This window comes from Micromonospora cremea (assembly GCF_900143515.1).
GTDB lineage: Bacteria > Actinomycetota > Actinomycetes > Mycobacteriales > Micromonosporaceae > Micromonospora > Micromonospora cremea.
In genome coordinates, this window is the sequence record NZ_FSQT01000002.1 from 807,501 (window position 1) to 1,036,532 (window position 229,032).

208 protein-coding genes, 3 tRNA genes and 5 pseudogenes (1 of these 216 cut by a window edge) are annotated in these 229,032 nt (G+C 72.2%); 83 read left to right on the forward strand and 133 right to left on the reverse strand.

The window, feature by feature from the left end:
* Positions 1–295 precede the first annotated feature (295 nt).
* On the forward strand, positions 296–520 hold the full coding sequence (locus BUS84_RS17040) for a hypothetical protein (protein ID WP_074313781.1): 225 nt from the start codon (positions 296–298) through the stop codon (positions 518–520).
* 4 nt (positions 521–524) lie between these two features.
* Here the strand turns inward: BUS84_RS17040 and BUS84_RS17045 are convergent, their stop codons facing one another.
* From BUS84_RS17045 to BUS84_RS17070, 6 genes are all read right to left on the reverse strand, one after another.
* On the reverse strand, positions 525–1,322 hold the full coding sequence (locus BUS84_RS17045; protein WP_074313783.1) for a carbon-nitrogen hydrolase family protein: 798 nt from the start codon (positions 1,320–1,322) through the stop codon (positions 525–527).
* Between the two features lie 153 nt (positions 1,323–1,475).
* Entirely contained in the window at positions 1,476–2,771 is a 1,296-nt protein-coding gene (gene clpX, locus BUS84_RS17050) for an ATP-dependent Clp protease ATP-binding subunit ClpX (RefSeq protein WP_074313784.1), read from the reverse strand.
* A gap of 212 nt (positions 2,772–2,983) precedes the next feature.
* Complete coding sequence (locus BUS84_RS17055; protein WP_074313786.1) at positions 2,984–3,646, reverse strand: ATP-dependent Clp protease proteolytic subunit; 663 nt, start codon at positions 3,644–3,646, stop codon at positions 2,984–2,986.
* 10 nt (positions 3,647–3,656) lie between these two features.
* The gene (locus BUS84_RS17060; RefSeq protein WP_074313787.1) at positions 3,657–4,298 is read right to left on the reverse strand and encodes an ATP-dependent Clp protease proteolytic subunit; all 642 of its coding nucleotides are present in this window, start codon (positions 4,296–4,298) and stop codon (positions 3,657–3,659) included.
* Between the two features lie 220 nt (positions 4,299–4,518).
* Positions 4,519–5,865, reverse strand: a complete 1,347-nt coding sequence (gene tig / locus BUS84_RS17065; RefSeq protein WP_074313789.1) for a trigger factor — start codon at positions 5,863–5,865, stop codon at positions 4,519–4,521.
* A gap of 145 nt (positions 5,866–6,010) precedes the next feature.
* A tRNA-Pro gene (locus tag BUS84_RS17070) sits at positions 6,011–6,084 on the reverse strand.
* Positions 6,085–6,488: 404 nt separating this feature from the next.
* On the opposite strand from BUS84_RS17070, the gene BUS84_RS17075 reads away from it, so the two are divergent.
* Positions 6,489–6,562: transfer RNA gene (locus tag BUS84_RS17075), tRNA-Gly, on the forward strand.
* Between the two features lie 236 nt (positions 6,563–6,798).
* On the opposite strand, the gene BUS84_RS37590 is transcribed toward BUS84_RS17075, so the two are convergent.
* Complete coding sequence (locus BUS84_RS37590) at positions 6,799–7,095, reverse strand: DUF7710 domain-containing protein (RefSeq protein WP_143728447.1); 297 nt, start codon at positions 7,093–7,095, stop codon at positions 6,799–6,801.
* A gap of 498 nt (positions 7,096–7,593) precedes the next feature.
* On the opposite strand from BUS84_RS37590, the gene BUS84_RS17085 reads away from it, so the two are divergent.
* From BUS84_RS17085 to BUS84_RS17095, 3 genes are all read left to right on the forward strand, one after another.
* Positions 7,594–8,517: a hypothetical protein gene (locus BUS84_RS17085; RefSeq protein WP_143728448.1), complete on the forward strand. Its 924-nt coding sequence runs from the start codon at positions 7,594–7,596 to the stop codon at positions 8,515–8,517.
* Positions 8,518–8,761: 244 nt separating this feature from the next.
* Positions 8,762–10,912, forward strand: a complete 2,151-nt coding sequence (locus BUS84_RS17090) for a M14 family zinc carboxypeptidase (RefSeq protein WP_074313792.1) — start codon at positions 8,762–8,764, stop codon at positions 10,910–10,912.
* Between the two features lie 183 nt (positions 10,913–11,095).
* The gene (locus tag BUS84_RS17095) at positions 11,096–11,362 is read left to right on the forward strand and encodes a hypothetical protein (RefSeq protein WP_074313794.1); all 267 of its coding nucleotides are present in this window, start codon (positions 11,096–11,098) and stop codon (positions 11,360–11,362) included.
* Positions 11,363–11,544: 182 nt separating this feature from the next.
* Here BUS84_RS17095 and BUS84_RS17100 read toward each other — a convergent pair whose 3' ends face one another.
* On the reverse strand, positions 11,545–12,090 hold the full coding sequence (locus tag BUS84_RS17100) for a hypothetical protein (RefSeq protein WP_074313795.1): 546 nt from the start codon (positions 12,088–12,090) through the stop codon (positions 11,545–11,547).
* A gap of 138 nt (positions 12,091–12,228) precedes the next feature.
* On the opposite strand from BUS84_RS17100, the gene BUS84_RS17105 reads away from it, so the two are divergent.
* A complete protein-coding gene (locus BUS84_RS17105) occupies positions 12,229–12,570 on the forward strand; it encodes a hypothetical protein (RefSeq protein ID WP_074313796.1) in 342 nt (113 codons plus the stop codon).
* A gap of 184 nt (positions 12,571–12,754) precedes the next feature.
* Here BUS84_RS17105 and BUS84_RS17110 read toward each other — a convergent pair whose 3' ends face one another.
* The 4 genes from BUS84_RS17110 to BUS84_RS17125 all read right to left on the reverse strand — a co-directional run bounded on the left by BUS84_RS17110 (position 12,755) and on the right by BUS84_RS17125 (position 16,183).
* Positions 12,755–13,222 carry a ribose-5-phosphate isomerase gene (locus tag BUS84_RS17110; protein ID WP_074313798.1) on the reverse strand — a complete coding sequence of 156 codons (468 nt, stop codon included), beginning with the start codon at positions 13,220–13,222 and terminating at the stop codon, positions 12,755–12,757.
* An 86-nt stretch (positions 13,223–13,308) separates the two neighbouring features.
* Positions 13,309–14,508, reverse strand: a complete 1,200-nt coding sequence (locus tag BUS84_RS17115; RefSeq protein WP_074313799.1) for a DUF1015 family protein — start codon at positions 14,506–14,508, stop codon at positions 13,309–13,311.
* 86 nt (positions 14,509–14,594) lie between these two features.
* Positions 14,595–15,362 (reverse strand): hypothetical protein, encoded by a 768-nt coding sequence (locus tag BUS84_RS39055; protein ID WP_159451045.1) that lies wholly within the window; start codon positions 15,360–15,362, stop codon positions 14,595–14,597.
* Between the two features lie 194 nt (positions 15,363–15,556).
* Positions 15,557–16,183 (reverse strand): DsbA family protein, encoded by a 627-nt coding sequence (locus BUS84_RS17125; protein ID WP_084757506.1) that lies wholly within the window; start codon positions 16,181–16,183, stop codon positions 15,557–15,559.
* A gap of 221 nt (positions 16,184–16,404) precedes the next feature.
* On the opposite strand from BUS84_RS17125, the gene pepN reads away from it, so the two are divergent.
* The gene (gene pepN / locus BUS84_RS17130; protein WP_074313801.1) at positions 16,405–18,954 is read left to right on the forward strand and encodes an aminopeptidase N; all 2,550 of its coding nucleotides are present in this window, start codon (positions 16,405–16,407) and stop codon (positions 18,952–18,954) included.
* A 173-nt stretch (positions 18,955–19,127) separates the two neighbouring features.
* Here pepN and BUS84_RS17135 read toward each other — a convergent pair whose 3' ends face one another.
* The 14 genes from BUS84_RS17135 to BUS84_RS17200 all read right to left on the reverse strand — a co-directional run bounded on the left by BUS84_RS17135 (position 19,128) and on the right by BUS84_RS17200 (position 32,242).
* Positions 19,128–19,535 (reverse strand): DUF5130 family protein, encoded by a 408-nt coding sequence (locus BUS84_RS17135; RefSeq protein ID WP_074313803.1) that lies wholly within the window; start codon positions 19,533–19,535, stop codon positions 19,128–19,130.
* Complete coding sequence (ctaJ, locus tag BUS84_RS17140; protein ID WP_483189034.1) at positions 19,522–19,839, reverse strand: aa3-type cytochrome oxidase subunit CtaJ; 318 nt, start codon at positions 19,837–19,839, stop codon at positions 19,522–19,524. The genes BUS84_RS17135 and ctaJ overlap by 14 nt, the downstream gene beginning before the upstream one ends.
* A 54-nt stretch (positions 19,840–19,893) precedes the next feature.
* The gene (locus BUS84_RS17145; RefSeq protein WP_074318872.1) at positions 19,894–21,357 is read right to left on the reverse strand and encodes an amidase; all 1,464 of its coding nucleotides are present in this window, start codon (positions 21,355–21,357) and stop codon (positions 19,894–19,896) included.
* A 315-nt stretch (positions 21,358–21,672) separates the two neighbouring features.
* Positions 21,673–22,674 (reverse strand): amidohydrolase family protein, encoded by a 1,002-nt coding sequence (locus BUS84_RS17150; RefSeq protein WP_074313807.1) that lies wholly within the window; start codon positions 22,672–22,674, stop codon positions 21,673–21,675.
* A complete protein-coding gene (locus BUS84_RS17155) occupies positions 22,674–23,198 on the reverse strand; it encodes a 3-hydroxyanthranilate 3,4-dioxygenase (protein ID WP_074313809.1) in 525 nt (174 codons plus the stop codon). Before BUS84_RS17155 ends, BUS84_RS17150 begins: the two co-directional genes overlap by 1 nt.
* Positions 23,195–23,617 (reverse strand): RidA family protein, encoded by a 423-nt coding sequence (locus BUS84_RS17160; protein ID WP_074313811.1) that lies wholly within the window; start codon positions 23,615–23,617, stop codon positions 23,195–23,197. Before BUS84_RS17160 ends, BUS84_RS17155 begins: the two co-directional genes overlap by 4 nt.
* A complete protein-coding gene (locus BUS84_RS17165; protein ID WP_074313813.1) occupies positions 23,614–24,387 on the reverse strand; it encodes a 2-keto-4-pentenoate hydratase in 774 nt (257 codons plus the stop codon). Before BUS84_RS17165 ends, BUS84_RS17160 begins: the two co-directional genes overlap by 4 nt.
* Positions 24,384–25,457, reverse strand: a complete 1,074-nt coding sequence (dmpG, locus tag BUS84_RS17170; protein WP_074313815.1) for a 4-hydroxy-2-oxovalerate aldolase — start codon at positions 25,455–25,457, stop codon at positions 24,384–24,386. Before dmpG ends, BUS84_RS17165 begins: the two co-directional genes overlap by 4 nt.
* Positions 25,454–26,383: an acetaldehyde dehydrogenase (acetylating) gene (locus BUS84_RS17175; RefSeq protein WP_074313817.1), complete on the reverse strand. Its 930-nt coding sequence runs from the start codon at positions 26,381–26,383 to the stop codon at positions 25,454–25,456. Before BUS84_RS17175 ends, dmpG begins: the two co-directional genes overlap by 4 nt.
* Complete coding sequence (locus tag BUS84_RS17180) at positions 26,380–27,177, reverse strand: 2-keto-4-pentenoate hydratase (RefSeq protein WP_074313819.1); 798 nt, start codon at positions 27,175–27,177, stop codon at positions 26,380–26,382. Before BUS84_RS17180 ends, BUS84_RS17175 begins: the two co-directional genes overlap by 4 nt.
* A gap of 22 nt (positions 27,178–27,199) precedes the next feature.
* Positions 27,200–28,681, reverse strand: coding sequence for a 2-hydroxymuconic semialdehyde dehydrogenase (locus BUS84_RS17185; RefSeq protein ID WP_074318873.1), 1,482 nt, complete (start codon positions 28,679–28,681; stop codon positions 27,200–27,202).
* A 23-nt stretch (positions 28,682–28,704) separates the two neighbouring features.
* On the reverse strand, positions 28,705–30,042 hold the full coding sequence (locus tag BUS84_RS17190) for an FAD-dependent oxidoreductase (RefSeq protein ID WP_074313822.1): 1,338 nt from the start codon (positions 30,040–30,042) through the stop codon (positions 28,705–28,707).
* Positions 30,039–31,364, reverse strand: a complete 1,326-nt coding sequence (gene kynU, locus BUS84_RS17195) for a kynureninase (protein ID WP_425293456.1) — start codon at positions 31,362–31,364, stop codon at positions 30,039–30,041. Before kynU ends, BUS84_RS17190 begins: the two co-directional genes overlap by 4 nt.
* A complete protein-coding gene (locus BUS84_RS17200) occupies positions 31,340–32,242 on the reverse strand; it encodes a tryptophan 2,3-dioxygenase (RefSeq protein ID WP_074318874.1) in 903 nt (300 codons plus the stop codon). The genes kynU and BUS84_RS17200 overlap by 25 nt, the downstream gene beginning before the upstream one ends.
* 147 nt (positions 32,243–32,389) lie before the next feature.
* Here BUS84_RS17200 and BUS84_RS17205 point away from each other — a divergent pair, with 147 nt between their 5' ends.
* The 3 genes from BUS84_RS17205 to BUS84_RS17215 all read left to right on the forward strand — a co-directional run bounded on the left by BUS84_RS17205 (position 32,390) and on the right by BUS84_RS17215 (position 34,329).
* Positions 32,390–32,854 carry an Lrp/AsnC family transcriptional regulator gene (locus tag BUS84_RS17205; protein WP_074313827.1) on the forward strand — a complete coding sequence of 155 codons (465 nt, stop codon included), beginning with the start codon at positions 32,390–32,392 and terminating at the stop codon, positions 32,852–32,854.
* 104 nt (positions 32,855–32,958) lie between these two features.
* Positions 32,959–33,480, forward strand: a complete 522-nt coding sequence (locus BUS84_RS17210; protein WP_074313829.1) for a hypothetical protein — start codon at positions 32,959–32,961, stop codon at positions 33,478–33,480.
* A 75-nt stretch (positions 33,481–33,555) separates the two neighbouring features.
* Complete coding sequence (locus BUS84_RS17215) at positions 33,556–34,329, forward strand: class F sortase (protein ID WP_244298873.1); 774 nt, start codon at positions 33,556–33,558, stop codon at positions 34,327–34,329.
* A 161-nt stretch (positions 34,330–34,490) separates the two neighbouring features.
* Here the strand turns inward: BUS84_RS17215 and BUS84_RS17220 are convergent, their stop codons facing one another.
* Complete coding sequence (locus BUS84_RS17220) at positions 34,491–35,027, reverse strand: HNH endonuclease (protein WP_074313833.1); 537 nt, start codon at positions 35,025–35,027, stop codon at positions 34,491–34,493.
* Positions 35,028–35,444: 417 nt separating this feature from the next.
* Between BUS84_RS17220 and BUS84_RS17225 the strand changes: the two genes are divergently transcribed.
* From BUS84_RS17225 to BUS84_RS17260, 8 genes are all read left to right on the forward strand, one after another.
* The gene (locus tag BUS84_RS17225; protein ID WP_074313835.1) at positions 35,445–35,957 is read left to right on the forward strand and encodes a SigE family RNA polymerase sigma factor; all 513 of its coding nucleotides are present in this window, start codon (positions 35,445–35,447) and stop codon (positions 35,955–35,957) included.
* A complete protein-coding gene (locus BUS84_RS17230; protein WP_143728449.1) occupies positions 35,954–37,375 on the forward strand; it encodes a TolB-like translocation protein in 1,422 nt (473 codons plus the stop codon). Before BUS84_RS17225 ends, BUS84_RS17230 begins: the two co-directional genes overlap by 4 nt.
* Positions 37,376–37,399: 24 nt before the next feature.
* Entirely contained in the window at positions 37,400–38,479 is a 1,080-nt protein-coding gene (locus BUS84_RS17235) for a substrate-binding periplasmic protein (protein ID WP_074313838.1), read from the forward strand.
* A complete protein-coding gene (locus tag BUS84_RS17240; RefSeq protein WP_074313840.1) occupies positions 38,479–39,906 on the forward strand; it encodes a P-loop NTPase family protein in 1,428 nt (475 codons plus the stop codon). Before BUS84_RS17235 ends, BUS84_RS17240 begins: the two co-directional genes overlap by 1 nt.
* The gene (locus BUS84_RS17245; protein ID WP_074313842.1) at positions 39,906–41,093 is read left to right on the forward strand and encodes an MFS transporter; all 1,188 of its coding nucleotides are present in this window, start codon (positions 39,906–39,908) and stop codon (positions 41,091–41,093) included. Before BUS84_RS17240 ends, BUS84_RS17245 begins: the two co-directional genes overlap by 1 nt.
* 115 nt (positions 41,094–41,208) lie before the next feature.
* Complete coding sequence (locus tag BUS84_RS17250; protein ID WP_425293489.1) at positions 41,209–42,201, forward strand: mechanosensitive ion channel family protein; 993 nt, start codon at positions 41,209–41,211, stop codon at positions 42,199–42,201.
* A 233-nt stretch (positions 42,202–42,434) separates the two neighbouring features.
* Complete coding sequence (locus BUS84_RS17255) at positions 42,435–43,823, forward strand: MFS transporter (RefSeq protein WP_074318876.1); 1,389 nt, start codon at positions 42,435–42,437, stop codon at positions 43,821–43,823.
* A 97-nt stretch (positions 43,824–43,920) separates the two neighbouring features.
* Positions 43,921–44,349: a globin gene (locus BUS84_RS17260; protein ID WP_074313843.1), complete on the forward strand. Its 429-nt coding sequence runs from the start codon at positions 43,921–43,923 to the stop codon at positions 44,347–44,349.
* A gap of 33 nt (positions 44,350–44,382) precedes the next feature.
* Here BUS84_RS17260 and BUS84_RS17265 read toward each other — a convergent pair whose 3' ends face one another.
* The 4 genes from BUS84_RS17265 to ettA form a co-directional block, all read right to left on the reverse strand.
* Positions 44,383–44,967: a type III secretion system chaperone family protein gene (locus tag BUS84_RS17265; protein WP_074313845.1), complete on the reverse strand. Its 585-nt coding sequence runs from the start codon at positions 44,965–44,967 to the stop codon at positions 44,383–44,385.
* A gap of 132 nt (positions 44,968–45,099) precedes the next feature.
* Complete coding sequence (locus tag BUS84_RS17270; RefSeq protein WP_074313847.1) at positions 45,100–45,843, reverse strand: DUF8185 domain-containing protein; 744 nt, start codon at positions 45,841–45,843, stop codon at positions 45,100–45,102.
* On the reverse strand, positions 45,840–46,286 hold the full coding sequence (locus BUS84_RS17275) for an acyl-CoA thioesterase (RefSeq protein WP_074313848.1): 447 nt from the start codon (positions 46,284–46,286) through the stop codon (positions 45,840–45,842). Before BUS84_RS17275 ends, BUS84_RS17270 begins: the two co-directional genes overlap by 4 nt.
* A 12-nt stretch (positions 46,287–46,298) precedes the next feature.
* A complete protein-coding gene (ettA, locus tag BUS84_RS17280; RefSeq protein WP_074318877.1) occupies positions 46,299–47,975 on the reverse strand; it encodes an energy-dependent translational throttle protein EttA in 1,677 nt (558 codons plus the stop codon).
* A 318-nt stretch (positions 47,976–48,293) separates the two neighbouring features.
* Between ettA and BUS84_RS17285 the strand changes: the two genes are divergently transcribed.
* Both BUS84_RS17285 and otsB read left to right on the forward strand, forming a co-directional pair.
* The gene (locus BUS84_RS17285; RefSeq protein ID WP_074313851.1) at positions 48,294–49,694 is read left to right on the forward strand and encodes an alpha,alpha-trehalose-phosphate synthase (UDP-forming); all 1,401 of its coding nucleotides are present in this window, start codon (positions 48,294–48,296) and stop codon (positions 49,692–49,694) included.
* Positions 49,695–49,735: 41 nt separating this feature from the next.
* Positions 49,736–52,297: a trehalose-phosphatase gene (gene otsB / locus BUS84_RS17290; RefSeq protein ID WP_074318878.1), complete on the forward strand. Its 2,562-nt coding sequence runs from the start codon at positions 49,736–49,738 to the stop codon at positions 52,295–52,297.
* Between the two features lie 378 nt (positions 52,298–52,675).
* Here the strand turns inward: otsB and cobA are convergent, their stop codons facing one another.
* From cobA to cobC, 3 genes are read right to left on the reverse strand one after another with little or no spacing between them, the layout of a single operon-like run.
* The gene (gene cobA / locus BUS84_RS17295) at positions 52,676–53,905 is read right to left on the reverse strand and encodes a uroporphyrinogen-III C-methyltransferase (protein ID WP_074313853.1); all 1,230 of its coding nucleotides are present in this window, start codon (positions 53,903–53,905) and stop codon (positions 52,676–52,678) included.
* 34 nt (positions 53,906–53,939) lie between these two features.
* Complete coding sequence (locus BUS84_RS17300) at positions 53,940–55,067, reverse strand: nicotinate-nucleotide--dimethylbenzimidazole phosphoribosyltransferase (protein ID WP_074318879.1); 1,128 nt, start codon at positions 55,065–55,067, stop codon at positions 53,940–53,942.
* Positions 55,067–56,170 carry an Rv2231c family histidinol phosphate aminotransferase CobC gene (gene cobC, locus BUS84_RS17305; protein WP_074313854.1) on the reverse strand — a complete coding sequence of 368 codons (1,104 nt, stop codon included), beginning with the start codon at positions 56,168–56,170 and terminating at the stop codon, positions 55,067–55,069. Before cobC ends, BUS84_RS17300 begins: the two co-directional genes overlap by 1 nt.
* A gap of 121 nt (positions 56,171–56,291) precedes the next feature.
* Between cobC and BUS84_RS17310 the strand changes: the two genes are divergently transcribed.
* Positions 56,292–58,424 (forward strand): transglycosylase domain-containing protein, encoded by a 2,133-nt coding sequence (locus tag BUS84_RS17310; protein ID WP_074313856.1) that lies wholly within the window; start codon positions 56,292–56,294, stop codon positions 58,422–58,424.
* A 9-nt stretch (positions 58,425–58,433) separates the two neighbouring features.
* On the opposite strand, the gene BUS84_RS17315 is transcribed toward BUS84_RS17310, so the two are convergent.
* The gene (locus tag BUS84_RS17315; RefSeq protein ID WP_074313857.1) at positions 58,434–59,003 is read right to left on the reverse strand and encodes a GNAT family N-acetyltransferase; all 570 of its coding nucleotides are present in this window, start codon (positions 59,001–59,003) and stop codon (positions 58,434–58,436) included.
* Positions 59,000–60,403, reverse strand: coding sequence for a cobyrinic acid a,c-diamide synthase CobB (locus tag BUS84_RS17320; RefSeq protein WP_074313859.1), 1,404 nt, complete (start codon positions 60,401–60,403; stop codon positions 59,000–59,002). The genes BUS84_RS17315 and BUS84_RS17320 overlap by 4 nt, the downstream gene beginning before the upstream one ends.
* Positions 60,404–60,576: 173 nt before the next feature.
* Here BUS84_RS17320 and BUS84_RS17325 point away from each other — a divergent pair, with 173 nt between their 5' ends.
* A complete protein-coding gene (locus BUS84_RS17325) occupies positions 60,577–61,398 on the forward strand; it encodes an SURF1 family cytochrome oxidase biogenesis protein (RefSeq protein ID WP_074313861.1) in 822 nt (273 codons plus the stop codon).
* Positions 61,399–61,435: 37 nt separating this feature from the next.
* Here the strand turns inward: BUS84_RS17325 and BUS84_RS17330 are convergent, their stop codons facing one another.
* The 6 genes from BUS84_RS17330 to BUS84_RS17355 all read right to left on the reverse strand — a co-directional run bounded on the left by BUS84_RS17330 (position 61,436) and on the right by BUS84_RS17355 (position 67,348).
* Positions 61,436–63,028 (reverse strand): ATP-dependent DNA ligase, encoded by a 1,593-nt coding sequence (locus tag BUS84_RS17330; RefSeq protein WP_244298618.1) that lies wholly within the window; start codon positions 63,026–63,028, stop codon positions 61,436–61,438.
* A gap of 85 nt (positions 63,029–63,113) precedes the next feature.
* Entirely contained in the window at positions 63,114–63,320 is a 207-nt protein-coding gene (locus BUS84_RS17335) for a hypothetical protein (protein WP_074313863.1), read from the reverse strand.
* A gap of 243 nt (positions 63,321–63,563) precedes the next feature.
* A complete protein-coding gene (locus BUS84_RS17340; RefSeq protein WP_208869864.1) occupies positions 63,564–64,916 on the reverse strand; it encodes a dipeptidase in 1,353 nt (450 codons plus the stop codon).
* Between the two features lie 36 nt (positions 64,917–64,952).
* Entirely contained in the window at positions 64,953–66,083 is a 1,131-nt protein-coding gene (locus BUS84_RS17345; protein WP_074313865.1) for a M48 family metallopeptidase, read from the reverse strand.
* 75 nt (positions 66,084–66,158) lie between these two features.
* Positions 66,159–66,860: a uridine kinase family protein gene (locus tag BUS84_RS17350; protein WP_425293490.1), complete on the reverse strand. Its 702-nt coding sequence runs from the start codon at positions 66,858–66,860 to the stop codon at positions 66,159–66,161.
* Positions 66,827–67,348 carry a PadR family transcriptional regulator gene (locus BUS84_RS17355; RefSeq protein ID WP_074313869.1) on the reverse strand — a complete coding sequence of 174 codons (522 nt, stop codon included), beginning with the start codon at positions 67,346–67,348 and terminating at the stop codon, positions 66,827–66,829. Before BUS84_RS17355 ends, BUS84_RS17350 begins: the two co-directional genes overlap by 34 nt.
* A 54-nt stretch (positions 67,349–67,402) precedes the next feature.
* On the opposite strand from BUS84_RS17355, the gene BUS84_RS17360 reads away from it, so the two are divergent.
* On the forward strand, positions 67,403–68,176 hold the full coding sequence (locus BUS84_RS17360) for an alpha/beta fold hydrolase (RefSeq protein ID WP_074313871.1): 774 nt from the start codon (positions 67,403–67,405) through the stop codon (positions 68,174–68,176).
* 172 nt (positions 68,177–68,348) lie between these two features.
* A complete protein-coding gene (locus BUS84_RS17365) occupies positions 68,349–68,750 on the forward strand; it encodes a rhodanese-like domain-containing protein (protein WP_074313873.1) in 402 nt (133 codons plus the stop codon).
* 10 nt (positions 68,751–68,760) lie between these two features.
* Here the strand turns inward: BUS84_RS17365 and BUS84_RS17370 are convergent, their stop codons facing one another.
* The 3 genes and pseudogenes from BUS84_RS17370 to BUS84_RS40920 all read right to left on the reverse strand — a co-directional run bounded on the left by BUS84_RS17370 (position 68,761) and on the right by BUS84_RS40920 (position 72,388).
* Positions 68,761–70,302, reverse strand: coding sequence for a cobyric acid synthase (locus tag BUS84_RS17370; RefSeq protein ID WP_074313875.1), 1,542 nt, complete (start codon positions 70,300–70,302; stop codon positions 68,761–68,763).
* Positions 70,299–71,339, reverse strand: a complete 1,041-nt coding sequence (locus BUS84_RS17375) for a cobalamin biosynthesis protein (protein WP_425293491.1) — start codon at positions 71,337–71,339, stop codon at positions 70,299–70,301. The genes BUS84_RS17370 and BUS84_RS17375 overlap by 4 nt, the downstream gene beginning before the upstream one ends.
* A gap of 258 nt (positions 71,340–71,597) precedes the next feature.
* Positions 71,598–72,388 (reverse strand): annotated as a pseudogene (locus BUS84_RS40920) (single-stranded DNA-binding protein).
* Positions 72,389–72,692: 304 nt separating this feature from the next.
* On the opposite strand from BUS84_RS40920, the gene BUS84_RS17385 reads away from it, so the two are divergent.
* Both BUS84_RS17385 and BUS84_RS17390 read left to right on the forward strand, forming a co-directional pair.
* The gene (locus BUS84_RS17385) at positions 72,693–73,124 is read left to right on the forward strand and encodes an HPF/RaiA family ribosome-associated protein (RefSeq protein WP_074313877.1); all 432 of its coding nucleotides are present in this window, start codon (positions 72,693–72,695) and stop codon (positions 73,122–73,124) included.
* Positions 73,125–73,294: 170 nt separating this feature from the next.
* Positions 73,295–74,317: pseudogene (locus BUS84_RS17390) on the forward strand (alpha/beta hydrolase); the annotation flags it as partial.
* 240 nt (positions 74,318–74,557) lie between these two features.
* Here the strand turns inward: BUS84_RS17390 and BUS84_RS17395 are convergent.
* Complete coding sequence (locus tag BUS84_RS17395; RefSeq protein WP_074318883.1) at positions 74,558–75,268, reverse strand: hypothetical protein; 711 nt, start codon at positions 75,266–75,268, stop codon at positions 74,558–74,560.
* Positions 75,269–75,426: 158 nt separating this feature from the next.
* On the opposite strand from BUS84_RS17395, the gene BUS84_RS17400 reads away from it, so the two are divergent.
* Positions 75,427–75,502: transfer RNA gene (locus BUS84_RS17400), tRNA-Arg, on the forward strand.
* 614 nt (positions 75,503–76,116) lie between these two features.
* Here BUS84_RS17400 and BUS84_RS17405 read toward each other — a convergent pair.
* The 5 genes from BUS84_RS17405 to BUS84_RS17430 form a co-directional block, all read right to left on the reverse strand.
* Positions 76,117–76,515, reverse strand: coding sequence for an FxLYD domain-containing protein (locus BUS84_RS17405; RefSeq protein ID WP_208869686.1), 399 nt, complete (start codon positions 76,513–76,515; stop codon positions 76,117–76,119).
* Between the two features lie 888 nt (positions 76,516–77,403).
* The gene (locus BUS84_RS17415; protein ID WP_074313883.1) at positions 77,404–77,949 is read right to left on the reverse strand and encodes an alpha/beta hydrolase family protein; all 546 of its coding nucleotides are present in this window, start codon (positions 77,947–77,949) and stop codon (positions 77,404–77,406) included.
* A 51-nt stretch (positions 77,950–78,000) separates the two neighbouring features.
* Positions 78,001–78,435 (reverse strand): VOC family protein, encoded by a 435-nt coding sequence (locus BUS84_RS17420; RefSeq protein ID WP_074313885.1) that lies wholly within the window; start codon positions 78,433–78,435, stop codon positions 78,001–78,003.
* A 223-nt stretch (positions 78,436–78,658) separates the two neighbouring features.
* Positions 78,659–79,510 (reverse strand): MBL fold metallo-hydrolase, encoded by an 852-nt coding sequence (locus BUS84_RS17425; RefSeq protein WP_074313887.1) that lies wholly within the window; start codon positions 79,508–79,510, stop codon positions 78,659–78,661.
* Between the two features lie 98 nt (positions 79,511–79,608).
* Positions 79,609–80,625, reverse strand: coding sequence for a hypothetical protein (locus BUS84_RS17430; RefSeq protein ID WP_143728451.1), 1,017 nt, complete (start codon positions 80,623–80,625; stop codon positions 79,609–79,611).
* Positions 80,626–80,766: 141 nt separating this feature from the next.
* Between BUS84_RS17430 and BUS84_RS17435 the strand changes: the two genes are divergently transcribed.
* The 5 genes from BUS84_RS17435 to BUS84_RS37605 all read left to right on the forward strand — a co-directional run bounded on the left by BUS84_RS17435 (position 80,767) and on the right by BUS84_RS37605 (position 85,162).
* Positions 80,767–81,162: a VOC family protein gene (locus BUS84_RS17435; RefSeq protein ID WP_074313891.1), complete on the forward strand. Its 396-nt coding sequence runs from the start codon at positions 80,767–80,769 to the stop codon at positions 81,160–81,162.
* A gap of 118 nt (positions 81,163–81,280) precedes the next feature.
* The gene (locus BUS84_RS17440) at positions 81,281–82,459 is read left to right on the forward strand and encodes a sensor histidine kinase (protein WP_074318884.1); all 1,179 of its coding nucleotides are present in this window, start codon (positions 81,281–81,283) and stop codon (positions 82,457–82,459) included.
* A 79-nt stretch (positions 82,460–82,538) separates the two neighbouring features.
* Positions 82,539–83,681 (forward strand): hypothetical protein, encoded by a 1,143-nt coding sequence (locus tag BUS84_RS17445; RefSeq protein ID WP_244298620.1) that lies wholly within the window; start codon positions 82,539–82,541, stop codon positions 83,679–83,681.
* Positions 83,654–84,367 (forward strand): response regulator, encoded by a 714-nt coding sequence (locus BUS84_RS17450; RefSeq protein WP_074313895.1) that lies wholly within the window; start codon positions 83,654–83,656, stop codon positions 84,365–84,367. The genes BUS84_RS17445 and BUS84_RS17450 overlap by 28 nt, the downstream gene beginning before the upstream one ends.
* Positions 84,368–84,439: 72 nt before the next feature.
* Entirely contained in the window at positions 84,440–85,162 is a 723-nt protein-coding gene (locus BUS84_RS37605) for a hypothetical protein (RefSeq protein ID WP_143728452.1), read from the forward strand.
* Here BUS84_RS37605 and BUS84_RS17455 read toward each other — a convergent pair.
* From BUS84_RS17455 to BUS84_RS17465, 3 genes are all read right to left on the reverse strand, one after another.
* Complete coding sequence (locus BUS84_RS17455; protein ID WP_074313897.1) at positions 85,044–86,024, reverse strand: GlxA family transcriptional regulator; 981 nt, start codon at positions 86,022–86,024, stop codon at positions 85,044–85,046. The genes BUS84_RS37605 and BUS84_RS17455 overlap by 119 nt on opposite strands.
* 4 nt (positions 86,025–86,028) lie before the next feature.
* The gene (locus tag BUS84_RS17460; RefSeq protein ID WP_208869687.1) at positions 86,029–86,637 is read right to left on the reverse strand and encodes an isochorismatase family protein; all 609 of its coding nucleotides are present in this window, start codon (positions 86,635–86,637) and stop codon (positions 86,029–86,031) included.
* Positions 86,638–86,720: 83 nt separating this feature from the next.
* A complete protein-coding gene (locus BUS84_RS17465) occupies positions 86,721–87,473 on the reverse strand; it encodes a lysophospholipid acyltransferase family protein (protein ID WP_074313901.1) in 753 nt (250 codons plus the stop codon).
* 121 nt (positions 87,474–87,594) lie between these two features.
* Here BUS84_RS17465 and BUS84_RS17470 point away from each other — a divergent pair, with 121 nt between their 5' ends.
* A complete protein-coding gene (locus BUS84_RS17470) occupies positions 87,595–88,236 on the forward strand; it encodes an alpha/beta hydrolase (RefSeq protein ID WP_074313903.1) in 642 nt (213 codons plus the stop codon).
* Positions 88,237–88,276: 40 nt separating this feature from the next.
* On the opposite strand, the gene BUS84_RS17475 is transcribed toward BUS84_RS17470, so the two are convergent.
* Complete coding sequence (locus BUS84_RS17475) at positions 88,277–90,337, reverse strand: amylo-alpha-1,6-glucosidase (RefSeq protein WP_074313905.1); 2,061 nt, start codon at positions 90,335–90,337, stop codon at positions 88,277–88,279.
* Positions 90,337–90,708, reverse strand: a complete 372-nt coding sequence (locus BUS84_RS17480) for an SCP2 sterol-binding domain-containing protein (protein ID WP_074318885.1) — start codon at positions 90,706–90,708, stop codon at positions 90,337–90,339. The genes BUS84_RS17475 and BUS84_RS17480 overlap by 1 nt, the downstream gene beginning before the upstream one ends.
* 211 nt (positions 90,709–90,919) lie before the next feature.
* On the opposite strand from BUS84_RS17480, the gene BUS84_RS17485 reads away from it, so the two are divergent.
* Positions 90,920–92,026 carry a DNA glycosylase AlkZ-like family protein gene (locus tag BUS84_RS17485; protein WP_074313907.1) on the forward strand — a complete coding sequence of 369 codons (1,107 nt, stop codon included), beginning with the start codon at positions 90,920–90,922 and terminating at the stop codon, positions 92,024–92,026.
* A gap of 74 nt (positions 92,027–92,100) precedes the next feature.
* Here the strand turns inward: BUS84_RS17485 and BUS84_RS17490 are convergent, their stop codons facing one another.
* Positions 92,101–92,517 (reverse strand): CBS domain-containing protein, encoded by a 417-nt coding sequence (locus BUS84_RS17490; protein WP_074313909.1) that lies wholly within the window; start codon positions 92,515–92,517, stop codon positions 92,101–92,103.
* Between the two features lie 152 nt (positions 92,518–92,669).
* On the opposite strand from BUS84_RS17490, the gene BUS84_RS17495 reads away from it, so the two are divergent.
* Positions 92,670–93,248 (forward strand): nucleotidyltransferase family protein, encoded by a 579-nt coding sequence (locus tag BUS84_RS17495; RefSeq protein ID WP_074318886.1) that lies wholly within the window; start codon positions 92,670–92,672, stop codon positions 93,246–93,248.
* A 19-nt stretch (positions 93,249–93,267) separates the two neighbouring features.
* Here the strand turns inward: BUS84_RS17495 and BUS84_RS17500 are convergent, their stop codons facing one another.
* From BUS84_RS17500 to BUS84_RS17515, 4 genes are all read right to left on the reverse strand, one after another.
* Entirely contained in the window at positions 93,268–93,708 is a 441-nt protein-coding gene (locus BUS84_RS17500; protein WP_074313911.1) for a PPOX class F420-dependent oxidoreductase, read from the reverse strand.
* Between the two features lie 132 nt (positions 93,709–93,840).
* Positions 93,841–94,866 (reverse strand): aspartate-semialdehyde dehydrogenase, encoded by a 1,026-nt coding sequence (locus BUS84_RS17505; RefSeq protein ID WP_074313912.1) that lies wholly within the window; start codon positions 94,864–94,866, stop codon positions 93,841–93,843.
* Between the two features lie 155 nt (positions 94,867–95,021).
* Positions 95,022–96,365: a M16 family metallopeptidase gene (locus BUS84_RS17510; RefSeq protein ID WP_074313914.1), complete on the reverse strand. Its 1,344-nt coding sequence runs from the start codon at positions 96,363–96,365 to the stop codon at positions 95,022–95,024.
* Positions 96,356–97,654 carry a M16 family metallopeptidase gene (locus BUS84_RS17515; RefSeq protein ID WP_074313916.1) on the reverse strand — a complete coding sequence of 433 codons (1,299 nt, stop codon included), beginning with the start codon at positions 97,652–97,654 and terminating at the stop codon, positions 96,356–96,358. The genes BUS84_RS17510 and BUS84_RS17515 overlap by 10 nt, the downstream gene beginning before the upstream one ends.
* Before the next feature lie 101 nt (positions 97,655–97,755).
* On the opposite strand from BUS84_RS17515, the gene BUS84_RS17520 reads away from it, so the two are divergent.
* Entirely contained in the window at positions 97,756–98,511 is a 756-nt protein-coding gene (locus BUS84_RS17520) for a phosphodiesterase (RefSeq protein WP_074313918.1), read from the forward strand.
* Here BUS84_RS17520 and BUS84_RS17525 read toward each other — a convergent pair.
* On the reverse strand, positions 98,478–98,693 hold the full coding sequence (locus BUS84_RS17525; protein ID WP_074313919.1) for a hypothetical protein: 216 nt from the start codon (positions 98,691–98,693) through the stop codon (positions 98,478–98,480). The two genes, BUS84_RS17520 and BUS84_RS17525, sit on opposite strands and share 34 nt — an antisense overlap.
* Positions 98,694–98,955: 262 nt before the next feature.
* Between BUS84_RS17525 and BUS84_RS17530 the strand changes: the two genes are divergently transcribed.
* From BUS84_RS17530 to BUS84_RS17540, 3 genes are all read left to right on the forward strand, one after another.
* A complete protein-coding gene (locus BUS84_RS17530) occupies positions 98,956–100,050 on the forward strand; it encodes a 3-deoxy-7-phosphoheptulonate synthase (RefSeq protein ID WP_074313921.1) in 1,095 nt (364 codons plus the stop codon).
* 283 nt (positions 100,051–100,333) lie between these two features.
* Positions 100,334–100,567 (forward strand): hypothetical protein, encoded by a 234-nt coding sequence (locus tag BUS84_RS17535; protein ID WP_425293492.1) that lies wholly within the window; start codon positions 100,334–100,336, stop codon positions 100,565–100,567.
* 49 nt (positions 100,568–100,616) lie between these two features.
* On the forward strand, positions 100,617–100,811 hold the full coding sequence (locus BUS84_RS17540) for a hypothetical protein (protein ID WP_007464327.1): 195 nt from the start codon (positions 100,617–100,619) through the stop codon (positions 100,809–100,811).
* Between the two features lie 53 nt (positions 100,812–100,864).
* Here BUS84_RS17540 and BUS84_RS17545 read toward each other — a convergent pair whose 3' ends face one another.
* From BUS84_RS17545 to BUS84_RS17555, 3 genes are all read right to left on the reverse strand, one after another.
* Positions 100,865–101,404, reverse strand: coding sequence for a DUF1360 domain-containing protein (locus tag BUS84_RS17545; RefSeq protein WP_074313924.1), 540 nt, complete (start codon positions 101,402–101,404; stop codon positions 100,865–100,867).
* 62 nt (positions 101,405–101,466) lie between these two features.
* Entirely contained in the window at positions 101,467–101,802 is a 336-nt protein-coding gene (locus BUS84_RS17550; protein ID WP_074313925.1) for an SRPBCC family protein, read from the reverse strand.
* On the reverse strand, positions 101,802–102,146 hold the full coding sequence (locus tag BUS84_RS17555) for a DUF6158 family protein (protein ID WP_074313927.1): 345 nt from the start codon (positions 102,144–102,146) through the stop codon (positions 101,802–101,804). The genes BUS84_RS17550 and BUS84_RS17555 overlap by 1 nt, the downstream gene beginning before the upstream one ends.
* A 130-nt stretch (positions 102,147–102,276) precedes the next feature.
* On the opposite strand from BUS84_RS17555, the gene BUS84_RS17560 reads away from it, so the two are divergent.
* Positions 102,277–102,711, forward strand: coding sequence for a hypothetical protein (locus BUS84_RS17560; protein ID WP_208869688.1), 435 nt, complete (start codon positions 102,277–102,279; stop codon positions 102,709–102,711).
* Between the two features lie 26 nt (positions 102,712–102,737).
* Entirely contained in the window at positions 102,738–103,064 is a 327-nt protein-coding gene (locus BUS84_RS17565; RefSeq protein ID WP_074313928.1) for a DUF3817 domain-containing protein, read from the forward strand.
* A 51-nt stretch (positions 103,065–103,115) separates the two neighbouring features.
* Here BUS84_RS17565 and BUS84_RS17570 read toward each other — a convergent pair whose 3' ends face one another.
* Positions 103,116–103,637, reverse strand: a complete 522-nt coding sequence (locus BUS84_RS17570) for a DUF6232 family protein (protein WP_074313930.1) — start codon at positions 103,635–103,637, stop codon at positions 103,116–103,118.
* 501 nt (positions 103,638–104,138) lie between these two features.
* Between BUS84_RS17570 and BUS84_RS17575 the strand changes: the two genes are divergently transcribed.
* Positions 104,139–105,113, forward strand: coding sequence for a C40 family peptidase (locus BUS84_RS17575; protein ID WP_074313931.1), 975 nt, complete (start codon positions 104,139–104,141; stop codon positions 105,111–105,113).
* A 69-nt stretch (positions 105,114–105,182) separates the two neighbouring features.
* Here the strand turns inward: BUS84_RS17575 and BUS84_RS17580 are convergent, their stop codons facing one another.
* The 3 genes from BUS84_RS17580 to BUS84_RS17590 form a co-directional block, all read right to left on the reverse strand.
* Positions 105,183–106,172, reverse strand: coding sequence for a sigma-70 family RNA polymerase sigma factor (locus BUS84_RS17580; protein WP_074313933.1), 990 nt, complete (start codon positions 106,170–106,172; stop codon positions 105,183–105,185).
* Positions 106,173–106,583: 411 nt separating this feature from the next.
* On the reverse strand, positions 106,584–107,540 hold the full coding sequence (locus tag BUS84_RS17585) for an N-acetylmuramic acid 6-phosphate etherase (protein ID WP_084757510.1): 957 nt from the start codon (positions 107,538–107,540) through the stop codon (positions 106,584–106,586).
* Positions 107,537–108,451: a MurR/RpiR family transcriptional regulator gene (locus BUS84_RS17590; RefSeq protein ID WP_074313935.1), complete on the reverse strand. Its 915-nt coding sequence runs from the start codon at positions 108,449–108,451 to the stop codon at positions 107,537–107,539. The genes BUS84_RS17585 and BUS84_RS17590 overlap by 4 nt, the downstream gene beginning before the upstream one ends.
* A gap of 319 nt (positions 108,452–108,770) precedes the next feature.
* Between BUS84_RS17590 and BUS84_RS17595 the strand changes: the two genes are divergently transcribed.
* Positions 108,771–109,463 (forward strand): SDR family NAD(P)-dependent oxidoreductase, encoded by a 693-nt coding sequence (locus BUS84_RS17595; RefSeq protein WP_074313937.1) that lies wholly within the window; start codon positions 108,771–108,773, stop codon positions 109,461–109,463.
* Between the two features lie 143 nt (positions 109,464–109,606).
* Here the strand turns inward: BUS84_RS17595 and BUS84_RS17600 are convergent.
* Positions 109,607–110,260: pseudogene (locus tag BUS84_RS17600) on the reverse strand (dTMP kinase); the annotation flags it as partial.
* 118 nt (positions 110,261–110,378) lie between these two features.
* Here BUS84_RS17600 and BUS84_RS17605 point away from each other — a divergent pair.
* The 5 genes from BUS84_RS17605 (at position 110,379) to BUS84_RS17620 (ending at position 113,134) form a co-directional block, all read left to right on the forward strand.
* The gene (locus BUS84_RS17605) at positions 110,379–111,026 is read left to right on the forward strand and encodes a nucleotidyltransferase family protein (protein WP_280175165.1); all 648 of its coding nucleotides are present in this window, start codon (positions 110,379–110,381) and stop codon (positions 111,024–111,026) included.
* Entirely contained in the window at positions 111,023–111,298 is a 276-nt protein-coding gene (locus BUS84_RS17610; protein ID WP_074313942.1) for a BON domain-containing protein, read from the forward strand. Before BUS84_RS17605 ends, BUS84_RS17610 begins: the two co-directional genes overlap by 4 nt.
* Positions 111,299–111,308: 10 nt before the next feature.
* Positions 111,309–112,085, forward strand: a complete 777-nt coding sequence (locus tag BUS84_RS17615; protein WP_074313944.1) for a metallophosphoesterase family protein — start codon at positions 111,309–111,311, stop codon at positions 112,083–112,085.
* A complete protein-coding gene (locus tag BUS84_RS38660; protein WP_007464364.1) occupies positions 112,076–112,219 on the forward strand; it encodes a GPGG-motif small membrane protein in 144 nt (47 codons plus the stop codon). Before BUS84_RS17615 ends, BUS84_RS38660 begins: the two co-directional genes overlap by 10 nt.
* A gap of 426 nt (positions 112,220–112,645) precedes the next feature.
* The gene (locus BUS84_RS17620; RefSeq protein ID WP_074313945.1) at positions 112,646–113,134 is read left to right on the forward strand and encodes a TspO/MBR family protein; all 489 of its coding nucleotides are present in this window, start codon (positions 112,646–112,648) and stop codon (positions 113,132–113,134) included.
* A 52-nt stretch (positions 113,135–113,186) separates the two neighbouring features.
* On the opposite strand, the gene BUS84_RS17625 is transcribed toward BUS84_RS17620, so the two are convergent.
* Entirely contained in the window at positions 113,187–113,963 is a 777-nt protein-coding gene (locus BUS84_RS17625; protein ID WP_074313947.1) for a M23 family metallopeptidase, read from the reverse strand.
* A gap of 251 nt (positions 113,964–114,214) precedes the next feature.
* Here BUS84_RS17625 and BUS84_RS17630 point away from each other — a divergent pair, with 251 nt between their 5' ends.
* From BUS84_RS17630 to BUS84_RS17650, 5 genes are all read left to right on the forward strand, one after another.
* Complete coding sequence (locus tag BUS84_RS17630; protein ID WP_074313948.1) at positions 114,215–115,561, forward strand: ABC transporter substrate-binding protein; 1,347 nt, start codon at positions 114,215–114,217, stop codon at positions 115,559–115,561.
* A gap of 70 nt (positions 115,562–115,631) precedes the next feature.
* A complete protein-coding gene (locus tag BUS84_RS17635; RefSeq protein ID WP_074313949.1) occupies positions 115,632–116,678 on the forward strand; it encodes a carbohydrate ABC transporter permease in 1,047 nt (348 codons plus the stop codon).
* A gap of 1 nt (position 116,679) precedes the next feature.
* On the forward strand, positions 116,680–117,645 hold the full coding sequence (locus tag BUS84_RS17640; protein ID WP_074313951.1) for a carbohydrate ABC transporter permease: 966 nt from the start codon (positions 116,680–116,682) through the stop codon (positions 117,643–117,645).
* Between the two features lie 66 nt (positions 117,646–117,711).
* A complete protein-coding gene (locus tag BUS84_RS17645; RefSeq protein WP_074313952.1) occupies positions 117,712–118,758 on the forward strand; it encodes a LacI family DNA-binding transcriptional regulator in 1,047 nt (348 codons plus the stop codon).
* Between the two features lie 93 nt (positions 118,759–118,851).
* Positions 118,852–120,525, forward strand: a complete 1,674-nt coding sequence (locus BUS84_RS17650) for a glycoside hydrolase family 13 protein (RefSeq protein ID WP_074313954.1) — start codon at positions 118,852–118,854, stop codon at positions 120,523–120,525.
* Positions 120,526–120,582: 57 nt separating this feature from the next.
* On the opposite strand, the gene BUS84_RS17655 is transcribed toward BUS84_RS17650, so the two are convergent.
* The 3 genes from BUS84_RS17655 to xylA all read right to left on the reverse strand — a co-directional run bounded on the left by BUS84_RS17655 (position 120,583) and on the right by xylA (position 124,880).
* Positions 120,583–122,007, reverse strand: coding sequence for an MFS transporter (locus BUS84_RS17655; RefSeq protein ID WP_074313955.1), 1,425 nt, complete (start codon positions 122,005–122,007; stop codon positions 120,583–120,585).
* 246 nt (positions 122,008–122,253) lie between these two features.
* A complete protein-coding gene (xylB, locus tag BUS84_RS17660) occupies positions 122,254–123,684 on the reverse strand; it encodes a xylulokinase (protein ID WP_074313957.1) in 1,431 nt (476 codons plus the stop codon).
* Positions 123,685–123,692: 8 nt separating this feature from the next.
* Positions 123,693–124,880 (reverse strand): xylose isomerase, encoded by a 1,188-nt coding sequence (gene xylA, locus BUS84_RS17665; RefSeq protein ID WP_074313959.1) that lies wholly within the window; start codon positions 124,878–124,880, stop codon positions 123,693–123,695.
* Positions 124,881–124,957: 77 nt separating this feature from the next.
* Here xylA and BUS84_RS17670 point away from each other — a divergent pair, with 77 nt between their 5' ends.
* The 4 genes and pseudogenes from BUS84_RS17670 (at position 124,958) to BUS84_RS40035 (ending at position 127,993) form a co-directional block, all read left to right on the forward strand.
* The gene (locus BUS84_RS17670) at positions 124,958–126,196 is read left to right on the forward strand and encodes an ROK family transcriptional regulator (RefSeq protein ID WP_208869689.1); all 1,239 of its coding nucleotides are present in this window, start codon (positions 124,958–124,960) and stop codon (positions 126,194–126,196) included.
* A gap of 125 nt (positions 126,197–126,321) precedes the next feature.
* The gene (locus BUS84_RS40025) at positions 126,322–127,176 is read left to right on the forward strand and encodes a hypothetical protein (RefSeq protein WP_244298622.1); all 855 of its coding nucleotides are present in this window, start codon (positions 126,322–126,324) and stop codon (positions 127,174–127,176) included.
* Positions 127,121–127,453, forward strand: coding sequence for a hypothetical protein (locus BUS84_RS40030; protein ID WP_244298624.1), 333 nt, complete (start codon positions 127,121–127,123; stop codon positions 127,451–127,453). The genes BUS84_RS40025 and BUS84_RS40030 overlap by 56 nt, the downstream gene beginning before the upstream one ends.
* Positions 127,447–127,993, forward strand: a pseudogene (locus tag BUS84_RS40035) (PP2C family protein-serine/threonine phosphatase). Before BUS84_RS40030 ends, BUS84_RS40035 begins: the two are co-directional and overlap by 7 nt.
* 57 nt (positions 127,994–128,050) lie before the next feature.
* Here BUS84_RS40035 and BUS84_RS17680 read toward each other — a convergent pair.
* Positions 128,051–128,692, reverse strand: a complete 642-nt coding sequence (locus tag BUS84_RS17680) for a MarR family transcriptional regulator (protein ID WP_244298625.1) — start codon at positions 128,690–128,692, stop codon at positions 128,051–128,053.
* 57 nt (positions 128,693–128,749) lie between these two features.
* Between BUS84_RS17680 and BUS84_RS17685 the strand changes: the two genes are divergently transcribed.
* On the forward strand, positions 128,750–129,880 hold the full coding sequence (locus BUS84_RS17685) for a PP2C family protein-serine/threonine phosphatase (RefSeq protein WP_074313962.1): 1,131 nt from the start codon (positions 128,750–128,752) through the stop codon (positions 129,878–129,880).
* A gap of 4 nt (positions 129,881–129,884) precedes the next feature.
* On the opposite strand, the gene BUS84_RS17690 is transcribed toward BUS84_RS17685, so the two are convergent.
* The 9 genes from BUS84_RS17690 to BUS84_RS17730 all read right to left on the reverse strand — a co-directional run bounded on the left by BUS84_RS17690 (position 129,885) and on the right by BUS84_RS17730 (position 140,610).
* On the reverse strand, positions 129,885–131,369 hold the full coding sequence (locus tag BUS84_RS17690) for a sugar transferase (RefSeq protein WP_143728454.1): 1,485 nt from the start codon (positions 131,367–131,369) through the stop codon (positions 129,885–129,887).
* Between the two features lie 218 nt (positions 131,370–131,587).
* Positions 131,588–133,345, reverse strand: coding sequence for a substrate-binding domain-containing protein (locus tag BUS84_RS17695; RefSeq protein WP_074318891.1), 1,758 nt, complete (start codon positions 133,343–133,345; stop codon positions 131,588–131,590).
* Positions 133,346–133,501: 156 nt separating this feature from the next.
* Positions 133,502–134,560: a lactonase family protein gene (locus BUS84_RS17700; RefSeq protein ID WP_074313964.1), complete on the reverse strand. Its 1,059-nt coding sequence runs from the start codon at positions 134,558–134,560 to the stop codon at positions 133,502–133,504.
* A gap of 116 nt (positions 134,561–134,676) precedes the next feature.
* Complete coding sequence (locus tag BUS84_RS17705) at positions 134,677–135,279, reverse strand: GTP-binding protein (RefSeq protein ID WP_074313965.1); 603 nt, start codon at positions 135,277–135,279, stop codon at positions 134,677–134,679.
* Positions 135,260–135,649 carry a DUF742 domain-containing protein gene (locus BUS84_RS17710; protein ID WP_074318892.1) on the reverse strand — a complete coding sequence of 130 codons (390 nt, stop codon included), beginning with the start codon at positions 135,647–135,649 and terminating at the stop codon, positions 135,260–135,262. Before BUS84_RS17710 ends, BUS84_RS17705 begins: the two co-directional genes overlap by 20 nt.
* On the reverse strand, positions 135,639–136,061 hold the full coding sequence (locus tag BUS84_RS17715) for a roadblock/LC7 domain-containing protein (RefSeq protein ID WP_074313967.1): 423 nt from the start codon (positions 136,059–136,061) through the stop codon (positions 135,639–135,641). Before BUS84_RS17715 ends, BUS84_RS17710 begins: the two co-directional genes overlap by 11 nt.
* Positions 136,061–138,619, reverse strand: a complete 2,559-nt coding sequence (locus BUS84_RS17720; RefSeq protein ID WP_074313969.1) for a sensor histidine kinase — start codon at positions 138,617–138,619, stop codon at positions 136,061–136,063. The genes BUS84_RS17715 and BUS84_RS17720 overlap by 1 nt, the downstream gene beginning before the upstream one ends.
* A gap of 240 nt (positions 138,620–138,859) precedes the next feature.
* A complete protein-coding gene (locus BUS84_RS17725; protein ID WP_084757513.1) occupies positions 138,860–140,350 on the reverse strand; it encodes a catalase in 1,491 nt (496 codons plus the stop codon).
* Positions 140,347–140,610, reverse strand: coding sequence for a hypothetical protein (locus BUS84_RS17730; protein WP_074313970.1), 264 nt, complete (start codon positions 140,608–140,610; stop codon positions 140,347–140,349). The genes BUS84_RS17725 and BUS84_RS17730 overlap by 4 nt, the downstream gene beginning before the upstream one ends.
* A 196-nt stretch (positions 140,611–140,806) precedes the next feature.
* On the opposite strand from BUS84_RS17730, the gene BUS84_RS17735 reads away from it, so the two are divergent.
* The 5 genes from BUS84_RS17735 (at position 140,807) to BUS84_RS17755 (ending at position 145,002) form a co-directional block, all read left to right on the forward strand.
* On the forward strand, positions 140,807–141,403 hold the full coding sequence (locus BUS84_RS17735; protein WP_074313972.1) for a hypothetical protein: 597 nt from the start codon (positions 140,807–140,809) through the stop codon (positions 141,401–141,403).
* Positions 141,404–141,414: 11 nt separating this feature from the next.
* Positions 141,415–142,338 (forward strand): hypothetical protein, encoded by a 924-nt coding sequence (locus BUS84_RS17740; protein WP_074313974.1) that lies wholly within the window; start codon positions 141,415–141,417, stop codon positions 142,336–142,338.
* Positions 142,339–142,550: 212 nt separating this feature from the next.
* Complete coding sequence (locus BUS84_RS17745; RefSeq protein WP_074313976.1) at positions 142,551–144,212, forward strand: sodium:solute symporter family protein; 1,662 nt, start codon at positions 142,551–142,553, stop codon at positions 144,210–144,212.
* Positions 144,213–144,227: 15 nt separating this feature from the next.
* Positions 144,228–144,536, forward strand: coding sequence for a hypothetical protein (locus BUS84_RS17750; protein ID WP_074313978.1), 309 nt, complete (start codon positions 144,228–144,230; stop codon positions 144,534–144,536).
* A 79-nt stretch (positions 144,537–144,615) separates the two neighbouring features.
* Positions 144,616–145,002 (forward strand): hypothetical protein, encoded by a 387-nt coding sequence (locus tag BUS84_RS17755; protein WP_074313980.1) that lies wholly within the window; start codon positions 144,616–144,618, stop codon positions 145,000–145,002.
* 120 nt (positions 145,003–145,122) lie between these two features.
* Here BUS84_RS17755 and BUS84_RS17760 read toward each other — a convergent pair.
* Positions 145,123–146,879: pseudogene (locus tag BUS84_RS17760) on the reverse strand (glycoside hydrolase family 6 protein).
* A gap of 606 nt (positions 146,880–147,485) precedes the next feature.
* Here BUS84_RS17760 and BUS84_RS17765 point away from each other — a divergent pair.
* Together BUS84_RS17765 and BUS84_RS17770 are read left to right on the forward strand one after the other, a co-directional pair.
* Positions 147,486–148,814 carry a hypothetical protein gene (locus BUS84_RS17765; RefSeq protein ID WP_074318893.1) on the forward strand — a complete coding sequence of 443 codons (1,329 nt, stop codon included), beginning with the start codon at positions 147,486–147,488 and terminating at the stop codon, positions 148,812–148,814.
* A gap of 1 nt (position 148,815) precedes the next feature.
* Complete coding sequence (locus tag BUS84_RS17770) at positions 148,816–149,508, forward strand: class F sortase (RefSeq protein ID WP_074313982.1); 693 nt, start codon at positions 148,816–148,818, stop codon at positions 149,506–149,508.
* 70 nt (positions 149,509–149,578) lie between these two features.
* Here BUS84_RS17770 and BUS84_RS17775 read toward each other — a convergent pair whose 3' ends face one another.
* Positions 149,579–154,660: an NAD-glutamate dehydrogenase gene (locus BUS84_RS17775; RefSeq protein WP_074313984.1), complete on the reverse strand. Its 5,082-nt coding sequence runs from the start codon at positions 154,658–154,660 to the stop codon at positions 149,579–149,581.
* Between the two features lie 289 nt (positions 154,661–154,949).
* Here BUS84_RS17775 and BUS84_RS17780 point away from each other — a divergent pair, with 289 nt between their 5' ends.
* Entirely contained in the window at positions 154,950–156,914 is a 1,965-nt protein-coding gene (locus tag BUS84_RS17780) for a penicillin-binding transpeptidase domain-containing protein (protein WP_074313986.1), read from the forward strand.
* Positions 156,915–157,052: 138 nt separating this feature from the next.
* On the opposite strand, the gene BUS84_RS17785 is transcribed toward BUS84_RS17780, so the two are convergent.
* The 6 genes from BUS84_RS17785 to BUS84_RS17810 all read right to left on the reverse strand — a co-directional run bounded on the left by BUS84_RS17785 (position 157,053) and on the right by BUS84_RS17810 (position 164,194).
* Positions 157,053–158,387, reverse strand: coding sequence for an arginase family protein (locus BUS84_RS17785; protein ID WP_074313987.1), 1,335 nt, complete (start codon positions 158,385–158,387; stop codon positions 157,053–157,055).
* Positions 158,388–158,453: 66 nt separating this feature from the next.
* Entirely contained in the window at positions 158,454–159,377 is a 924-nt protein-coding gene (locus tag BUS84_RS17790) for a tetratricopeptide repeat protein (protein ID WP_074313989.1), read from the reverse strand.
* A 216-nt stretch (positions 159,378–159,593) separates the two neighbouring features.
* Positions 159,594–161,282 (reverse strand): coenzyme B12-dependent isobutyryl-CoA mutase large subunit, encoded by a 1,689-nt coding sequence (gene icmA / locus BUS84_RS17795; RefSeq protein ID WP_074313990.1) that lies wholly within the window; start codon positions 161,280–161,282, stop codon positions 159,594–159,596.
* 107 nt (positions 161,283–161,389) lie between these two features.
* A complete protein-coding gene (locus tag BUS84_RS17800; RefSeq protein WP_074318894.1) occupies positions 161,390–161,800 on the reverse strand; it encodes an Asp23/Gls24 family envelope stress response protein in 411 nt (136 codons plus the stop codon).
* A 193-nt stretch (positions 161,801–161,993) separates the two neighbouring features.
* A complete protein-coding gene (gene meaB / locus BUS84_RS17805; RefSeq protein WP_074313992.1) occupies positions 161,994–162,998 on the reverse strand; it encodes a methylmalonyl Co-A mutase-associated GTPase MeaB in 1,005 nt (334 codons plus the stop codon).
* A complete protein-coding gene (locus tag BUS84_RS17810) occupies positions 162,995–164,194 on the reverse strand; it encodes an acetyl-CoA C-acetyltransferase (RefSeq protein ID WP_074313994.1) in 1,200 nt (399 codons plus the stop codon). Before BUS84_RS17810 ends, meaB begins: the two co-directional genes overlap by 4 nt.
* Before the next feature lie 62 nt (positions 164,195–164,256).
* Here BUS84_RS17810 and mce point away from each other — a divergent pair, with 62 nt between their 5' ends.
* From mce to BUS84_RS17830, 4 genes are all read left to right on the forward strand, one after another.
* Positions 164,257–164,730, forward strand: a complete 474-nt coding sequence (mce, locus tag BUS84_RS17815; protein WP_074313996.1) for a methylmalonyl-CoA epimerase — start codon at positions 164,257–164,259, stop codon at positions 164,728–164,730.
* 360 nt (positions 164,731–165,090) lie between these two features.
* Positions 165,091–166,446, forward strand: coding sequence for a crotonyl-CoA carboxylase/reductase (gene ccrA / locus BUS84_RS17820; RefSeq protein WP_074318895.1), 1,356 nt, complete (start codon positions 165,091–165,093; stop codon positions 166,444–166,446).
* A gap of 284 nt (positions 166,447–166,730) precedes the next feature.
* Positions 166,731–167,990 carry a cell division protein DivIVA gene (locus BUS84_RS17825; RefSeq protein WP_074313998.1) on the forward strand — a complete coding sequence of 420 codons (1,260 nt, stop codon included), beginning with the start codon at positions 166,731–166,733 and terminating at the stop codon, positions 167,988–167,990.
* Between the two features lie 177 nt (positions 167,991–168,167).
* Positions 168,168–170,336 carry a coiled-coil domain-containing protein gene (locus BUS84_RS17830; protein WP_074314000.1) on the forward strand — a complete coding sequence of 723 codons (2,169 nt, stop codon included), beginning with the start codon at positions 168,168–168,170 and terminating at the stop codon, positions 170,334–170,336.
* A 112-nt stretch (positions 170,337–170,448) separates the two neighbouring features.
* Here BUS84_RS17830 and BUS84_RS17835 read toward each other — a convergent pair whose 3' ends face one another.
* Complete coding sequence (locus BUS84_RS17835; protein ID WP_425293493.1) at positions 170,449–170,853, reverse strand: hypothetical protein; 405 nt, start codon at positions 170,851–170,853, stop codon at positions 170,449–170,451.
* Between the two features lie 299 nt (positions 170,854–171,152).
* On the opposite strand from BUS84_RS17835, the gene BUS84_RS17840 reads away from it, so the two are divergent.
* The 3 genes from BUS84_RS17840 (at position 171,153) to BUS84_RS17850 (ending at position 173,316) form a co-directional block, all read left to right on the forward strand.
* Positions 171,153–171,932, forward strand: coding sequence for a helix-turn-helix domain-containing protein (locus BUS84_RS17840; RefSeq protein ID WP_074318897.1), 780 nt, complete (start codon positions 171,153–171,155; stop codon positions 171,930–171,932).
* Complete coding sequence (locus BUS84_RS17845; RefSeq protein ID WP_074314002.1) at positions 171,923–172,111, forward strand: DUF397 domain-containing protein; 189 nt, start codon at positions 171,923–171,925, stop codon at positions 172,109–172,111. Before BUS84_RS17840 ends, BUS84_RS17845 begins: the two co-directional genes overlap by 10 nt.
* Positions 172,112–172,221: 110 nt before the next feature.
* Positions 172,222–173,316: an AI-2E family transporter gene (locus BUS84_RS17850; protein WP_074318898.1), complete on the forward strand. Its 1,095-nt coding sequence runs from the start codon at positions 172,222–172,224 to the stop codon at positions 173,314–173,316.
* Between the two features lie 12 nt (positions 173,317–173,328).
* Here the strand turns inward: BUS84_RS17850 and BUS84_RS17855 are convergent, their stop codons facing one another.
* The 7 genes from BUS84_RS17855 to BUS84_RS17885 form a co-directional block, all read right to left on the reverse strand.
* Positions 173,329–174,138 (reverse strand): alpha/beta hydrolase, encoded by an 810-nt coding sequence (locus BUS84_RS17855; protein ID WP_074314004.1) that lies wholly within the window; start codon positions 174,136–174,138, stop codon positions 173,329–173,331.
* A gap of 66 nt (positions 174,139–174,204) precedes the next feature.
* Entirely contained in the window at positions 174,205–174,531 is a 327-nt protein-coding gene (locus BUS84_RS17860) for a hypothetical protein (protein WP_244298629.1), read from the reverse strand.
* A gap of 43 nt (positions 174,532–174,574) precedes the next feature.
* A complete protein-coding gene (locus tag BUS84_RS17865; RefSeq protein ID WP_074314008.1) occupies positions 174,575–175,618 on the reverse strand; it encodes a hypothetical protein in 1,044 nt (347 codons plus the stop codon).
* Entirely contained in the window at positions 175,615–176,109 is a 495-nt protein-coding gene (locus BUS84_RS17870; protein WP_074314010.1) for a SigE family RNA polymerase sigma factor, read from the reverse strand. Before BUS84_RS17870 ends, BUS84_RS17865 begins: the two co-directional genes overlap by 4 nt.
* 39 nt (positions 176,110–176,148) lie before the next feature.
* Positions 176,149–177,939 carry a 3-hydroxyacyl-CoA dehydrogenase family protein gene (locus BUS84_RS17875; RefSeq protein ID WP_074314012.1) on the reverse strand — a complete coding sequence of 597 codons (1,791 nt, stop codon included), beginning with the start codon at positions 177,937–177,939 and terminating at the stop codon, positions 176,149–176,151.
* 140 nt (positions 177,940–178,079) lie between these two features.
* Positions 178,080–179,153, reverse strand: coding sequence for an alpha/beta fold hydrolase (locus BUS84_RS17880; RefSeq protein ID WP_425293457.1), 1,074 nt, complete (start codon positions 179,151–179,153; stop codon positions 178,080–178,082).
* A 91-nt stretch (positions 179,154–179,244) separates the two neighbouring features.
* Positions 179,245–179,661 (reverse strand): FHA domain-containing protein, encoded by a 417-nt coding sequence (locus tag BUS84_RS17885; RefSeq protein ID WP_074314014.1) that lies wholly within the window; start codon positions 179,659–179,661, stop codon positions 179,245–179,247.
* A gap of 254 nt (positions 179,662–179,915) precedes the next feature.
* On the opposite strand from BUS84_RS17885, the gene BUS84_RS17890 reads away from it, so the two are divergent.
* On the forward strand, positions 179,916–181,412 hold the full coding sequence (locus BUS84_RS17890) for an aldehyde dehydrogenase family protein (RefSeq protein ID WP_074314016.1): 1,497 nt from the start codon (positions 179,916–179,918) through the stop codon (positions 181,410–181,412).
* Positions 181,413–181,791: 379 nt separating this feature from the next.
* On the opposite strand, the gene nucS is transcribed toward BUS84_RS17890, so the two are convergent.
* Positions 181,792–182,451, reverse strand: a complete 660-nt coding sequence (nucS, locus tag BUS84_RS17895) for an endonuclease NucS (protein ID WP_074318900.1) — start codon at positions 182,449–182,451, stop codon at positions 181,792–181,794.
* Between the two features lie 71 nt (positions 182,452–182,522).
* Here nucS and BUS84_RS17900 point away from each other — a divergent pair, with 71 nt between their 5' ends.
* Positions 182,523–183,140 (forward strand): DUF4126 domain-containing protein, encoded by a 618-nt coding sequence (locus BUS84_RS17900; protein WP_074314018.1) that lies wholly within the window; start codon positions 182,523–182,525, stop codon positions 183,138–183,140.
* Between the two features lie 120 nt (positions 183,141–183,260).
* On the opposite strand, the gene BUS84_RS17905 is transcribed toward BUS84_RS17900, so the two are convergent.
* The gene (locus BUS84_RS17905) at positions 183,261–183,815 is read right to left on the reverse strand and encodes a hypothetical protein (RefSeq protein WP_074318901.1); all 555 of its coding nucleotides are present in this window, start codon (positions 183,813–183,815) and stop codon (positions 183,261–183,263) included.
* A gap of 441 nt (positions 183,816–184,256) precedes the next feature.
* A complete protein-coding gene (locus tag BUS84_RS38285; RefSeq protein WP_159451046.1) occupies positions 184,257–184,418 on the reverse strand; it encodes a hypothetical protein in 162 nt (53 codons plus the stop codon).
* 698 nt (positions 184,419–185,116) lie between these two features.
* Here BUS84_RS38285 and BUS84_RS17910 point away from each other — a divergent pair.
* Positions 185,117–185,413, forward strand: coding sequence for a DUF1540 domain-containing protein (locus BUS84_RS17910; RefSeq protein ID WP_074314020.1), 297 nt, complete (start codon positions 185,117–185,119; stop codon positions 185,411–185,413).
* 18 nt (positions 185,414–185,431) lie between these two features.
* Here the strand turns inward: BUS84_RS17910 and BUS84_RS17915 are convergent, their stop codons facing one another.
* Positions 185,432–187,438 (reverse strand): protein meaA, encoded by a 2,007-nt coding sequence (locus BUS84_RS17915; RefSeq protein ID WP_074314021.1) that lies wholly within the window; start codon positions 187,436–187,438, stop codon positions 185,432–185,434.
* A 151-nt stretch (positions 187,439–187,589) separates the two neighbouring features.
* On the opposite strand from BUS84_RS17915, the gene BUS84_RS17920 reads away from it, so the two are divergent.
* Complete coding sequence (locus BUS84_RS17920; protein ID WP_074314022.1) at positions 187,590–188,441, forward strand: ABC transporter ATP-binding protein; 852 nt, start codon at positions 187,590–187,592, stop codon at positions 188,439–188,441.
* Complete coding sequence (locus tag BUS84_RS17925) at positions 188,438–189,283, forward strand: ABC transporter permease (protein ID WP_074314023.1); 846 nt, start codon at positions 188,438–188,440, stop codon at positions 189,281–189,283. The genes BUS84_RS17920 and BUS84_RS17925 overlap by 4 nt, the downstream gene beginning before the upstream one ends.
* 147 nt (positions 189,284–189,430) lie before the next feature.
* Here the strand turns inward: BUS84_RS17925 and BUS84_RS17930 are convergent, their stop codons facing one another.
* Together BUS84_RS17930 and murA are read right to left on the reverse strand one after the other, a co-directional pair.
* Entirely contained in the window at positions 189,431–190,279 is an 849-nt protein-coding gene (locus tag BUS84_RS17930) for a 3-hydroxyacyl-CoA dehydrogenase family protein (RefSeq protein WP_074314024.1), read from the reverse strand.
* Between the two features lie 102 nt (positions 190,280–190,381).
* Complete coding sequence (gene murA / locus BUS84_RS17935) at positions 190,382–191,827, reverse strand: UDP-N-acetylglucosamine 1-carboxyvinyltransferase (RefSeq protein ID WP_074314026.1); 1,446 nt, start codon at positions 191,825–191,827, stop codon at positions 190,382–190,384.
* Here murA and BUS84_RS17940 point away from each other — a divergent pair.
* Both BUS84_RS17940 and BUS84_RS17945 read left to right on the forward strand, forming a co-directional pair.
* Positions 191,826–192,398 carry a cob(I)yrinic acid a,c-diamide adenosyltransferase gene (locus BUS84_RS17940; RefSeq protein ID WP_074314027.1) on the forward strand — a complete coding sequence of 191 codons (573 nt, stop codon included), beginning with the start codon at positions 191,826–191,828 and terminating at the stop codon, positions 192,396–192,398. The two genes, murA and BUS84_RS17940, sit on opposite strands and share 2 nt — an antisense overlap.
* Positions 192,395–192,799, forward strand: a complete 405-nt coding sequence (locus tag BUS84_RS17945; RefSeq protein ID WP_074314029.1) for a VOC family protein — start codon at positions 192,395–192,397, stop codon at positions 192,797–192,799. The genes BUS84_RS17940 and BUS84_RS17945 overlap by 4 nt, the downstream gene beginning before the upstream one ends.
* A gap of 115 nt (positions 192,800–192,914) precedes the next feature.
* Here the strand turns inward: BUS84_RS17945 and BUS84_RS17950 are convergent, their stop codons facing one another.
* The 13 genes from BUS84_RS17950 to BUS84_RS18010 all read right to left on the reverse strand — a co-directional run bounded on the left by BUS84_RS17950 (position 192,915) and on the right by BUS84_RS18010 (position 203,854).
* Positions 192,915–193,370 (reverse strand): DUF2550 domain-containing protein, encoded by a 456-nt coding sequence (locus BUS84_RS17950; RefSeq protein WP_074314030.1) that lies wholly within the window; start codon positions 193,368–193,370, stop codon positions 192,915–192,917.
* A gap of 12 nt (positions 193,371–193,382) precedes the next feature.
* Positions 193,383–193,664, reverse strand: a complete 282-nt coding sequence (locus BUS84_RS17955; RefSeq protein WP_074314032.1) for a F0F1 ATP synthase subunit epsilon — start codon at positions 193,662–193,664, stop codon at positions 193,383–193,385.
* Positions 193,665–193,753: 89 nt separating this feature from the next.
* Positions 193,754–194,896: an LCP family protein gene (locus BUS84_RS17960; protein WP_074314034.1), complete on the reverse strand. Its 1,143-nt coding sequence runs from the start codon at positions 194,894–194,896 to the stop codon at positions 193,754–193,756.
* A gap of 221 nt (positions 194,897–195,117) precedes the next feature.
* Positions 195,118–196,554 (reverse strand): F0F1 ATP synthase subunit beta, encoded by a 1,437-nt coding sequence (gene atpD, locus BUS84_RS17965; protein ID WP_074314036.1) that lies wholly within the window; start codon positions 196,552–196,554, stop codon positions 195,118–195,120.
* Positions 196,554–197,483, reverse strand: coding sequence for a F0F1 ATP synthase subunit gamma (locus BUS84_RS17970; protein WP_074314038.1), 930 nt, complete (start codon positions 197,481–197,483; stop codon positions 196,554–196,556). Before BUS84_RS17970 ends, atpD begins: the two co-directional genes overlap by 1 nt.
* Before the next feature lie 4 nt (positions 197,484–197,487).
* Positions 197,488–199,140 (reverse strand): F0F1 ATP synthase subunit alpha, encoded by a 1,653-nt coding sequence (gene atpA / locus BUS84_RS17975; protein ID WP_074314041.1) that lies wholly within the window; start codon positions 199,138–199,140, stop codon positions 197,488–197,490.
* A gap of 93 nt (positions 199,141–199,233) precedes the next feature.
* Positions 199,234–200,055 carry a F0F1 ATP synthase subunit delta gene (locus BUS84_RS17980; RefSeq protein ID WP_074314043.1) on the reverse strand — a complete coding sequence of 274 codons (822 nt, stop codon included), beginning with the start codon at positions 200,053–200,055 and terminating at the stop codon, positions 199,234–199,236.
* On the reverse strand, positions 200,055–200,594 hold the full coding sequence (locus tag BUS84_RS17985) for a F0F1 ATP synthase subunit B (RefSeq protein ID WP_074314045.1): 540 nt from the start codon (positions 200,592–200,594) through the stop codon (positions 200,055–200,057). Before BUS84_RS17985 ends, BUS84_RS17980 begins: the two co-directional genes overlap by 1 nt.
* A 26-nt stretch (positions 200,595–200,620) precedes the next feature.
* Entirely contained in the window at positions 200,621–200,848 is a 228-nt protein-coding gene (locus BUS84_RS17990; RefSeq protein ID WP_074314047.1) for an ATP synthase F0 subunit C, read from the reverse strand.
* Positions 200,849–200,911: 63 nt separating this feature from the next.
* Positions 200,912–201,709: a F0F1 ATP synthase subunit A gene (atpB, locus tag BUS84_RS17995; RefSeq protein ID WP_074314049.1), complete on the reverse strand. Its 798-nt coding sequence runs from the start codon at positions 201,707–201,709 to the stop codon at positions 200,912–200,914.
* Between the two features lie 11 nt (positions 201,710–201,720).
* Positions 201,721–201,957 (reverse strand): AtpZ/AtpI family protein, encoded by a 237-nt coding sequence (locus BUS84_RS18000; protein WP_074314051.1) that lies wholly within the window; start codon positions 201,955–201,957, stop codon positions 201,721–201,723.
* A 189-nt stretch (positions 201,958–202,146) separates the two neighbouring features.
* Entirely contained in the window at positions 202,147–202,572 is a 426-nt protein-coding gene (locus tag BUS84_RS18005) for a hypothetical protein (RefSeq protein WP_074314054.1), read from the reverse strand.
* Positions 202,565–203,854 (reverse strand): serine hydroxymethyltransferase, encoded by a 1,290-nt coding sequence (locus BUS84_RS18010; protein ID WP_208869691.1) that lies wholly within the window; start codon positions 203,852–203,854, stop codon positions 202,565–202,567. Before BUS84_RS18010 ends, BUS84_RS18005 begins: the two co-directional genes overlap by 8 nt.
* 35 nt (positions 203,855–203,889) lie before the next feature.
* On the opposite strand from BUS84_RS18010, the gene BUS84_RS18015 reads away from it, so the two are divergent.
* Complete coding sequence (locus BUS84_RS18015) at positions 203,890–205,377, forward strand: SDR family oxidoreductase (protein ID WP_074314058.1); 1,488 nt, start codon at positions 203,890–203,892, stop codon at positions 205,375–205,377.
* Positions 205,378–205,416: 39 nt separating this feature from the next.
* Here BUS84_RS18015 and BUS84_RS18020 read toward each other — a convergent pair whose 3' ends face one another.
* From BUS84_RS18020 to prmC, 4 genes are all read right to left on the reverse strand, one after another.
* Positions 205,417–207,531, reverse strand: coding sequence for a transglycosylase domain-containing protein (locus BUS84_RS18020; protein WP_074314060.1), 2,115 nt, complete (start codon positions 207,529–207,531; stop codon positions 205,417–205,419).
* Between the two features lie 106 nt (positions 207,532–207,637).
* Positions 207,638–208,249, reverse strand: coding sequence for an arsenate reductase/protein-tyrosine-phosphatase family protein (locus tag BUS84_RS18025; RefSeq protein ID WP_074314062.1), 612 nt, complete (start codon positions 208,247–208,249; stop codon positions 207,638–207,640).
* Positions 208,250–208,897 carry an L-threonylcarbamoyladenylate synthase gene (locus tag BUS84_RS18030; RefSeq protein WP_074318902.1) on the reverse strand — a complete coding sequence of 216 codons (648 nt, stop codon included), beginning with the start codon at positions 208,895–208,897 and terminating at the stop codon, positions 208,250–208,252.
* Positions 208,897–209,844: a peptide chain release factor N(5)-glutamine methyltransferase gene (gene prmC / locus BUS84_RS18035; RefSeq protein ID WP_074314064.1), complete on the reverse strand. Its 948-nt coding sequence runs from the start codon at positions 209,842–209,844 to the stop codon at positions 208,897–208,899. Before prmC ends, BUS84_RS18030 begins: the two co-directional genes overlap by 1 nt.
* Positions 209,845–209,916: 72 nt before the next feature.
* Between prmC and BUS84_RS18040 the strand changes: the two genes are divergently transcribed.
* On the forward strand, positions 209,917–211,464 hold the full coding sequence (locus BUS84_RS18040; protein ID WP_074314066.1) for a GGDEF domain-containing protein: 1,548 nt from the start codon (positions 209,917–209,919) through the stop codon (positions 211,462–211,464).
* A gap of 6 nt (positions 211,465–211,470) precedes the next feature.
* On the opposite strand, the gene prfA is transcribed toward BUS84_RS18040, so the two are convergent.
* Positions 211,471–212,559 (reverse strand): peptide chain release factor 1, encoded by a 1,089-nt coding sequence (gene prfA / locus BUS84_RS18045; RefSeq protein WP_074314068.1) that lies wholly within the window; start codon positions 212,557–212,559, stop codon positions 211,471–211,473.
* Between the two features lie 132 nt (positions 212,560–212,691).
* Positions 212,692–212,916 (reverse strand): 50S ribosomal protein L31, encoded by a 225-nt coding sequence (gene rpmE / locus BUS84_RS18050; protein ID WP_007464546.1) that lies wholly within the window; start codon positions 212,914–212,916, stop codon positions 212,692–212,694.
* Positions 212,917–213,191: 275 nt separating this feature from the next.
* Between rpmE and BUS84_RS18055 the strand changes: the two genes are divergently transcribed.
* Positions 213,192–214,088 (forward strand): phosphatase domain-containing protein, encoded by an 897-nt coding sequence (locus tag BUS84_RS18055; protein WP_074314070.1) that lies wholly within the window; start codon positions 213,192–213,194, stop codon positions 214,086–214,088.
* A gap of 58 nt (positions 214,089–214,146) precedes the next feature.
* Here the strand turns inward: BUS84_RS18055 and BUS84_RS18060 are convergent, their stop codons facing one another.
* The 8 genes from BUS84_RS18060 to lysA all read right to left on the reverse strand — a co-directional run.
* Positions 214,147–217,635 carry a phosphodiester glycosidase family protein gene (locus BUS84_RS18060; RefSeq protein ID WP_074314072.1) on the reverse strand — a complete coding sequence of 1,163 codons (3,489 nt, stop codon included), beginning with the start codon at positions 217,633–217,635 and terminating at the stop codon, positions 214,147–214,149.
* A 273-nt stretch (positions 217,636–217,908) separates the two neighbouring features.
* Complete coding sequence (gene rho, locus BUS84_RS18065; RefSeq protein WP_074314074.1) at positions 217,909–219,960, reverse strand: transcription termination factor Rho; 2,052 nt, start codon at positions 219,958–219,960, stop codon at positions 217,909–217,911.
* Between the two features lie 297 nt (positions 219,961–220,257).
* Positions 220,258–221,202: a homoserine kinase gene (gene thrB, locus BUS84_RS18070; protein ID WP_074314076.1), complete on the reverse strand. Its 945-nt coding sequence runs from the start codon at positions 221,200–221,202 to the stop codon at positions 220,258–220,260.
* Between the two features lie 64 nt (positions 221,203–221,266).
* Entirely contained in the window at positions 221,267–222,511 is a 1,245-nt protein-coding gene (locus tag BUS84_RS18075; RefSeq protein WP_074314078.1) for an MFS transporter, read from the reverse strand.
* A 144-nt stretch (positions 222,512–222,655) separates the two neighbouring features.
* Entirely contained in the window at positions 222,656–225,943 is a 3,288-nt protein-coding gene (locus tag BUS84_RS18080; protein WP_074314080.1) for an efflux RND transporter permease subunit, read from the reverse strand.
* A 149-nt stretch (positions 225,944–226,092) separates the two neighbouring features.
* Complete coding sequence (gene thrC, locus BUS84_RS18085; RefSeq protein ID WP_074314082.1) at positions 226,093–227,142, reverse strand: threonine synthase; 1,050 nt, start codon at positions 227,140–227,142, stop codon at positions 226,093–226,095.
* Positions 227,143–227,281: 139 nt separating this feature from the next.
* Positions 227,282–228,592 (reverse strand): homoserine dehydrogenase, encoded by a 1,311-nt coding sequence (locus tag BUS84_RS18090; RefSeq protein ID WP_074314084.1) that lies wholly within the window; start codon positions 228,590–228,592, stop codon positions 227,282–227,284.
* Positions 228,593–228,600: 8 nt separating this feature from the next.
* On the reverse strand, positions 228,601–229,032 hold the 3' portion of the coding sequence (gene lysA / locus BUS84_RS18095; RefSeq protein ID WP_074314086.1) for a diaminopimelate decarboxylase. 954 nt of this gene lie beyond the right edge of the window; only the last 432 of its 1,386 coding nucleotides appear in the window; its start codon lies off the right edge, out of view; its stop codon occupies positions 228,601–228,603.

Here is a 229,032-nt window from a genome sequence, read left to right on the forward strand (position 1 = left end):
TGGCGCCCGTTCTCGGCCGGTTTTTCCGGCCTCCCCCGTGCAGAGAGAAAGTTACGCGGACGGCCCGCAGAAGGCAAATCAGGGTTCATCATTGGTTAGGTCGGCCAGTGCGGTCTGGATCTGCTCGGGCCTACGAGGGGTGCAACGGTGCGGCCCGCCGGCTGTTCCCGGGGCTGCCGCGCCGGGCGGAGAGCCACGGCGGTACGCGAGTTGCAATGACCCGAGTCCAACCCCCATTCCTCCATCCCCGCGTAGCCGGCGACGCGGGGCGCACCGGCGTGCCAGAGTGTCAGGCATGGATGAGTCCGGGCTCGGCGCCACGGTGCACGCCGAGGAGGCGCTGCTCGGCCTCCTCCTGCCGTTCTGGCAGTTGGTGATCGGCGCGGTCGTGCTGGTCGTCCTGGTGCTCTCGGTGGGGCGCCTGGCCCGGCGGGGCCGATCCCGGATGACCACCGCTCTGCTGGTGACCGCCGCGGTCATCGCGGGCTTCACCGCGCTCGGGGTGCTGCTCGAGGGCTGAGGGCTCAGAGCCGGCGGTTGGCCAGGCTGGGCAGCTCGGCCCGGATCTGGACGAGCCGGTCAAGGTCAAGCTCGACGACGGACACCCCGGGGCCGTCCGGCAACTGGGTCAGGATCGTCCCCCACGGGTCGACCACCATGCTGCGCCCGAAACAGGTGCGGCCGGGCTCGTGGTCGCCGGTCTGACCGGCGGCCGCGACGAAGCACTGGTTCTCGATCGCCCGCGCCCGCAATAGGACCTCCCAGTGATCCCGCCCGGTGTGCAGCATGAACGCCGCCGGGACCACGAGCAACTGGGCGCCACCCTCAGTGGCCAGGCGCCGGTACAACTCCGGGAAGCGCAGGTCGTAACAGATCGACAGGCCCACCCGGAGCCCTTCGACGTCGACCACCACCGGCTGGGTGCCAGCAGCGACGCTCGCCGACTCCAGGTAGGAGACCCGGCCCGGGATCTCCACGTCGTACAGGTGGATCTTGCGATAGCTCGCGGCCAGGCTGCCGGATCGGTCGAAGACCAGCGACGTGTTCCAGGTGTGCTCCGGGTCGGGGCCGGCCTCGTGGAACGACCCGGCCACCAGCCAGATACCGAGTCGCCGGGCGATCCCGGCGAAGAAGCTGCCCACCTCGCCGTCCACCGGCTCCGGCTCGGGCAACCCGGCGGCGGGGCCGAGGTAGTCGACGTACTCCGGCAGGACGGCGAGGTCCGCGCCGCCGGCGGCGGCGCGTTCCAGCAGGACCTCCGCGGCCGCCAGGTTGGCCTTGCGGTCATCCCGGGCGTTGAGCTGGCAGACGGCGACGCGCATGAGCCCAGGGTACGGCCGAGAGGGCCGCACGGGCAGCCTCGGATGTTGGCCGGCACCAGAGCCGCGGCGGCGAAGCCGTCGGGCGAGGAGGACCGACGAACCCGCTCGCGCCGGCCGCGTCAGGACTGAGCGGCCGGCGCGACGCGAGGACGATCAGGCCGACTTCTCCTCGCGGTCCCGCCGGGCCCGCCGGCCGGTGAACTCGCGCGGCACGATGGTCGGGTTGACGTTCTCCAGGACCACCTCGCGGGTGATCAGCACCCGGGCGGCGTCGGGGTTGCTCGGCACCTCGTACATCGCGGAGAGCAGGACCTCCTCGATGATGGCCCGCAGGCCACGGGCGCCGGTGCCCCGGAGCATGGCCTGGTCGGCGATCGCCTCCAGCGCCGGCTCGTCGAACTCCAGCTCGACCCCGTCCAGCTCGAAGAGGCGCTGGTACTGCCGAACCAGGGCGTTGCGCGGCTCGGTGAGGATCCGCACCAAGGCGCTGCGGTCCAGGCTGCGCACGTTGGTGATCACCGGTAGCCGGCCCACGAACTCGGGGATCAGCCCGAACTTGAGCATGTCCTCCGGCATGACCTGGCTGAAGATGTCATCGGTCGACCGATCGGACACCGACCGGAGCCGGGCACCGAAGCCGGTGCCACCCTGCCCGGTGCGGGACTCGATGATCTGATCCAGCCCGGCAAAGGCGCCACCGCAGATGAACAACACATTGGTGGTGTCGATCTGGATGAACTCCTGGTGCGGGTGCTTGCGCCCACCCTGCGGCGGCACGTTGGCCACCGTGCCTTCCAGCATCTTGAGCAGGGCCTGCTGCACACCCTCGCCGGAGACGTCCCGGGTGATCGACGGATTCTCCGACTTGCGGGCGATCTTGTCGACCTCGTCGATGTAGATGATGCCGGTCTCGGCGCGCTTGATGTCGTAGTCGGCGGCCTGGATCAGCTTGAGGAGGATGTTCTCCACGTCCTCGCCGACGTAGCCCGCCTCGGTCAGCGCGGTGGCGTCGGCGATCGCGAACGGGACGTTCAACATCCGGGCCAGCGTCTGCGCCAGGTGGGTCTTGCCGCACCCGGTGGGACCGAGCAGCAGGATGTTGGACTTGGCCAGCTCGACGGCGTCACTGCCGGAGCCCGGCGCGCCGGCCGCCTCGGCCTGAATCCGCTTGTAGTGGTTGTAGACCGCGACGGCGAGCGCCTTCTTGGCCTGATCCTGCCCGACCACGTAGTTGTCGAGGAACTGGCAGATCTCCATCGGCTTGGGAAGCTCTTCCCACTTCACCTCGCCGGACTCGGCCAGCTCCTCTTCGATGATCTCGTTGCAGAGATCGATGCACTCGTCGCAGATGTAGACCCCAGGCCCCGCGATGAGCTTCTTCACCTGCTTCTGCGACTTGCCGCAGAAGGAGCATTTCAGTAGGTCGCCGCCGTCACCGATCCGTGCCACCTACGTTCTCCCTGCACTCATCGGCCGGAGACCCGGCCCTGACCCTGCGGACGCTGCGCGCCGTCCGGCTCCGTTCACCCCGCCGGCGCCAACCGGCGAAGCGGTACGGACCCGACGTTACCCGCTGGCGGGGCATTCTCCGACCCCCAAAACGGGTGTGTCAGAGGTCGGCCGGGAACGGACGCCCCGGCCAACCTCTGACCCGGTACTGCTCACCTGGCGGCGTTGGCCGCCAGCAGACCCTTCTTGCGGCTGGTCAGGATCGTGTCGACCAGCCCGTACTCCTTGGCCTCCTCGGCCGTCATGATCTTGTCCCGGTCGATGTCCTTGCGGACCTGCTCGATCGGGCGGTTGCAGTGGCGGGAGAGCATGTCCTCCAGCTGAGTCCGCATCCGCAGGATCTCCCGGGCCTGGATCTCGATGTCCGAGCCCTGCCCGTAGCCGCCCTCGGTGGCCGGCTGGTGGATGATGATCCGCGAGTTCGGCAGCGCCATCCGCTTGCCCGGGGTGCCGGCCGACAGCAGGACCGCCGCCGCGCTGGCCGCCTGACCCAGGCAGACGGTGGAGATGTCCGGACGGACGTACTGCATGGTGTCGTAGATCGCCGTCATCGCGGTGAACGAGCCACCCGGCGAGTTGATGTACATGATGATGTCGCGGTCCGGGTCGGTGCCCTCGAGCGTCAGCAGCTGGGCCATCACGTCGTTGGCCGACGCGTCGTCCACCTGGACGCCGAGGAAGATGATCCGGTCCTCGAAGAGCTTGTTGTACGGGTTCGACTCCTTGACCCCGTACGACGTGCGCTCGACGAACGACGGCAGCACGTAACGGTTGTGCACGGCCGCGAACTGGGGCGGCAAGCTCAGATCGGTCATCGTCAGCTCCTCAGCTCAGGGTCCCGGCGCCATCCGGAACCTGAGCGGCCCCGATGATCACCTTGTCGATGAAGCCGTAGTCCATGGCCTCCTGGGCGGTGAACCAACGGTCCCGGTCCGAGTCCGCCTCGATCTGCGCCTGGCTCTGGCCGGTGTGGTGCGCGACCCGCTCCTGGAACATCCGCTTCGTGTAGAGCATCTGCTCCGCCTGGATGGCGATGTCGGACGCCGTACCGCCCAGACCACCGGACGGCTGGTGCATCATGATCCGGGCGTGCGGCAGGGCGTAGCGCTTGCCCTTGGTGCCCGCGCAGAGCAGCAGCTGGCCCATCGAGGCAGCCATGCCCATCGCCACGGTCGACACGTCGTTGTCGATGAACTGCATGGTGTCGTAGATCGCCATGCCGGAGTAGACCGAGCCACCCGGCGAGTTGATCCACAGGTTGATGTCGCGGTCCGGGTCCTCCGCGGCGAGCAGCAGCAGCTGCGCGCAGATGCGGTTGGCGACCTGGTCGGTCACCTCACTGCCCAGGAAGATGATGCGCTCCTTGAGCAACCGGTTGTAGACCGAGTCGTCGAGGTTGCCAATGGAGTCGCCACCGCGCGCGTCAATCGCCCGGAGCGACTTCTTGGGGATGTGCATGTCGGTCATGGCAGCCCTTCGCTCTCCGTACCGTCTTTCCCGACACTAACCGCTGTGCGGGGCGGCAGAGTCCCGGTCGGGGCACTGTTCGCTCTCAGCGCAGCTGCGTCGGGCGTACCCGCGGCGCGGGCTTCCGGGCGTACCGGCGACGCTGGCCGCCGGGGCGTACCCGGAAAAGGATAAGGCCGCCATCCACCGCACAGCGGCGGACGGCGGCCGCACCCGACGATCAGTGGTCGTGGTTGTGCTCCGCCTCGTTGGCGGCGCGCAGCGCGTCGAGGGTGACCTCGTTGCCGGCCGAGTCCTTGATCGTGATCCGCTCCATGACGGCCGCGAGCGCCTTGCCCCGCCGCACGTCACCGAAGACCGCGCCGGCCGCGCCGGAGCGCACCAGCTGGTCGTAGTACTGCTGCGGGGCCATCCCGGCCCGCTGCGCCCGGTGCACGATCTCGTGGCCGAACTCGTCGTCGGAGACCTGCACGTCCTCGGCGTCGGCCAGGGTGTCCAGCAGCAGCTGCACCTTGACGCCCTCGGTCGCCGCCTCGGTCAGCTCGGCGTCGATCTGCTCCTCGGTCTTCTCCTCGGCGGCGAGGTACTCCTCCATCGAGGCGCCGATCCGCTCCAGCTGGTCGACCATCGCCTGCTTGCGGCTGGCCACCTCCTCGCGGACCACACCCTCCGGCGCCGGCACCTCGGCGGCCTCGACCAGCTGCGCCAGGGCCTTGTCCCGAGCCGCGTAGATCTGCTCGACCTGCTTGCCCTGGGTGACCCGCGCGCGCAGGTCGCCGCGGAGCTCCTCGATCGTGTCGAACTCGCTCGCCATCTGGGCGAACTCGTCGTTCAGCTCCGGCAGCTCCTTCTCCTTGACCGTGCGCACGGTCACCGCCACCTCGGCGTCCCGGCCGGCGAAGTCGCCGCCGACGAGCTGGGTGGTGAAGGTGGTGCTCTCGCCGGCGGCGAGACCGACCACGGCCTCGTCGAGGCCCGGCAGGAGCTGCTTGCTGCCCACCTCGTGGGAGATGTTGCTCGCCTGGCCGCCCGGCACGTCCTCGCCGTCGACGGTCGCGTTCAGGTCGATCTGGACGTAGTCGCCCTCGGCGGCGGCCCGCTCGACGGTCTTGAGGGTGGCGAACCGCTCCCGCAGGTTCTTCACCTGCTCGTCGATCTCGCTCTCGTCGATCTGCAGCTCATCGACGGTCACCTCGATGGTCGACGCGTCGGGCAGGGTGATCTCCGGACGGACGTCCATCTCGGCGGTGAAGTTCAGCGAGTCACCGTCGTTGAACTCGGTGATCTCGACCTCCGGACGCCCCAGCGTCTTCAGGTCGTGCTCGCGAACCGCGGCGAGGATGTTGTCCGGGATGGCGTCCTGGACCGCCTCGTTGAGGACGGTGCCCCGGCCCACCCGCTGGTCGATCACCGCGGTCGGCACCTTGCCCCGGCGGAAGCCGGGAACCTGGACCTGCGAACCGATCTCCCGGTACGCCTTCTTGAGGCTCGGCTCGAGCTCGACGAACGGCACCTCGATGGCGAGCCGCACGCGCGTCGGGCTCAGAGTCTCGACGGTGCTCTTCACAGGCGTACTCCTTGACGGATCTCAGTTGAGTCTGGGCGTGATTCAGCCCATCGAGTGTAGGTGAGCCGGCCTGACGCTCCGGCAGCGCCCGGGGACCGCGCGGAAAACTCGGCGGCACCCGGGGCGGCCCGGCCGCGGACGACAGTCGGGGTGGCGGGATTTGAACCCACGGCCCCTCGCTCCCAAAGCGAGTGCGCTACCAAGCTGCGCCACACCCCGTGGCGACGTGCAGTCTATGCCGTCGGCGCGCCGCAGACGTGCCGGGGCCACCTCTCACCCGGACACATTCCCCGAAACTTCCCCTCCTCCGGCGTGCCTCCCCGGCCTTGGGGCATCTCGACCCCCGGGACTTCCGGGCCTTTGCCCGGCCTCTCGGGGGCAAGATCCGCGCAACTTCAGGGAAAGTGCTGCCTGCCGGCGCGCTGAGGCCACTGCATCCCTGAAGTTGCGCGGATCTTGGCTCGGCGCGACGCGGCACGGCACGGCACGACCCGGCACGACCCGGCACGACACGGCGCCGTACGACACGGAGTGGCGCGGCACGGCGCGGACGGTGGCGCGGCTGCGCGAGCGGCACGGGGATTGGGTACGCTGTCGGCTGCGTCCCCCGTTGACGGGGTCACGCGGGCGTAGCTCAATGGCAGAGCTTCAGTCTTCCAAACTGACGGTGCGGGTTCGATTCCCGTCGCCCGCTCCACCGGCCTCCGGCCCAGGTCAGAGGCTGCATCCCCCGATCCTGGGCCGGCCGACCACTCCCCCGCTCTGATCTTGCGGGCCATCCGTGGGCCATTAGCTGCCGCCCTGGCCGCCCTTGCGCCGGGCCTGCCGGACGATTCGCGGGTCCATGGCCAAGGCGGCGCCGCCCGGCCTCGGCCTGCTGGCGACCTCCGGCCGGCATCGGCCGGGCCGGCCGGCCATACTGGGAGCGCGAAGTCAGTCCACTGCGCCATCTACAACGTGCACATGGTCGAGACTTGGCGAGAAGTCCACAACATGGCCGGGCTTGCCATGGTGCGGCTTACTTGGCCGGAACAGTCCGCGCGAGACGGCGTAGTCGTAGGAGCCCTCACCGACCGGGTATTCAGTGAGCAAGCCCGTCAGACGGTGCTCCGCCGCCCAGCTCAGGCCGTCTGCCCGCGAGGCGAACACGCCCGAAGCAAAACGCGCTCCATCGCGGTGGAAAATCCAGACGGTCGGCAGGTCTTCAGGAAGGCTAACGCCGCTGGTCACGGCCTCAGTCTGTCATCGATGGCAACCAGGCTGCGCCGCTTGCGCCGGGCGGCCGCGGCTAGGGTCATGTCCCCCCGGTGCTCGACTCTCCACGCCTCTCTAGGGACGGGGGCGGAGCAGCGACAGCCGAGGGTGCCGGGCCATCCACGGACCAGCAACCGTGGCGCGCAACGGGCACGAGGGGGCACGAGACGCAGCCCAGCAGACCGCCGGCGGCAGGCGTTTCGGGCATCACGACCGGTCGAGCACGCTCTTCCAAACTGACGGTGCGGGTTCGATTCCCGTCGCCCGCTCCACACACGAAGGCCCAGGCAGACCGCACGATCGCGGCACCTGGGTCAGTCCACCTCCCCCTTGTTCGACCCTGCGTGCCATCCGCGTGCCGTTCACAGCCGGCGGCGGCCATTTCCGGAGGCGCCGGGTGGGCGGTTGGAACGAATGCCTGTCGGGACGCGTCTCAGCAGTGTGCTGAGACGTGCCCCGATACTCCTGCTGACCGTGGCCATCCTCGCCGGCTGCAGCAGGACCGGTTACTCCCCGCTCCGGGATCGCGAGCCGGTGATTCACGCTACCTGGACGTCGTGTGCGGAGGAGTTCGAGCCGAACGGCGACTCCTGGGGTCGGTATCCGGCGCTGCTCGGCGACGGGTTCCGCCCGGTGTCCGCGCTGGTCTGCGCGCAAGAGGAGCGGGACCAGCCAGACGGCGGCCGTGACCGCGTCGAGGTCGAGAGCCGCATCGACGATATCGGCGCGATCGTTCGGGCGCTGCGTCTGCCGGACCAGCCGCGGACGGCCGAAGCTTGTGGGGACGGTAGCGCCAACCCGCCGTGGCTGGTTCTCCTCGATCAGGACGGGCGGTGGCTGCGGCCCGGTGTCCCGGTCGACGACTGCGGCCTGCCCAGGAACGAGGTGCTCGACGCCGGCAAGGCGCTGCGGCTGACGGTGGTTCGCACCAGGGTCGTCGAACAGATCGTCTCTGGGGCGGCGGCGAAGGCTGGCTGCCAGCAGCATTTTCCCGACAAGTTCTGGCCGTCCCCCCAGGAGCGGGAGCACGGGGGGTATCTGCCGTCTCTACCGGTGGGCCGGCCCGCCCTCAGAATCGAGACGTTGACCGTGGCATGCCGTTATCACAGGCCGAACAGGTGGCAGGGCACCGCGACGGTCGTGGCCGAGTTCGAGCGTGGCGGCCAGGTGCCGCCCAATCGGTTAGCCGAACTCCACGGGCGGTTGGCGTCGTCGACACCCGCGGAACCCTGCACGACCCACGCAACGAGATTCGTGTCGCTGTCCGAGGTGGTCGACCGAGGCGAATACGTCTACATCGAGGTCGACGGCTGCATGCGGATGCTCACCGTCGTCACCGGTCTACACGTACTGACCCAGGCCGATTCCGAACTGCGCACGCTGCTCGCCGCGTTCTGAGCACGCTGCGCCCAACCCGTCTCAAAGGACGACACACCCTGACCGACCGGTGCGATCGCCTTCCTGGCCGGAGGATTCGCGGTGCTGTCCCAGCGGCCCGCGCCGTGACCCACCTCTGGAGAGCCTGACATCTTCGACAGTCCGGAGCGGCACCCGTATGCGGCACTTACCGTCATCCCTTGACAGCTGTCGATCTATGGACTGGTGTAAGGACCAGACCCATTGACGTCCGTCAGGAGGGCACATGATCGTCCGACGACGGTGGACAGCTGCCGCCACCACAGCGATCCTGCTCAGCGCGGTGCTGTCCCATCCCGGCCCGGGCATTGCGGCACCCGCCGCCCCGGCCACACCGATCACCCTGAGCGCCACCGAGACCGCCCTGGTCCGGATGCAGCTACGCGATCAAGCTCAGCTCGACCGCCTGGTCGCCACTGGTGCAGACCTGGCCAACCGACCCCGGGCCCGGGACGGGCGGATCCTCGCCGACCTGGTGCTGACCGGCGCCCAGCTCGCCGACCTGACCGCGCAGGGCGCGACCGCCGTGCAGATCGTGCAGCGTGCCGGGGACGGTAGCCGGCACTACGCCGACAGCGTCCGCGCGGCGCAGACCCGCACCGCGGCCGGGCTGCGCGCTTCCGCCGCAGGCCAGCGGAACACGACCGCCGCCGCGGCCGTGGACACACTCCAGGTGCAGCAGGCGTACTGGTGGACCACGAGCGGGCAGACGTTCCTGCAGGCGCAGGTGGCCACCACCGCCACCGACGACCCGGACGTGGAGATCACCGTCAGCTGGCGGACGGCCGACGGCGCCACCGGGTCGTTCCCGCTCTCCCGGTTCGAGGACTCCGGCGAGTACCAGTACCACTACGCGCTCCCCCAGCCGGTGCCGAACCGGCCGGTTCAGCTGACCGCCACCTCCAGCCTCGGCGGGGTCAGCCGGGCGGTCACGCCGGCCCTCTGGCCGAACGCCACCCCGCCGCCGCTTCCGGCCGGCTACCAGAAGGACTTCATCGACGCGTACCTGACGCCGGTGGACATCCAGGCGCGGATCAAGCGACTGGCCCGCCAGTACCGGGACCTGGTGGACGTGATCGACCTGCCGAACCAGACGCAGGGGTACCGGCGGAACGCCGTCGCGTACCTGGGCGACCCGGCGGTGGCCGCCGTGGTGGTCGAGTCGGTCCGCTTCGGTGACCAGGGCATGAACGGTGTGCAGGTGCGCACGGTCGACCCGGGCAAACGGAACCGGCCGCTGACCGTCGGCTACCGCGACCGCGTCCTCACCGTCACACTCGCCACCGACACCGCCGGCAAGACGGTGAGCACCACCGACGAGGTTGCGGCGGCGATCAACGCCCGCCAACCGAACCGGTTCCGGGCCACCGTCGAGGACGGCTCGGCCGGGCTGCCGATGCCGGTCGCCGGCCCGGCCCGGCTCGACGACGGGCTCCAGGGCACCGAGGTGCCGGCGCGGCCGTGGACGGTCCAGGCGCTGCGCCTCGGCGTACACCGGGACGGCTCCCGGGTCGGGGTGCTGGCGTACTCCCAGGAACACGCCCGGGAGTGGGCCACGCCGCTGGTGACACTGGAGTTCGCCGAGCGGATGCTGGCCAACGCCCGCACCGACCCGGCCACCCGCGAGCTGCTGGAGCAGGTCGACGTGTTCGTCATCCCGACGGTCAACCCGGACGGCGCGAACTACTCGTTCAACGACTACAACTTCCAGCGCAAGAACCTGGTCAACCACTGCACCGGGCCGACGCGGGACCCGCGGTACCGCACCTCGTGGGGTGTCGACATCAACCGCAACTACACGGTCGGGTCCTACTTCGACGGGTACGTGGGCGCCAGCGCCAACTGCCTCTCGGGCAACTACGCGGGCACCGCGGAGCTGTCCGAGGCGGAGAGCCGCAACGTGATCGCGCTCGCCCAGGCCCACCCGAACATCAAGTTCGCGATGAACGTGCACTCCTACGGCGGGTACTTCATGTGGCCGCCGGGGGCGTACCGGGCCGACGGGCGGGTCACCCTGCCCCGGCCGTCGATCGACGAGTCGAAGATGTTCCTGGACAGCGCGCGCCGGATCGTCGGCGCCATCGCGCAGGAGCGCGGGACGGTCACCTGGCCGTCGCAGACCGGCCCGGTCGCCGACGTGCTCTACTCGGCCGCCGGCAACTCCGCCGACCAGCTCTACTACGAACTGGGCATCTTAGCCTGGGACTTCGAGGTCGGCAACGATCGGTGGAACCCGACCACCGGCGAGTGGGAGGGCGTCGGCTTCCAGCCGCCGTTCGACGAGGCGCACGGCGAGGCCCAGGAGTACGCGGGAGGTCTGGTCGAGATGGTCCGGGTGGCGCGCGACTACGCGGCCGCCCAGCCCGCCGCCGGGTGACCCTTCGGCGGTGCCGCGCCCCGGACCCGGGCGCGGCACCGCCGGCCGGGCAGCAGTCGGGGCCACGGTTTTCCGGCCGCGCCGGTGGCGTCGGCACAGGACGGCGACCGCCCGAGGCGCTCGACCGGAAGCGGGCGACATTTCGCCCGTTTCCGGTCGGGGACCGCCGGGTAGGGCATCGACATGGACATGAACAGCACGGCACACCTGGTTGGCGGGCCCCGCGACGGCAGCACCCACGACACCGGCGGCGACGCCCTCGTCGAGGTGGAGATCGACGGCATGATGCATCGCTACATCAGGACCACGAAGCAGCACGACGACGGCCGGCCGCTCTACAACTACGACGGGATGGTCGCCCCGGACGGCGGCGAGCCCGGCGTCGAGGACCCGGCCGCTCGGGTCGCCTCGCCACGAGCCGACGCGGAGCGGTACGGCGGCACCCACTGACCGCCGTACCGTCGGACCAAGCAGGTCCCGCCGCCACGCCAGTCGGACCGGCCACGGATGAACCGTGGCCGGCCGGGTAAGCAGCGGCCTTGCCTGGTGGGGAGACGACCGGTGTCGCGGCGTGCCGCGACCGGACGCGCGGGCGGGGCGCCGTCGGCCGGCCCGCCCGCGCGTAACCCGGATCAGTTCGAGGAGATCCAGTTCCAGGCCGAGACGACCCACTCGGTCTGCTGGAGCCAGGCCACGCCGAGGCCGGCGAGGAAGACCGCGGTCGCCAGGTGCGCCCCCCGTGCGCTGCGCCGCACCCGCCCGAGCTGGCGCTCCAGCACCACCCTGCCGACCAGCCGGGCCAGCGCGAACAGACCGACCGCCACCAGCAGGCTCAACACCAGCACCAGCAGCGGACCGGTCAGGTCACCCTGACCGGAGAGCGCCCAGATCCCCCAGCACACGAACGCGAAGAGCCCGGCCGCCGCGCTCCACTCGCCGCCGCGACGCAGCTGCGCCAGGCGCCAGCTCAGCGGCCGGCGCGGCTCCGGCCCGCCCGGCCAGCCGGTGCCGGTCGGGTCCTGCTCGACGGTCGGGAACGGCTCGGTGCGCGGGCTACGCGGCTGACCCACCGGAGCCACGCCCCGGCGGAAGCCGTCCCGCTGCGGCGGCACCGCGACGCCCGCCTGCGGTGGCACCTCCACGGTCCGCTCCGCCCACGGCTGCGTCTGGTCTGCCATCTCGTCCTCCCCCTGACCGGCGACACCAACGCCGCCTGGATCCGAGGGTAGCCAGCCGGCAAATCGGTCGCCGCGCCCGTCCGACGCGGCCCGGCACGACGGTGCCGAATCCCACACCGGACGAGGTACGGTCGGCTGATGGGCGACCCGGACCGACGACGACGGCGGCTGCGCCACCACCCCTACTCTGAGCCAGCCGGGCGGGGTACCGACGGCCCGACGGCCAGCACCGCCGGCGTGCACGACGGCACCGACCCACCGCCCCGCCGTCGGGGCCCGGCGAACGACGAGCGCGACGGTGAGCGAGGTCTGCGCGGCCTGGTCGGCTCCGGCTCGTCCCAGGTCGGGCTGAGCGCCGCGCTGCGGGCCCGCGACGGCGCCCGCCCCACCGACGACGACCTGACCGAGGCGGAGGCCCGGGTGGTGGTCGTCCGCCGCAACTGGGTCCCCCGCGAAGACCTCCCCCGCTCGCCACGCTGACGCGTGCCCCACGCCGCCCGCCGCACGCCCGCCGCCGCCCGCCCCGCCGCCCGCCGCCCGCCGCACGCCGCACGCCCGCTCCACGCCGATCTAGGGAAAATCGTCGCTAGTGGATCTCCGTCCACAGCGATTGGCCCTAGATCGACGCGCCAGGGAGCGTGGGCAGCGCCGCCGGGGGCGGGGGTTAGGGCAGGTGGGGGAGCTGGCGGGTTTGCTCGTAGTCGGCCACCTGGGCGATTCGGCGGGCGTGCCGCTCGTTGCCGGAGAACGGGGTGTTCAGGAACGCCTCGACGATGGCGGTGGCCTCGTCCAGGGTGTGCTGGCGGGCACCCACCGCGACCACGTTCGCGTCGTTGTGCTGGCGGGCCAGTTGCGCTGTCTCGACGCTCCAGGCCAGCGCGGCGCGGACCCCGGCGACCTTGTTCGCGGCGATCTGCTCACCGTTGCCGGACCCGCCGATGACCACCCCGAGGCCAGTCTCGTCGGCCACCACCCGGTCGCCGGTGTGCAGGCAGAACGTCGGGTAGTCGTCGTCCGGGTCGAAGCTGTGCGGGCCGACATCGACCACGTCGTACCCCTGCTTGGCCAGATGGTTGGCCAGGTGCACCTTCAACTCGAAACCGGCGTGATCGGATCCCAGGTAGACGCGCATACCGGGCAGTCTGTCAGGCCGTCGGCGGGAACGCCGCAGGGGCGGCGTCCCCGCCGGGTTCGTCACACGGCCGTGCGGCCGGTCGCTCAGCGGGGCAGTTCGGCGACCACCAGGCCGCCACGCGCCTTCGGGGTGAACCAGGTGCTCTTGCGCGGCATCTTCTCGCGGGCCAGATTGACCGCGACGAAGTCCGCGACGGTCACCGGCGCGATCAGGATCGCCAGCTCGGCCCGCCCGGCGTCGACCTCCCCGGTGAGCCAACTCGCCGGGTAGTCACCACCCACGTAGGTGATCCGCTTGTCGCCCGGGTCCAGGCCCAGCGCGTCGCGCAGCAGCAGCCGCTCGACCAGGGCGTGGTCCAGGTTCTCCAGGCGGTCGTCGGCGGTGCCGGGCAGGCGCACCGCGTACCCCTGGCCGGGCAGCCGGAGGTGCACGGTGCCGCCGGCCGCCGGGACCTCGACCGGGCCGTCGATCGGCTCGACGTCGGCGCCCGCCGCGCCAAGCCGCTCGAGCAGCTCGTCCGGCGTGGTGGTGAGCTCGCTGACCAGCCGGTTGTACGGCTGGATGGCCACCGAGGCGGGCGTGGTCACCACGGCCAGGAAGCGCGGCAGCCCGCCGGTCTGGGCGGCCAGGCTGCGGTGGTTGCCGTCGGCGACGACCAGCTCCCCGCCGCCGGCGAGGCCGGTCAGCTCGTCCTGCTCGGGGCCGGGGCCGAGCAGCCAGATGGCGTGCGTGCGCCCCGCCTGGTCGGTGTCCGTGGCGGCGGGCGCGCCGGCCGCCTCGGTCGCCGCCGCGAGCGCGGCGTGCAGCTCGTCGCCGCGCCCCGTCTGGAGCAGGAGTACGGGCGAGAGCAGGTGACCGAGCGATTCGGCCAGGGCCACCCGCTCACGCACCTTGGCGATGAAGACGTCCTCGTTGCGGATGACGAGGCCGGGCTCGTCGGCCCGGGTGGAGATCTGGTCGGTGTCCACCATCGCGAACAGCCCGTACGCCGGCTCGTCGCCCGGCGCGCTGATCCGGTAGAGCACCACCACCTGCTCGGCGGGGGTGTAGCTGCCGTCGGCCTTCGCCTCGGCGAGCCGGGCCACCGCGTCCGGCAGCGCGTCGAGGAAGGACTTCCCCCGGCTCTCCGGCGCTCGGTGCGGCATCTCGATGCCGAGGGCACTGTGCGGGTTCGCCTCGATGATCGCGGTGATCTCCGCGTCGTCGGCGAACTCGTCGTAGTTCTGCGCGCCGGTGCCGCCGGTGGTGATCCAGGCCCGGGCGATCGGATGTACGACCGTCATGTCCGCTGACGCTACCGGCGACGGCGTCGCCGGTAGCGGGGACCCGCGCGGCGTCCACCAGATGAAAGCGCCGGCCCGGGGCGCGGTCAGCCGGCGCGGCCGGATGTGCCCCGGCGGTGCCGGCCGGCAGCGGCGGGCCCGCCGTTGCCCCGCCGGCCGGCCCCGGCGGGCCCGGTGGTCGCGTTGCGGCGGGGCGCCGCGGGCGGCCCCGGCACGGGACGCGGCTCGTGCGGCGGCGCCGGGACGGGTCGCGGGCTCAGCGGCGGCGTCGGTACCGGACGCGGGGCCGCGGGCGCCGGCGGGGGCGGCGCGGGTTCGGCCGGCGCGGCCGCCGACAGCACGGCCGGCGCAGCGGCCGACGGCACGGCCGGCGCAGCGGCCGACGGCACGGCCGGCGCAGCGGCCGACGGCACGGCCGGCGCAGCGGCCGACGGCACGGCCGGCGCAGCGGCCGACGGCACGGCCGGCGCAGCGGCCGACGGCACGGCCGGCGCAGCGGCCGACGGCACGGCCGGCGCAGCGGCCGACGGCACGGCCGGTGCGGCGGCCGACGGCACGGCCGGTGCGGGCGCCGACGGCACGGGAGCCGACGGCACGGCCGGCGCGGAAGCCGCGAGCTGCGCCGGAAGATCGGCCGGCGTGGTGTCGGCGGGCGGGGTCAGGCGGGAGGTGACCGGGACCCGGGCCACGCCGACCACGATCGGCGGGGCCAGCAGGTCCACCAGGTGGGCGGGAAGGTCGGGACGGACTGACGGCCAGCGGGAGTCGTCGACCGACCAGTAGGCCGCGCCGGGAGTCTCGATCACCCCCTGCCGGGTCAGCTGATCGTCACCGGACGCACGGTGCTTGGCCATCGGGATTGCCTCCACGAGCTGCGGGGTGCGGCCCTGCGGGTCGCTGCGGCGGACACCGAAGGAAACGACGCCGCCCGCCCACCGGTGACGCCGTAACCGTCCCGGCCCCCGGCGGCGCACCCGGCGTCCGACGCGACGCGCCCCCGCCCGGGCAGCCGGCGGTGTCCGGAACGGGGGCGCGTGGCGGCCGTGGATCAGTCGAAGATCGGGCCCTGCTCGCGGGTGCGCTTGATCTCGTAGAAGCCCGGGGTGCCGGCGACCAGCAGTACGCCGTCCCAGAGCCGGCCGGCCGCCGCACCCTTCGGCGCCGGCGTGATCACCGGACCGAAGAACGCGACCTGGCCGCCGTCCGGGCCGGGTGCGTGGATCACCGGAGTGCCGACGTCCTGCCCGACCGGACGCATGCCGGCCTCGTGGCTGGCCCGCAGCGCCTCGTCGTACTCCGTGCTGTCGGCGGCATCGGCCAGCGCCGGGTCCAGGCCGGCGTCGGTCAGCGCGGCGACGTAGAGCTCCCGACCCCGCTCCTCCTTGCCGAGGTGGATCCGGGTGCCGAGCGCGGTGTAGAGCTTGCGGAGGACATCGCCGCCGTACCGCTGCTCGGCAGCGATGCAGACCCGCACCGGGCCCCAGGCGGTGCTCAGGAAGGTCTTGTATTCCTCGGGCAGCTCGTCTCGGCCGTCGTTGAGCACGGCCAGGCTCATCACGTGGAAGCGGATGTCCACGTCACGGACCTGCTCGACCTCGAGCAGCCAGCGCGAGGTGATCCACGCCCACGGGCAGGCCGGGTCGAACCACATGTCCACGGCGACACGTTCGGTCACGGTGAGGTCCCTTCGCGACAGGTGGCGCCGGCGATCCGGCGTCTACACGAATCTTCACCCCGGCTCGCGCCGGCCGGCACCCGAATCAGAGCGTGACCTCGGCCACCGCCGGCTGCCGGCACGTGGAAGACTCGGATCCGGACCGGCCGCCACGAGCGGTCGGCGGACGGGCGCCGCCGGGCGTACGGCGAGATGTGGGATGGAGACGAACAGTGCCGGGAGTGCGCAACCTGACGCAGGTCGAGGCGACCGAGCGGGCACGCCTGCTCGACGTGACGGGGTACGACATCAGTCTGGACCTGTCGAGCGCCGTGCTGGCGGCCGACGGCCGTACGTTCCGGTCGAGGACCGAGGTCCGATTCCGCTGCGCCGAGCCGGGCGCGAGCACGTTCATCGAGGTGGCCGCCGATGCGGTGCGTTCCGCCACGTTGAACGGCGCTCCGGTCGACCTGTCCGACTGGTCGGCCGAGAAGGGCCTGACCCTGTCCGGGCTGGACAGCGAGAACACCCTGGTGGTCGACGCCGACTTCGGCTACTCCAACAGCGGTCAGGGGCTGCACCGCACGGTCGACCCGGTGGACGGCGAGACGTACCTCTACAGCCAGTTCGAGACGGCCGACGCGCAGCGGGTGTTCGCGTGCTTCGACCAGCCGGACCTGAAGAGCGTGTACACCTGGCACGCCACCGTGCCGGCGCACTGGCGGTTGGTGTCCAACATGCCGGTGCAGCGTGAGGAGCCGGCGGGTGAGGAGCTCAAGACCCTCCACTTCACCGAGTCGCCCCGGATGAGCACCTACATCACGGCGCTCTGCGCCGGGCCGTACCACGAGGTGCGCGACACCCACGACGGCATCGACCTGGGGGCGTTCTGCCGGGCGTCGATGGCGCCCTACCTCGACTCGGACGACCTGTTCCTGATCACCAAGCAGGGCTTCGACTTCTTCCACGAGAAGTTCGGGGTGCGGTACCCCCTGCCGAAGTACGACCAGCTCTGGGTGCCCGACTTCAACGCCGGCGCGATGGAGAACTTCGGCTGCGTGACGCACGCCGAGTCGCACTACCTGTTCCGCTCGCAGGTCACCGACTTCGAGTACGAGCAGCGCGCCAACACGATCCTGCACGAGATGGCCCACATGTGGTTCGGTGACCTGGTCACCATGCGCTGGTGGAACGACCTGTGGCTGAACGAGTCGTTCGCCGAGTGGGCCAGCCACTGGTGCAACACCAACGCCACCCGGTTCACCGAGGCGTGGACGACGTTCCTGTCCATCCGGAAGAACTGGGGCTACCGGCAGGACCAGCTCTCCTCCACCCACCCGGTCTACACCGAGATGCCGGACATGGAGGCCGTGGAGGTCAACTTCGACGGCATCACCTACGCCAAGGGCGCGAGCGTGCTCAAGCAGCTCGTCGCGTACGTGGGTGAGGAGCCGTTCGTGGCCGGGCTGCGGGCGTACTTCGGCAAGCACGCCTGGGGCAACGCCACCTTCGACGACCTGCTCACCGAGCTGGAGGCGGCCTCGGGCCGGGAGCTGCGCAAGTTCGCCGCGCAGTGGCTGGAGACCGCGCAGGTCAACACGCTGCGGCCGGAGGTGACGATCGGCGCGGACGGCACGTACCAGCAGGTCGTGGTCCGGCAGGAGGCACCGGCCGCGTACCCGACGCTACGGACGCACCGGATCGGCGTGGGCCTGTACGACCTGACCGACGGGCGGCTGGTCCGCCGCGAGCGGCACGAGGTGGACGTGACCGGCGAGCGGACCGACCTCGCCGAGCTGCGCGGCGTCCGGGCGGCCGACGTGCTGCTGCTCAACGACGACGACCTGAGCTACACCAAGCTGCGACTCGACGACCGGTCGATGGCCACGGTCGTGCAGCACATCGGTGGCTTCGAGTCGTCGCTGGCCCGGGCGCTGTGCTGGACGGCGGCGTGGGACATGACCCGGGACGCCGAGCTGGCGGCCCGCGACTACGTGGCGCTGGTGATCAGTGGGCTGCCCACCGAGACCGACATCAACCTGGTCACCGCCACCCTGCGGCAGGCGACCACCACGCTCACCCTGTACGCCGATCCCGCCTGGGCGCCGACCGGCTGGGCCGAGCTGGCCCGCACGGCGAGGGACGCGCTCGCGGCGGCCGAGTCGGGCAGCGGGTTCCAGCTGGCCTGGGCCCGGGCGTACGCCTCGGCGGCCCGCTCCGAGGAGGACCTGGCCACCCTGCGCGGTTGGCTGGACGGCTCCGGCGTGCCGGCCGGGCTGACCGTGGACACCGAGCTGCGGTGGACGGTGCTCGGTGCGCTGGTGGCCAACGGCGCGGCCGGCGCGGCCGAGATCGAGGCGGAGCTGGCCGGTGACCGCACCGCCAGCGGCGAGCGGGAGGCCGCGTACGCGCACGCGCTGGTGCCGACCGCGGAGAACAAGACCGCCGTGTGGGCTCTGCTGACCGGTCCGGACGCGCTGCCCAACTGGCGGCACCGGGCGCTGTTGCAGGGGTTCGCCCACCCGGCGCAGGTGGAGCTGCTCGCCCCGTACCGGGAGCGGTACTTCGCGACGGTCGGCCAGGTGTGGGCCACCCGGGACAGCGAGCCGGCGCAGGAGTTCGCCCAGCTGGCGTACCCGACCTACCTGGTGGAGGACGACACGGTGGCGGCCACCGACGCGTGGCTGGCCGGCGACGGGCACCCCGCCCCGCTGCGCCGGCTGGTCGCCGAGGGCCGCGACGGCGTTCTGCGGGCGCTCAAGGCCCGCGCGAAGGACGCCCAGAGCGCCTGATCGGCCATACCCGAGCGAGGGGTCGGCGTGGGCGGGAAGCCCGCGCCGACCCTCGGCGACGTGCCCTGGCCCATGATGCTGGAGCCGGGCGCCTAGCCGCGTTGGATCAAGCCCGCACAGACCGAAGCCCGGCCCGCTTTTCAGCGGGCCGGGCTTCGTCGTACGAGTGGCTCTCAGCCCTTGCCGGCGTGGCTGGCGAGCTGGTCGAGGCCGTTGATGATGCCGCCGGCCAGGTCGCCGCCGCTGAACGCGCCCACCATGGAGAGCGCGGCCAGCTTGGCGTACGTGTCGGGGATGCGCTTGCGGGCGTGCCGTCCGGTGACGATCTCCAGCTGCCGCTGGTTGGGCGACACCGCGATCAGCACCGACCTGTCGGGGTTGGCGAGCTGGCGGTGCAGCCGCTGGGCGTGCTCCCGGACCGGCTCGTCGAGGCCGCCGACGAAGACCGAGAAGACCAGGCCGGTGCCCTGGTCGGCCAGGCGCAGCGCCTCGTCGATGCGCAGCAACTGGCGGGTCGAGAACGGCCCGTCCAGCACCTCGGGCGGGTTTTCCGTCCTGGTCTGCTCCTCACCAACGGTCACTTGCGCCTCCGGTTCCACCGGCCGGCGCCTCAACGCTGGCCTGCTCAAGCTTGTGGCTGGTCAGCGCGGGCGCCTGCGCGCCCGCCGCCAGCGCGGTGCCGGCCGAGTCGGCCAGCTGCTCCGGGCGGCCAAGGAACCAGACCGGAGTGAAGTCGAAGGGCCGGCCCGGCCGGTAGCGCTTGGAGCCACCACCGCCGCCGGCGGCACCACCGCCGCGGCTACCGGCGTACGCCAGGCCGGCGATCACCAGCACCGCGGCCGCCGGGATGCCGACGAAGACCAGCAACGTCTCGGTAACAGACAATCCCAACGCCCCCAGGCGGAAGAAGGACCTCGAACAACCGGGTCGGTTGCACGATCATGATGGCGACCGGCCGACTCCGTCGCCATTCACGTTAGCGGAGTCGACCGCCCGCCAGATTGCGGGGTGCCGATCCCATCCGTCACTCAAGTTTTCGAGTTGCGCAGCGGCCGCGATGAGCCGCCCGTCGTCGCCGTACCGGCCGGTGAGCAGCACCCCGACGGGCAGACCGTCGGTGGTCGTGCCCAACGGCAGGGACACCGAGGGATCGCCGGTGACGTTGAAGATGGCGCAGTAGGGCGAGAACCGGCGTTGCCGGTCGAAATCGGCCGCCGGGTCACCGTCCGCGGTGAACCACCCGACGGGTGCCTGCGGTGCGGCCAGGGTGGGACAGAGCAGCAGGTCACAGCCGGCGGTGCGGCGGGCACCCAGGCGGACCTGGGCCTGCAACTCACCGAGGGTCGCGGCCAGGGTGCCGGCGGTGACCTCGGCGCCCCGGGCGCGTAGCAGCCGGGTCAGCGGCAGCAGCTCCGACTCCCGTGGTGGCGGCACCGGGGCCAGCGCCAGCACGTACCAGATGACTTCGAAGAGCGGCCACGCCTCCGGCCCGAGTGGCGCCGGCACCTCGACCATCTCGTGGCCGGCGGCGGTGAGCAGCGCGGCCGCCCGGTCCACGGCGGCCACGCAGTCGGGGTGCACCGGCTCGTCGGCGAGCATCGGGGTGGTGAACCGGCCGATCCGCAGCCGGCCGGGCTCGGCCCGGCGGGCGGCGGCCAGGTAACCGCCGGGCGGCGCGGCCGGCGGCAGGTACGGCTCACCGGGCACCGGCACGGCCATGACGTCGAGCAGCGCGGCGACGTCGGTGACGGTCCGTCCGAGCGGCCCGCTGGTGGGCAGGCCGAACGCGCCGGAGCCGAGCGGCCCGCCGGAGACCAGGCCACGGCTGGGCTTGTAGCCGACCAGGCCGCAGAGCGACGCCGGGATGCGCAGCGAGCCGCCGCCGTCGGAGCCCTGGGCGACCGGGACCAGCCCGGCCGCCACCGCCGCCGCCGCGCCGCCGCTGGACCCGCCGGCGGTGTACGCGAGCTGCCACGGATTGCGGGCCGGTGGCGCGACCAGGCCCTCCGAGTAGAGCGAGCAGCCCAGCTCGGAGGTGGTCGTCTTGCCCAGGCTCACCAGGCCGGCGGCCTTGATGAACCGGACCACGTCGGCGTCGACCGGCGGGACGAAGTCGACGAAGGCGGCCGACCCGAAGGTGGTGCGGACTCCGGCGGTGAGGGTGAGGTCCTTGATCGCGGTCGGTACGCCGTGCAGCGGGCCACGCCCCTCGGCGGGCACGGCGTCGGCGGCGCGGGCCGCCTCGCGGGCCAGGTCCGCAGTGACCGTCACGAAAGCGCCCACGGTGTCGCCGATCGCCGCCACCCGGTGCAGGTGGTGCTCGACCAGGTCGCCGCTGGACAGCTCGCCGCGGGCTATCGCGCCGGCCTGCTCCAACGCGGTCAGGTCGTGCATCTCGGCCATGCCGTCATCCTGCCGGCCGCCGGGCTCCGGTGCACCCGTCACGCGCCGACGATCGGCAACCGGCCGCCGGCCGGTCCACCCTCGATTACTCCTTGGCTCTCACCGGACCGCTGACAGTCCCGCATACAGCCTTTGCTCTGCTTCAACGCACGCAACAGGGAACGTCCGATATCCGGACGGCCGGTGTTGCGTGGAGTGAAGCAGAGCAAAGGCTGTCGAGGTGGTTGGGCAAGGCCGCACCCGCGGTGGGCGACCGCCGATGACCAGCATCGGGCCACGACGCGGAGGGTGAGCCGGCACGCAAGCCGACTGCGCTCAGCCGTGCAGGAAGCGCAGGGCGTTGGTGGCGAGGAGCTTGTGGCGCTGGTCGGGGGTGAGGAAGTCGGCCGCGTGGACCACCGCGCCGGCCGGCCGCTCACCCAGGGGGTACGGGTAGTCGCTGCCGACGAGCACCCGGTCCTCCCCCATCGTGTCGACCAGCAGCCGCAGCGCGGGCGGGGCGAAGACCACCGAGTCGACGCTGAACCGGTCGACGTAGCTGCTGGGCGGAGCTGCCGACGCGCCGCGGACCAGGTCGCCACGGCGGTGCCAGGCGTTGTCGGCGCGGCCGAGCCAGAAGGGGAAGCTGCCGCCGCCGTGCGCGAAGCAGATCCGCAACGTCTCCGGCACCCGGTCGAAGACGCCGCCCAGGATCATGGCCAGCACCGACAGGTGCGTCTCGGCGGGCATCCCGGTGAGCCAGCGGGCCATCCACCGGTCCAGCCGGGGGCCGCCCGGCATGTCCCACGGATGGACGAAGACCGGCGCGCCCGCCTCGGCGCAGTGCTGGAGGAAGGTGACCACACCGGCGTCGTCCAGGTCCCGGTCGCCGACGTGGTTGCCGATTTCCACGCCGACGTGCCCGGCGGCCAGGCAGCGGTCCAGTTCGGCGCAGGCGGCGTCCGGGTCCTGCAACGGCACCTGGCAGAACGGCACCAGCCGGTCGCCGCCGGCCGCGGTGACCTCCAGGGTCAGGTCGTTGAAGATCCGGGCGACCTTCACCGCCTGGTCGGCGGGGCGGTCGTAGCTGAAGAAGACCGGGGTCGGCGAGACGACCTGCACGTCCACGCCGTCCGCGTCCATGTCTGCCAGTCGGCTCGCCGCGTCCCAACACTCGGCGCCGACGGGGCGGAACTCCGACTCCCCCACCATGATCATCGCGGCCCGCTCGGAGTCGACCCGCAGCCAGGGCCAGCCGGACCCGCCGCACGCAGCGCCGAGGTCCGGCCATCCCTTCGGTACGACGTGCGTGTGCACGTCGACCACACCTGCGGGCATCAGCCCTTGCCCGGGTGCAGCGTGCCGCAGTTGGCGCAGGTGCGCGCGGCCTCATCGGCGTAGAACGCCTGGAACACCGGCGGCAGGTCGGCGGCGATGTCCCGGACCTGCAACTCCACCTCGTGGACCTTGTGCCCGCACTCCGGGCAGTACCACTGGAACGTCTCCAGCGTGCCCTCCTCGCGGACCCGCTCGACCACGACACCGATCGAACCGGCCTCCGGCCGCTGCGGCGAGTGCGGGGTGTTCCGCGGCAGCATCCACATCTGGCCCTCGCGCACGTGCACCGTACGCGGCCCCTCGGGAGTCATCAGGTTGATGTGCATGTTGCCCTTGACCTGGTAGAAGAACTCCTCGTACGGGTCCACGTGGAAGTCGGTGCGCTGGTTGGGCCCGCCCACCACCATCACGATGAAGTCGTCCCCGCCCGGGAACATCTCCTTGTTGCCGACCGGCGGCTTCAACAGGTGCTGGTTCTCCGCGATCCATCCCGGAAAACTGAACGGCTCGGCGATCTCACTCACGACTGACCTCCGGAGGGAAGAAGGGCCACGGCCTGAATCTCGATGAGCAGGTGCGGGTGGGGCAACTGGTGCACCGCCACCGTCGTGCGGGTCGGCCCGGACGCGTCGAAGAACTCGGCCCACACCTCGTTGTAACCACCGAAGTCGTTCATGTTGACCAGGTACGACGTCACCTGGACGAGGTCGGTCAGGTCGGCACCGACCGAGCGCAGCAGATCCCGGACGTTCCCGATGACCGCCCGCGTCTGCGCCCGGATGTCGAGGTTCGTCGTCCCGAACTCGTCCACCTCGACACCGGCGAACGTGTTGTCCGCCCGCCGCGAGGACGTACCGGAGACGAAGACGAACCCGCCCGCGACCTTGACGTGCGGAAACGCCCCCCGCGGCGTGGCCTTCCCGGCCACCACGCGCGCGGTCATGAGGAAGACCGCAGCGACGCCGTGCCGAGCTTCTCCACGACCGCACGGACATGGGCGCCCGGACGGAGCGGGACGGCCGCCGTGGCGGCGCCGGCCAGGAAGACCCACCCGGACTCCAGGCGTACGCCGTGCCGGCCGGCCAGCCGGATGCCCTCGTCGAGTGCCCGGCGCGGATCGCCGAGGATCGCCGCCGTCGAGCCGACCTGAACCACCCGCCCGTCGACCTCCAGCAACACGCCGAGGTTGTCCAGCCCGGCCGGCACCGGCGACCAGGGCCCGATCACGAACGCGGCGGCCGAGGTGTTGTCGGCGATCACGTCCGGCAGGGAGAACCGGAAGTCGGCGTACCGGGAGTCGATCAGCTCGATCGCCGGAGCGACCGCGCGCACCGCCGAGGCGAAGTCGCCGACCGGCTCGCCCGGCTCGGGCAGCCGGTCCAGCAGGAACGCCACCTCCGGCTCGACCCGGGGGTGGATGTACGCGGCCCGGTCGACGGCGCCGCCGTCGGGCACCCGCATCGCGTCGGTGAGCCGCCCCCAGATCACCTCGTCCACGCCGACCTGGGCCATCTTCGCCTTGCTGGTCAGGCCCATCTTCAGCCCGACCAGCCGCTCGCCCCGGTCCAGCCGGCGCTGCACCAGCGCCGCCTGCACGCCGTACGCGGTCGGCACGTCCAGCCCCACCTCGGCGGCGAGCTGCGGAATGGCGGTGGCGGTGTCGGCCGCCGTGCCCAGCTTCGCGGCAACGCCCGCGGTGTCCACGCCGATCATCGGGCGGTCTCCTCCTCACGCTTACCGGCCAGGTCCAGCGCCACGTCCACGATCATGTCCTCCTGGCCGCCGACCATCCGGCGCCGGCCCAGCTCGACCAGGATGGAGCGGACGTCCACCCCGTACTTCGCCGAGGCCCGCTCGGCGTGCCGCAGGAAGCTGGAGTAGACCCCGGCGTACCCCAGGGAGAGCGTCTCCCGGTCGACCTGGACCGGCCGGTCCTGCAACGGGCGGACCAGGTCGTCGGCCGCGTCCATCAGCGCGAACACGTCGCAGCCGTGCTTCCAGCCGTGCAGCTCGGCGACCGCGACAAAAACCTCCAGCGGCGCGTTGCCGGCGCCCGCGCCCATGCCGGCCAGCGAGGCGTCCACGCGCACGGTCCGGCCGTGCGCCGCGTCGGCGCCGGCCGGTGCGGACCCGGTGACCCGGCCGTGTTCGACGGCCAGCACACTGTTGGCCACCCCGAGGGACAGGTTGTGGTGGGCGTGGATGCCGATCTGCGTCTCCGGCTCCAGCACCTGCCGGTACGCGTCGACCCGCTGCGCCACGTCGGACATCAGCAGCCGGCCCCCGGAGTCGGTGACGTAGACGCAGTGCGCCCCGTACGACTCCATGAGCTTGGCCTGCCCGGCCAGCCCGGCCGGGTCGTTCATGTGCGACATCATCAGGAACCCGGCCACGTCCATGCCGTTCTCCCGCGCCCAGGAGATGTGCTGGGCGGAGATGTCCGCCTCCGTGCAGTGGGTGGCGATGCGGACGCTCGTCACCCCGAGCGCCTTCGCCGCCTTCAGGTCGGCGATGGTGCCGATGCCCGGCAGCAGCAGGGTGGTCAGCTTCGCCGTGGTCAGCACCTCGGCGGCGGCGGAGATCCACTCGGCGTCGCTGGCCGCGCCGTGGCCGTAGTTGACGCTGGACCCGGCGAGCCCGTCGCCGTGCGCCACCTCGATCGCGGCCACCCCGGCGGCGTCCAGCGCCGCGGCGATGGTGCGCACCTGGTCGACCGTGTACCGGTGGGCGATGGCGTGCATGCCGTCGCGCAGCGTCACGTCCTGGATGTAGAGCTCGGTCACCGGGTGGCCACCTCTCGGAGGGCGACCAGCCGCTCGGCGGTACGCAGCGCGGCGGAGGTCATGATGTCCAGGTTCCCGGCGTACGCCGGCAGGTAGTGCCCGGCGCCGGAGACCTCCAGGAAGACCGACACCTGGAGGCCGACCACGCGCCGACCGAGCGACGGCAGGTACGCGTCGACCCGGTCGAACTGCACGTCCTGCTTGAGCCGGTAGCCAGGGACGTACTCCTGCACGCTGGCCACCATGTCGGCGACGGAGGCGGCGATGGCGTCCGTGTCGGCGTCGGCGTCCGGGCAGAGGCAGTAGACGGTGTCGCGCATCAGCAGCGGCGGCTCCGCCGGGTTGAGCACGATGATCGCCTTGCCACGCTCGGCGCCGCCGACCACCTCGATGGCCCGGGCGGTGGTCTCGGTGAACTCGTCGATGTTGGCCCGGGTGCCCGGCCCGGCCGAGCGCGACGCGATGGAGGCGACGATCTCGCCGTACGCCACCGGGGTGACCCGGCGCACCGCGGCGACGATCGGCACGGTCGCCTGCCCGCCGCAGGTCACCATGTTCACGTTCGGCTCGTGCAGGTGCTCGTCCAGGTTGACGGGCGGCACCACGTACGGGCCGAGCGCGGCCGGGGTCAGGTCGACCACCGTGCGACCGTGCGCGCGCAGCACCTCGTCGTGGCGCCGGTGCGCGCCGGCCGACGTGGCGTCGAAGACCAGCTCGACGTCGGCGAACTCCGGCATCGCCACCAGCCCGTCCACGCCCTCGGCGGTGGTGGCCACGCCGAGCCGGCGGGCCCGGGCCAGGCCGTCGGAGGCCGGGTCGATGCCGGCCATCGCCACCATCCGCAGCTCGCTGCTGAGCCGCAACACCTTGATCATCAGGTCGGTGCCGATGTTGCCGGAACCGAGCACCGCCACGCCGACCGTCATGAGGTTCCCTCCGTGGAGAAACAGGTCCGCACCGAGCCCAGCCCGGAGATCCGGGCCTCGTACGCCGCGCCCGGGGTGACCGGCACCATCGGGCCGAGCGCCCCGGAGAGAACCACGTCCCCGGCGCGCAGCGGGTCACCCGCGCGGGCCAGCGTGCCGGCCAGCCAGTGCAGGGCGTGCAGCGGGTTACCCAGGCAGGCCGCGCCGGCGCCGACCGAGACCGGCTCACCGGCGTGCTCCAGCACCATCCCGCAGAGCCGCAGGTCGACGTCGGCTAGCCGGCGCGGCGTGGTGCCGAGCACGAAGAGCCCGCTGGAGGCGTTGTCGGCGACCGTGTCCACGATGGAGATGTCCCAGGAGGCGATCCGCGAGTCGACGATCTCGATCGCCGGCAGCACGTGGTCGACGGCGCGGACCAGGTCGACCGTGGTGATCCGCGGGTCCGGCAGGTCCTTGTCGAGCACGAACGCGATCTCCGCCTCGACTCGCGGCTGGAGCAGCCGGTCGATCGCCACCTCGGCGCCGTCGGCGACGGCCATCGCGTCGGTCAGCATGCCGAAGTCCGGCTGGAAGACCCCGAAGCTCTCCTGCACCGCCCGGGAGGTCAGCCCGATCTTCGCGCCGACCCGGCGCTCGCCGTGGCCCTGCCAGGCCCGCGTCTGGAGCTGCTGCACGCGGTACGCCGACTCGACGTCGCCCTCCGCCAGCAGCCGGCCGCGCAGCGGCGGGCACGGCTTGCCGGTGGTGCGGGCCTCGGCCAGCTCCCGGTTCGCGGCCTCGATGTCAGCTTTCATGCCCGCTCCTCGCTGCGGCGGCTCACGACAGGTCCACGCAGACGTTGGTGAGTTCGGAGTAGAAGTTCAGCGAGTGCACGCCACCCTCGCGGCCGATGCCGGATGCCTTCACCCCGCCGAACGGGGTGCGCAGGTCGCGCAGGAACCAGGTGTTGACCCAGACGATGCCGGCGTCCAGCCGGGTGCCGGCCCGGTGCGCACGGCCCACGTCGCGGGTCCACACCGTCGCCGCCAGCCCGTACTCGGTCCCGTTGGCCAGCGCGTAAGCCTCGTCCTCGGTGTCGAAGGGCGCGACGTGCACCACCGGGCCGAAGATCTCCTCGCGGTTGGTGCGGGCGTCCGCGCCGAGACCGGTGAGCACCGTCGGCTGCACGTACGACCCGCCGTCGCGGGCGTCACCGAAGGTGGGCGTGCCGCCACCGGTGAGCACCTGGGCGCCCTCGGCGCGGGCCAGCTCATAGTGGCCGAGCACCTTGGCCCGGTGCTGGTGGGAGATCAGCGGCATGGTCGCCGTCGCCTCGTCGGCCGGCCAGCCGTACGCCAGCTCCCCGGCCCGCTTCACCAGCCGGGCGGTGAACTCCTCTAAGATCGGGCGCTGCACGTAGATGCGTTCGGTGCAGAGGCAGACCTGCCCGCCGTTGGTGAAGCTGGAGCGCACCGAGCCCGCCACCGCGGCGTCCAGGTCGGCGTCGGCGAACACCAGGCCGGCGTTCTTGCCGCCCAGCTCGAAGCTCACCGCCTTCACCCCGTCGGCGGCGGCCCGCATGATCGCGCCGCCGGTGGCCGACTCGCCGGTGAAGGTGATCGCGTCCACCCCGGCGTGGCGGGTGAGGAACTCGCCGGCCGAGTCGGGCCCGAACCCGTGCACCAGGTTGAACACCCCGGCCGGTACGCCGGCGGCGGCCATCACCTCGGCGAGCAGCGTCGCCGAGGCCGGCGTCTCCTCGCTGGGCTTGACCACCACGGCGTTGCCGCAGGCCAGCGCGGGGGCCACCTTCCAGGTGAGCAGCAGCAGCGGCAGGTTCCACGGCACGATCACCGCGACCACGCCGACCGGCTTGCGGACCGCGTAGTTGAGCGCCCGGCCGCCGGTCGGGGTAACCGTGGTGAACGACTCGGTGGGCGCGGTCGCCACGATCTCCGCGAAGGCCCGGAAGTTCGCCGCGCCCCGGGGGATGTCCAACGTGCGGGCCTGGGCGATGGACTTGCCGGTGTCGGCGACCTCGGCGGTGACCAGGTCGTCGAAGCGGCGTTCCAGCTCGTCGGCGACCCGGCGCAGCACCTCGGCGCGTTCCCGCTCCCCCATCCGGCCCCACGGCCCGCGCAGCGCGGCCCGGGCGGCGGCCACCGCATCGTCCACCGTGGACTTCGACGCCTCGACCACCTCGAAGACCGGCTCACCGGTGACCGGGCTGACCTTGGTGAACGTGGGCCCGCCGTCGACGAAGTCGCCGGCGACGAAGTTGCGCAGCCGTGGCGGCCCGGCCGGCGCCCGGCCGGCCATCAGTCGCGGATCCCAGCTGCCGGTCATGCGCGCCTCCCTCGGCTGAGCGCTGCGCCGATCGCGCCGACCAGCAGCAGCGCGGCGCCGCCGGCGAGCACGCCGAGCGCCCGGTGCTGCCGGCGGACCCGGCGGCGAACCTCGGCGTACGGAGTGGTGGAGAAGGACACCAGCTCGTACTGGGAAACGTACCGGCCGGGCAGCGCCCGTTCCAGTGCGTGCTCCACCCGCCGGCCGAGCTGGAAGACCGGGGAGGCGACCTTGTCCCGCATCTCCACGAAGTTGGTCAACGCCATCCTCGCGATGGCCTCGGCGTTCTCCTGCCGCCGCCGCTGGAACAGTGGCAGCGCCGCCGCCCAGTCGTCGGCGCACTCGTCGAGACAGCGGTCCAGCTCCACCACGTCCTCGAAGGCGCAGTTGGCGCCCTGGCCGTAGAACGGCACGATGGCGTGCGCCGCGTCGCCGAGCAGGCCGACCGTGCCGTTGACCTGCCAGGGTGCGCAGCGAACCGTGCCGAGCACGCCCACCGGGTTGTGCTGGTAGTCGTCCACCAGGTCCGGCGCCAGCGGGATCACGTCCGGGTAGTGCTGGGCGAAGTGCCGCTCGATCGCGGCCGGGCTGTCCAGCGAGGCGAAACTGCCGGCGCCCTGGTTGGGCCAGAACAGCGTGCAGGTGAAGGAGCGGTCCGGGTTGGGCAGCGCGATCATCATCGAGGTGCCGCGCGGCCATATGTGCAGCGCGTCCTCCTCCAGCGCGAAGTCCCCGCCCAGGGGCGGCAGGGTCAGCTCCTTGTAGCCGTAGTCGAGGAAATCCACGGTCTCGCTCAGCAGCCCGTGCGCCAGCAGCTGTCCGCGTACCGCGGAGCCCGCGCCGTCGGCTCCCAGCACCACCGACGCCTTCGCGGTGACCGGGCCCTGTGGAGTGTCGAAGGTCAGGCCGCCGTCGGTCGGGTCGAGCCCGACCAGCCGGTGATCGAAGACGATCCGCACGCCGGGCAGCGCGGCGGCCGCGTCCAGCAGGGCGTTGTTCAGCGCGCCCCGGCTGATCGAGTTGATCGCCCGGTCACCGGCGGCGCTGTACGACTGGAACTGCGGCTCCCCCTCGACCGGGTGGATCATCCGGCCGCGCATCGGCAGCGCGTCGGTCATCACCTGCTCGTCGAGGCCGATCCGGCGCAGCGCGTCCAGCCCCCGCTCGGAGAGCGCCAGGTTGATGGAGCGGCCCCGCTCGGCCGTACCGGTGCGCGGGTCCGGCCGGCGCTCGTAGAGCGCCACCGGGTAGCCGCGCCGGGCCAGGAAGCAGGCGGCCAGGCAACCGGCCAGCCCGGCGCCGATGATCGCGATCTCGTCGCGCCGCACCGTCATGAGGACACCTGCCCGACCGTCGCGGCGAGTGCGGCGGCGGCCCGCCAGCAGTCGTGGTACGTGGAGTAGAGCGGCACCGGGGCGAACCGGACGACGTCCGGCTCCCGGGCGTCCGCGATCACGCCGTGCTCGTGCCGCAGGCGCTTGGTCAGCTCGGCGGCGCTGCCGGCGCCGATCCGCACCGAGAGCTGGCAGCCCCGCCGGGCCGGGTCGCGCGGGGTGACGACGCGCAGCGGCCGGTCGGCGGTGACCTCGTCGAGCAGTTGCTCCAGCCAGCCGGTGAGCCGCAGGCTGCGCGCGCGCAACGCCGGCATGCCGACCGCGTCGAACAGCTCCAGCGAGGTGCGCACCGGGCCCATCGCGAAGATGGGCGGGTTGGAGATCTGCCAGGCCTCCACGGTGGCGGGCGGCCGGGACACCGGGGTCATCTCGAACCGGGTGGCCGCCGCGGTGCTCCACCAACCCTCGAAGCGGGGCAGGTCGGGATCGCCGAGGTGCCGCTCGTGCACGAAGACACCGGCCAGCGCGCCGGGCCCGGAGTTCAGGTACTTGTAGGAGCACCAGGCGGCGAAGTCGACGTCCCAGTCGTGCAGGGCCAGCGGCACATTGCCGACCGCGTGCGCCAGGTCCCAACCGACCACCGCGCCGGCCGCCCGGCCGGCGGCCGTGATCGCCGGGATGTCCAGCAGCTCGCCGGTCAGGTAGTTGACGCCGCCGAGCAGCACCAGCGCCACCCGGTCGCCCTCGGCGGCCAGGTATCCGGTCACGTCCTCGGTGCGCAGGGCATCCTCGCCGGGGCGCGGGCGCAGCCGGACCACGGTGTCGTCCGGGTCCAGGCCGTGGAACCGCGCCTGGCTACGCACCGCGTAGCTGTCCGAGGGGAACGCGGCGTCCTCGATGACGATGCGAGTGCGGGCGCCGGCCGGGCGGTAGAAGCTGACCATCATCAGGTGCAGGTTGACCGTGAGCGAGTTCATCACCACGGTCTCCGCGGGCCGGGCGCCGACCAGCCGGGCCGCCGGCGCCGTCAACAGCTCGTGGTACGGCAGCCAGGCCCGCTCCGCCTCCAGGTGCCCCTCGACGCCGAGCCGCTGCCAGGCGTCCAGGTCCGCGAGGAGTTCGGCACGGGTGGCCCGGGGCTGCAGGCCGAGCGAGTTGCCGGCGAGGTACGCCGACTCGGGGTGGCTGCCGCCGTCGGCCGGCGGCACGTGGAACAGGTGCCGGTGGCCCGGGTCGGCTTCGTCGAGGCGGTAGGCCTCTCCTTCAGGGGTGTGCACAGGGGTGTCTCGCTCTCCGGTCACATCGCGGTGCGGGCCGACCACAGCTCCGGGAAGACCACCCGGGCCATGCTGCGCTGCAACCACGCCAGCCCTGCGGAGCCGCCGCTGCCGACCTTGGCGCCCATTGTCCGCTGCACCGCCTTGACGTGGTTCCACCGCCAGTCGCCGAACTCCTCGGCGACCCCGCTCAGCGCCTCGCCGAGCAGCCGCAGGTGGTTGTCCGGGCCGGCGTCGGCGTAGATCCGTACCCAGGCCGCCTCGACCGACGGCAGCGGGTCATGCTCGACCGCCACGTCCCGGTCGAGCAGGTCGGCGGGGAGGTCGAAGCCGTGCCGGGCGAGCAGCGCGAGCACGTCGTCCCAGAGGCTCGGGCTGGCGAGGGCGGCGCTGAGCTCGGCGTACACCTCGGCCTGCCGGCGGAACGGCCGGATCAGCGCCGGGTCGCGCAACCCGAGCAGGAACTCCAGCTGCCGGTACATCGCCGACTGGAAGCCGGAGCCCTCGCCGAGCAGGTTGCGGAACCGGTTGAAGTCGGCCGGCGTCATCCAGCGCAGTCCCTGCCAGGCGGCGTTCAGCCCCTCCAGGTGCAGTTTGGCGCGGCGCAGCGGGGCCAGCGCGTCCCAGATCCGGTCGGCGCGCAGCAGTCGCTGGGTCTCCCGCAGCTCGTGGCAGGTCAGCCCGAAGTACAGCTCCATGATCTGGCTGACCACCAGGAAGGACATCTCACCCGGGTCGGCGCTGAGCGGGCGCTGCAACTGGTGCAGGGCGCTCGCCTGCACGTACGCGTCGTACGGCACCAGCTCGGCGAACTCCAGCGTCGGCTCGCCGCCGTTGCGGGCCGCGCGCGCGGCCCGCTGCCGCGGGGTCACCGGTCGCACCGTGGCGGCGCGGTTCGGCGCCCGCCGCTCCGTCTGATCCACCATTCGTCTCCCTCCCCCGGACTGGCCGACGTCATGATCTCGCGGTCAGATCGGGGTGCGGAATGCCGGATCAACGGCTCTTGCCAAGTTCAGCTGCCGAAACAAAGGCAGCTAGGCGAATTCGGTTCACGAAAGTAAGGTCTGAGCGTGGACGACATGGACTGGGCGCTGGTGCGCGAGTTGCAGGCCGACGCCCGGCTCTCCTTCAGCGAGCTGTCCCGCCGGGTGCACCTGTCCCCACCGGCGGTCGCCGAGCGGGTCCGACGGCTGGAGGAGGCCGGGGTGATCACCGGCTACCACGCCCACGTCGACCTGACCCGGGCCGGCCGCACCGTGGTCGCCCTGATCCGGATGTCCTGCTACGGCGCGCGATGCATCCTGCACGACCCCGCGGTGGCCGGCTGGCCGGAGATCCTGGAAATCCACCGAATCACCGGGGACGCGTGCAGCATGCTCAAGGTGGCGGCCGGTTCGATCGGCGAGTTCGAGGCGGTCATCGACAGACTCGCCCCGTACGGTCAGCCGTCGAGCACGATGGTCCTGTCCTCCCCGCTGGACTGGCAGCCGATCACCCCGCTCCCGTCCGCCGGCACCGGCTCCCGCCGCCGCTGACCCACCCGCACCCTGCCCCCCTGCGGGTTTGCCCCGGGGCCAGCGGGAAATCAGCGCGGTGCCCAGGGGAGGGTTCCGGCGGTCGTCGCCGGGAGGGGGAAATCATGCAGGGTCTTCGCACGATCAACCGCGCGATCTCGGCCGCCCTGACACTGGTCGGGCTGGTCGGGGCGTTCGTCCTGATGTCGGTCACGCCGGCGCGCGCCGGTGAGAACGCCTTCATCGAGGTGACGCCGAACAGCGTCCAGGCCGGAAGCCAGGTCAATATCCGGGCGAGCTGCGACAACAACAACAACGAGCAGGCCAACGTGCACTCCGACGCGTTCGGGCACGTGATGCTCAGACCGGACAAGGGGTTCCTGACCGGTGAGGTCACCGTCCCGGGCAACAAGGAGCCCGGCGACTACCCGGTCGAACTGCGCTGCCAGAACGGCCAGAGGGCCTCGACCACGCTGACCGTGTTGAACATGGCCTCGCCCAGCAAGGGACCGGCGACCGGGGGCGGCGGCACGGCCAGCGGTCGCGGCACCGGATCGCTGCTGGTGCTCGGCGGGGTGGCGCTGGTGGCCACCGCGGTGGCGCTCGGCATGGCCGGGGGCCGGCGTCGGACTGGGGCCGGCTCCTGAGCCGGATCAGCCATGAGCCGCAGAACCGCGCGTGCGCGGCCGGACCGCGGTGCCCGCTTCCGGGCCGGGGCGACGCTGCGCGCCTCCGGCCGGCTGCTGGCCCGCGCCTCCGGCCGGCTGCGCCGGGTCGCGGGGCAGGCGGTGTCGGCCAGCGTCGCCACCACCGATCCGGCCGCCCGCCCACTGCCGCCACGCCGCCCGGCCGGGTCGCCGCTGGCCCGGCGGCGGCTGGGCACCGGACCGGGGGTGCCGGTGCTGGCCGTCGCCGCGTTGATGGTGCTGATCGTGGCGATGCTCGGCGTCGAGCAGGTGACCGGGATCAACATGCTGCCCGACCGGCTCAGCGCCGGCCTGCGGCCGCCGCCGAAGAAGTTCCCGGTGCTGCCGGCCAGCCGGCCGACGGGTCTCGCCATCCGCACGCTGGACGTGCAGGCGCCGGTGCATGACGTGGGCATCGCCCCGGACGGCACCATCGCCGTGCCGGACGCGGCCCGCGCCCAAGAGGCCGGCTGGTACGACCAGGGCCCCACACCCGGACAGTACGGTCCCGCGGTGATCGTCGGGCACGTGGACACCACCAGCGGGCCGGCGGTCTTCCACCATCTGCGGGAGCTGCGTTCCGGCGATCAGATCGAGGTCACCCGCTCCGACGGCAGCGTGGCCGTCTTCGAGGTCGACTCGGTGGAGCGGTTCGACAAGGGCCGGCTGCCGGTGGACGAGGTGTACGGCGACTTCAGCCGTCCGAGCCTGCGGCTGATCACCTGCGGCGGCCGCTGGGTCGGCGGCGAGACCGGCTACTCGGACAACGTGGTGGTGTTCGCTTCGTTGGTCAAGGCGCGTGGGGGTTAAGGTTTGGGGTCGGGGTGCGGGGTTTGCGGGAGCCCGACCCGCTCCGGGCGGTCAGGCTTGATCCCTGCGCGGGTCGGGCTCCCGCAAACCCCGCCGCCTGCCGGCTGCGCCTTGCGCCACCGAGCTCATGGGTAGCTTCAGGCCAGTTGCGGCTTCGGGGGTCAGGCGGCGGCTTCGGGCTCTCGCAGGTCGAGCCAGTCGGCCCAGCGCGGGTCGGGTGCCCGGTGCCCGAGCACCCGCCAGGCGGTGCCCTTCGGCGCGGCCGGCAGGGCGTGCAGCCGCCAGCCCAGCTCGGCCGGGGTCTTGTCGCCCTTGGTGTGGTTGCATCGCGCGCACGCGGCGACCACGTTCTCCCAGGCGTGCCGGCCGCCCCGGCTCCGCGGGAAGACGTGGTCGATGGTCTCCGCCGGGCCTCGGCAGTAGGCGCACCGCCACCCGTCCCGGGCGAAGATCGCCCGGCGGGACAGCCCGACGTGGGTGCGGTAGGGAACCCGGACGAAGCGGGTCAACCGGACGACCGACGGCACCGGGAGCGCGTCCCGCGCGCTGTGCAGGATGCCGTCACCGTCGGCGACGCAGACCGCCTTGGCGGAGAGGACGAGGATCGCGGCTCGACGCACCGACACGACGCACAGCGGCTCGTAGGTGGCGTTGAGGACCAACGCGCCGGAGCCCACCGTGGGTCGTATGTCAGGCATCGCGCTCACCCTCCCGGTTCAGCGGCTGCTGGGCGCCGCCGCCGACCAGGGTGGGGCACGACGGCCCACACGGTCGACGCCGGTCCGATCACCGACGTCCGTTGCGCCAATAGTCCCTGATCGGACCCCGGATTGCACGTACTAATCTCTCTTCTGGTAAGCGGATCACCCGCACCGGGACGGATCACCGCTGTGGCCTGGGCGAACTCTGCTGTTACCGGACAGTGGTGAACAGCCCTTGCCGGCCTCAGCTGTGCCGGATCCGCGCCCGATGATCTTCAGCCTCGCCCCCTGGCTCGCGCCGTTCAACCGATCCGGCAGCCCGTGGTCCGGTCCAGTGGAGATCGGCGAAGAATCTTGCGCCGAGGCCCCTCTAAGCTCCGCTGCTCGGCGTGTAAGCAGAGCAGGAGGTGGCGTGTGGATGCCGACCGGCAGTCGTTCGAGGCGTACGTGCAGGCCCGTGGTCCGGGTCTGTCTCGGCACGCCTACCTGCTCACCGGCGATCACCACCTCGCCGAGGATCTGGCCCAGCAGGCTCTGCTGCGGGTCGCCGGCCGGTGGAAGCGGGTGGTGGCCAACGGCGATCCGGACCCGTACGTGCGTCGAGTCCTCTACCACCAGCACGTCTCCTGGTGGCGGTGGCGGTACCGCCGGGTCAGGGAGACTCCGCTCGACACCATCGATCGGCCGGTGCCGGACGAGGCGGACGCGGTCGCCGTATCGCTCGCGGTCCGGGCGGCGCTGGCCCGGCTCGCACCCCGGCAGCGCGCGGCGATCGTGCTGCGGTATTTCGGCGATCTCAGCGAGGCACAGATCGCCGAGACGCTCGGCTGCCAGGTGGGGACGGTGAAGAGCCAGCTGCGGGACGGGCTGGCCCGACTGCGGGTGCTCGCCCCGGAGTTGGCGGGGCGGTTGGAGGTGCAGTCGTGAGCGATCAGGTGCTGACGGAGACGCTGCGTCGGATGGCCGACGAGTCGCGCCCTGCACGGATCTCGCCGGATATCTGGCGACGAGGGCGACGCCGACGCCGACGCCAGGTCGGGGCGGTGCTGGGGACGCTCGTGGCGGTGTTGGTCAGCGTGCCACTGCTGCTGCCCGCGCTGCCGGACGCCGGTCCCGTGCCGACCAGCCCGGACCGGCCGGTGGTGCCGTCGCGGGCCTACCCACCGCTGACCGGAGAGGCAACCATCAACGAGGACCCACCGGGGCCGGCGGTCCTGCTGGTGACCGGCGACCGAGAGCTTCGCGGCAGCGACATCTGGGGCTGGGAGGGGCGCAGCCTGGTAGTGGCGGCCGACGGCAGCTACCGCCTGGCCCGCACGGTCGGGGAGACCACTGCGGGAACCGGCGGTCTGCTGCTCTCGCCCGACGGTCGCCAGCTGGCCGCTCAACCCGGGCTGGAGGGCAGCGACTGGCCCGACGACCCGCTCGGCACAACCATGATCGTCGACCTGGCCAGCGGTCAGATGCGGCACTATGCCGGTGGCCTGCCGGTCGCCTGGGCCCCGGATGGCCGGTCGCTGCTGGTCATGTCACACACCCTCGACGGGCAGCTGGGGCGGTTGAGCCTGCTCGACCCGGCTACCGGGGCGCTGCACCAGCTCCCCCGAATCACCGGGGCGTTCCACACCGGCAACGTCGCCGCCTTCGCCCCGGACGGCTCCCGCCTCGCCGTGGCGACGACTGACGCGCTGTACATTGTCGACCTGGCCGCCAGCACGACACGCACCCTTGGTGCCCTCACCCCACGCGACCGCCTCGCCGGGCCCGGTGCCTGGACGCCCGACGGCAACCGGCTTGCCACCTGGGCAATTGGCGACTGCGAGGACGGCGGCAGCTGCGACGAGAAACGCCTGGCCGGGCGGCAGATCCGGATCGAGTACCGGGACGCGGCCACCGGCGCCCCGGCGAGCGGGCCAGCACTGCCCCCCGCACGAGGCCTGGCCGCCAGGCTGCTCGGCTGGCAGCGCGACGGTGACGCCGTCGTCGCCGAGTACCAGCCGGAAGAGGGAACGATCAAGCGGCCGGACGACCCCCTCTGGTCCGAAACCGGCTGGTGGCAGGTCGGCGCGGTCGAGCTGCGGGAGTTCCGCCCGGACGGGTCCCGCCCCACGTTGGTCGAGCTGCCTTCCAGCGCCCTCTTCGTCGACGTACCCGCCAACCTGCTGGACAACTTCGGCGGACCGTCGCCGTCGTGGCCCGAGGGGGCCATCCGTCGGCTGCTCGCCATATGGTGGCCCGTCGGGCAGTTCCTGGTGGCGCTGGTCGGACTGGTGCTGCCCCTGGTGGGCTGGCGGCTGGTCGCCCGACGACGGATGGCACCCGGTTCGACGGCTGCTCGTACTTGATCGGTCCGGATAGGATCGCCGGTCGTGACCCCGAACTCGCGCCGGCTGTCCGCCCTACTGAAGCCGCTTCGGAGCTGGGCGCCGGCGCTGGTCCTGTTGGGGGCGGTGGTCGCGGCCACGGGGGTCGTGGCCGTCGGACTGCGCGGTTCCCCCACCGCACCGTCCCGGGCTGTGCTGGTCTCCAGCGGTGCGTGGGCACCGTTCGTGGGTCCCGATCTGCCCGACGGCGGGCCGGTCACGGAGTTGGTCGTCGAACTGCTCAGCCGCTCCGGATACTCCCCCGAGGTCAGGTACACATCGTGGTCCCTGGCCGAGGAGAAGGTCTCCTCCGGTGCCTCCATCGGGGCGTTTCCGCTGGTGGGCAGCGAGTCACGGCGTACCAAATTCCTCCTCTCCGACCCGCTCATCGACTTCGAGTACGTGCTGTTCTACAACCGCCGCCGCGGCGAGCCGAAGATCTCGTCCGCCGGCGACCTCGGTGCGTTACGGGTGGGCGGCATCGCCGGGTACGACTACTGGGACGAGCTGGAGTCCGCGGTTCCCGAATTCGTGGAGTTCGGATCGGCCCTGGAGGGCTTCCGGGCGCTCGCCGACGGCCGGATCGACCTGCTCGCCGAGGGGCTGCTCTCCGGGCAGGCGGTGCTCGCCGACCCGTCCTTCGCCGGTGACGCCGCGGACTTCGGTCACCTCCAGGGCGACAACCGGCTGGTGCATTCGGTGCAGGGCCTGCACTTCATGATGGCGGACACCGACGAGGGCGCCTCGGTGATGGCGAAGCTCAACGCGATGCTCAGGACGATGCGCCAGAGCCAGGAGTACGAGGACATCGTCGCCGAACTCGAACCGTCCGCGTCCCACGAGGTGACCCTGACTCCGGTCGCCGCGTCGGGTCTGGTGGAACTCCTCGACCAGGACGGCAAGCCGGTTCTGCTTGCCCCGAGGGGCACCAGGGCGCGAGTGCTGGCCTGGCCCGAGGCGTTCGTCGGCACCGCAGGCCCGCCGCCGGCACAGGTCCTCGTCAAGGTGAAGGTCACCAACGGTCCCGCGCAGGGCCGGGTGCTTCACGTCGATGCCCGTGCCCTGCTGCTCGATCCGGTGACCTGATGATCCAGCTACGGACCCTGGCCCCGGTCGCGGTGGACTACTACGCCGTACCGGGTGCGTCGCTGCGCGATCCGCACGGGTACGCGCGGTTCTGGGCCGAACAGCAGCCGGCGGTGGACGAGTTGCTGGCGGGACTGACCCCGGGCCCGGTGGCGGATCGGCCCCGACGCCCCCCGTCCGTCGTGCTGGAGCACACCCGGGCCACACGGTCGTTCAATCTCTACCGCACCATCGATGACCACGCCATCGAGCGCACGATGCACGTCCTCACCGGCACGCTGTACCCCGAGCATCTGCCAGCCGCGTTCAGCGGCGTCACCACCGCCCCGCATGCCGGGGTCATCGAGATCAGTTTCCGGCTCTACGACCACGGCCTGATGTTGCTCGAGATACTGGCGGACGTTGATCCGCGGCCGACCGAGGACACCGACGGCCTGGCGAGCCGCCTCGACGAACTCCAGGCCCGAGCGGTGGCGATGGGTGAGCGGGCAGCGCGGGAGATCGTCGCGCGGTACCTGGACCCGCTGCTGCGCCTGCTGCGTCAGGCCGACCGGGACAGCCGGATCCTGGCCACGGCGACCCCTGACGGCGACCCGTTGACGGCGGAGTTCGGGGAACCGCTCTGGGTCACCCGTAGCCTCGTACTCGATCCGGCCGAGCCCGGAGCCGATGCGGTGACGCGGCACTGGATCAAGGACGTGGTGATCGCCGACGACGTCCGCAGCCCGGCGGACCGGCTGCTCGACGGCGACCTGGAGCATCTGATCCGCTGGCTGAACTACATCTTCCTGGACCGCACCGGGGCAGGCGGCCGGATGCTGCCCGGCGACCCGTTCCGCGACCAGTGGGACGCCCTGCGCTACGCGCAGGTGTTCTACGGCGCGCTGGACCGGATCGACGCCCGGCTGTCGAAGATTCTCGCAGATTCGGCGGCGGCCGGTTCCCGCTGGGAACTGGAGCAGCTCAGGGGGAACCTGTTGGGGCTGAGTCAGCGCGCCGAGCTGATCATGATGGAGCGCCAGGACCTGTCGAAGTACCTCAAGCGCGCGGTACGGACGGAGATGGACGCCATCCTCGAGTTCTGGGACTACGAGAGCCTCCTGGCGCAGCCGGTCCGGTTCAAGATCGAGATCTGTGACCGGCGCCTGGCCGAACTCGCCGCACGGCGCACCGCCCGTTCGGCGATGTTCACCGACCTCATCCTGCTGGGTATCGGTGTGACGTCGATCCTGGGAACGGCGCTCGCGGTCACCGAGTTCGGGCGCTCGTTGGCCAACGACCCGGGCATGGCGGTCTCCGACCTGGGACGGTCGTCCATCATGGGATGGATCGCCGGGCAGCCGGCGGACGCCGTCCTGATCACGTCCGGCATAGTGTCGCTGCTGTTGGTGATCATGTATTTGTTCTTCCGTCGCGACCGGACCTGATGCGAACAGCCCTGCGCAGTCGCCCGATCCGGACGCTGGCGATCACCCAGTTCCTGCTCGAAGTGCAGTTCTGGTTTCCCATCTGGCTGATCTACCTGCTCGACCTGGGCTTCCCTCTGACGACGGCGGTACTCGCCGACGGAGCGTTCCGGATCGTCTCGGTGATCTGCGAGTTCCCGGTGGGGCTGGTCGCCGACCGGATCGGGCGGCGGGCCACCTATCTGACGCTGGCCGGTGCGACGGTGCTGACCTTCACCGTCATTACGCAGATCCGGTCCGTGCAGGTGCTGTTCGGAGCGTGGGTGCTCTGGGGTGTGCTGTGGGCACTGTCGTCCGGCGCGGCCAGCACCTACCTGTACGAACTGTGCGCCCAGGACCCTCTCGACATCGACCCGGCCAGGGCCATCGGGCTGGTACGGGCGGTCGGCAACGTGTCCGTACTCGTCTCGCTGCTGGCCGCCGGCTACCTGTACGACGTGGACCACCGGCTCCCGTTCGCCGTCACCGCCGTGCTGGCCGCGGTCGCGTTCCTGCTCGCGTACACGCTGCCGGAGATCGCCGGCTCACGGGTGGTCGCCACGCTCTCCTCGGTGCTGGCGGACATCCGGGGCGCGGCAGCCGACCCCCGGGTACGCCGGGCCGTGCGGCTGGGGGCGCTGCTGCTGCTGTTCGGCTGGAGCGCCCGCATCCTGTTCCAGCCACTTGCGCTCCATCTGGGCCTGACCGCGCAGGTCACCGGATGGATGTACGGGGTGTTCGCGGCCGCCTCGGCGCTCGGTGGGCTGGTCGCCGGATACGTCCGCCCGCGGCACCGCCCGGGTGCGCTGAGCGCCGCGTTCCTCCTCATCCTCGCCGCGCTGGTGGCGATCAACCAGATGGACCGGCTCGGCCCGTTCCTCTTCCTGCCGATGATGGGATTCGGATACACCCTCGGCCTGACGGTGCTGGAGGTCTTCACCAACGAGGTCACCCCGCGAGCGGTGCGCGCCACGATATTCGGGGTGATCGCCTGTGTCGGCGGTGTCGGCATCGCCGTGGCCCGCCCCGGTCTCGGGATACTGGCGGAGCGGCACTCCACGTCTTTCGCGTTCGGGATCTGGGCCGGCACAGGCGTGGTGCTGATCAGCCTGGCGGTGCCTGGAATCCGCCGGATCCGGATGGCCGCCGGCCCTGCACCCGACCGCTGAGCGGCGGCAGGTCACCGGCCGGTGGGTCGGCGGCGGGCGCTCGGCTTCCTTACGGTACGAAGACAGGGTGAGTGCCGCCAGCGTGACGCCCCTTGCCCTGTCCACCGCCACGTCGGTGAACTGCCAGGGCAGTTCCTCCTGCGAGTTCCTGTACCGAATGACCCACTCGGCCTGGTTCGCCGAGGGCAGCTACTGGATCCTGCTCAAGCCGCTGCGAGTACTGCTGATCGTGGCGCTGGCGATGTTCGCCCGATGGGCGCTGCACCGGACGATCGACCGGTTGGTCCGGACCACCACCGACGGTGCGGTGCCGACGATGCTGCGGCCACTGCGCGAACGGGTGCCCACCGCCGCGGTCGACCCGACCGAGTTCGTGCCGGAGCGGCGTCGGCAGCGGGCCGAGGCGATCGGCTCGGTGCTACGCAGCCTGACCACCGCGTTCGTCTTCGGCATCGCGCTGCTGATGATCCTGCGTGAGTTCAGCTTCGACCTGGCTCCGCTGCTGGCCAGCGCCGGGATCGCCGGTGTCGCGCTGGGCTTCGGCGCCCAGAGCCTGGTCAAGGATCTGATCGCGGGGTTGTTCATGCTGATCGAGGACCAGTACGGCGTGGGTGACACCGTCGACCTGGGCGAGGCGACCGGTGTGGTCGAGTCGGTCGGGCTGCGGGTCACCACCGTGCGCGACGGTCGCGGTGTGCTCTGGTACATCCGCAACGGCGAGATCATCCGGGTGGGCAACAAGAGCCAGGGATGGGCCCTAGTGGTGGTGGACCTCCCGATCGGCTTCAGCGGCACCGAGGAGGCGACCGCCGTGCTGCGGACCGCGGCCGCCTCGGTGGCGGTGGACCCGGAACTGTCGCCGGAGATCGTGGAGGCGCCGGAGGTGCTCGGCGTCGAACAGATGACGGTGGACGGCGCGGTGATCCGGACGGTGGTGAAGACGACCGCCGACGGGCAGTTCGCGGTGGGACGGGAGCTGCGCCGGCGGCTGGCGGAGGCGCTGGAGAACTCGGGGATCACCGCACAGATCGCCTCGTCGCGCATCTATCCCGGTCTACTGAACCGGCCGATGGCCGACGGCGAGACTGGTCAGGGCGGCGCGACCTGACCCGGCGGGCACTGTCCGCGAATCCAGGGGTCGCGGGCCACCCGGCCCCTCAGGTATCGTCCGTTCGTTCAGTCGGGGATGCGACGAATGATCCGTTAGCGCTAGCTAGTTGTCAGACGATCGGGCAGAATCCGGAGCACGCGTTCCCGCCGGAGCGTGATCACATCCTCGTTGATCCGTAGATCTGACGAGTGTTCCCGGCCGGGCTGCCACGAGCGGTCCCCCGGGGGCCGATGGAGGCGACGGTGCCCGACGAGCGACCTTCTGCGGAAGGCCCGGCCACTTTCCGCGAGGTGTTCGACCAACGCGAGTTCCGGGCCGTCTTCACGGCCGGCGCCCTCTCCTGGGTCGGTGACTACGTCGCCAAGGCCGCCGTCACCCTGCTCGTCTACCAGCAGACCGAATCCGTCGCGCTCTCCGCCGCCGCCTTCGCGGTCAGCTACCTGCCCTGGCTGCTCGGTGGCCCTCTGCTCGCCGCGCTGGCGGAGCGCTACCCGTACCGACGGGTGATGGTGGCGTGTGACGTGATCCGGATGGCGCTTATGCTGCTCATCGCCATCCCCAACCTGCCCATCCCGGCGGTGCTGGTGCTGATCTTCGCCGCCACGCTGGCCAACCCGCCCAGCCAGGCGGCGAAGTCCGCGCTGATACCGCAGATCCTCGCCGGGGACCGGCTGGTGGTCGGGTTGTCGCTGAACAGCAGCATCGGGCAGGCTGCCCAGGTCGTCGGCTACCTGCTCGGCGCCGCCGTCGCCGCGATCGACCCGGGGCTCGCGCTCCTGATCAACGCGTTGACCTTCGCCGCCTCGGCGCTGCTCGTCCGCCTGGGCGTCCGCGACCGGGCCCCGCTGATGACCACCGCGCACCGCAGCCACCTGCTCCGCGAGACCGCCCAGGGGTTCCAGATCGTGTTCGGCACACCGGTGCTGCGGGCAATCGCGGTGCTGGTGTTCAGCGCGATGCTCTTCTCGATCGTTCCGGAGGGGCTGGCCGCGGCCTGGGCCAACAAGGACGCCGGCGGCGACCTGGACGCGGGCGTGGCGCAGGCGGTGATCATGGTGGCCAACCCGGTCGGTTTCATCCTCGGCGGGCTGCTGGTGAGCCGACTGTTCGGTCCGGCACGCCGGCTGGCCCTGATGCGGCCGCTGGCCGTGTTCGCCCCACTGGTGCTCGTGCCGGCGCTGTTCGACCCGCCGCCGCTGGTGGTGGCGCTGCTCGCGGCCCTCTGCGGGTTCGCGGTCGCCGGCATGCTGCCGATGGCCAACGGGCTGTTCGTCCAGGCGCTGCCCGCCGCTTTCCGGGCCCGCGCGTTCGGCGTGATGGCCACCGGCGTGCAGGTCATCCAGGGTGTGGCGGTGCTGGTCACCGGGTTGCTCGCCGAGCGGTTCGCCATCCCGCTGGTGGTCGGGGTGTGGAGCGCGGCCGGGGTGCTGCTGATGACGGTGGCCGCGCTGCGGTGGCCGGACCAGCAGACGGTGAACGGGACGATCGCGGCAGCGGTCGCGGCCAACGCCGAGTCACCGGTCAGCCAGCCAGATCCGGACGGCCCGACCTCCGGCGGCGCGGCGGCGGGCCCCGAGCCGCGGACCGGTGACGGCCGCCGCCGGCACGCGGTCACCTGAGCCGGTCCCTGCGGGCTCCGACGGGAGCGGGCCGGCGTGACCCGACGCACGGCGTCCGGGTCGGGCTGACGCAGGCCACACCTGGCAGGATGGAACGGTGAACCCCGCAGGCGAATCCGACCGTCCCGGTGCGTCGACAACCCTCTTCGAGGCGATCGGCGGCGAGCCCACCTTCCGCAAGCTGGTGGACGAGTTCTACGCCGGCGTCGCCACCGATCCCCTGCTCCGGCCCATGTACCCGGAGGAGGACCTGGGCCCGGCGGCGGACCGGATGGCCCTGTTCCTGATGCAGTACTGGGGCGGGCCGAACACCTACTCCGCCCAGCGGGGGCACCCGCGGCTGCGTATGCGGCACGCCCCGTTCCGCATCGGCCTGGCCGAGCGGGACGCCTGGCTGCGGCACATGCGCCGCGCCGTGGACCGGCTCGAACTGGAGCCTGAGGTCGCCGGCGCGCTCTGGGACTACCTGGAGCGGGCCGCGTACTTCATGGTCAACGCCACGGAGGATGCGGCCGACGGCGCCTGACGGGCCCGTCCCGGCGCCCGCCCGGCGGCAGCCTCAGAGCAGCGCGCCCTCGTCGTGCAGCCAGTCCACGAAGCTGGTGGCCACCGCGGCGCCGCAGTCGAGCATCTCGACCAGCAGGGCGTCGTGGGTGCCGGCGGCGAGCGGCACCTGAAGCTCGGCGTAAATCGGTAGCTGCCCGCGTTCGGTCGGGTCACCGATGTACGCCTTGCAGAACCGTCGGGTGTGGTTCCACTCGTTGACCACCCGGTAGGCCCGGTCGGCCCAGTCCGGCGGCACCGTGGCGTGCGGACGGGCCCGCATCACCAGGATCTCGTCCTCCGGCCCCTCGAGGGTGACCAGCACGGCGTGCCGCTCCCACATGGCCAGCAGGTTGCCGTCGCCGTCGGCCAGGTATCGCACGTCGAGCAGATCGAGTGCGTCACAGACCCGGCGCAGGCTCACCGCCTCGACGGTGGCCGGCATCTCGGTCAGCACGGGCCGCTCGTTGCCCGGGCAGTCGTCCCCCGGCTGGCGAGGGCTGGGCGGTCCGACCCGGACCGCGCTCTCCACTGTGATCCCGCTTCGGGTTTCCGGATCGCCGCCCTCGGCGGGACCCGGGCGCCATGACCACCACGGCATCGCTCGTCGCACCTCACTCCCCAGCGGATCCAGCCGCCTACGGTGCGTTGGATCCGAGGATGGACGGTACCCGGACAGCCGGGTTGAAGCATCCCCCCAACGACCGCCCCAGCCCATAAGAATGACCAGGGGTCATCCGTTCAGACGAGTCCCCAGGGGCGTCACGGCGAGATCCGTGGCCTTCTGCAACCAGGCCGCTCCGTATGGTCCCACCAGGCCGACCCAACGGCCGGCAACCCGCACCTGGACGGCCGCCTCCGCGGACGCGCCCACGGGGCGGTCCGCCGTGCCCAGGAAGCCCATCCGGATCAGCCCCTGCACCAGTCGCTGCGGCACCTCCACCGGCGGGCCGGGCGGGTCGTCCGGAGTGACCAGCACGGCCACGTGGTCGAGCAGCGCGTCGCGCAGCGCGCGCTGGCCCACCGCGCGGCCGGCCACGCCGTGCTCACTCGCGGCCCGCAGGGTGCCGGCCGCCGCGCCCGCGATCCGCCACAGCTCGGCGGCGGGCAGCGCCTCCACCGGCCGGCTGCGGGGCGGCGGCAGCGGCCACCGCCACTGCGCGTCCCGGCGTGCCGGCAGGGCCACGCCCCCGCGCTCCAGCTCCGCCAGCAGCTCCGGGGCCGCCACCGTGACGTCCGTGGACGTGCCGTCGGCCGGACCGCCGTCCACGGTCCGGACCACCAGCACCTGCCACGGCAGCCGGGCCCAGAGAGCGACCCGGCCGGCGGCGCCGGCCGGCCGCAGCCGGACCGGCGCGACGGGATCCAGCCGGACCAGCCTGGCCAGGAAGGCGCCCGCGTCGGCCACGCCGGTGAGGCCGTGCCCGGGCGCCGGCGCCTCCGCGCGGTCCGGCCCGGCCGCGCCCGGCCGGGTCACGCCGCGCCGCCCTGCGGGGCGTAGGTGAGCAGGAACTCCCGCTCCTCGGCGGTGATCCGCCGGGGCACCTGGCGGGTCAGGTCGAACGGCACCAGCACCGAGCGGGCCCGGCTGGCCAGCACCTCGCCGTCGTACAGCTCGTAGGCGACGGTGAACCGGGAGGCCCGGATCTCCTCCACCCACAGCTCGATCCGGACGGTGGGCGCGGCCTCCGCGGTGGCCCGACCCAGCGCGTAGTCGACCGGGCGCAGGTAGTCCACCTCGTGCCGGCGGATCACCACCCCGTCGGCGAACGAGCCGACCCCCCAGGCCCGGCCGCCGGCGAACATCAACGCCACCCGCGCCTCCTCGTACAGGGTGAGGAAGCGCGAGTTGTTGACGTGGCCGTACGCGTCCAGGTCGGACCAGCGCAGTGTGCAGTGGTAGACGAACCGGTCAGACACCTTCTCGGCCGGTCAGTCGCGGGTCAGCTTGCGGTAGGTCACCCGGTGCGGCCGGGCGGCCTCCGCGCCGAGGCGGTCGATCTTGTTCTTCTCGTACGCCTCGAAGTTGCCCTCGAACCAGAACCACTTCGAGGGGTTCTCGTCGTCGCCCTCCCAGGCCAGGATGTGCGTGGAGACCCGGTCCAGGAACATCCGGTCGTGGGAGATGACCACGGCGCAGCCGGGGAACTCCAGCAGCGCGTTCTCCAGGCTGGAGAGGGTCTCCACGTCCAGGTCGTTCGTCGGCTCGTCGAGCAGGATGACGTTGCCGCCGATCTTCAGGGTCAGCGCCAGGTTGAGCCGGTTGCGCTCGCCGCCGGAGAGCACCTTGGTCGGCTTCTGCTGGTCCGGTCCCTTGAAGCCGAATGCGGCGATGTACGCCCGCGACGGCATCTCGACCTTGCCGACCATCAGGTAGTCCAGGCCGTCGGAGACGACCTCCCAGACGGTCTTGTCACCGTCGAGGCCCTGCCGGTTCTGGTCGACGTACGACAGCGAGACGGTGGGGCCGACCCGGACCTCGCCGCCGGTCGGCTCCTCCAGCCCGACGATGGTCTTGAACAGCGTGGTCTTGCCGACGCCGTTCGGGCCGATGATGCCGACGATGCCGTTACGCGGCAGCGAGAACGACAGGTCGTCGATGAGCACCCGGTCGCCGAAGCCCTTGGTGAGGTGGGATGCCTCGATGACCGTGCTGCCCAGGCGCGGGCCCGGCGGGATCTGGATCTCCTCGAAGTCCAGCTTCCGGGTCTTCTCCGCCTCGGTGGCCATCTCGTCGTACCGGTCCAGGCGGGCCTTGGACTTGGTCTGCCGGGCCTTGGCGTTGGAGCGGACCCACTCCAGCTCCTCGGTGAGGCGCTTCTTCATCTTGGCGTCGCGGCGACCCTCGACGGCCAGCCGGGCGGCCTTCTTCTCCAGGTACGTGGAGTAGTTGCCCTCGTACGGGTAGGTGCGGCCGCGGTCCAGCTCCAGGATCCAGTTGGCCACGTTGTCGAGGAAGTACCGGTCGTGCGTGATCGCCATGACGGTGCCGGCGTACTTGGCGAGGTGCTGCTCCAGCCAGGAGACGCTCTCCGCGTCCAGGTGGTTGGTGGGCTCGTCGAGCAGCAGCAGGTCGGGCGCCTCCAGCAGCAGCTTGCAGAGCGCGACCCGGCGGCGCTCACCACCGGAGAGCTGCGTCACGTCGGCGTCCGGCGGCGGGCAGCGCAGGGCGTCCATGGCCAGCTCGAGCTTGGAGTCGATGTCCCACGCGTCGGCGTGGTCGAGCTCCTCCTGGAGCTTGCCCATCTGCTCCATCAGCTCGTCGGAGTAGTCGGTGGCCATCTGCTCGGCGATCTTGTTGAACCGCTCCAGCTTGGCCTTGGTCTCGGCGACCGCCTCCTCGACGTTGCCGAGCACGGTCTTGGCGTCGTTGAGCGGGGGCTCCTGGGCGAGCATGCCCACGGTGTAGCCGGGCATCAGCCGGGCCTCGCCGTTGCTCGGCTTGTCCAGCCCTGCCATGATCTTGAGGAGGCTGGACTTACCGGCACCGTTCGGGCCGACCACACCGATCTTGGCCCCCGGCAGGAAGTTCAGCGTCACGTTGTCGAGCACGACCTTGTCGCCGTGCGCCTTGCGCGCCTTTTCCAGGACGTAGATGAACTGGGCCACGGTGCGGGCTACCTCCGTCGGTTGCTGTCGCATGATCGGCGGCGCGGCGCGGGCTGCGACCTCCGCCCGCCGCCGCCGGCCGGGAGCCGGCCGCGCGCACGCCATCGTCAATCCTGACAGGTACGGCCCGCTTCGCCCACATCACCCCGCCCCAGGAGTACGTCGTGCCGCTCACCGAACCACCCTGTCAACAAGATCACGATTCCGATTCAGCCCCCGCGGAGCGGGTACGGAACTCCGGCACGGGGCAACAGAGGCCGCAGCTACGCTCAGTACGCTCATCGCGGTGGACCCGTCAGTACCCGGAGGTGGCCGATCGTGACCGTCCGTAGCTCCTTTGTCGTAGTGGCGAACCGTCTGCCGGTCGACGAGGTGAGCACACCTGAGGGACGGCAGTGGCGACGCAGCCCCGGCGGGCTGGTCACCGCGCTGCATCCCGTGCTCGCCGAGCACCAGGGGACCTGGGTCGGCTGGGCCGGCGGCACCGGTGCCGCCCCCGAGCCGTTCGACCTGGAGGGCATCCGGCTGCACCCGGTCCCGTTGAGCGCCGAGGAGTTGGAGCGCTACTACGAGGGCCAGTCCAACGCGACGATCTGGCCGCTCTATCACGACGCGGTGGAGACGCCGGCCTACAAGCGCCGCTGGCGGGAGGCGTACCGCCTGGTCAACGCGCGGTTCGCGGAGGCCGCGGCGGACGTCGCGGCCGAGGGCGCGACGGTGTGGGTGCAGGACTACCAGCTCCAGCTCGTCCCGGCGATGCTCCGGGAGCTGCGGCCGGACCTGCGGATCGGCTTCTTCCTGCACATCCCGTTCCCGCCGATCGAGCTGTTCATGCAGATGCCGTTCCGCACCGAGATCCTGCGCGGCCTGCTCGGCGCCGACCTGGTCGGCTTCCAGCAGCGGCTCGCGGCGCAGAACTTCGTCCGGCTGGCCCGGCACCTGCTCGGGCTCCGCTACGAGGGGCAGATGATCCAGGTCGACGGCCGGCAGGTGAAGGCGGGCGCCTTCCCCATCTCGATCGACACCCAGGAGATGGAACGGATGGCCGCCGACCCGGCGGTCCAGGCCCGGGCCAAGCAGATCCGCGCTGAACTGGGTGACCCGAAGACGATAATCCTCGGCGTGGACCGCCTGGATTACACCAAGGGCATCGAGTTGCGGCTGAAGGCTTTCCGGGAGCTCCTGGCTGACGGAAAGTTGACAGTTCCGGACGCGGTTATGGTGCAGGTGGCCACGCCGAGTCGGGAACGGGTCGAGCATTACCAGGCTCTTCGGGTCAAGGTGGAGCGCGAAGTTGGTCGGATTAATGGTGAATTCGGCAGGGTCGGCGTGCCTGCGGTGCACTACCTGCATCAGTCGTACAGTCGCAGTGAACTGGCCGCGATGTACGTCGCTGCCGACGTGATGATGGTGACCCCGCTGCGAGACGGAATGAATCTGGTGGCCAAGGAGTACGTCGCATCGCGCGCCGACCAGGGTGGCGCGCTCGTGCTCAGTGAATTCGCCGGCGCCGCGACCGAGCTGCGCCAGGCCTTTTTGTGTAACCCGCACGACCCGGACGCAGTCAAGGACGCCCTGCTCCGGGCCGTGCACGTGGAGAAAACCGAGGCACGCCGCCGGATGCGGACAATGCAACGTCACCTGCGTACCCACGACGTGGGGCACTGGGCCAAGTCTTTCCTCTCCGAGCTCGGAGTCTCGGAGGCGGAGGCCGCGTGAACACGTCCGTCAACGACGGAGCGGCGATCGCCACCGGGGTGATGGACCCCGAGCTGCGCTCGGCCATCGGGCGGATCGCCCGGGTCCCCCAGCTCCTGATCGCGTGCGACTACGACGGCACCCTGGCGCCGATCGTGGAGGACCCGAGCACGGCCGTACCGCTGCCCGAGTCGGTGGCCGCGATCCGCGCGCTCGCCGCGCTGCCGCAGACCACCGTTGCGGTGGTCTCCGGCCGGGCGCTGCGCGACCTGGCCGCACTCTCCCGGCTGCCCAGCGAGGTGCACCTCGTCGGCAGCCACGGCTCCGAGTTCGACATCGGCTTCGTCGAGCGGCTCTCCCCCGAGCTGGTCGCGGTACGCAACCGGGTCCGGGACGCGCTGCGCGAGATCGCCGCCGAACATCCCGGCATCCGGCTGGAACGCAAGCCGGCCAGCGTCGCGGTGCACACCCGGGGGGTCGACCCGCAGATCGCCGCCGCGGCCATCGAGGCGGTCCGCAACGGGCCGGCCACCTTCGACGACGTCACGGTCACCCAGGGCAAGGAGGTCATCGAGCTCTCCGTGGTGGCCACCCACAAGGGCACCGCGGTCGACCAGCTGCGAACCCAGCTCGCGGCCAGCGCGGTGCTCTTCATCGGCGACGACGTGACCGACGAGAACGCGTTCGGCAACCTGCACGGTCCGGACGTCGGCATCAAGATCGGTCCCGGGGACACCCAGGCCGACTACCGGGTGGCCGAGCCGCTCGAAGCGGCCCGCGCGCTCGCGCTGCTGCTGGAGACCCGACGGCACTGGCTGTTCGGCGAGCGGGCGGTGCCGATCGAGCGGCACTCCATGCTGTCCAACGGCCGCACCGTCGCGCTGCTCACCCCCGACGCCAAGGTCAGCTGGCTGTGCCACCCCAAGCCGGACTCGGCGGCGATCTTCGCCGACCTGGTCGGTGGCAGCCCGGCGGGCCACTTCAGCATCACCCCGGAACGCGGCGGCATCCCGCTGGGCCAGCGCTACCGCTCCGGCACGATGACCGTGGAGACTCGGTGGTCCGGGCTCACCGTCACCGACTGGCTGGACAAGCCGGCCCGGGAGACCACCCCGGACGGCCCGGTCGTGGTCACCGGCGACTCGACCCTGATCCGGGTGCTCACCGGCAGCGGCCGGGTCCGGCTGGAGTTCGCGCCGCGGCCCGAGTTCGGTCAGGTCGCCGTGCAGTTGCAGCCGCTCGGCGACGGCCTGCTGGTGCTCGGCTCGAACGAGCCGATCGCGCTCTACTCCCCCGGCGTGGAGTGGCAGGTCGGCAACGACGGCGGCTACGAGACCGCCAAGGCGGTCGTCGACCTCTCCGCCGCCGGCGGGCAGGTCGTGCTGGAGCTGCGCTTCGGCACGCACAGCCTGGAGCATCACCGGGTGCCGATCCACGACCGGCAGGCCGCGGCCGAGCAGCCGTGGAAGGACTGGGTCGCCTCGCTGCGGCTGCCGTCCACCTCCCGTGACCTGGTCGCCCGCAGCGCGCTCACCCTGCGCGGGCTGTACCACGAGGCCACCGGTTCGATCCTGGCGGCGGCGACCACCTCGCTCCCCGAGGAGCTGGGCGGCGTCCGCAACTGGGACTACCGCTACTGCTGGCTCCGCGACGCGGCACTGACCGCCCGCGCGCTGGTCGACCTGGGTTCCCTCGAGGAGGCCGAGGGGTTCCTGCGCTGGGTCGACGGCTGCATCGAGCGCACCGGCGGGCACCCGGAGCGGCTGCACCCGCTCTACACCATCGACGGCTACGAGCTGGGCGCCGAGGCGGTCATCGACACCCTGCCCGGGTACGCCGGCTCCCGGCCGGTCCGGGTCGGCAACCTCGCCAATCACCAACTCCAGCTGGACGTCTTCGGCCCGATCGCCGACCTGATCGCAGCGGTCGCCGACGCCCGCGGCTCGGTCCGTGAGGACGAGTGGCGGGTGCTGGACAACATGGTCGAGGCGGTCCGCCGTCGTTGGCACGAGCCCGACCACGGCATCTGGGAGGCCCGGCTGCCACCCCGGCACCACATCTTCTCGAAGGTGATGTGCTGGATGACCGTTGACCGGGCGCTGCACGTCATGCGCCAGCACGGCGGCGAGGACCGGCCCGAGTGGAAGGATCTGCGCGACCGGATCGCCGCCAACGTGCTGGAGCACGGCTGGCACGAGGAGGTCGAGGCGTACAGCGTCGCGTACGGCGACGAGGACATGGACGCCTCGTCGCTCTGGATCGGGCTCTCCGGCCTGCTTCCGGGCGACGACCCGCGCTTCCTGTCCACGGTGCTGCGGATCGAGGCGGACCTGCGCAGCGGGCCCGTCGTCTACCGCTACCACTGGGACGACGGCCTGCCCGGCCGTGAGGGCGGCTTCCACATCTGCACGGCGTGGCTGATCGAGGCGTACCTGCGCACCGGCCGCCGCACCGACGCCGAGGAGCTGTTCGCGCAGATGGTGCTCACCGCCGGTCCGACCGGTCTGCTCCCCGAGCAGTACGACCCGCTGGCCGAGCGCGGGCTGGGCAACCACCCGCAGGCGTACAGCCACCTCGGTCTGATCCGGTGCGCCCTGCTGCTGGACAACATGCTCAAGCAGTAGCCGACCGACCGCCAGTTCGACGACGGGCCGGAGCTTCACTGCTCCGGCCCGTCGGCTGTCCCTGGGCAGCCCCGTGTCGTGGCCGGCCGGCCGGCCGTCGATGCTGCCGACCGGTGGGGCCGGGACTACCCGGCACGCCCTTTGCTCTGCTTCAGTCCACGCAACACAAACGGCCTCTCAGTGTTGCGTGGGCTGAAGCAGAGCAAAGGATGCCCGAAGCGGGGTGTCCCCCCCGGCTCCTGTGTCGCGTCACTGGCTCCAGCACCGCACGCCGGGGCATCCCGCACGTCGAAGCCCCGCACGCCGATGCCCTGAACGGCGAAGCCTCGTGCGCCGAGCCGGCGCGTCGAAGCGCGCGGCAAGGCCCGCTGCCAACCGTCAGCTGTCCAGCGCGTGCACGACGTCGCCCACCACGACGACGGCGGGCGGGCGCAGGTCGGCGGCGAGCGCCTCGGCGGCCACCGCGCCGAGTGTCGACCGCAGCACCCGCTGGGCGCCCGTCGTGGCCTCCTGGACGACGGCGGCCGGCATCTGCGGAGACCGACCGTGGGCGATGAGGGTGGCCGTGATCGCGGCGAGGTTCTTCAAACCCATGAGGATCACCAGGGTGCCGCGCAGGCCCGCCAGCGCCTCCCAGCGCACCAGGGAGGCCGGCGAGTCGGGTGCCAGATGCCCGGACACCACGGTGAACTCGTGCGACACAGCCCGGTGGGTGACCGGGATACCGGCCGCGGCCGGGGCGGCGATCGAGCTGGTCACCCCGGGGACCACGGTCACCGGTACGCCGGCTTCCGTGCACGCCAGCAGCTCCTCGCCGCCCCGGCCGAAGACGTACGGATCGCCGCCCTTCAGCCGGACCACGAAGGCGCCGGCCAGGGCACGGTCGACCAGGATCCGGTTGATCTCCTCCTGGGTCCGGGACGGGCCGTACGGGATCTTCGAGGCGTCCACCAGCTCGACGTCGGGGCGCAGCTCGTCCAGGAGCAGCCCGGGCACCAGCCGGTCGGCGACCACCACGTCCGCCTCGGTCAGCAGCCGCCGGCCCTTCACCGTGATCAGCTCCGGGTCGCCCGGTCCCGCCCCGACCAGCGCCACCCGTCCGCCAGCGTCAGGAAGGGACCCTGCCTCTACCGCAGGCGTCGACAGGGGGCCCTTTCTTGCACCGAGGAGGTCGCGAATGGCGTCGCGGACGGTCATCGCGCGGCGCGGGTCGCCGCCACCGAGCACCGCCACGGTGACCGGGCCGTGCCGGGTCACCGCCGGGGTCCAGGCCGTGGCGGCCGTCCGGTCGTCGGCGCGGACGCAGAAGATCCGCCGCTCGGCGGCGGCCGCGCTCACCGACTCCGCCGCGACGGGGTCGTCGATCGCCACCTGGACCAGCCACGCCCCGTCCAGGTCATCCGGCTCGAACCGGCGCGGCACCCAGCGCAGCCGGCCCGCGTCCGCGCGGGCGCGCAGCGCCGGGGTCAGCTCCGGCGCCACCAGCAGGACGTCCGCGCCGGCATCCAGCAGCGCCGGGACCCGTCGGGTGGCGACCGCGCCGCCGCCCACCACGACCACCCGCCGCCCGTCGAGCCGCAGACCGAGCGGGTACGGGTTGGTACTCACGCCGCCGCCGCGCTACTTCGTTCGCTGCGCTCGCTCACTTCTCGGCCACCCCGGCGGAGTCGAAGGTGGCCACCTCGTGCAGCACCCGGACCGCGCCGGTGACCACCGGCAGCGCCAGCAGTGCCCCGGTGCCCTCCCCGAGGCGCAGCCCCAGGTCGATCAGCGGGTCGAGGCCGAGGTGGCGCAGCGCCACCGTCGCGCCCGGCTCGGCCGAGCGGTGGCCGGCGACCATGGCGCTGACCGCGTCCGGGGCGAACGCGGCGGCGGCGAGGGCGGCGGAGACCGCGATCACCCCGTCCAGCAGCACCGGCGTGCGGCGCGCCGCGGCGCCCAGGATCAGCCCCGCCAGCGCCGCGTGCTCCAGGCCGCCGACGGCGGCCAGCACACCCAGCGGGTCGGCCGGGTCGGGCGCGTGCCGGGCCAGCGCGGCCCGCACCACCGCCACCTTCCGGGCGTACGTCGGGTCGTCGACCCCGGTGCCCCGGCCGGTGGCGTCGAGCGGGTCGGCCCCGGTGAAGGCGGCGATCAGCGCGGCGGCGGGGGTGGTGTTGCCGATGCCCATGTCCCCGGTGAGCAGGATGGCCGCCCCGGCGTCGATCAACTCGTCGGCGATCCGGATGCCGGTCTGCACCGCCGCCCGTGCCTCGTCGCGGGTGAGCGCGGCGGTCACCGCGAGATCCCGGGTGCCCCGGCGGACGGACGCGGCGACCAGCCGGGGCGTGGACGGGTCGAGGACGACCGGGCTGGACGGGTCGAGGACGACCGGGCCGGACGTCTCAGCGGCCGGCTGGGCCGGCCCGGCGGGCAGCGGCGTGGCCACGCCGACGTCGACCACGGTGACCGAGGCTCCCGCCTGCCGGGCGAACGCGTTGACCACCGCACCGCCGGCCAGGAAGTTGCCGATCATCTGCCCGGTGACCTCCTGCGGCCACGGGGTCACCCCCTGGGCGTGCACCCCGTGATCCCCGGCGAAGATCGCCACCGCAGCCGGCTCGGGCAGCGGCGGCGGGCAGGCCCCGGCCAGGCCCGCGAGGCGTACCGACAGCTCCTCCAGCGCGCCCAGCGAGCCGGCCGGCTTGGTGAGCCGGCCGTGCAGCTCACGGGCGTCGGCCATGGCCGACTCGTCCGGCGGTTGGATCGCCGCGATCGTGGTCTCCAGCATCATGCCTCCATGGTCTCGCGCAGCACCTCGACGAACGCGTCGGTGGTGGATCGGTCGCGCACCGCCACCCGCAGCCAGTCCGGGCCGAGCCCGGGAAACGTGTCACCCCGGCGTACCGCCCAGCCGCGCTCGCGCAGGGCCGCCCGGACACGGGTCGCTCCGGGCAGGTGCAGCAGCACGAAGGCGCTGGCCGGGCGGCCGACGACGCGTACACCGGGCAGGTCGGTCAGGCGGGCGGTCAGGTGGTCGCGGTCGGCGGCGAGGTCGGCGGCGATCGCGCGTTCGGCCTGGACCGCGACGGGGGTGGCGCAGGCGGACGCGGCGGCCAGCGCGGGCGTGGAGACCGCCCAGAGCGGCTGAACGGCGGCCAGCCGGGACAGCAGCTCCGGCGCGCCGAGCAGATAGCCGATGCGCAGGCCGGCCAGGCCCCAGGTCTTGGTGAGGCTGCGCAGCACGAGCAGCCCGGGCAGGTCGCGCCGCTCGGCCAGCGACTCCGGCTCGCCGGGTCGACCGGGTGCGGCGGTGGTGTCGGCGAACGCCTCGTCGACCACCAGCACCCGGCCGGGGCGGGCCAGCGCGGCCAGGGTGTGCGCCGGGTGCAGCACCGACGTCGGGTTCGTCGGGTTGCCGATCATCACCAGGTCGGCGTCGGCGGGCACCCGGTCCGGGTCGAGCCGGAAGTCCTCGGCGGGGTCCAGCAGCACCCGCTCCACCGGGTGCCCGGCGGCCCGCAGCGCCGCCTCCGGCTCGGTGAACTGGGGGTGCACCACGACCGGCCGCCGGACGCCGCGCAGCGCCTGGGCGATCAACACGAACCCCTCGGCGGCGCCGGCGGTGAGCAGTACCTCGTCCGGGTGACGCCGGTGCCGGGCGGCGACCGCGGCCCGGGCCGGTGCCGGGTCCGGATAGCGGGCCAGGTCGGTGAGGGTGGCGGTGATCGGGCCGGCCAGCCAGTCCGGCAGCGGTGCCTGGCGGACGTTGACGGCGAGGTCGATCAGGCCGGCGCCCACCTCCGCGTCGCCGTGGTGGCCCAGGTCCGGCTCCGGAACAGCCGTCGGTCCGGTCCCGGGGACAGGTGCCACTCCGCTCGGCTGATCACGCATGTCCGCGATCCTGCCGGGAAGGTGGCCGATGGGACAGCTGATCTCCGCGTAAGCCGCGTCACCACCCGCCGGTTTATGAGTTCTTCTCATGTACGAATCGGAAATGTCATAACTTGGCCACGTGAGCAACCGACCCCTTGCTGCCGCTGGTCGACTCGTCCCTCTCCTCCGCGCCGGGCTGATCGCGGGCATCGTGATCGCCGCCGCCGCGTACCCGCTGGTCGCCCTCACCGGGCTCGGCGCGAAGGCCACCGCGCACGCCGTGGAGGCGAAGACCAAGCTGCTGGCCACCGCCCTGCCCGCCGAGACCTCGTACCTCTACGCCCCGGACGGCAAGACCGTGCTGACCATGTTCTACGAGGAGTACCGGCAGTACACCAAGCTGTCGGACATGTCGCCGAACATCCAGCAGGCGATCGTCGCCGCCGAGGACTCCCGCTTCTATCAGCACCACGGCGTCGACCCGAAGGGCGTGGCACGGGCCTTCGTGGCCAACACCCGCTCCAACGGCGTCTCCCAGGGTGCCTCCACGCTGACCATGCAGTACGTCCGGATGGCCCTGCGGGACAGCGCGACCACCCCCAAGGAGGTCCAGGAGGCCACCCAGCAGACCAGCCTGCGCAAGGTCAAGGAGATGCGGATGGCGCTGGACCTGGAGAAGGAGATGAGCAAGGAGCAGATCCTGGAGCGCTACCTGAACTCGGCGTACTTCGGGCACCGGGCGTACGGCATCTACGCGGCCAGCGAGATCTTCTTCTCCAAGACCCCGAAGGACCTCACCCCGGTCGAGGCGGCCACCCTCGCCGGGCTGGTCAAGTCGCCGTCGGAGTACGACCCGGCCGACTCCGACCAGAAGGAGGCCACCGGGCGGCGCAACTACGTCCTGGATCGGATGAGCCAACTCGGCTACCTCTCCCCCGACTCGGCCGCCGCCGCGAAGACCGAGCCGATCCGACTGAAGCTGACCAGCCCGCCGAACGACTGCGCCGCGGTGCTGGAGAAGTACACCAGCTGGGGCTTCGCCTGCGACTACCTGAAGAACTGGTGGAGCGCGCAGCCGGCGTTCGGGGCGAACCGGCTGGAACGGATGGACAAGCTGCGCCGGGGCGGCTACCGGATCGTGCTCAGCATCGACCCGAAGATCCAGGAGGCGGCGGAGAAGAACGTCGGCGCCAAGGAGGGCAGCGGCAGCCCGTTCGCCAACGGCATCGTGCTCTCCGAGCCGGGCACCGGGCGGGTGAAGGCGATGGCGGTGAACCGGACGTACTCGCTGGACCTGAGCGAAAATCCGCAGAGCTCCAACCCCGAGGCGGGGCCGAAGGTGAAAGCCAACTACCCGAACACGGTGGCGCCACTGCTCGGCGGCGGTGACCTGCCGGGCTACCAGGCCGGGTCGACGTTCAAGATGTTCCCGATGCTGGCCGCACTGAACTCGGGCAAGACGCTGTCCACGGAATTCAACGCCCCCTACCGATACCAGTCGCGGGTCTATGACGGCTGGGCGCCGTCAAACGCCAGCGGGGCGATGAGCGGGCGGCAGACCATGTGGTCCGGCTTCGGCAAGTCGGTGAACACGTACTTCGTGTGGTTGGAGGAGCAGGTGGGCGCGGAGAAGGGCGTCCGCCTCGCCGAGCAGCTCGGGCTTCGCTGGCGAACCGACGTGGACCGGGAGCATGCCTCGCCGACCAAGGCGTCGAAGTGGGGCGCGTTCACCCTGGGCGTCTCCGACGCCACCCCGCTGGAGATGGCGAACGCGTACGCCGCCATCGCCGCCGACGGCCGGTACTGCGAGGCGATCCCGGTGCAGGCGATCATGAACCGGGACGGCACGCCGACCACGTACGCCACCGCCAGCGGCATCCAACGCGAGGTTGCCAAGCCGCGCTGCCGGCAGGTGGTGAGCGCGGACGCCGCCCGGGCGGCCACCGACGCCGCCCGCTGCCCGACCGGGGACACCCCGGCGCGTGGGAGCTGCGGCGGCTGGTCCACCGCCGACAGCGTCCGGGGTACGGTCGGCCGCCCGGTGGCCGGCAAGACCGGTACCACGGACAGCACCCGGTCCGCCTGGTTCGTCGGCTACACGCCGGAGTTGGCCGCGGCGAGCTTCATCTCCGACCCGGACAACCCGTTCAACGCGGTCGGCGACGGGCAGTCCCAGATCCCGATCGCGGCGGTCGCGGAGACCCTGCGCGACGGTCTGAAGGGTCAACCGACCCGCCAGTTCACCCCACCCTCGGACGCCATCGTCGGCTGACGGCGAGGGTCAGCGCAGGTCGGCGGCGACGAACGACCAGAGTTCGAGGTCCACCCGGGCACCGCGGACGTAACCGGCGTTGCGCAGCAGGCCCTCGTAGCTGAAGCCGGCCTTCTCGGCGACGCGGCGGGAGGCCAGGTTGCCGGGAGCCACCCGCAGCTCGACCCGCTGGAAGCCGTGCTCCAGGATCAGCGCGATGGCCACCGCGTCCACGGCCTCGGCGGCCAGGCCGAACCCGCGCGCGTGCGGCGCCATCGCGTAGGAGATCTCGGTGGTCCGGGCGCCCCAGTCGGTGCGCCGGGTCCACAGCGAGCCCACCACCTGGTCGTCCTCGCGGCGGACCACCGCCCAGTGGTCCCCCTCGCCGCTGTCGCGCCGCTGCCGGGCCAGGTCCGTGCACCAGGCGTGCCCGTCGATCGGGCCGGAGTCGTCGGCCAGCGGCAGCCAGCGCCGGGTGAGCTTGTCGTCGAAGATCTCCCCCACCGCCGCCGCGTCGGCAGCGGTGTGCCGCCGCACCTCGGTGCGCGGGGTGGAGACGGTCAGCGCCGGGAAGCGGCGCACCGCCACCTGACCGATCACGCCGGCACCCCGCCGGGCTCCACGGGCACCGCCTCGGTCGCCGGGTCGGCCGCCGCCGCCGCGACCAGCCGGGCGGCGGTCTCCGGGTGGCCGGCCCAGTGCAGGGTGAGCTGCGAGGCGTGCACGTTGCGCCAGACGAAGCCCTCCGGCGTGCCGCCGTCCCAGCTCCACGCCGGGCGCTGACCGGCCCGCGGGGTGAGCACCGCGCGGTGCTCCTTGTGCCCGACCAGCACCGTGCCCTGCGCGGCGACCACGCTGTCGGTCTGGGCGGTCGCCTCGCGGTAGCCCACCACCAGGCCGTCCCGGCTGACACCGACCGCGTCCAACACCCCGCACATCGGCAGCCCGTCCAGCTCCCGGGCCAGCCAGAGCAGGCCGGTGCCCTCGGCGATCACCGGACGCCCGGTGCGCGCCAACTCGGCCACGGCGATGCATAGCCGCCGGTTGCCCGACAGCTCGTCGGCGTACGCCTCGGGCAGCGCGCCGCCGACGACCAGCGCGCGGGTGCCGGCCGGCAGTGCCTCGTCGCGCAGCGGATCGACCGTGACCACCTCGGCGCCGGCGGCCCGCAGCAGCTCGGCGGTCTCCGGGTGGCTGAAGCTGCCGCCCGGCCCGCCGGCGAGCGCCACCAGCGGGCGGTCCGCGGGGACCGTCACCGGGCCGAGCGCCTCCTCCGGCGACCACGCCGAGGCCGGTAGCGGCGGAGCGGAGCGGGCCAGCCCGAGCAGCCGTTCCAGGTCGACCGTGGCGGCGACGGCCTCGCCCAGCCGGCGGACCGCGCGGGCGGCGTCGGCGGACCCGCCGACCACCGGAACCACGCCGTGCCGGCGCGACGGCAGCACCGCCGGCAGGTCCTGCCGGCGCAGCGCGCCGTAGACCGGCACGTTCACGTCATCCAGCGCCTCGCGCAGCATCGCCTCGTGCCGCGAGGACGCCACCCGGTTGAGGATCACCCCGCCGAGCCAGAGCTGCTCGTCGTACGAACGGAAACCGTGCACCAGGGCGGCCACCGACTGGCCCATCGCGGCCACGTCGACCACGAGCACCACGGGGCTGCGCAGCGCGGCGGCCGCAGCGGCCGTGGACTCCTGCTCCGGACGGCCGCCGACCGAGTCGTACAGGCCCATGCTGCCCTGCACCACGGCGAGCCCGGCGCCCTCAGCGCCGTGCGCGACCAGCGGGGCGAGCCGGTCGACGCCGACCAGCCGGGGATCGATCACCCGGCCCGGTCGACCGGAGGCGAGGCCGAGGTAGGCGGCGTCGACGTGGTCCGGGCCGAGCTTGAACCCGGCGACGTCGACACCCCGCTCGGCCAGGGCGGCGAGCAGCCCGATAGCCAGCGCGTTCTTGCCGTGCCCGGAGGACGGCGCGCTGAGCACCAGGCGCGGCACGACGGTCATCATCGACTCCTCGCGGGCGGCGGCGGGTACGCGACGGCGGACCGGGTGGGCCGGTCCGTCCGCGTGACGATACCCGCCCCGCGCGACACGCGAGCACCGCCGACCGGGGCCGGTCGACCGGTCGCGGCCCGGTCCCGGTCAGTGGCGCCGGTCATACGGGTAGCCTCGGTCGCGTGTACCGGTTCCTGCTGAGCCCACGCTGGCTGGGCGCGCTCGCCCTGACCCTGGTCGCCGCCGCGGTCATGGTCCTGCTCGGCAACTGGCAGCTGGACCGCTACCGGGGGCGCACCGAGGTCAACGAGCGGATCGACGCCGGCCAGCGGATGGCCCCGGTCCCGCTGGCCGACGCGCTGCGCGCCCCCACCGGCGGCGCGGGGACGGCCGGCCCGGCCCCCGCCGAGGACAAGGTGTGGACCCGGATCACCGCCACCGGCCGGTACGACCCGACGAACACCGTCCTGGTCCGTGGCCGGACGGTGGACAGCCGGGTCGGCTTCGAGGTGCTCACCCCGCTGGTGCTCGCCGACGGCACGGCGCTGCTGGTGGACCGGGGTTGGATCCCCCCGGCGCCGGGCGGGGCGACCGCACAGCCGCCGGTGCCCGCCGCACCGACGGGCGACGTGACCGTCGTCGGCCGGGTGCACGAGACCGAGAGCGGCGCCGGCGCGGTGGACCGCCGCGACGGGCGGCTGGAGACCCGGCGGATCGGGGTGTCGCGGCTGGCCCGCGAACTGCCCTACCCGGTGTACGGCGGTTACCTGCTGCTCGACGAGCAGACCCCGGCGGCCGACCCGGTGTTCAAGGCGGTGACGGTCGGGCACGCCAACAACTGGCAGAACTTCGGCTACGTCGTGCAGTGGTGGCTCTTCGCCGTGATGGCCCTGTTCGGCTACGGCTGGGTGGCCCGCCGGGAGGCCCGCCGGGCCGACGGCATCGGCGCCACCCCGACCCCGATGGACCGGGCCGCCGAGCCGACGCCGAGCGCGTCCGCCTGATCGGGCCGACCGCGCCGGTGACCCGGTGCGGGGCCGGTCAGCCGGTGGGACGGCCGGCGTGGATGGCGCGGACCGCGTCGATGGTGTCCGCCTCGGCAGCGGACTTGTCGTCGCGATACCGCACCACCCGGGCGAACCGCAGCGCCATCCCGCCCGGATAGCGCGAACTCGTCTGCACCCCGTCGAAGGCGATCTCCACCACCTGCTCGGGACGGACCCGGACCACCCAGTCGCCGCGCTCCACCGCGAGGTCGAGGAAACGCTCGGTCTGCCAGCGCAGCAGCTCGTCGGTGAGCCCCTTGAACGTCTTGCCGAGCATCACGAAGTCGCCGGTGCGCGGGTCGCGCGCGCCGAGGTGCAGGTTGGACAGCCAGCCCTGCCGCCGGCCGCTGCCCCACTCGACGGCGAGCACCACCAGGTCGAGGGTGTGCCGTGGCTTGACCTTGACCCAGGCCGCGCCGCGCCGACCGGCGTCGTAGGGCGCGTCCGGCGCCTTGACCACCACGCCCTCCTGGCCGGCGTCGATGGCGGCGGCGAACGCCGCCCCGGCCTGCTCCGGGTTGTCGACCTCCAACCGCCCGACCAGCAGCGACGCGTCCACCGCGCCGGCGAGCGCGGCCCACCGCTCCCGGCCGGGCAGGTCGATCAGATCCTGGCCGTCGAGGTGCAGCAGGTCGAAGAAGTACGGCGTCAGCACGGTCTCGCCGGCGCTGGCGGCGGCCGCGAGCACCGCCGGGGCGACCGGTGTGCGCCCCGTGGTGCTGGGCGTGGTGCGCCTGGCGGCCCGGCTGGACGTCTGCTGGAACGGCAGCGGGCGGCCGGTCTCGTCCAGGCCGATCGCCTCGCCGTCGAGCACCAACTCCCGGCCGGGCAGGGCGCGGACCGCGGCGACCACCTCGGGCACCCGGGTGGTGATCTCGTCGAGGCTGCGGGTGAAGACGGCGATGTCGGCGCCGGAGCGGTGCACCTGGATGCGGATGCCGTCGAGCTTCACGTCGACCACCGCCGGTGCGCCGGTCGCGGCCAGCGCCTCATCGACCGAGGGCGCGCTCTGCGCGAGCATCGGCGCCAGCGGCCGGCCGACCCGCAGGCCGAACCCGGCCAGCTCGGCGGCGCCTCCGGCCAGCGCGGCCACCGCCACCGCGCGCAGGTCACCGGCGAGCAGCAGGGCCCGACGGACCAACGCCACCGGCACCTCGGCGGCCCGGGCCACCGCGTCGGCGAGCAGCCCGGCCTGGGCGCCCTGCCGCAGCTCGCCGCTGAACAGGTTGGTGAGCAGCCGCTGCTCCTCGGCGGTCGCCGCCGCGTAGAGGGCCCCGAGCAGCGCTCGGCGTCGCGCCTGCGAGCCCGCGCCGTGCACCCCGGCGATCTGCTCGATGGCCGCGTCGACGGCGGCCACGGTCAACGTCGGCTCGGCGGCCGATGGCGGCAGGTCACGCAGGCTCGCATAACCCACCCCGGTCTGCCGCTGACGCAGCTCACCGGCGAGATAGCCGGCGCCGGGCTCCACCTCGGCCGGGTCGAGCCGGCGCAGCGCGTCGGCGAGCAACTCCACCTTGGCGCGCCGGCCGCTGGTGGCGCCGACGGCGGCGGACGTGGCTGCCAGGTCGAGGAACCGCACGACGCTCATCCTGCCAGTCACCCCCGACACCGCCCGGGCATTGCCGTGCCCGGGCGGTTGTCGGCAGGATGCCGCCGATCACGCGGACGGCGGATCAGGCGGAGACGGGTTCCTCGATGCGCAGCCCCCGGGCGCGGACCTCGCCGGCGACCCGGGAGAGCACCGAGTCGAGGGCGACCAGGGCGGCGGAGAGCTCACCGAGCTGTTCTTTGAGCGTGTCCTCGGACCACGCGGAGACGTCGACGTCCCCCAGGGCGCTGACGGCGGCCCCCAACCGGGCCATCACCTCGTTCGTACTCATGTTCGAAAGGCTATAACAGCCCCGCGCCCGACACACCGCAAACTCCCAGATCACACCGGAAGTTACGGTTCCGACACCCAGGGCGCGTTTCAGAAGTGTCGGTCGAGCCGAGCCGGAGCCCAGGCGTCGTCCGGCAAGGCGGAACGGTGTCCGGATACCGGTGTTGTATCCGGACACCGCGACAACGCGGCCGGGCGGTGGCTGGGCCCGGCGCAGGCCGGCCAGCACTTCTGAAACGCGACCCTAGCTCCCGTTCGAGCCCGCCACGGCCACCTTGCCCAGCAGCAGCGCCTCGGCGAGGCAGACCCGGGCGAACTCCCCGAGGTGCAGGCTCTCGTTCGGGCCGTGCGCGCGGGCGTGCGGGTCCTCCACACCGGTGACCAGGATCGCCGCCTTCGGGAACATCTCCTGGAAGGTGGCGATGAACGGGATCGACCCGCCGACGCCGATGTCCACCGGGTCGGTGCCGTCCCAGGCCTCCCGGAACGCCGAGCGGGCGGCGTCGAACATCGGCCCGGACGCGTCGATCACGCAGGGGTCGCCGTCGTGCTCGAAGGAGACCGTCACCTGGGCGCCCCACGGCGCCTGCTTCTCCAGGTGCGCGCGCACCGCCGCGTACGCCCGCTTGGGGTCGTCGCCCGGGGCGAGCCGGATGCTCAGCTTCGCCTTGGCGGACGGGACCAGGGCGTTCGGCGCCTCGCCGGTGGACGGCGCGTCGATGCCGAGTACCGCCAGCGCGGGCTTGGTCCAGAGCCGGTCGGTGATCCGGCCGGTGCCGATGAACTGCACGCCCTCGGCCAGCCCGGCCTCGGCCCGGATTCGGTCCTCGGGGTAGTCGACGGTGGCACCCACGCGGCCGACCAGCCCGTCCACCGCCACGTCACCGGCGTCGTCGTGCAGGGTGGCCAGCAGCCGGACCAGCGCGGTGAGCGCGTCCGGGACGGCACCGCCGAACATGCCGCTGTGCACCGCGTGGTCCAGCGTACGGACCTCGACGAAGCAGTTGACGATGCCGCGCAGCGAGGTGGTCAGCGCCGGTACGCCGATGTCCCAGTTGCCGGAGTCGGCGATCACGATGACGTCCGAGGCGATCTCGTCGCGGTGCTCGGCCAGCAGCCGCTCCAGCGAGTCGGAGCCGTACTCCTCCTCGCCCTCGATGAAGAGGACCACGCCGACCGGCAGCGCGTCACCGTACGCGCGCAGCGCCGCGATGTGCGCCATGATGCCGGCCTTGTCGTCGGCCGCGCCCCGGCCGTAGAGCCGACCGTCGCGCTCGACCGGCTCGAACGGGTCGGACTCCCACAGCGACCGGTCGCCGACCGGCTGCACGTCGTGGTGGGCGTAGAGCAGCACGGTGGGCGCGCCGGCCGGGGCGGCGCGGCGGCCGATCACCGCGGGCTGCCCGCCGGAACGCACGATGTCGACGTCCAGGCCACAGCCGCGCAGCAGCTCGGCGACCGCCTCGGCGGAGCGCTCCACGTGTGAGTGGTCGAAGCCCTCGAAGGCGATGCCGGGGATGCGGACGAGGCGTTCCAGGTCGGCCCGGACACCGGGCATCTCCCGCTCGACGGCGGCCCGCACCTGGGACTCGGACATGATCGGTGTGGTCATGACCGGCATCGTATGCCGGCCTTACCCCGGCGTGCCGGCCGAGCCCGTACCGTCACCGGCTCCCGCCGTCGCGCCGGGCGCGGTCCGGCCGGCGCGTTGCGCGCGACCGGCGGCCTCGGTGGCGGCGTCCATCCAGGAACGGGCCCGGCCCGCGGTGCCGCCCACCCACTCGCCGACGTCGCTGGCACCGTCGCCGAGCCGACGCAGCAGCCCGACCAGCGGATCGGTGGATCGGCCGAACTCCTCCCGGTACGACTCGGCCGCCGCCTTGATTTCCTCCGAGACACTGGTCGAGCCGTCGTCGTCGCGGAGCGGGTAGTCCCCGGCCAGCACCCGGCCGTACGCCCCGGAGTCGATCCACTGCCGCAGCTGGGCCGCGCGCGCCACCGGCGCCGGGTGCGTGCTCCACGCGGTCATCCGGATCTTGTGCAGGCTGTCCCGCAGGTCACCGCCACCGGCGTACTCGGCGGCCTGCTCCAGGAAGGCGGTGGTGTCGATCTGGGACAGGTCGCCGCCGCCGGCGAGCTTCATCAGCAGCCGCAGCGCGGCGGCCGGGTCCTGCCCGGCGAGCAGACCGGCCCGGTCGGCAGAGAGCTCCGCCTTGCGCCACCACTCGAGCATCGCCGCGATGATCGCCCGCAGCGCGAACGCGCCGACCGGCAACCAGCTCAGGTTGGCCGCCCACCGGGTGAGGATCATGAGCATCGTCTTGTAGACCGCGTGCCCGCTGCCGACGTGCCCCAGCTCGTGGCCGAGCAGGCAGCGCAGCTCGTCCTCGTCGAGCTGCTGCACGCAGGCGGAGTTCAGCACGACGAACGGCCGGTCCAGACCGACCGCCTCGGCGGCCAGCCAGGGCGACTGCGTCACGTACAGCTCGGGCAGCTCGGCCACGTCGAGCGTCGCGGCGGCCTCGGTGTAGCGCTGCCAGACCGCCGGGTACTGCCGGTGGTCGACCCGGATGCCCGAGGCCAGCACGGAGAGCCGGAAGCCGCGCTCGTTCCACATGCCGAAGAACGCCCGCACCACGTCGTCGAAACCCCGCAGCTCGCGCAGCGCGACCAGGGCGCCCCGGTCGGCCGGATGCTCCCAGGCCCGGGAGCTGATGCCGGTGAGGGTGGTGCGGCGCCGCGCGGGCGAATCCGCTGCCGACATGATGAGTCCCCCATTCGCCGCGCCCTGAGCCTCCTCGCATCGTGCCGTAGCCGGTGGCGGACGTCCATGCCCCGCTCAGCGGATGCGCACGTAGTACCGGTCCGCGTCGTACGGCAGGGTCGGCGCCCCGTCGATCACCAGGTCGGCCCGGCGGGCCGTGTCGTCGGCGGCGAAGTGCGCACGCTCCCCGGCGTGCCAGCGGCGCAGCTCGGGCAGGATTCCCGGCCCGTCCCGGGCGACCGCGCGGGCCAGCCGTAACGAGGCGGGCGCGGTGACGAAGGCGGCCAGGGTCACCTCCGGCCGGACGACGGCGCGCGCGGCGCTGACCCCCTCCAGGATCAGCACCGACGCGGCCGGCACCGGGACCGACCGGGGCAGGAAGCATCGCCGCACCCAGCTGTAGCGCCGGTAGGAGCCGGGCCGCCCCGCACGCAGCGGGCCCAGCACCCACTCGTCGAGCCGGGGCCAGAAGGTGAGTTGGTCGTCCCAGCCGTCGAGCAGGTCGTCGGTGTGCACCACCGGCGGCCGGGCGCCGCCGGGCAGCGCCGCCAGGGCGTCCGCGAGGTGCGCGGCGAAGCTGCTCTTGCCCGCGCCGCTCGGCCCGTCGACCGCGACCAGCCGGGTCCGCCCCAACCGTGCCGGGCCCGCGAGCACCCGGCGGGCCAACTCGGCGTACGCCTCGACGACCGCCACCGGCGCGCCGGTGCCCTCCTCGGCCGTCGCCGGCCGGCCGACTTCCGGGGTCACCCCGGCTCGCCCAGCATCTCGCCGAGCCAGCGCAGCTCGGCCTGGCTGGTGGCTCGGGCGATGGTCAGCATCCCCCGGCGGTACGGGTCGGTGAGTTCCTCGGCGCGCACCGGCCGGTCACCCTCGTAGAAGAAGCTGCTCGGCGTACGGAGGAAGGCCAACCGTCGGCGGAGCACCTGGTCGCGGGCGGCCGGGTCATCCAGGTGCCGGAGAAAGGCCAGCAGGACGAACCAGCGGTTCTCGTCGCTGATCTCCAGCTCGTCGGGTTCGCGGAGCCGGCGGTCCAGCTCGGCCCGACCCGGCTCGGTCAGCGCCAGCATCTGGCGGGGGGCCGCGCCGGCACCGGGTTCCACCCGCCGGGTGAGCAGGCCAGCGCGTTCCAGTCGCTTGATCGCGGGATAGAGGGTCCCGTCGGCGATGGGTCGGACATGCCCGGTGAGCTGGGCGATCCGCCGCTTCAGGTCGTAGCCGTGCAGGGGTCGGTCGGCCAGGAAACCGAGGATGGCGAGTTCGAGCACGGTCCCATTATGCCCTCTTGACGATATACCTCGGGACGGAGGTATTGTGTCGCCATGAATGCTGCGACCGTGGGCCCGGACGGGGCTCGAATGCGTTGGGTGGAGATCTCCGGACGTGCACCGGCCCGGGTGTACGTGCACGGGCTCGGCGCGATGTCCGCGCCGTACTTCCTGCCAGCGGCCACCCTCCCCGAGCTGGCCGGCCACCGATCCCTCTTCGTCGATCTCCTCGGCTTCGGGTTGAGCGACCGGCCGGCCGCATTCGGCTACACCCTCACCGAGCACGCCGAGGCGCTGGCCGCGGCGCTCGACGCGGCCGGGGTCCGGGCGGCCGACATCGTCGCGCACAGCATGGGCGGCGCGGTGGCCATCGCACTCGCCCACCACCGCCCGGACCTGGTCGGGCAGCTGGTGCTGATCGAGGCGAACCTGGACCCGAATCCCCCGCCGACCGCCGGCAGCAGCGGCATGGCCCGGTACTCCGAGGCGGAGTTCCTCGCCGGCGGCCTCGCCTCGACGCTGGACCGGGTGGGCCCGGCCTGGGCCGCCACCATGCGACTCGCCGACCCGATCGGCCTGCACCGCACCGCGATCGGCCTGACGACCGGCACTCGCCCCGCGATGCGGCACCTGCTGGAACGGCTGCCGATGCCGCGCACCTACCTCCAGGGTGGTCGGAGCGGGCCGGTCGTCGGCGCGGAATCGCTGGCCTCAGCCGGAGTGCGGGTGGTGACCGTGCCGGACGCCGGACACAACATCATGCTCGACGCACCCGAGCAGTTCGCTCAGGTCACCGCCGCCGCCCTCGCCCAGCCCGCCCTCGCCTGACGATTCCGCCGGCGCTGCCACCCGATCCCACCGCAGCCGTACGGGGGCTGACCGCCGTGGCCGGCCACCCGTCACGTCCGGGGGAATTGGGGCGGCGACGGGTGACGCACCGCCCGTTCGTCCGGCGGGGCAGCACCGGAATGGGCATGCTCGTGACGTGCTCCGAGACGTGATGAGCCCCGGCATCGACGCCCTGCTCGAACAGGCCCGCGCCGGGCTGCACCGACTGACTCCGCAGCAGACCGTCGAGGCGGTCCGCGGCGGCGCGCTGCTGATCGACACCCGTACCGAGATGCAGCGCCGAGACCAGGGCGACCTGCCCGGGGCGATCGTCATCGACCGGACGGTGCTGGAGTGGCGACTCGACCCGGCCAGCGAATGGCGCATCCCGGAAGCCACCGGCTACGACCGGGAGATCGTGCTGGTGTGCCGGGAGGGTTACAGCTCCAGCCTGGCCGCCGCCAGCCTCCAGACGCTCGGGCTGCGCCGGGCCACCGACATGATCGGCGGCGTCGACGCGTGGCTCGCCGCCGGCCTTCCCACCACCGACCGCCCCGCCGACATCCGCCACTGACCGACGCCGGTCAGGCCGGTGGCGGACCGGGTGGGATGAAGTGGAGGCCGGGGGGTGGCCCGGTCTCGATGAGGCGCCACAGGGCGTCGGTGTCCAGATGCTCCTCGACCAGGTCACCGAGCAGGTCGAGCGAGCGTTCCCGGGCGGCGGCGAAGCTGGTGTCCGGCGCGACCCGGAACCCGCTGCGCCCGGCCAGCCGGGCCACCTCGGTGAGGAAACCACGGCGGAATCCGTCGGATTCGAACGCCCCGTGCCAGTGCGTGCCGTGCACGACGCCGAGCACCGCGCCCTCGCCGACGCCGTCGCTCCCGGTCAGCAGCGGCGTCAGGGTCGGATCGGTCTGCGAGACGTACCCGTGGTGGATCTCGTAGCCGCGGACCGGCAGGTCGCCGTGGGCGGTGCCCACCGACTGCCGGACGGTCTTTCGCGGATCGAAGGTGATCTCGATGGGCAGCAGACCGAGGCCCGGCACGCTGCCCTGCCGGCTCTCCACCGGATCGTGGATCGCCCGCCCGAGCATCTGGAAGCCGCCGCAAAGACCCAGCAGCGGCTTGCCGGCCGCAGCATGGGCCAGGACCGCGTCGGCCAGGCCGGTCTCACGCAGCCAGGCGAGGTCCGCCACGGTCGACTTGGACCCGGGCAGAACGACCAGGTCGGCGGCGGCCAGCTCGGCCGGTTCGACGGTCAGGCGTACGCGGACGCCCGGCTCGGTGGCCAGCGCTTCCACGTCGGTGGCGTTGCTGATCCGGGGCAGCCGGACGACGGCCACGTCCAGCCACTCGGTGCCGTGCGGGGCGGCCGGGCGGCCGAGCACCCGGCCGTAGGCGAGCGAATCCTCGGCGTCGAGCCAGAGGTCGAGCGCCCAGGGCAGCACCCCGTACGTGGGGCGGCCGGTGACGTGACGCAACATGTCCAGCCCCGGCTGGAGCAGGCCGAGGTCGCCCCGGAATTTGTTGATCACGAAGCCGGCGATCAGCGCCTGGTCGGCCGGGTCGAGCAGGGCCACCGTGCCGAACATCGAGGCGAAGACGCCGCCCCGGTCGATGTCGCCGACCACGATGGTGGGCAGGTTGGCGTGCCGGGCCAACCCCATGTTGACGTAGTCACCGGCCCGAAGGTTGATCTCGGCGGGGCTGCCGGCGCCCTCGCAGATCACCACGTCGTACGCGGCCCGCAGCTCGGCCAGCGCCCCGTACGCGGTCTCGGCGAGCCGGGGACGCAGGTGCCGGAAGGTGCCGGCGGTGATCGTGTCGACCGCCTCGCCCAGCAGCACGACCTGGCTGGCCAGGTCGCTGCCCGGCTTGAGCAGCACCGGATTGAAGCGCAGGTCGGGGGCGATGCCGCAGGCGGCGGCCTGCATGGCCTGGGCCCGGCCGATCTCGCCGCCGCGGCCGTCCGGCCCGACCACCACCGCCGAGTTGTTCGACATGTTCTGCGCCTTGAACGGCGCCACCTTCACGCCCTGCCGGTGCAGCCAGCGGCAGATGCCGGCGGTGAGCACGCTCTTGCCGGCGTCGGACGTGGTGCCGGCGACCAGCAGACCACCGCTCACCGCCCGCTCCCAGCCACGACGGCTCCCGGCCGGCGCCGGCTGACAGCACCGGCCAGCCCGCGCCGGCTGACGGCGGCGCTCAGCCCGCGTCGCCCGACGGCGGCGGCCAGGCGCCCGACGGTCAGCGGGTACGCGGCGGCCAGCCCGAGGGCGGCCAGACCGACCGCACCCGAGATCCGGGCGGCTCGCTTGAGGTGCCGCGCCTCGGGGCGGGGGCCGTCGCCCAGGAAGGGGCGCACCTCGGAGCGCCCGAAGTAGACGTTGCGGCCGCCGAGGCGGACCCCCAGCGCACCGGCCATCGCCGCCTCGCACTGACCGGCGTTGGGACTCGGGTGGTCGTTGCGGTCGCGCCGCCACACCTGCCATGCCCGTTCCCGGTCGCCGTTCGCGACCGGCGCGACGGCGATGGTGAGCAGCCCGGTCAGCCGGGACGGCACCAGGTTGAGCAGGTCGTCCAGCCGGGCGGCCGGGGTGCCGAACCGCGCGTAGCGCGCCGACCGGTGCCCGACCATCGCGTCGAGGGTGTTGGCCGCGCGGTATCCCAGCAGCCCGGGCAGGCCGGCCACCGCACCCCACACCAGCGGGGCGACCACCGCGTCGGACGTGTTCTCCGCGACCGACTCGACGGTGGCGCGGGCCAGCCCCGACTCGCCCAGGGTCGACGGGTCGCGGCCACAGAGGTGACCGAGGCGCCGCCGGGCGGCGGGCAGATCGCCGTCGCGCAGCGCACCGCCCATGACGGTGGCCTCGTGCCGCAGGGTGCGACCGCCCAGCACGGTCCAGGTGCCGGCGGCGACGAGCACCGCCCGGGTCACCGGCCGGCGCCGGGTGGCTGCCGCGGCGGCCGCCCCGAGCAGCACCGGCCCGCCCACGGCCAGCGCGGTGAACACCGCCCCGGCCGTCCGGTCCGGTCGGTAGAGCCGCCGCTCCAGCGCACCGGCGGCCTGCCCGAAGCCGGCCACCGGGTGCCACCGGCGTGGGTCGCCGAGCAGCCTGTCCAGCGCGTACCCGGCCAGCAGCCCCACCGCGTTCGCCACCGGCGCTGTCCGTCGCACGCGCACCACCTCCGGCCGGCCAGCCTAGACGAGCGTCCCGTGAACCAGCCCGGCCCGGCAGCGTGAAAGGTCGCCCAACGGGGGTCACGCGGGGTGACGACGCCGGTCGCGTCGCCACCCCGCCCCCGTTCGTGACGTGCCGCCGGAGCACCGCCCATCGATGCCGCTCGCGCACCGGTCGCGCCACCGCCCGGCCGCCCGGCCGCCGCCGGCGGTAGCCGGGATGGCCGAGCCGAGAGGTCACGCCGGCTGCGGGACCCGCCCCCGGCCACGCCGCCCCCGGCCGGACGGCGTGGGCTCCGGCCGGCCCTCCTCCGGCCGGCCCTCGTCCGGCACCGGCCCCAACTCGTCGTCCGGCTCGTCGTCGTCCGACTGGTCGTCCTCCGCCCGGGCGGGAGGGCCAACTCGTCGTCGTCGAGCCCGGCCAGGCCGCCGGCATCGCCGCCGTGCACGCCGCCGGCGCTGTGGGAAGCGCCGTCGTCGACCGGGCCGGCCGCGGTGAACGGGCCGGTACGCGTCGCGCCGAAGTCGGGCAGCTCGAAGTCGTCGTCGAGCGGGCGGTCGTCGGGCAGGACGGGCGTCTGCCCGGCCGGCACCGGCTCGGTGGGCTCGCCGTGCACCCGACTCTCCGCCTCCGCGTCCTCCATCGTGCTGGTGGTCATGCTCGGGCGGTTGCGCAGGAACCGCGCCCGGCCCCGGGACAGGTCGTGGCCGACCGCGACGGCCTCCAGCTCGTAGAGGGTGCGGTGGTTGCCGGCGTCGTCGGTCCAGTCGCGGGTGTAGAGCCGGCCGCAGACCACAACCGGGTCGCCGACCATCACCGAGGCGGCCACCCCCTCGGCCAGCTTGCGCCAGCAGTTGACGCGGACCCGGAGCGAGTTGCCGTCGACCCAGCGGCCGCTGTCGCGGTCGAGCCGGCGGGCGGTGGAGGCGACCTTGAAGTTGGCCACCAGGGTGTTGCTCTGGGTGGTACGCCGCCACTCGGGCGTGGTCAGCACATTGCCGACAATTGTCACGTAGGTGTCGAACATCGTCCCTCCAGGGGGATCGGGAACCTGCCAGCGCGAGTCGACTCGGCACAGAGCCTCGGCGCTCCGGACCGTCTTCACCAGCACCTCGCCCCGACCTGTGGACAACGACGCCACCTGTGGACAACGCGCTGATCAGGCCCGGATGTGGTACGGCCGACCCGCCCGGACCGGCGACAGCGGTTTCCGGGCCCGACCCAACTGGGTATGGACTTGATCAAGCACCACCGACAGCTCCACGTCGACGAGAGGTCAGCGCCATGATGATCACCACCATCGGCTCCGCAACCGCTTCCGAGGCGCGGCGATGAGCGCCGTGGCGAACCCGGCCACTGTGGCCGAGTGTCTGCGGGTGGGCACCGGGTTCTCGCAGGGCGACCGCGCCTGGATCGCCGAGCAGTTCGCCACCCTCGACGCCCGGCTGGCCGGCTTCCACGCCGACGCCACCGAGCTGGAGGTGTCGGTGAAGGACCGCGAGGCGCGAGGACAGAAGGTCACCCTGGAGTGCTGGATCGCCGGCCGGCAGAAGATCGTCACCACCTCCGCCGAGGAGGACCTGCACGCCGCGCTCAACGACGTCCGCGACGACCTGCGCCGGCGGCTCAACGACGCCAAGACCCGCCAGGAGCCCCGGCACAACAAGCACCTGCGCGACGTCAGCCAGCCGCAGGATCAGGCTGACCCGGCCGAGGAGTTGCCCGCCCCCGACCCGAGCCGCGCCGACGCCGAAGCGGTCTGACGCATACCCCCGCCGCGATCTTGCACTTTCGTACCCCGTCTCGCGCCCTTTGCGCGTTATGCCGAGGCACCAAGTGCAAGATCGCGGGCGGGAAGGGGTCGCGGGGGCGTGGGTCGCGGGGCCGGGCGCGGGGCTACCGCCGGGTAGGTTGGCGGCGTAGCGTCGCGGACGTGGAACCGGACGTGTTGGGGCCGCCGTACGAGCGGCAGACGATCGACCTGGGCACCGACGACGAGGGACCTGTCGTCGCGACCCTGGTCCGGCGGCGGGCCGAGCGCCCCACCGGGCGGGCCGTGCTCTACGTGCACGGCTTCGTCGACTACTTCTTTCAGACCCACCTGGCCGATTTCTTCGCCGAGCGGGGCTGGGACTTCTACGCCCTCGACCTGCGCAAGTACGGTCGCAGCCTGCTCCCGGGCCAGACCCCGAACTTCTGCCGGGACATCAGCGACTACTTCCCCGAGCTGGACGCCGCCGCCGAGATCATCCGCAAGGACGACGGGCACGACACCCTGCTGGCGATGGGCCACTCCACCGGCGGTCTGATCATCTCGCTCTGGGCGGACGCCCGCCGCGACGCCGGCACCGTCGACGGCCTGGTGCTCAACAGCCCCTTCTTCGACCTGAACGCCCCCTGGGCGGTGCGCCGACCCCTCGCGGCCGCCGTCTCCCGGCTGGGCCGCCGGGCGCCACACCGCATCCTGCCGTTCGGGCTGGGCACGGTGTACGGCGAGAGCCTGCACGCCGACCACCGGGGCGAGTGGACCTACGACCTGGCGTGGAAGCCGCTGTCCGGGTTCCCGGTCCGGGCCGGCTGGCTGAACGCGATCCGCACCGGCCAACGCCGGTTGCGCGCCGGGCTGAACATCCAGGTGCCGGTGCTGCTAGCCTGCTCGACCCGTTCGTTCCGGGGCACCACCTGGCACGACAACGCCACCCTGGCCGACGCCGTGCTGGACGTGGAGCACATGGTCCGGTACGCGCCCCGCCTCGGCCGGCACGTCACCCTCGCCCGCTTCGACGGCGGGCTGCACGACCTCACGCTCTCCGGCCCCGCCGTACGCCGGAAAGTCTTCGACGAGGTCGGCCGGTGGGCCGAGGCGTTCCTCGCCGCCGGCCCCACCGCCCCGGCCGACCCCGCCCCGGCCGCCGCGGACCCGATCGACACCGTCTCGCCGGACGCCACCTCGACCGGCACCACCTCGCCAGGCACCACCTCGCCCGACAACGGGCAGACCGACGGCGGGGCGACGGGCACCAGATCAGAGGGCAGCGCGTCGACCGACAGCGCAGCACCCGGCGACGCACCGTCCGGTGACGCCCGGTTGCCGGGAAGGCGGCGGCCAGCGGGCGATCCGGCCGATGCGGTGACGACCGGCGACTGACCCGCCGGGTCCCGGCCCGCCCGGCACCGACCACGTACGCCTCGCGGCTCAGCCGTCGCCGGGTGTCGCCGCCGCGAGGACGGCCCGGATCCGGTCGAAGGTCGCCACCGGGTGACCGTCGACGCCGGGCAGCACCAGGCCCAGGCAGTACAGCGACACCTCCCCGGCGGCGTCCAGCTGCACGACGAAGACCGGCGCCCCGACGTACCCCTGCGGCAGTTCCGTGGTGATCCGCACGGCGTCCCCGTCGCGGACCACCCGCTCGATGGCCACCTCCAACGGCCGCGACCCGTCCTCGCGTACCCCATGGGCCAGCACGAAAGCGGAACCGGCGTCGGCGCCGAGGCGGGCGACCACCTCGGGCCCGGCGGCGATCCCGGCGGGCACCGGCTGCACCCGCCACCGCCAGCCGCCGTCGCCGGCGTACCGGTGCAGCCCGCCGGTGGGCAGCACCGCGACGCCGTCCCCCGGAAAGCGGGCCCAGCCGGGCCTGATCTCGGCCTCCGCGACGGCGTCCGGCGCGACGCCGGCCGGCTCGGTGACGCTCGCCCGCAGGCCCAACTCCCCACCCGGTCCGCCGACCAGGTCGGCCGCCGTCAGCAGCGACTCCCCCACCGGGTCGTCGGTGCCCTGGAAGAAGAACGCGGTGCCGAAGCGCTGGTCGGTGGCGTCCGACGACCGGTACGGCAGGATGGCGCGGCCGACGATCTGGCACAGCTCGTAGGCGACGTCGTTCTCGGCGTCGGGATCCAGCAGCACCAGCCGAGGGTACGGGCCGGCGCGGGGTCGGTCCGTGGGAACCCGGATGCCGGCCACCGGGCCTCCGTGAGACTCTGCTCGGCAACGTGGACGCGGGCACCCTTTTCCCCGCCGGCCGACGGGTCGGCGGTACCCTCTGGGCGCGACACCCACGCCGCGCGCCCGTAGCTCAGCGGATAGAGCAGGGGACTTCTAATCCCAAGGCCGCAGGTTCGAATCCTGCCGGGCGCACCACAGTTGACCTGTGGAAACAGCAGATCCATACAGGCCGCGAGACGGTGCCCAGTGCGGTTGCCGTTGCATTGCGGATACTCTTGGTGAACGCGACGTATTCCCAAATCAACCCCAGCGTCTCGCCCCTGCCGTAGGCCGAGAGCCAGCGCGACGGGCCAGCGCGCCGCGTTCCGCCTGCCGGCCGCCGCTGCCGGGATCGCGAATCCTCCCGCGTGAGTGGCCGGGCTTCTCCCGGCTGACGCTCGGCGCATCGATCATCACGCAGGCGTTCTGAGCCACCCGCTTGCGCTGGTGGGCCACCGTCAACGCCCGAGACATGATGCGGTGCAGTTGCAGCACGGGCAACGGCTTCATGCCAGACGACTTGCACGCCGCCTCGACGCCCGGTTGTGCATGGAGGCATTGAGGCCTCCTCGGCTCAATCCCCCGTGGCTGCGAATCGCCGGCCGATTGGGCAGCGGGGCGCGTTCCTCTGGTACCGGACCGGCTCACCGGCTCAGACGTTTCCGTGCTCGTGGACACCGCCTTCCGCCTCCTCAACGCCAAGAAAAGTGAGGCCCCGGCGGAGGACACACCCGCCGGGGCCTCGCTTGCCGCCAGGCGGCCCGCTCAGGTCAGGAAACCTTGTCAACCTTGCAGGTGATCTTGCCGGTCACCTTCTGGCTCAACACGACCATGGCCTGTTCAACGGCCTTCTGGCCCGGCCGCACGTCCGAGACGATAGTCGTGGTGTTACCCACCCGCGTGCCCTTGGCATCGAGGACAAACACATCGATGAAGTAGGTGTTCTGGCTCTCGCTGGAGTTGTTCACCTCGAGATCGACCGTCACGTTCGCCAGGAGCTCGCTGCCCGCCGATTCTCCTTCGCACGACGTCAGCTTGACGTGCCCGGCCTTTGCCGCCTGATCCTCGCTGACGTCACTGGCCGCCTTGCCAACCAGGGCGGTGCACGCGACCAATCCGCCGCCGCATAGCAGGACGGACAGACCTGCGATGATGAGGAAGACCTTCAAACCCGTCGACATTCCCTTCTTCGGCGGGGGCGCGGGAGCGTACGCCGGCGGAGGGGTCGGGGTGCCCGGCGGAGGGGTCGGGGTCTGGTACGACATTCGTTGTGCCTCTCAATTGTGCGGTGTTAGCTCCGGGAGCCTTCCCAGGCGGCCGGAGGTCTTATTTCTTCACCACCGACCGGTGCCGGACGTTAAGGGTGGTGGCGGTGGACAGCGGTCCCGGATGGAGCAAGCTCCTGGCTCAACTCGCCGACGTCGGCAGACTGCTGGCCAACGGCCAGCCGTACGGCGAGACCGGGTGGTGTCGCTGGCGGCCGGTGTGTGCGGCGCTAGTCATGGTGCTCTCATCTCTCCGGGTCGCGGTGACGCTCCCCCCGTGACGAGAGCGACCCCGCCAGAGGGTGCCACGGCCGGGCCACTCCGTAGATCAACCAGCCTGGTGGTTGCCATGAGCCAGTCAGTCGGCAAGATCAACGAACGGGCGACTGCGGTCGCCGGTGGGTGCGACCAGGCGGTCCGTCTCGGCTGATGAGAGCCCCGAATGAGGGCCCCCAACCGAATCGGTGGTCAATGAGCATGATCGGACGACTGGCGGTCGACGAGATCAAAATCCTGTACCGCCGACCGTCGGGATCATCTACCGGCTCGCCTCGGTGCACCGTTGGCGGAAGGCTGACGACTGGGAACCGCGTTGTACTCCGCCGACGACGTCGCCGACACGTCAGCAGCTCGGCTTCCTCGGCGTAGCGCACTGGCCAACCCGGGTCGTACGCCTGAATGTGAACCCGCGCCGCCCGGTACCAGAGTGCGTTGCCTGCCTGCCCGTCCGTGTGCCTGGTCCTACCGATCGGGCGCGACAAGGGCACCCCTACAGCGTCGGAGGTTGACTAACTAGGTCGGGGTGCCCGGCCAACCGATCGCGTCGAGGAATTCCTCCACAGCGACCACGACCCGGCTGAGCACCGCGATCGACTCCGTCAGCGGACCCGGTACGTACATGCCGTGATCCGCCCCGGGCACCTCCAGCACGTGAGGCGACAGCCGGCGGGCGGCGTCGCCGTCCCACAGCTTGTCGGCCGTGCCACCGATGAGGAGGAACGGTGTGGTCGCCCGGCTCAGGGCCTCGACCACCCACGGCAGGGTGAGCACGGGCGTGAGCCACACCGCGGGCAGGGATCTCTCGGCGGCGATGGCAGCCGCGTTCGTGCCGAGCGATTTGGCGATCAGCAGCGGGCGACCGCCGACGGAGTCGATCAGCGGGCCGATCTGACCGCGCACCCAGCCTTCGATGTCCGGCGCGTCCGGCCGTGACGGCTCCTCGGACCACGAGTGTCTGTGCACCGTCGCACCGCGCTGTTCGGCGACGTCGCCTGCGTACATCAGGAGAGGCGCACCCGGTCCGAACGTACGGCCGGGAATCACGACTGCGTCCGCCATGACACCGACGCTACCCAGAACGCCGCTGACGCGTGGCCCTGAAGCCACCCTTCAGGCTGAGGCTGCGGCCACGCAGAACTCGTTGCCCTCCGGGTCGGCCATCACCACGTGGTGGCCGTCGACTTCCTCCAGGACACTCCCGCCCGCCTTCACCAGGCGCTCCGACTCCGCCCTGATCCGCGCCCACCATTCGTCGGGGCTGCCGTGGCCGGGCACCCGGATGTCGATGTGGAGCCGGTTCTTCGCCGTCTTGGGCTCGGGAACGTTGAGGATGGAGAGTCGGGGCCCGACGGCGTCGGGATCACACAGCCACGCACCGTCATCCGCGACGTCGTCCTCCGGCAGGTCGAACTGCGCGAGCCACTCCTCCCGCGTGGCGAAGGGCGCGGGCGGCGGCTCGTCGACATAGCCCAGAGCCGTTTTCCAGAACGCGGCGAGCACCTGGGCGTCAGTGGAGTCGAGCGTCAGGTCGATGCTGGCTGCCATGCCGGGACCGTAGTCCGCGCCTCTGACTTTCGCCCGAGACGCGCCTCGCCGGACCGGCATCGGCGCTGAGGATCTCGGCGCCGGCCTCCGTCTCGCTCCTCGTCCCGGCCTCGGATCGGCCGCTGCAGGACTGATCGACTCCGTATCGCCGATATTGGGGAGCCCAAGAGACGGGCACACCGCAATATCGCCGACGTCGAGTCGATCATCGGAGAGAGAACGGTCAACCGGGTTCGGGCTTGAGCGCATGAGCGGATTTCCAGGCCACGGCGCGGTTGATCCGGTCCGGGTAGCGCTCGATGATCGCCGCGTACAGCGCCTCGGCGCTCTCGGTACGCTCCGCGGCGGCCTCGACCTCCCGCAGGTAGCTGCTGGTCTCTTCGACGGTGTACGGGTCGTCCTCGGCGCCGTCCCGTTTGTGGCCGGCGATCACCACGCAGGGCCGCAACGAGTTGACCACCGTCAGGGCGTCCAGCCAGCCCCCGATGCCGCCGTTGGCCGCCTCGGCGAGGTGCAGGTGGACGTCGTTGTAGACGACGTCGCCGGCGACGACGAGTCCGCGCGACGGCACGTGCAGCACGCTCGTGCCGTTGGTGTCGGTGTGGCCGGTCTCGACGGCCACCAACTGCTCGCCCTCAAGGTCGATGGTGTTGTCGACCAGCGGCTCGGCGATGGGTGGACGCTCGGCGATCTGGTCGGGGAAACCCTTGCGCCAGACACGGTCGAGCCACTGCTCCCCCACCTGGTCGGGCATCTTCTCCACCACGCTCACGGGTGCCACCAACCGCGCCCGGGGAAAGCGCTCCAGCACGGCTGCCGCGCCGAAGAAGTGGTCGCCGTGGGCGTGGGTGATGTAGATCGTCGTGAGGTTCCTGCCGCTCGCCACGACCCAGTCGGCCAGGGCCCGACCCTCGTCGATGGTCAGCAACGCGTCGACCAGGACCGCGTCGCGGTCTCCGTAGATCAGCGTGGAGCTGGTGGGCGACCACATCTCGCGGCTCTCGCCGGGCGGCAGGTCTGTCGACACGACCGGCTTGGCCGGGGCGACATAGGTTGACCAGGCCAACGAACCCACGGCTGCTCCTCATCCCACCAGCGCGCTCCCCGTCCCAGTCCAGCAGACCGCCACGCCCCTACGGGCGGGATCACGGAAAGAGCGAACCGGAGGCTGGCTCAGCCGCGCCCCAGCAGCTCACCCAGCGCTGCGTCGCCCTGGCCGAGCTGCGCTCCGCCGGCCGACGGCGCGATCAGGAAGCGCCGGCAGCCGTCGAGTTCCACGTACCGGTCCGGCCCGCCGGTGCCGTCCAGTGGCCGCAGCACCGCGAAGCGGGACGCCGGGGTGGCGCACGCCGTCGCCGGTCGGGCGGTGGCCAGTGTGTTGAGCACCGCCGCCTGCCGCTCGGCCGGCAGCGGCCCGCCGTACACGAAATCACCCGCCGGCTTGCCGCCGCCCTGCTCCGTGGCGGGCACCCGGTAGACGCAGAGGCGCAGCGGCTCCGCTGCCCGGGCCGTCGCCGGCACGGGCGGTCCGGCACGTCCCATCGTGGTCTCCACCCACACCATGTCCGCCCACCGCTGCGCGCAGCCGGCGGCCTCGGCCGCGGGGGATCCGACCTGCCCGACGGTACGGCTGTCCACCGTGATCAGCCGCAACCCGTCCAGCGCCGCGCGCACCTCCGCGCGGGGCTTGCCGCAGGCGTCCGTCGGCAGGTACGGGCGCAGCCACCGGCCCCGCTCGTCGAGCAGGGCCAGCCAGGGCGGGATGAGCATGTCGGCGGTGCAGGCGATCTCCCCGTCCGGCCGCCGGTCCGGCAGGCGCAGCGCGGCGACCAGCGCAGCGATCTCGTCGGCGCGCCGCTCGGTCGCCACCTGCTCCTCACCACCACCGGGGCGTGGTCGGATCTCGCGGCCGCAGAGCACGACGGTGACCGGCGTGAACGCGGGGTCGATCCGCCCGATCGCCGGATCGTCCCCGGTCGGTACCGGTTCGGCCCCGTCCGGCACCGGCAGCACAATGCTGGCGCCGGCCTGTGGTGCCGCCTCGGCGCAGGAGGTCCACTTCTCGACGATCCGGGCCGGGCCGGGATCGTCGCCGACACCCGGCCCGGCGCCGCTGCCAGCGCAGCCGCCCAGCGCCACGCCGAGCAGCACCACCGCCAGGACCGTCCCGCCCGAGCGCATCCGGCTCACCACCTCTCCGCCAGGTGATGGGACGGGCGGGAGCCGCGCCCGGTTCCGAAGCGATCAGCGAGGCCGGCACGGGAGCGGGTGCCAGCTCACATCACCGCACGCCGATCGGGTTTGCCGCGCGACCGCCAGCATGATGGCCGGATGGCACATCTGGGACTGGTCGCGTTGCTGGTGCGGGAGTACGACGAGGCGATCGACTTCTACGTCGGCGGCCTCGGCTTCGAGCTGGTGGAGGACACCGCCCGCCCGGACGGCTCGCGCTGGGTGGTGGTCCGCCCGCCGGGCGCCCGGGAGACGGCGCTGTTGCTGGCTCGGCCGAGCAGCGCCGAGCAGCGGGCCCGGGTCGGCGACCAGACCGGCGGTCGGGTGGGCCTGTTCCTGTACACCGAGGACTTCGCCCGGGACCACGCCCGGATGGTCGCTGCCGGGGTGCGGTTCCTGGAGGAGCCGCGGCACGAGGCGTACGGCTCGGTCGCGGTCTTCGCCGATCTCTACGGCAACCGGTGGGATCTGCTCCAGCCTCGCAGCACGGAGTGACACATCGGCGACACTCCGGGCACAATGGGTGATTGCTTGCCATCGGCCATGCTATTCTCCGATGTCGATCTCCGCCGCGCGGACCCGGACCGGGTCGTTGTCGGAAGGACGCCTCCCGATGCCGGCCGTTGCCACCCCGACCGCGCCGCCGCCCGCGCTGGACAATCCGGCCGGCGGCGCGCTCAGCCTCATCTTCACCACGTTGCCGGCGCTGCTGCGGCTCACCTGCGGGTTGGTCGGCGCGGTGGTGGCGCTGTCGGTGCGTACCCCACCGGTCGAGCCGGCCCTGCTCCTGCCCGGCGTGGCCGCGTTGACCGGCTGGTCGCTCTGGTACGCCGGCCGCGCGATGCGTCACGGCATCACCCCGGCCCTGGTCGCCGGTGACGTCGCGCTGACAGCGGTCGCCTGCCTGCTCATTCCCCGCCTGGTGGCGCCCGGGGTGCTGCCCGGCGAGGGCAGCTGGATCGCGGTGCTGGCCAGCACCACCGTGATCAACGCGCAGGCCACCGCCCCGGCACGCTGGTCGATCCCGGCCGGGCTGCTGGTCACCGCGGCGTACGCGGCGGGCGCGCACTCGGCCGGCAATCCCGTCGAGGCCCGGGCGCACGCGGCCACCCTGCTGGTGCAGACCGCCTGCACGGCGATGATGACGACGGTGATGCGCCGCCGGATCGGGCGGGCGGACCGGGCCTTCGCCGAGCACCAGCGGCTGACCCGGGACGCGCTGATCGCCCGGGCCGCCCGGGAGGCCGAACGGCGGCAGAACCGGGACCTGCACGACACGGTCCTCGGCACGCTGACCATGGTGGGGCTCGGCGCGGTGCCCGGGCCGTCGGCCGCGTTGCGCGAGCGGTGCGCGTCCGACCTGGGTACCCTCGTCGCGCTGACGGACGCGGGCCCGGTGCCCGGCGACGGCCCGGTGCCCCTGGAGGGGCGGCTACGGACGGCGCCTGACCGGCTGCCCGAGCTGCGGGTGAGCCTGGAGCTGGCGTCGTGCGCGGTGCCCGCCGGTGTGGCCGACGCGATCACCGAGAGCGCCTACGCGGCGCTGTCCAACGTGGTCCGGCACGCGCCGGGCGCCGACGTCACGCTGCGGATGACCCGGGACGCGATCGCCGTCGTGGTCGAGGTGACCGACGACGGCCCCGGCTTCGACCCGGCCAGCGTCCCTCCACATCGGTACGGGCTGCGCGAGTCGATCCGCGGCCGGATGGCGGCGATCGGCGGGCGGGCCGAGGTCCGCTCCGCCCCCGGCGCGGGCACCACGATCCGGCTGGAGTGGCCCGGTGTCGGCTGACCTCGGCGCCTCGACGGATCGCACGGCGGCACCCGGGGGGCCGGCCCGCGCCACGGAGCCGCAGCCAGGCCGGGCCAGCGTGCCGGCGCCTCGGGGCCCGGCGCCCACGGCGGCGCTCGCCGCGCCGGCGGCCGTGGCGCACGCCTCCGACCGGGGTGCCCGGATCGCCTCGGTCGCGATCGCGCTGGCCTGGCACGTCGCGATCGGCCTGCCGGCGGTGCTGGGCGCCCGCGCGGAGTTCGCCGCGCCGGCGGTGGTGCTGGGCGGCTGGCTGCTGGTCGCCGTGGCCGGGGTGGTGGCCGGGGTACGACTGCTGCACGGAGCGCCACTGCCACCGTGGCCGCTCTCCGGGCTGCTGCTCGTCGTCGACGCGGCCGTCTTCGCCGCGGTTGGTGATCGGCAACTGTTCGCCGCCGCCAACTGGGTGTGGAGCACCCTCGGCTGGTTCTTGGTGCTGGCGATGTGGGGCCGGCGGGTCACCGGGCTGGTCGCGCTGCTGACCACGCACGCGTTGATCGCGCTGGTCGCCGTGCTCGGGCACGGCCACGACCCGGCCGACCTGGCCCGCTACGCGATGTACGTCTACGGCACGTCCTCGCTGCCGGTGGCGGTCTTCGTGGGCAGCACGACGATCGTCGGCCTGGCCCGGGAACGGGCCGCCGCGGCGGCCGCCATGCACGAGATGGCCGCGGAGCGGGACGCCGCCGAGCAGAGCCTTCGGGAACGCCGCGACCGCCTCGCCCTGGTCGGTGCGGCGGCCGGGCGGGTGCTCGGGGACCTGGCCGCCGGACAGGCCGATCCGGACGACCCGGAGGTGCAACGCCGGTGCGTGCTGGCCGCGGCCCGACTGCGTCGCCTGATCGCCGAGTCCGACGACGTGCCCGACCCGCTGCTGCACGAGCTGCGGGCCGCCGCGGACCTGGCCGAACGCAACGGGCTGCCGATCGATCTGGTCACCATCGGCAACCCGCCACCACTGCCGGTGGAGATCCGCCGCCGGCTGGCCGACCCGCTCACCGGCATCCTCTCCGACGCCCGGGGCTGGGCCCGACTGACCGTCGTCTCCGGCCCGGACGAGGTCGTGGTCAGCCTCGTCACACCCGATCGGGAGGGGCCGGAGGCGGCCGGCCCGCCACCCGGTGAGCACGACGACGGGCCGGTGCAGCACCTCTATGAACGGGACGGGGACATCAGATGGGCGCAGACCCGGTGGCGGAGATGACCGGCGACCGGCCGGTCGGGGTGGCGATCGTCGACGACCACCCGGTGGTGGTCGACGGCGTCCGCGCCTGGCTCGCCACCGAGCCGAGACTGACCGTGCTGTCCACCGGGGACGACCCGGACGAGGTGCTGCGGGCGGCGCCGGACGCCGACGTCGTCCTGCTCGACCTTCGGCTGCACGGCCGGATGGTGCTGGACAAGCTGGCCGAGCTGAGCGCCACCGGGCGGCGGGTGGTGGTCTACTCGGAGCACACCGACCCGGAGACGATGCTCGCCGCCTTGGACGCCGGGGCGGTGGCGTTCCTGGCCAAGCACGAGGGCCGCGAGCACTGCGTGGCGACGGTGCTGGCCGCGGCGAGCGACCGCCCGTACGTGCCGCCCGCGCTGGCCGGCGCGATGGTCGGCGACCCACGGCCGGACCGGCCGATGCTGTCCGACAAGGAGCGCGAGGCGCTGCTGCTCTGGTTCCAGTCGATGTCCAAGGCGTCGGTGGCCCGGCGGATGCAGATCAGCGAACACACGGTGAAGCAGTACGTCGACCGTGCGCGGATCAAGTACACCCGAGCGGGGCGGCCGGCCGCCACAAAGGCGGCGCTGCTCGCCCGGGCGATCGAGGACGGCCTCGTCCGCCCGGAGGAGATCGGCATCTACCGGTCACAGGCGACGCACGACCGGCCGACCCCCTAACGGGCGTCATGACACGGCCCGCCGGATCCGCGAGGCTCGACGCACACACCAGCTGACCGGGAGGTCGTGACGATGCACGCCGACACGTCCCCCTTCTTCATCGGTCCCCACCGGTTCGACGCGCCGGACGACGATGCCGGGCCGATCCTGGACCGCCGCTACGCCCTGCGACCGGTGCTCGGTGAGAAGGTGCTCGGCCGCTACCGGTTGCTGGTCGCGGGTTACCTGCTCGGGCCGACCGAGGCGCGGCGCGGCTGGCGGCTGCCCTGGCCGGTGTCGGTGACCGTCACCGACCGGCGGATCTGCTGGGTGGGCACCGGGGCGCAGCTGTCCCTGGTCGCCGACGAGACACCCCCGCACCGACCGGCGGGCCGGCCGGCCGGGCTGATGAGCGGGCAGATCCGCTGGCAGTGGCCGTCCCGGTTGGAGCTGCCGCCGGCGAACCCGGACGGGCCGGAGCAGCTTCTGATCGTCTGCGACGCGCTGCGCACAATCCAGCAGCCGGCGCTGGCCCTCGGCGGGCCGCACGGGGACGTCACCGCGCTGGCCCGGCAGGTCCGCCGGGCGGTGGCCATGTTCCGGCTCACCCGCCCGCAGCTGGTCGACCTCTCCGCGCAGGAGCGCGACGCGCTGCTGCTGCGCGCCGGCCCCGCGCTGCTCGCCGGAGACTCCCGGGTCACGCTGCCCGGTTCGCTGCCGGTGGAGTTCCGATCCCGGGACGACTACTACCGTTCGGGGCCGGAGCCGACCCGGTGGAGCGGGCTCGCAGGCGGCGCAGCATCCGGGCGTCGGTGAAGCCGACGGTCCGCGCGGCCGATTCCACCGTCGCGCCGTGCCCGATCAGGTGCTCGGCGCGCTCCACCCGCAGGAGCTGCTGGTAGCCGAGCGGAGTGAGCCCGGTGGTCCCGCGGAACAGCCGGGTCAGCGTCCGTTCGGCCACCCCCGCGGCGGCGGCCAGCTCGGCCAGCGGCAGTGGTTCGGCGTACCGGCTGTCGATCAGGTCCTGCACGCGGTGGACCGCGTCGGACAGGTGCGAGCGGTGTCGCATCAACGCACTGGCCTGCGGCTCGTGCCCGTTGCGCCGCGCGTAGACGACCAGCGTGCGGGCGATCCGGGCGGCGGCCGCCGGGCCGTGCCGGGTGGCCACCAGGTGCAGCGCCACGTCGATGCCGCTCGCGATGCCGGCCGACGTGACCACCCGGTCGTCGACCACGTACAGCACGTCCCGGGCCACCCGCGCCGCCGGGTGCCGACGGGCCAGGTCGTCCTGCACCTCGTGGTGGGTGGTGCAGCGCCGGCCGTCGAGCAGCCCGGCCCGGCCGAGGGCGTACGCGCCGGCGCAGACGCTGGCCACGGTGCCGCCGGCGGCATGATGATCGGCCAACCGTTGCAGGTCGACGGGCGCGACCGGACCCTGCGGACCGTGCGCCGCGGGCCGCCAGCCCGGCACGAGCACCAGGTCGTCCGGGGTCAGCTCGGGCCACCGGGTGTCGGCGACCAGCGGTACGCCCTGCACGGTGGGCACCTGCTCCCGCTCGGCGACGTAGTGCAGCCGGTAGTCGTAACCGAGGTCGGCGGCGCTGGAGAAGACCTGGGCCGGCCCGGCGAGGTCCAGCAGGTGCAGCTGCGGGACCAGCAGGAAGACGACCCGGGTCACTCGGTCAGCCCCGGGCGTCGGCGTAGGTCGCGCGGGTCAGCTCGTCCACCGTCCGGATGGTGGCGAAGCGGCCGGCCAGCGCGTACTCGGTGCGGGTGACGATCTCCTCGGTCGACAGGGTGCGCGGGTCGGCGAGGATCTCCTCGACGGTGGCGGTCTCCGGCAGATCCCAGTGCGGAATGGGGAACGTCAGCGTGGCGTCGGTGACGAAGGTCATCCGGTAGCCGAGATCGGCGCCGACCCGGGTGGTGGTCTCGACGCACTGCTCGGTGCGGATGCCGCAGACGGTGAGGTCGTGCACGCCGGCCACGGTGAGCAGTTGCTGGAGGTTGGTGGTGGTGAACGCGTTGTGCGCGGTCTTGACCAACGTCGGCTCACCCTCGACCGGGACCAGCCCGTCGATCAGCCGCACGTGCCCGAGGGCCGGGTCGAAGACGCCGGCCGTGCCGGGCTCCGAGTGCAGGACCCAGACCACCAGGTCGCCGCGCTCACGGGCGGCGGCGACCAGCCGGTCCACCTGCCGGAGCAGGTCGGGGTTGGAGCCGTACGCCCAGATCGGGCGCTGGCGGAAGGACTCCTGGACGTCGATCACGACGAGTGCTGCTCTGCTCATGCTCCGATCCTGACCGTACGGCGTCCGCAACGGCAGACACCATCATGCCCGGATGCGGAACGATCCGGTCACCACCCGGGTCGTCAGGCGCTGGGGGTGCGGTGCTCGGAGGCGGCGTCCAGGGCGGCCGCCTCCTCCGGGGTCGGCGCGCTGCCGCCCAGGTGCGCGGGCTGCCACCAGGTGTCGTCCGGACCGGCCGGCGCGTCCGGGTACTCCCGCTGGGCCCGGTCGACGAGCGCGCTGAGCCGCGTGGTCAGCTCGGCGGCCAGCACGTTCGGGTCCGGGAAATCCGCCGGATTGATCGGTTCGCCGATCAGGATGGTGATCGGCGTGTGCCGGCGGGTGAGCGTGCGCGGGCGGCCCTTGGTCCACAGCCGCTGGGTGCCCCACAGCGCGACCGGCAGCACCGGCACCTTCGCCGAGCGGGCCATCCGGACCGTGCCGCTCTTGAGCTCCTTGACGGTGAACGACTGGCTGATCGTCGCCTCGGGGAAGACGCCGACGACCTCGCCGCGCTTGAGCGCGTCCACGGCGGCGCGGAACGAGGCCGCGCCGGCCTGCCGGTCCACCGGGATGTGCCGCATCCCGCGCATCAGCGGGCCGGAGATCCTGTGCGCGAAGACCGACTGCTTGGCCATGAACCGGACCAGCCGGCCCGACGCGTTCGCTCCCAGGCCGGCAAAGATGAAGTCGAGGTAGCTGACGTGGTTGCTGGCCAGCACCGCCCCGCCGGTGCGGGGTACGTGGTGGGCGCCCTCGATCTTGATCTTCAGGTCGAGGACCCGGAACATCGTCTTGGCGGCGGCGATAACGGGCGGGTACACGAGCTCCGGCATCCGCAGAATCTACCCTGCCCGGCTGGCGGACGCCTGGGTGGCGACGGCCGGAAGACCGTGTTCGTTCTGCCCTCGGCGGATCCCCCTGGCCACGCGCCGGCCCTGGCCGCAGGATGACGGGATGACGGAACGAGCGGTGCTGCTCTGGATCCATGGCGGCGGCTGGCGTGGGCAGGCGAGCGAGGACGGCGCGGCTCTGGCCGGGCACGGGCTGCGGGTGGTGCCGGCCCGCTACCGGCTGGCGCACGAGGCGCACTGGCCGGCCCAGTTGACCGACGTACGCGAGGAGGCACGTCGCGCCCGCGACGACGGCCGGCCACTGCTGGTGGGTGGTGACTCGGCCGGTGCCATGCTCGCCCTCCAGGCAGGGTTGCGTGGCATCGACCGGCCGGACGACGTGACCGGGGTGCTTGCGTACTGGCCGCCGGTGGACCCGCTCGACCCCGAATGGGTACGGCTGCGCGACGGCAACGATCCATGGGTCGACCTGCTCGGCCACCCGCCCGCGGCCGGCGACCCGGCCACCGTCGACGCCACGGTCGGCACCCACGTCGGCAACCGGGTGCCGGTGCTGCTGGTGCACGGCACGGCCGATCGCTCGGTCCCGGTGAGCCAGACCGTCCGGCTCACCGGTGCGTTGCTCGCCGCCGGGCACCCGGTGCACAGCTGGGTGACCGATGGTGGCCACGCGCTGGAGCTGGACCGGCCGGACCTGCGGGCGGTGGCCGCCGCATTCCTGGACAGCGTGCTGCCGCCCGGCTGACCGGGCCGACCGGCCAAGGTGGACCAGCCAGCGCGGTAAATCAGTCGGAGAGGTTGCTGAGATCGATCCGGCCTCGGGCGAAGGCGTCCACCCGCCCCCAGCGGCCCGGAATGTCCAGCACCTCGATCCGACCCATTCCCATCGGCAGCCGTGGATCGACCGCCAGGTGCCCCTCGTGGGGCTCCAGGCCGAGCATGGTGCGCAGCAGCAGCAGCGGCGTACCGGTCGACCATGCCTGCGGGCTGCACGCCGTCGGATACTCCACCGGGAACTTGGTCAGCTCCCGCGGGTAGCCGCCGAACGCCTCCGGCAGCCGCCCGTCGAAGTAGGTGGCCGCGTCCAGGATGCCGCTGGCGATCGTGGCGGCCTCCTCGGCGAAGCCGTACCGACGCAGACCCCAGGCGATGAAGGAGTTGTCGAACGGCCAGATCGTGCCGTTGTGGTAGCCGATCGGGTTGTACCGGGATTCCCCCTCGGCCAACGTCCGCACCCCCCACCCGGTGAAGAGCCGCGACCCGACCAGGTGCTGCGCGAGCTTCTCGGCCCGCTCGGGTTCGACGATCCCGCTCCACAGCAGGTGACCGTTGTTCGAGCTGAGCACGTCGCACTGGCGACCGTCCGGGTCCACGGCCAGGGCGTAGTACTCGCCGTCCGCCACCCAGAAGTCCCGGTTGAACCGCTGTTTCAGCTCTGCCGCCTCCCGCTCCAACTGGTCGGCGAACTCCGGGTCACCCCAGAACTGCCGGGCCAGCCGGGCGGCGCGCATCTTCGCGTCGTACGCGTACCCCTGCACCTCGCAGGTGGCCCGGGGGAACGGCGGCAGCGTGCCGTCGGAGTAGGAGATCGAGTCCCAGGAGTCCTTCCAGCACTGGTTCTCCAGGCCGGTGTCGGAGTTGCGTCGCTCGTACCAGATGTAGCCGTTGCCGATCAGGTCGGCGTACGAGTCGATCCACCTCAACGCCGCCCGCGACTCCTGCTCCAACTCCTTGACCAGGGCGACGTCCCCGCTCCACCGCTCGTACTCGTCGAGCAGCACGACGAACAGCGGCGTCGCGTCCACCGAGCCGTAGTACGGCGAGTGTGGCTGCTCCTCGAAGGCGGCGGTCTCGCCGTAGCGCATCTCGTGCAGGATCCGCCCGGGGTCCTCGTCGCGAAAGTCGTCGAACCGGCTGCCCTGAAGGGCGGCCAGGATGCGCAGCGTGGTCTTCGACAGTTGCGGGGTGAACGGCAGCGTCTGCAGGCAGGTGAGGATGCTGTCCCGGCCGAACATGGTCATGAACCAGGGCAGGCCGGCAGCCGGCAGGGTGGCGCCGCCCAGCGACAACGGCGAGAAGCGCAGCGCCGCCAGGTCGATCAGGCTGCGCCGGTAGGTGCTGGACACCCGGCCGTGCTCACTGTTGACCTTGGGCGCGTCCGCGATCCACTGCTCCAGGTCGTGCTGGAGTGCGAGCCGCTCGTTGCCGTGCACCCGCAGCCCGATCCGCAGGTCCCGGTCCCCGGGCCCGACCGCGTGCGTCTGGACGTCGATCGCGGTGTCCCACTGCTCGCTGGGTTCCAGGTGGACGGTGTACGCGAATCCCTTGCTGTCGTAGCGAGCGGCCACCGACGAGGAGATGATCGTTTCGCGCCGGAAGTTGCCCCGGCGGTAGCCCAACCGCAACCGGTCCGCCTCGACTTCGCTGTAGAGCTCGCCCTTCTTGTTCACGATCTCGTCCTTGACCTGGAACAGGTCGGCGAAGTCCGACGCCGCCTCCATCCGGATCTCCAGGTCGACCGCCTTCTCGTCGTGGTTGAGGAAGGTGAGCTGCTCCCGGAAGCTGCCGCCGACCGCACGCTCGCGGATGATCGACAACTTGGCGTCGATGTAGTGCGTCGCCATCCCCGGCACCAGGAAGAACCGCGATTCGAAGTACTGGAGGTCGTCGAAGGAGAGCGAGTTGAGCCGCTCGCCGTTCACGGTCAGCACCCAGGTGGACAGAAACCGGGTGTCGATGGAGAACAGCCCGGTCGGCTCACTCGGTGTCGCCTCGATGTCGCCGGTGTCCTCGCAGACGACGAAGGTGTTGCCGTCCAGGATCCGGATCGTGTTGCTCTGCCCCATCAGTGCACCTCCCCGGCGAATCGGTGGCGCGGCCCGACAGCATCCGGGGAACCCGGGAAGATGCGCTCGACCTGCACCACCAGCCGGGCGTCACCCACCACCGTCATGTCCCCCCGCAGCAGGGCGGCCAGGCCGTGCTCGCGGCCTGTCGCGATGTCGTCGAAGAGCTCCGGACTGGTCCCGATGACCGTGTCGGCCTCCCGGTCCTCCTGACTCACGTTCAGCCGGCCGTGGTCGATCCTCAGCAGCCAGTGCCGGGTCTGCGCCCCCTCGTGCAGGTCGATGCGCAGTGTCCCGGAGGTCTTCGCCAGCCGGGGTTCGTACCCCCGCCGGTCCAGTTCCTCGAAGAACCTCGTGGTCGCGTCCACCATCGGGTCCACTCCTCCCCCAGTTGCGCCGCCCGGCATCCCGCCGCGCTCGCGTGGCGCCCAGGACCGGCGTTGCACGTCCCCGCACGGGGTCCCCGCCGGTTCTCCGGCCAACCTCACCCGGATCGGGTGAGCGGCCCGGGAGTGTCGGACCGGCCGGGTAGCGTGCCGGGCACCAGGGTGGAGCGACGGGACGTCCGTGACGGAGGGGCACATGACGGGGCAGGCGGCACAGGTCGACCGGCGGCAGGTCCTCGCGTACCGGGTGGCGGCCCAGCAGCTCGACCGCTCCGGCGGCCGGCTTCCGGGCGATCTGGCGGTGCTGTCCCTGGGCGTGCAGGACACGCCGTACGGCAGCGCCCGGCAGGCGCTGGCGGCGCGCGGCGCGACCGGGTCGGACGACCGGCTGGAGCTGGTGTGGTCGATGCGCGGCGCACCGCACCTGCACCGGCGTGCCGACCTGCCGACCCTGGCCTCGGCGCTCTGGCCGCTCAGTGACGCCGACGCCACCCGCCGGATCCCCGGGCAGATCGGTGCGGGCGCGCGGCTCGGGCTGGCCGCGTTCCGGGCCACGGCCGAGGCGTTCCAGGCGGTGGTCACCGCCGAGATGGAGCGCGGCGTGGTCAGCCGGGCGGTCTCCGACCGGGTGCCCGCCGAGCTGACCTACGACTGCCGGGCGTGCCAGGCACGGCACATCTCGGGGTCGGTGTTCCAGCAGGCCGGGCTCGCCGGCGGGGTGCGCCTGCTGGTCTCCGGCCGGGCCGCCCGGCTCGCCCCGCTGCCCGACCGGCCCGGCCCGCCCGCCGCCGCGGCGCACACCGCCGACCTGATCGCTACCTACCTGCGGCTGCTCGGCCCGGCCACCCCGGCCGACGCGGCCGGCTTTCTCGGCTCCGCCGCCGCGGAGCTGCGCCGGGTCTGGCCGGCCGACCTGGTTGAGGTGCGGGTCGACGGCCGGGCCACCTGGCTGCCGGCCGACGCGCTCGACGCGTTGACCGGCGCGCCGGCGGCCCGTCTGGTGCGGCTGCTGCCACCGGGGGATCCCTTCCTCGCGGGCCGCGACCGTGACCTGCTGGTGCCCACTCGGGAGCACCAGCGGCAGCTGTGGCGGGCGATCGGCAATCCGGGCGCGCTGCTGGTGGACGGCGAGGTGGCCGGCACCTGGCGGGCGCGGCAGGTCGGAAAGGGTCGGTTGGAGCTGACCGTCAGCCCGTTCTCGGCGCTGCCCGCCCGGGTCCGCCGCGGGGTCGACGCCGAGGCGGCGACGGTCGCCGCCGCTCGCGCCGCCACCGACGTGCAGGTCCGGGTCGAGCCGACCTGACCGCATGGCGTGCTCCGGCCAGCACGACGCCGGCCCTCCCGCGAGGGGAGAGCCGGCGCGCCCGCGGCGGACGGTCAGTTGTTCGGGTCGTCGGCGCTGATGTCAGCCAGCACCGACTGCGGTTCGCGCTCGACCGCGAGGTCGCCCATCGAGACGAGGCCGACCAGGCGCCCGTCGTCGATCACCGGCAGCCGGCGTACGGCGTAGGTGCGCATCAGGTCCGCGGCGGCAACGGCGTCGTCGTACTGGCTCACCGTGACCACATCGCGGGTGGTGATCTGGTTCAGCCGGGTCGAGCCCGGGTCCATGTTCTCCGCGACACCCCGGACCGTGATGTCCCGGTCCGTGACGATGCCGACCACACTGTCGCCGTCGGTCACCACCACGTCACCGATCGCGCTGTCGCGCATCTCCTGCGCGGCCGCGATGAGTGTGTCGTTGCCGTCCATCGTCACCAACCGGGTCGTCATGAACTCTCCGACCGTTGTCATGGTGCTCCCCTCTCGGTGTCGGCACGGCCCGTCTACCCGCCGCCCGGGGCGGGGTAACGCGGGCGGCCGCCCCGGCAGCGGTCGCCGGTATGCCGGCCGGCGCGTCACGGCGGGCGGTGCGATCCGGCTCCGCCGCCTACGGTGGGCGGGTGATGACGGGCGAGCCCGAGCTGCGCGGAATGGTCGCCGGCAGCGGCTGGTTGACCCGGGCGCTGACCGTGGTACGCGACTCCGGCCTGCCGGACGCCTGGATCGGCGCGGGCGCCCTGCGCGACCTGGTCTGGGGCGAGCGGTACGGCGACGGGTTCGACCCGACGACGGTCCACGACGTGGACGTGGTCTTCTTCGACCCGACGGAGCTGAGCCGGGACGCCGACGACCGGGCGACCGCCCGACTGACGGCGGCCTGGCCCGAGCCGCCCTGGCAGGCGCGCAACCAGGCGGCGGTGCACACCTGGTACGCGGCGAAGTTCGGCGGCGACCCGATCGCCCCGTACGGCAGCGTGGCCGAGGCGGTCGCCACCTGGCCGGAGTACGCCACCGCCGTGGCGGTCCGACTGGACCGGGCCGACCGGCTGGTGGTCTGCGCCCCGTACGGCCTGGCCGATCTGCTCGGCGGGGTGTGGCGGCACAACCCGGCTCGTGTCGGGGTCGCGATGTCCCGGCAGCGGCTGGCCCGGCACCGGCCCGCGCAGCGGTGGCCCGGGGTGACCGTGGTCGACCCGGGCTGACCCGGGAGTGGACCGCCCGTCAGCTCTGGGGCGGCATACCGTAGATGCGCTCGACGTGCAGGCGCAGCACCAGCCGCTGTTCGGCGACCATGGCCCGGCGGTATTCGTCCCAGTCCGGGTGTTCGCCGCGTAGCGACCGGTAGAGCCCCACCAGCTCCTCGACGGTCGCGTCGCCCGATTCGGTGGCCGGCGCCGTCAGCTCGGCGCGCCCCTCGACCACCGCGTACGCCCAGCCGTCCTCGCTGCCGACGTGGAAGCTGGCCCGTGGGTCCCGGCGCAGGTTGGCCGTCTTGGCCCGATCGTCGGTGACGGACACCCGGATCAGGCCCGCCTCCCGGTCGAAGGAGTAGAGCACAGTGGACAGCTGCGGCCGGCCGTCCCGCTTGATCGTGGCGAGCACGCCCATCGGGCGGCCGGCGATCAGGTCGGTCAACGCCTGCTGGGCACGGTCATCCGGCACGGCATCCTCCAGGTGGCAGGTCGGCTTCGTTCATCCAAGCACGACCGGCCGACTCCCGCCCCCGCCGAGCCGCGCTCGGGCGGACCGAGGCCCCCGCCGGCAGCCGACGGGTGCCTGGCGTGACGGCGACGGTCAGCGGCGCTCGGCGGCGACCAGCTCGGCGATCTGCACGGCGTTGAGCGCGGCGCCCTTGCGCAGGTTGTCGTTGGAGCAGAACAGCGCTAGGCCGTACTCGACGGTCTCGTCGGCGCGGATCCGTCCCACGTAGGTCGGGTCCTGCCCGGCCGCCTGCAACGGCGTCGGCACGGCGGTCAGCGCAACCCCGGGCGCGTCGGCGAGCAGTTCGTGGGCCCGCTGCGGGGTGAGCGGCCGGGCGAACCGGGCATTGATCTGGAGCGAGTGGCCCGTGAAGACCGGCACCCGGACGCAGGTGCCGGAGACCTTCAGGTCGGGGATCTCCAGGATCTTGCGGCTCTCGTTGCGAAGCTTCTGCTCCTCGTCGGTCTCGAACGAGCCGTCGTCGACGATCGAACCGGCCAGCGGGAGCACGTTGAAGGCGACCGGCTCGGCGAACGAGCGTGGCGCGGGGAACTCCACGGCCGACCCGTCGAAGGCGAGTGCCGCGGCGTGCTCGGCGACCTTGCGGACCTGTTCGTCCAGCTCGGCGACGCCGGCCAGCCCGGCGCCGGAGACCGCCTGGTAGGTCGAGACGACCAGGCCGACCAGGCCCGCCTCGGCGTGCAGCGGGCGCAGCACCGGCATCGCGGCCATCGTGGTGCAGTTGGGGTTGGCGATGATGCCCTTCGGGCGATCGGCGGCGGCGTGCGGGTTGACCTCGGCGACCACGAGTGGCACCAGCGGGTCCATCCGGAACGCCGAGGAGTTGTCGATCACCACGGGGCCGGCCTCGGCGACCCGGGGGGCCAGCTCCCGTGCGGTGCCCTTACCCGCCGAGAAGAGCACGATGTCCAGCCCGGAGTAGTCCGCGGTCGCGGCGTCCTCGACGGTCACCTCCCCGTCGCGCCACGGCAGCGTACGCCCGGCGGACCGCGCCGAGGCAAACAACCGCACCTGCTCCGCCGGGAAACCCCGCTCCGCCAGCACCCGCCGCATCACGCCACCGACCTGGCCGGTGGCCCCCACAATGCCGATCCTCATGCCCGCGAGGCTACCCAGCCCGCCCCCACAACCGGGAGCCCTTTCCCACCCCCCGGGTCCCGCATCACACCCCCTCCCCCGTGATCATGAGGTTGTTGTCACGACACGCCGCGGCGGGTGACGACAACTTCATGATCACGGGGGGAGGGCGGGGGTCAGGGCTGGGTGATCATTTCGCCCAGGGCGGCGGCGGTGAGTTCGTCGCGGATGATCGCGGCGTCGCCCTCGATGACCAGGGTCAACCCGTCCGGGTGCAGGTGGGTCGCGGCAGCCGCGGAGACCTGGTCCACGTCGGCGGCGAGCAGCTCCTCGCGCAGCCGGGCGTGGTAGTCGTCCGGCAGGTCGTGCACCACCAGCGTGGTCAGCGCGGAGGCGATCGCCCGGGGGCTCTGCAACTCGACCGAGAGCTGCCCGGCCCGCCAGGAACGGGCCACCGCCAGCTCGTCCTCGGTCACCCCGCCGACCTGGGTACGGGTGATCTCCCCCACGGCCTCGACCAGGGCCGGCGCGGTCACCGCGGTCTGTACACCGGAGCTGACCGCGAACCGGCCGAACCGGCGGGACGAGGCGAAGTCACCCCGAATGCCGTACGTGTAGCCGTGCACCTCGCGGATCAGGTGGTTGAGCCGGGAGGTGAACGCCCCGCCGAGCACCGTGCCGGCGAGCGTCATCGGGACGTGGTCGGGATGCGCCCGGTGCGGCGACGGGTGGCCCAGTCGCAGCGTGGACTGCACCGAGCCCGGACGGTCCACCAGGATGATCCGCCGCCCGGTACGCATCGGCACCTCGATCGGGCCGCCCCGGTCGGCCGGGCCCCCGCCGGTGCCCGCGAACACCGCGGCGGCCAGCGCGTCCAGGTCGATCCGGTCCAGGTCACCGGCGACGACCAGGGTGCCGGGCCGCAGGAACCACTCGGAGTGGAAGACGGTCACGTCCTCCACGTCCAGCCCGGCCACCGACTCCGGGTCGCCGTACATCGGACGTCCCCACCGGTTCTCCGCGCCGAACAGGTCCGCGCGCAGCGCGGCGTCGGCGCGTGGGCCCGGGTTCGCCCAGTCCATCCGCAGCGCGTTGGCCTCGTCGTCGCGGACCCGCCGGACGTCGGCCGGGTCCAGTCGGGGCGTCCGCACGGCCTCGGCGAGCAGCTGCACCGCAGCGGTCAACCGGTCGACCGGCACCTGGACGCTGACCTGGAACGAGTCCCAGTCCAGCCCGGTCACCAGCTCGGTGCCGAGCGCCTCGATGGCCAGCGCGTACGCGGTCGCGTCCCGCTGTGCGGTGCCCTCCTCCAACGCCTTGGCCAGCACCCCGCCCAGCCCCTCCTTGCCGGTCGGCTCCCGACCGGCGCCGGCGTCGAGCAGCAGCAGCGCGACGGCGAGGTTCTGCCCAGGCAGGTGCGCGGCGACCACCTGACCACCGGCCACGGCGCGGCGGACCACCGGCGGGAACCGGTACGGGCGGGCGGCACCCGGGCCGGGACGGTCGGTGATCAGCGACATGGGGTCTCCTCGGACAGATAGGTCAGGGTCACCCGGTCGGTCGCACCGAGCACGTCGACGGCGGCCTCGGCGATCTGCTCGGCGGTCACCGCGAGCCAGGCGGGCAGACGGTCAGCGGCCCGGGCCGGGTCACCGAACTGGGTGGTGTACCGGCCGAGCGTGTCCGCACGGCCGTCCACTGTCGACATCTGACGCCACCACGCGGTGCTCAGCAACGCCTTGGCACGGTCCAGCTCGGCCGCGGTCACCGGCACGGTGGCCAGCTCGTCGACGACCTCGGCCAGCCCCTCGGCCAGCCGCTCGGCGCTCACGCCGGGACGGGCGGTGGCGGTGGCGATGAGCGGAGCCGGGGCGTGCGCCAGGTCCACCCCGTACGCGCCGACCAGGTCCGGCTGCGCGATCCGCTCACCGTCGGCGAGCCGCTGGTAGAGCCGGCTGCCCCGACCACTGCCCAGCACGGTGGCGAGCACGGTGAGCACGTCGTACCCCGGCCTGCCGAACGGGTAGCCGCGGTGCGCGACGTACACCCGGGGGGCCGGCACGTCGGCGGTCACCTTCTCCACCGCCGGCCGGCCGGTCGCCGGGACGCTCCGGCCGTCCGGGGCCGCCGGGATGTCGTCGCGCGCGGGCAGCGCGCCGAAGTACTTGTCGGCCAACGCGAACACCTCGGTGGCCGCCGCGTCGCCGACCACGGTGAGCACGGCGTTGTTCGGCGCGTAGTACGTCTGGTGGAACGCCTGGAAGGTGGCGAGGTCGGCGGCGTTGAGGTCGGCCATCGAGCCGATCGTCGCGTGGTGGTACGGGTGACCCGGCGGGTAGAGCAGCGGCAGCAGCCGCAGCCACGCGTCGCCGTACGGGACGTTCTCGTAGCGCTGCCGGCGCTCGTTCTTCACCACGTCCCGCTGGTTGTCCAGGGTCTCCTGGGTGAGCGCGGGGACCAGGCCGCCCATCCGGTCGGCCTCCAGCCAGAGCGCCAACTCCAGGTGCTCGGCCGGGACCGTCTCGAAGTAGTTGGTCCGGTCCGGGTTGGTGGTGGCGTTGAGCGAACCACCCGAGCCCTGGATCAGCTTCATGTGCTCGGTCTTCGCCACGTTCACCGAGCCCTCGAACATCAGGTGCTCGAAGAGGTGGGCGAAGCCCGTCTGCCCGGCCGGCTCGTGCCGGGAGCCGACGTCGTACCAGAGGTTGACGGCCACCGCCGGGGCGGTGCGGTCCTCGCTCACCACCACGCGCAGGCCGTTGTCCAGTCGGGTCGTCTCAATGGGCCAGGGGTAACCGCTGTCGGGCATGGCACGACGCTATCCGATCTCGCGGGCCCAGAGGTGACGCGCGGTCGGTCGGCGAGCCGACCCGCCGGCATCGAGCCGGCCGTTCGGGGTACCGGTGGGGAATGCCCGCGCCGCCCGTCACCCCGCCCCCGCCCCGCACCGCCGACCGGGCCACCTCCGCCGTCGTACACGCCACCGCCGCACTGACCCGGCTGCGCCGCGGCCGGCTGCTGCATCCGGCCGGTCGCTCGTTCGAGGGCGAGGTGCACTTCTGGGGTACGCCAGGCCCGCCGACCGGCGTCGGCCTGCTGGACGACCCGGGCCGGTACCGGGCCACCGTCCGGCTCTCCAAGGGGGTGCCCACACCGGGCGACTGGCCGGACGTGCTGGGCCTGGCGGTGCGCGTGCACCGCCCGGGCCGTCCGTTCGACCTGCTGGTCAGCTCCAGCGGCGCGGCCCCGGTGCTGCGGAACCTGCCGCTGCCCCGACGCCGCTTCGCCGGGACGTACAGCACGATCATGTGCTACCGGGCGGGTCGGCGCCGGCTCTGGCTGGCCGCGTTGGCCGATCCCGACTCGGTCGACCTCGGCCGGAGCCTGGCTGCGGTGGCGGCCGCGACCCGGGCGGACGCGCCGCGCCTGGTGCTCGCGGTCGCGTCCGCTGTGGGGCCGTGGCGGCCGGTCGGGCAGGTCAGCATCGGTGCCCAGCTCAGCGCTCGGGAGGACGCCACGCTCGCCTTCGACCCGGTGCGCAACCTGCCATCGGGGCTGCGGGCGGCCGGCCCGCTGGCCTGGCTGCGGGAGCAGACCTACCGGGGCTCGCGCCGGGGGCGTGGGGCGGGCGTTCAGTCCGGCGGCTCGTACGCGACCACCGTCTGATCCGAGGTCCGGTGCTCCAGCACCGTGTCCGGCGCCGCGTTCTGGTCCTCCTCGCGGATGTCGGACTCGGTGAGGATGGCGTCGGCCTGCGCCTCCGGGTCGTCGCTGCCCACCGCCGCTTCCTCGGGCAGGAGGTGCGCGCGGGACTCCACCCGGTCCTCATCGTTCTGCTCGTCAGTCATGGCACCCCTGTTACCCCGACCCGGGCGCCGGCACGCGGTGTTCACCGCTCGGTTGTGCGGGTCGGGCCGCCCGTCGGGTACGCTCAGCTCGTGACGCGTTCGTATCGATGGTTTAGGCAGCCGGCTCGCACGCCGGTGACTTCACCATGATCTGACGTCACCACGGACCGAGCCGGCTGGGCAGGAGCTGTCGTTCCTGCCCTTTTGCGTACGAGCAGCCGGCTCGTCCCGGGCACCGGCCCCGGGCACGGTCGGCGAAAGGATGCCCACCGTGACGACCCCGGAGACCGATCGGGTCAGCGATCAGCGGATCGACCGTGTCGTGCCGCTGACCACGCCTGCGCTGCTGCACCACGAGTTGCCCCTGGACGCCCCGCTCGCCTCGGCCGTGCTGACCGGCCGACGCGCGGTGGGTCGGGTGCTGGACCGCGAGGACGACCGCCTACTGGTGGTGGTCGGCCCCTGCTCGGTGCACGACCCGGCCGCCGCCCTCGACTACGCGCAGCGGCTGCGCACCGCCGCCGACCGGCTCGCCGACGACCTGCTGATCGTCATGCGGGTCTACTTCGAGAAGCCGCGCTCCACGGTGGGCTGGAAGGGCCTGATCAACGACCCGGGGCTGGACGGCAGCGGCGACGTCAACACCGGCCTGCGGCGGGCCCGAGCGCTGCTGCTCGACGTCCTGCGTCTCGGACTGCCGGTGGGCTGCGAGTTCCTCGACCCGATCACGCCGCAGTACATCGCGGACACCGTGGCCTGGGGCGCGATCGGCGCCCGCACGGTGGAGAGCCAGGTGCACCGCCAGCTCGCCTCCGGCCTGTCCATGCCGATCGGCATGAAGAACCGCCCCGACGGCAGCATCGGCACCGCCGTGGACGCGATCCGCGCCGCCGGCGTGCCGCACGTCTTCCCCGGCATCGACTTCTCCGGCACTCCGGCGATCATGCACACCCGGGGTAACACCGACGGGCACCTGGTGCTGCGCGGCGGGGGCGGCCAGCCCAACTACGACGCGGAGTCGGTGGCCGGTGCGCTCGACCTGCTCCGCGCGGCCAGGCTGCCGGAGCGCCTGGTGATCGACGCCAGCCACGCCAACAGCGGCAAGGACCACCGCAACCAGCCGCTGGTGGCCGCGGACGTGGCCGCCCAGCTGGCCGCCGGCCAGCGCGGGATCACCGGCGTGATGCTGGAGTCGTTCCTGCTGCCCGGCCGGCAGGACCTCGACCCGACCCGGGAGCTGGTGTACGGCCGCTCGGTCACCGACGCCTGCCTCGGCTGGGACGACACGGCCGAGGTGCTCGACCACCTGGCCACCGCCGTCCGGGCACGCCGGGCCACCCTGCCGACCCCCGCCTGACCCGCCGGCGGCTGTGACGGCGGACACGGCAGTGCGCGGAACAGCATCGGGGGTCGGTCCGTTGGCTGAGGTGTCGGTGTGTCCAGTGTCCCCGGGCCTCACCTAAATAGCCTTCGCGGAATACCGTCCGGCTGGAGCCGCGATAGCGCCACTCGCCGAGAGGCGACCTGCACACCGACACCAGCGCCGCCCCCGGCCACCCGGCCGGGGGCGGCGCTGTCTGTGTGCCCGCCCGAGGTCGGGCCACTCCGGCGCGACGTTTGACCGATTCCGGCCCGGGTAGCTGGTCAGCGTGACCGACGACGCATCCGTGGCCGGCGAGCCGGACACCCGGGCCCTCAACGACCTGCTCAACGACATCTACCGGGGTCAGGAGCGGGTCACCCAGGCGCAGATCTACCGCCGGGCGGTGGCCGCCGACCTCCCGGCGGACCTGCTCGCCCGGATCGACTCGCTGCCCGAGGGCGAGTACGCGGTGGACGAGGTCAGCGACCTGCTGGGCGGCTCCGTCGGGTGAACGCGCCGCACCGCCCGCTGTCGCCGACGACCTCAGAAGGGACACCGAGATGACGCACCACGAGGACCACGACGAGAAGGTCCCCGCGCTGGGCCAACCGCCGAAGGGCAGGGACACCACGCCCGAGCCGGACTTCGCCAACGAACACGACCGCACCGCCGTGGACCGGGACATCATCACCGGAGAGGACGAGGACGAGCGGGAGCCGGAGTCGCCGCACGGCTGGTCCGGCATGCAGCGCTGACGCGTAAGCGGGGGCCGGCACCCGCCGGCCCCCGCTGCGCTCGCCTCTCCGGGTCAGTCGTCGTCGTGCCCGCCCTCGGCGGCCTGCTGCGCGGTCGCGTACGCCATCTGGAGGAAGTCGGACGCGGCGACCAAGGTCAGCGCGGTGGCCACCAGCCGGGTCAGCCGGGGCGCGAGGACCAGGCCGCCGGTCAGCCCGGTGGCCACCCATACCGCTAGACAGAACGGGCAACTCAACAGCTCCCCGATGGCGTGCCGGGTGGAGCTGCCCGAGTCGCGGACCTGCTCCATCACCTCGCCGCTGCCGATCGGGCGGTCGTACCGGGTGAACGGAGCCCGCAGCGGACTGGTCGCCGCGTCCTTGGACAGCAGCCGGCTGAGCTTGTGCGTGGCGATGGAGAGCAGCACCACGTCGGCCGGGGCGGGCCGCTCGGGCACCGGTCGTCCGGTGACCTTGACCAGCCCAGCGATGGCACCGGTCACCCCGGCATAGGTGCCCATCGCCGCCAGGTAGCCGCCGAGCGGGCGGTGCTCGTGCGGCGCGTACGCCCGGCGCAGCCGGGCCGCCTTCTGTCGCAGGCCAGTGCCGGTCACCCGGTCTCCTCACATGTCGTGGGCGGTACGGGAGCAGTCCTCCCGCGTGGCCGGTGACGGACTCAGCCGGCCTGGAGGTTGTCGGCGACCTCGCGTACCAGGTTGCTCAGCGCCTCGTCGGCCAGCTGGTCCGGACCCTCCCCATCCGAGCCGTCGGCCAGGTCGAGCTGGATCCGGGCCCCGCCGGAGTCGGCCGGCTCCACCCGGATCTCCGCGGACCAGTCGGCGTCGTCGCCGCCCCAGCGGGCCCGCAGCTCCTCGTTGCTGATCTCCGTGGCGGGGCTGCCATCGCCGCGCAACGGCTCGGGCAGCCACGCCGAGGCCCGGGCCGGGTCGGTGGCCGTGTTGAAGACCACCTCGGGCGGCGCGGACATGCCCCGCACAGCGCGCGCCGGCATCAGGCGTCCCGCAGGCGGCTCGGGTCCACCTCCCGGCCCGGGTGGCGGGCCAGGTACTCGGTCTCGAGCTCCGCCGTGCGCCGCAGGTGGTTGGCGAGCGCGGAGTCCGCCGCGTGCCGGAGGGTGTCCAGCCGGGTGCGGTGCAGGCTGTGCATCTCGCGGATCAGATCCTCGTCGCTCAGCTCCGTCGGGTCGACGCCGAGCACATCGCCGTCGAAATCCGCACCGGCGCCCGCCGGGTCGGCGAGGTCCTCGCCGCCCCACTCGGGCACCCGCTGCTCCGGGCTCATGTCCGTGCTGCCACTGGACGGAAAGCCGTCCTCGCGTACCGATCCGGTCATCATCGCCCCCCTGGTCTCGTTTGGGCTGGCGTCTAGACGGATGCCCACACCGGGTGGCGCCAAACCATCCCGGCCGTGCGACAACTACGACACGGTGTCGGAGACCGGCCCGGTTCCCGGTACCCTCGACGCCATGAGGTGGCTCTGGACCCCGGCGTGGATCGCGCGCCACGTGGCCATGGTCGTGCTGGTCGTGGGCTTCCTCGGGCTGGGCTGGTGGCAGGTCAGCCGGGCCGCCGCCGGCAACAGCATCAGCTGGGGGTACGCGGTCGAGTGGCCGGTCTTCGCCGGCTTCGTGGTCTACGTGTGGTGGCGTGAGGTGCGGCTGGCCCGCCGGAAGGAAACGCTCGCCACCGAGCCGCCGGCCGACCCCGCCGACGCGCCGACGGCCGTGACGACGCCGGCCGTGGCCGCCGGGTCCCGACCGGCGGTACGCCGACCGGTGCGGATCGCCCGGGTCCCCGCTGCCAGCGAGCCTGCCGAGGACACGGACCTGGCCGCCTACAACGACTACCTGTCATGGTTGAACGCCAATCCGGGCGCTCGGCCCGGTGACTATCCCGGCTGAGCCGGGGCTCGGAAGGACGGACGAAGGTGGGCGCAGCCCTTACCCGGTACCGCGTGATCGCCTGGATCGTGGGCGTGGCGCTGATCCTGCTGGTCGTGATCGGCATGCCGCTGAAGTACGCGTTCGACAACCCGGTCGTGGTGGAGACGGTGGGGCAGGCGCACGGCTTCCTCTACATGGTCTACCTGCTGGCCGCGTTCGACCTGAGCCGCCGGGCCGAGTGGCCGCTGAAGCGGATGCTCCTGGTGATGCTGGCCGGCACTGTGCCGTTCGTCTCGTTCTATGCCGAGCGGCGAGTCACCGGGTGGCTGGCCCGCCCCACGGAGCGCACGCCGGAGCCGGTCGCCAGCTGAGCGGCCGATCGCCGGCCCGCCACGGCCCGGCCCCGGCGCGGCCGGCGCTGGTCAGCGGTTGGGTCGCCACGGGTCGGCCGAGGCGACCGGGTCCGCCCAGCCGCCGTATCTGTTCACTTCCCGGGCGCGTAGCAGCGCCCGGGTGACCTGGCCGAACTGCCGCTCGTCGTCGGCGCTGAACAGCAGCACCTCCGCACCCCGGTGCCATCCCCACAGCTCGTGCGGGGGCGGCCGCCAGCGATCGCCGACCAGGGCCAGCGCCGCCGGCAGCAGGAACACCGCCCCGAGAATGAGGTACGCCCCGGCGGTCAGCCGCTGCAGGCCGCCGGTGAAGCCGAGCAGCAGCCCGACGCCGCCGAGCATGGCGGAGGTGATCATGACCGCCCGGACGGCGATCCGGTCGTGGGGGCCCCGGGTGGTGCGCAGGTGGGTCAGGTCGGCGACCCGGTAACTGGTCCGGCCGACGGTGAACCGGTCGACGGTCACGATGATGCCGGGCCGCGCGTACAGCAGGGTGGACCGGGCGCCGGGCACCGTTCGCTGCGGTCGCGTCGTCGCGCCTTCACGATTCACGGTTCCTCCCGTGGGGCGGTTCGCCGGGCTGGCCCGCAGGTCACAGGCATCGCTGCCTGTCGACGGGATTCCCGGCTCCGGATTTCATTGTGTTGTGGCACCGCCAGCCCGCCGGGCCAATTACCGGCTTCCGACAGCTCGCCCGAGCGGTGGACATCGTCGAGAAACGGCATCCATTTCGCGTTTTATCGGTTATGAGGCGCAGCTATCCGGCGGCATACGCCCGGAACGACGAAAGCCATAAAACCGCCATTTACTGGCAAGGCGGTCGCGGCGACCGGCACGTGCAGCGCAGCAGCCACGATGGGGTTCACCCGGCGCAGCGGCACGACCGGCCACAACCCCAACATTCGCCCCTACTTCAACTGCGGACGACAGCCGTCCCGGGTTAGGTTGGGCGAGCCGGTCCGGCCCAGCGCCGTCCGCCCGGATTGCCCCGGCCGGTGTCGCCGAGGGCATCAGCAGCCCGACCGGCGGCCGTGGGAGAGGGGCCTTCCGCTCTTGTCATCCCTGAGAAACCTGCTGCGTACCGTGGCGCTGGCCGGCATGTCGGCCGCGTTGATCGCCCCGACGGCGGTGGCCCACGCCGAGCCGTCCCCCGCCGACCTGACCCGCCGGATCGAGACGTCCTCGGCCGAGTTGGAGCGGGTCGTCGAGTCGTACAACAAGCTCACCGAGGAGATCAAGACCAACAAGACCGCGGCGGCCCGATTACAGGCCCGCATCGGCCCGCTGGAACAGCAGGCCGAGCAGAGCCGGGCCGACGTCGCCGAGCTGGCCAACACCGCGTACAAGAGCGGCGAACTGCGGACCGCGGACGCGCTGCTGCGTCCCGGCGGCTCGGCCGCGCTGCTGGATCGGCTCGGCGCGCTCGACCAGCTCACCCGTCAGCGACAGGAACGCATCTCCGGCTTCACCGCCAGCCAGCAACGGCTGCTCGACGAGAAGCGCCGCCTGGACGCCACGCTGACCCGGCAGGCCGCGCAGGCCCGCCAGCTGGCGGCCGGCAAGAAGCAGATCGAGAGGGACCTGGCCAAGCTGTACGAGCTGCGCCGGCAGGCGTACGGGGCGCCCACCGAGCGACCCGCGCCCAAGGCGGCGGCCGAAGCCGGAAACGCACCCGCCGTCTCCGGTGCGGCCGGCACCGCGGTGCGCTACGCCTTCGGGGCGCTGGGCAAGCCGTACGTCTGGGCGGCCGACGGGCCGAACGGCTACGACTGCTCCGGGCTGACCTCGGCCGCCTGGCGGGCGGCCGGGAAGTCGCTGCCGCACAACACCCGAATGCAGTGGGGGGCGGTCGCCCACATCAGCCGGGGTGACTTGCGCCCGGGAGACCTGGTCTTCTACAGCGGGCTCGGGCACGTCGCCCTCTACGTGGGCGACAACCAGGTGATCGACGCACCGAGCGCCGGCCGCAACGTGCTCAAGCGGGGCATGAACATGATGCCCATTCAGGGCTACGGCCGGGTCCGCTAGCCACGACCTGATACGGCGAACGGCCGGCGTCCCCCTATCGGACGCCGGCCGTTCGCCGTATTACTACGCTCAGGCTGCCTGCAGCCCCTCCGCACGGGCCAGCTCACGGAGCCGGCCGAGGGCCTGGATCTCCAGCTGCCGGATCCGCTCGCGGGACAGCGAGAACCGGGACGCGACCTCGGTGAGCGAGTGCTCACGGCCGTCCTCCAGCCCGTAGCGGGCCCGCATGATGCCAGCCGACCGGTCGTCGAGGTGGTTGAGCAGCCCCTCGATGCGCTGCCGCTCCAGCCCCGTGAGGACGATGTCCTCCGGCGACGGCGCATCACTGTCGGCGACCAGGTCGCCGAGCTTGGTGTCGCCGTCGTCGCCGACCGGCGTGTCCAGCGACACGGTGTCCTGCGACCAGCGGACCAGCTCGTTGACCCGCTCGACGGTGACGCCGAGCGATGCCGCGATCTGCTCCGGCTCGGGGTCGCCGCCCAGCTCACGGGTGAGCTGCCGGGCCACGTTGCGCATCCGGTTGACGTCCTCCACCAGGTGCACCGGCAGTCGGACGGTGCGCTCCTGCTGGGCGATCGCCCGGCTGATGGCCTGGCGGATCCACCAGGTGGCGTAGGTGGAGAACTTGTAGCCACGCTCGTAGTCGAACTTCTCAACCGCCCGGACCAGACCGGTGTTGCCCTCCTGGATCAGATCCAGCATGGGCATGCCCGAACGCACGTAACGGCGGGCGATCGACACGACCAGTCGCAGGTTGGCGCGGATGAAGAGGTCCTTCGCGTGCTCCCCCTCGACGACCAGCCGCTCCAGGTCGGCCCGATCGACGCCATCGGGGACGCGGTCCTCACCGAGCAGGTGCTCAGCGTAGAGGCCGGCCTCGATCGCCTTGGAGAGATCGACCTCCTTGGCGGCGTCCAGCAGTGGCGTCCGGGAGATCTCGTGCAGGTAGACGCCGACCAGGTCGCGCTCCTCGGCAACCTCGTCGGTGCGCATGCCGATGTTCTTGTCCACGTTGCCCACGGTCCCCTCGCTCGCGCCGGTTGCCCGGTTCCTTGCCATCCCCACGTCTGTCAGCCCCCCGGTAACTTCCGCTGTGCCCACCGGTGCTGACACCTACACAACAGATGAGACGTGTCGGGGATTCCATGTCGTGAGTCGAAAGTGTCACGAATGCCTGAGTAGTAGCTGAGAGCACGATCCATGTTTGCTGTCAGCACCCCGTCGGGTGGCTCGCCGCTGGGCACCACGTACGGGTTGGCGGCTCGACGAATCGCCGAACGCCCACACCATGGCAACACCGCCCGCCGCGGGGGCACAGCGACCCGGGTCACCACCGCGCTGCGATCCTGGTCACTGCCAGATACGCACCGGTGGACCGGTCGGTTCATCCACGGGGGTGTTATTACCCCCCGCCCCGGTGAACAATCCGGAGCCCCGTTCGCTTCCCGCCGGCGACACGGGCGGGCGGAGTCAGGTCGCGAGCAGGGCGAGGGCGCCGCGCACCTGGTCGGCAGAGCGGGCCAGCGCGGCACGCGCGGCCGCGACCTCGGCGCCGGAGACCAGCGAGACCAGGGCGGTCTTCAGGTCACCGTCGGCCTCGTTGAGAGCCCGCCGGGAGACCTCCTCCGAGCAGCCGGTGGCCTCGACCAGGATCGAGATCATCCGCCCGCGGAGCTTCGCGTTGGTGGCCACCATGTCGATCATGAGGTTCGAGTAGACCCGACCCAGTCGCACCATGACGGCGGTCGAGAACGTGTTGAGCACCAACTTCTGTGCGGTGCCCGCCTTCATCCGGGTCGACCCCGTGACGACCTCCGGTCCGGTGTCCACCCCGATGAACACGTCGACCGACCGGGCCGCCTCCGCCTCCGGATTGGCGCAGAGCAGCACCGTCGAGGCGCCCTTGGTGCGGGACGCGGCGAGCGCCCCGAGGACGTACGGGGTGCGTCCGCTGGCGGCGAGACCGACCACCAGGTCACCGGCCCGCACACATCCGGCCGCTTCGACCGTGCCGCCCCGGTCGTCGTCCTCGACGTCCTCCACAGCCCGCCACATGGCGTCCGGCCCGCCGGCGAGGTGGGCGCAGAACCAGTGCCGGGGCGAGTTGAAGGTGGGGGCCAGCTCGGCCGCGTCGAGCACGCCCAGCCGACCCGAGGTGCCGGCCCCGAAGTAGTGCACCCGGTGACCGCCACGCAGCGCCGAGACCGCCAGGTCGACCGTGGCGGCGATCTCGTCGAGCACCGCGGCGACCGCGGCCGGCACCCGCCGGTCAGCCTCGTTGATCACGGTGAGCACGTCCCGGGTCGACATCAGGTCGAGGTCGACGCTGAGCGGGTTGCGCCGCTCGGTGGGGGCGCCCACCCGGACGATCGGGCGGGCGGGCGGTGCTGGCATGTCCTCGTCCGGCTCCACCGCACCGGCCGTCATCCTCGCCTCCGGTTCGCACCCACCCGGTGCGACAGGACGGCCTCGGCGGTCGCCTCGAGAGCCTTGCGCGCCCGGGACCGGTTGCGGGCGGCCACCCCGACGAAGAGGCAGTCGACCACGGTGAGTTGGGCCAGCCGGCTGGCCGTCGCGCCGGAGCGGTAGGTGGTCTCCCGGGCCGCGGTGGTCAGCACGAAGTCGGCCACGTCGGTGATCGGCGAGCGCGGGAAGTTGGTCAGCGCCACGGTGACGGCCCCCCGCGTCCGGGCCTGCTCCAGCACCTCGATCACGTCCGAGGTGGTGCCGGTGTGCGAGATGCCGACCGCCACGTCGCCACGGCCGAGCAGCGCGGCCGAGGTCAGCGCGGTGTGCACGTCCGGGAAGTAGAAGGAGATCCGGCCGATGCGGTGCAGCTTCTGCTGGAAGTCGGAGGCGACGAACCCGCTGGCGCCGGCGCCATAGATGTCGATCCGGCCGGCGTTGGCGATCGCCTCGACGACCTGCTCACAGGTGGCCGGGTCGAGCTGCTCGGCTGTCTCCTCCACCGCGCGGGCGTCGTTGAACGCGATGGTGGCGATGATCTGGGCGAGGTCGGCGCCGGGCGGGATGTCACCACCGACCACCCGGGCGTCCGGCGGTTCGACCCGGCGGGCGGCCTCGGCGGCGAGCCGGATGCGCAGCTGCGGGTAACCGTCCATGCCCACCGACCGGCAGAACCGGATGACCGTCGCCTCGGATGTCTCGGCTGCGGTGGCGAGATCGGTGATCGTCCGGCGGGCGGCGGCAGCCGGGTCGGCGACGACCAGCCGGGCGACCCGCTGCTCAGCGGGCGACAGCGACGGCAGCAGCCCGCTGATGTGGACGATCAGCCCACCGGGCTCGTGACTCGCAGAAATCTTCGGACTCTTCGCCACGGATGAAACTTACTTTCACGAGGCGTGAGCGTCAACCATGACTCCACGTGTTGGGGAAAGTACCGCCGATCGGGCGAGCCCGTCAGGCCAAGCGTGCCACCGCCGAGACCGTGCCACCTCCCCCGCCGGGCCGGGCCAACCTGCCGGACGGCTCCGGGCGCACGACACCCGGGTCCGGCCAGACCGTACGGCGTCCCCGACCAGCCACACCGGGCAGGGCTCCCCCATCGGCGCGTCGATCCGACCTGGCCCGACGGCGTGGACCCGGCAGAGCGGGTCGGGGCGGTGGCGAGGCCGGGGCGGCGCTAGCGTGTGCCGCATGGCGGAGCGCAGTGTGCTGGTCACCGGGGGCACGGGCGGGCTGGGCGGGGCGGTCACCACCGCCTTCCTGACAGCCGGCTGGCGGGTGGTCGTACCGGAGCGGAGAGCCCGGCCCGGGTCGGAGCCGGCGGCGGACGGGCTGGTCCGGCTGATCGCGGACCTCACCGATCCGGCCGGCGCGGCACGGGCCGTCGAGGCCGCCGCCGGCGAACCGGCGGCGCCGCTGCGGGCGGTGGTCAACCTGGTCGGCGGTTACGCCAGCGGCGGGCTGGTGCACGAGACGCCGGTCGAGGAGTTCGAGCGGATGCTGAGTCTCAACCTGCGGCCGACCTATCTGGTCACCCAGGCCGCGCTGCCGCACCTGGTGGCGGCCGGCGGCGGCGCGGTGGTCTGCGTCTCGGCCCGCGCGGCGGTCGCCCCGTTCCCTGGCGCGGCCGGCTACGTCACGGCCAAGGCCGCGGTGCTCGCCTTCGCCAACGCGGTCGCGGTCGAATACCGGTCCCGCAACGTGCGCTGCAACACCGTGCTGCCCAGCGTCATCGACACTCCGGCAAACCGTGCCGCTCAGCCCGACGCCGACCACTCCCGTTGGGTGGCCCCGGCCGAGATCGCCTCGGTGGTCCAGTTCCTCGCGTCGGCGGAGTCCGCACCCACCAGCGGCGCCGCCGTCCCGGTCTACGGGCGGGCCTGAGCCACCAGCGGCCCGGCAGCCCCGCGGCTGGTCCGCTCCCCCACCGCCGGCACGGCGGCCGTCGTACCGGCGGCCGGCGTCGACACCGACGGCGGCATCACCGACGGCTGCGGCGCCGCCGGCTCCGGCACTTCGGACGGCGGCCGTTCGGCAGGTGGGCGCGCCGGGTCGGGACGGGCGGACGGCGGCAGCCAGGTCGCCAGGTGCGCCTGGATCTGCTCGGAAACCTCCTCGGCCGGGCGGCCCGCGTCCACCAGGACGAAGGTCGGGTACTCGGGCAGGGCGCGGTAGGCGGTGTCGGCCGCGGTCAGCCAGCCCATCGTCTCGTGGTCGGTGCCCCGCTGCTCGATCCGCCGGTACGCCTCAGCCGGGTCGACGGCGAGCAGGAAGGTCACCTGCGGCGTCGGGAAGAAGCGGTAGCCGGCCCGGGCCAGCCGCTCCCAGCGGTGCCCACCGTGCGCGCGGATGCTGGCGTACTGGCAGGCCGAGTAGCGGTCCATCACCGCCGTCCGGCCGGTGAGCAGGCAACTGAGCAGGGCGGCGGCGATGGCGAGCCACCGCAGCACGGATTCCACCGCCAGCACGCCGTCGCGCCCGACGAGTCGCTGGGCGTCGGGGCGGCCGAGCCGGTGTGCGAGCCGGCCGAGCCAGCGACGCCCGCTGGCGTTGCGGCGGTAGGTGGCTGGGCGGCCGGCGGCGGTCAACGCGTCGGCCAGCCGGTGCGCCTGGGTGGTCTTGCCCGAACCGTCGATGCCGATCAGGGCCACGGTGCGCAACCGGGTCCTGCCGCGTCGCATCCCCGATGATCTGGCCACCCTCGACAGGCTATCCGACCCGTGCTCCGACCCGCGCGGTTTGTGGTGCTTGATCCCTGTTCGCACCCACCCGCGACCCGACCAGGTGTGGGCGACCGGAATGCCGGGTACGGGAGTTCGAATCCAACCGCCTGTCCGACAACACGACCGACGGGAGAACCAGATGGCTGAGCGCGGGGACGAGAGTCTGGTGCACACCCTGAAGAAGGTCGCCGCCGTGCTCAAGCAGTCCGAGATCCCGTTCGCGCTGGGAGGCAGCTTCGCCGTCTACGCCCACGGCGGCCACTCCAGCGATCACGACGTCGATTTCCTGATCCGGGAGGTCGACGTCGAGCGGTCCCTGGAGGCCCTGGTGGCCGCCGGCTTCGTCGCCGAGCGTCCACCGGAGGACTGGCTGGTGAAGGTCTTCGACGACGGGCGGATGGTCGATCTGATCCACCGGCCGATCGAGACGCCGGTGACCGAGGAGACGTTCGCCGACACGGTCGTCCGGCCGGTGGACGCGATTCACATGCCGGTCCTGTCCGCCACCCAGCTGATGGTGCACAAGCTGCTCAGCTTCTCCCAGCACTACTGCGACTTCGCCCGCGGCCTACCGCTGGCCCGGTCGCTGCGGGAGCAGATCGACTGGGAACGGGTACGCAAGGAGACGCAGCACTCGCCGTACGCCGAGGCGTTCCTGGTGCTGTTGGACCGGCTGGAGGTGGTGCCGGAAACCGGCACCCAGGCAGGAGAGGGGACACCGTGACCCACCATCGCGACAGCGGCGCCGGACCACCTGACGAGTACGTCGAGGCCGAGATCCACCGGCTGCTCGCCGAGGATCCCGCCGTCGCCGAACAGGGCATCACCGTGGTCCGACGGGAGCGCGCCCTCATGCTCTACGGCGAGGTGGAGAGCCCGCACCGGCGCGAGGAGATCCTGCGCCGGGTGGCCGAGCGCTTCCCGGACGTGCCGATCACCAGCGACATCGGGGTGATCCGCACCCAGGCGCCCACGCAGATCGAGCAACTGCCCTGAGGGAGGCTTCATGGTGATCCGGATCGCCGCCGTGGGCGACGTGCATCTGGACGAGGACGTGGTCGGCCGGTTCCGCCCGGCGTTGGAGGAACTGCCGGACTGCGCCGACGTGCTCCTGCTGGCCGGGGACCTGACCCGGCACGGCACCGAGGCGGAGGCGCGCTGCGTGGCGCAGGAGTTCGGCGGGCTGGCCGTGCCGGTGGTGACCGTGCTGGGCAACCACGACCACCAGTGTGACCAGGTGCCGCAGGTGGTCAAGGTGCTCGAGGACGCGGGCATCACCGTGCTGGAGGGCAACGGCGTGGTGCTGGACTGCGCCGGCGGCCGGCTCGGCATCGCCGGCGTCAAGGGCTTCGGCGGCGGGTTCGCCGGGCGGTGCGCGAGCGACTTCGGCGAGCCGGAGATGAAGGCGTTCGTCCGCACCACCAAGGACAGCGCGGACCGCCTCGGTACGGCGCTGCGCTCGCTCGACTGCGACATGCTGGTCGCGCTCACCCATTACTCACCGGTGCCGGACACGCTGGCCGGCGAGCCGCTGGAGATTTACCCGTTCCTCGGCTCGTACCAGCTCGGGCAGGCGATCGACTCGGCACCCACCGCGCTGGCCCTGCACGGGCACGCGCACGCCGGCACCGAGCGCGGCACCACTCCCGGTGGGGTGCGGGTACGTAACGTCGCGCACCCGGTGATCAAGCAGGCCTACAGCGTCTTCCATGTCGGTGATCAAGCCGACAGCGACCAGGTTTCCCCGATCGGAGGCTCGGGTAGTCAGTGGTCATGGAGCTGATTCTCTGGATTCTCGCAGTCGTACTCGTGGTCGCCGGCATCCTCGCGCTGTTCCGCCGGCAGATTCTGTGGGGCATCGTCCTCATCGTCGTCGGGCTGTTGGTCGGCCCGGGTGGTGTCAGCATCTTCAATTGACGTTCGTACCTCCTCATACCGGGACCCGCCGGGGTCGCCGCAACTGGAGTTCCGTCCTCCCGACAGGAGCACCGGGCGTGGCGACCCCGGCGCCATGCTGTCCGAGCGTTTGACCCTCGGGCCGAGACAGCCCGCCCCGGGGGGCCCCGAGCGCCCCTGCCAGGCCCTGTAGAGCTGCCCCAGATGTGGGGCGCCGCAGCCAGCCCTCAGCCCTCAGCACCAGCACCAGCACCAGCACCAGCACCAGCACCGTAATTCGCGCACTGCTCTCGCCGACGACGCCGGCTGGTCCATATCTGGGGCAGCTCTACAGGAGCGCGCGGACGCGGGTCCAGGCCGGGCGGCGACCGTCTCGGCGTGAGTTCCGCGCCAGGGCCGGTGCAGCGGTTTGACCGCCGACCAGGCGGAAATATCTCGACCGTGGAGATGTCTCAGGACGTGCCGCCGGCCTCCGGCCGGCGGTCTCGCTGGGCGCTCGTCTGCTTCGCGGTCGCGGTCTTCGTCGCGGCCGCGATCGGCGGACTGGGGGTGCAGGGCACCACCGACGAGTACGGCAGCCTGCGGCAGCCCGGCTGGGCGCCGCCCTCGTGGCTGTTCGGCCCGGTCTGGACGGTGCTCTACGCGCTGATCGCGGTGGCCGGCTGGCTGGTCTGGCGCCGGGTCGGCTTCGGGCCGGCGCTCTGGGCGTGGACCGCCCAGCTGGTGCTCAACGCGATCTGGACCCCGCTGTTCTTCGGCGCGGGGCGGTACGGGCTGGCGTTCGCCGAGATCGTCGCGATGTGGCTGGCGATCGGGCTCACCGTGGCGTTGTTCGCCCGGGTCACCCGGGTCGCGGCGGCGCTGCTGCTGCCCTACTGGGCCTGGGTCACCTTCGCCGCCGCACTGAACCTGTCGATCTGGCGGCTTAACTCCTGACCGACGGGTTCCCGACGGCGCCGCCCGCCGGGAACCCTGGTCGTCGAACCGCTCAGCAGCGGGGCACGCCCGGGATGTAGCCGTCGTGACCGGTGTACACGTACGCGTCGGCGATGAAGCGGCCGGCACCGATCCGGTCCCAGATCGAGCTGGTGCCGTAGGTGCCGGTGACCGTGGTGCCGCTGGTCTGGCAGGCGATGGTGACCCGGGTGCCGTCGGCGACGGTGCCGACGGAGGCGTACCCGGTGCCGGGGCCGGAGCGGACGGTCAGCGGGGTGCCGCTGGTGTCGACCGTGCCGGAGCCGGAGCCACCCGAACTGCACCCGTTGTCGCTGGTGTAGTTCTTGGTGCCCCAGTACAGGGCGAGGGTGCCGTTGAACCGGACCTGGATGTCGCCGCCGTTGACGCGCTGCTCGTAGTGCAGGTGCGGGCCGGTGGAGCCGCCGGTGCTGCCGACCCAGCCGAGCACCTTGCCGTAGCCGACCGTCTGACCGACCGACACGTTGAAGCCGTTGAGGTGGGCGTAGTACGTGCTGTAACCGCCACCGTGGTTGATCCGGACGTACTTGCCGTAGCTGGTGCCGCCGAGATCGGTCACCCGGTCGACGGTGCCCGGGGCGCTGGCCACCACCGGGTCGCCGAGGTCGTCGGTGCGGTTGAAGTCGACGGCGTACGCCGGGCTGTGGTTCGACCGGGTCTGCCCGGACCAGGACTGGCCGCACGGGAACGGCACCTTGAAGGTCGGCGCGGCCAGCGCCGGGCTCGCCGGAGCCAGGACTCCCCCGACGAGCAGGCCCGCCACCAGCAGGCTGATCCACCGCTTACGCATACAGCTCCTCCTATGTCGAAAACCTTCGATGTGGTGTGCTCAGCCTGACAGATATCGTCATTCTTCGAAAGAGTCGGAGATCTGGCCCGGGAGCGTGCCCACGGGGCGGCCCGGAGGTTTCCGGATTGTTACTCGCTCGTGTCTGACAGGGGCTGGACCGGACCGGATGCAAGCGCTTACATGTGTGCACGCCCATCGGGACCGGCGCCGGGCCATTGAGCACGACCGCGCCGGCTAGAAAGGAGGACGGCATGGCGGTCTTTACCAGACCACGCCAGGCCTTCGTGATCGCCGGCGTACTGGGGCTGGCGCTCAGCGCCACCGCTTGCGGTACCGGCGACGACAAGAAGAGCGACAACGCGGGCTCCGCGGAGTGTGCCGCATACGAGAAGTACGAGGGCCACGACGGCAAGAAGGTCTCCATCTACGCGTCCATCCGTGACGCGGAGGCCGACCTGCTGGAGCGCTCGTGGTCGGAGTTCACCGACTGCACCGGCATCGAGATCGACTACGAGGGCAACGCCGAGTTCGAGGCGCAGCTCCCCGTCCGGGTCGACGGTGGCAACGCGCCCGACCTGGCGTTCGTACCTCAGCCGGGTCTGGTGAAGCGGTTCGCGGACGCCGGCAAGCTGAAGTCCCTCGGGGCCGACACCAAGGCGATGGCCGAGCAGAACCTGCCGGCCGACTGGCTGAAGTACGGCACCGTGAACGGGACGCTCTACGGCGTGCCGCTCGGCGCGAACGTGAAGTCCTTCGTCTGGTACTCGCCGAAGATGTTCAAGGAGAAGGGCTGGGAGGTTCCGACCACCTGGGACCAGCTCATCGCCCTGAGCGACAAGATCGCCGCCAGCGGCATGAAGCCGTGGTGCGCCGGCATCGAGTCCGGTGACGCCACCGGCTGGCCGGCCACCGACTGGATCGAGGACGTGCTGCTGCGGACGCAGGGCCCCGAGGTCTACGACCAGTGGACCACCCACGCCATCCCGTTCAACGACCCGCGGGTCGTCGCGGCGGTCGACCAGGCCGGCACCATCCTCAAGAACGAGAAGTACATGAACGGCGGCTTCGGCGGCGTGAAGAGCATCGGCACCACCGCCTTCGGTGAGGCCGGCCTGCCGATCACGACCGGCAAGTGCGCCCTGCACCGGCAGGCTTCCTTCTACGCCAACCAGTTCCCGGACGCCACCAAGGTGGCCGAGGACGGCGACGCCTTCGCCTTCTACTTCCCGGCCATCGACCCGGCCAAGGGCAAGCCGGTGCTGGGCGCGGGCGAGTTCGTCGTCGCCTACGCCGACCGTCCCGAGGTCCAGGCGGTGCAGACCTACCTCGCCTCCGGCGAGTACGTCAACAGCCGCGCGAAGCTCGGCAACTGGGTCACGGCGAACAACAAGCTGGACATCGCCAACGTCGCCAGCCCGATCGACAAGCTCTCCGTCCAGATCCTGCAGGACAAGAGCGGCGTCTTCCGCTTCGACGGATCCGACCTGATGCCGGCCGGCGTCGGTGCGGGGACGTTCTGGAAGGGCATGGTCGACTGGCTGAACGGCAAGGCGACCGCCCCGGTGCTCCAGGGCATCGAGAGCAGCTGGCCTAAGTGATCCCGGCGGTGGCCCGGCTCGCGAGCGCGGGCCGGGCCACCGGCCGAGTGGACCCGAGAGGGGAGGGTTGATGGAGTTCGACTTCGCCGATCAGCAGCCGAAGCTCCTCATGCTGATGTACGGGCTGGTCGCCTTCGTGGTGGTGGTGGGCGGTCTGCTCCTGCTGCTCGATGTCGTGCCGACCTGGTTCGCCCAGCGACGCGAGGCGCAGCTCGTCGCCGCGTCCGCGAGCGGCACGCCGATCACCCGGCGGCCCAAGCAGCGGGAGGGCCTCTTCGCCCTCTTCTTCCTGCTGCCGACGCTGCTGCTGCTCACCATCGGCCTGGTCGTGCCGGCCATCCGCACCACGCTGCTGTCCCTAATGAACCGGGACAGCACCAACTGGGTGGGGCTGGACAACTACGCCTGGATGTTCTCCGACGGCTCGATCGTCCGGGTCCTGATCAACAGCCTGGTCTGGGTGCTCCTGGTCCCGCTGGTGGCGACCTCGTTCGGCCTGATCTACGCCGTCCTGGTGGACAAGGCCCGGTTCGAGACGGTGGCGAAGTCCCTGATCTTCCTGCCGATGGCCATCTCCTTCGTCGGCGCGAGCATCATCTGGAAGTTCGTGTACGCCTACCGGGGCGACGGCGACCAGATCGGCCTGCTCAACCACATCGTGGTCAGCCTCGGCGGCGAGCCGAAGCAGTGGCTGCTGGAATCGCCTCTGAACACACTGCTGCTGATCGTCATCATGGTCTGGATCCAGGCAGGTTTCGCCATGGTGGTGCTCTCCGCCGCGATCAAGGCAATCCCCGGCGACATCGTGGAGGCCGCCCGGCTCGACGGGGTCAGCCCGTGGCAGATGTTCTGGCGGATCACCATGCCGAGCATCCGGCCCGCGCTGATCGTGGTGGTGGTGACCCTCTCGATCGCCACGCTCAAGGTCTTCGACATCGTCCGGACCACGACCAACGGCAACTATGACACCAGCGTGATCGCCAACGAGATGTACAACCAGGCGTTCCGGTACGGCGAGAACGGGCAGGGCACGGCGCTCGCGGTCTTCCTCTTCATCCTGGTCATCCCGATCGTGATCTACCAGATCCGCAACCTCCGTCAACAGCGGGAGGGCTGAGATGACGACCGCAACGCCCACCGTCGCCGTCGGCACGCAGAAGACCGACAGCCCCATGTCCACCGCCGGGCGGGTCCGCAAGCGGTTGAACAGCCGCACCGCGACGCTCGTCTCGATCGTCATCGCGGTGGTCTGGACCATCCCGACCTTCGGCCTGCTCGTCTCCTCCCTCCGGCCGGAGGACGAGATCAAGACCACCGGCTGGTGGACGGCCTTCACCAACCCGCAGTTCACCCTGGAGAACTACCAGCAGGTCCTGTTCGGACGGTCGTCCTCATCCGGGCAGCTCGCCGGGTACTTCATCAACTCCCTGGCGATCACCATCCCGTCGGTGCTCTTCCCGCTCGCCTTCGCGTGCCTGGCCGCGTACGCGCTGGCGTGGATCAACTTCCGCGGCCGGGACTGGCTCTACATCGCGATCTTCGCGCTGCAGATCGTGCCGTTGCAGATGGCCCTGGTGCCGCTGCTGAAGTTCTTCTCCACCGGCGTCACCCTCGGCGGCGTCACCATCATGCCGGCCTGGGATCTGGTCGACGAACAGAAGTTCGCCCAGGTGTGGTTCGCGCACACCTGCTTCGCGCTCCCGTTCGCCGTCTTCCTGCTGCACAACTTCATCGCACAACTACCGGGCGACCTGATGGAGGCGGCCCGGGTCGACGGGGCCAGCCACCCGAAGATCTTCCGCACCATCGTGCTGCCACTGATCACCCCGGCGCTGGCGGCGTTCGGCATCTTCCAGTTCCTGTGGGTCTGGAACGACCTGCTCGTCGCACTGATCTTCGCTGGCGGCGGTGACGAGACCGCCCCGCTCACCGTTCAGCTCGCCGAGATGGCCGGCACCAGAGGCAACGAGTGGCAGCGGCTGACCGCCGGAGCGTTCGTCTCCATCGTCGTACCGCTCATCGTGTTCCTGTCCCTGCAGCGCTTCTTCGTGCGAGGTCTGCTCGCCGGCAGCGTCAAGGGCTGACCCGCCTGCCCGCCGCCGCCCGGCCCCTCGGGCGGCGGCGGGCGCCGGGTATCGAGCGGGGGAACCGTGACGAAGATTGATGATGTCGCCCGGCTGGCCGGGGTCTCCACGGCCACCGTCTCGCGGGCGCTGCGCGGGCTGCCGACGGTCTCCGCCGCCACCCGGCGCCGGGTCCTCGCAGCCGCCGAGCAGCTCGACTACGAGGTTTCGCCGAGCGCGTCCCGGCTCGCCGGTGGGCGCACCGGCACGGTCGCGGTGGTGGTCCCCCGGATCACCCGATGGTTCTTCAGCACCGTCGTGGAGGCGGTCGAGGAGTTCCTCCACGAGTCCGGCTACGACCTGCTGCTCTACAACCTGGGCGGCCGGGAGCAGATCCGCCAGCGGGTGCTGCGCACCGCCAACCTGCACAAGCGGGTGGACGCCATCATGCTGGTCGCGACGCCGCTGCGCCCGGCCGACCTCACCGCGCTGGCCTCCCTGGACCTGCCCGGGGTGACCATCAGCTCGGGGACCAGGGTGCCCAACTGGCCGTGCGTGCGGATCGACGACGTGGCTGCCGCCCGTACCGCCACCCGGCACCTGCTCGACCTCGGCCACCGCCGGATCGCGCACATCTCCGGCGACCCCGACGACGAGCTGGCCTTCACCACCCACCTGGACCGACGCCGGGGCTATCAGGAAGAGCTGCGGGCCGCCGGCATGCAACCCGACCCGAGCCTGGACGTCGAGTCGACGTTCACCATCGACGGCGGCAACCAGGCCACCGCCGAGCTGCTGGCCCGGGGCGAGCCGCCGACCGCGATCGTCGCCGCCTGCGACGAGATGGCGATGGGCGCGATGACCGCGCTGCGCGACGCCGGGCTGCGCGTACCGCAGGACGTCAGCGTGGTCGGCATCGACGACCACGACCTGGCCGGCGTGCTCGGGCTCAGCACCATCGCCCAGCCCGCCGCCGAGCAGGGCCGGCTGGCCGCCCGGATGCTGCTCGACCCGCTCGGGGCCCCGAGCCTGGGCCCGATCGTCGGTCAACGGACCCCCGGTTGCGACACCCCAGTGATGCTGCCCACTCGGCTGGTGGTCCGGGACTCGACCGCACCGCCCCGGGCACACTGAACTCCAACCATCCGCCGCCGGCTGGCGGCTGGCGGCGACGCGGCCGGCAGCAGCAGCCGGCAGTCCACCCACAGCTCGACACGGGAGACGACCCTGAACACCGATCCGACGCAGCAGACCCCCTCCGGTCCCCCAGACACGGGCTGGTGGACCGAAGCCGCCATCTACCAGATCTACCCCCGCTCGTTCGCCGACTCCGACGGGGACGGCGTCGGCGACCTGCCCGGCATCACCGCCCGCCTCGACCATCTGGTCGAGCTGGGCGTGGACGCGGTGTGGCTCTCCCCGTTCTACCCGTCGCCGCAGGCCGACGCCGGCTACGACGTGGCCGACTACCGGGATGTCGACCCGCTGTTCGGCACCCTCGCCGACGCGGACAAGCTGATCACCGAAGCCCGCACCCGCGGCCTGCGGGTGATCGTCGACCTGGTCCCGAACCACACCTCCTCGGCGCACCGTTGGTTCCGGGCCGCGCTGTCCGCCGCACCCGGCAGCCCGGAGCGGTCCCGGTACATCTTCCGGGACGGCCTGGGCCCGACCGGCGACCAGCCGCCGAACGACTGGCAGAGCGTCTTCGGCGGCCCGGCCTGGACCCGGACGGTCGACCCGGACGGCCAGCCCGGCCAGTGGTACCTGCACCTGTTCGACACGGGGCAGCCGGACCTCAACTGGGACAACCCGGAGGTGCACGCGGAGTTCCTGGACGTGCTGCGGTTCTGGCTGGACCGTGGGGTGGACGGCTTCCGCGTCGACGTGGCGCACGGTCTGGTCAAGCAGGCCGACCTGGCCGACTGGCAGGAGCCGCAGGAGATCCTGTCCGGCAACGAGGTGGACAAGCCGCGCCCGCCGATGTGGGACCAGGAGGGCGTGCACGAGATCTACCGTCAGTGGCGGCAGCTCCTGGACAACTACCCCGGCGAGCGGGTGCTGGTCGCCGAGGCGTGGGTGGAGCCGGCCGAGCGGCTGGCCCGCTACGTCCGCCCGGACGAGATGCATCAGGCGTTCAACTTCGAGTACCTGCTCGCCGCCTGGACCGCGCCGGCCCAGTACGCGGTGATCACCCGCTCGCTGGAGGCGACCGACTCGGTCGGCGCACCGACCACCTGGGTGCTGTCCAACCACGACGTGGTGCGGCACGCCTCCCGGCTGGGCCTGCCGATCGGCACCGTCCGGCCCAACGGCATCGGCATCGGCGACCCGCAGCCGGACGCCGCGCTCGGCCTGCGCCGGGCCCGGGCGGCCACCCTGCTGATGCTCGCCCTGCCCGGCTCGGCCTACCTCTACCAGGGTGAGGAGCTGGGCCTGCCGGAGCACACCACGCTGCCCGACGAGGCCCGTCAGGACCCGACCTGGGCGCGCAGCGGGCACACCCAGCGCGGCCGGGACGGCTGCCGGGTGCCGATCCCGTGGGAGGCCGACGCGCCGTCGTACGGCTTCGGGCCGTCCGACGCGAGCTGGCTGCCGCAGCCGCCGCTGTGGGCGGAGTACGCGCTGGACCGGCAGCGCGACGTGCCCGGCTCGACGTACGAGCTGTACCGCACGGCGTTGCGGCTGCGCCGCGCCCACGGGCTGGGCCGGGGCACGCTGGAGTGGCTGTCCTCCGGCGACGAGGTGCTGACCTTCCGCAACGGCGAGCTGACCGTGCTGACCAACTTCGGCGCCACCCCGGTGCCGGTGCCGGCCGGCGCCGAACTGCTCGCCGCCAGCGCTCCGCTGGACGACGACGGAATGGTCCTGACCGACGTCACCGTCTGGGTGCGCGCCTGACCCAGGTGTTAAAAAGGGCCCCCTGTACAACGCGTGGCGTCAACAGGGGGCCCTTCCTTACAGGCGGTCGGCGCGGATGTGCAGCAGGTCGTGCACGTTCTCGATGTCGGCCGGCGAGGTCCGCGAGGCGAGCCAGTACATGACGCCGGTGGGAATGAAGAAGAGTTGGAACGCGGCCAGCCCGACGGCGAAGTTCAGCGGTGGCGGGAATGCGGCGCGCAGGCCCTGGAAGGCCACTCCGACCAGCCCGTTGCCGGCCGCCCGGCCGACACCGTTGACCAGGTTGCCCAGGCTGTACACGGTGCCCCGGTGCTCCGGCGGGTTGACATCGGCGATCAGCGCGAACCAGTTCGGCGAGTTGGCCGAGGTCAGTGCGAGCGCCACCACCGCGGTGAGCAGGCTCAGCCCGACCGACGGTTCGGTGAACACGCTGGACAGGATCGCGCCGATCACGGCGCCGGTGCTGCCGTCGTCCGGCACGTCGATGCTCACCGGCACGAGGAACAGCACCAGGTAGAACGGCAGCGCGGCGAGGATGCCGACCGCGGCGACGAGTGCCCGGCCCCCCGGGTTGCGCCGCTGCACCGCGTCGCCGATCAGCCCGCCGACGATGGAGAGCACCCCGCCGAGCTGGAACAGCGTGGCGAAGACGCTGCCCACCACCACCGCGGTGGACTCCGAGTAGCCCTGGGCCTCGGCCCGCTCGGCGAAGAGCACCGGCAGCCAGACCAGCGAGCCGAAGGCGGCCTGCGCGGTCAGGCCCTGCAGGATCAGCCACCGGTTGGTTCGCCTGCCCAGGATCCGTGGCAGGTCGGCACGGCTGATCCGGTAGTCGTACTCGGCGCCGGCGTCCAGCGCGTGGGTCAGCTCCGGCTCGCTCTGGCCGCGCCGAATGTCGTACGTGAACAGGTAGGCCACGGTGGCGGCTAGGCCCACCCCGGTCAGCACCAGGAACGGCCGCCGCCAGTCGGTCGCCCCGAGCAGCCCGCCGACCAGCGTGCCAGCCAGCGTGCCGACCCCCTGGGAGAGCCCCCAGAAGCTCATCACCAGCCCCCGCCGGGTCGGCGAGATCAGGTCGGTGACCACCGAGAACCCCACCGAGCCGACCGCGCCGAGACCGACCGCCGCGACCAGCTGCGCGGCCAGGAACGTCAGGTAGCCGCCGGCGAGCGCACTTCCGCCGGTGCCCGCCGCCCAGAGCAGCGTGCCCACCATGAGCAGCGGCTTGCGGTTGGTCCGGTCCCCGACGTACGCCCAGCCGACCGCGGCCACCGCGCTGACCAGGAAGCTGACCGCGGTGACCAGGCCGAGCAACCGCCCCGACACAGCGAACGCCTCGGCGATCGGCCCGTACAGCGGCGGGACCAGCCCGATGGCCACGTTGTCCAGCGAGGCGAGCAGCACGAACACCACGACGCTGTACAACCGGTGCGCCGGGCCGCCGCCACGGGCCCGCCGGGGCCCGGCACTGGTCACGGTCATGACGGGCAGCCAACCAGACCGGGCCGGCGACGTCGTCACGTGGGTGGGTGCCGCCGGTCAGCTCGCCCCGGCTCCCACCCGCGCCAGGTGCTTCCGCTAGACCACCTGGTAGCTGTCGTCGTACGCCCACTGGCACGGTTCCACCTGCCGGGCCTCGGCGATCTCGCGGTGCTGCAACCGCTTCAGCTCGGCCAGGTCCGCCGCGCCGAAGACGTCCGACAGCCGGAGCGCGGAGCTGCCCTGCGATCAGCGCCGGTCCAGGACCAATCCCCGGGCGGCGGCGTACTGGTCACGGACGGCAGGAACGGGCTCGGCGGCGTACTCCTCGGTGCCCTGGACCGTCCACCGCGGGGGCGCGTCACCGCCGAGGGCGACCCAGGCGGCCTGCCGGGCGGCGCCGTCGGCGACGTACTCCCCGGCCGGCGGGACGACCACCGGGCAGCCGAAGACCTGCGGCGCGATCCGGCGTACCGCGGCCGACCGGGCCCCGCCGCCGACCAGGATGACCCGGCGGACGGTGGCGCCCTGCGCGGTCAACGCGTCCAGGCCGTCGGCGAGTGCGCAGAGCATGCCCTCCACGGCGGCCCGCGCCAGGTGCGCGGGGGTCGAGGTGCGCAGGGTCAGCCCGTGCACCGCGCCGGTGGCCAGCGGGCGGTTCGGCGTCCGCTCCCCCTCCAGGTACGGCACCATCACCAGTCCGTCCGCCCCGGCCGGCGCGGAGAGCGCCAACTCGGCCAGCTCGTCAAGACCGACCCCAAGCATCGCGGCGGCGGCGTCTAGCACCCGGGCGGCGTTGAGCGTGCAGACCAGCGGCAGGAACCGGCCGGCCGCGTCGGCGAAGCCGGCCACCGCGCCGCTCTCGTCGGCCGCCGCCACGTCGGCGACGCTGAACACCGTGCCGGAGGTGCCGATCGAGACGACCACGTCACCCGGACCGGCACCGACGCCGAGCGCGGCAGCGGCGTTGTCCCCGGTGCCCGCGCCGAGCAGCGCGCCGCCCGGCCCACCCAGCTCCCCGGCCGACAGCGTGCCGGCCGACTCGGCCGGCCCGAGCACCTCGGGCACCGCCAGCCGCCGGCCGAAGGCCCGCTCCAGCAGGTCCAGCCGGTAGCCGCCGGTCGCCGGCGACCAGTAGCCGGTGCCGCTGGCGTCACCTCGGTCGGTCCGCAGCGCGGCCAGCCCCGGCGCGCCGGCCAGCCGCCAGGTCAGCCAGTCGTGCGGCAGGCAGACGGCGGCCACCCGGGCCGCCAGCTCCGGCTCGTGCCGGGCCAGCCAGCGCAGCTTGGTGATGGTGAAACTGGCCACCGGAACGCTGCCGGTGGCGTCGGCCCAGAACCGGCGCCCCGCCGCGCCGCCGCCCGCCTCCTCGACCAGATCGGCGGCGGCGTCGGCGGAGCGGGTGTCGTTCCACAGCAGCGCCGGCCGGACCACCCGGCCGTCCTCGTCGAGGCAGACCATGCCGTGCTGCTGGCCGGCGACGGAGACCGCCGCCACGTCGGCCAGCCCGCCGGCCTGGTCGGCGGCGCTGCGCAGCGCCTGCCACCAGGCTTCCGGGTCGACCTCGGTGCCGTCCGGGTGCGGAGCCCGGCCCTGCCGGAGCAGGGCACCGGTCTCCGCGTCCCGGATCACGACCTTGCAGGACTGGGTGGACGAGTCAACGCCTGCGACCAGCGGCATGGCGGGCCTCAGCGGGCGCCGAGCAGGTGCTCGACGGCAAGCTGGTTGAGCCGGACGAAGCCGAAGCCCCGGGCGGCCACCGCGTCGACGTCGAACTCCTCGAAGGCGGACCGGTCGGCGAGCAGCTCGTCGTACCCCTCGCCCGGGCTCAATGTCGGGGTGCTCAACTCGGCGACCTTGCTGACGGCCAGCGCCTCGGCCACCTCCGGGTCGGCGCGGAACGCCGCGGCCCGCTCCTTGAGCAGCAGGTAGGTGCTCATGTTGGCGGCCGCCGACGCCCACACGCCGGCCATGTCCTCGGTCCGGGAGGGCTTGTAGTCGAAGTGCCGGGGGCCGTCGTAGGTCGGCCCACCGTCCGGGCCGCCGTTCTCCAGCAGGTCCACCAGGGCGAACGCGTTGAGCAGGTCGCCGTGACCGAAGACCAGGTCCTGGTCGTACTTGACGCCGCGCTGGCCGTTGAGGTCCAGGTGGAACAGCTTGCCCTGCCAGAGCGCCTGGGCGATGCCGTGGGCGTAGTTGAGCCCGGCCATCTGCTCGTGCCCGACCTCCGGGTTGAGGCCGACCAGCTCCGGGTGGGCCAGCTGGGAGATGAAGGCGAGCGCGTGCCCGACGGTCGGCAGCAGGATGTCGCCGCGCGGCTCGTTGGGCTTGGGCTCTAGCGCGAAGCGCAGGTTGTAGCCCTTGTCGATGACGTACTGGGTGAGCAGGTCGACCGCCTCGCGGTAGCGGTCCAGCGCGGCGCGGACGTCCTTGGCGACGTCGTACTCCGAGCCCTCCCGGCCGCCCCACATCACGAAGGTGCTCGCACCCAGCTCGGCGGCCAGGTCGACGTTGCGCAGCACCTTGCGCAGCGCGTAGCGGCGGACCTCGCGGTCGTTGCTGGTGAAGCCGCCGTCCTTGAAGACCGGGTGGTTGAAGAGGTTGGTGGTGACCATCGGTACCACGAGGCCGGTTTCGTCGAGGGCCTTGCGGAACCGGGCGATGTGCTGGTCGCGGGTGGCGGCGTCGACCCCGAACGGGACCAGGTCGTCGTCGTGGAAGGTGATCCCGTACGCGCCCAGCTCGGCCAGCCGGTTGACCGCCTCGACCGGGTCCAGCTCGGGGCGGGTCGCCTCACCGAACGGGTCGCGGGCCTGCCAGCCCACGGTCCAGAGCCCGAAGGAGAACTTGTCGGCGGGGGTGGGACGGGGTGCCATGAGGGCCTCCGGGGTGGTGTCGTCCGCTATTTGTTCAACGATTGAATTATTTGCGCGACCTGTGGCACTGTCAAGGGGTGAGCCCCACCAACGCTCCGGCCGGCGCGGTCCGTCAGGGCAGCCTGCGCGAGCTCAACCTCGCCGTGGTGCTCGGCCGGATCGCCGCCGCCGACCGTCCACCATCCCGGGCCGACCTCGCCACGGCGACCGGCCTGACCCGGGCCACCGTGTCCGCGGTGGTCGAGGACCTGCTCGCCGGCCAACTGGTCGACGAGGCCGACCCGGCGCCCCGGGCCGGCGCCGGCCGCCCGGCCCGGGGTCTGGTGCTGGCCGACCAGGGGCCGGCCGGTCTCGGCCTGGAGATCAACGTCGACTACCTGGCCGCCTGCGTGGTGGATCTCTCCGGCCAGATCCGGCACCGCACCGTGCACCGGGCCGACCTGCGCCCGGTCGCCCCCGCCGAGGCACTCGCCCGACTGGTCGCGATGGCCGGGCAGGCCCGCGCCGACGCCGCCCGACAGGGCCTCACCCTGGCCGGGGCCGCGCTCGCCGTGCCGGGCCTGGTGGACGGCGCCGGGCTGGTCCGGCTCGCGCCGAACCTCGGTTGGCGCGACGTACCGGTGCCGGCGCTGCTCGCCGGGCACCCGCCGTTGACCGAGCAGGTGCCCGGCGTACCGGCGCTGGTGGTGGACAACGAGGCCAACCTCGCCGCGCTCGGCGAGCTGCACTCCCGCCCGCCCGGCCCGGCAAGCTTCCTGCACATCTCCGGCGAGGTCGGCATCGGCGCCGGCATCGTGCTGAACGGAGCGCTGTTCCGCGGCGTGCGTGGTTGGAGCGGTGAGATCGGGCACCTCCCGGTCCACCCACAGGGCCGACCGTGCCGCTGCGGCGGGCAGGGCTGCCTGGAGCAGTACGCCGGTCAGGAGGCGATCGTGGCCGCCGCCGGGCTGGCCCGGGCGGAACTTCCCGCGGACACCGCGACGGCGCGGTTGGCCGAGCTGGCCGAGGCCGGCGACGCGGACGCGCTGCGGGCGCTGCACGACGCCGGGACGGCGCTCGGTGTCGCGGTGGCCGGCGTGGTCAACCTGCTGGACCTGGACACCGTCGTGCTCGGCGGCGGGTACGCCCCGCTGGCGCCCTGGCTGTGCCCCCCGGTGCTCGCCGAGATCGCCAGCCGGGTGCTCACCGCCGCCTGGTCACCGGTCACGGTCCGACCGGCGACACTCGGCGCGGAGGCCGCCGCGGTGGGCGCGGCGGGTTCGGTGGTACGCCAGATCGTCGCTCGTCCCGCAGGCTGGCTGGCCCGCTCCGGCTGATCGGGCGTCCGCTTCGGGCGTCCGTCGCAGGGGCTCGGTACGCTTGCCCTCAGGCAACGATCCCCGGGCGAGGAGTCCACGAGCAGCATGCGCACACGTCGTCAGACGCGGGCCGGCGTCGGGCGGTGACCACGACCCGACGGGGCGGCATCGCCGGTCCGGTCAGCGGTGATGGAGCCTCCCCCCGCCGACCGGTCCGGCAGCCCACCGAGCCACTCCCGGCCGACCCCCGGCTGGCTCGCGAGTTGCTCGACGGGCTCGCCGAGGCCGTGCTGACGACCGACGAGGCCGGCCGGGTGACCCTGGTCAACGCCATGGCGGCGGAGCTGCTCCCGGAGATCACCGCCGGCACCGAGTTGTCCCGGTGCCCGGTGCCGGCGCTGGCCGGCGCGGTCGCCGCCGACGCCGAGTGCTTCGACGCCGAGCATCGCGGCCGGCGGTTGCGCGGCGCCCGACGGCGGCTCGCCGGCGCGCGGTACGCCTGGTACGTCCGGGACGTCACCGAGGAGCACGCCCGCACCGAGGCCCTGCTGGCCGAACGCTCCCGCACCGCCTTCCTCGCCCAGGCTGGCAGCCGGCTGGGGCGTTCACTGCACCGGGACCAGACGCTGCGGGCCACCGCGACCCTCGCCGTGCCGTACCTGGCCGACGCCGCCGTGGTGCTGCACCGGCCGCCCGCGCCGGCCGATCAGCGCGCCCGTTGGATCCGGTACGCCGACAGCGACCCGACCCCCGTCACGGGGCTGGCCGGGCCGGAGCTGACCGGCACCGCGACCGGGCTGGCCGAGGCGCTGGCCGGCGAGCTCACCGAGCCGAGTCCCTGGCTGGACGCTGAGCTCGCCGATCTGGCGACCGTGCTGCCGCCCGGGTTCGGCCGACCGGGGACGGCGCTGGTCAGCCCGATACGCAGCGCCGGGCGGTCCGTTGGGCGCCCTGCTGCTGATCCGCCGGGCCGGGCGGGCCGGCTTCGACCCGCGTGACATCGAGCTGGCCCACGAGTTCGGCGCCCGGGCCGGCGCCGCGCTGGCCACCGCCGAGCTGTACGGCGAGCAGGCCCACCTGGCCCGGGTGCTGCAGACCAGCCTGCTCCCGCCGGAGCTGCCCCCGGTGCCCGGGGCGAGCCTGGCCGGCGGCTACCGGGCGGCCGGGGAAACGCTGCGCATCGGCGGTGACTTCTACGAGGTCTTCCCGCACCGGAACGTGCCCTGTTCGCGCTCGGCGACGTGTGCGGCAAGGGCGTCGGCGCGGCCGTGCTGACCGGCCGGGTCCGTCAGTCGTTGCAGACGCTGCGGCTGGTCGAGCAGCGCCCGCTGGAGCTGATCCACCTGCTCAACCGGGCGCTGTTCGACGCGCCCGACGCGCCGCGGCGCAGCCAGTTCACCACCCTGCTGCTCGGCTCGCTGGAGCGCGGGCCGGCCGGCGTGGACGTCCGGATCGCCGGTGGCGGCCACCCGGCGCCGCTGCTGATCACCCCCCGGCGGCGCGGTCACCTCGGTCCCGGTCGGCGGGATGCCGGTCGGCGCGCTGGCCGCCGCCCGGTTCGCCGAGACACGGGTGCACCTCGACCCGGGCGACGTGCTGCTCGCGTACACCGACGGGGTGACCGGTGCGCGCGGCGGTCCGCGCGAGGTGGAGATGTTCGGCGAGGACCGGCTGCGCGCCGCGCTCGCCTCGTCCAGCGGGCTGCCACCGGCCGCCCTGGTCGACCGGCTGCTTCAGCTGGTCGACGAATGGCTGGACGGGCAGGCCCACGACGACGTCGCGGTGCTGGCCGTGTGCGCGTCCGCGCCGGCGTGACCGACGGCGGCGCCCGGCGGCTCGACGCGGGTGGGGCGCCCGGCCGGACCGGCTGGGTCAGGCGGTCCGCGCCACCGGAGGTTCCGCGGTCGGCGACTCCCGGGGCGGGCCCACCGTCCGTTCGGGGCCAGCCGACGCGCCCGTCCACACCGCCGGCCCCGGCCGGTCCGCGTCCTCCGACCAGTCGGCTGCCGGCCCGGTGGGCGGGTCCAGGTCGTCCGGCCCGCTCGGGGCCGGCGTCTGCGCCTGCTGCCGGCGGGCGGTCTCGTCGAATTCCCGCATCCCCTGCAGCAGCGCGGTGCGACCCGCGGGGCTCATCCCGGCCAGCACGACGGCGAGCTGCGCCTGACGGTCGGCTCGCAGCTCGGCGAGGAGCCGGCGGGCCTCCGGGGTGAGGTGCAGGGAGATCTCCCGCCGGTCGAAACGGCCCGGCTCACGCTCCAGCATGCCGGCGGCGACCAGCCTGTCACAGAGCCGACTGGCGGAGCTGAGCAGCATGCCGAGTCGGGAGGCGAGCCGGCGCAGGTTGATCCCGTCGTACTGCTCGACGACCATCACAGCCCGTAGCTGCGCTCCGGACACCCGGTTGGCGGTCCCCTCCCGAGCGGACTCCCACACGGTCGACAGGGCAGCCGCCGCGGAGTCCAACGCGGCAGCCATACTCGTCTCGGGGTCCGGCGGACCGTGCAGTTCGGCCATGGTTGCCCGAGACTACTCCGAACCCACTGGTGGTCGAGCTTTGATCAAGGGAGTGTGATGAGCGAACCGGTCAATCGGGCACGACGTACCCTGAACGAGACACCCGCGGATCGACTCGTCGACTGCGTTGGCGACGTTCTCGCCGGGTCGTACGGGATCACCGAGACGGAGCTGTTCCAGGTCGACTACCGGCTCTCGCAGCTGTTGCCCCTCACCGAGGGTGACCCCATCACGGGCCCCGGGCACCCCGCCTGGCGCGCCTTCGACCACCAGTCGCCGGTGCTCGCCGACGGCACCGCCTGGCTTCCGGTCAGCATGCGCGGCGAGCGCCGGGGAGTGCTGCGACTGGCGCCGGTCCCGGACGACCCGGCCTTCCTCGACGAGCTGGCCGACATCGCCACCGCGCTCGCCCACGAGCTGGCCGCCGTCTCCGCCGGCACCGACGTCTACCGGGCGGCGCGGCGCAGCCAGCGTCTCACCCTGGCCGCGGAGATGCAGTGGGACCTGCTGCCGGGTCGCAGCCGGATCCGGCCCTCATTCAGTCTGGCCGGGCAGCTGGAGCCGGCGTACACGGTGCGCGGCGACAGCTTCGACTGGTCCGACGACGGGCAGCGGCTCTGGTTGTCCACCATCAACGGCACCGGTGAGGGTGTCGCTGCCTCCCTGCTCACCTCGCTGGCCACCCACGCGCTCCGCAACGCCCGCCGGGCCGGGCTCGACCTGGCCGACCAGGCCGCCCTCGCCGACCAGGCGCTCTACGACGAGTACCGGGGTGAACGGCACCTCTCCGCGCTGCTGATGGAGCTGGACCTGCGCTCCGGGGTGCTGACGGTGGTCGACGCCGGCTCGCCCCGCCTGGTCCTGCTGCGCGAGGGAAAGGTCACCGAGCAGCCGCTGGAGGCGCAGTTCCCGCTCGGCATGTTCGAGGCGACCGACTACCACGAGCAGCGGTTCCCGCTGGAGCGCGGCGACCGGATCTTCGTGGTCAGCGACGGGGTGGTGGAGGCCACCGGCCAGCACACGCGCTACGGCGAGACGGCGCTGGACCGGTTCCTGCGGCGGACCGGCCCGATGGAGCCGCTGGACGCCGTCCGGTCGCTGATCGGTGACCTGCGCGCGTTCGTCTCCGGTGACCTGGTCGACGACGCGGTGGTGGTCTGCCTGGACTGGACCGGCCCGCAGCCGTGATGCGTCAGTACGCGCCGCGGCTGTTCAGCACCGCGCCGAAGGTCTTCCAGAGGATGGTGAGATCGGCGGCGAGGGACCAGTTCTCCACGTAGTAGAGGTCGAGCCGGATGCCGTCCTCCCAGCTCAGGTCGGACCGGCCGCTGACCTGCCACAGACCGGTCATGCCCGGCTTGACCAGCAGCCGCCGGGCCACGTCGCCGCCGTAGCGGGCCACCTCGGAGGGCAGCGGCGGGCGCGGCCCGACCAGGCTCATCTGGCCCAGCAGCACGTTGACCAGCTGTGGCAGCTCGTCGAGCGACCACTTGCGCAGCAGCCGGCCGACCCGGGTGACCCGGGGATCGTCGCGCATCTTGAACATCAGGCCGTCGGTCTCGTTGCGGGCAGCCAGCTCGGCGAGCAGCGCGTCGGCGTTCACCACCATGGTCCGGAACTTGAACACGCCGAACTCCTGCCCACCCCGGCCGACCCGGACCTGCCGGAACAGCACCGGGCCCCGGCTGTCCAGCTTGATGGCCAACGCGATGAACGCGATCAGCGGCAGCAGCAACGCGAGCGCCAGCGACGAGGCGGACCGGTCGACGAAGCCCTTGACCAGTTTTCGTGCACCGCGGAACTCGGGTGCCTCGACGTGGATCAGCGGCAGCCCGGCGACCGGGCGGGTGTGGATCCGCGGGCCGGCCACGTCCGTCAGCGCGGGTGCCACGACCAGGTCGACGCCGGTCCCCTCCAGCTGCCAACCCAGCCGGCGCAACCGGGCGGCGGTCAGCTCGCCGGAGGCCGTCACGGCGACCGTGTCCGCGCCGATCGCGGTGGCGGCCTCCGGGATGCCGCGGAACGATCCCACCACCGGCACGTCGCCCAACCGCTGCGCCACCGGCGCCAGCAGCGCGTCCGGGATGCACGCGCCGACCACGTGGTAGCCGGCGTACGGCTCCCGGCGCAACGTGTGCACCAGCTCCAGCACGTGCGCGGTGTCGCCGACGACCAGCACCTTCCGGGACCAGCCCGCGCCGCGTGAGCGGGCCCGGTGCAGACGCTTGCGGGCGGCGAAGCGGGCGACTTCCAGCCCGACGGTGCCCACCGCGAAGGAGATGCCGAGGAAGCCTCGGGAGACGCCGACGTCGGCGATGTACCCGGCGATGGCGATCGCACCGGCCAGCCGCAGGCTGGCCGAGCTGACCCGCCGGTACTCGTCCGCCCCGTAACCGATCACCCGGTCGTCGTAGCAGCCGAGCGCCTTGAGCGAGACCAGCCAGGCCAGCACCAGCCCCGGCGCCACCAGCACGTACGGGACCTCCGTGCCGCTCGGCTGGTCGTCACCGAACCGGGTGACGTACCCGACGAGCAGCGCGATGATGAGGACGGTGGTGTCCAGCACGACCAGGACCCGGATGTACGACCGTTCGTCGGCGCGCGTCACCAGCCCGGCCGGACGGCCGGCAGGCTTCCCCGACCTGCTGGCGGGGGTCGACAGTGTCGCAGCGGTCACCGGCGCTCCCACTCTGATCAGGACGGCCCCGGCCGACGGGTCGAACCGGAGGCGGACCGGCAATGCCGGAACACGTCGCCATCCTGCCCTGACAACTGTGACCGCCGATTACTTCCGACGTATTGCCGTCACTTTTCTTCAACCGTCGAGGGCTGCCGAGAAAGGGCCCGCCGTACCGGATCGGCGTACGACGGACCCCTTCCTGGCTGTGCCTAGGATCAGCGCGGCGCTGGCGGGCGGAGCGCGATGGCGTTGAGGAAGATATTGCCGATCTCGCTCGGGTCCTTGGTGACGAAGCTGCCGCCACCGGTCACCTTCGTGATCGACTCCAGCTCGGCCTTGCTGACGCCCTCACCAATACCGATCATGACCACCTGGACCGGTCGCTCCGGGTCGGCGATCTGCTTCAGCTTGGCGAGCAGCTGGGCCTGGCTGAGGCCGTTGGTGTCCTCGTTCTTGCCATCGGTGAACAGCACGATCGAGTTGACCCGGCCGGGTTGCCAGTTCTCCTGCACCGCCTGGTACGCGGCGAACATGGTGTCGTAGAGGCCGGTGCCGCCGTCGGAGGGCTGGATGCCGCCGAGCGCGCCCTCCAACTGGGCCCGCTGGGCGGAGAGCGGGCCGATGGGGATCAGCTGGCGGTAGTCCCGGTTGCCAACCAGCTTGGTGGAGAAGGTCCACAGGCCGATCGACCAGGAGTCGTCGAAGAGGCCGAGGCCGCGGCGGGCCGCGTCCACGGTGACCTCCTCCCGGCTGCGGTTGTTGGCGCTGGGCACCTTCTCCTTCATCGAGCCGGAGACGTCGATGACGGCCAGCATCCGGCCGGACTGGGTGGCGATCGACCAGCTGGAGACGACACGCTGTATCGCGGCCGGGTCCAGGCCTCCCGCGGCGGTGCCGCCGGCGGCCGGCGCGGTCGACGCGCCGCCGGCCGGGCTCGGCGCACCCTGCGGCGCCTTGAAACCGGAGCCCCAGTTGCCGTCCGGCGCGCGCAGCGACTGCGCCGCCAGCCGGTCGCGGAACTTGGGGGTGGTGAGCAACTCGAACAGCACCCGGGCCGCCGAGGCCTTGGTCGGCTCGATGCCGGGCAGCACCGCGTACGGGTAGTCCAGCGGCATCGGCGCCGGCTCCATGTAGAGCGCGGCGAGCTTTACCGGCGGCTCTTTGCTGTTGTAGGCGATCACGTCCTCTTCGGACAGGGCCGCCGCGCCGAGGCCGCTGGCGATGGACGTCGGATCCTTGGCGGTCGGGAAACGGGCCAGCAGGTCGTTGCGGAGCGAGGAACGCCCGGTGGCCAGCGCCCGCAGGGCACCGACGGTGTTGCGCTGGGCGTCGCCACCGGCGGCGCTGGCCGCCGCGGTCAGCGAGAGCAGGCCGGACAGTCCGGCCGCGTCCCGGGTCGGCTCGACGATCCCAGTGCGCAGAGGGGTGCCCGGGTTGTTGACCTGCTTGAGCAGGTCCGTCCAGGTGAACTTCTTGTCGGGCCAGCCCAGCCGGATGGCCACCGGCTCGGGCATCGCCACCACGACGGGACTGCGCGCGATGGAGGCGCTGTTGGTCGGAGCGAACGCCGTGGCGTCCTTCTTCAACCGCAGCAGCCACGTCGAGGAGTCCGGCACCCAGACGTCCGGGGTGACGGCGGTGCCGCTGGCCTGCCCGACGCCGGCCAGAACGGCACCGTGCTTGGCCGCCAGCACGGCGGCCACGTCGACCGGGTCGGACGCTGAGACGTCCACCCGGATGCAGGTGGGGCCTACCGCAGCGCCCTCCTTGACCCATTCGGACGCGGCGGCGTCCACCGCAGGCGCGAGCTCGGAGGCGACTGCCACGGCGAGCCGAATCTCCCCCGAACAGCTGGGCTGGATCAGCTCTCGATAGCCGAACCAGACGCCGGTCGTGACGACGAGCACCGTCGCCGTAGCGGCGGCGGCTGCTAGATGGAGTTTCGAACGCATGCGATGGCGGCCTGCTGACACGGTGACCATCTTGCGTACAAGGTGCCCTCTCTGCCACATCCGTTCGGACGAAAGTTACGGAGGAGAAACAGTTGATCGCTGTTTAGCGACGTAGAGTGACGATGCGGCCCCATGGTGTTGCCAAATCAGTGTCACCCTCACGTCTCGCTCCGCGGCTCACGCCAGCACGCAGGTCGGGCTCGGCACCGGCACGGGTTCGCCGATCGGCGCCGGGACGCCGGTGCCGGCGTCCCGCCGGAAGACCCGCACCATGTCCGCCCGCTCGTCGGCGACATAGAGGTGCTCCCCGATCAACGCGAAGTGCCGGGGCCACTCACCACCGGTGTCCACCTCGGCCACCAGCTCGGGCAGTTCGCCGGCCAGATCGAAGACGGCGATGGTGCCCACCCCCCGGTTGGCGACGTAGAGGAACCGGCCGTCCGGGGCGACCGCGACCTCCGACGGCTGGACATGGCCGGCTCGCTCGCTCGCCTCGACCCGACCGCGTTGGTGCAGCGCGCCGTCGTCGGTCAGCTCGTACGCGATGACCGAGGCGTCCAGCTCGCCGACGAGGTAGCAGCGCCGCCGGTCGGGGGGGCGGGCCAGGTGCCGGGGGCCCGTGCCGGGCGCCGTGCGGATCCGGGGCCCGCGGGGCACCAGCCGCCCGCTCGCGCCGTCCAGGTCGTACCGGTAGACCGAGTCGGTGCCGAGGTCGACCGCCAGAAGCGGCCCTCGGCCCGGGCCCGGCGAAACCATGTGGCAGTGCGCCCGCTCCTGGCGCTCCGGGTCGGCACCGCGCCCCTCGTGCACCACCAGGTCGGTGCGCTCACCGGGCACGCCCCGCGCGTCGAGCGGGAAGACCGCGACGCTGCCGCCGCCGTAGTTGGCCGCCACCAGGTGGCCGCCGTCGGGCAGCACCGCCAGGTGGCAGGGCTCGGCGCCGCCGGTCGACCAGTTGCCGAGCGGGTCCAGCGCCCCGTCGGGGCCGACCTGCCAGGCGCTGACCTCCCCGTCGGTCAGCTCGTTGACCGCGTACAGCACCGGGTGGGTGGGGTGCCGGGCCAGGAAGGAGGGAGACGGGGTGATCGCCACCGTGCCGAGCGGGGCCAGGGACCCGGTGGCCGGGTCACGGCGGGCCGCGACGATGCCGCTGCCCCGCCCGCCGCTCTGCGCGGTGTAACACCCGATGTGGACGACCTCGACCTGACCACTCACGTCCAACCCCTCCGCCGGCATTCTGCGTCGATCCAACCAGAGGCTGCCCGCGATGCCGGCCCGTTAACCGGCTTTCCGGCCCCGGATCGGCACCGCCAGGGCCCAGCCGCTGCCGCCCGGCCGTGGGCGGCGGCGACTCAGGCGGCTGGCACCGGCTCGCCGCGCTGCCGGGCCACGTGCTCGACCAGGGAGATCAACACCAGCTTGCCGGACTGCCGGTCCCGCGCGTCGCAGAGCACCATCGGCACGTCCGGGTCCAGGTCGAGCGCCCGGCGTACGGTCTCCAGGTTGAACCGGCGGGAGTCGTCGAAGCAGTTCACGCCCACCACGAACGGGATGCCGCGCTGCTCGAAGTAGTCGATGGAGGGGAAGCAGTCGGCCAGCCGCCGGGTATCGGCGAGCACCACCGCGCCGAGCGCCCCGAAGGCCAGCTCGTCCCAGAGGAACCAGAACCGGTCCTGGCCCGGGGTGCCGAACAGGTAGACCTGGAGGTCGTCGTTGATGGTGATCCGGCCGAAGTCCATCGCCACCGTGGTGGTCGACTTTCCCTCCACCCCGGAGATGTCGTCGGTGCCGATCCCGGCGCCGGTCAGCACCTCCTCGGTCTGCAACGGCCGGACCTCGCTCAGCGCGCTCACCAGCGTCGTCTTGCCCGCTCCGAAGCCTCCGGCGATGAGGATCTTCAGTGCCAGCGGGACGGTGGTGCCGGAGCCCGCATGGTCATAGCGCACGAAGTCCACTGACCGCCGCCTTGAGGATGTCGTTGTCGGGAAGGTGGCCGGCGGCCGGCGGCTCGTGCACCGCGACCAGGCCCTGGGCGAGGAGGTCACCGAGCAGCACCCGGACCACCCCGACCGCGAGGTCCAGCTCGGCCGCCAGCTCGGCCACCGACACCGGCCGGTGGGCCAGCGCGACCAGCCGCCGGTGCTCCGGGAGCAGCCGCGGGTCGGCCGCCGGGTCCAGATCCGACCCGGCCAGCACGAACGCGACGAGGTCGAACCCATCGACGGCGGAGCGTACCCGGCCGCCGGTGAGGGTGTACGGGCGCACTACCGGGCCGGCGTCGCCGTCCAGCCACTCGTGCTGCGGCCCGGGCGGCTCAGCTCGCATCACCGGCACCCGCCGACGACCGGGCCGGCGCGGTGAGGTTTTCCCCCACCCGGATCACCAGCATCGCCATCTCGTACGCGACCAGGCCGATGTCCGCGTCGGCGTCACTCACCACGGCCAGGCAGGTGCCCTGCCCGGCGGCGGTGACGAAGAGGTACGCCGACTCCATCTCCACCACGGTCTGCCGGACCGGGCCACCGTCCACGTGCCGGCTCGCGCCCCGGGCCAGGCTGGAGAAGCCGGCGGCGAGGGCGCAGAGGTGCTCGGCGTCGGAGCGCTCCAGCTCGGCCGAGGAGCCGAGCAGCAGCCCGTCGGCAGAGAGCACCACCGCCTCCCGGGCCGCCGGTACCCGTTCCACCAACTCGTCGAGCAGCCAGTCGAGGCCGGCGCTCTGCTTCGTCGAATGCGGCACTAGGCGTCCCTCTCAGTCGCGGTCAGGGGTTCGGAGGCCGCCGCGGGTGCGGGCGCGGCGACCGGGGCAGGAACCGGGCCGGCGGTCGGCCCGACATCCGGGTCCCCGCCGGCCCGGCTGGCGTTGCCTCCTGGCGCCGCCGGGTCCGAAGAGGACGACGCGGCGGAGGCGGGACCTGCCGGGGCGGTGACCGGGCCTGCCGGGGCGGCCGGGGTGACGACGGTGGCGCGGCCCCGCGCGGTGCCGGCCTGGAGAGCCGACATCACCCGACGCACCTCCTCGGGCGATCGGGGCGTCGGGGTGTCGGTGACGGTCGACCGGGGCCGGGATGCCGGGGTACGCCGCCGCACCCGACGGGGCAGCCCGTCCAGCTCGTCCACCGCCTCGCCGTCGGCTGGCACCCGGTCGGCCGCACCGTCACCGGGCCCGCCGCCATCGGCCGGCCCGGTCGGCGGCGGCCCGCCATCGCCTGACCCGTTGGCGTCCGAACCGTTGGCGGGCACCGGGTCCGGCACCGGTGCGCCGGTGGGTCGGGCGGACGGGGAGCCGGCGGTGAGTGACCGGCTGCGGCCGGCCCGGGGCCGCGGCATGGCAGCGCGCCGGCCGGTCCTGGCCGGCCGCCGGTCCGGGCCGGGTGGCGCGGCGCCCAGCCCGGCCGGGTCGGGGCCGGCCGGCGGCTCGGTGGTGATCAGGTCGGTGGGGACCAGCACCACGGCGGTCACCCCACCCTCCCCCGACGGGCGCAGCCGCACCCGCACCCCGTGCCGGGCGGCCAGCCGGGCCACCACGAAGAGACCGAGGCGGGCGCTCTGCGCCGGGTCGAACTCGGGCGAGCTGGCCAGCCGGACGTTGGCACTCTCCAGGGCCGCGGCGGACATCCCCAGTCCCTGGTCGGTGATCTCCAGCGCGTACCCGTTGGCCACCTGCTCCCCGGTGACGGTGACCCGGGTGTCCGGCGGTGAGAAGGCCGTGGCGTTCTCGATCAGCTCGGCGAGCAGGTGGATGACGTCGCCGACGGCCCGGCCCAGCACGCCGGCCGGCTGCACGGCGGTGATGTCCACCCGCTCGTACGCCTCGACCTCGGAGCTCGCGCCCCGGATCAGGTCGACCATCGCGACCGGGTTGCGCCAGCCCCGGCCCGGCGCGGAGCCGGCGAGGATGACCAGGTCCTCGGCGTGTCGACGGAGCCGGGTGGCCAGGTGGTCCACCTGGAACAGCTCGGCCAGCTCGTCCGGGTCCTCGGCGCGCCGCTCCATGCGGTCCAGCAGGTGCAGCTGCCGGTGCACCAGGCTCTGGCTGCGCCGGGCGATGTTGAGGAAGACCTCGTTGAGCCCCCGGCGCAGGGTGACCTCGTCCACCGCGGCCTGGACCGCGGTGCGCTGCACCTCGGTGAAGGCTCGCCCGACCTCGCCGATCTCGTCGTGGCCGTATTGCAGTGGAGGCGCCTCCCGGGCGACGTCGACCTGCTCACCACGGCGCAGCCGGGTCACCACGTCCGGCAGCCGGTGCTCGGCCAGCTCCAGCGCGGCGGTGCGGACCCCGCTGAGCCGTCGGACCAGCGTCCGGCCGACCCGCAGCGCCACCAGCACCGAGATCACCACGGCGACGAGCCCGAGCACCCCGGCGACGGCCAGCCGGACCAGGATCCGGACCGCCATCGGCACCGAGCGGTCGGTGAGCCCGTCGGCCTCGGCCAGCTCGAAGTCGCGGAGCTGCTGCTGCACCGCGTCGTGGCTGGCCTGCCAGGCCGCCGCGTCCACCGGCGGCCGGCCGGACCGGTTGGCCACGACCAGCGCGTCCTGCATGGTCCGCAGGCGGGTGAACGCCGCACCCTCGGTCAACCGCTGGTACGCGGCCCGACCGGCCTCGGGCAGGTCGGCCACCGCGCTCTCGGTGAGCCACCGCTGGTTGCCGATGGCCTGCACGAGCTGGGTGTGCTCCCCCTCGGCGAACCGGCCCGCCGTCAGCGCGCCGGCCAGCAGGGCGTCGGCCTGGCCGAGCAGCTCCCGCGAGCGGCCCAGCGCGGTGAGCGCCAGCGCCTGCCGGTTCAGGGCGGGCTCGGTCAGGTTCGCCATGCCGGCGAACGCCTGGAAGGCCGAGGAGACCATGCCGCTGTAGAGGCCGATGGCGCCGGCCCGGTCCACCTTGCGGTCGTCGATGAAGTCCCGACCGGTCGGCAGCGCCGCAAGGGCGGTGACCAGTTGGTCGACCCGGGCGTCGAGCTGGTCGTCGGCGGCGTCGCGCAGCTCTTCCCCGTCGACCCGGCGGCGCAGCTCGGCGACCGCCCGATCGGTACGCTGCCGCTGCTCGACCAGGGCTGGCAGCTCGGTGGCGCCGGCGAGCTGCACCACCGAGAGCCGGCGTTCGCGTTGCAGCTCGGTGACCACGGCCTCGCCGGGGCGGCCCAGGTCGTACAGCAGGGTGCGGGCGGAGAGCAGGTTCAGGGCCGGACCGAAGGTCAGCGTGGTGGCGAAGATCCACAACGCCAGTAGCGCGGTCACCGGCGCGACGACCAACGCGGTCAGCTTCGAGCGGATCGGCCAGTCGCGGGTTCTCATTAGACCTCGCCCGTGCAGGGGTGGCAGGAGGGGCGCCGGCACCGCCGGGCAGCGCTCCGGCCGGCTGCGCCCGACCAGGAGGCCGGGCACCGGCGCGGGCGCCTTGGGCAGAATACGTAATCGTGCGGCGTTGCACTACCGCCTGTTGCGCCAACATGGACGCTCCGAAATGCGCTCGGCCCGGCACGGCGAGCGCCCCGCCGGTGGACCGGCGGGGCGCTCGTGGTCGTGCGGTACGGGTCAGGCGTTGACGGCGATGTCGATCCCCTCGGCGACCCGCCGGCCGTAGGTCTCGTCGCACTGGCTGAAGTGCCAGACCATCTTCTCCTGGATGTGCTTGTCGCACTGGGCCAGGAGCGTGGTCAGGTTGAGGATCAGGTCGTCGCGCTCCCAGTCCGCCATCTCACGGAAGCGCCGGCCGGCCTGGGAGTAGTTGTTCTGCCGCTCGATCGGGGCCTTCATGATCTGCCCGGAGACGAACGGACGGTACTCCCGGTAGGACTCGTCGGCCTCCTGGAGACCGGCGACCGAGGAGGGCTCGAAGTTGATGTGCGGGTTGCCGCCCCGGTTGTCCACCCCGTACGACATCTGGCCGCCACCCTGGTTGGTGCTGACCTGGACGTCCTCCCGAGGACGGTTGACCGGCAGCTGGAGGTAGTTCGGGCCGACCCGGTAGCGCTGGGTGTCCGAGTAGGAGAAGGTGCGCCCGACCAGCATCTTGTCGTCGGAGAAGTCGATGCCGTCGACCAGCACACCGGTGCCGAAGGCGATCTGCTCGTTCTCGTTGTGGTGGTCGGTGATGTTGCGGTTGAGCGTCATCATGCCCACCGGCAGGTAGGGGAACTGCTCCTCCGGCCAGATCTTGGTGTCGTCGAGCGGGTCGAAGTCCAGCTCCGGGTGCTCGTGATCGCTCATGATCTGCACGTTGAGCTCCCACTGCGGGTACTCGCCGCGCTCGATCGCCTCGTAGAGGTCCTTGGAGGCGTGGCCCAGCTCGGTGGCCTGGATCGCGTCCGCCTCGGCCTGGGTCAGGTTGTGCTCGCCCTGCTGGGTCAGCCAGTGGAACTTGACCAGCACACCCTCGCCCTGAGCGTTGACGAGACGGTAGGTGTTGACTCCGGAGCCCCGCATGGTGCGGTAGTTCTTCGGGATGCCGTACGGGGAGAAGAGCCAGGTCAGCATGTGCATCGACTCCGGCGTGTTCGACATGAAGTCGAAGATCCGGTTGGGCTCCTGGCGGAAGGTCACCGGGTCCGGCTTCAGCGCGTGGATCACGTCGGGGAACTTGATCGCGTCGCGGATGAAGAAGACTTGGAGGTTGTTGCCCACCACGTCCCAGTTGCCGTCCTCGGTGCGGAACTTGACCGCGAAGCCGCGCGGGTCGCGGGCGGCCTCGGAGGAGTCCCGGCCGCCGATGACGGTGGAGAACCGGATGGTGACCGGGGTCTTCTTGCCCTTGGTCTGGAACAGCTTGGCGCGGGTGTACTTCGCCGCCGGTTCGCCACCGATCGTCCCGTACGCCTCGAACTCGCCGTGTGCGACGAAACCACGCGCGTGCACGACCCGCTCCGGGATCCGCTCCCGGTCGAAGTGGCTGATCTTCTCCAGGAAGTGGTAGTTCTCCAGCGTGGCGGGGCCGCGCGAACCGACCGTCCGCTGCTGCTGGTTGTTGTGCACGGGGTGGCCCTGTCGGGTGGTCAGGATCGGCTTGCTGGCCTGTGGGTCGCTCATCGCTCTCCTCCGGATAGGTGGTGCGGTGTGCCTGATCGGTCCTGGGACTGGCAGTCGGGGCAGCGGCCCCAGTGGGTGACCTGGGTGTGATCGACGGCGATCGCGGTGACTTCCGGATCCAGGCAGGGGCCGGGGGCGTCGCTCGGGTCGATCGCGTCGGCGTCGAGGTGTGGCCGGTCACGCACCGTCGCGAGCACCGCGAGGCGAGGCTGAGTGACCCGCAGCCCGGCCGCCCGCAGGCGTTCGGAGTTGACCGGCATCACCCCAGCCAAGCGCGTTTTCTGGAATGAGTCAAGTTTTGCCCGGACCCCGTGCTGTAGCCCTCGTCATCGCACGAACGGAAACACGTTCCGCGACAACCGACACGACACCGGACATGGACCGTTGAGGAAAGTGCCCCGGATCGGGATTGGCGATCAGTGCGCCGAGGGAATACGAGGTGACGAAGGAGGAGCCATGTCGCCCACGCAGATAATCGTCATCGTGCTCGTCGTGCTGGTGGTGGTCGCGGCACTGGCCGTGGCCGTCCGGACGCTCGGCCGGCGCCGCGCACTTCGCAGCCGCTTCGGGCCGGAGTACGACCGGGTGGTGGCGGAGCAGGACAGCCGATCCGCCGCGGAGCGCGAGCTGCGCGACCGGGAACGCCGGCACGCCGAGCTCACGCTCACCCCGCTCAGCCCGGAGTCCCGGGCGCGCTACGCCGCCGCCTGGGAGGAGCTCCAGGTCCGCTTCGTCGACTCGCCGGGCGAGACCGTGGGCGACGCGGACGAGCTGGTCACCCGGCTCATCGAGGAACAGGGCTATCCGACCGGGGACTTCTCCGACCAGATCGCCCATCTCTCCGTCGACCACGCCCGCACGCTGACCAACTACCGGGACGCGCACGAAATCCACCTGCGCAACTCCCGGGGCGAAGCCAGCACCGAGGAGCTGCGCCAGGCGGTCGTGCACTACCGGGCACTCTTCGCCGACCTGCTCGGTGAGGAGCCGGTCGGCCACCGCCCGCCCGAACAGCGCCACCCGGACACCCCGCACGACGCCACGAGCCGCTGAGGAGGCCACCGATGCGCCAGGAAGAGCCGCAAGTGGACAACGACCATCCGGAGGCCGTCCGGTCCGCGCCGGTGCCGGTGCCGCCGGCCGGCGACCGGGCCGGTCGCGCGGACGTGCCCGAGGACGCCCTGGACGACCGGGGCACCTTCGACGACCCGTCGCCCGCCGAGGAGCGGACCGACGAGGGCGGGTTCCATGAGCCCGGACCGCTGCCGACCGTCTTCGGCGCCACCACGGTGGCCGATGCGGTGGCGGCGTCCGCTCTGGCCAGCCCACGCCGACAGGATCAGCCGGACCCCCGGGCCGAGCGGACCGCCGAGCCCGGCGACGGCGCCGAGGACGGCGAGCGTGAAGGCCTGCGCGCCGACCCCACCGCCGAGCTGCACCGCCGGGACACCGATCCGGAGACCGACGACGCCCGCGCCGGCGCGTCCACGCGGACCGTCGCTCCGCCGGGAAGCCCGAACGGTGGACCTGAGCGGCGCAGTGATCTGACCTCGGCCGGCGGCGACCCGGGCGCGGCCGCCTACGGCAGCGCCACGCCGGGGATGGTCGATCCGGACGCGGTCTCGCCGGATGCCGACCCGGTGCTGGCCCCCAGTGGCGCCGGCACCTCGTTGGAGTCGGCCGGCACGTCGCGACCCGCCGGCTCGACCGTGGCGGCCGAGCCGGCCACGCTTCTCGACGCGGACACCGCACAGCGTTTCCGGGACCGCTGGCGGGACGTGCAGCTGCGCTTCGTGGACGATCCGCACGCCGCGGCCGGCGAGGCGCAGTCGCTGGTGGAGGAGGCCATCCAGGCGCTCGCGTCGGCGCTGGCCGCGCAGAAGAACGCGCTGGGCGGGTGGCAGGACGCCGGCTCGGCGGACACCGAGGAACTGCGGATGGCGGTACGCCGTTACCGGGACTTCCTGGACCGCGTGCTGGGTCGCTGAGCGACAAACCACGTGCGGGGGCGCCCTGGCCAGCCGGCCGGGGCGCCCCCGCACGCCCGGCGAGCCACCCCCGCCCGTTCGACCGCTGATCGGCCCGGTCAAGACCGCCCCAGCAGGCCCGAACAGGGCCGACTCGACATCCAGGCGTGAAATCACCCGTTCGGGGTAATAGGGCGCGCGATCGAACGGGCGGCGGACGAGGGGTGACGGCGATGGACGGCGGCGGCGGTCTTCGGCTCGACATGAACGGCCTGGACTACCTCATCCTGGCCCTCTACTTCATCACCGTCCTCGGGGTCGGCTTCGCCGCCCGTCGGGCGATCCGCACCAGCGTCGACTTCTTCCTCTCCGGCCGGTCCCTGCCGGCCTGGGTGACCGGTCTCGCCTTCGTCTCGGCGAACCTGGGCGCGCTGGAGATCATCGGGATGGCCGCGAACGGCGCCCAGTACGGCGTGATGACGGTCCACTACTACTGGATCGGCGCGGTGCCGGCGATGGTCTTCCTGGGCATCGTGATGATGCCCTTCTACTACGGATCCAAGGTCCGCAGCGTGCCGGAGTACCTGCGGCTGCGGTTCAACCGCCCCACCCACCTGCTGAACGCGCTCAGCTTCGCCGTCGCCCAGGTGCTGATCGCCGGGGTGAACCTGTACGCGCTGGCCCTGGTGATGCAGGCCCTGCTCGGTTGGCCGCTCTGGACCGCCATCGTGGTCGGCGCGGCGATCGTGCTGGCGTACATCACCATCGGCGGTCTGTCCGGGGCGATCTACAACGAGGTGCTCCAGTTCTTCGTCATCCTGGCCGGCCTCATCCCGGTCACCGTGATCGGCCTGGTGAAGGTGGGCGGGGTGTCCGGGTTGATGGACGCGGTCCGCGACTCCAAGCTCGGGGAGGCGGGCCTGCACGCCTGGCAGGACACCGGCACCACCGCCAACCCCCTCGGCGCGCACTGGATCGGCATCGTCTTCGGCCTCGGCTTCGTGCTCTCGTTCGGCTACTGGACGACCAACTTCGCCGAGGTGCAGCGGGCGTTGTCGGCGAAGAACATGAGCGCGGCCCGGCGTACGCCGATCATCGCCGCGTACCCGAAGCTGCTCATCCCCCTGGTCACGGTCATACCCGGCCTGGTGGCCCTGGTGACGGTGAAGGGCCTCGGCGCGGAGAGCGGCGACCTGCAGTACAACAACGCGATCCCGCTGCTGATGCGCGACCTGCTCCCCAACGGCGTGCTCGGCGTCGCGGTCACCGGCCTGCTCGCCTCGTTCATGGCCGGCATGGCGGCCAACGTGAGCGGCTTCAACACCGTCTTCACCTACGACATCTGGCAGGCATACATCCGCCGCGACCGGTCGGACGAGTACTACCTGCGCATCGGTCGGTGGGCGACGGTCGCGGCCGTGGTGATCGGGATCGGCACCGCGTTCATCGCGGCCGGGTTCAGCAACATCATGAACTACATCCAGGCGCTCTTCTCCGTCTTCAACGCGCCACTGTTCGCCACGTTCATCATCGGCATGTTCTGGAAGCGGATGAGCGCGCTGGCCGGCTTCTGGTCGCTGCTGCTGGGCACCCTGGTGTCGCTGAGCCTCTACCTGCTCTACAAGGGCGGCGTGGTCGACTTCAACTCCGACCTGGAGGAGAGCTTCTGGGGTGCCGGCCTCGCGTTCGCCACGGCGGTGGTGGTCGCCGCGATCATCACCCCGCTCACCGCACCGAAACGCGACGAGGAGCTGCGCGGGCTGGTCTACGGCATGGGCGGTGTCGACCTGAAGGGCGACGTGCTCGCGGGTGACGCCGCCTGGTACCGCTCCCCCGTGCTGCTCGGCGTGATCGCGGTCGCGCTGGCCGCCCTCTTCTACATCCCGGTCTTCTAGGAAAGGGGTCGGCAGATGGACAACCAGGGCCAGCCGGCACAGGACCCGCTGATCGACGAGGCGCAGGCGGAGCAGCGCCGCTCCGCCGCGGCGCGGCTGTTCGACATCCGCCGGGTGATCGGCGGGCTCTTCGTGGCCTACGGCGTCATCGTGACGCTGATCGGCATCTTCGACAGCCGAGCCGAGATCGACAAGGCCGAGGGCGTCCGGATCAATCTGTGGGCCGGCCTGGTGATGCTCGCCTTCGGCCTGCTCATGCTGCTCTGGCAGTGGCTGCGCCCGGCCGAGCCACCCGCCGCGAACGAGAAGGATCCCGGTAGCTGACCGGGCGCGGCGCATGGGCGCGGCCCGAGAGGGTACGCGAGGGGGATCAGGCACCGTGTCGGACACAGGAGGCAGCACCATGACCGATCGCGACCGCCGGTCCCCGCTGGAGGAGAGCCCGGAGATGGCCGCGGCGGCGGACGATGACAGCACCGTCCCGCAGCTGCGGACGGGGGGCGGCCCGGACCGGGACACCCCGGCCTTCGCCGAGCCGCGCAACCGGCCGGACGACCTCGCGCCGGACACCGACGACCTGCTCGGCGACCCGTACGCTGCCGGCACCGGGGCGACCGGAACGGGCACCGGCGCCGGTGGGGACAACATCCGTACCGGCGCGGAACAGCCCTGGGAGCCGGAGGACCTGGTGATGGCCCGCGGGCAGGACCTCACCCCGGAGAACCTGGACAAGGCCCGCCGCGACCTGGCCGAGCAGGGCCGGGCGGCGATCGAGCGCACCGTGCCCTGAGCAGGGCGTAGGGGTGGGTCCCCGGCCCGACAGTGACGGTCGGACCGGGGACCCGGGGGAACCTGCCGCCGGCAGTGCCTCACCTACTGCCGGCGGCGGGTGGATGCGGGAGCGATCCGGTCAGAGCGCCGGGTACGCGTTGCGCATCAGCTCCTGGAACTGGGCGGAGAACCACGCGCCGGAGATCGGTGCGTTCGGCAGGGCGCCCGTCGCGCTGTTGCCGTTGCGGGGGTTGCCGGTGTACGTCGGGTCGCACATCCGGTCGAAACCCTTGCCCTCGTCGTTCGGGATCAGCTCGCTGGAGCCGTCCGACTCGCCCGGAGGCTTCACCCAGACGTACGCGTCGATGCCCGGCTCGGGAGCCGACCGGGGCCGCTCGCCGAGGCCCGCGCCGGCCTGGTTGCACCAGTTGCCGGCGTTGGATCCGGCGGTCGATCCGACCGCCGTTGACGTAGGTGTCCACGCTGGTCGTCGCGCCCGGTCCGGTGGGCCGGGCGGAGCCGCCCCAGCCGTTGCGGGAGGTGTCGATCAGCATGCCGATGCCGGAGTTGAAGCCGACCGAGACCAGCTTGTCGCGGAACGCCTGGGCGAACGACAGCTCGTCGACGTAGAAGTTCCAGTCGATCCACTTGGACTGCCGCACCGACTGGCCGTTCACCGTGTCGGTGATCTTGACGTACGGCTCTCGCAGCGCCGAGTAGTTCGCCGTGTTGACGATGAAGCCGTGCACGTTCGCCACCGTGCTGCCGGAGGCGACCGCCGCGCTCTTCAACATATCGGCGGTCGGGCCGAAGTTGCTGTCCCAGCCGATCCAGCCGTGGTGCGCGGCGTCGATGTAGTTGTAGACGTTGCCGAGGGCACCCAGCTTCGCCAGGGCGTAGCCGACGCCGTTGACGTACGCGCCGTTGGCCTTGACCGTGTCGCACATCGCCGTCCCGCCGGCCTGGCCGGAGGTGTTGGTCACCAGGTTGGGCAGCGAGTCGATCTCGATGATGCGGATGTTCCGGTACTTCGGGTCGGCCTGGATGGCGGCGATCGGGTCGATGTACTCGGCCTTGTACCGGGGCAGGTCGTTCGGGCCCAGCTCACCGTTGGAGGCGAGTGCGGCGCAGTCCCGGCCAGGCAGGTTGTAGATCACGAACTGGATGTAGCCGGCGCCCTGGCGCAGCGCCTCCTCCAGGTGGTCGCGCACTCCGAAGGCGCCGTTGGAGCTGCTGTCCGGGGTGCCGTTGATGGGCGATCCGGTCCAGCCACACCGCGGTCGGGTTGTTGGAAATCCTGCTGCCGCCCGACTCGGCGTCCGCCTTGGCCTTCCACTCGGGGTTCACGTATCCCCGGGCCCCGGCGTACGGGTTGTCCACCTTGCTGCCGGCGGGCGGCGGCGTGGTCGGCGGAGGCGTGGTCGGCGGTGGCGTGGTGGGCGGCGGAGTGGTCGGGGGCGTCGTCGTGCCGCCGTTACAGGTCACCCCGTTGAGGGTGAACGACGCCGGCTTGGGGTTGCTGCCGCTCCACGCGCCGTTGAACCCGAGGCTGATGGACGCACCGGTGGCGAGGCTGCCGTTGTAGGACAGGCTGCGCGCGGTGACCTGGCTGCCGGACTGGGTGAACTCGGCCGACCAGCCCTGCTGCACCCGCTGGCCGGAGGCCGGGAAGGTCCAGCCGAGGGTCCAGCCGTTGACCGGGTCGCCGAGGTTCTTGAGGGTGATGCTCGCGGTGAAGCCACCGGGCCACTCGTTCGTCGAGTAGGCGACGTCGCACTGCGTCGCGGCCTGTGCCGCGGTGACGGGGATCGTCACCAACCCGCCGGCGACCAGGACGCCCGCGCCGGCGAGCGCGAGGGCCCGGCGTGGGCCGGACAGCCTTCTCCACACATTCATGCCACTGATCTCCTTGGGCGAGACCGGGCCCGCGTACGGCCCGGCGAGACGGCCCGGTGGGGCGTCCTGCACGGACGGCCGCCGGCGCCAACGGGATTTCGGGGGTGCCCGACCCGGACGGGCGGTGGGTGGTGTGGTGAACGACCGGCAACCGGCCGGTCGGCGGCGGGATGTCGTCCGGCGGACCGGATGCCCTCGACTCTCCTGCCTGCGCGGTGTGGCTCCCCGAACCGCGTACGCCGATTCTTGCATGGGAGCGCTTCCATGGCAATGGCTCGATGCGTTCAGGCGGTTGCGCCCGTGCCGGAGTCGGACGATACCTCCGACTGAGCGCGACTGGCACGAGCGGAACCACGCTGGCCGCTACCGGATGACGCGACCGGGCCGGCACAGCGAGCGCGGAACACCCTGGTTCCACGCGGCACCGGAGTCGCGCTCCCAGACGGCGTTCGCCGTGAGGAAAGCCACGTAGCACTCCTTCGCCACTTACCAACAGCAAAGGTCAAAACACGAATCTTTCCCGTCATAGTTCATGAAACGGTCTAACGTCGGTCTTAGCTCGGTTGTCGCCGGGCTCAGGACAACAGGGATGGAGTGACGCAGGTCATGGCTAAGAAGATGCTGGGGAAGGTCGTTGCGGGCGCCGCGCTGGGCGGCGCGTCGCTCCTGGTGTTCACGCCGGGGATCGCGTTCGCCGATGGGCACCACGACGGTGGCAAGGACCGTGACGGCAAGGTTTTCGCCAAGCCACACATCGTCAAGGCCGGCGAAGAGGTCAAGCTCCTCGAGATCTGCCCGGATCGCCAGGAACACGCGTTCGTGTGGTCCAAGGTCACCGGCAAGGTCAAGCTCAAGCCGGTGCACGACGACCGGGGCGACGACCGGGGCGAGTGGCGCGATGACGAGCACGGCAAGGACGACAAGGGCAAGGACGAGCACGGCAAGGACGACAAGGGCAAGGACCACAACGGCAAGGACGAGAACGGCAAGGACGAGCACGACAAGGACGACAAGGGCAAGGACCACAACGGCAAGGACGAGAACGGCAAGGACGAGCACGACAAGGACGACAAGGGCAAGGACCACAACGGCAAGGACGAGAACGGCAAGGACGAGCACGACAAGGACGACAAGGGCAAGGACCACAACGGCAAGGACGAGAACGGCAAGGACGAGCACGACAAGGACGACAAGGGCAAGGACGACAAGGGCAAGGACGAGAACGGCAAGGACCACAACGGCAAGGACGAGAACGGCGGCCAGGGCGCCGACGCTGCCGCTGACGGGTACAGCGACGAGAACCGCAAGGACGAGGACCGCAAGGACGAGGACCGCAAGGACGAGGACCGCAAGGACGAGGACCGCAAGGACGAGGACCGCAAGGACGAGGACCGCAAGGACGAGGACCGCAAGGACTGGAAGGGCGACGAGCACGGCCAGGACGCGGACCACGGCCGCGACAAGAAGGACTGGGACTCCAAGGACGAGGACAAGAAGGACTGGGAGTCCAAGGACAACGGCTCCGAGTACGGCTCGGACAACGGCAAGGACCGTGACGAGTACGGCTCGGACGAGCGCGGCGATCGCGGCGACCACGGCAAGGACCGTGACGACCACGGCAAGGACCGTGACGACCACGGCGACAACGGCAAGGACCGTGACGAGGACCGCTGGGAGCACAAGCGGGACTTCGTCTACTACGGCGAGGCCAAGGTCGACAAGGACGCCCGCCCGGGTCGCTACGAGCTCAAGGGCTCGTGCGGCGACGGTGAGCTCATCGTGCTGCCCCGCGGCGGGGTCGACGGTGGTGACGGGGGCGCGAGCACCGGCACCGACCGTGGCCTGGCCACCGGCGGGGCGAGCCTGCTCGGCGCTGCCGCGCTGGGCGGGATCGTGCTGATGCGTCGTCGGCGGACCGATGGTTCGCTCGTCTGACGTGACGACGACACGGGCCGGCGGCCGTCACGGGAAACCGTGGCGCGCCGCCGGCGCGGTGGTCGTCGTCACCCTGGCCACGATCGGTGCCGGCATGATCGGCGCCTCGTTGAAGGACACGCCCGCCCCCCGCCCGCCGCAGCCGCTGGCCCAGGCCGGACCCGAGGTGACGGGCCCGGCGGCCACCGACGCCGACATCCCTTCGACCGGCGGCGAGGGGAACGTGCCGGCCGGGCTGGCACGTTCCGCCCCGACCAGCATCGAGATCCCCAAGATCGGCGTCGACGCGACGATCATGTCGCTCGGCACCAATCCGGACGGCACCGTCCAGGTCCCCCCGCTGGAGCAGGCCGACAAGGCCGGCTGGTACGAACCGGGCGCGAGCCCCGGCGAAACCGGTAACGCGGTCATCGTCGGACACGTGGACTCGGCGAAGCTCGGGCCGGCCGTCTTCTTCGACCTCGGGTCTCTCGTCCCCGGCGACACGATCACGGTCCGCCGGGCGGACGACCGACCGGTCGCCTTCAAGGTCGACTCCGTGAAGTCGTACCCGAAGACGTCCTTCCCCACCGATCTGGTGTACGGGCCGAACGACCGGCCCGGCCTACGGGTGGTCACCTGCGGCGGCCAGTTCGACCAGGCGGCCAAGAGCTACCCGGACAACGTGGTCGTCTTCGCCACCCTGGTGGAGTGACCCGCGACAGCGAACGCGATCCGGCCGGTCGGGGTGACCCGACCGGCCGGACCGCGTCCGGCGTACCTGATCAGGCGGCGGCGGAGGTCCGCACCAGGGTGCGGATCTGGCGCAGCAGCACGGACAGGGCGGCCAGATCCGCCCGCGACTCGTCGAACTCCCCCATCGCCCGACGGGCCCGGTGGATCGAGGTGGCGTTCGACTGCTCCCACTGCTGCACCCGCTCGTGCGGCGGCAGCTCGTCCGGGGTGGAGTCGAGCACCTCCGCGGTGAGCGCGGCCAGCGCGGCGTACAGGTCGTAGCGCAGCGCCATCCGGGCCAGCGTCTGCCAGCGGTCCTCCCGCGGCAGCAGGGAGATCTTCGACAGCAGCGAGTCCACCCGGAACAGGTCGGAGAGCACGAAGTAGACCGAGGCCACCTCGCCCACGTCCCGACCGCTGCGGGTCGCGGTCTCCACCACGTCCAGCAGGCCGAAGCTGTACATCAGCCGGGTCGCCTGCTCCGCCAGCTCCCGAGGCAGCCCACGCTCGGTCGACGAGTCGATGTGCGCCGCGATGGCCTGGCGCTCGCTGCCGTAGAACAGCTCCTCCAGCCCCGGCAGCAGCCGGGCCACCCCGTCCCGCAGGCGGGCGATCTCGGTCGGCACGTCGATCGGCGAGCGCCGGTTGGTCACCAGCCAGCGCACCGCGCGGTCGAGCAGCCGGCGGGTGTCCAGGTAGACGCTGGTCTGCAGCTCCGGCGAGACCTTGTTGTCCAGCGCCTCAACCGCGTCCCACAGCTCACGCAGCCCGAACACCTCGCGGACCACCACGTACGCCCGGATCACGTCGGCCGCGCTGGCCGCGGTCTCCTCGACCACCCGGAAGACGAACGAGATGCCGCCCCGGTTGATCGCCTCGTTGACCAGCACGGTGGTGACAATGTCCCGGCGCAGCCGGTGCCGGCCCATCCGGTCGGCGAACCGCTCGCGCATCGGCGTCGGGAAGTAGTTGACCAGGACCTCGGTCGTCCACTCCTCGTCCGCCAACCCCTCGGTGAGGATCTCCCGCTCAAGGACGATCTTCACGTACGCGAGCAGCACCGCGAACTCCGGCGCGGTGAGCCCGGACTCGCTGCGGACCGCCAGCTCCTCGTCCGGCGGCAGCGCCTCCAGCGCCCGGTCCAACGCGCCGGAGCGCTCCAGGTCATTGATCATCCGGCGGTGCACCGGGAGCAGCGAGGCGGCCTGGGCCTGGGCGTTGTTGATCGCCCGGGCCTGGTCGTAGTTGTCCCGCAGCACCAGCTCCCTGACCTCGTCGGTCATCTCGGCCAGCAGCTCGTCCCGGTCGGCCGTGGTCAGCTCCCCGTCGGCGACCGCGGTGTTCAGCAGGATCTTGATGTTCACCTCGTGGTCGGAGGTGTCGACCCCGGCCGCGTTGTCGATGAAGTCGGTGTAGATCCGGCCACCGGTCAACGCGTACTCGATCCGACCGAGCTGGGTCCAGCCCAGGTTGCCGCCCTCGCCGGCCACCCGGCAGCGCAGGCTGCGCCCGTCCACCCGGATCGCGTCGTTGGACTTGTCGCCCACCTCGGCGTTGGTCTGGCTGGACGCCTTGACGTAGGTGCCGATGCCGCCGTTCCAGAACAGGTCGACCGGCGCGGTGAGGATCGCCTTCATCAACTCCTGTGGCGACATCTGCGTGACGTCGTCGTCCAAGCCGATCGCCGCCCGGACCTGTGGAGTGATCGGGATGGACTTGGCGGTACGCGAGAAGATGCCGCCGCCGGCCGAGATCAACTCCGGGTTGTAGTCCTCCCAGGACGATCGGGTCAGGTCGAACAGCCGCTTGCGCTCGGCGTACGAGGTGGCCGCGTCCGGGTCCGGGTCCAGGAAGATGTGCCGGTGGTCGAAGGCGGCCACCAACCGGATGTGCTCGGAGAGCAGCATCCCGTTCCCGAACACGTCGCCGGACATGTCGCCAACGCCTACCACGGTGAAGTCCTGGGTCTGGGTGTCCAGGCCCAACTCCCGGAAGTGCCGCTTGACCGACTCCCAGGCGCCCCGGGCGGTGATGCCCATCTTCTTGTGGTCGTAGCCAGCCGAACCGCCGGAGGCGAACGCGTCGCCCAGCCAGAAGTTGTGGGCCGCGGAGATCTCGTTGGCGATGTCGGAGAACGTCGCGGTGCCCTTGTCCGCCGCCACGACCAGGTACGGGTCGTCGCCGTCGTGGCGGACCACGTCGACGGGCGGCACGATCTGCCCGCTGACGATGTTGTCGGTGACGTCCAGCATCGCGCCGACGAACTCCTGGTAGCAGGCGACCGCCTCGTCCCGGTCGCCCGGCTTCTGCTTGAGCACGAAGCCACCCTTGGCGCCCACCGGCACGATCACGGTGTTCTTCACCATCTGCGCCTTGACCAGGCCGAGCACCTCGGTGCGGAAGTCCTCCCGACGGTCGGACCAGCGCAGCCCGCCCCGGGCCACCGGCCCGAACCGCAGGTGCACGCCCTCGAACCGCGGCGAGTAGACGAAGATCTCGAACTTCGGCCGCGGGGCCGGCAGGTCCGGAATGGCCTGCGGATCGAGCTTGAATGCCACGTACGCCTTCGGCCGCCCGCCGACCGGCTTCTGGTAGAAGCTGGTCCGCAGGGTCGCCTCGATCAGCGTCAGGTACGAGCGCAGGATCCGGTCCTGGTCGAGGCTGGCCACGTCGTCCAGTGCGCCCCGGATCGTCTCCACCAGCTCACCGCTGCGCTGCTGGCGCTGCTCCGTGCTGAGCTCGCCCGGCGCGAACCGGGTCTCGAAGAGCTCCACCAGCAGCGCGGCTACCTTCGGGTACGCGATGAAGGTCTGCTCCATGTAGTCCTGCGAGAAGACCGTGCCGGCCTGCCGCAGGTACTTCGCGTACGCCCGCAGCACCACCACCTGTCGCCAGGTCAGCCCGCCGCGCAGCACCAGCTCGTTGAACCGGTCCACCTCGGCCTCGCCGCGCCAGGCCGCCGCGAACGCGTTCTCCACGTGCGGGCGCACCTCGGCCAGCTCCTGGTGCCCCTCGGGCAGCATGAGGCCGAAGTCGTAGAGGTACACCCGGCCGTCGACCCGGTCCACCTCGTACGGGTGCTCGTCGACCACGCGGACGCCGAGCGAGTGCAGCACCGGCAGTACCGCGGAGAGCATCATCGGCTCGCCGTACCGGTAGACCTTGAACCGGACGTCCATGGCCTCGATCAGGTCGGCCCCCGGGACCCGGGTGCCGGGCCGGGGGGCGAGCTGCTTGCGGAACAGGTGCATCTCCAGCTGGCCGGGCTCCTCCAGCAGCTCCAGCTTGGCCAGGTCCTTCATCGCCTCGTACGGCGTGTGCCCGTCCTTGTAGCCCTCCGGGAACGCGTCGGCGTACCGGGCGAACAGGTGCTTGGCCTGCTCGTCGCCGAGCTTGCGCTCCAGCACCAGCCGGTAGTCGTCGTCCCAGAGCCGGGTCGCGTCGGCCAACTCCTCGGCGAGCAGGTCGGCGTCGATCTCGCCGGGTGGCCGGGTCGGGTCGGTGCGCACGATGAAGTGGACCCGGGCCAGCATCGACTCGGTGACCCGGGTGGTGTAGTCCACCCCGACACCGTTCAGCTCGCGCAGCAGGATGTCCTGCATCCGTAGCCGGTTCTGAGTAGTGAACCGGTCCCGGGGCAGGTAGATCAGGCAGGAGATGAACCGCCCGTACGCGTCCCGGCGCAGGAAGACCCGCAGCTGCCGGCGGCCGGCCATCCGCAGCACGCCGATCACCGCGTGGTACAGGTCGTCGGTCTTGATCTGGAACAGCTCGTCGCGCGGGTAGGTCTCCAGGATCTGGAGCAGGTCCTTGCCGGAGTGGCTGCGCCGGCTCAGGCCGGAGCGGTCCAGGACCTCGGCCACCTTGCGGCGCACCACCGGCAGCTCCCGCACGCTGGTCCGGTACGCGGCGGTGGAGAACAGCCCCAGGAAGCGGCGCTCACCGATCACCTCGCCGGCCTCGTTGAAGATCTTGAAGCCGATGTAGTCCAGGTACGCCGAGCGGTGCACGGTGGCCCGGGAGTTGGCCTTGGTGATGATGAGCAGGCGCTTCTCCAGCACCTTCTCGTGGGCCTCCGGCGTCATCGACGCCAGTGAACGGGCCTCCGGGGAGTCCGACCGCAGGATGCCCAGACCGGTGCCGAGCACCGCCTCCAGCGCCTTGCCGTCGACCACGTCAGCGCCCTCACCACCGGGAGCATCCACCAACCGGTACTCCCGGTAGCCGAGGAAGGTGAAGTGGTCCTGGGCGAGCCAGCGCAGCAGCTCCACCGAGTCGGTGATGTCCTTCTCCGGAACCGGCGGGCGGTTGTCGGAGGTCCGCGCGGCGGCCAACTCGTCGGCCAGAGCCAGGGCGCGCTGGCGCATCTTGGGCCAGTCCTCCACCGCCTCCCGCACGTCGGTGAGCACCCGCTGCAACTCGCGGCGCAGCCGCTCCCGTTCGGCCGCGTCCCGGACCGGGTCGATCTCGATCCGCATCCAGCTCTCGATGATGTCCCCGGCGATCGCGTCGTCCGGCTCCACATCCGCGGAGACCTCGGTGAGGCGGCCCAGCGGCTCCCGCCGGACCACGACCAGCGGGTGCACCAGCAGGTGCACGTCCAGGTGGTACGAGTTGAGCAGCGCGGTCACCGAGTCGACCAGGAAGGGCATGTCGTCGGTGACGATCTCGACGACCGTGTGGTGCTGGTCCGCGTGCGGTTCGTGGATCCGCAGCTTCAGCTCGCCGGGCACCCGCTGCTGGGCGAGATCCCGGTGCGCGCGGGCCGCGTCGAGCATCTCCTCCGCCGTGAAGCCGACCAACTCCTCGTCCGGGGCGAACCGCCAGAAGCGCCCCACCAGGGTCGCCGCGTCGTGGTCGTCCCCGGCGAGCGCGACAGCCTGCGCCACAAGGCGCTCCGCGTTGGGCACCGGTTCGTCGAGCTCGGCGTCCTCCACGTCGTCGGCCAACGCCTCGGTCGGCAGGCCCAGATCGTAGATGGTGTCGATGCTCGACCCGGTCAGCCCGGTCGCTCCCGAGTCGAGCCGGCCGTAGCCGTCCCCGTCGGTCGCCGAATCGAAGCTGTCGTCGTCCCGGCCGGAGTCATCCTGCCGGAGGTCGGGTTCCGGTTTGATCGCCGGACGCCGGTCCATCGGTGCCACTCCCCTCGACCCACCGCGTTGTGGGTCACTCTGCCGCCCAGCCTAGGCCTACCGCTCTGCACCTTCGTCGGTGGACCACTGGCCGGACGTCCGGATCGGGACTCTGTCCTTTCACCCGTTGCGGGTCCGAGGTTGGCCGGTTGCGGGATACCCCGCCACGCGATGTTCATCACACCGGCGCGGTCCGTCTTTCCGCACGTCGGGCGGCACTAAGGGACGCTGGGAACAGCGGTCGCGTACTACCGTGCAGGGGCAGTCCGAGATCGGAAGGACCCGCTCCATGCCCTTGTCGTACCCCCGGCCCCACCGGCCGAACCACCGGCGGAGTGTCGCCGCCCTCGCCGCGACCCTGCTCACCGCCGGTCTCCTGGCCGCCTGTTCGGGCGAGGACGGGCCGCAGCGCAGCGTCGACGCCTTCCTCGCCGGCTGGCGCAGCGGCGACCTGCAGGCGGTCGGCCTGGTCGACACGACCGGCGCCAAGCTGCCGGCCGCCGAGGTGACGCGCGAGATCAAGGAGCTCTCCGGCGAGCTGGCGGCCACCCCGCCCACGCTGACCCGGCGCGGTGAGCCGAAGATCACCGCCGACACCGCGACCGCGAGCGTCCGGGTGGAGTGGCAGCTTCCCGGTGAGACCCGCTGGGCGTACGACCGGGAGGTGCGGCTCACCCACGGCGACGACGACCAGTGGCAGGTGATCTGGGAGCCCCGGGTGGTGCACGAACAGCTCACCAAGGGCGACCGGCTGGCGCTGCGCCGCGACACCGGTCCCCGGGCCGGGCTCCTGGACGCCGCCGGCCAACCGATCGTGGCACCCCGCCCGGTGGTCCGGGTGGGTGTGCAGCCGAGTGAGGTCACCGACGTCAAGAAGCTGGTCAAGGACCTCGACGGGGCCTTCAAGGCGATCCGCCCGGCGCTGGTCCCCGCGGTCGATCTGACCGATCTGCCGCAGCGGGTGGCCAAGGCCGAGCCGGGCGCCTTCGTCGAGGTGGTGACGCTGCGCGAGGAGGCGTACCGGCAGATCAAGCCCCGGATCTACGACCTGCCCGGCACCAAGTTCCAGTCCGACAAGCTCGACCTGGCCCCGACCCGGGAGTTCGCCCGGGCACTGCTCGGCTCGGTCGACCCGGCGCAGGCCGACGACCTGGCCGCGCACCCCGACCGGTACGTAGCCGGCGACCTGGTCGGGCACGGTGGGCTGCAGGGCCGCTACGACGAGCGGCTGCGCGGTGGCCCGGGGCTGACCGTGCTGGTCGAGCGCCCCGCCGAGGACGGCAAGCTGGCGCCCACCGGCACCGAACTGTTCCGCCGGGAGCCGCAGCCCGGGCAGGCGGTGAAGACCACCCTGGACGTGGCCGCCCAGAACGCGGCCGACGGGGCGCTGCGCGCCGAGCCGCGCCGCTCCGCCCTGGTGGCGGTGCGGATCAGCGACGGCGCGGTGCTCGCCGCGGCGAACGGGCCCGGGCCGGCCGGGGAGAACCTGGCCTTCACCGCCCAGGTGCCGCCGGGGTCGACGTTCAAGATGGTCAGCGCGTTGGGTCTGCTGGACCGCGGCGCGGTCACGCTGGACGGGCCGGTGGACTGCCCGAAGACCTTCACCGTCGACGGTCGGTCGTTCAAGAACTCGGACAACTTCGCACTCGGCTCGGTGCCGTTCCGCACCGACTTCGCCAAGTCCTGCAACACGGCGTTCGCCGCGCTGGCTCCGAAGCTGGGAGGCGACGGGCTGGCCGCCGCCGGCCGCTCGCTGGGCCTGGAGGGGCAGTGGGACCTCGGCACGGACGCGTTCACCGGCAAGGTGTCGGCGGGCGGCAGCCCCGCCGAGCAGGCCGCCGCCTCGTTCGGGCAGGGCACCACACTGGTCAGCCCGCTGGCGATGGCCGGCGCCACCGCCGCGGTCGCCCGGGGCCGCTTCGAGCAGCCGAAGCTGCTGGTCGAACCGGCGCCGGCCAAGCCGGCCGCCGCCGGCGAGCCGCTCAAGGCGGAGTCGGTCGAGGCGCTGCGCACCATGATGCGCGAGGTGGTCACCACCGGCACCGGCAGCGCGCTCAAGGACGTGCCGGGCGGCGAGGTGTACGGCAAGACCGGCACCGCCGAGTACGACGACAATCCGGCCCACACGCACGCCTGGTTCGTCGGCTGGCGGGGTGACGTCGCGTTCGCCGTCTTCGTGGAGAAGGGCGGTGCCAGCACCGCGTCGGCCGTCCCGATCGCCGAGCGCTTCCTGCGCGCCCTCCCGGCCCGCTGATCCGCAGTTCCGCGCGCTCCTCAAGCGCTGATCCACTCGATGTCGCCGACGTCGGGGTATCCGAGCCGTCTGGACACCCCGACATCGGCGATACCGCGTTGATCTTGAGCAGGCGACCGCCCTGGTCGGGCGGAGGGGTCAGGCCGTGTCCGCGTTCGAGCGGTCGGTGGGGTCCGGGGCGGTTGGCGAGGGTCGCCGTAGCAGGCCCGGGCCGGCCGATGCAGGGGGGCCGACCGGTTCCCGCTCGACCGGAGCCGGAATGCCGGCCGGCTCCGAGTGGACCGGCCCGAGGATGCCGAGCGGCTCCGGCTCGGCCGGGGCCGGAACGCCGAGGGACAGCCGGCCCACCGACGGGCGGACGCCGGAAGGCTCGGCGTCGGCGGGCGAGCCGGCGGTGACGGGAAAGTCGAGCGCGGCGGGATCGCCGAGCCGTGCCTCGTCGCTGGCCGCGGGACGCGGTCCGTCGGGTCGCTCGGCGGCGACCGCGGGCCGGCCGTTGCCGCGCCGTGGGGTGGGGGCGGCCGGCCGGGCCGACAGCAACCGGGGCGGCACCGCCTCGGGGGCGGTGACCGGGGCCAGGCCGGCCACCACCGTGTTGACGATCTCGGCCGCGTAGGAGCCGTCCGGGTCGTAGTCGGGGTCGAAGACGGTCAGCTCGACGCCGAGACAGTGCGGGGTGTCGACCAGGCCGGCAAGCAGGATCTCCAGCTCGGCAAAGGCGATCCCGCCCGGGTCCGGCGCGTCCACGGCGGGCATCACCGCCGGGTCGAGCACGTCCACGTCGATGTGCACCCAGTAGCCCGCGCAGTCGGCGAGCTGTTCGTGTGCCCACTGGGCCGTCCGGGCGGCGCCCTCGGCGCGCAGCGCCGGCACCGGCCGGGTGACGATCCCGGCGGCCTGGAGGTCGAGCCGGTATTCGTCCTGCGCCCGGATGCCGAGCACCACCACGTCGATGTCCCGGAAGTAGGGTCGGCGCCCCTCCAGCGCGGCCAGGTCGGCCTGCCCGCGCCCGGTGACCAGGGCCAGGTCCTCGCCGGCCGCCGCGCCCACGTAGGAGGCGTTGCCGGGGTGCCGGAAGTCGGAGTGCCCGTCCACGAAGACCAGCCCGATCCGCCCGCCGACCGCTTCACCGAGGCGGTGCATGGCCAGCGCCGAGCCGAGCAGCACCGAGCAGTCGCCGCCCAGCACCACCGGGAACTCCCCCCGGTCGATGATGGAGCCGATCCGCTCGGCGAGCGCCAGCGAGTAGTCGGCGATCTCCCGGGCGTGGCACACCCCGTCGCCGGGCCGCCAGTCACCCGGGTCGTACCGGGGTGGTGTGATGCAGCCGGCGTCGCGGGCCCGCAGTCGGGCCAGCAGGTCGTGGTCGCGCAGCGCACCGGGCGCCTTGGCGCAGCCCGGGACCGAGGTGGACGTCGGCGGCCGCAGACCGAGATTTGTCGGCGCGTCGAGGACGGCGATCCGGCGCATCATGAGCTCCCGTCCTCGGTGGTCGGGCGGGCCGGCCGGAACGCCGGCCCGCGCTGGCGTGCTACGAACTCAGAACAGGGCGCTGGCCAGGGCCCGGCGTGCCGAGGCGACCGCCGGATCATCCGGGCCGGCGATGGTGAACAGCGAGACCAGGTGCTGGCGTACCGTCTCGCGGTCCTCGCCGGCGGTGCGCCGAACCAGGCCGACGAGCCGGGCGTACGCCTGCTCGGCCAGGCCGCTGAGCACCTCGATGTCGGCGGCCAGCAGTTGGGCCGCCACGTCGTCGGGGGCGCTCTCGGCGGCGGCCAGCGCGGTTGCCGGGTCGGCGCCGGCAACCCGGCGGGCCACCCCGACCTGGGCCAGGCCCGCCTCGGCGGCGGCGTCCGCCGGGCTGTCGGCCAGGATCTTGCGGTACGCCCGCTCGGCTGCGTCCAGATCGCCGCTCATCAGCGCGTCGTCCGCCTCGTCGAGGCGGGGGTCCTCCGGCTCTGCGACGGCCACGCCCCCGGCCTTCAGCACGGCCTGGATCCACTGGCGCAACTGCGCCTCGGGCACCACGCCGGAGAAGGCGTCGATCGGCTGGCCGCCAACCACCGCGTAGACCATGGGGATGCCCTGGACCCGGAACATCTGGGCGATCCGGGGGTTTTCCTGCACGTCGACCCGGGCCAGGACCCACGTGCCGCCGCTCTCGGCGGCCAGCCGCTCCAACACCGGGGCGAACTCGTCGCTCTCCGGGAAGCCGGCCGCGCCGAAGAAGACGATGACGGGCATGGCCATCGACCGCTCGAGCACGTCGGACTGGATGGTCGCCTCGGTGACGTCGACGATGGCGGCGTTACCGGCGGCGGTGGGCGCGCCGGGATTGCCGGCGGACGGGCCGCCCTGCGGGGGTGTGCCGGGGCGGGTACTGGCTGGTGCGGGGCCGCGCAGCGTGCTGAGGTCGACCGCGCCGCGGGTGAAGATCGACGAGGTGATCCGTGGGTCGCTCATGGTTACCTAGTCTCGCACGTGAGCCCGCGATCTCCGCTCACCCGCAACTGGGACGTTGCAACTCTCACCCACACCGACCCCGCACCGCCCCGCACCGCCCCCAACCCCCGTGATCATGCACTTTCTGTCCTCGAGACGCGGCATCTGCGGCATCTGTCGGGGCAGCAGGTGCAAGATCGACGGGGGTTGGGGGGACGGGGGGACGGGGGTTGGGGGTTAGAAGCGGGCGGGTTCTCGGTAGGTGCCCCACTCGGCGCGGAGGGCGTCGCAGATCTCGCCGAGGGTGGCCTCGGCGCGGACGGCGTCCAGCATGGCGGGGATCATGTTCTGGTCGGTGCGACTGACGTCGACCATCCGGGCGATCGCCGCGCGGACCGCGGACTCGTCCCGGGCGCTCTTGCGCTCGGCGAGCACCCGGCGCTGCTCCAGCTCCACCTCGTGCGAGATGCGCAGGATCTCCAGCTCCTTGGCGACCGTGCCGGTGTGGCAGTTGACGCCGACGATCTTCTTGTCGCCCTTCTCCAGCGCCTGCTGGTAGACGAAGGCCGACTCGGCGATGTGCCCGGTGAACCAGCCGTCCTCGATGCCGCGCAGGATGCCGGAGGTCATCGGGCCGATCTGGTGCGGGCCCTCCCCACCGAGCTGCCGGATCCGGGCGAAGATCTCCTCCGCCTCTGCCTCGATCTTGTCGGTCAGCGCCTCCACGTACCAGGAGCCGCCGAGCGGGTCGGCCACGTTGACCACGCCGGTCTCCTCCATCAGCACCTGCTGGGTACGCAGGGCGATCTCGGCCGACTCGTCGGTGGGCAGTGCCAGGGTCTCGTCCAGCGCGTTGGTGTGCAGCGAGTTGGTCCCGCCGAGCACCGCGGCCAACGCCTCGACGGCGGTGCGTACGACGTTGTTGACCGGCTGCTGGGCGGTCAGCGACACCCCGGCGGTCTGCGTGTGGAACCGCAGCCAGAGGGCCTTCTCGCTGGTCGCCCCGTAGACGTCGCGCAGCCAACGGGCCCAGATCCGCCGGGCGGCGCGGAACTTGGCGATCTCCTCGAAGAAGTCGAGGTGCGAGTCGAAGAAGAAGCTGAGCCCCGGCGCGAAGACGTTGACGTCCAGCCCGCGGCTCAAGCCCAGCTCCACGTAGCCGAATCCGTCGGCCAGGGTGTACGCCAACTCCTGCGCGGCGGTCGAGCCGGCCTCGCGGATGTGGTAGCCGGAGACCGACAGCGGCTTGTAGCGCGGGATCTCCCGGGCGCAGTACTCCATCAGGTCGCCGATCAGGCGCAGGTGCGGCTCGGGGTCGAACAGCCACTCCTTCTGCGCGATGTATTCCTTGAAGATGTCGGTCTGCAGGGTGCCGTCCAGTTTGGACAGGTCGGCGCCCTGCCGCTCGGCGGCCACCAGGTACATGCAGAACACCGGCACGGCCGGCCCGGAGATGGTCATCGAGGTGGTGACGCCGGCCAGGTCGATGCCGTCGAAGAGCGCCGCCATGTCGGTGGCGGTGTCGATGGCGACGCCGCAGTGGCCGACCTCACCGAGCGCCTGCGGGTCGTCGGAGTCGCGCCCCATCAGGGTCGGCATGTCGAACGCGACCGAGAGGCCACCGCCGCCCGCGCCGAGGATCATCTTGTAGCGCTCGTTGGTCTGCTGGGCGTTGCCGAAGCCGGCGAACTGCCGGATCGTCCAGGTCCGACCGCGGTAGCCGGTCGGATACAGACCCCGGGTGTACGGGTACTCGCCCGGCCAGCCGATCCGCTCGAACCCCGGGTAGGCGGCACCCTCGGGCGGCCCGTAGACCGGTTCGACCGGCATCCCGGAGAGCGTGGTGAAGTCCGCGTCCCGCTTGCGCGCGGAGTCGTACCGGGCCTGCCAGCGTGCCCGTCCGGCGGCGATCTCGTCGGCGTCCATGCGCAGGGCTCCTCCTCGGTCCTCGACTGCACGTCGAGTGTAGAGCCCTTGCCTGAACGATCGCTAAGTCACGTCGTACCGGCGGGTAACCTGAGCTGCCCCGACGGTCAGGCGGTCGGCGTCGCCGGCCCGCCCATCGCCACGTCGTCGACCCGGATGTTGACCTCGTCCACCCGCAGCCCGTAGGCCTCGACCGCCTCGGTGACCCGGGCCCGCACCTGCCCGGTGATCTCCGGCACCGGCTGGCCGGCCTGAATGACCAGCACCAGGTTGACCACGGCCGCGTCCCCGGTCACGTGCGCCGAGCAGCCCCGCCGGGCATCGCCCACCTGGTCCAGCCCGACCCGGTCGAGGACCGAGTTGAAGAACCGGGCGACGTCCCCGCCCAGCTCGGCCACCCCGGGGACCGCGCGGGCCGCCGCGACGGCGATCTTCTCGACCACCTCGTCGGAGACCTGCGTCGTGCCGCCAGCCACCGCCGGCACCGTGGTCAGCTCCCGCGTCGCCTCGTCGCTCACGTCCCGCTCCCCGCTCTCATCCACGCTGCCGTCCTCCGGCCGCACGCGAACCACCCCGCGCGTCCGCGAGCCTACTGCCTCGTCGATCTAGGGACTATCGTCGCTTGTGGAGATCAACTCACGACGATGCGCCCTAGATCGACGGGAGCGGCGGCGGGGGGCGGGGGGCCGGGGGCGGGACGGGGCGGGGGGGTTAGCGGGCTAGCTGGGATAGCAGGCGGTTTGCGGCTGCGTAGGGGTCCTGGGCGCCTTCGGCGACCTTGGCGGCCAGCGTCTGCAGCTCGGTGCCGTCGCGTAGGGAGCCGATGCGGGCGCGGAGCACACCGAGCGCGATGGCCTCGATCTCGGCGGCGGCCCGCGCCTCCTGGCGGCGGCGCAGCTCACCGTGTTCGACCAGCCAGCCACGATGTTTGTCGATGGCGGCGGCGATGTCGTCGATGCCCTCACCACGCGCCGCGACCGAGCGGACCACCTGCGGTCGCCACTGCCCCGGGCCGCGCTCACCGAGGGCGATCATGCCCTGGATGTCGCGGACGGTGGCGTCGACGCCGTCGCGGTCGGCCTTGTTGACCACGAACACGTCGGCGATCTCCAGGATGCCGGCCTTGACCGCCTGGATCGCGTCACCCATGCCGGGGGCGAGCAGCACCAGCGTGGTGTCGGCCAGCGAGGCGACCTCCACCTCGGCCTGCCCGACGCCGACGGTCTCCACCAGCACCACGTCGCAGCCGGCGCCCTCCAGCACCCGGACCGCCTGCGGTGTCGCCGCGGCCAGCCCGCCGAGGTGCCCGCGGCTGGACATTGACCGGATGTAGACGCCCGGGTCGGTGGCGTGGTCCTGCATCCGCACCCGGTCGCCGAGGATCGCTCCGCCGGTGAACGGGCTGGACGGATCGACCGCCAGCACGCCGACCCGGTGCCCACGCGCCCGCAGCGCGCGGACCAGCTCGTTGGTGGTGGTCGACTTGCCCACCCCGGGTGAACCCGTCAGCCCCACCACCTGGGCCTGCCCGGCGTACGGCGCCAGGGCGGCGGCGATCTCCGGCAGCAGCTCGTCGCCGTTCTCCACCAGCGTGATCAGTCGGGCCACCGCGCGGGGGTCACCCGCGCGGGCCCGCTCGACCAGCAGCGGTACGTCCCGGCTCCGGCGCACCGACGGTGCGCCGGCCGCCGGAACGTGCTCGACCGCTTCGCTCACTGGTTGGTCTCAGCCTTTCCCGGAACGTGGATGATCAGGGCGTCCCCCTGGCCGCCGCCGCCGCAGAGCGCCGCCGCGCCGGTGCCGCCGCCGCGCCGCTTCAACTCCAGCGCGAGGGTGAGCACCAGCCGGGCTCCGGACATGCCGATCGGGTGCCCCAGCGCGATCGCTCCGCCGTTGACGTTGACCTTGTCCGGGCTGATGCCCAGGTCACGGGTGGACTGGATGCCGACCTGGGCGAACGCCTCGTTGATCTCGATGAGGTCCAGGTCCTCGACGCTCAGGCCGCCCTTCTTCAGGGCGTGGTTGATCGCGTTGGACGGCTGCGAGTGCAGGGAGTTGTCCGGGCCCGCCACGTTGCCGTGCGCGCCGATCTCGGCCAGCCAGGTCAGCCCCAGCTCCTTGGCCTTCGCCATGCTCATCACGACCACCGCGGCGGCGCCGTCGGAGATCGGCGAGGAGCTGCCGGCGGTGATGGTGCCGTCCTTGGTGAACGCGGGACGCAGCTTGGCCAGCGACTCGACGGTGGTGTCCGGGCGGATGCCCTCGTCCTCGCTGATCACCAGCGGGTCGCCCTTGCGCTGTGGGATCACCACGGGGGCGATCTCGTCCGCGAAGTGGCCGTTCTTCTGGGCGGCGGCGGCCCGCTGGTGGCTGGCCGCGGCGAAGGCGTCCTGCTCCTCGCGGGAGATGCCGTGCCTGGTGCCGAGCCGCTCGGTGGACTCACCCATCGAGCAGCAGTCCCAGGCGTCGCTGAGCCCGTCGTGGGCCATGTGGTCCTTGACCACCACGTCGCCGTACTTGTAGCCCGAGCGCTGGCCGAGCAGCAGGTGCGGGGCGTTGGTCATCGACTCCATGCCGCCGGCCACCACGATGTCGAACTCGCCGGCCCGGATGAGCTGGTCGGCCAGGGCGATCGCGTCCAGGCCGGAGAGGCACACCTTGTTGATGGTCAGCGCCGGCACGGACATCGGCACGCCGGCCTCGACCGCCGCCTGCCGGGCCGGGATCTGGCCGGCGCCGGCCTGCAACACCTGCCCCATGATCACGTACTGGACCTGGTCCGGGCTGACGCCGGCGCGCTCCAGCGCCGCCTTGATCGCGATCCCGCCGAGCTTCGTGGCCGGGAGGTCCTTGAGGTTGCCCAGCAGCCGCCCCATCGGGGTCCGCGCGCCGCTGACGATCACCGAAGCCATGCCTGCCTCCGAGGGGGGTGCCGAGCTGTACGCCTTAACGATTGTTCGGCCAGACTAGCGCCATGGCTGAGAACTCCCCCGCCGAGCCCGGTGCGGACTACGTCACAGACATCGGGCTTCGCAAGATTGACCACGTCGGGATCGCCGTGGCCGACCTGGACGCCGCGATCGACTTCTACCAGCGGACGTTCGGGATGCGCTGCGTGCACATTGAAACCAACGCTGAGCAGGGCGTCCGGGAAGCGATGCTGGCCGTCGGGCCGACCGCCGAGGGCGGCTGCGTGCAGTTGCTCGCCCCGCTCACCCCGGAGTCGACGATCGCCAAGTTCCTGGACCGCAACGGGCCGGGCGTGCAGCAGGTCGCGTACACCGTGGTGGACATCGACGTGGCCTGCGCCGCGCTGCGGGCGCGCGGGATGCGGCTGCTCTACGACGCACCGCGGCGCGGCACCGCGGACTCCCGGATCAACTTCGTGCACCCGAAGGACGCCGGCGGCGTCCTGGTCGAACTGGTCGAACCCGCCGCCACCCACTGACCGCCCCGGCACGCCGCTCGCCGGCGGCTCTGATCGACACCCGGATCGCCGATGTGGCGGTGTCCAGACGCCCTGGACACCGCCACATCGGCGAGATGGAGTCGATCAAGTGTCGGGGCCGAAAAACGGCGCGCGAGCACGTGAGTGCGCGGTTGGCGGGACGGCCGGACACCTTCACGCATCGGCGGATGCAGTTTTTCACAGAGGACTTCCCGGCCTAGCTACCGTTCAGTAACGTCCCGGCCCACAGGAGCGCGACCGGTGCCGGATGTGTCGAATGCCGACATGGCGGTCGTGCCCACCGGCGCCGACGATGGCAGCACCCGGGCCCGTGCGGGTGCGGACGAACCGGAGGTCACCGTGCAGGACATCCTCGAAGCGATCATGGCGGCGGAGGAATCGAGCGATCCGGACCGCGAGCTCGCCGGCGTCGCCGGGCTGCCCGTTCCGGAGAGCTATCGGGGCGTGGTCGTCCGCGCCGTAGAGGCCCGGATGTTCGACGGCATGGCCACCCGGGACAAGGACCCCCGCAAGGCGCTGCACGTGCAGGAGGTGCCGACGCCGGAGCTCGGACCGGGCGAGGCGCTGGTCGCGGTGATGGCCAGCGCGATCAACTACAACACGGTGTGGACCAGCATCTTCGAGCCGGTGTCCACCTTCAAGTTCCTCCAGCGCTACGGCCGGGTCTCCGAGCTGACCCGCCGGCACGACCTGCCGTACCACGTGGTCGGCTCGGACGCGGCCGGCGTGGTGCTGCGCACCGGCCCCGGGGTGACCCGGTGGGCCGCCGGCGACGAGGTGGTCGCGCACTGCCTCTCCGTCGAGCTGGAGGACGCGGCCGGGCACGACGACACCATGCTCGACCCGCAGCAGCGGATCTGGGGCTTCGAGACCAACTTCGGCGGGCTGGCCGAGCTGGCCGTGGTCAAGGCCAATCAGCTGATGCCCAAGCCCCGGCACCTGACCTGGGAGGAGGCGGCCAGCCCGGGGCTGGTGAACTCCACCGCGTACCGGCAGCTCGTCTCGCACCACGGGGCCAACATGAAGCAGGGCGACGTGGTGCTGATCTGGGGCGCCTCCGGCGGCCTCGGCGGGTACGCCACCCAGATGGCGCTGAACGGCGGGGCGATCCCGGTCTGCGTCGTCTCCTCGCCGGAGAAGGCCGAGCTGTGCCGCCGGATGGGCGCGGAGCTGGTCATCGACCGGGCGGCGGAGGGCTTCCGGTTCTGGAAGGACGAGGAGACCCAGGACCCGGACGAGTGGAAGCGCCTGGGTGAGCGGATCCGCGAGCTGACCGGGGGCGAGGACCCGGACATCGTCTTCGAGCACCCGGGCCGGGAGACCTTCGGCGCGAGCGTCTACGTGGCCCGGCGCGGCGGCACCATCGTCACCTGCGCCTCCACCAGCGGCTTCCAGCACCAGTACGACAACCGCTACCTGTGGATGCACCTCAAGCGGATCGTCGGCAGCCACTTCGCGAACTACCACGAGGCCTGGCAGGCCAACCGCCTGGTCGCGCTCGGCAAGGTGCACCCCACGGTGTCCCGCACCTACGCCCTGGAGCAGACCGGGCAGGCGGCGTATGAGGTGCACCGCAACGCTCATCAGGGCAAGGTCGGCGTGCGCTGCCTTGCCCCCACGGACGGACTGGGCGTGCGCGACGGGGAGCTGCGGGCCAGGCACGAGGACGCGATCAACCGGTTCCGGGGGCACTGACCGGGCCGCCGGCCGGACGGCGAGCACCGGACGGCCAATGCGGTGAACGGCCATTGTTCTTCCAACGCCAATTGCGGGATACCCACCCGGATCGAACAAAGGGCCACGGGACGTCCCGTGGCCCTTTTCCGCGTCACGCTGCGTGGCGTCCGACCCGCCCGGGACCTGCCAAGATCGCCCATTGGTCCGGGCTCGTCGAGCGCGGAAGTTGACCATGTAAAGAGGACACGAAAGCTGCGCACCGCTCTTGCGAAGCACCCTGGGGCGTCTGCCAGTATGTCCCAATGCCCCAGCAGCAGTCCTCCCCTCTCGCGTTCTTCGATAACGCGAACTCGCAGCCAGATTTCACCGTTGGCCTGCGCGGATACAACACCCACCAGGTCGACGACTTCATCGGCCGGATGACGGCCGCGCTGACCCAGTCCGAGCAGGCCCGCGCCGAGGCCGAGCAGCGGATGAACGACGCCCAGCGTCGGCTCCGCCAAGCCGAACAGCGCATGAGTGCGCTGGAGCAGAAGCTCACCGACACGAACAAGCAGCTCGAGGAGAACAGCCGGCCCACCCTCTCCGGGCTCGGCACCCGCGTCGAGCAGATCCTCCGGCTCGCGGAGGAGCAGGCCAACGACCACCGCAACGAGGCCAAGCGCGAGTCGGAGGGCATCCTCTCCGCCGCCCGCCTCGAGGCTCGTGAGATCACCGACAAGGCCCGCGCCGAGGCCGCCGCGATGAAGGCCAGCGCCGAGCGCGAGGCCGGCAACCTGCGCACCGCCGCCGAGCGCGAGGCCGCCGAGGTCCGGGTGCAGGCCCGCCGCGAGGCCGACACGCTGCGCGCCGACGCCGACCGCGAGACCAAGCAGCTGCGTACCGTCACCGCGCACGAGGTGGCCGAGCTGAAGTCGACCGTGGAGCGGGAGGTGGCCACCCTCCGGGCCACCGCCGAGCGCGAGATCACTCAGCAGCGCGCCAAGGCGGCCCGTGAGGCCGAGGAGAAGCGCGCCGAGGCGACCAAGCTGCTCACCGACGCGCGGGACAAGCGCGACAAGGACCTCCAGGCCCTGGAGCTCCAGCTGGCCGAGCGGCGCGAGAAGTCCGAGCGCGAGGAGTCCGAGCGGCACGCCGCCCAGGTGGCGCAGACCCAGAAGATGGTCAGCGAAGCCGAGCAGCGGGCCCGGGCCGCGCAGGAGCGCGCCAAGGAGATCGAGCAGCGCGCCGAGGCCCGCCGGGTCGAGTCGGAGCGCAGCGCCAACGAGACGATCGACAAGGCCAAGGCGCTGTCCGAGAAGACGCTCAACGAGGCCAAGGCCGAGTCGCAGCGCCTGCTCACCGAGGCCCGCACCGAGGCGGAGCTGACCACCCAGGCCGCCCGCCGCGAGGTCGAGGACCTCACCCGGCAGAAGGACGCGGTCACCTCGCAGCTCGGTCAGATGCTCTCCGGGCTCGCCGGCATCGTCCCCGGCGTTCCGGCGGCGAAGCCGGAAGCCAAGCCGGAGGCCAAGAAGGCTGACGGCGGTCAGGAGCGGGTGACCGCGGAGACCGCCGGCTGACGCGAGGCGTCAGGTCGGGGCATCGACGGCGCGAGGTGACACCGGGTGACCGGTGTGACCTCGCGCCGTATGCGTTTCCCACCCCTTGACATCCCGGTCTGCGAACCAAGTGAAGTAGGTCCCACAAGGGGCGTCCGTATCGCCCCAGCAGGGCCCGATGCGTGTGAGGATGGGGGCATGTCGCACGGCGAGGAACTGTTCGCACTCGGCGGGGACGTGACCACGGAGCCCAGCTTCGAGTCCGCTCTGCGGGGTTACGAGAAACGACAGGTCGACCGGTACGTGGCGCGTGCGGAGCACGAGATCGCCACCCTCGCCGCCGAACGGGAACAGGCGTACACACAGATCCACAAGCTCGCCGGCCAGGTCGAAGTGCTCCAGCGGGATCTCGCCCAGGTGCGCAAACAGATGAACGTGGTGGACCGCGCCTCGTTCCGGCACCTCGGCCCCCGCGTCGAGTCGATCCTCACCCTCGCCGAGGAGCAGGCGGAGCAGATCCTGTCCGCGGCGCACGAAGAGATCGAGGCCCGCCGCGCCGCCGCCGAGCACATCATCGAGGAGGCCCGCGAGCAGGCCGCCCGGGCATTGAAGGATTTCGAGATCGCCCTCGCCGCGCGACGCGCGGAGGAGGAGCGGCACAGCGCCGCCCTACGCACCGAGGCGGAGTCGACCCTGCGGTCGGCTAAGGACGAGTCGGCGAAGCTGCGCAAGACGGCGCAGGACGCGCTGGCGAAGGCCCAGCAGGAGGCCACCCAGCTGCGGGACACCGCCAAGGAGATCCACACCCGGGCCCAGCAGGAGTCCACAAAGCTGCGCGAGACGGCCCGCGAGGCGCTGGCCACCGCCCGGCAGGAGGCCAGCGAGCTGCGCGAGGCCGCCAAGGAGGTGCACGCCAAGGCCCTTCAGGAGGCCAAGCGGCTCACCGACACCGCGACCGAGGCCGGCCGGGCCACCCACGCGAAGGCGCAGCGGGAGGCCAAGCAGATCATCGACGATGCGTCGATGGCCGGACGGGCCACCCGGGCGAAGGCCCAGCAGGAGGCGGAGCGGGTGGTCACGCAGGCCACCGAGTCGGCCAAGCGCAGCCGGGCCGAGACCGAGTCGTACGTGCAGCGGATGCGGAGCGAGACCGAGGCGTACGTGCAGCACGCGCGGGCGCAGACCCAGCAGGAGCTGGGCGCCTGGCGGGCCGGGGTGGAGCAGGAGGTCAACTCCCGACGGGAGACGGCCGACCGGGAGCTGGCCCAGCGGCGGTCCGCCGCCGAGCAGGAGTTCGCCAAGCGCCGCGACGACCTGGAAAAGCAGTACAAGTCCCGCCTGCAGGAGCTGGAGACCGGGTTCACCAGTCGTCAGCAGGAGCTGGAGAGCACCTTCAGCGGCCGCCAGCAGGAGCTGGAGACGGGCTTCACCACCCGTCGCGACCAGCTGGAGACCGAGTACACCAGCCGCAAGAACGAGATCGAGCAGGGTGCCGCAGCGATCCGCCAGGCGGCCGAGCAGGATGCGCTGACCATGCGCGTACGGGCCGAGGAGGAGGCCGCCGAGCTGTTGAGCCGGGCCGAGACCGAGGCGGGCGGCAAGCGCCGCAAGGCGGACGAGCACGTCGCGGCCTCCCGCCGCCAGTTCGAGGAGTACGCGGCCACCACGCAGCAGCACCTGGCCACCACCCAGCAGCATCTGGCGGCCACCCAGCAGGAGGCGGCGGCCGGCCGGCAGCAGCTCGCCCAGGTGATGCTGGAGATCGCCCAGGCCCAGCAGCAGCTCGCCGACCTGCGGCAGGAGACCTGGAAGTCCCGGCAGGAGTCCGACGAGCTCCAACGGCAGGTCGCCGAGCTGCGGTTGCAGAGCGCCACCGTTCCGGTCGCCAGCGACGGCCCGCCCACCAGTCCCGCGCCCGCCGCAGCGGCCACCAAGGCCGCGCCGGCCAGGATGGCGAACGACGCGACAGCGGGAGCCGGAGCAGCTACGACGGCGAGCGGTGCGGCAGCCGCCGGAGCCGGCACGGCCAACGGGGTCAAGGCCGACGCCGCCGACGCCGGGCGGCCCGCCGAGGTCGGAAAGCCGGCCGACTCCGGGAAGCCGGCCGACTCCGGGGCGGAGCCGGCGAAGGACGCCGGGCAGACCAGGGCCCGGCCGGTGGCCGAGCCGGTGACGACTGTCGACGGCGGAGCGGCCAGCGCCGGGGTGGACGGCGAGCCGACCGTGGCCGCTGTCCCGGGCGCGGGCGGCCGGGGCGCCAAGCCGACCAAGATCACCAGCGCTGGCGAGAACGGCAAGCGGCCCTCCAAGCCGACCACCGACGAGCGCAGCGCCAAGCCCAGCAAGGTCACCGTCGAGAAGGACTGACCGACAGGGGTGTCACCCTGCCCCCGCGCACGAGGCACGACAATCTTGGACAGTTTCCGTTCCCGATGAACGGAAACTGTCCAAGATCTGCATGCCGGAGCCGGGCGTCAGATCATGGCTCGGTGGCGGGCGGGTCGATGACCGGGCGGCGGAACGGGCCCCACGCCACGAAGCGTTCGAACAGCTCCCGTGGCGTCGGGCCGTCGTAGGGGTTGAGCTGGTACAGGTCGTGTGCCGCCTCGTGATAGAGCCCGGCCAGGTAGATGGTCAGGGCCGCCGGGTCCGCGTCGAACTCCGCCTTGAGCAGCAGCCGGGCCTCCGCACACGGCCACGGCCGGCCGTCGGCCCGGCAGCACCACATCGGCCGCAGCGGAGTGTGCGGCGTCCGGTCACCGCAGGGTCGGGGATGGGCGGGGTACGGCCCGAGCCGCGGCTGTGGCAGCCCGGCCAGCGGCGTACGGGCGCGGCGCGGTAGGCCGGAGTCCGGCGGGCAGCCAGCGGACGACCTCGGTGCCATTCCGGCGGTCAGGGACCGTCCGAGGGGGCCGGCACGGCTGGAGCTGGGCATGGGGTACCTCCTCGACTGGGGCCGGGGCCGCGCGCCGCCGGGTGACGGCGGCCCGGCGCGGTGGGACCGGGGTGACCGGCAGCAGATCCGGTACGTGACAGTCTGCTGATCACACCGCTACGGTCGGAAGGCGTCGGCGCTCGCGGAGGCGTGACTGCGTCGATGGCGGGATCCGCCGGGCGGGCCGGTGGAGACGACCTGCGAGCTGCGGAGGCACTGTGGAAGGTGACGCCGCGCCGACGGCCGACATGATCCGCGCTCAACTGCGCCGGCTGCGAACCGCTGCCGGGATGAGCCAAGAGGAGTTCGGCCGGCTGGTGCACTACTCCGGCTCGATGGTGTCGGCGCTGGAGCTGGGTCAGCGTCCGCTGGACCGGCTCTTCCTGGCCCGGGCCGACGAGGTGCTGGCCACCGGCGGCCTGCTGGTCTACCTGCTCAAGCTCGCCGAGCGGGACGGCCAGCCGAGCTGGTTCCGGCCCTGGCTGGACGCCGAGCGCAGCGCCCGCCAGCTGCGCTGCTTCCAGCCGACGCTGATCCCCGGCCTGCTCCAGACCGAAAACTACGCCCGCGCGGTCATTCGTTGCGACGACATGCTCAGCGACGACGAGGTGGAGCGTCGGGTGCACGCCCGGCTGGACCGACAGTCGCTGCTGGTCCAGCCGGAACCGCCGCAGTTCATCGCAGTCGTCGACGAGTTGGTGCTGCGGCGTGCCGGGGAGGACGTCCGGGGGCTGATGGTCGAGCAGATCACTCATCTGGTCGCCAGCCTGGAACGGCCGCACGTCAGCTTGCACATCATTCCGGCCGAGGTCGGGCTGCACGTAGGCCTGTCGGGGCCGTTCAATCTGGCCCGGGGCGCGGACGGTGGTTGGGTGGGGCACATGGAGCACCAGATTGACGGCCTGGTGGTCGATGGCGACGATGAGGTGGCTACGCTGCTGGCTCGCTGGGAGATGATCAGGAATGGTGCCCTGTCCCGCCGGCAGTCGATCGAGCTGATGAAGGAAGTTGTGACCTCATGGACCTGACCGACGCCCGGTGGCGGACGTCCAGCCGGAGCGGCAACGGAGAGTGCGTCGAGGTGGCGGACAATCTGCCCGGGGTGGTGGGCGTGCGGGACAGCAAGGACCCGGCCGGTCCGGTGCTGGTGTTCGCGCCGGCGGCCTGGCGGGCGTTCGTGGCCGTCGCCCGTCGCCCCACCGTCTGACCGGGAGGTCCCTGGTGCCGCAGCACGACCCGCCGGCCGACGATCCGGACTCAACACCCGGTCACCCGCCGGTCGGTCCCCCGCCAGCCGAGGCGCCACGCCCGGTGCCGATCCCCGACCCGGACGTCGACCCGGACGAGCCGCCGGCCGTCCCGTCCGGGAAGTTCGGCACGCCGGGGCGTCCACTGCGGCGCAGCAGCTTCCTGATCGGCTTCACGGGCGCGCTCGGCGTGCTGCTGGCGTACACCCTCTATCTGGGGATTCGCAACGCCGGCGGCATCCTGGTGCTGGTCGTGATCGCGCTCTTCCTGGCGGTCGGCCTCTACCCGGCGGTGGCCCGGCTACGCCGCTGGGGGCTCCCCCACGGCCTGGCGGTCGCGGTGGTGGCGCTGACCCTGGTGCTGCTGCTCTGCGGCGGCGTGGTGGCGCTGGTCCCGCCGATCGTGACCCAGTCCGGACAGTTCATCGACCAGCTGCCCAGCTACGTCGAGGAGCTGCGCCGTAACCCGACGGTCAACGACCTGGTGGAGCGGTACGACCTGGTGGAGCGGGTGCAGGGCGCGGTCAACGCGGGCACCGTCGGCCGGGCGCTCGGCGGGGTGCTCGGCGGCGCCCAACTGATCTTCGGCACGGTGTTCCGGGCGCTGACCGTCCTGGTGCTGACCATCTACTTCCTGGCGTACTTCAACCGGCTACGTTCCCTGGGCTACGCGCTGGTGCCCCGGTCGAGGCGCGAGCGGGTGCAGTTGATCGGCGACGAGATGCTGGCCAAGGTCGGCGCGTACATGGTCGGCGCGCTCAGCATCGCGGTGCTGGCCGGGGCGACCACCTTCGTCTTCGCGCTGATCGTCGGGTTGCCGTACCCCTTCGCGCTGGCCGTGGTGGTCGCGGTGACCGACCTGATCCCGCAGATCGGCGCCACCCTGGGCGCGGTGATCGTGAGCCTGGTCGGTTTCGCCACCGACCTGCCGACCGGCATCGCCTGCGCGGTCTTCTTCCTCATCTACCAGCAGGTGGAGAACTACCTGATCTACCCGAAGGTGATGCGGCGCTCGGTGGAGGTCAACGAGGTGGCCGCCCTGCTGGCCGCGCTGCTCGGAGTGGCGCTGCTGGGCGTGGTGGGCGCGCTGATCGCCATTCCCACGGTGGCCGCGCTGCAACTGATCCTGCGCGAGGTGGTGCTGCCCCGCCAGGAAACCCGCTGACCGCCTGACGGGTCAGTCTGCCCTGTTGGCGAGCGGGCCGGGAACGGGAGTGTCGGCGAACGAGGCCACCGTCCGGTCGGCGTACGCGCTGACGTCGCCGGTCTCCATCGGGCCGTCCCAGGTCGTCGGCAGCGGCACCGCGACCGCCGGGTTCACCCGCCGGACGATCTCGTCGAGCACCGTCTCCGCGTCGCCGACCCAGAGGTGCTTGGCGTTCGGCACGCCCACCACCTCGGCCTGCGGGACCGCGGCGAACCGCTCCCGGGCCTCGGCCGGGCGCAGGTAGTCGTCGAACTCCGGCACCAGGGCCACCAGCGGGCGACCGGAGCCGGCCCAGGTGGCCAGATCCTCGGGAGCCGAGAAGCGCAGCGGCGGGGAGAGCAGGATCGCGCCCGCCACCGCCGGGTCGCAGCCGTACTTGAGCGCCAGGTCGGTGCCGAACGACCAGCCGACCAGCCAGATGTTCGGCAGCTCGGCGAACTCCGCGTACTCGATGGCGGCGGCCACGTCGTAGCGCTCGCCGACGGCCGCGTCGAAGGCCCCCTCGCTGGTGCCGCGCAGGCTGCTGGTTCCCCGCGTGTTGAACCGGAGCACGGCCACGTCGGCCAGCGCCGGCAGCCGCCAGGCCGCCTTGCGGAACACGTGGCTGTCCATCATCCCGCCGTGGGTGGGCAGCGGGTGCAGGCAGATCAGGGTGGCCGCCGGCGGCCGGTCGGCCGGCAGGGCCAGCTCACCGACCAGCCGCAGGCCGTCGGCGGTGTGCAGCTCGATGTCCTCCCGGTGACCGGGCAGGACCGACGACGCGCGGATCGGTTTGCTCACCCGTCAAGTCTGTCGCGAAGTCGCCGCCGCCGCCCGCCCGGGCGCGAACAGGGTGATCCAGGTCGCTCAGCCGTAGCGCGGGGTGCCCCGGCCGCGCTGCACCGCCGGGCCACGCCGGTCGCGTGCGCGCCAGCAGCCGCTGTGCCAGTGCCGCCGGTCGGTCAGGTCACCCAGGCCGTCCGCCGGCCAGGCCACCAGGTGCGCCACCCCGGGCCGGATCTCCTGGTTACAGCCTGGGCAGCGGTACGTCTTGACCGACGCGCCCGCGCCGATCCCGCGTACCTGCCAGGCGCCGTCGGTCCACTGCTGCACCGAGGCGACGCCCTGCCGGACCCGATCGGCGTCCAGGTTGGCGTTCTCGTCCCGGCGAGGGCGATTGCGACGGGGGCTCACAGTCACCAAGCGTACGTCCGGCGGGTGAGGCCGCCCGGGGCGGTCACCAGGTCGCGGGCCGGTCCAGGTGCTTGGCGACCTGCGCCCCGCCGAGCACGGTGGTCGCGTCGTCCTCGGTGAACCCCTCGTTCGGCCGGCCCCAATCGGCGGTGAGACGGGCCTGCGGTATGCCCAGTAGCTCCATCTTCCCGCCCTGCGGGTGGCGGTAGGCCGGCCGACCGGCCACCGTCGCGTTGGGTTTCGTGCCCTCACCAGCGGTGTTGCGGGCGTACTGGAGCCGCACCTCCATCGAGCGAAACCCGCTCCCGTCGACGATCAGCGAGACGTCCAGCGTGGCCGGGAAGTTGGTCACGGTGACCTCACAGCCGGCCGGCCACGCCCCGGCCGGCAACGCGGTCAGCCGCACCGGGGCGCTGCACCGGTGCGCCACATCCAGCCGGAGGGCGCTCCTCGCCGCCTGCAGCGCCGCGTCGGTGGGCGCCACCGTGCGCAGGCGGGCGAAGAGGCCGGGCACCGGCTGCCACCGCAGCACCCAGATCGGAACGGCGCCTCCCATGGAGAACCGATCCATTTGGCCGTCGTAGGGCGGGTCCGCCGGTTGCGGGATGTACCTGGCCCCCTCCAGGTGAACCTCCTCGGCCACGGCTGCGCTGCGGGCGAGGTAGAAACTGACCGGCGCGGAGCCACCCAGATCCAGCTGGGCGCTCTCCAGGCCGGCCGCCGATCGCCAGCTCAGGTAGCGAGCGTGGGCCGGGTCGAAGCCGAAATGCAGCAGACCGGGGTCCTTTCCGACCAGATCAGGTCGGGCGAGTGCGCCCGGCACCCCGGCCGCCAGCGCCGGCGTGGCCGCCTGGGTTGCCGGTTTCGCCCCTGTCCAGGGCATCTCCACGGGCAGCCCACCGCCGCCCGCCACCCCGAGGCCGAGCACCGCCGCCACGCCGAGCGCCGTCCCGCCCACTGCGGCCCGTCGCCGCGCGCGCCGGGCCCGGCCCCGGGCAACCGCCCCGCTGGTCAGCTGGCCGATGTCGACCTGGCCCTCAGCGTGCTCCCGCAGGGTTGAGATGATCCGCTGGTCGAGGTCTGTCACGGTCGGCTCCCGTTGGCGGTCGGGGCACCGCAGCGCTCCCGGAGGTTGGCGAGCGCCCGCATCGCGTGCGTGCGGACGGTGACCGGCGAGCAGTCCAGGATCTGCGCGATGGTCGCGTCGTCGAGGTCCTCGTAGTAGCGCAGCACGAGCACCGCCCGCTGGCGGTCGGGCAGGTCGAGGACCAGGCGCCACATCTCGTCCCGGTCGGCCGCCTCGCCACCGAGGTCGCCGCGGTGCGGCCGGTCGGCAAAGTTGTCGGTGGCCAGTTCCCGGTTCGACCGGCGGCGCCACCAGGAGATGTTGGCGTTGACCAGCATCCGGCGCACGTACACGTCGGGCCGGTCGGCCCGGGCGATCTTGCGCCACTGCACGTACGCCCGGGCCAGCACCTCCTGCGTGAGGTCCTCGGCCCGGTGCTCGTCACCGGTCAGTAGTCGAGCAAGTCGGACCAGGGCCGGACCTCGGCTGCCGACGTACTCCTCGAAGGTCACACCATGCAGACGCCGTCGGCACCCTCCGGCGTTGACCGGTCAGCGGTGCGAGTGGTCGCGGAAGCCCCGGCGGGTCTTGCGGCCCAGGTAGCCGGCGGTGACCAGGTGCTCCAACAGCGGGGCCGGAGCGAAGCCGGGCTCGCGCAGCTCCAGGTACAGCTCCCGCTGGATGGCCAGTGAGACGTCCAGCCCGACCACGTCGAGCAGCTCGAACGGGCCCATCGGGTAGCCGCAGCCCAGCTTCATCGCGTGGTCGATGTCGTCGGCCGTGGAGTAGCTGGCCTCCAGCATCTTCACCGCGTCGTTGAGGTACGGGAAGAGCAGCGCGTTGACGATGAACCCGGACCGGTCTCCGCACACCACGCCGGTCTTGCCCAGCGCGGCGCAGACCGCCCGGGCGGTCGCGGTGGTCTCCGGGGAGGTGCGGATGGTGCGGACCACCTCGACCAGCGGCATGATCGGCGCCGGGTTGAAGAAGTGCAGCCCCACCACGTCGGCGGGCCGGTGGGTGGCCATCGCCACGTCGATCACCGGCAGCGAGGAGGTGGTGGTCGCCAGCACCACGCCCGGCTTGCAGATCTCGTCGAGGCTGGCGAAGAGCGCCTTCTTCACGCTCAACTCCTCGACGACCGCCTCGACCACCAGGTCGACGTCGGCGAGGTGGTCGAGCGTGGCGGACCAGCTGATCCGGCCCAGCGCGGCGTCCCGGTCGGCCTCGGCGAGCTTGCCGCGCACCACGCCCTTGTTCAGCGAGGTCTTCACCGCCTCGCAGACCTTCGCGGACTTCTCCGCGCCCCGGGTCACCGAGATGACCTCGTAGCCGGCCTTCGCGAACACCTCGATGATCCCGGTGGCCATCGTCCCGGAGCCCACCACGCCCACCTTGGCGAGCGCGCGCGCGCCGTCGGCGAGCGCGGCCTCCGTGGCCAGCGGCGTCGCCTCGTCGGGTACGACCACCGGCGAGCCGGGCCGCTCGTAGGTGTAGAAGCCCCGGCCGGACTTCCGGCCCAGCAGCCCCGCGGTCACCATCTGCTTGAGCAGCGGCACCGGGGCGTGCCGGCGGTCCCGCCCGCCGCGCCGGTACATGGTGTCCAGAATCTCGTACGCGGTGTCCAGGCCGATCAGGTCCATCAGCGCCAGCGGACCCATCGGCAGGCCGCAACCGAGCTTCATCGCGGCGTCGATGTCCTCCCGGGTCGCGTAGTGCGACTCGAACATGCCGACCGCGTGGTTGAGGTAGCCGAAGAGGAGCGCGTTCGCGATGAAGCCGGCCCGGTCGTTGATGGTGACGTCGACCTTGCCGAGCCGGGCGCAGAGCGCTTCGACGTCGGCGACCACCGCGGGCGCGGTGACCACGGTGCGGACCACCTCGACCAGCTTCATCACCGGCGCCGGGTTGAAGAAGTGGATGCCGATCACCTGGTTGGGCCGCGTGGTGGCCACCGAAATCTCGGTGACGCTCAGCGACGAGGTGTTGGTGGCCAGGATGGTCTCCGGCCGGCAGACCCGGTCCAGCTCCGCGAAGATCCGCTGCTTGAGGTCAAGGTGCTCGGGCACCGCCTCGATGACCAGGTCGACGGAGTGCAGCGCGTCCAGCCCGACCGCGAAGTGCACCCGGTCGAGCAGCGCGTCCCGGTCCTCCGGGGCGAGCTTGCCCTTGGCCACCGCCCGGTCGGTGGAGCCGGTGAGGGTGACCCGGCCACGCTCCAGCGCCGGCTCGGAGATCTCGACCGCCACCACGTCGATGCCGTTGCGGGCGAAGACCTCGACGATGCCGGCACCCATGGTGCCCAGCCCCACCACACCCACGGTGCTGAACTCGCGCGCCACGACCGGCCTCCCCAGACACTCCGCACGACCACTGAACGGCCGCTAAGGCTATGCGCGCGAGTCTGCCACGTGACGATCGGTTGTCGAGACGCCGTGGGATATTTCACCCATGACGCCGCCCGGGGTGGCCGGGCCGGCGCTCAGCTGGCCGGGACGGTGGTCAGCGCGAGCAGCTCCGCGACGAACTCCGCCGGGCGCTCCAGGTGCGGGCTGTGCCCGCAACCGGGCAGCACCACCTCGTGGTACGCGCCCCCGGCCGCCGCGTACCGCTCCAGCACCGCCCGGGTCTGGCCGACCATCGGCTGCGGCGGGCACTCCGCCTCGCCGGGCCATCCGGGTACGACCCCCAGCGAGCCCAGGTACGCCAGGTCGAACAGTGAGGTGTCCGAGACGATCACGTCGGCGTCGCCGCGTACCCAGGTGACCGGAGGCTTGTCGGCGACGGCCACCAGCTCGTCGGCGAGCCGGAACCAGGTCGGCGCGAGCGCGTTGAGCACCCCACGCTCTCCCGGCGCCATGCCCGGCCAGTTCTCCGAGGACGCGGCCGTGCCGGGGTAGTTGTCGTCCCCCGTGGCGGTGGAGAGCAGGCTGTCGAGCAGTAGTTCCTCGTCGCTGCCCAGCGACACCGGATCGGCCACATAGGTGGCTCGAAGCACGGCGCGCGGGCTGGTCGGGGCGTCGGTGCCGCGATCACCGGCGGTGAGCCGGGCGACGAAGTCCGGATTCGCCGTGCCGGCGCCGGTGCCGGCGAAGTCGGGCGTCGTCGGCGTGCCGGCCAGGTCGCGGGTGCCACCGAAGCCGTACGGGGAGACCGGCGCGGCGAGCAGCAGGGCGCCCACCCGGTGCGGGTGGTCGACCAGCAGTCGCATCGCCACGCCCCCGCCGAGGGAGTGCCCGACCACCACCGGGCGGGCGTCGGCGGCGCCGAAGAGCGCCGGGTCGTCCAGCAGGGCGGCCACGTCGTCGGAGAAGTCCCGAAGGCCGCGGGTCGCGTTCACCGGTGCGGTCTCGGAGGCGCCGTAACCGCGCAGGTCCGGGGCGACCACCCGCAGCGTCGGCGGCAGTCGCCGGACCAGCGGCTCCCAGAACGGCGCGGACGAGCAGTTGCCGTGGATCAGCAGCACGGGGGTGCCGTCCGGCGGGCCGGCCACCCGTACCGCCTGGGTGATGCCGTTCGCCGTCACGGTCCGCTGCTCGGTCTCCATCCGCGGCATGCTGCCACGCCGGTCCGCGCCGGTCCAGGTGCCCGACAGCCACCCGGGGAGCGCCCCGAGTGTGGGCGCACCAAGCACAGCGTGCGGTCACTCAGCGGCGTGCGGTGGGCGGGGTGGCCAGCGGCAGCGGCAGCGTCGGCCGGACGTCACGCCGGGACGGGCCGAAGCTGAGCCCGACCGGATCGGTGTGGGCCACTCCCGGATCGAACAGGCGCAGCTCGGTGCGGCCGAGCCGGATCACGTCGCCGTCGGAGAGGAGTTCCACCTCGGTGATCCGGCGGTCGTTGAGCCAGGTGCCGTTGGTCGAGCCCAGGTCCCGCAGCGACGGGCCGTCCGGCGCCAGCCACACCTCCGCGTGCTGCCGGCTCAGGTGCGGGTCGTTGATGACGACGTGCCCGGTCGGCGCCCGACCGATCACCTGCGACTCGGCCCGCAGCCGAAAGCTCGCCCCGCGCATCGGCCCACCCGCGACCGTCAACAGCGGCATCAGTTCCGGATGTTCCTCCATGGACAGTCAGCCCTCCACCCCACACCACTACTCCGCGCGTCAGCCTGCCATCAGACGGTAATCGTCAGTACCGACCAGCCGGTCAGCTCCTCGCCACCTCCCGGCCATCTCCCGTTCCACGGTTCGGGCGGTCGAGATCCGACGCAGAGGCCCTGCCTGCTCTGATCAACGAGCCGACGACCCGGTGCGACTCCCGTATCGCCGGGCCGAATCGCGCCCTACCGACGAGTAATCTTCGGGTCTAGACTTCCGCCATGACGGCTGTGCATGTCCCCGGCAACCCGGTCATCGAGGCGGGCGAACTGGTTTCCACCAGTCCAGCCACCGGCGTCGAGGCCGGTCGCCTCCCGGTCGCCACCGACGCCGACGTCCGGCGGGCCGTCGACCGCGCCCGCACCGCCAACGAATGGTGGGCCGGGCTGGGCTTCACCGGCCGTCGCGAACGGCTGCTGCGCTGGCGCGCCCTGCTCGCGAAGCGGATCGAGCAGCTCGCCGAGCTGGTGCACGTCGAGGGTGGCAAGCCGGTCGCCGACGCCATCGTCGAGATCGTCACCGCGATCGAGCACATCGACTGGGCCGCCCGCAACGCCAACCGCGTGCTCGGCCCGCGTCGGGTGCGGTCCCGGCTCATCCTCGCCGAGTTCTCCGGGCACCTCGAATACCAGCCGTACGGCGTGGTGGGCGTGATCGGGCCGTGGAACTATCCGGTCTTCACCCCGATCGGTTCCGCCGCGTACGCGCTGGCCGCCGGCAACGCCGTCGTGCTCAAGCCGAGCGAGTACACGCCCGTGGTCGGTCAGTGGCTGGTGGACAGCTTCGCCGAGGTCGTACCCGAGCAACCCGTCTTCACCGCCGTGCACGGGCTGGGCGAGGTGGGCGCGGCGCTGTGCCGTTCAGGGGTGAACAAACTCGCCTTCACCGGCTCCACCGCCACCGCCCGCAAGGTCATGGCCGCCTGCGCCGAGACGTTGACCCCGGTGCTGATCGAGGGCGGCGGCAAGGACGCCATGATCGTCGACAGTGATGCCGACCTGGACGCCGCCGCCGAGGCGTGCGTCTGGGGCGGCATGACCAACGCTGGCCAGACCTGCATCGGCATCGAGCGGGTGTACGCCGTCGACCAGGTCTTCGACACCTTCGTCGACAAGGTGGTGGCCCGCGCGGGCCGGCTGACCGTCGGGCCCGAGGGCACCGACATCGGCCCGATCACCATGCCCGGCCAGGTCGACGTGATCCGCCGCCACATCGAGGCCGCGGTCAGCTCCGGCGGGCGCGCCGTGCTCGGCGGACCGAGCGCGGTGCAGCCGCCGTACGTGCATCCGACCGTGCTGGTGGACGTGCCGGAGGAGTCGGCCGCCGTCCGCGAGGAGACCTTCGGGCCGACGCTCACCATCAGCCGGGTCCGCGACGCCGACGAGGCCCTCGCCCGGGCCAACGCGCTGCCGTACGGCCTGGGCGGTTCGGTCTTCGGCCGGCGGCGTGCGGTCGCCATCGCCCGACGGCTGCGCTCCGGGATGGCTTCGGTCAACTCCACCCTCACCTTCGCCGGGATGTCCACCCTGCCGTTCGGCGGGGTCGGTGACTCCGGCTTCGGGCGGATCCACGGCGAGGACGGGCTGCGCGAGTTCGGCCGGGCCAAGGCGATCACCCGCCGGCGGGCCCGTTCGCTGCTGCCGTCCATGACCTTCGAGCGGACACCGACCGACGTGGCCCGACTCGTCAAGGTCATCAAGACGATGTACGGCAGGTGAGTGTCGGATAACCAATCTCCACCCAGATCGCTCTATCCACATGTTTCGACGCAGTGTTCACGGCGGTTCCTTGTGTCGACAGTGACCGGTCGTGGAGCGCTCGGCAGCGGCGGCGCCGCCCGGACTCGCTGGCGCGCACGTACCCGGAGATCGGCGAGATGCACGTGGTCGATCTCGGCTGCCGGCTCGGCACCTGGAATCGCCCGGAACGCAGTTCCTGCCGGTCCGGCTTCGCACTGCGGTCGCCCGACGTTGGCCGCTGGATTACAAGCCGACCCGCAGCCACGACGCCGCCATCCACCGGTGCTCTGGACCGAACTGCTGGACCGGTCGCGCTGCCGAAGTCGCTGATCGCGGTGCGAACCGGGGAGTGAGCCGGTCAGAAGAGGGTCAGCTCGTCCTTCTCGATGCCGCGCAGCTTGTCGTAGTCCACGACCACGCACCGGATGCCCCGGTCGGCGGCGAGCACCCGCGCCTGCGGCTTGATCTCCTGCGCGGCGAAGACGCCGGTGACCGGACTGAGCAGCGGATCGCGGTTCATCAGTTCGAGATAACGGGTGAGCTGCTCGACGCCGTCGATCTCACCGCGCCGCTTGACCTCGACGGCGACCGCGCCGGAGTTGGCGTCCCGGCAGAGCAGGTCGACCGGGCCGATCGCCGTCATGTACTCGCGGCGGACCAACGTGTACCCGTCGCCCAACGCACTCGGGTTGGCCGCCAGCAACTCCTGGAGGTGCGCCTCCACCCCGTCCTTGCGCAGGCCGGGATCCACCCCCAGCTCGTACGAGGTGTCCTGGAAGATCTCCTCCAGGGTGATCCGCAGCTCCTCGCCGGCCTTGTTGACCACCCGCCACACGCCGGGGGCCTCCTCCAGCCGACAGGGCGGGCTCATCCAGTTCAACGGCTTGTACGCCCGGTCGTCGGCATGGATCGACACCGACCCGTCCGCCTTCACCATCAACAGCCGGGTCGCCAGCGGCAGGTGAGCCGAGAGCCGTCCGACGTAGTCCACCGAGCACTTCGCAATGACCAACCGCACCCGACGAGGGTAGCCGAGCACCCACCGGTCGCCAGCGAGCGGCACTGGCGCGTCGATGGGATGCTGAGACGGTGCTCGAAGTCCTCACCGGTACCGGTCTCGCCGCCTCGGCGGGGCTGAACGCGTACATACCCCTGCTCACCCTCGGTCTGCTCGCCCGCTACACGGACCTGATCGACCTGCCCAGCGGCTGGACGTGGCTCGGCAACGGTTGGGTCATCGCCATCCTGGCCCTGCTGCTCGCCGTCGAGATGGTCGCGGACAAGGTGCCGGTGGTCGACCACATCAACGACGTGGTGCAGACGGTGGTCCGACCCACCGCCGGCGGCCTGGCCTTCGGCGCCGGATCGTCGTCGGAGACGGTGACGGTCACCGACCCGGGGAGCTTCTTCTCGTCGCACCAGTGGGTGCCCGTGGTCACCGGCGTTCTGCTCGCGTTCGGCGTACACCTGCTCAAGTCCGCCGCCCGGCCGGTCGTCAACGCGACCACCGCCGGGTTCGGTGCCCCGGTGGCCAGCACCGCCGAGGACGCCACCAGCGTGGTGGTCTCCCTGGTGGCGATCATCCTGCCGGTGCTGGTGCTCGCTTTCCTGCTCGGCCTGGTGGCGTTCGTCTACTGGTTCCTGCGCCGACGCTCCGAACGCCGCCGGGAACGCGAGGCAGCCCGCGCCGCCGGCTTCCGCGTCTGACGAGACCGCCTGGCCGTGGCGGTTCCCGCCAGATCCAGACATGCCGCTGGCCGGCACCCCAGGGTTGGGGTGCCGGCCAGCGGTCGATGTCACGCGGTCATGCGGGTGGTGCTTGGGGTGTCACTTGTTCCAGTGCTGGGCGACCAGGTCGGTGGCCTGCTGCTCCCACTGGGCGTAGGCATCGGGGTAGGCCGAGACCTGCACGGTCTGCGCGGCGTCGGTCAACGCCATGTCCTGCCACCCGTCAACCTGCTTGAGACCCTTGAGGAACGCGGTCGTCGAGTAGGCGGGGTCGGTGATCTGCTCCGGCGTACCCCAACCCGAGCTGGGGCGCTGCTGGAACAGGCCCAGCGAGTCGTGGTCGTTCTTGTCGCCGAGGTGACCCAGGTTCTCCAGCTTCGACTCCTGCAGGCTGGTGGCGATCGAGATGACCGCGGCCCGCTCAGGCAGATCGGCCTTCTTCGTCGCGGCGATGATCGCCTTGACGTTCGCAATCTGCTCGTCGTTGAGGTCGATGTGCGACTGCGCGCCCTGCGCCTTGACCGTCTGCACCGCCACGGCGGCGGGCTTGCCGTCGACGGGGGCGGCGTGGGCGGCGATCGGGCCGGCGAAGACACCACCGGCGAACGCGAGACCAGCAACGGACAGCATGCTCTTACGAATGATCGTGTTCATGGGGGTGAGCTCCTTCAGGGGGTAGACACCCACCGCCCAGTTCGGGGGAACGGCGTGTGGGTGCAAGCACCTCGTCCGGCGCTTTCAACACGGGGGAAAGTCTTTCGGCGGCCTACGGGCGGGGGCCTCGTGGCGCCGGGACCGTGTGTAACGACCGGCGGGCCGGGGTCATTCCGGGGCTGGCCCATCCGTCGACACCCGGTAGATCAGGTGCTGGTGCGGTCGTTCAGGGAGTCTGCAACGACCGCGCACCCGCGGGCATTCCAACCCGCCTGGCTGCCATCCCAACCCCGAGGCGGGGTGGCGGGCCGGTGGTGCTGCGATCGTCAGGGTGTGTAACGACCCCGGGCCGGCCACGATTCCAGCCCACGGGTGCGGCCGGTCACAGGCCAGACACCCCCGATACCGGACATCCGGCACGAGATCGGCGAGCCGTTTCCATCAGGCCGTCCGCCCGAGGGCTCGGCTCGATCCGGAGGGGCTGTCCAATCGGCTGCCCGGCATCGGATGGGCCTGTTGGGGGTTGATCGACTCGATATCGCCGATGTCGGGGTATCCGGTGGCCGTGGATACCGCAATATCGGCGAGGTCGAAGTCGATCATCCCGGGCGAAGGCGATCCGGGGGCGAGGTGGCCAGCGAGCGGTATACCTCAGAGGCATATGTATGACTCACAGGTATACCGCTCACAACACCGACCGCTCCCCCGGATCGCCCGCTGGTCCGCGTCGGAGAGACGGTGGCCTGGCCGCATCCACCGCCAGGGCCAGGCCGGGGCCGCCAGCCAGATGCGCCCTAATCCCGGCGCCGGGATCAGAGCCCACGACGACCCCGACGGAAGGCGACACATCGCACCTGGCAAGGGAATCCGGGGCGGACAGCGATCGCCGACGGTATGGGACTGACCGCACGTTGCGCAGGGATTGGTGCGGGACAACGACCGCCGGCCAAAACGGGACCAACCCGCGCCCTGGCGCAGGGAGCAGAGCCGATGGCGATCGCCGCCGGGGTCGGGGCTTGCCCGACCCGCGCAGGAATCGGACCGGACCGAACAACCCGCCGGGATGGGACGTGCCGGACCCCGGGTTCCGAACGGACGGCGACCACCGGCGGGGTGGGGCCCGCCGTGCCCGGCGCAGGGATCAAGCCTGACCGCCCGGAGCCGGGCACGGCGGGCCCCACCACGCCCCACACGGACCCGGCAAGCCGGTCAACGAGCCGGCGCAAACCAGCTCACGGGATAGCCAGGGTCACGAAGCCGGCAAAAGCCTACGATCGGGCAAGAGCCTAGAGGAGGTCGGCATGACCGCAGCGATGGAGATGCCCCGAGTCCAGGAGTGCGTTGTCGTAGCTTGCGCCTACAACGACGCCGGCGACTGCCACGCCTTCGCGATCACGATCGGCAGCATGGATCACGCGCACTGCCACACCTTCGTTGAGTCGCCGGTACGCGGCGGCGTGGAGAGCCTGATCGCCCAGGTGGGCGCCTGCCAGCGGTCCGACTGCCGGCACAATGAGCAGCTCGAGTGCCACGCGTCGTCCATCAGGGTCGGCCCGGACAACGACATGGCCGACTGCATGACCTACGACGGCCGCTGACCTGCCACACCCGCCCGGTCAGGGCAGGTCGTTGGCGCGGCGGATGACCGTCACCAGGTCGTCGATGATGCCGGTGAGGGCGAAGTCCTTCGGGGTGAAGACCCGGGCCACCCCGGCCGCCCGCAGCGTGTCGGCGTCAGCGGCGGGGATGATGCCTCCCACGACCACCGGCAGGTCCGCCCGGCCGGCGGCGCGCAGCCCGTCGAGCACGGCCGGCACGGCTGCCAGGTGCGAACCGGAGAGCACGGACAGCCCGACCAGGTCGACGTCCTCCTCTACGGCCGCGGCGACGATCTGCCCGGCGGTCAGCCGGATGCCCTGGTAGACGACCTCGAAGCCGGCGTCGCGGGCGCGTACCGCGATCTGCTCGGCGCCATTGGAGTGCCCGTCCAGGCCGGGCTTGCCGACCAGCAGTCGCAGCCGGCCGCTGCCCAGCTCGCGGGCGGTGGCGGTGACCCGCTCGCGGACGGCCGCGAGGCCCGGGTCGCCGCCGGTGCCGGTGGCCCCGGCCAGCCCGGTGGGCGCCCGGTACTCGCCGAAGACCTGGCGCAGCGCACCGGCCCACTCGCCGGTGGTCACACCGGCCCGCACGCACTCCAGGGTGGCCGGCATCAGGTTCGTGGTGGACGCGGCGTCCGCGCGGAGCCGGGCCAGGGCCGCGTCGACGGCCGCGCCGTCCCGGTCGGCCCGCCACCGGCGTACGCCGTCCACGGCTGCGGCCTCGACCGCCGGATCGACCTGCTCGACCGCCTCCGCTCCGGCCGCGGTAAGCGGGGAGGGCTCGGTCTCGGTGAACCGATTGACGCCGACCACCACGTCGGCGCCGGACTCCATCCGGCTGCGGCGCTCGGCCAGCGAGGCGACCAGCGCGCTCTTGAGGTAGCCGGTCTCCACGGCGGTTACCACGCCGCCCAGCTCCAGCACCTTGTCCAGCTCGGCTCGGGCACCGGTGACGATCTCGTCGACCAGCGCGGTCATCACGTGCGAGCCGGCGAAGAGGTCGGGGTGTTCGAGCAGATCCGACTCGTACGCCAGAACCTGCTGCATCCGCAGCGACCACTGCTGGTCCCAAGGGCGGGGCAGGCCGAGCGCCTCGTTCCAGGCGGGCAGCTGCACCGCGCGAGCCCGGGCGTCGCGGGACAGCGTCACGCCGAGCATCTCCAGCACGATTCGCTGGATGTTGTTTTCCGGCTGCGCTTCGGTCAGGCCGAGCGAGTTGACCTGCACGCCATAGCGGAACCGGCGCTGCCTGGCCTCGGTGACTCCGTACCGGTCGCGGGTGATCTCATCCCAGAGCACGCCGAACGCGCGCATCTTCCCGATCTCCTCCACGAACCGCACCCCGGCGTTGACGAAGAACGAGATCCGCTGCACCACGTCACCCATCCGCTCGGCGGGCACCTGGCCGGAGTCGCGCACCGCGTCGAGCACGGCGACCGCGGTGGCCAGCGCGAAACCGACCTCCTGCACCGGCGTGGCACCGGCTTCCTGGAGGTGGTACGAGCAGATGTTGACCGGGTTCCACCGCGGCATCTCGCGCAGCGTGTACGCCACCACGTCGGCGGTGAGCCGCAGCGACGCCGCCGGCGGGAAGATGTACGTCCCCCGGGACAGGTACTCCTTGATGATGTCGTTCTGCGTGGTGCCGGCGCAGCGGGCCAGCTCGGCATTCTGCTCCAGCCCCACGGTGCCGTAGAGGGCGAGCAGCCACATCGTCGGCGCGTTGATGGTCATCGAGGTGTTCATGTCGGCCAGCGGGAGGCCGTCGAAGAGCGCCCGCATGTCGCCCAGGTGGGCCACCGGCACGCCGACCCGGCCGACCTCGCCGGCGGCCAGCTCGTGGTCGGGGTCGTACCCGGTCTGGGTGGGCAGGTCGAAGGCGACCGAGAGACCGGTCTGCCCCTTCGCCAGGTTGCGGCGGAAGAGGGCGTTGGTCGCGGCGGCCGACGAGTGGCCGGCGTAGGTGCGCATCACCCACGGACGGTCCCGCTCGGGCAACCGCCCCGAAGATGCCTTCTCATCCATGGCCGGAGTCTAAGTTACCGTTCAGTAAAACGGGCTGTGGAAAACCACACAGGTCCATGTCGCGGACGTCTGGGTGCGAAGTGCCCGCAGTGTCCCGGACCACCACACCCCGGGCGCCGCACCGCCCTGGCTAGGACGCACACTGGACGTCATGGATGACGAGCTGGCCATCTCCGTCCGGGGACTGCGCAAGGCGTACGGCGACAACGTGGCCGTGGCCGGCGTGGACCTCGACGTCGACCGCGGCGAGGTGTTCGCCCTGCTCGGCCCGAACGGCGCCGGCAAGACCACAACGGTGGAGATCCTCGAGGGCTACCGGCGCCGGGACGCCGGCGAGGTCACCGTGCTCGGCGCGGACCCGGCGCACCCGGACGCCGGCTGGCGATCCCGGGTGGGCATCGTGCTGCAGGGCACCGGCGAGTTCGACGAGCTGACCGTGGCCGAGGTGATTCGCCACTTCTCCGGCTTCTACCCGGACGCCGACGACCCGGACAAGGTGATCGAGCGGGTCGGGCTGGCCGGCAAGGCGAAGGCCCGCACGCACACCCTCTCCGGCGGGCAGAAGCGCCGCCTCGACGTGGCGCTGGGCATCATCGGCCGCCCCGAGCTGCTCTTCCTCGACGAGCCGACCACCGGCTTCGACCCGGAGGCCCGCCGCGAGTTCTGGGAGCTGATCCGCGACCTCGCCGCGGCCGGCACCACCATCGTGCTGACCACCCACTACCTGGACGAGGCCGAGGCGCTGGCCGACCGCGTCGGGGTGATCACCGGCGGACGACTGGTCGAGGTGTCCGCGCCGAACCGGCTGGGCAACCGGCAGGAGTCCCTCGCGACGGTCTCCTGGCGTACCCCGGAAGGGGCGGTGGAGAGCGCGCAGAGCGCGGCGCCGACGGCCCTGGTGGCCGAGCTGGCCGCGCGCTACGGCGGCGAGGTCCCCGGGCTCACCGTGACCCGGCCGACCCTGGAGGACGTCTACCTCACGATGATCGGACAAGCGCGATGACGACCACGACGAAGCCGGCGACGCCGGTCGCCGCGACCCGGGGCCGCCGACCGGGCGCCGGGGGACTCGCCCTGCGGCAGGGCCGGCTGGAGATCACCCAGTTCCTGCGCAGCCGGGAGTCCGTCGTCTTCACGATGGGCTTCCCCATCATCATGATCCTGATCTTCGCGTCGATCTTCGACGGCACGATCGGCGGCGGGGTCAAGTTCACCCAGTACTTCATCACCGGGATGATCGCGACCGGCCTGATGACGGTCAGCTTCCAGAACCTCGGCATCTGGATCCCGATCGAGCGGGACCGGGGCGTGCTCAAGCGCTACCGGGGCACGCCGATGCCGAAGTGGGTCTGGTTCGCCGGCAAGGTGATCATGGTGGTGGCGATCGGCATCGCCGAGACCGCGCTGCTGCTGGCGGTCGCGGTGGCGCTGTTCGACCTCGACCTGCCCGGTACCGCCGGGAAGTGGTTCACCTTCGGCTGGGTCGCCGTGCTCGGGGTGACCGCCTGCACCCTGTGCGGCATCGCCATCTCGTCGCTGGCCCGCACCGCGCGCAGCGGCTCGGCAGTGGTCACCCCGGTCGCCCTGGTGCTCCAGTTCATCTCCGGGGTGTTCTTCGTCTTCACCGACCTGCCCACCTGGATGCAGCAGGTGGCCGCGCTGTTCCCGCTCAAGTGGATGTGCCAGGGGCTGCGGTCGGTCTTCCTGCCGTCCAGCTTCGGCGCACAGGAGCCGGGAGGCTCGTTCGAGCTGGGCCGCGTCGCGCTGGTGCTGACCCTGTGGTGCGTGATCGGCGTCGTACTCTGCCTGACCACCTTCCGCTGGACCACCAAGCGCGACGGCTAACCCCCGCCCGCCTGCCGCGCCCTCCGCGCGCCGCCCCACCGATCTAGGGCTCGTTGTCGTTTTTTGATCTCCAACGACAGCGATTCGCCCTAGATCGACGCGGGAGTCGGCGCACGGGGGCGCGGCGCGCGCGGGGCGGGGTGGGGGTTAGTACGTGTAGAAGCCCTTGCCGGTTTTGCGGCCCAGGTCGCCGGCGGTGACCATCCGCTGGAGCAGCTCCGGCGGGAAGAACTTCTCGTCGGCGGTGTCGGTGTAGATGTTCTTCGAGGCGTGCAGCAGCACGTCCACGCCGGTGAGGTCGGTGGTGGCCAGCGGGCCCATCGCGTGCCCGAAGCCCAGCCGGCAGGCGGTGTCCAGGTCCTCAGCCGACACCACGCCGGACTCGACCAGCTTGACCGCCTCGACCACCAGGGCGGAGATCAGCCGGGTGGTGACGAAGCCGGCGATGTCCCGGTTGACCACCACCACCGTCTTGCCGATCTCCTCGGCGAAGGCCCGTACGGTGGCCAGCGTGGCGTCACTGGTCTTGTAGCCGCGGACCAGCTCGCACAGCTGCATCATCGGCACCGGGGAGAAGAAGTGGGTGCCGACGACCATCTCGGGCCGTTCGGTGACCGCGGCGATCTGGGTGACGGGGATGGCCGAGGTGTTGGTGGCGAGCACCGCGTCGGACTTGCAGATCTTGTCCAGGGCGCGGAACACCTCGTGCTTGATCTCCAGACGCTCGAAGACCGCCTCGACCACGATGTCCGCGTCGGCCGCCGCCTCCAGGTCGGTGGTCGGGGTGATCCGGGCGAGCGTCGCCTCGACCTCGGACGCCTCGATCTTGCCCTTCTCGGCGAACTTCTCCAGCGACTTCCGGATGCCGCCGAGGCCCCGGGTGGTGGCCGCGTCGTCCAGGTCGCGCAGCGTCACCTGCCAGCCCGCCTGCGCCGCCACCTGGGCGATGCCGGAGCCCATCAGCCCGGCCCCGACGACCGCGAGTCGACCCGCCATCTGCTTCTCCCTCGCTGCGATTGAGTGCCTGCCTGCACCCTAGTCGGCGAGCCTGAACGACGGCTAAGGGGCTGTCGGGAGACCGCACAGCCCCGGTTGGTGTCAGATCTCCAGCGCCGGCTCCTCCCGCGTCGTCCCTCGCTCGACGGCCACCCCGAGCGCGCGCAGGTCGGCGACGAAGTCCGGGTAGCCCCGGTCGACGTGGTGCACGTGGGAGACCTCGGTGACCCCGTCCGCGCAGAGCCCGGCCATGATCAGCCCGGCTCCGGCGCGGATGTCGGTGGCCCGTACCGGCGCCCCGGAGAGATGTTGCCGGCCGCGGACCACCGCGTGGTGCCCGTCGGTCTTGATGTCCGCGCCGAGGCGCATCATCTCGTTGGCGAACATGAACCGGCCGTCGAAGATGTTCTCGGTGATCAACGAAGCGCCGTCGCTGACCGCGGCCAGGCCGATCGCCATCGGCAGCAGGTCGGTGGCGAAGCCCGGGTACGGCAGCGTCACCACGTCGACCGCGCGGGGCCGGTCGTCCATCCGCACCCGGAAGCCGTCTCCCCGGGTCTCCACCAGGCCGCCGGCCGCCACCACCTTGTCCAGCGCGACCTCCAGGAAGGCCGGGTCGAGCCCGGTCACCGTCACGTCGCCACGGGTCATCGCCGCACCGAACGCCCAGGTGCCGGCGACGATCCGGTCCCCCACCGTGGCGTGTCGCACCGGGCGCAGCCCGGGTACGCCGGTGATCCGCAGGGTGGATGTGCCAGCGCCGGAGATCCGCGCGCCCATCTGGTTGAGCATGGTGCAGATGTCGACGATCTCCGGCTCCCGAGCGGCGTTGTCGATCATCGTGGTGCCCTGGGCCAGCACCGCCGCCATCACCAGGTTCTCGGTCGCCCCCACGCTGGGGAAGTCCAGCACGATGTCCGCGCCGCGCAGCCCGTGCGGTGCGGCGGCGATGACGAACCCGTGCTCACCGGAGATGTCCGCGCCCATCCGGGTCAGCCCGGAGACGTGCATGTCCAGTCCGCGCGAGCCGATCGCGTCGCCGCCCGGGTGGGCCACCCGCACGTACCCCCGGCGGGCCAGCAGCGGGCCGAGTACGCAGATCGACGCGCGTAGCCGGCGGACCAGGTCGTAGTCCGCGTCCGCGCCAGGCTGCTCGGGTACGTCGATGGTCACCGATCGGGAGCGGGCCAACCCGCCCCGCGCGACCATCGGATCGACCGGGTCGTCCGCGTCGAACCGCACGTCGCAGCCCAGCCGACGCAGCACCTCCCCCATGATCGCGATGTCGGTGATCCGCGGGACGTTGGTGATCACGCTGCGGCCCGGAGCGAGCAGCGCGGCGGCCATCAACTTCAACGCCGAGTTCTTGGCACCGACCACGTGCACGGTGCCGGCCAGCCGGGCGCCGCCGCGTACCCGGATGACATCGACTTCGTTGACCGCCGGATCACCCGCGTCCCCGGGGCTCACCACCGCCGGCCAGCCGGCGGCGGTGGTGTCCGGCCGCGCCGGGATCGTCAGGTCCGGTATCCGTAGGCTGTGCGTCATGGCCGTCCACCTCACGCGCATCTACACCAAGGCCGGCGACGCCGGCATGACCAGGCTGAGTAACAACGAGCAGGTGCCGAAGATCGATCCACGGATCGCCGCGTACGCGGATGTCGACGAGTGCAACGCGGCGATCGGCGTCGCGCTCGCCCTGGGCCAGCTCGACGGGGAACTGCGGGCCGTGCTGGCGTCGATCCAGAACGACCTGTTCGACGTGGGCGCCGACCTGTCCACGCCGGTCGAGCCGGAGCCGAAGTACCCGCCGCTGCGGGTGACCGAGGAGTACGTCGAGCGCCTCGAGGGCTGGTGCGACGAGTACAACGCACGCCTGAGCAAGCTCGACTCCTTCATCCTCCCCGGCGGCACCGCGGGTGCGGCGCTGCTGCACGTGGCGCGGACCATCGCCCGGCGTGCCGAACGGGCAGCGTGGGCGCTGGTCGGCCACGATCCGGAACGGACCAGCCCGCTCCCGGCAAAGTATCTCAACCGGCTCTCCGATCTGCTCTTTATCCTGTCAAGAACGGCAAATCCGGCGGGAGATGTGCTATGGGTGCCGGGCGGTAAGCGCTGAGCGTCGGCGGGCTGCACCACGTGGAGGTGTGGGTTCCCGATCTCGACGCCGCCACGCGTAGCTGGGGCTGGCTCCTGGGCGAACTGGGCTGGACGCTCCACCAGGACTGGCCGGCCGGCCGCTCGTGGCGCCTCGGCGCCACCTACCTGGTCGTGGAGCAGTCACCCGCGCTCTCCGGGGCGGTCCACGACCGGCTCGCCCCGGGTCTCAACCATCTGGCCTTCCACGCCGGGCCGCCTGCCACCGTGGACCGGCTGGTCGCGGCGGCGCCGGCACACGGCTGGGCCCTGCTGTTCCCGGACCGGCACCCGCACGCCGGTGGGCCGGACACCTACGCCGCCTACCTCACCGACAATCAGGGGTACGAGGTGGAACTGGTCGCCACCGGTAACGGCAGTTGACGAGAACCGCGCCTGAACGACGCACAGCGCCTCGCGAGGGAATCAGGGCGTGTTTCAGAAGTTGTCGGTCGAGCCGAGCCGGAGTCCGGGAGCCGTCCGCACTTCTGAACACGCCCTAGGCGGCAGGCCAATCCTGGGAGGCCATACGCGGCGAGACCGCCCCCGGAGGGGCGGCCTCGAGCCAGGAGAGGAAACCGGTCACTGTCGACCGCGCCATGGCGATCTCCACCGGTGCATGGTGACTGGTACAGCGGAGGATCACCCAGTCGGCCGGCATGGAGAGGCGTTCCTGACCCTCGGGCAACCGACGGCGCTCCACCGCGAGCCCCTTGCGGGAGAGCACCCGCTTGGGCCGCAGCGCGAAGCTGAACATCCGGTACCAGCGCAGCTCGTCACCAGCGAACCGGCCGAAGCCCGGCGACCAGCCGCGGCCGTCGAGCATGGTGGAGACCCGGACGCTGAGCCGGATGATGCCACCGCTCCGGGTGACCAGGGCCCGCCGGACGAAGAGAATGAGGAGCGCAGCGAGGATGACCGCGACGCCGATCCCGATTCCCTCGACGATCTCCATCCCCGGTACGGCTCAGTGGCTCTGCGAGGAGACCGGGGTCGCGCTCTCGGCCAGCACGGTGACGCCGTCGGCGCTCACCGAGAGGAAGCCGCCGGCCACGTCGTAGGCGACCTGCTGACCGCCGGCAAGCTTGATGCGTACCTGGCCGGGCTCGGCGAGCTGGCCGAGCAACGGCGCGTGCCCCGGCAGGACACCGAGCTCACCCTCGGTCGTCCGGGCGACGACCATCTCGGCGTCACCGGACCAGACCTTCTCCTCGACGGCGACGAGCTCGACGTGAAGCTGCTGTGCCACGCTGTCTCCTTGCTGCGGCGGCGGATTGCCGAAAGTCTAGTCCTGAGGCGAACGCGCCCCCAAGGCGGGTGGGGAGAGCTACGCCACGGCTACTTGGTCTTGTTCAGGAAGTCCGGGTGCTCCAGCAGGAACGGGTCCAGTTGTTCATTGTGCAGGGCGGTGAAGAAGTCCGACACGCCTGGCTGGAACTGCTCGCCCTTGTATTTCTTGCCCTCGAAGACTCCGCCGCCGGGGAGCTTGATCATCTGGATCGTGTTGGGCCGGACATTCTTGAGGGCGATGCCGAAGTCGACAACGCCGTTGCCGCGACCGTTGAAGATCAACGACTGACCGGCGGCGCGGAGGACCTTGTCCAGCTTGATGGGGTTGGACACCACGTCGGCGCTGAACGCCTGCCCGACCATGGCCTTGACGAACTGCTGCTGGTGACGCTGCCGGCCGTAGTCGGCGTCCGGGACACCGTTCTTCGGGTAGCGCTGCCGGACGTAGTCCAGCGCCTGCCACCCGCTGAGGTGTTGGTTGCCCTTCTTGTAGACCGCCTGCGGGCCGACGTAGCCCTCGCCCCGCGTGTTGCCCGGCCGCGGCTTACCGTCCGGCTGCTTGTGCTCGGACCGCACGTCCCGCTCAACGTACATGTCGACGCCGCCCATGGCGTCCACGATCTTCTGGAAGCCGGTGAAGTTGATGATCGCGCCAGCGTCGAACCGCTTGATGCCGGTCACGTTCTGCACCGTGGTGGCCAGCAGCTCGAAGCCCCGCGCGGCGTCGGGGTTGCCTCCCGGCACCCGGCTGCCGAACGACATGGCGGCGTTGATCTTCGTGGTCTCGCCGGGGAACTCGGCCTTCTTGAAGGGCGGGATCTGCACGTAGAGGTCCCGCGGCAGCGAGAACAGATAGGCCCGGTCCATCGTCGCGGGCACGTGCAACACCATGATCGAGTCGGCCAGTGGCGCCGCCGTCGGCGTACGGGGATCGATGCCGACCAGCAGGATGTTGAGCGGGCCCTTGATGTCGGTCTTCTTCGCCTGGGCCCCGGCCGCCTGGTCGCCGAAGAGGTCGGCCTTGCCGACCGCGCCCTCGTAGCGGGCCATCAGCACCTCGGTGCCGACGAGCACCATCCCGCTGAGCATGGTCAGCACGGTGCCGAACACCGTGCAGACCCTGGCCCAGCGCGGCACGCCCCGCCAGATGGAGGACCTGCGGCCACTCTTGCCGGCCTTACCCACGAGCATCTCCGATCGATACGCCCACGATTGGGAGACGGGCGCACGTAGCCGAAAGGTTGCCAATATCAACGCTCGTTCACGTGAGCGCGCGGAACGACCGTATCTCGGGTGGTTCGGAACCGACGACCGCGAGTAACGGACCGCGGGGACGATAGGGCGTGAAGATGAACAAAAGACTGCCCCGGCATTGCCGGGGCAGTCATTTTGTTTCGGATCCGATCGGGCTGTCAGCCCTTCATCAGCTCCTCAGCCTTGCGCTCCAGGTCCTCGAGACCGCCGCACATGAAGAACGCCTGCTCGGGGAAGTGGTCGTACTCGCCCTCGCTGATCTTGCGGAACGCCTCGATGGTCTCCTTGATCGGGACCGTCGAGCCCGGCACGCCGGTGAACTGCTCGGCGGCGTAGGTGTTCTGCGACAGGAAGCGCTCGATCCGCCGGGCCCGGGCCACGGTGATCTTGTCTTCCTCGGAGAGCTCCTCGATGCCGAGGATGGCAATGATGTCCTGCAGGTCGCGGTAGCGCTGCAGGATCCGCTTCACCTCGGTGGCGACCTGGAAGTGCTCCTGGCCGACGAACTCCGGGGCGAGGATCCGGGACGAGGACGCCAGCGGGTCCACCGCCGGGTAGATGCCCTTGTCGGAGATCGACCGCTCCAGGTTGGTGGTCGCGTCCAGGTGGGCGAACGTGGTGGCCGGGGCGGGGTCGGTGTAGTCGTCCGCCGGCACGTAGATCGCCTGCATGGAGGTGATGGCCTGGCCCCGGACCGAGGTGATCCGCTCCTGGAGCTCGCCCATCTCGTCGGCCAGGGTCGGCTGGTAACCCACCGCGCTCGGCATCCGGCCGAGCAGGGTGGAGACCTCCGAACCGGCCTGGGTGAAGCGGAAGATGTTGTCGATGAAGAGCAGCACCTCCTGCTTCTTCACGTCGCGGAAGTACTCGGCCATGGTCAGCGCGGAGAGCGCCACCCGCAGCCGGGTGCCCGGCGGCTCGTCCATCTGGCCGTAGACCAGCGCGGTCTTGTCGATGACGCCGGACTCGGTCATCTCGGCGATGAGGTCGTTGCCCTCACGGGTGCGCTCACCCACGCCGGCGAAGACCGAGGTACCGCCGAAGTTGCGGGCCACACGGGTGATCATCTCCTGGATGAGCACCGTCTTGCCCACGCCCGCGCCGCCGAACAGGCCGATCTTGCCGCCCTTGACGTACGGGGCGAGCAGGTCGATGACCTTGATGCCGGTCTCCAGCATCTCGGTCTTCGGCTCCAGGTCCGCGAAGGCCGGGGCCTTGCGGTGGATACCCCAGTGGTCGTCCGGGGTCAGGGTCTCGCCCTCTTTGAGGTTGAGCACCTCGCCGATCGCGTTGAACACGTGGCCCTTGACCGCGTCGCCCACCGGCACGGTGATCGGCTTGCCGCGGTCGCGCACCTCCGCGCCGCGGACCAGGCCGTCCGTCGGCTGCATCGAGATGGCACGGACCAGGTTGTCACCCAGGTGCTGGGCGACCTCCAGGGTCAGCGTCTTCTCACCGCCGGACAGGTTCACGTCAACGTTCAGGGCGTTGAACAGGGCCGGCATGGCGTCGCGCGGGAACTCGGCGTCGACGACCGGGCCGATGACCCGGACCACGCGACCCGTGGCCGTCTTGGTCTCTACTGGTGCAGTCATCACACTTCACTTCCCGACGCGGCAAGCGCGTTGGCGCCGCCGACGATCTCGCTGATCTCCTGGGTGATCCCGGCCTGGCGAGCCGAGTTCATCTCACGCGTGTACTTCTCGATCATGTCCTCAGCGTTGTCGGTGGCGCTCTTCATCGCCCGCCGCCGTGCCGCCGACTCGCTCGCCGCCGCCTCGATCAACGCCGCGTAGATCCGCGTGTTGATGTACCTCGGCAGCAGCGCGTCGAGCAGCGCCTCCGCCTCCGGTTCGAACTCGTACGCCGGCAGCAGCCCCTCGGAGCGCGGCCGGTCCTCCACCTGCATCGGCCCGATGATCTTGGCGACCGGGCTCTGCGTCATCAGCGAGTGGAACTCGGTGTAGACGATGTGCAGTTCGTCGACGCCGACCACTCCGTCCGCACCGGCACCGCCGTCGACGTCGTCCGCACCGGCCGTGAACGCCTTGATCAGCGTCTCACCCACCGTGCGGGCGTCCTCGAACGACGGCTGCTCGCTGAAGCCCGTCCAGTTGGCCTCGATCGGCCGGTTGCGGAACCGGTAGAACCCGACGCCCTTACGCCCGATGACGTAGAGCACCGGTTCCTTGCCGTCCGCCTTGAGCCGCGCGATCAGCGACTCCGCCGTCTTGATCGCGTTGGAGCTGTAGCCGCCGGCCAGGCCACGGTCGCTGGTGACCAGCAGGACGCCCGCCCGCCGCACCCGCTCGCGCGGGGTGAGCAGCGGGTGGTCGATCCGCGCGTTGGACGCCAGCGCCGTGAGCACGCCGGTGATGGCCTGGGCGTACGGCAGGGACGCCTGCACCCGGGCCTGGGCCTTGGCGATCCGGCTCGTCGCCACGAGCTCCATCGCCTTGGTGATCTTCTTCATCGACTTCGCCGAGCGGATCCGTTGACGAAGAACGCGTACCTGGGCCGCCATGGGATCAGCTCTCGGCCGGGCGGTCGGTCGTGCCGTCGCGGAAGCGGGTCACCGTCTCGCGGTTCTCCTCGCCCTCCAGCGGCGCGGCCGGCGCGTCGTTGACCCGACGCTCGTCGCCCTTGCCGAGGAAGACCTGCTTGAACTCGCTGATCGCGTTGTCCAGGGAGCCGACGATGTCGTCGCTCCATTGGTTGTCGGCGATCCCGGCCAGCACACCCGCGTGCTTGTGCCGCAGGTACTGGAGGAACTCCGACTCGAAGCGCCGGACCTCACCCACCGGGATGTCGTCCAGCTTGCCCTCGGTGCCGGCCCAGACCGAGACGACCTCTTCCTGCACCGGGTACGGCGAGTAGTTCGGCTGCTTGAGCAGCTCGACCAGCCGGACACCGCGGTCCAGCTGGGCCCGGGAGGCCTTGTCCAGGTCGGAGGCGAAGGCGGCGAACGCCTCCAGCTCGCGGTACTGGGCCAGGTTGAGGCGCAGCGAACCGGCAACCTTGCGCATCGGCTTCACCTGCGCGGCGCCACCGACCCGGGAGACCGAGGTGCCGACGTTGATCGCCGGACGGACGCCCTGGTTGAACAGGTCGGTCTCCAGGAAGATCTGGCCGTCGGTGATCGAGATGACGTTGGTCGGGATGAAGGCCGAGATGTCGTTGGCCTTCGTCTCGATGATCGGCAGACCGGTCATCGAGCCGCCACCCAGCTCGTCGGAGAGCTTCGCGCAGCGCTCCAGCAGGCGGGAGTGCAGGTAGAAGACGTCACCCGGGTACGCCTCACGGCCCGGCGGGCGACGCAGCAGCAGCGACACGGCCCGGTACGCCTCGGCCTGCTTGCTCAGGTCGTCGAAAACGATCAGGACGTGCTTGCCGCCGTACATCCAGTGCTGCCCGATGGACGAGCCGGTGTACGGGGCGATGTACTTGAAGCCGGCCGGGTCGGACGCCGGGGAGGCCACGATGGTCGTGTACTCCATCGCGCCCGCCTCCTCCAGCTGGCCCTTGATGGAGGCGATCGTGGAGGCCTTCTGGCCGATGGCGACGTAGATGCAGCGAACCTGCTTCTTCGGGTCGCCGGTGCGCCAGTTGTCCCGCTGGTTGAGGATGGCGTCCAGGGCGACCGTGGTCTTACCGGTCTTCCGGTCGCCGATGATCAGCTGCCGCTGGCCCCGACCGATCGGCGTCATCGCGTCGATCGCCTTGATGCCGGTCTGCAGCGGCTCGAACACCGACTGCCGGGCCATCACGTTCGGAGCCTGCAGCTCCAGCTCGCGGTAGCCCTCGTCGGCGATGTCGCCGAGGCCGTCGATCGGCTGGCCGAGCGCGTTGACCACGCGGCCGAGGAAGGCGTCGCCGACCGGCACGGAGAGCACGCGGTCGGTGCGCTTGACCCGCTGCCCCTCCTCCAGCTTGGCGGCGTCACCGAGAACGACGACACCGATCTCCCGGACGTCGAGGTTCAGCGCAACGCCGAGCGTGCCGTCCTCGAACTCCAGGAGCTCGTTGGTCTTGGTCGAGGGCAGGCCCTCGACGTGGGCGATGCCGTCACCGGTGTCGGCGACGGTGCCGACCTCCTCGCGGGAGACGTCGGTCGAGTAGGAGGAGACGTAGCGCTCCAGGGCGCCGCGGATCTCCTCCGTCGAGATGGTCAGCTCGGCCATCCTCTGCTTCCTTAAAATTCAGGGGCCCGGGATACCTAGTACCGACCGGTCCGAATGGCGTCTGTCATTCCGGGCGCTGCGCGGCGGGGCCGGTCAGCGCTTCGCGAGCGCGTTGCGGGTCTCGTTGAGGCGGCGCAGGATGGTGCCGTCGTACAGGTCGGAGCCGACCCGCACGCTCACGCCACCCAGGACGTGGGGGTCGACCGTCTGCTTGACGGAGACCTCTCGACCGTATATCGCGGCGAGGCTCGCGCCCAGGCGCTGCTCCTCCTGGTCACTCAACGGGGCCGCCACGGTGACGTACGCCACCTGGCGGTCCCGCCGTTCGGCGGCGAGTTCCACGAGCCGGGTGAGCGATCCCGCGAAGGAGCGCCCTCCGAAGCCGGCCAGCGCCACCTCGATGAGGCGGACCGTGGCCAGGCGGGTCTTGCCGGCCAGCAGCTCGCCGACCAGGACGCCCCGCTGGTCCACGGGAGCCGCCGAGTTGGACAGCGCCGCGGCGAGCGCGGGCTGACCGGCGACGACCTGCCCGAAGCGGAACAGCTCGTCCTCGACCTCACCCAGGTCACCGGCCGCGTCGACGCTGGCCAGCACGGCCTCCACGCCGAGCCGCTCGACACCGTCGAGCAGCTCGGTCGGCGTCGACCACCGGCCGGAGACCACCGAGGCGAGCAGGTCGATCGCCCCGTCGCCGATCTTGCCGCGCAGCATTCCGCCGAGCAGTTCGGCGCGGTCCGCGCCGGTCCGGGCCGGGTCGGAAAGAGCCCGACGCAACCGCGGCTCCCGCCGCAGCAGACCGGCAACGGCGAGCAGGTCGTTCGCCGCGTGGGCCACCGCGACCGGGTCGGTGCCGCGGACGTACGCGTCGAGGCGCTCGGCCGCGACCTTGTACGACTCCCGGCTGGCGGCCTGCATCAGCGGGCCCCCGTGCTCTCGAGACCGCTCAGGAACCGGTCGACGGTGCCCTTGCGCCGCGCCTCGTCGGCCAGCGACTCACCGACGATCTTGCTGGCCAGGTCCACCGCGATCGCGCCGACCTCCGAGCGCAGCTCGCGCACGATGGTGGCCCGCTCGGCGGCGAGCTGGTCCTTGCCGGCCGCGATGATCCGGTCGGACTCTTCCCGCGCCTTGGCGAGGACGTCCTGCCGGATCCCCTCGGCGTCGGCCCGGGCGTCGTCGCGGATCTTCGCGGCGTCGGTCCGGGCCTCGGCGAGCTGGGCACGGTACTGCTCGAGCAGCTTGTTCGCCTCGGCCTGGGCGGCCTCGGCGCGCTTGATGCCGCCCTCGATCGCGTCGACCCGAGCCTGGAACGTCTGCTCCATGCGGGGGAAGACGAACTTCATCAGCACGAAGCAGAGCACGGCGAAGGCGACCGTGCCGACCACGATCTCCTGCCAAATCGGGATGATCGGGTTGTGGGTCGACTCACCACCCTCAGCGGCGAGGAAATACATGGTTACCTCCCGGTCTAGGGGCGGGATCAGCCGGCCCAGATGAAGCCGAAGGCGATGCCGAACAACGCCAGCGCCTCGATGACGGCGAAGCCGATCCAGACGTACGGCAGGGTCATGCGGGACGACTCGGGCTGGCGGGCCGTCGACTGGATGTAGGCGGCGAAGACCAGGCCGACGCCGATACCCGGGCCGATGGCCGCGAGGCCGTAGCCGATGGCGGCGGTGCTGCCCTCTACCGCGGCGACGTAATCCATTAGTGGTTCCTCCTGGTTATCACGCGTGACTCTCACGCGGGACGACAACGGTTGGTGCGTGGATCAGTGCTCTTCGGCGAGCGCGCCCTGGATGTAGCTGGCGCTCAGCACGGTGAAGACGTATGCCTGCAGGACGATGACCAGCGCCTCGAGAAGGGTCAGCGCCACGGTCATCACCCAGGAGACCACCGAGATCGGCGCCAGCCAGGCGTTGGCGTTGAGCATCGCGAAGCCGCCGAGCGTGAAGACCAGCAGGAGCATGTGGCCGGCGAACATGTTCGCGAAGAGACGGACGGCGAGCGAGAACGGCCGGATGATGAAGGTCGAGAACGCCTCGATCGGGATCAGCAGCGGCAGGATGTACCAGGGTGCCGGCGGAATCAGGGCGTGCTTGAAGTATTTGACGAAGCCGTGGTGCCGGATGCCGATGTAGTTGAACAGCACGTAGCTGAGCACCGCGAGGATCGCCGGGAAGGCGATGTGCGAGTTCGGCGAGATCTGGAAGAACGGGATGATCGCGAACGCGTTCGTCAGCAGCACGAAGCAGAACAGCGTCGTGAAGTAGGGCGCGAACCGCACGCCCTGGTGACCGATCATGTCGACCGAGATGTTGTTCCGGACGAAGCCGTAGATCGACTCGGCGAACCACTGCTTCTTGGTCGGCACCAGCTGCGGCTTCCGGTAGGTCGCCAGGAAGAAGATGATCAGGACGCCGACCGCGATCCAGATCATCGCCGTGAACTTGGTGAACCAGGGAGCGTTTTCCACACCCCAGGGCAGGATGGCGGGCAGGTAAAAGTCGTCCACACTGGGTGGGAATGCCGCCTGGCCTGCTGCCAGAACGTTCGCCTGTCCGAACACCGTGTCCCTTCCTAAGTAGGCGTGCCGAGCCGGCGGACGACCAGGATGATCCCCCCGGTCACGCCGAGCACGACGCCGATCCCGGTGGCGACGCCACCGGTGTCGAGCCACTGGTCGATCAGCCAGCCGATGAAACCCCACACGAGCATGCCTCCGATGAGGTAGCTGAGCGCGGTCCAACCCTGACCGGCGCCGGACGGATAGTCGTCCGGTTCACCGGCGGGACGGGGGGTTTGGTCACCAGCCATGACGGGGCGAACGATATCAGCCGGGAAGACGAGGCTGTGCCTCACCCCCCGCACAACCGTCGTTGTGTGGGCTTCTCGTGGGCGCCGTCGTCTGTGGGCACGCTACTCCCCTTCCGCCCGTCGGAAAATGACCGGAGGCCGACACATTGCCGCGCGTCCGCTGGATGGGACGACCGGCCGATCGCCAGGTCAGCCCCGCGGCCGACGGGCGTGCACCGTGGTCAGCCACCAGAGGTGCACCGCTGTCCACACTGCCACCCCGGCGACGATGCCGAAGCAGAGCGGGATCAACCCGGGCCAGCCGGTGGATGCCACCGCCACCAGCACCACACCCAACAGGGTGAACTTCAGCGCGTACAGGCCCAGCCCGAGCGGCAGCAGCAACTGCGGGTTGATCTGGTCGGCCCGGGCCAGCACCACCGTGGTGAGGGTGTAGCTGACCACCGTGACGCCCACCCCGGCCGCCGCGCCGAACGCGGCCGTCGCGCCGCCCGTCGCGCCACCCACCACCGCGGCGACCGCGGCCAGCGCCACCGACGCGGCCAGCAGCACCGGCAGGTGTCGCAGTCGCCAACGCCGGTCGGCGTCGGTCCCGACCACCACGGGCTCAGCCACGGGGGTACGCCGGGAACGCCGCGACCAGCTCGGCCACCTCGGCACCGATCCGGGTCAGCTCGTCGGCGCCGCCCGGGGCGCCGGGATCAGCACGTACCGCCCGCGCGATCAGGGCGGCCACCTGCCGCAGCTCCCCCTCCCGCATGCCCTGGGTGGTGACGCTGGGCGTGCCCACCCGGATGCCGGAGGCCACCCTCGGAGGCTGCGGGTCGTACGGGATCGCGTTCTTGTTGAGGGTGATCGACGCCGCGTCGCAGCGATCCTCGGCCTCGGCGCCGGTCACGCCCAGCTCCCGCAGGTCGATCAGGGTGAGGTGGGTGTCGGTGCCGCCGGACACCGGGCGCATCCCCTCGTCGGCCAGCCCGGCCGCGAGCGCCTGGGCGTTGCTGATCACCTGACTGGCGTACGTCTGGAACTCGGGCTGGGCGGCCTCGCGCAGCGCGACGGCCTTGGCCGCGACCGCGTGCATCAACGGGCCGCCCTGGGTGAACGGGAAGACCGCCTTGTCGATCCGCTGCGCCAGCGACTCGCGGCACAGGATCATGCCGCCGCGCGGGCCGCGCAGCACCTTGTGGGTGGTCGCGCAGACGACATCGGCGTACGGCACCGGGGACGGGATCGCCCGGCCGGCGACCAGGCCGATGAAGTGCGCCGCGTCCACCATCAGGTACGCGCCGACCTCGTCGGCGATCTCCCGGAAGCGGGCGAAGTCGATCAGCCGGGGGTACGCGGTGGCGCCGCAGATGATCATCTTGGGCCGGTGCGCCCGGGCCAGGTCCCGCACCTCGTCGTAGTCGATCAGCTCGGTGTCCGGCCGGACGGTGTACCCCACCGTGGCGAACCACTTGCCGGAGAAGTTCACCCGGCTGCCGTGGGTCAGGTGCCCGCCGTGCGGCAGGTCCATCGCCAGCACCGTGTCCCCCGGCTGCACCAGCGCGGCGTACGCGGCCAGGTTGGCGCTGGCGCCGGAGTGCGGCTGGAGGTTGGCATGCTCGGCGGCGAAGAGCTCCTTCGCCCGGGCGATGCCGATCTCCTCAGCCCGGTCCACCTCGGCGCAGCCGCCGTAGTAGCGCCGGCCCGGGTAGCCCTCGGCGTACTTGTTGGTCAGCGTCGAACCGAGCGCGGCCAGCACCGCCGGCGAGGTCAGGTTCTCGCTGGCGATCAGCTGAAGGCCGCCGCGCAGCCGGTTCAGCTCGCCGAGGACCACCCCGGCGATCTCCGGGTCGGTGGCCCTGAGCTGCGCGAAATCCGGCCCCCAGAAGGTGCTCGTCTCGGTGTCCACAGCGAACGAGTCTAGGGGGCCGCACACTGGAAGCCGTGAGATGCCTCGTCACCGGAGCCACGGGATACATCGGCGGGCGGCTGGTGCCCCTGCTGCTCAGCGACGGGCACACCGTGCGTTGCCTGGCCCGTAAGGCCGGTCGGCTGCGCGACGTGCCCTGGGCGTCGGCCGCGGAGATCGTCCAGGGGGACCTGAGCCGGCCGGACACGCTGCCCGCCGCGTTCGCCGACGTGGACGTCGCCTACTTCCTGGTGCACTCGCTGGGCCGGTCCGACTTCGAGGCGGCCGACCGGGCGGCGGCGACCAACTTCGCGGCGGCGGCCCGGAAGGCCGGCGTACGCCGGATCGTCTACCTGGGCGGCCCGGAGCCGGCGGCCGACGAGGAGGTCCCCTCCCCGCACCTGCGGTCCCGGGCCGAGGTGGGCCGCATCCTGCTGGCCAGCGGCGTGCCCACCGCGGTGCTCCGGGCCGCGGTGATCATCGGCTCCGGCTCGGCCTCGTTCGAGATGCTGCGCTACCTGACCGAGCGACTGCCCGTCATGGTCACCCCGCGCTGGGTCCGCAACCGGATCCAGCCGATCGCGGTCCGCGACGTGCTGCGCTACCTGGCCGGCTGCACCGCGCTGCCGCCGGAGGTCAGCCGCGGCTTCGACATCGGCGGGCCGGACGTGCTCAGCTTCCGCGACATGATGCAGCGCTACGCCCGGGTGGCCGGCCTGCGTCGGCGCGTCATCGTGCCGGTCCGCCCGCTCACCCCGTCGCTCTCCTCGCACTGGGTCGGCCTGGTCACCCCTGTGCCGAACGCCATAGCCCGCCCGCTGGTGGAGAGCCTGGTCCATGAGGCGATCGCGCACGAACACGACATCGCCCGGTACGTGCCCGACCCGCCGGGTGGGCTGACCGGCTTCGACGAGGCGGTGGCGCTGGCGCTGGCCAAGGTGCGCGACGCCCAGGTGGTGACCCGCTGGTCGACCGCGAGCGGCCCGGACGCGCCGGCCGAGCCGCTGCCCACCGACCCGGACTGGTCCGGCGGCACCGCCTACACCGACTACCGGGAACGGACGGTGGACGCGCCGCCGGCGGACCTCTGGCGGGTCATCGAGGGTGTCGGCGGCGAGCACGGCTGGTACTCGTTCCCGCTCGCCTGGTCGATCCGGGGCTGGCTGGACCGGCTGATCGGTGGGGTCGGGCTGCGCCGGGGCCGGCGCGACCCGCACCGCCTCCAGGTCGGTGAGGCCCTGGACTTCTGGCGGGTGGAGGAGATCGTCCCGGGCGAGCTGCTGCGGCTGCGCGCCGAGATGCGGCTGCCCGGCCGAGCCTGGCTGGAGATGCGGGTGCTGCCCGCCGACGACGGCCGCAGCCGCTATCAGCAACGCGCGGTCTTCCTGCCGCGCGGGCTGGCCGGGCACGCCTACTGGGGGTCGGTGGCCCCGTTCCACGCGGTGGTCTTCGGCGGGATGGCCCGCAACATCGCCCGCGGCGCCGAGCGGGCCCCCGACCACCCCGCCAAGCGCACCGGCTGACCCCGCCGGGTCGACGGGCAGGCCGACCGGAGCGGGGGCTCAGTTGCCGGTACGGGCACCGGTGACCTGGAAGGCGACCCGCTCGCTGGGCGGGACGAAGTCCTGCACCGGCTGGTCGCGCAGGGCGAAGGCGAGCACCTCGCCGACCGCGTCCACCATCCGGGCCTGCACCGCCTGACCCACCGCGTCGCGTGGGTCGTCCGGGTTCGCCGCCATCGAGGCCACCGCGAGCTGCGGGGTGAACGCCACCACCGTCTCCGTCTCGTACCGCTCCGAGCTGCCGGTCTTGCCGGCCACCGGGCGGTTGAGTTTGGCCCGCAGACCGGGTGCGGTGGCACCGTCGCAACGCCCGTACATCGACTGGTCGCCGACCGGGCAGCGGGCCGCGTCGGCGGCCGCCCGGGCCACATCGGTGTCGAGCGCCTGCCGGCAGTCCGGCTTGGCGGCGTCGACCGGGTGGCCGGCCGAGTCGGTGATCGAGACCACCGGCAGCGGGGCGCACCAGGTCCCCTCGGCCGCCACCGTGGCGTACGCCGTGGCCAGGTCGAGCGGGGTCGTCGCGGCCACGCCCAGGGTGAACGGGCCCCAGTTCTTCGCCCCGTACCGGGCCAGCCGGGCGTCGGAGTCGGCGCGCAGCACGATGCCCAGCCGCTCGGCCATCTCCACCACCCGGTCGGCGCCGACCCGCTCGGTGAGCCAGGCGAAGTACGTGTTCACCGAGCGCCCGAACGCGGTCCACATGGTGCGCCGGCCGTCCATCGACGACGGGCTGGAGTTCGCCGGGCACCAGCGGCCGTCACAGCTCGCCTCCCCGGTCACCGGGAACTTCGTGAGCAGCCGGGTCGGCGCGGTGAAGTCGGTCGACAGCGGCATGCCGGACTCCAGCGCGGCCAGCATGGTGAAGAGCTTGAACGTCGACCCGCCCTGGTACCCCTCGATCGCCCCGCCGCCGGCGATCAGCTGATTCACCGTGTTCGGGTGGTTCTTCTGCCCAGCAGGGTTGTCCGCCACGCTGTAGCTGCGGTTCACCGCCATCGCCAGCACCCGACCGGTGCCGGGCTGCACCACCGCGGTCGGCACCGCCCGGGCCTCGGTCGGCTTGTAGATCCGCAGCACCTGCTCGGTGGTGGCCCGCTGCACCGCCGGGTCGAGCGAGGAGACGATGGAGAACCCGCCCCGGCGCAGCGTGCGCTGCCGCTCGTCGGCGGTCGACCCGAACGCCGGCTGGCTGCTCCACCACCGGGTGAACCAGTCGCAGAAAAAGCCCCAGTCCTTGTGCCCGTCCGGCACGGCCGTGCAGTCGTTCGGGGTCTCGCTGGGCCGCAGGTCCAGCGGCTCGGCCCGCGCCGCCGCCGCCGCGTCCGCCGACACCTGGCTCGACTCCACCATCTGCTCCAGCACATACGCCCGCCGGTGCAGCGCGCTGTCGGCGTCGCCGTTGATCGGGTCGTCGCTGTCCGGCGACCGGACCAGCCCGGCCAGCAGCGCGGCCTGCGCCAGGGTCAGCTCCGCCGGGGACCGGGAGAAGTAGCGCTTGCTGGCCGCCGCGATGCCGTACGCCCCGGCGCCGAAATAGGCGATGTTGAGGTAGCGGGTGAGGATCTCGTCCTTGCTCAGCTCCCGCTCCAGCGCCAGCGCGTACCGCATCTCCTGGATCTTGCGGGCGGTGGTGACCTCGGTGGCCGCCCTGCGCTGGCTCTCGGTCAGCCGAGGATCGCTGCTGAGCACGTTGCGGACGTACTGCATGGTCAGCGTGGAGGCGCCCTGCCGGGTCCGGCCGTCGCGCTTGTTCACGGTGAACGCGCGCACCACACCCCGCAGGTCCACCCCGCTGTGCTGGAAGAACCGGACATCCTCGGCGGCCACGATGGCCTGGCGCATCACCGGCGCGACCTCGTGCAGCGGCACGTCCACCCGGTCCTCCTGGTAGAAGGAGGTGATCAGGGTGGTGCCGTCGTTGGCGTAGAGGTTGGAGCGCTGGGCGGTGGGCGGTGTGCGCAGCGTGTTCGGCAGCTCCGAGTAGGGCGTGGACAGGGCGCTGAAGCCGATCCCGAAGACCAGGGCCACCGGCAGGGCGGCCGCCGCCAGCACCAACCCGGCCAGCACACCGGCGATCACCACGGTCAGCAGTTTGTCGAGATGGGCCCGGATCATCAGCTCTCCCCGCAGGAGCCGGTCACGCTAGGACCCGTTCAGAATGACCCGAAAGGCCCCTTTCGCCCCAGGTTTTCCCTAAACCCGGAGGAAACTCGCACGCCGCTCAGGGAAGCAGCGCGGCGGCCAGCGGGTGGACCGTCTCCTCGATCTCGTCCGCGACCCGGCTGAAGCACTGGTCGCCGCGACCCCACGGGTCGTCGAGATCGTCGGTCGGCAGCAGCGAGGCGCCCAGCCGGGCGTCGTGGGCCGCCGCCACCAGGGCCACGCCTCGGGCGTACACCGCCTCCGGGGTCGCCTCGGCCGGCGGCAGCGCGGCGGCGTCCACCGCGGCCAGCAGGCGGCCGAACTCACCCAGCACGAACGTGCGGGCCTCCGCGTCCGGACGCAGCGCCACCACGTACTCCTGCTGATCCGCGGTCGCGGTCAGGACCAGATCGGCGGCGTCGATGTGCTCCGACCGCAGCTTGCGCGCGGCGAACCCCTCGACGTCCCCACCCCGGCTGGTGACCTGGCGGGCCGCCGGCGGGTTCATCTCCTCGCCGGCGTGCCAGCCGCCCGTGCCGGCGCTGTGGCTGTGCAGCAACTCCTCGGCCCGGGCCGGGTCCTGCTCACGCCGGGCCAACCGCTCCCGCACGGCCAGGGCGAGCAACCGCTCGGCCATCGGCGAGCGGCAGATGTTGCCCATGCAGACGTGCAGCACGGTGAACGGGGGCACTCAGACCCCCCGGCCGTCGACGAGATCCGGCACCACGTCGCGCAGCTTCTCCAGCGGAATCGCGCCGGCCCGCAGCAGCTGCGGCACCTCGCCGGTCAGGTCCACGATCGTGCTGGGCACCGGGTCCGGGCACGGCCCGGCCTCCAGGTACGCCCGCACCGAGTAGCTGAGCTGGTCGCGCGCCTCCTCCGCGGTGACCGCGGCGGGCTGGCCGGTCTTGTTGGCCGAGGAGACCGCCATCGGGCCGGTCTCCCGCAGCACCTCCAGCGCCACCGGGTGCAGCGGCATCCGCACCGCCACCGTGCCCGACTTGTCGCCGAGGTCCCACTGCAGGCTCGGCGAGTGCTCGACCACGATCGTCAACGCACCCGGCCAGAACGCCTCCACCAGGTCCCGCGCGGCGGTGGGCAGCGAGAAGACCAACCCGTCCAGGGTCTGCCGCGAGCCGATCAGCACCGGCGGCGGCATCTGCCGACCCCGGCCCTTCGCGTCCAGCAGCGCCTTGACCGCGTACGGGGTGAACGCGTCCGCGCCGATGCCGTAGACGGTATCCGTCGGCAGGACGACCAGCTCGCCGTTCTTGACCGCCTCGATGGCCGCGGCGATGCCGCGGTCCCGATCGGCGGGCGACCGGCAGTCGTAGAGCATCACGAGGAGTCAGTCTGCCACGCCGTCCCGCTCGGGGCGTGCTGGCCGTCCGCCCGTCGGGACGCGGTGGCATAGCGAGGGCGGCCGGTGAGGTCCGGATGCTCCATGATCGCGGTGAACCGGCCGTCCGCGGCGAGCAGCCCGGGCACCGCCGAGCCGTGCGTGTCGTCGTGCTCGACCCCGAGCACGCCGCCGGGGCGCAGCAGCGCCGCCGCCCGGGCGATCACCGGCCGGATCACCGCCAGACCGTCCACGCCACCGAAGACCGCCTCCGCCGGGTCGTGCCCGGCCACCTCCGGCGGCACCACCACGTCGACCGGCACGTACGGCGGGTTGCAGAGCAGCACGTCCACCCGGCCCACCAGGTCGGCCAGCAGGTCGGGCGCGGTGACGTCGGCCTCGACCACCTCGATCGGGCGGTCCCCCGCCTCGGCGCGCTCCGCCGCGTTGCGGCGCAGCCAGGCCAGCGCCGCCGGGGACCGCTCCACCGCCACCACCCGCGCCCCCGGCAACTCCTGTGCCACCGCCAGCGCGATCGCGCCGGAGCCGCTGCACAGGTCCACCACCAGCGGGTCGGGCCGACCCCGGCCCTGCTCGAGGCCCCAGCCGGCCAGCAGCTCGGTCTCCGGCCGGGGCACGAAGACGCCCGGGCCGACCGCCAGCTCCAGATGCCGGAAGCCGGCCCGACCGGTCAAATGCTGCAACGGCTCCCGGGCGGCACGGCGGCGCACCAGCTCGTCGAGCCGGGCCAGGTGATCGTCGGTCAGGTCGTCAACGAGCGCCAGCCGCCCGCGGGGCACCCCCAGGACGTACGCCGCCAGCAACTCGGCCTCCACCCGGGCCGGGCCCACCCCGGCGGCGGCGAGCAGCCGGGCCGCCCGGGCCACCGCGGCCGACGGACGGAGCCGCCCTGTCCCTTCGGGGGGGTGTTGCGGCAGAGTGGTCACGCCATAATCATGAAGCGTCGCGGGCGACGCCACGAACCGGTGCGTCGAGGCGCACACGACGGGAGGTCGCGAGTGGGCTGGCTCGACCGGGTCGATGACCAGGTTGACGCCCTCACGCACGCCCGGGCGTTGCAGGAGGCCAGTCGTTCCGCAGAGTCGTACACCCTGCTGGAGCGGGTGATCCGCACCACGACGGACCCGGCGGCGCGAGCGGACGCGATGGTGCAGCGACTCTCCGCGCTGATCAATCTCGGTCGGACGGCGGAGTTCACCCGGGCCATCGAGGAGGCCTCGGCGGCGGTCCGCGACCTCGCCGAGCCCTATCTGCACGGGCACCTCAACGCACTGGCCGCGCTCGCCGCGCACCACCAGGGCGCACTGGACCGCTGCGTCACCCACCTGGTGAAGGCCGCCCGGGCGCTGGGCGCCGTGGAGGACCCGGACCGGGACACCGCCTGGGGCTGGCACGACCTCGCCATGGCGTACAGCTACCTCAGCTTCCACGGGTACGCCCTCGGGGCGATCGAACGCGCCCGCCAGCTGGGGCTGACCGCCGGGATCCCGGAGGAGACGTTCGCCGCACCGGGCATCCGGCTCCGCAACGCCGTGGCGCTGGACCACAACGGCGACAGCGACGGCTGCCTGCGCGTGCTCCGGGACGTCGCCGCCGACCTGGCCCGGTTCATGCACGCCGGAAGGGCCGGCCGGCTGCGCCCCAGCAGCCTCGCCGCGTACGGCTACGCGGCCGCCAGGCAGGCCGCGCTCGGCGACCGGGTGGAGTCCGGCGGAGACGGCGATCCGTCCCGGCTGCTCAGCCACGGCGGGGACAGCGCCCGCGCGCGCGACATGCGTCAACTCGGGCAGGTCTGCCTGGCCGTCGCCGCCGGACGGCCGATCGAGGCGGTCACCCGGCTGGACTCCATCCGGGTGTCCACCGAGACGCTCGGCTCGGCCGAGCCGGCCCGGCTGCGCAGCATCGCACTGGCCCGGGCCGGAGACCACGTGGCGGCGCACCGCGCCGACCGGCTGGCGTTCCGGCTCGCCGCGCAGCGCAACGACCGGCTGCGCGACGTCTACATCGACGGCATCGCCGCCCGGATCGACCACGAGGAGATGCGCCGCGAGGCGGCGCGGTTCGAGGGCGAGGCACTGACCGACCCGCTCACCGGGCTGCCCAACCGGCGGCGGCTGGAGCGGTACATCACCGCCGTCGTCACCCGCGGCGAGCGGGTGGTGATCGGCGTCTGCGATCTGGACGGCTTCAAGGCCGTCAACACCCGGCACGGGCACCACTCCGGCGACCTGGTGCTGCAACGCGTCGCCGGGGTGATCAACCGGGTGATGCGGCGGGGCGACTTCGTGGCCCGTTACGGCGGCGACGAGTTCGTGGTGGTGCTGCCGGACACCGGCATGACCGAGGCCGCCGAGGTGGCCCGCCGGATCGAAGCGGCGGTCCGCGCCGAAGACTGGGAGTCACTGGTGCCGGGGACCCCGGTCGGGGTGAGCATCGGCTTCGCCGAGGTCTCCGGCGGACGTGGTCTGCGCGACGCGCTCAGCGTCGCCTTCGAGGAGGCCGACCGGGAGATGCTGCGAGCCAAGAGCCGCCCGCGCGCGAGCTGACCGGGGTCAGCGGCGGGTCAGCTCGGTGTCGCCGGCCAGCCGCGCGGCGCGGTCGGCCTCGGTCAGGGCGTCCAGCACCCCGTCCAGCTCGCCGGCCAGCGCCAGATCCAGGTTGTACGCGGTGTAGCCGATCCGGTGGTCGGTGATCCGGTTCTGCGGGAAGTTGTAGGTGCGGATCCGCTCCGAGCGGTCCACCGTACGGATCTGCGCCTTTCGGGCGTCCGAGGCGGCGGCGTCGGCCTGCTCCTGGGCGGCGGCGAGCAGCCGGGCCCGCAGGATCCGCATCGCCTGCTCCCGGTTCTGGAGCTGGGACTTCTCGTTCTGGCAGGACACCACGATGCCGGTCGGCAGGTGGGTGATCCGCACCGCCGAGTCGGTGGTGTTCACCGACTGGCCGCCCGGGCCGGACGAGCGGAACACGTCGATGCGCAGGTCGTTCTGGTCGATGGTGACGTCGACGTCCTCGGCCTCCGGCAGCACCAGCACCCCGGCGGCGCTGGTGTGGATCCGGCCCTGCGACTCGGTGACCGGGACGCGCTGCACCCGGTGCACGCCGCCCTCCCACTTGAGCCGCGACCAGACGCCGTTGCCGCCCTCCGGGACGCCCTTGGTCTTGATCGACAGCGAGACGTCCTTGACCCCGCCCAGGTCGGAGTCCTGCGCGTCGATCACCTCGGTGACCCAGCCGTGGCGCTCGGCGTACCGCGTGTACATCCGCAGCAGGTCACCGGCGAACAGCGCCGACTCCTCGCCGCCCTCACCGGCCTTGATCTCGACGATCACGTCCTTGGCGTCGTGCGGGTCGCGCGGGATGAGCAGCTCGGCGAGGCGCTCCTCCAGGACCGGCAGGGACGCCGCGATCGCCTCGGTCTCGGCAGCGAAGGAGGGATCCTCGGCCGCCAGCTCGCGGGCCGCGGCCAGGTCGGCACGCGCCTGCTCCAGCTCACCGGCAGCCTTGTGCAGCGGCACCAGCTCGGCGTACCGACGGCCGACCCGCCGCGCGGTCGCCTGGTCGGCGTGGATCGCCGGATCGGCCAGCCGCTTCTCCAGCTCCGCGTACTCGTCGAGGAGGCCGGCCAGACGCTCGCTGCTCATGCTGCGGATGCTCCTTCGAGGGTGCGGCGCCGGCCGGGCCGGACCGAGTGCCGGTCGCCGGCCGGAAAAAGGGCGGAATACGGACGGCGCCCGCATCCGGTCGAAAACCGGACGCGGGCGCCGAACGAGGAGCTACTTGGCCTTCTTGGCCTGAACCTTGGCGTACTTCTGCTGGAACTTCGCGACCCGGCCGGCGGTGTCGAGAACGCGCTGCTTACCGGTGTAGAACGGGTGGCAGGCGCTGCAGGTCTCGACGTGGATCGCCCCGCCCTTGGCGGTGCTGCGGGTCGTGAACGTGTTGCCACAGGAGCAGCTGACCTCGGTGGTCACGTACTCCGGGTGGATGTTTGCCTTCATCTCGCCTCGGTCCTCTCGTTGGTGGTCGCCGGGTCGCCGTCACCGCCCGTCGCGCCGTGCGCGACGGGCTCGGGCGTGAACCGGAACCGGTGGCCGATTGACCAGTGTGCCATGGGCCTGAGCCGACCCGTTAATCGGGCCGCACACCTCGTCCGGCATCGTCAACACGTGCCTCCCCATCCGCATTCCCGCCGCCCGGCCGGGCATTCACCACTCGGCGGGCCGCCGCCGAGTATCCCGTCGGGGGTACGCCCACCGAAGCCGGAGGGGAGCTGATGACCCGCCTGATCGCCACCCGGGGCCTGCCGGCATCCGGCAAGACGACCTTCGCCCGGACCCTCCAGCCGTCCGTGGTCCGGGTCAACCGCGACGACCTGCGCCGGATGCTGCACGGCGAGCGGCTCTTCACCCAGTGGGCGGAGGCGCAGGTGACCACCGTGCAGCGGGCCCAGGTCGAGGCGCTGCTGCGGGCCCGGGCGGACGTCTGCGTGGACGACACCAACCTGCGCTCGCGGACCCTACGGGACTGGGCCGAACTGGCCGCCCGGTACGGCGCGGAGTTCGAGGTGCACGACTTCACCGACGTGCCGCTGGCCGAGTGCCTGCGCCGCGACGCCGCCCGCCCGGAGGCCGACCGGGTCGGCGCGGACGTGATCTGCCGGCTGCACGAACGCTACCTGGAGGGGCGGACGCTGCCGTTGCCGGTGCCGCAGGCCCGCACCGGACGACCCGCCGCCGTGCACCCGCCGTCGGCCGAGCCACCGGAGATCGTCCTGGTGGACATCGACGGCACCGTCGCGCTGGCCGTCTCGCGCAGCCCGTACGACATGACCCGGGTGGGCGAGGACCAGCCGAACCCGGCGGTGATCGCGGCGGTCCGAGCGATGCACGCCGCCGGGTACGGGGTGGTCTTCTGCTCCGGGCGGGACGCCTCGGCGCGGGCAACCACCGAGGCGTGGCTGGCCCGGCACGTCCGGGTTCCCTACCTCGGCCTGCACCTGCGCGCCGTCGGCGACTCCCGCAAGGACTCGATCGTCAAGCGGGAGATCTACGACCGGGAGATTCGGGACCGCTACCGGGTGGTCGGCGTCTTCGACGACCGCGCTCAGGTGGTCCAGATGTGGCGCTCCCTCGGCCTGACCGTCTTCCAGGTGGCCGACGGCGACTTCTGAGGCGAAGGAAGGGCCCCTTCCTGTGCACGAGGCGATAAGAAGGGGCCCTTCCTTGCACTCAGTGGGCGGTGGGCTTGATGGTGGCGTTGGCGACGACGCCGTTGACGGTGACCGTGAGGCGGATGGGAGCACCTGAACGCAGCGCGGTCAGGGTGCCGGTGGCCGGGTCGAAGCGCGCGACGTGCCACGGGCGTACCCCGGCCGCGGTGCCGATGTGCACCCCCGGCGAGCCGGACCAGTCCGCGCTGACCGGGGCGGCGATCGGGACGGCGCGCCCACCCGGCTGGGTCAGCGTGGCGGTGACCGACGCCGGGACGCCGACCGCGACGCTGGCCGGTGCGCTCACCGCGAGCCGGTCCACGTGCGCGTGGAACTCCGCGTCCACCCAGCGGGCCCCCTCGGCGAGCGGGTCACGCCGGGCCCGGTCGGCCTCGGCCGGGGTGACCGGATCCACGCCGAACTCCGTCCAGCCGGTGAAGCCACCCTGGTCCGCCGGGGTGGACGGCGTCTTGCCCGAGTTGCCGTTGATCACGTACGGCACCCCGTCCACCCGGTCGGCGTGGAACGTGCCGACGTGCCCGCCCACGAACAGCGCGCCCTTGCCGGTGCGGTGCTGGAAGTCGGCCAGCCACTGCTCCAGCAGCGCCGCCTCCTTGCGGTCACCGAGCTGGCTGGCCTGCGCCGGGCTGGGGTCGCGCGGCGGGTGGTGGTGCAGGACGACGACCGAGCCGACCGACCGGTCGGCGGCCGCCGTGTCCAGCGTCTCGCGCAGCATCCGCACCTGGTCGAAGCCACCGCCGCGCAGCGTCCCGGTGGACGAGTTCAGGGTGACGAACCGGGTGCCGGCATGGTCGAAGACCCGTGAGGTGGCGCCGAACGCGGCCTGGAAGTTGCTGATCGGGGCGCCCATGATCTCGTGGTTGCCGGGCACGTAGTACCAGGGCAGGGCGTCGCCCAGCTCCTCGTCGAGGATCCGCTTCGCCAGCGCGAAGTCGGCCGGGTAGGCGGTGTCCACGAAGTCGCCGTTGATCAGCAGGAAGTCGGGCCGGGCCGCCTTCACCTCGCGCAGCGTCCGCCGGGCCTGTGCGACCAGGTCACTGTCCGGGTCGGCGGCGACGAACTGGGCGTCGGACAGCACCGCGAACCGCCAGGGTGCGCCGTCCACGGTGCCGTCGCGGACCACCACCCGATCGGTACGCGGCGCCACCGCCGGCACGTCGACCGTGGGCGGCACCTTCGCCACCAGGTCGTCGATGATCACCTCGCTGGTGTACTGCGCGGCGGCGTTGGTCTCGGCCACGTAGAACCGGCGCACGCGCACCGGGTACTGCACCCCCGCCGGCACCGCGAACTCCACGTACCGCCAGCCGGTCCAGGTGATCAGCGGGCCACGCAGCACGTGCTGGGTGTCCTGGGCGTCGTGCAGGTGCAGGCTGGGCCACTCACCGGTGCCGTTGCCGTGGATCCACATGCCGAACGCCTGCGGCTGGCCGGGCACCTCGATCCAGGCCGGCGGGTCCGCGTACGCGGCCCGGGTGCCGGTGGACTGGCTGAAGTCGTACGACATCCGCAGGCCGGTGCCGGTGTGCCCCGGCGCCGGCGCGACCGAGCCGCTGGCCCGGGCCTGGCTGAACCGCCAGGACGCGGCGTCGTCGAAGCCGGCCACCGGGACGTCGGCCAGCCCCACGGTGACCGGCAGGATGGTGCTGTGCCGTCCGACGTGGACGGTGACGAGACCGGAGCCGGTCTCACGCAGCGCGGTGACGGCGAGGTTGCCGTCGTCGGTGGGGGTGATCCGCAGCAGGTCCCGGTCGTAGTCGAGGGTCAGGTCGGCCGGCGCGATCGGTGCCGTGTTGCCCTCGGCGTCGTAGCCGACCACACCGACCAGGGCGTTGCCGTCCCGGCCGGTCAGCCCGACGCGCTCCACTGTGGAGTCGATCCGGGCCAGTGGGCCGAGCACCGTGAGGCCCAGCGAACCGGTTGCGCGACCGCGCGCGGCGGTGACCGTGCTGGCCCCCGGCGCGCCGGCGTGGAACACCCCGTCGCGGTCGACCCGGCCGTGCGCCGCCGAGGTCACGCGCCAGGTCGGCGCGCCGGCCGCCGGACCGTACGTCTCGTCGTAGCCGGCCGCGGTGAGGGTGCGGGTGAGGCCCGGGAAGACGCGGTCGGGCCGGCCGCCGCGCACCGGTGAGACGCCAGGAGCGGCGGTGGGGTCGCTGGCGGTCTCCACCCAGTAGCCGGTGAGCCGGCCGCTGCCCTTCGGCGCGTAGATGGCCAGGCCGTTGGGCACGGCCCGCTCGCTGCCGTCGGAGGGGGCGTTCTCCACCTGCACGGCGGGGGCGCCCGGCTCACGGGCCAGCAGGGTGGACGAGCCGCCGCCGTCCAGGTTGAGCGCGTGGTGGGCGCCGAGTTCGGCCATCATCCGGCCCATCTCGGTCTGGGTCACGCCGCGGCTGTCGACCTGCCGACCGTCCACCGTCAACATGATCATTTTTCGACCGTCGGCGGTGAAGCCGACCGCCGTGCGCGGCGCCAGCGTCGGGTCGGCGATGCTCTGCACGACGCCGTCACGCACCAAAACCTCGCCGCCGCCGACTGCCGCGCGCAGGCTGCTGCCGTCGGACGGCTTCGGCTGCCAGGCCACCGTCACCGGGTCACCGGCGCGGAGCCCGGCCAGGGCGTCCGCGCCGGCGTCGCGACCGAGCAGCACCGTGCTGCCGGCGAGGATCGGGCCCTTGCCGGCCGCGCCGGCCACCGCGGCCACGCGGCCGCCGGTCACGACGACCTCAACGACCCGGGCCGCGCCCGCGACCGCCCGCTCCCGGGGGTACGTCCCCCAGAGCTCGGTGAACGCGCCGATGCCGTCGGCCTGCACGATGTTGTTGAACTGCGTCAACGGCACCGGCCCGGTGGGCAGGGTGGCGCTGCCGTCGAAGTTCACCTCGATCACCCGACCGAGCCCGTCCGCGGTGACCGCCACCGCGTTGCGGTGCCCGCTGACCGCCGACTGGATCAGCTCGCCGTCGCGGATGCCGATGCCCTGGGCGGCGCCGGAGTTGTTGATGTCGAAGAAGTCGCCGTTGACCGCGGCCACGGCGCGCGAGCGGTCCACCGCCCCCCGCAGCGGCTCGGCCCGGCTGACGGCCCCGGAGTTGACGTAGTCGACGGTGGCCCCGCCGGCGAGGTCGGTGGTGAGTGCGTCGGCACGCAGCCAGCCCTCGGCGTCGTACCGGTCGAAGGAGGTGAGTTGCACGCCCGGCGCGACCGGCCGGGTGGCCTTGGTGGTCTCCAGGCCGCCGGCCGGCTCCAGTCCGTCTGCGGCGGCGGTCGAGGCGGTCGCGGTGGCCGGGTCGGCGGCCAGACTGACCGAGCCGGCCGACCGGGACGACGCGGGCGGCGCATCCTCGGCGATGGTGGACGGGGCCACGGGGGCCGCGATGGACGGTGCCGGCCGTGCGGCTGTCGCCGGCACCGGACCAGCCAGGACGAGCAGCGGCGTCAGCAGCAGGACGCCGGTGCGGCGGGCGGATCTTCTGCGGGTACGCATGGACCACAGTCAACCGGATAGTGAATAGAAGTTTCAAGACGCACCACCTGAACCGAAGGAAAACTCCACCCTCGTCGGCTCTTTCGTCGTCGGCTCTTCCCGCGTCCGTGCCGCCGCCGGCCTCTCCCCGCGCCCTTTGCTCTGCTTCACCGGGCGCAACACTGTGAGGCCCGACTGTTGCGTATGTGTAAGCAGCGCAAAGGGCTCGGATGGACATGACGAAGGGGCACGGCCGCCTGGCCGTGCCCCTTCGTATCGGTCATCCGAGGGTGGTTACTCCCCCGGCGTCGACTTCGCGATCTGCATCAGGAACTCGATGTTGGTGCGGGACTGCTTGAGGCGGTCCAGCAGGAGATCCATCGCCGCCTGCGAGTCCAGCGAGTGCAGCACCTTCCGGAGCTTGTGGATGATGGCCAGCTCCTCGGGTGCGAGCAGGACCTCTTCCTTACGGGTGCCGGACGGGTTGATGTCGATGGCCGGGAAGGTGCGCTTGTCAGCGATCTTCCGGTCCAGCTTCAGCTCCGCGTTGCCGGTGCCCTTGAACTCCTCGAAGATGACCGTGTCCGCCATGGACCCGGTCTCCACCAGCGCCGTGGCGATGATGGTCAGCGAGCCGCCGTTCTCGATGTTGCGAGCCGCGCCGAGGAAGCGCTTCGGCGGGTAGAGGGCGGTGGAGTCGATACCACCCGACATGATCCGGCCGCTGGCCGGCGCCGCCAGGTTGTACGACCGACCGAGCCGGGTCACCGAGTCGAGCAGCACGACCACGTCGTGCCCCAGCTCGACCAGGCGCTTCGCCCGCTCGATCGCCAGCTCGGCCACCGTCGTGTGGTCCTGCGGCGGACGGTCGAACGTGGCCGCGATGACCTCGCCCTTGATCGACCGCTGCATGTCGGTGACCTCTTCAGGCCGCTCGTCCACCAACACCACCATCAGGTGGCACTCCGGGTTGTTCCGGGTGATCGCGTTCGCGATCGCCTGGAGCACCATCGTCTTACCGGCCTTCGGCGGCGACTGGATGAGCGCTCGCTGGCCCTTGCCGATCGGCATGACCAGGTCGATGACCCGGGTGGTCAGGATGTGCGGCTCGGTCTCCAACCGCAGGCGCTCCTGCGGGTAGAGCGGCGTGAGCTTGTAGAACTCCGGCCGGCGCCGCGCCTCCTCCGGCTCCATCCCGTTGATCGTGTCCAGCCGCATCAGCGGGTTGTACTTGTCCCGCCGCTGGTCGCCGCTGTTGCCGCCCTCACGGGCCGCACGCACCGCACCGGTGATCGCGTCACCGCGGCGCAGGCCGTACTTCTTGATCTGGGACATCGAGACGTACACGTCGTTCGGGCCGGCCAGGTAGCCGGTCGTCCGCACGAAGGCGTAGTTGTCGAGCACGTCAATGATGCCGGCCACCGGGACGAGCACGTCGTCCTCGCTGACCTGCGGCTCGCGCCCACCGGTGTCGCCACCGGTCTCAGCACGCTCACCGCGGCCGCGCCGACGGTCCCGGAAGCGGCTGCGCCGGCCACGCCGGCCACCGCCCTCGTCATCGTCGTCGTTGTCGCGCTCGGCGCGCTGACCACGGTCGTTGCGGTCGCCCCGATCGTTGCGGTCGTTACGGTCACCACGCTCGTTGCGCTCGGCCCGCTCGCCACGATCGGAACGCTCCGGCCGGTCGTTGCGCTCGCCCCGCTCGGCACGCTCGCCCCGGTCGTTGCGCTCGCCCCGCTCGGCACGCTCGCCCCGCTCGGCACGGTCACCCCGCTCGGCACGCTCGGTGCGCTCCGGGCGCTCGGCACGTTCGGTGCGCTCCGGGCGCTCGGTGCGCTCGGCACGCTCGGCACGCTCCGGGCGCTCGGCCCGGTCCCGGCGGTTCTCGCTCCGCTCGGTCCGCTCGCCGGCCTCCGCCTCGTCGGTACGCGCCTCAGTGGTACGCGCCTCCGCCGCGGTGGTCCGGCTCCGCCGGGTACGACTGCGGCCCTCGGTCTCGGCGGCCGGCTCGGCCGGCGCCTGGTCGGTGCGTCCCTCCGCCGCCGGACGGTCCACGGTTTCCCGCACCTCCTCGCGTGTCGGAGCGGCCGCGGCCGCGACCTCGGCCCGCGGTCGAGGGGTACCGGCGGCATTGCCGCCCTGCCGCTCGGAGATCGCGGCGATCAGCTCGCCCTTACGCATGCGAGCCGTGCCGGAGATGCCGAGCGACGCAGCCAGGCTCTGCAGCTCTGGCAGCAGCATCGCCGACAGACCGGTGCCGCTGCGCCGACGACGGGCGGGAGCGGCGGTGGTGGCATCGCCAGCGACGTTGGAAACATCCGACGTCACGTCGGTGGTGTCGCTCAATGGATTCCTTCCCTCGATAAAGGCCGGGACTGCCCGGAGTCGGACTCAGGTGGCCGGGCGGCCTCGGTGCACCCGCCTCGCAAGGACGCGTCGCGGGAGTCTGTGACACAGCAGCCGGTCGGTTTCCCGACTCACCAAAGGTCGGTGAGCAGGTCTCGCCGTCTGCGGCGACCTGTGGAAACTGCGGCGCGGCGTGGGCCTTTGGCAGGGGTGACGGGCTGACCGCCGAGAGCTTCGGGGGTGCGCCGCCCCGCAGGAGATCGCGTGCTTCGCGGCTGTGCTAGGCCTAGAGCGTAATCAACTCTTCCGACCTGCGGCAACAGGGTCCCGCTCGGCGTGTCCAAGTCTACCCCGGGCAACCCGCGCACCGCTGACGTCTATCGGTAACTGCCAGATCTCCCAGTCTGTTCCCAGCCGGAAGCTCGGCGGTAGCTCGCTGAGCGCCAGCACGGTCGGCCCCGCCCCACTGACAACAGCCGCCACACCGGCCGCTCGCAACGCGTTGACCAGGGCCGACGTGCCCGGCATCCCCGGAGCCCGATAGTCCTGATGGAGGCGGTCGACGGTGGCGGGCACCAGCAGCGACGGGTCCGCGGTCAGCGCGTGCACCAGCAGCGCCGCCCGCCCGGCGGTCAACGCGGCGTCGCCATGCGGCACGGTGGCCGGCAACGCGGCCCGAGCGGTCGCGGTCAGCCCCCGCTCCGCCGGCACGAAAACCGTCGGCCGCACCCCGTCGGCGACCGCCAGGGACACCGCGCGAGCGCCGGTCGGCTCGGACCAGGCCAACGTGAAGCCGCCGAGCAGGCACGGCGCGACATTGTCGGGATGACCCTCGATCTCGGCGGCCAGCCGGAGCACGGCCGCCGCGTCCAGCCGGTGCTCCCCATCGGTGACCAGGGCTCGGGCCAGCAACACACCGGCGACGATCGCGGCGGACGAGGAGCCCAGCCCACGCGCCTGCGGGATCCGGTTGACGCACTCCACGACCAACCCCGTGGGCTGCGCACCGAGCACGTCGAAGGCGGCCCGCATGGCGCGCACCACCAGGTGCCGGTCGTCGTCGGGCAGCTCACCGGCACCCTGCCCGGTCACCGTCACCCGAACCCCGCCCGGCGTCACCTCGGAGGCCAGGTCGTCGTAGAGCCCGAGGGCGAGACCCAGCGCGTCGAAGCCCGGGCCCAGGTTGGCGCTGGTCGCGGGGACCCGGACCCGGACCGGCCCGGCGCTGAAGTTCGTCGGCACGGGCTCATGCTAGGGGTCGGCACCGACGATCCGGTCCGACGCCCGCAGCGTGGGAACCGGCGAGCTAGCCGGCCGGGTCCGGAACCGGTTCGGCGGCCGGGTCGGTGAGCGAGAGCCGGCGGGTGGCGATCCGCCAGCCGACCGCGTACACGAGGGTGACCAGCCCGCAGCCGGCCAGCACCACCCGCTCGTCCACCACGTCCACCACCAGGGCCACCGCCAGCTGGCTCACCGAGATGGCGAGCGTAGCGAGCATCATGTCGGTGGCGAAGACGCGACCACGCAACCGGTCCGGCACCTCGCCCTGCAGGGCGAAGTTCGACATCACCCAGTTGCTGCCGCCCGCGAAGTGCGCCACGAAGACCAGCAGCAGCACCAGCGGGAACCAGCGGACCACCGACGCACCCAGGTAGGACAGGCCGTACAGCGACATGGACAGCGCGAGCCCGGGCAGCAGCCACGACCGGTTGGTCAGCACCCGACGCATCAGGATGGGCCCCACCAGGGCCCCCGCCCCGCGTACCGCGAAGAGCAGGCCGGCGCCCAGCGAGCCGACCCCGTACACGCTGGCGAGCAGCGGAAACACCGTCAACACCCCGTTGCCCAGGCCGACCGCCGACTTCACCGTGACCAGCGCCAGGACCCGCGGCCGGTGCCCGATGTAGACGAGCGCCTCGCGTACCGCCGGCCAGGTCCGCTGGGCCGGAAGGTCGACGTCCCGGGGCGCCTGCAACGGCCGGCGGATCCGCGCGGCGAGGCCCGCGGCCAGCGCCAGGCCCACCGCCGCCACCCAGAAGCAGGCGTACGGGCCGACGGCCGAGCTGAGCACGCCGCCGAGCGAGGCGCCGACCACGGTCATGGTGCCCCAGGCCGAGCCGGCCACCGCGTTGCCGGCGGCCAGCTCGTGCGGTTCCAGCACGTTGGGCAGCGCGGCCTGGGCGGCCGGCGAGTAGAACGCCTTGGCGACCGCGACCACGCCGATCGCCACCAGCGCCAGCCACGCCGTCCCGGCGTCCCGGACGCCGAGCAGCAGCAGTACGCCCGCCAGCGCCGCCACGTTCGCAGCGATCATGACCTTGCGCCGGTCGAACCGGTCGGCCACCGTGCCGGTGTACGGCAGCAGCAGTGCCACGATGCCGGTGTCCACCGCCAGCACCAGCGCACCCCAGACCCCGCTGCCGGTCAACTGGGGCAGCAGCACCAGCAGCGGCACCATGACGAACCAGTCGGCGCCGAAGACGACCAGCTCAGCGAGGAAGAGGTTGCGAAAGCTCCGGTTGCCGGTCAGGACCGACAGGGTGGACGTCACGTAGCGCGACGCTACCCGGTCGACAGCACTCGATACCGTCCGCGAGCAGCGACGACCGGCCCGTTCGGAACCGTTCAGCGCGCAGGGAGCCGGAACGCCCCCGGCAGGTGAACCCGCCGGGGGCGTTCCAAGGTGCCGGTCCGACTACTCGGTCGGCTCGGTGGGGGGCAGCGGCGAGGTGCGGCTGCGGGGCAGCCGCAGCACCTCGAACTGGTCCGTGCCCTCCACCAGCGCGCCCGACGGCGCGGGCCGCCCTGCCTGCCGCGCACCCTCGGCGTGCGTCGCCGCCGGTGCACCGGACGGCACCGCCACCTTGTTCGGGCTGGCCGGCTCGGCGGTCTCCGGGTCGGTCGGCCCGGTCAGCGGCGCATCGCCGGAGCGCCGCCGGCGGCGCCGCTCCCGCAGCGACTCCTTGGTGTGTTCCACCATCGTGTACAGCGTCGGCACCAGGATCAGCGTCAGCAGCGTCGAACTGAGCAGTCCACCGATCACCACGACAGCCAGCGGCTGGGAGATGAAGCCACCCTCGCCGGTCAGCCCGAGCGCCATCGGCAGCAGCGCGAAGATGGTCGCGACCGCCGTCATCAGGATCGGGCGCAGCCGGCGCCGGCCGCCCTCGACCACCGCGTCCCGGACCCCCATGCCCTGGGCCCGGTACTGGTTGATCAGGTCGAGCAGCACGATCGCGTTGGTCACCACGATGCCGACCAGCATCAGCACGCCGATCAACGCCGGCACGCCCAGCGGCGTCCCGGTGACCAGCAGCAGGCCGATCGCGCCGGTCGCCGCGAACGGGATGGAGATCAGCAGGACCAGCGCCTGGGTGAGGCTGCGGAACGTGGCCACCATGATCAGGAACACGATCGCGATCGCGGCCAGCACCGCCAGGCCCAGGTCGCCGAAGGCGTCCGCCTGGTCCGCGCTGACCCCGCCGATGGTCAGGCTCGCGCCCGGCACGTCGATGGCGTCCAGCCGCTTCTGCAGCTCCTGGCTTGTCGCGCCCAGGTTCGAGCCGGTCGCCGTGCCGGTCACCGAAACACTGCGCTCACCGTCGATCCGGGTGACCTGTTGCGGCCCCTCGCCCTGGGTCACGGTCGCGATGTCGCCCAGCTTGACCGGACCCACCGGCAGCGCCCGCAGCTCCTCCACCGACACCGGCGGCCGCGTGCCCAGCCGCAGCACCACGTTCTGCTGCTGACCGTCGAGCGTGACCTGGCCCAGCGGCGCCCCGCGGAACGCCTGCGAGACGAGCTGACCCACTGCGGCCTCGGTGAGCCCGACCCGACCGGCAGCGACCCGGTCGACGGACACGTCGACGCGCGGCACCCGGTCGGCCAGGCTGGTGGAGACGTCCTCGACGTCCGGGACCCCGGCCATCGCCGTCCGGGCCGCCTCGGCCGCCCTGGTCAGCACCTCCGGGTCGCTGGCCTGGACGATCACCTCCAGCTGGCTGGTCGAAGCGTCCTGCCCGCCGCCGAAGCTGATCTCGCCCAGCCCGGTGCCGAGGGTGTCGAACTCCTTGCGCAGCACCTCACGCATCTGCTTCGCGTCGGTGTCCCCGTCGAGTGCCACGGACCAGGACGCGACGTTGTTGCCACCGCCGCCGGCCCACGGGTTGTCCCCGCCACCCGCGGTCACCTGGTACGTCTCGACCCCGTCGGTACGCCCGAGCACCGTCTCGACCTGCTTGGCCGCCGCGTCGGTGGCGGCCAGGCCGCTACCCGCCGGCAGTTCCTGCCGGAAGCTGAGCGTGTCCTGACCGGAGTCGTCCAGGAAGTTGGTCTCCAGCTTCTGAGCCAGACCGAAGGTGCCGAAGAGCACCAGCAGGCCGAGCCCGACGGTGATCCAGCGGGTGGACCGCTTGCGGGTGGCGAACCCGATCACCGGGAGGTACGCCCGCTGCAACGGGCTGCGCAGCTCCTTCTCCTCCGCGACGCGCCGCACCGCCTCGTCGTCCGGGGTGCCCCCGCGCGGCTTGAGGAACCAGTACGCCAGCACCGGAATCACGGTCAGCGACACCAGCAGCGACGCGAGCAGGGCCACCGTCACGGTGATCGCGAACGGCGCGAAGAGCTGCCCGACGAACCCGCCGACCAGCGCGATCGGCGCGAACACCGCGACCGTGGTGAGGGTGGACGCGGTCACCGCGCCGGCCACCTCGCGGACGCCGGTGATGATCGCGTGCCGCTTCTCCTCGCCGTACTCCAGGTGTCGTTTGATGTTCTCCAACACCACGATCGAGTCGTCCACCACCCGACCGACCGCGATGGTCAGCGCGCCGAGGGTGAGCAGGTTGAGCGAGTAGTCACCGATCCACAGGGCGATCAGGGCGACCAGCACGGAGAGCGGGATGGAGACCGCGGTGACCACGGTCGACCGCACCGACAGCAGGAAGACCAGGATGACGATGACCGCCATCAGCAGGCCCAGCAGGCCCTCGGTGGTCAGCGACTCGATCGACTTCTCGACGAACGGCGCCTGGTCGAAGGCCACGGTCAGCTCGGCGCCGGAGGCGTCCTTCAGGTCAGCCAGCCGGTCCCGGATCTCGTGCGAGATCTCCACGGCGTTGCCGTCCGGCGCCGCCGTGACCGCGATGCCGAGGCTGTCCTTGCCGTTGGTCCGGGTGATCGCGGTGGCCGGGGCGAGCTGCTGCTCGACGGTCGCCACGTCACCGAGACGGACCGGGGCGGCGCCGGGGGCGACCACGATGCCGCGCAAATCGTCGAGGGTGGCGACCGGAGTGCCGACCTGCACCGGCAGGGCCAGGCCACCGTCGGTCACCGCACCGGCCGGCACCGACACGCCGTTGGTCTTCAGCGCGGTGCCGATCGCGGTCGGCTGGAGCTTCGCCGCAGCCAGCTTGGCCGGGTCCGGGGTGACCACCACGACGTCGTCGCGGGTCCCGGTCACCTCGACCGTACGGACCCCCTCGATGCCCTCCAGCTCCGGCACCACCGTCGCGCGCAGCTTCTCGGCGAGCGCCCGCTCGTCCGCGGCGCCGGTCGCCGCCAGCACCACCGCCGGCAGGTCGTCGGTGCTGCCCGCGATGACCTGCGGGTCGACGCTCTCCGGGAGCTGGGCGTCGATCCGGCTCAGCGCGGTCTGCATCTTGTTGACCACGTCGTCCAGGTCGGTGCCGAACTCGTACAGCACCTGGACGGTCGCCGCCCCCTCGCGGGAGGTCGACGTGACCTGATCCAGCCCGGGAATGCCCTGGAGCGCGTTCTCGATCGGCTCGGTCACCTGCGACTCGACGATCTCGGGTCCGGCGCCGGGATAGGCGGCCACGATGAACGCGGCCGGGAATTCGAGCGACGGCAGCAGTTGCTGCTTCAGCGACGGTACGGCGAACGCTCCGAACGCCGTGGTCACCACCGCGATGAGGGCGACCAGCCCTCGGTTGGCGAGGCTGAATCTGGCGAGCAGCGACATCGGCCTGGCTCACTCCTGAAAGAGAATGCGGGCGGGGATACCCGAAAGTGTGCCTGACTCGATCACCCCCGCCCCCGCCGGACCCCTGCCGTCCCAACGCGGCCGCGTCACGCCCCCACGCCGCCGCCGTGCCGGCTGGCGCGGGCCGCTCAGACCAGATCGAGGGCGCGGGCCGCGGCCAGCGGGTCGTTCGCGATGGTCACCGGGGCCGGCGCGGTCGAGATCGCCCATTCCGGGTCCTTGAGGCCGTGACCGGTCACCGTGCAGACCACCGTCGAACCGGCCGGGATCGCGCCCGCCGCGGCCTGCTGGAGCAGACCGGCCACGCTGGCCGCGCTGCCCAGCTCGACGAAGACCCCCACCTCGCGGGCGAGCAGCCGGTACGCGGACAGGATCTCCCGGTCGGTCACCGCCGCGATCAGGCCACCCGAGGCGTCCCGCGCGTCCAGCGCCCTGGTCCAGCTCGCCGGGTTGCCGATCCGGATCGCGGTGGCGATGGTCGACGGCTCCGGCACCACCTGACCGGTGACGATCGGCGCCGCGCCGGCGGCCTGGAAGCCGTACATCTTCGGCGCCCGGGTGGTGGTGCCGGCGGCGTGCTCCTCCGCGTACCCCATCCAGTAGGCGGAGATGTTGCCGGCGTTGCCGACCGGCAGGCAGTGGATGTCGGGCGCGTCACCGAGCGCCTCGACGATCTCGAAGGCGGCCGTCTTCTGCCCGTGCAGCCGGTCGATGTTGACCGAGTTGACCAGCGCGACCGGATAGTCCTGGGCGAGCTTGGCGGCCGTCGCCAGGCAGTCGTCGAAGTTGCCGTTCACCTGGAGCAGCTTGGCGCCGTGCACCAGCGCCTGGGCCAGCTTGCCCAGCGCGATCTTGCCCTGCGGCACCAGCACCGCGCAGGTCAGCCCGGCCCGTGCCGCGTACGCGGCGGCGGAGGCGCTGGTGTTGCCGGTGGAGGCGCAGATGATGGCCTTGTTGCCGGCCTCGACCGCCTTGGAGACCGCGAGGGTCATCCCGCGGTCCTTGAACGAGCCGGTCGGGTTGGCCCCCTCCACCTTGAGGTGCACGTCGCACCCGATCCGGGCGGAGAGCACCGGCGCGGGCAGCAGCGGGGTGTTCCCCTCGTGCAGCGTGACGACGGGCGTGGCCGCGGTGACCGGCAGCCGGTCCCGGTACGCCTCGATCAGACCCCGCCACATGTCGCTCTCCTCGCCTCAACCGTCGCGCCGACCTGAGGATCGGGTCACCCTGGACCAGCCTGCCGGAGTGACCGGCGGCAGACCCGCGGTTACCCACCTGGCGGGACGAGCGGGCCCGTCCCACCACCGGGTCAACGACTCACACCCCGCCCTCGACCCGCAGCACGCTGGTCACCGACCGCACGATGTCCAGGCCGCGCAGCTCGTCCACGGTCGCGGCGAGCGCGGCGTCGGGCGCCACGTGGGTGACGATCACCAGCTCGGCGTCGCCGTCCCGGCCGGGCGAGCCGCCGGCGGAACCCTGCCGCACGGTCGCGATCGACACGTCGTGCCGGGCGAACACACCGGCCACCGCGGCCAGCACACCCGGACGGTCGGCCACGTCCAGGCTGACGTGGTAGCGGGTCAGCGCCTCGCCCATCGGCCGGACCGCCAGGTCGGCGTACGCGCTCTCGCTGGCCGCACGCACCCCGGCGAGCCGGTTGCGGGCCACCGCCACGACGTCGCCGAGCACCGCGCTGGCGGTCGGCGCGCCACCCGCGCCCCGGCCGTAGAACATCAGCTCCCCGGCCGCGTCCGCCTCCACGAAGACCGCGTTGAACGCGTCGCCGACGCTGGCCAGCGGGTGGCTGCGCGGGATCATCGCGGGGTGCACCCGGACGCTGACCGTCTCCCGGCCGGCCGGGTCGACACCCCGGGCCGCGATGCAGAGCAGCTTGATCGTGCAGCCCATCGCCTGCGCGCTGGCCACGTCCGCGGCGGTCACCTCGGTGATCCCCTCCCGGTGCACGTCGGCGGCGCCGACCCGGGTGTGGAACGCCAGCGAGGCGAGGATCGCCGCTTTGGCCGCCGCGTCGAAGCCCTCCACGTCGGCGGTCGGGTCGGCCTCCGCGTACCCCAGCTCGGTGGCCTCCTCCAGCGCCTCGGTGAAGCCGGCGCCGGTGGCGTCCATGGCGGAGAGGATGAAGTTGGTGGTGCCGTTGACGATGCCGGTGACCCGGTTGATCCGGTCACCGTGCAGCGACTCGCGCAGCGGGCGCAGCAGCGGGATCGCCCCGGCCACGGATGCCTCGTAGTAGAGGTCGCCACCACCCTCGGCCGCCGCGTCGTGCAGCGCCACGCCGTCCTCGGCGAGCAGCGCCTTGTTGGCGGTGACCACGCTCTTGCCGGCACGCAGCGCCTCGACCAGCCAGCTGCGGGCCGGCTCGATGCCGCCGACCACCTCGATCACGACATCCACGTCGTCGCGCTTGATCAGGCCGAGCGCGTCGGTGGTGAACAGGGTCGGGTCGATCGGCAGGTCACCGCGGTCGCGGCCGAGCCGACGGACGGCGATGCCGGCGATCTCCAGCGGAGCGCCGATCCGGGCGGCCAGGTCCGTGCCCTGCTCGTGCAGCAGCCGGACCACCTCCTGGCCGACCGTGCCACAGCCGAGCAGCGCCAAGCGCACAGGTGACGTCATCCAACATCCAATGCGAGCAGGTCCTCTTCGGTCTCCCGCCGGACGATCAGACGCGCCTGGCCGTCGCGCACCGCGACCACGGGCGGCCGCGGCACGTGGTTGTAGTTGCTGGCCATGCTGCGGCAGTAGGCGCCCGTGCCGGGCACCGCGACAAGATCTCCGGGCTGCACGTCGGCGGGCAGGAATTCATCCTTCACCACGATGTCCCCGGACTCACAGTGCTTTCCCACCACGCGGGCGAGCAACGGCTGGGCAGTCGAGGCCCGGGAGGCCAACGTCGCCGAGTACGAGGCGTCGTAGAGCGCGGTACGGATGTTGTCGCTCATCCCGCCGTCCACGCTGACGTACGTCCGGATGCCGTCGAGGTCCTTGACCGTGCCGACCTCGTAGAGGGTGAACACGGCCGGCCCGACGATGGCTCGCCCCGG

Excerpts from the sequence above, each read along its gene's own strand:
- BUS84_RS17040 (WP_074313781.1), top strand. The coding sequence starts at position 296 with ATGGATGAGTCCGGGCTCGGCGCCACGGTGCACGCCGAGGAGGCGCTG.
- BUS84_RS17045 (WP_074313783.1), bottom strand. The coding sequence starts at position 1,322 with ATGCGCGTCGCCGTCTGCCAGCTCAACGCCCGGGATGACCGCAAGGCC.
- BUS84_RS17055 (WP_074313786.1), bottom strand. The coding sequence starts at position 3,646 with ATGACCGATCTGAGCTTGCCGCCCCAGTTCGCGGCCGTGCACAACCGT.
- BUS84_RS17060 (WP_074313787.1), bottom strand. The coding sequence starts at position 4,298 with ATGACCGACATGCACATCCCCAAGAAGTCGCTCCGGGCGATTGACGCG.
- BUS84_RS17090 (WP_074313792.1), top strand. The coding sequence starts at position 8,762 with ATGATCGTCCGACGACGGTGGACAGCTGCCGCCACCACAGCGATCCTG.
- BUS84_RS17095 (WP_074313794.1), top strand. The coding sequence starts at position 11,096 with ATGGACATGAACAGCACGGCACACCTGGTTGGCGGGCCCCGCGACGGC.
- BUS84_RS17100 (WP_074313795.1), bottom strand. The coding sequence starts at position 12,090 with ATGGCAGACCAGACGCAGCCGTGGGCGGAGCGGACCGTGGAGGTGCCA.
- BUS84_RS17105 (WP_074313796.1), top strand. The coding sequence starts at position 12,229 with ATGGGCGACCCGGACCGACGACGACGGCGGCTGCGCCACCACCCCTAC.
- BUS84_RS17110 (WP_074313798.1), bottom strand. The coding sequence starts at position 13,222 with ATGCGCGTCTACCTGGGATCCGATCACGCCGGTTTCGAGTTGAAGGTG.
- BUS84_RS17115 (WP_074313799.1), bottom strand. The coding sequence starts at position 14,508 with ATGACGGTCGTACATCCGATCGCCCGGGCCTGGATCACCACCGGCGGC.
- BUS84_RS39055 (WP_159451045.1), bottom strand. The coding sequence starts at position 15,362 with ATGGCCAAGCACCGTGCGTCCGGTGACGATCAGCTGACCCGGCAGGGG.
- BUS84_RS17145 (WP_074318872.1), bottom strand. The coding sequence starts at position 21,357 with ATGGCCGAGATGCACGACCTGACCGCGTTGGAGCAGGCCGGCGCGATA.
- BUS84_RS17150 (WP_074313807.1), bottom strand. The coding sequence starts at position 22,674 with ATGCCCGCAGGTGTGGTCGACGTGCACACGCACGTCGTACCGAAGGGA.
- BUS84_RS17160 (WP_074313811.1), bottom strand. The coding sequence starts at position 23,617 with ATGACCGCGCGCGTGGTGGCCGGGAAGGCCACGCCGCGGGGGGCGTTT.
- BUS84_RS17165 (WP_074313813.1), bottom strand. The coding sequence starts at position 24,387 with ATGATCGGCGTGGACACCGCGGGCGTTGCCGCGAAGCTGGGCACGGCG.
- BUS84_RS17175 (WP_074313817.1), bottom strand. The coding sequence starts at position 26,383 with ATGACGGTCGGCGTGGCGGTGCTCGGTTCCGGCAACATCGGCACCGAC.
- BUS84_RS17180 (WP_074313819.1), bottom strand. The coding sequence starts at position 27,177 with ATGAAAGCTGACATCGAGGCCGCGAACCGGGAGCTGGCCGAGGCCCGC.
- BUS84_RS17185 (WP_074318873.1), bottom strand. The coding sequence starts at position 28,681 with ATGGCCGGCCGGGCGCCGGCCGGGCCGCCACGGCTGCGCAACTTCGTC.
- BUS84_RS17190 (WP_074313822.1), bottom strand. The coding sequence starts at position 30,042 with ATGACGGTGCGGCGCGACGAGATCGCGATCATCGGCGCCGGGCTGGCC.
- BUS84_RS17210 (WP_074313829.1), top strand. The coding sequence starts at position 32,959 with ATGCAGGGTCTTCGCACGATCAACCGCGCGATCTCGGCCGCCCTGACA.
- BUS84_RS17220 (WP_074313833.1), bottom strand. The coding sequence starts at position 35,027 with ATGCCTGACATACGACCCACGGTGGGCTCCGGCGCGTTGGTCCTCAAC.
- BUS84_RS17240 (WP_074313840.1), top strand. The coding sequence starts at position 38,479 with ATGATCCAGCTACGGACCCTGGCCCCGGTCGCGGTGGACTACTACGCC.
- BUS84_RS17245 (WP_074313842.1), top strand. The coding sequence starts at position 39,906 with ATGCGAACAGCCCTGCGCAGTCGCCCGATCCGGACGCTGGCGATCACC.
- BUS84_RS17255 (WP_074318876.1), top strand. The coding sequence starts at position 42,435 with ATGGAGGCGACGGTGCCCGACGAGCGACCTTCTGCGGAAGGCCCGGCC.
- BUS84_RS17265 (WP_074313845.1), bottom strand. The coding sequence starts at position 44,967 with ATGCCGTGGTGGTCATGGCGCCCGGGTCCCGCCGAGGGCGGCGATCCG.
- otsB (WP_074318878.1), top strand. The coding sequence starts at position 49,736 with ATGGACCCCGAGCTGCGCTCGGCCATCGGGCGGATCGCCCGGGTCCCC.
- BUS84_RS17300 (WP_074318879.1), bottom strand. The coding sequence starts at position 55,067 with ATGCTGGAGACCACGATCGCGGCGATCCAACCGCCGGACGAGTCGGCC.
- cobC (WP_074313854.1), bottom strand. The coding sequence starts at position 56,170 with ATGCGTGATCAGCCGAGCGGAGTGGCACCTGTCCCCGGGACCGGACCG.
- BUS84_RS17320 (WP_074313859.1), bottom strand. The coding sequence starts at position 60,403 with ATGACCGTCGTGCCGCGCCTGGTGCTCAGCGCGCCGTCCTCCGGGCAC.
- BUS84_RS17330 (WP_244298618.1), bottom strand. The coding sequence starts at position 63,028 with ATGAGCGTCGTGCGGTTCCTCGACCTGGCAGCCACGTCCGCCGCCGTC.
- BUS84_RS17335 (WP_074313863.1), bottom strand. The coding sequence starts at position 63,320 with ATGAGTACGAACGAGGTGATGGCCCGGTTGGGGGCCGCCGTCAGCGCC.
- BUS84_RS17340 (WP_208869864.1), bottom strand. The coding sequence starts at position 64,916 with ATGTCCGAGTCCCAGGTGCGGGCCGCCGTCGAGCGGGAGATGCCCGGT.
- BUS84_RS17345 (WP_074313865.1), bottom strand. The coding sequence starts at position 66,083 with ATGTCGGCAGCGGATTCGCCCGCGCGGCGCCGCACCACCCTCACCGGC.
- BUS84_RS17360 (WP_074313871.1), top strand. The coding sequence starts at position 67,403 with ATGAATGCTGCGACCGTGGGCCCGGACGGGGCTCGAATGCGTTGGGTG.
- BUS84_RS17365 (WP_074313873.1), top strand. The coding sequence starts at position 68,349 with ATGAGCCCCGGCATCGACGCCCTGCTCGAACAGGCCCGCGCCGGGCTG.
- BUS84_RS17385 (WP_074313877.1), top strand. The coding sequence starts at position 72,693 with ATGAGCGCCGTGGCGAACCCGGCCACTGTGGCCGAGTGTCTGCGGGTG.
- BUS84_RS17415 (WP_074313883.1), bottom strand. The coding sequence starts at position 77,949 with ATGGCGGACGCAGTCGTGATTCCCGGCCGTACGTTCGGACCGGGTGCG.
- BUS84_RS17420 (WP_074313885.1), bottom strand. The coding sequence starts at position 78,435 with ATGGCAGCCAGCATCGACCTGACGCTCGACTCCACTGACGCCCAGGTG.
- BUS84_RS17435 (WP_074313891.1), top strand. The coding sequence starts at position 80,767 with ATGGCACATCTGGGACTGGTCGCGTTGCTGGTGCGGGAGTACGACGAG.
- BUS84_RS17440 (WP_074318884.1), top strand. The coding sequence starts at position 81,281 with ATGCCGGCCGTTGCCACCCCGACCGCGCCGCCGCCCGCGCTGGACAAT.
- BUS84_RS17450 (WP_074313895.1), top strand. The coding sequence starts at position 83,654 with ATGGGCGCAGACCCGGTGGCGGAGATGACCGGCGACCGGCCGGTCGGG.
- BUS84_RS37605 (WP_143728452.1), top strand. The coding sequence starts at position 84,440 with ATGCACGCCGACACGTCCCCCTTCTTCATCGGTCCCCACCGGTTCGAC.
- BUS84_RS17460 (WP_208869687.1), bottom strand. The coding sequence starts at position 86,637 with ATGAGCAGAGCAGCACTCGTCGTGATCGACGTCCAGGAGTCCTTCCGC.
- BUS84_RS17465 (WP_074313901.1), bottom strand. The coding sequence starts at position 87,473 with ATGCCGGAGCTCGTGTACCCGCCCGTTATCGCCGCCGCCAAGACGATG.
- BUS84_RS17470 (WP_074313903.1), top strand. The coding sequence starts at position 87,595 with ATGACGGAACGAGCGGTGCTGCTCTGGATCCATGGCGGCGGCTGGCGT.
- BUS84_RS17475 (WP_074313905.1), bottom strand. The coding sequence starts at position 90,337 with ATGGGGCAGAGCAACACGATCCGGATCCTGGACGGCAACACCTTCGTC.
- BUS84_RS17480 (WP_074318885.1), bottom strand. The coding sequence starts at position 90,708 with ATGGTGGACGCGACCACGAGGTTCTTCGAGGAACTGGACCGGCGGGGG.
- BUS84_RS17485 (WP_074313907.1), top strand. The coding sequence starts at position 90,920 with ATGACGGGGCAGGCGGCACAGGTCGACCGGCGGCAGGTCCTCGCGTAC.
- BUS84_RS17490 (WP_074313909.1), bottom strand. The coding sequence starts at position 92,517 with ATGACAACGGTCGGAGAGTTCATGACGACCCGGTTGGTGACGATGGAC.
- BUS84_RS17495 (WP_074318886.1), top strand. The coding sequence starts at position 92,670 with ATGACGGGCGAGCCCGAGCTGCGCGGAATGGTCGCCGGCAGCGGCTGG.
- BUS84_RS17505 (WP_074313912.1), bottom strand. The coding sequence starts at position 94,866 with ATGAGGATCGGCATTGTGGGGGCCACCGGCCAGGTCGGTGGCGTGATG.
- BUS84_RS17510 (WP_074313914.1), bottom strand. The coding sequence starts at position 96,365 with ATGTCGCTGATCACCGACCGTCCCGGCCCGGGTGCCGCCCGCCCGTAC.
- BUS84_RS17515 (WP_074313916.1), bottom strand. The coding sequence starts at position 97,654 with ATGCCCGACAGCGGTTACCCCTGGCCCATTGAGACGACCCGACTGGAC.
- BUS84_RS17520 (WP_074313918.1), top strand. The coding sequence starts at position 97,756 with ATGCCCGCGCCGCCCGTCACCCCGCCCCCGCCCCGCACCGCCGACCGG.
- BUS84_RS17525 (WP_074313919.1), bottom strand. The coding sequence starts at position 98,693 with ATGACTGACGAGCAGAACGATGAGGACCGGGTGGAGTCCCGCGCGCAC.
- BUS84_RS17530 (WP_074313921.1), top strand. The coding sequence starts at position 98,956 with ATGCCCACCGTGACGACCCCGGAGACCGATCGGGTCAGCGATCAGCGG.
- BUS84_RS17540 (WP_007464327.1), top strand. The coding sequence starts at position 100,617 with ATGACGCACCACGAGGACCACGACGAGAAGGTCCCCGCGCTGGGCCAA.
- BUS84_RS17550 (WP_074313925.1), bottom strand. The coding sequence starts at position 101,802 with ATGCCGGCGCGCGCTGTGCGGGGCATGTCCGCGCCGCCCGAGGTGGTC.
- BUS84_RS17555 (WP_074313927.1), bottom strand. The coding sequence starts at position 102,146 with ATGATGACCGGATCGGTACGCGAGGACGGCTTTCCGTCCAGTGGCAGC.
- BUS84_RS17560 (WP_208869688.1), top strand. The coding sequence starts at position 102,277 with ATGAGGTGGCTCTGGACCCCGGCGTGGATCGCGCGCCACGTGGCCATG.
- BUS84_RS17580 (WP_074313933.1), bottom strand. The coding sequence starts at position 106,172 with ATGGCAAGGAACCGGGCAACCGGCGCGAGCGAGGGGACCGTGGGCAAC.
- BUS84_RS17585 (WP_084757510.1), bottom strand. The coding sequence starts at position 107,540 with ATGACGGCCGGTGCGGTGGAGCCGGACGAGGACATGCCAGCACCGCCC.
- BUS84_RS17595 (WP_074313937.1), top strand. The coding sequence starts at position 108,771 with ATGGCGGAGCGCAGTGTGCTGGTCACCGGGGGCACGGGCGGGCTGGGC.
- BUS84_RS17605 (WP_280175165.1), top strand. The coding sequence starts at position 110,379 with ATGCCGGGTACGGGAGTTCGAATCCAACCGCCTGTCCGACAACACGAC.
- BUS84_RS17615 (WP_074313944.1), top strand. The coding sequence starts at position 111,309 with ATGGTGATCCGGATCGCCGCCGTGGGCGACGTGCATCTGGACGAGGAC.
- BUS84_RS38660 (WP_007464364.1), top strand. The coding sequence starts at position 112,076 with ATGGAGCTGATTCTCTGGATTCTCGCAGTCGTACTCGTGGTCGCCGGC.
- BUS84_RS17620 (WP_074313945.1), top strand. The coding sequence starts at position 112,646 with ATGTCTCAGGACGTGCCGCCGGCCTCCGGCCGGCGGTCTCGCTGGGCG.
- BUS84_RS17625 (WP_074313947.1), bottom strand. The coding sequence starts at position 113,963 with ATGCGTAAGCGGTGGATCAGCCTGCTGGTGGCGGGCCTGCTCGTCGGG.
- BUS84_RS17630 (WP_074313948.1), top strand. The coding sequence starts at position 114,215 with ATGGCGGTCTTTACCAGACCACGCCAGGCCTTCGTGATCGCCGGCGTA.
- BUS84_RS17635 (WP_074313949.1), top strand. The coding sequence starts at position 115,632 with ATGGAGTTCGACTTCGCCGATCAGCAGCCGAAGCTCCTCATGCTGATG.
- BUS84_RS17640 (WP_074313951.1), top strand. The coding sequence starts at position 116,680 with ATGACGACCGCAACGCCCACCGTCGCCGTCGGCACGCAGAAGACCGAC.
- BUS84_RS17655 (WP_074313955.1), bottom strand. The coding sequence starts at position 122,007 with ATGACCGTGACCAGTGCCGGGCCCCGGCGGGCCCGTGGCGGCGGCCCG.
- xylB (WP_074313957.1), bottom strand. The coding sequence starts at position 123,684 with ATGCCGCTGGTCGCAGGCGTTGACTCGTCCACCCAGTCCTGCAAGGTC.
- xylA (WP_074313959.1), bottom strand. The coding sequence starts at position 124,880 with ATGGCACCCCGTCCCACCCCCGCCGACAAGTTCTCCTTCGGGCTCTGG.
- BUS84_RS17680 (WP_244298625.1), bottom strand. The coding sequence starts at position 128,692 with ATGGCCGAACTGCACGGTCCGCCGGACCCCGAGACGAGTATGGCTGCC.
- BUS84_RS17685 (WP_074313962.1), top strand. The coding sequence starts at position 128,750 with ATGAGCGAACCGGTCAATCGGGCACGACGTACCCTGAACGAGACACCC.
- BUS84_RS17700 (WP_074313964.1), bottom strand. The coding sequence starts at position 134,560 with ATGCCGGCGGAGGGGTTGGACGTGAGTGGTCAGGTCGAGGTCGTCCAC.
- BUS84_RS17710 (WP_074318892.1), bottom strand. The coding sequence starts at position 135,649 with ATGCGAGCTGAGCCGCCCGGGCCGCAGCACGAGTGGCTGGACGGCGAC.
- BUS84_RS17720 (WP_074313969.1), bottom strand. The coding sequence starts at position 138,619 with ATGAGAACCCGCGACTGGCCGATCCGCTCGAAGCTGACCGCGTTGGTC.
- BUS84_RS17725 (WP_084757513.1), bottom strand. The coding sequence starts at position 140,350 with ATGAGCGACCCACAGGCCAGCAAGCCGATCCTGACCACCCGACAGGGC.
- BUS84_RS17730 (WP_074313970.1), bottom strand. The coding sequence starts at position 140,610 with ATGCCGGTCAACTCCGAACGCCTGCGGGCGGCCGGGCTGCGGGTCACT.
- BUS84_RS17735 (WP_074313972.1), top strand. The coding sequence starts at position 140,807 with ATGTCGCCCACGCAGATAATCGTCATCGTGCTCGTCGTGCTGGTGGTG.
- BUS84_RS17740 (WP_074313974.1), top strand. The coding sequence starts at position 141,415 with ATGCGCCAGGAAGAGCCGCAAGTGGACAACGACCATCCGGAGGCCGTC.
- BUS84_RS17745 (WP_074313976.1), top strand. The coding sequence starts at position 142,551 with ATGGACGGCGGCGGCGGTCTTCGGCTCGACATGAACGGCCTGGACTAC.
- BUS84_RS17750 (WP_074313978.1), top strand. The coding sequence starts at position 144,228 with ATGGACAACCAGGGCCAGCCGGCACAGGACCCGCTGATCGACGAGGCG.
- BUS84_RS17755 (WP_074313980.1), top strand. The coding sequence starts at position 144,616 with ATGACCGATCGCGACCGCCGGTCCCCGCTGGAGGAGAGCCCGGAGATG.
- BUS84_RS17765 (WP_074318893.1), top strand. The coding sequence starts at position 147,486 with ATGGCTAAGAAGATGCTGGGGAAGGTCGTTGCGGGCGCCGCGCTGGGC.
- BUS84_RS17775 (WP_074313984.1), bottom strand. The coding sequence starts at position 154,660 with ATGGACCGGCGTCCGGCGATCAAACCGGAACCCGACCTCCGGCAGGAT.
- BUS84_RS17780 (WP_074313986.1), top strand. The coding sequence starts at position 154,950 with ATGCCCTTGTCGTACCCCCGGCCCCACCGGCCGAACCACCGGCGGAGT.
- BUS84_RS17785 (WP_074313987.1), bottom strand. The coding sequence starts at position 158,387 with ATGATGCGCCGGATCGCCGTCCTCGACGCGCCGACAAATCTCGGTCTG.
- BUS84_RS17790 (WP_074313989.1), bottom strand. The coding sequence starts at position 159,377 with ATGAGCGACCCACGGATCACCTCGTCGATCTTCACCCGCGGCGCGGTC.
- icmA (WP_074313990.1), bottom strand. The coding sequence starts at position 161,282 with ATGGACGCCGACGAGATCGCCGCCGGACGGGCACGCTGGCAGGCCCGG.
- BUS84_RS17810 (WP_074313994.1), bottom strand. The coding sequence starts at position 164,194 with ATGGCTTCGGTGATCGTCAGCGGCGCGCGGACCCCGATGGGGCGGCTG.
- mce (WP_074313996.1), top strand. The coding sequence starts at position 164,257 with ATGGCTGAGAACTCCCCCGCCGAGCCCGGTGCGGACTACGTCACAGAC.
- BUS84_RS17825 (WP_074313998.1), top strand. The coding sequence starts at position 166,731 with ATGCCCCAGCAGCAGTCCTCCCCTCTCGCGTTCTTCGATAACGCGAAC.
- BUS84_RS17830 (WP_074314000.1), top strand. The coding sequence starts at position 168,168 with ATGTCGCACGGCGAGGAACTGTTCGCACTCGGCGGGGACGTGACCACG.
- BUS84_RS17835 (WP_425293493.1), bottom strand. The coding sequence starts at position 170,853 with ATGGCACCGAGGTCGTCCGCTGGCTGCCCGCCGGACTCCGGCCTACCG.
- BUS84_RS17840 (WP_074318897.1), top strand. The coding sequence starts at position 171,153 with ATGATCCGCGCTCAACTGCGCCGGCTGCGAACCGCTGCCGGGATGAGC.
- BUS84_RS17845 (WP_074314002.1), top strand. The coding sequence starts at position 171,923 with ATGGACCTGACCGACGCCCGGTGGCGGACGTCCAGCCGGAGCGGCAAC.
- BUS84_RS17880 (WP_425293457.1), bottom strand. The coding sequence starts at position 179,153 with ATGCCGCGGATGGAGACCGAGCAGCGGACCGTGACGGCGAACGGCATC.
- BUS84_RS17885 (WP_074314014.1), bottom strand. The coding sequence starts at position 179,661 with ATGGAGGAACATCCGGAACTGATGCCGCTGTTGACGGTCGCGGGTGGG.
- BUS84_RS17890 (WP_074314016.1), top strand. The coding sequence starts at position 179,916 with ATGACGGCTGTGCATGTCCCCGGCAACCCGGTCATCGAGGCGGGCGAA.
- BUS84_RS17905 (WP_074318901.1), bottom strand. The coding sequence starts at position 183,815 with ATGAACACGATCATTCGTAAGAGCATGCTGTCCGTTGCTGGTCTCGCG.
- BUS84_RS38285 (WP_159451046.1), bottom strand. The coding sequence starts at position 184,418 with ATGATCGACTTCGACCTCGCCGATATTGCGGTATCCACGGCCACCGGA.
- BUS84_RS17910 (WP_074314020.1), top strand. The coding sequence starts at position 185,117 with ATGACCGCAGCGATGGAGATGCCCCGAGTCCAGGAGTGCGTTGTCGTA.
- BUS84_RS17915 (WP_074314021.1), bottom strand. The coding sequence starts at position 187,438 with ATGGATGAGAAGGCATCTTCGGGGCGGTTGCCCGAGCGGGACCGTCCG.
- BUS84_RS17920 (WP_074314022.1), top strand. The coding sequence starts at position 187,590 with ATGGATGACGAGCTGGCCATCTCCGTCCGGGGACTGCGCAAGGCGTAC.
- BUS84_RS17925 (WP_074314023.1), top strand. The coding sequence starts at position 188,438 with ATGACGACCACGACGAAGCCGGCGACGCCGGTCGCCGCGACCCGGGGC.
- BUS84_RS17930 (WP_074314024.1), bottom strand. The coding sequence starts at position 190,279 with ATGGCGGGTCGACTCGCGGTCGTCGGGGCCGGGCTGATGGGCTCCGGC.
- BUS84_RS17940 (WP_074314027.1), top strand. The coding sequence starts at position 191,826 with ATGGCCGTCCACCTCACGCGCATCTACACCAAGGCCGGCGACGCCGGC.
- murA (WP_074314026.1), bottom strand. The coding sequence starts at position 191,827 with ATGACGCACAGCCTACGGATACCGGACCTGACGATCCCGGCGCGGCCG.
- BUS84_RS17950 (WP_074314030.1), bottom strand. The coding sequence starts at position 193,370 with ATGGAGATCGTCGAGGGAATCGGGATCGGCGTCGCGGTCATCCTCGCT.
- BUS84_RS17960 (WP_074314034.1), bottom strand. The coding sequence starts at position 194,896 with ATGCTCGTGGGTAAGGCCGGCAAGAGTGGCCGCAGGTCCTCCATCTGG.
- atpD (WP_074314036.1), bottom strand. The coding sequence starts at position 196,554 with ATGACTGCACCAGTAGAGACCAAGACGGCCACGGGTCGCGTGGTCCGG.
- BUS84_RS17970 (WP_074314038.1), bottom strand. The coding sequence starts at position 197,483 with ATGGCGGCCCAGGTACGCGTTCTTCGTCAACGGATCCGCTCGGCGAAG.
- atpA (WP_074314041.1), bottom strand. The coding sequence starts at position 199,140 with ATGGCCGAGCTGACCATCTCGACGGAGGAGATCCGCGGCGCCCTGGAG.
- BUS84_RS17980 (WP_074314043.1), bottom strand. The coding sequence starts at position 200,055 with ATGCAGGCCGCCAGCCGGGAGTCGTACAAGGTCGCGGCCGAGCGCCTC.
- BUS84_RS17985 (WP_074314045.1), bottom strand. The coding sequence starts at position 200,594 with ATGTATTTCCTCGCCGCTGAGGGTGGTGAGTCGACCCACAACCCGATC.
- BUS84_RS17990 (WP_074314047.1), bottom strand. The coding sequence starts at position 200,848 with ATGGATTACGTCGCCGCGGTAGAGGGCAGCACCGCCGCCATCGGCTAC.
- BUS84_RS18000 (WP_074314051.1), bottom strand. The coding sequence starts at position 201,957 with ATGGCTGGTGACCAAACCCCCCGTCCCGCCGGTGAACCGGACGACTAT.
- BUS84_RS18020 (WP_074314060.1), bottom strand. The coding sequence starts at position 207,531 with ATGATCCGGGCCCATCTCGACAAACTGCTGACCGTGGTGATCGCCGGT.
- BUS84_RS18030 (WP_074318902.1), bottom strand. The coding sequence starts at position 208,897 with ATGCTCTACGACTGCCGGTCGCCCGCCGATCGGGACCGCGGCATCGCC.
- prfA (WP_074314068.1), bottom strand. The coding sequence starts at position 212,559 with ATGAGCAGCGAGCGTCTGGCCGGCCTCCTCGACGAGTACGCGGAGCTG.
- rpmE (WP_007464546.1), bottom strand. The coding sequence starts at position 212,916 with ATGAAGGCAAACATCCACCCGGAGTACGTGACCACCGAGGTCAGCTGC.
- BUS84_RS18055 (WP_074314070.1), top strand. The coding sequence starts at position 213,192 with ATGACCCGCCTGATCGCCACCCGGGGCCTGCCGGCATCCGGCAAGACG.
- BUS84_RS18060 (WP_074314072.1), bottom strand. The coding sequence starts at position 217,635 with ATGCGTACCCGCAGAAGATCCGCCCGCCGCACCGGCGTCCTGCTGCTG.
- BUS84_RS18080 (WP_074314080.1), bottom strand. The coding sequence starts at position 225,943 with ATGTCGCTGCTCGCCAGATTCAGCCTCGCCAACCGAGGGCTGGTCGCC.
- thrC (WP_074314082.1), bottom strand. The coding sequence starts at position 227,142 with ATGTGGCGGGGTCTGATCGAGGCGTACCGGGACCGGCTGCCGGTCACC.